The following is a 213,542-nucleotide window of genomic DNA, read 5'->3' as shown; positions in this document are numbered from 1 at the left end:
CGCTGTTGAGTTCTCAAGGAACGGACGCTTCCTTTGTACTCACCCGAGAGACTCACTCTCGCGGCTTTCCTCCGGGCGCTTCCCTTCGGTGTTTCAAACTCTATCAGTGTTTTTCCGTCCCTCTGACCACCGCCCCGCAGACATGCAGAACGGGACCCCGAGATAGGATCCGACAAGTTTGGGTGCTGCCGGGCAACGACGCTAGGCCGCGTCACTCCGCCCCAAGCAGGGGTACGACTCTACACGCAACCCTGGAGCGGGCGCAAATCGTCGGGGCTGCGTGCCTAGGGCCTTCAACCCCTACGTCTCATGCGGAACCGGCACTTCATATGACATACGCTGCTGCCCAGTGCGCCGTCCGGGACAGGCAGTGACGGCCCATTTGGATCTCCACCCCTTGGAGGCTTCCCATGACCACCGTGACATCCCCTCTCGCCGGACGCGCCATCGAACTGGCCGCGGTGCCCGACCCCGTCTTCTCAGGCGCGATGGTAGGGCCCGGTATGGCGATCGACCCCCTGCGTGAGCCCTTGGAGGCTGTCTCCCCCGTGGACGGGGTCATCGTCTCGCTTCACCCCCACGCCTTCGTCGTAGTGGACGGAGAGGGTCACGGTGTACTGACCCACCTGGGCATCGACACGGTCCAGCTCAACGGAGAGGGCTTCGAGTTGCTCGTCAACAAGGGCGACACCGTCACGCGTGGTCAGGCGGTCGTGCGCTGGAACCCGGCTGCCGTCGAGCAGGCCGGCAAGTCTCCCGTGTGCCCCGTGGTGGCGCTCGAGGCGACGGCCGACTCCCTCTCCGGTCTCCGTGAGGACGGCGATGTTAAGGCGGGCGACCAGCTCTTCGCCTGGCAGTGACGCCGGCGCCGTACTGGCCGCCGATACAGACAACCATCGCGGTGGCGGGACCCGCCGCATGATTCGGAGACAGGTGAGATGGAGACAACGCTGCGAGGCGTCGGTGTGAGCCACGGCGTGGCGATCGGCGAGGTCCGGCACATGGGGACGGCTGTGCTCGAGCCCCCGGCGAAGCAGATTCCGCCGGAGGACGCGGAGCGCGAACAGGGGCGCGCTCGCCAGGCCGTGGACGCTGTGGCAGCCGACCTGATTGCACGCGGCAATCTGGCGGGCGGCGAGGCCCAGGCGGTGCTGGAGGCTCAGGCCCTGATGGCCCAGGACCCCGAGCTGATGGCCGATGTGGACCGTCGCATAGCCGTCGGCAGCACGGCGGAGCGCGCGGTGTACGACGCGTTCGCCGCGTACCGCGAGCTGCTGGCGAACGCCGGGGAGTACCTGGCCGGCCGCGTGGCCGACCTCGACGACGTGCGGAATCGTATTGTCGCCCGTCTGCTGGGGGTGCCGATGCCCGGTGTGCCGGACAGCGACGAGCCGTACGTCCTGGTCGCGCGTGACCTCGCCCCGGCGGACACGGCGCTGCTCGACCCGTCCCTCGTTCTCGGCTTCGTCACCGAGGAGGGCGGCCCGACCAGCCACAGCGCGATCCTGGCCCGGGCACTCGGAGTCCCGGCCGTCGTGGCGCTGCCGGGTGCGGGCGAGCTCGCCGAGGGGACGGTGGTCGCCGTCGACGGCAGCACCGGCGAGATCTTCGTGAACCCGAGCGACGACAAGAAGGCACAGCTCGAGGCTGCGGCCGCCGAGCGCAAGGCCGCCCTGTCCGCCTCGACCGGGCCGGGTGCCACGGCCGACGGCCACAAGGTGCCTCTGCTGGCGAACGTCGGCGGTCCGGCCGACGTACCGGCCGCTGTCGAGGCCGGGGCCGAAGGTGTCGGTCTGTTCCGCACGGAGTTCCTGTTCCTGGACGACAACAAGAACGCGCCGTCCGAGGAGAAGCAGATCGAGGCGTACCGTCAGGTTCTCGAGGCATTCCCCGAGGGCCGCGTCGTCGTGCGGGTGCTGGACGCGGGTGCGGACAAGCCGCTCGACTTCCTGACACCGGCGGACGAGCCGAACCCGGCGCTGGGCGTCCGCGGTCTGCGGGCGCTGCTCGACCACCCGGAGGTGCTGCGCACGCAGCTGAGCGCGCTCGCGAAGGCCGCGGAGGGTCTGCCGGTCTATCTCGAGGTCATGGCGCCGATGGTCGCCGACCGCACCGATGCGAAGGCGTTCGCCGACGCGTGCCGTGACGCCGGGCTGCAGGCGAAGTTCGGTGCCATGGTGGAGATCCCCTCGGCGGCGCTGCGGGCGCGCTCGATTCTGCAGGAGGTCGAGTTCCTGTCGCTGGGTACGAACGACCTCGCGCAGTACACGTTCGCCGCGGACCGTCAGGTGGGTGCGGTGTCGCGTCTGCAGGACCCGTGGCAGCCCGCGCTGCTCGACCTGGTCGCGCTGTCCGCCGAGGCGGCGAAGGCCGAGGGCAAGAGCTGCGGCGTCTGCGGTGAGGCCGCGTCGGACCCGCTGCTGGCGTGCGTGCTGACCGGTCTGGGTGTCACCTCCCTGTCCATGGGTGCGGCGTCGATTCCTTATGTCCGGGCGACGCTGGCGAAGTACACGCTGGCGCAGTGCGAGCGTGCGGCGGCGGCCGCTCGTGCCGCTGACACCGCTGACGAGGCGCGCAGGGCTGCTCAGGCGGTGCTGTCCGGCGAGTGATCCGGGAGGGCCTCGCTTCGACGTCGTCCGGGGAGGGGCGCTCCACCTGTGGGTGGGGCGCCCCTCGCCCGTTCGTGCATCTTGATCAACTCCGGATCCCGCCTGTCACCGGGGCTCCGCTCGTCCGTTCAATGGGTGTGGCCCGTCGGGTGTCCGTCGTCCCCGAGGTCGGGTGGCGCGCTGTAGTCGACGCCGGATTCCGGGGAGACGAGGTCACCGGACTCGATGTCGGTGCAGTAGGCGTCGAAGACCTCTCCCGCGGTCAGCGGCTCCAGGTGTTCTCCGCGCAGGCGCCAGCCGTAGACGCGGTCCGTCGTGTCGGGTGCGGTGGTGCGCATGACGAGTCCGCCGGCGCTGTGGGTGGCGATGCCCAGGGCGAGGACGGTGGTGAATTCGAGTGCCTCGGTCTCGTCGATGCGGGCCGTGCCATCGGGGTCCTCGTCGGCGTGGAGCACCGCGACGAGGGTTTCGGGTGGCGCCGAGACGCTGCAGACGAGGTGGCGGTGGCCGGGGCTCGCGGTGTCGAGGATGCGGGTGAGGAGCCGGGATGCGTGCGCGAAGGCGGCGCGTCCGATGTCCTCGCCGCACGAGGCGCAGACGCCGAGGTGGGCGAGGGTCGTGGTCGCGTACTGCCAGGTGGCCTGCCGTACGGCTTCGTCGACCAGGTCCGGGACGAGTTCGGCCAGGGGCTGTCCCACGTACGGGATGGTGGGTCCCATGGCGGCCAGCTCCGCCGTGAATCGGGTACGGCTGGCCGGAGCGTCCGGTTCCAGCCCGCTGTGGGCGCAGAACTCCACGTACTCCTCCGGGTCGAAGAGGGCGACCGTGGTGTGATTGCCCTGGGCAGCGAGGGTCCTGAGCAGCGTTTCGACCTGCTGGAGGTAGGTCGTGTGGTCGTCGAAGGTGAAGGTGCGGTAGCCCCGCATCGCGGTGAAGTCGTGTTCGTCGGTCAACAGGCCGATGGTGCCCGCGATTTCGCGGCGCAGGGCGCGTCGCATGGTCTGGTCGGTGTGCGGCATGATTCCCCCTACGTACAGTCGATCGATGCTCACTCACAGTAACGTGAGCCACCGACAACGCCGCCGGCCGCGGCGGCTGCGGAGCCGTAGCGGTGGTGTCACGGCGTCTGCCGCGAGGTGTGTCAGGCGCGTTTGCGGGCCAGGTCCTCGTAGAAGTGAAGTAGGTCGAGGTTGTCGATCGAGCCCGGGTTGACGGCCTTTTCCAGGGGCGTGCCCTGGAGGAGGCGTTTGACGGGAACCTCGATGCGCTTGCCCGTGAGGGTGTGCGGAACGCCCGGGACCTCGATGATCTCGTCGGGGACGTGGCGCGGTGAGAGCTGTTCGCGGATCGTCTGCTTGATGCGGTTCAGGAGGGTGTCGTCCAGGACGGCTCCTGGGGTCAGATGGACGAAGAGGGGCATCCAGTAGCCGCCGTCGGGCTGTTCGATGCCGATGACGAGGGACTCCTTGATCTCGGGGAGTCGCTCGACGGCTTCGTAGATGTCGGCCGAGCCCATGCGGACACCCTGCCGGTTCAGGGTGGAGTCCGAGCGGCCGTGGATGATGACGGAGCCGCGGGAGGTGACGGTGATCCAGTCACCGTGCCGCCACACCCCGGGATACATGTCGAAGTAGCTGTCGTGGTACCGGCTGCCGTCGGGGTCGTTCCAGAAGCGGATCGGCATGGAGGGCATCGGGTTGGTGACGACCAGCTCGCCGACCTCGTCGATCAGGGGCTTGCCGCTGGGGTCCCAGGACCGCAGGTCGGTGCCGAGGCCAGGGGCCTGCAGTTCACCGAGGTACACCGGGAGGGTCGGTACGGCTCCCGCGAAGCAGGAGCACACGTCCGTGCCGCCGCTGACGGATGCGATCCACAGGTCGTCGCGGACCTCGTCGTGCAGCCAGCTGAAGCCGTCCGGGGGCAGCGGCGAACCGGTCGTGGCCACGCACTGCACCCGGGCGAGGTCGTAGTCGCGCGCCGGGTGCACGCCCGCCTTTCGGCAGGCCATGACGTACGCGGCGGAGGTGCCGAAGAGGGTGGCTCCGGTGCGTTCGGCGACGCGCCACTGGGCGCCGGTGTCGGGATGGCCGGGGCTGCCGTCGTACAGGACGATCGTGGTGCCCGTCAGAAGGCCGGAGACGAGGAAGTTCCACATCATCCAGCCGGTGGACGTGTACCAGAAGAGGCGGTCCTCGGGGCCGAGGTCGCAGTGCAGGCCGAGCTGCTTGAGGTGTTCGATCAGGATGCCCCCCTGGGACTGGACGATGGCCTTGGGAAGGCCGGTCGTGCCCGAGGAGTACAGCACCCACAGCGGGTGGTCGAAGGGGACCTGTTCGAAGACGGGCTCGACGTCGGTCGAGGTGAGGGACGACCATTCCAGGGCGCCTTCGGGGGCGTCGGTGCCAAGGAGCGGGATGTGGACGACGGCGCGCAGGGTGGGCAGTTCACGGCGCAGTTCGGCGACGATCTCGCGACGGTCGTGCTCCTTGCCGCCGTATCGGTAGCCGTCGACCGTGAACAGGACGACCGGCTCGACCTGCTGGAAGCGGTCGAGGACACTGCGGGCGCCGAAATCGGGTGCGCAGGAGGTCCATACGCCGCCGACGGCTGCCGTGGCGAGGAGGGCGACGACGGCCTGCGGGATGTTGGGCAGGTAGGCGCTGACGCGGTCCCCCGGGCGTACGCCGAGGGCGCGCAGCTCGCCGGCGAGGGAGCCGACCTGGCGGCGCAGTTCGGACCAGGTGACGGGTCGGGGCTCGTGGGTCTCGTCGATCGCCACAAGGGCGGGCTCGTCGGCACGGGTGGCCGACGCGCGCAAGGCGTGTTCGGCGTAGTTCAGGCTCGCCCCGGGGAACCATTGCGCACCCGGCATGGAGCGGTTGCCGAGCACGTGCGCGTAGGGGGTGGAGAACCGTACGTCGAACCACTCGGTGACGGCCTTCCAGAACGTGTCCAGTTCGTCCACCGACCAGCGGTGCAGGGCCGAGTAGCCGCCCTCGGCGGGCGCTCCGTGGTGGTCGGCCGCCCAGGCCTGGAACCTGGTGATCTGTGCCCGGGCGATGCGGTCGGCGTCGGGCTGCCAGAGCGGCTTGGGGTTCGCTGAGGTCATGGGGCGGCTCCCGGACTGTGCGCGTCGTGTGCGTGGTCCGCGCACGAGCTGGGGTGTGCGCGTCACGCGGATGACACGGACGATGCCATGTGATCGACTTCTGCACCAGGGTGCGCCACACATAGTCGCCATCGTGAAGATGTGCTCACGCCACGGGTGAACGACAGTTGAACGGCGCCTCTCCACGGGGATGTCAATGGCAGGGTGAGCAGCATGGACGGTCGTGACCTGGTGCGTTCGGTGAAGGCGGTCGGTTCGGGGGGTGCGGCGCAGGGTTTGCGCACGGTGCGGGCCGCGTGGCGCAGGAGGCGTACCGACGCCACCGGGTTGCCGCCGCGGGGTGCGGAACGGGCGCGGGTGCCCGGGCCGGTGCAGGAGGTGGAGCCGGGGCCAGGCGGCGGTGTCGTCCGGTTCGCCCGGGCCGAACTGCGGATCACGGTCGCCGTGAACGGGGCGGTGTTCTGGGGCTGGGACGGAGCCGGGCCCGAGCCGTCGTACGCACTCGCGGGCCGCAGTCCCGAGCCGGATCCGCGGGCCGTCCTGGAGCCGGACAAGGACGGCGGCTGGCGGGTCGTGGCGGAGCGCGTCACGGTCGTGGTGTCGCGGTACGGCGCCGTGGAGGTGCGCACGCCCGGCGGGGTGACCCTGCGCCGGGATCTGCCGCCCCGATGGTGGGAGTCGGCGGACGGCGGCGGCGCCCGCTGGATGCAGCGGTCCGAAGTGGCACCGGACGCGCGGTTCTTCGGACTCGGCGGCCGGGCCTCGGGACCGCGGCTGCGCGATGGGACGTACCGCCTGTGGAACACGGATCCGGGACGGCCCTTCGGACCCGGCGACGACCCTCTGTACATCACCATGCCGGTGCAGATGGTGGTCGCCGATGCGGCCACGCATCTGGTGTTCCACGACACCGCGTGGGACGGCACGGTGACGTTGCGGGAGGGCGAGGAGGGGGCCGGTTCCGGGCACGACCGGGCGGGCACCTGTGAGCTGCGGATGGACGGCGGGCCGCTGCGCTGCTGGGTGATGGTGGGCACCCCCGCGCGCGTGCTGCTCGTCTGGGCGTCGCTGACGGGTGCGCCCGCCCTGCCGCCGGCGTGGGCTCTGGGCCACCACCATGCGCGGTGGGGCTTCGGCAGCGAACAGGAGGTGCGCCGGATCGTCGCGGGCTACCAGGAGCGCGCGCTCCCGCTCGACGCCGTCCATCTGGACATCGACCACTACGACGGCCACCAGGTCTTCACGGTCGACCGGGAGCGTTTCCCGAAACTGCCGGTGCTCGCCGAGGAACTGCGCCGGGACGGGATCCGTCTGGTGTCGATCGTCGACCCCGCGGTCAAGGCCGAGCCGGGCAACGCCGTGTACGACAGTGGGAGTTCCGCGGACGCGTTTGTTCGGGACACGTCGGGTCGGCTCGTGGAAGGGGTCGTGTGGCCCGGGGAGGCCGTCTACCCGGACTTCACGGACGGACGTGTGCGGCAGTGGTGGGGCGGGCTCTACGAGGAGCGCCTCGCGCAGGGCTTCGCGGGTTTCTGGCACGACATGAACGAGCCGGTGTCCTTCACGGCCTTCGGGGAGAACACCCTGCCCCGCTCGGCCCGGCATGCGCTCGAGGGCCGTGGCGGTGACCACCGGGAGGCCCACAACGTGTACGGGCTGTGCATGACCCGGGCCGCATACGAAGGGCTGCGCGAAATCGCCCCCCAGGAACGGCCGTTCCTGTTCTCGCGCTCAGGGTGGGCGGGAATGCAGCGTTACGGAGGAACCTGGTCCGGAGACGTGGCCACGGGTTGGCCCGGGCTGCGTGCCTCGCTGTCCCTGGTGGTGGGCCTCGGTCTGTGCGGCGTCCCGTACTCCGGGCCGGATGTGGGCGGCTTCGACGGCAGTCCCTCGCCGGAGCTGTACCTGCGCTGGTTCCAGCTCGCCTCTTACCTGCCGCTGTTCCGTACGCACGCGAGTCTGCGGGCCGGGCGCCGGGAGCCCTGGGAGTTCGGCGACGAGGTCCTCGAGCACGCGCGCGTGGCGCTCGCCGAGCGGCGGCGTCTGCTGCCGTACTTCGTCACGCTGGCGCATCTGGCGCGCCGCACGGGTGCGCCCTATGTGCGGCCCCTGTGGTGGGGCACGCCCGAGGACCGGGCGCTGAGGGACTGCGGGGACGCCTTCCTGCTCGGCGACAGCCTCCTGGTGGCTCCGGTGCTGGAGCCCGGCGCGCGCCGGCGGACGGTGGTGCTGCCGCGGGGGCGCTGGTACGACACGACGACCGAGGAGGCGTACCAGGGACCGGGACGCGTGCTGATCGACGCCCCCCTCGGGCGGATTCCGGTGCTCGCGCGCGCGGGCGCCGTCCTGCCCGTGCGGGGGGAGGACGGCGGTCTGGAGCTGGAGGTGTGGGCGCCCGCACGAAGCCGGTCCGGCGGCGGGCTGGTGGTGCCGGACACGGGCGACGGATGGGCCGAGCCGGATGTCCAGCGCTATGTGACGCGGTGGAAGGGCCGGCAGGTGGTGGTGCGGCGGGACAGGAAGGACGGCCGTAGCGAGCCCGCTTATCCAGTGCGCATACGGGGGCTGGGCCGCGGGTGAGACGCGCAGTACGCGCCCGTGGTCGTCCGCGCGTGGCCCGGGCGACACGTGCCTGATCGAATGAGCACGGCTGGGGGGTTGCCGCACGCCATCGCCTCGGGTCCGGCCCGGGCGGGAAGGCTCAGAGGCCGTCCCGCCCGTGGGTCACACGTAGCGGCCCTCGAACCACCCCTGCACCGCGAGCGTGTGCAGCGGGAAGGCGAGTTCGGCCGGGCGGCGCAGGAGGTGCCAGCCCTCCGTCTCGTCCGTGCCGGCGGACGGCGGCAGGTCGGCGGCCGGGCGTTCGGGGAGGAGCCCGAACAACAGGAGGTGGCCGTCCGGCGAGCTCATCGCGTCGACGAGCCGCACATCGCGACCGGCCGCGTCGATACCGGTCTCCTCCTTGAGTTCACGGACGACGGCGTGCCGCCAGTCCTCACGGTGGTCGATGAAGCCTCCGGGGAGGGCGATGCCGCCGCGGGCGGGAGGGATGGTTCGGGTGATGACGACCAGGGCCGTTCCCTTGGTGTCGTACACGGGCTGGAGGGCCACCGCCACGGGCAGCGGGTTGCGGTAGGCCACCGTGCCGCAGGCGGCGCAGGTGCGGGGCCAGCCGGAGACGCCCTCTCCGTAGGGCGCTCCGCAGCTCGAACAGTGCGAGCCCGGCACGGACTCGGCGGATGCGAACGGGGATTCGGACACGTGGCGGACTGTATCCGATCACGGGGAGGGCGTCTTCCGGGGGCGGCTCAGCGGGAGGACCTCAGCGACCTCTTGGACACGGGGAAGTCGAAGTAGGTGTCCGGGTAGGGCTCCGGCTTGTAGGTGTAGTGCCACCACTCCTCGGCGAGGTTCACGAAACCGAGGCCCTCGAGGGTGCTCTTCAGCAGCTGCCGGTGGGCACGCTGCTCGCCGACGATCCGGGGGTCGTCGGTGTGGGCGAGGGTGTCGAAGCAGTCGAAGCCCGTTCCCATGTCGACGGAGTTGTCCGGAAAGCGCTCGTCCTGGGGCGCGTAGCACGGTACGAGCGGTTCTCCGGGGACGTACGGCCGGGTCGGCCCGGCCGGAAGCCGCACGATGGTCAGATCCATGGTGGAGCCCCTGCTGTGTCCGGACTTCTCCGCGATGTAACCGTCCGCGAACAGGCGGGACTTGTCGACCTGCGGATAGAACTCGGCCTTCATCCTCTCGTCGCCGAGGTCCTCCGCCCAGCGCACGAAGTGGTCGACGGCGCGCTGTGGCCGGTAACAGTCGTACACCTTGAGCGTGTAGCCCTTGCGCACCAGCTTCACCTGCGCCTTGTGGAGGGCCTCGGCGGCCGGGCGGGTGAGGATGCACAGGGGTTGCCGGTAGCCGTCGACGTGCTCACCGACGAAGTTGTGCACGGTGAAGTACCGGATCTCCTGGAGGATCGTGGGGTCCACCGATCTCAGCGCCACGAAGTCGTCGGGCGCCTTGAGCTCCGGAGTTGCCCGGGCCGTGACGGAGGCGGACGTGACGGCGAGGAGTGCGGCGAGCGCGGTGACGAGACCACGTACCGCGACGGAGAGACGTGTCATGACCCTCTCATTTATCAGCCGTCACTTCCGCGGGGAAGGGACGCGCTCCGCGTTCGATCTCCGGGACGCCTGCCCATCTCCGGGAGTCCGTGACAGACTTTTGACGTTCCATCAGATTCAGAGAGGGGTCATGTCGCGTGTTCACACTCCTGTGGTGGCCGGGTGGTTCGCGGGCGAGGGGAACGACTTCCGTCTCGTCGGCACACGGTGTGCCGCATGCGGGTCGGTGTTCTTCCCGCGCGAGGACACCTTCTGCCGCAACCCGGGCTGCAAGGGCGGTGAGCTCACCGCGACGACACTGTCCAAACGTGGGCGAATTTAGTCGTACACCGATACTCGGTACCGGCCTCCGTCACCCTATGTGACGAATCCGGAACTTCCGTGGGAGCCCTACGCGTTGGTCGCGGTGGAGCTGGAAGCAGAGCGCATCGTGGTGCTCGGGCAGGCGGTTCCGGGGGTGACCGTCGCCGATCTGGCGGTGGGCATGGAGGTCGAGGTCGTCCCCGGCGTGCTGAGCGAGGACACGGAGACGACCTGGACGACATGGCAGTGGCGGCCGACGGGGGTGGTGGTATGACGCACGATGTGGCGGTGCTCGGCGCGGGCATGCATCCCTGGGGGAAATGGGGGCGAAGTTTCGTCTCGTACGGGACGGCGGCGGCGCGCGCGGCGCTGGCGGACGCGGGGGTCGACTGGCGGGACGTCGGCTCGATCGTGGGTGCGGACACGGTGCGGGGCGGTTATCCCGGGTATGTGGCGGGGGCGACGTTCGCTAAGGCGCTCGGCTGGCAGGGGGCACGGGTCGCGAGCGTGTACGCGGCGTGCGCCTCGGGGGCCCAGGCCGTCAACACGGCACGGACGCAGATTCTTTCGGGGCTCGCGGACGTGGCGCTCGTGGTCGGCGCGGACTCCGCGCCCAAGGGGTTCTTCCGTCCCGCGGGCGGTGACCGGCCCGACGATCCGGACTGGCTGCGGTTCCGGGTCCTGGGGGCGACGAATCCGGCGTACTTCGGGCTGTACGCACGCCGGCGGATGGCTCTCCACGGGGACACGGTGGACGACTTCGCGCAAGTCAAGGTGAAGAACGCCGGCTTGGGAGCGCTGAATCCCAATGCCCGCTACCGCAAGCCGGTCACCGCTGAGGAAGTCGCCGCCTCTGCGGTGGTCGCCGATCCCCTACGCCTGCTGGACATCTGCGCGACGTCGGACGGCGGGGCGGCGCTCGTGCTCTCGAGCATGGAGTTCGCGCGACGCCATGGAGTGGCGGAGCCGGTGCGGATACGGGCGGTGTCCACAGTGACTCCGCGCTTTCCCAACACCGTGCTCGACCTGCCCGACATCGCGACGGACTCGGCGCTGGCGGTGGAGCCGGCGAGTGAGACGTTCCGCGCGTCGATCGCGCGGACCGCGTACGAGGAGGCAGGGATCGGACCCGCGGATCTCTCACTCGCCGAGGTCTACGACCTGTCGACCGCGCTGGAGTTGCAGTGGTACGAGGATCTGGGACTGTGCAGGGAGAGCGAGGCGGCGAAGCTGTTGCGGGAGGGGGCAACGGCGCTCGGCGGACACATACCCGTCAACGTCAGCGGTGGACTCGCCTCCTTCGGAGAGGCCGTTCCCGCGCAGGCGATCGCCCAGGTGTGCGAGCTGACCTGGCAGTTGCGAGGTGACGCGGGCGACCGGCAGGTCGCCGGTGCGCGTGTCGGGATCACCGCGAACCAGGGCCTGTTCGGGCATGGATCCGCGGTCATAGCGGTGCGGTGACCGCTGCACGGCGGAGAAGCCCGACAGAGGCGCCGAGGGGGCCGGACGTGGGCGCCCGGGCCGTCGCACCGCTACCGCCCTCCACCGCGCCGGCGAAGGCCGTCCACACGCTCTGTGATCACCTGGGAATGCTGTGTGAACAGGTCATGAACTGGGCCTCGGCGTGCGCCGGCGGCGCCATCATGCTCCCGTGCCCTCCTGGACGGATACTCTCCGCTTCGCCTTCCAGCCGGTGGTCAATCTGACGACCGGAGGGGTAGCGGCGTTGGAGATCCTCGCGCGCCCAGAGACCGGCGACATCCTCGCACAGGCCCGCCGGGACCCCGAACTCGACGGGAATCTGGCCGCGCTGGCGGTCAGCGCGGCGGCGCGCAGGGAGACGCTGCTTCCGCTGCACGTCAACGTGTTCGCCGGAACCCTCGCCGATCTCGGCGGCCTCACCGCCGTGCACAACGCCGTGTGCGAGGCAGGACGGCTGCCCTGGGAGGTGACGATCGACATCGGCCCGCCGTACACGCACGTGCCGCACCGGGCTCTGCTGGAGGCCGTCGGCGTACTGCGCGGTGAGGGCTTCCGGGTCTGCGCGGACGGCGTCGGCGACGGCGACGCACCCCTGCGGCTGCTCTCCGACATGGCACCCGACCTGGTGAAGCTCGACGTGTCCCTGCTGACCCGGTCGGCCGCAGTGCGGGCCATGCGGACCCTGTGCGAGCAGTTGGGCGCGCTGCTGTCGGTCGAGGGCGTGGAGACCGAGCTGCAGTGCGCGGCCGTGCGGGCCGCGGGGGCGCAGTTGGCGCAGGGCGACCTGTTCGCGCCGCCGTCCCGGCTGCCCGCCGCCGACGTATACGTTCCGGCACTGGTGCCGTCCGTGGTGGCGACGCCGCGTACCGGGCCGTCGGTGCGGCAGTTCGTACGTCCCGCCGCGCTGCTGCCCGTCACGGCCTCGGCGGGACAGGTGCGGGCGCTGCTCACCGGGTCACCCGACGTGTCCGGGGTGCTGCTGGTGGACCGGGCCGGGGTGCCCCTCCGGTCGGTTCACCGCTCGCGCTTCCTGCTGTCGATGTCGGGGCGCTACGGCCACGCGCTGTACGCCGATCGGCCGGCCGCGAAGCTCGGCGATCCTCCGCGCACGGTCGGGATCGACGCCACGGCATGGGAGGTACTCGACGTGGTGGCGGACGGGGGACGGGACCGTACGTCGGACGACGTGGCGGTGGTCGACCGGGTCGGGCGGTGCGTGGGCGTCGTACGGCTCGCGGATCTCGTGCGGGCGCTGGCGGAGAACCGGGTCGAGGAAGCCGCGGGGCTGAATCCTCTGACCCGGCTGCCCGGTTCGGACGCGATCACCGGTGAAGTGGACCGGCGGATCGCGGACGGGCGGGTGTTCGCGCTGAGCTGGCTGGACGTCGACCACTTCAAGCAGGTCAACGACGGGGCGGGCTTCGCCGCCGGCGACGAGTTGATCCGCGCGGTGGGGCGGGCGTTGCAGGGCGCCGCGTCCGGGAGCACGCGCGTGGGGCACATCGGCGGGGACGACTTCCTGGTGCTGGCGGATCCGGAGGGCCTCGATCCGCTGGTCGCTTCGGTGCTGGACGCACCCTGGTCGGCGGACGGGCGCACGGTGACACTGTCGCTGGCCACGATCCTGTGCGCCCCCGGCAGCGTGATGGACCACCGTCAGGCGGCGGCGTGCCTCGCGCCCCTGAAGCAGGCCGCGAAGGCCCTGCGCGGAGCGAGTTGGGTCCTGGGCCGGGCAGGCTTTCCAGGCCACGAGGTCCGCCGCGGCTCGGCAGCGGCCCCGGCTCACGCGCGCGGTCCCGCACGGGCCTGAGGTCCGCCGGGCCCCGGCCCCCTGGCCGCGGGACCGTCGCGGCCTGCCTCAACCGTTGTCGTCCCCGACCTTGACGCTCTCCGGGTGCCGGTGAAAACTTCCGGATGTCAGTCGGCATCGCCGCATTCGGGCGTATTCAGGTATGCGCCCCTGAGGCCTACGCCAGTAGGACGGGTCATCCCCGACGGGCGATTCCACTGCGCTGGCACGCTCGTCGCGGACGCCGGGCGGGGCGCGGGACCCTCCCTGCCTTCGGCTGAAGTCGCCAAGGGAAACGCCACCTGCACGGAGGACGGACTCGGGGCGGAAGTGCTCCGGGCGAGGGCCTAGGAGCCGCCATGACCCACGGAAGCATCTTCGTCGGCGAGTTGATCGGAACGGCCATCCTCATCCTGTTCGGCGCGGGTGTCTGCGCCGCTGTCACCCTCAACTACTCCAAGGCCAAGGGCGCGGGCTGGGTCGTCATCGCCTTCGGCTGGGGCTTCGGCGTCCTCGCGGGCGCCTACACGGCCGCCCCGAAGTCCGGCGGACACCTCAACCCGGCGGTCACCCTCGGCCTCGCCATCGCCGACGTCACCAAGTGGGGGGACGTCCCGTACTACCTGCTGGGCCAGATGGCGGGCGCGGTCCTCGGTGCCGTGCTGACCTGGCTGCTCTACTTCGCGCAGTTCCAGGCCAACGCCGAGGAGGACAAGGCGCTGCCCACGCTCGGGATCTTCTCGACGGCCCCCGAGATCCGCAATCCCGTCGCCAACCTGATCACCGAGATCATCGCGACCGTCGCCCTGGTGCTGCCCATCCTGTTCTTCGGCAAGAACCTCGGCACCGGCATCGGCCCGATCCCCGGCACCACGGCGTACGGCTCGGGCATCGGGATCCTGCTCGTCTCCCTGCTGGTCGTCGGCATCGGCCTCTCCCTCGGCGGGCCCACCGGATACGCGATCAACCCCGCCCGGGACCTCGGCCCACGCATCACCCACTCCCTGCTGCCGATCCCCAACAAGGGGACCTCGGACTGGGGTTACGCCTGGATACCGGTGGTGGGACCACTGATCGGCGGGGCGCTGTCGGCCCTCGTGTACAAAGCAGCCTTCTGACCCTTTGACGAAGGGGACGTCATGACGGACAACGCCCAGAAGTACGTGGCCGCGATCGACCAGGGCACCACGTCCAGCCGCTGCATCATCTTCGACCACAGCGGTGCGATCGTCGCCGTCGACCAGCGCGAGCACCGCCAGATCTTCCCCAAGCCGGGCTGGGTGGAGCACGACGCCACGGAGATCTGGTCCAAGGTGCAGGCGGTGGTCGCGGGTGCGATCGCCAAGGCCGGACTGCGCGCCGACCAGCTCAGCGCGCTCGGCATCACCAACCAGCGCGAGACGACGGTCCTGTGGGACCGGGCCACGGGCAAGCCCGTGCACAACGCGATCGTCTGGCAGGACACCCGGACGGCCGCCCTGTGCAACGAACTCGGGGGCCCCGACGGGCAGGATCGTTTCCGCGAGCAGACCGGACTACCGCTCGCAAGCTACTTCTCCGGTCCCAAGGCGGCCTGGCTGCTCGACAACGTGCCCGGCCTCAGGGCGCGCGCCGAGCGCGGCGAGATCGCCTTCGGAACCATCGACTCCTGGCTGATCTGGAACCTGACAGGGGGCACGGACGGCGGACAGCACGTCACCGACGTCACCAACGCCGGACGCACGATGCTGATGAACCTGGAGACCCTCCAGTGGGACTCGGCGATCCTGTCCGCCATGAACGTCCCGGAGGCGGTGCTGCCCGAGATCAGGTCCTCCTCCGAGGTGTACGGGAGCGCCGTCGGCCAGCTCGCGGGGGTGCCCGTGGCATCGGCGCTGGGCGACCAGCAGGCGGCCGTGTTCGGGCAGGCCTGCTACGACGTGGGCACCGCGAAGAACACCTACGGCACGGGCAGCTTCCTGCTGCTCAACACGGGGAACCATCCGGTGCCGTCAAAGAGCGGACTGCTGACGACCATGGGCTACAAGATCGGCGGTGAGGCGCCCGTCTACTGCCTGGAAGGGTCGATCGCGATCACGGGCGCGCTCGTGCAGTGGTTCCGCGATCAGCTCGGCATCATCCGTACCGCGGACGAGATCGAGACCCTGGCGGGAAGCGTCGAGGACAACGGCGGTGCGTACATCGTGCCTGCCTTCTCCGGCCTGTTCGCGCCCTACTGGCGTTCCGACGCGCGCGGCGTGATCAGCGGCCTGACACGGTACGTCACGAAGGCACACCTCGCGCGTGCGGTGCTGGAGGCGACGAGCTGGCAGACGCGTGAGGTCGTCGACGCCATGTACCAGGACTCCGGGGTGCAGATCACGACCCTCAAGGTCGACGGCGGCATGACGAAGAACAACCTGCTCATGCAGCACCAGGCGGACGTGCTCGATGTCCCCGTCATCCGCCCGAAGGTCTCCGAGACGACGTGCCTGGGCGCAGCGTACGCGGCCGGCCTCGCGACCGGGGTCTGGAACGACCTGGACGAGCTCAAGTCGCACTGGCAGAAGGACATCGAGTGGACGCCCGCCATGGAGGCGTCGGTACGCGACCGCGAGTACCACAACTGGCGCAAGGCCGTGGAGAAGAGCTTCGGCTGGCAGGAGGACGGGGTGGACTGACGTCACCCTTCACGCGCGTGCACCCCGCGCGCGTGCGCGACTGCGGCTCGTACCCCGGTCGGCGGGGGTACGGGCCGTACGTGCGCCTCCCGCGGATCAGGTGGTGACGCTCTGGCGGGCGTCGGCCGCCTGCGCCATGGCGTGCCGGACGACCTCGATCAGGACCTCCTTGGCCGACTCCCGCTCGCGGGCGTCGCAGAGGACGACCGGGACGTCGTCATCGAGGTCGAGGGCCTGCCGTACGGCCTCGGCGGGGTAACGGGCCGCGCCGTCGAAGCAGTTGACGCCGACCACGAAGGGTATGGAGCGGCGCTCGAAGTAGTCGACGGCGGCGAAGCAGTCCTCCAGACGGCGGGTGTCGGCGAGGACGACGGCGCCCAGGGCACCGCTGGTCAGTTCGTCCCACAGGAACCAGAAGCGGTCCTGGCCCGGAGTCCCGAACAGGTACAGCACAAGGTCCTCGCGGAGGGTGATGCGGCCGAAGTCCATGGCGACGGTGGTGGTGTACTTGCCCTCCACGCCGCTGGTGTCGTCGACCGGACGGCCCGCCTCCGTGAGCACCTCCTCAGTGCGCAGCGGCCTGATTTCGCTGACCGCGCCGACGAGGGTCGTCTTGCCCACGCCGAAACCACCGGCCACGAGGATCTTGAGCGTGACGGGCTCGACCGGAGGCTTGCCGCGCTCACTGCGCCCGAAGATCATCGTTCTCTTCTCCTGCTCGATCGGGGTCGGACGGCGGCGGCCCGTAGCCTCCGCCGCCGGGGGTTTCGACGACCAGTACGTCGCCGGGGCCCACGTCTGCCGAATCACTGCCCTCGAGACGCAGCACGGTCCCGTCCGCGCGTTCCACGCGGTTGGCACCGAGCGCTCCGGGCTTGCCCCCCGCCATGCCGTAGGGCGGGACCCTACGGTGCTGGGAGAGCGTGGAGACGGTCATGGGTTCCTGGAAACGGATACGGCGGACCGCGCCGTCTCCGCCGCGCCAGCGACCGGAACCGCCGCTGCCGTACCGTACCGCGAACTCGTCGAGCAGGACCGGCAGTCGCCACTCGAGGACCTCGGGATCGGTCAGGCGCGAGTTGGTCATGTGTGTCTGCACCACTGGGGCGCCCGGGAAGCCGTCGCCGGCGCCTGAGCCGGAGGCCACGGTCTCGTAATACTGATACCGGTCGTTGCCGAAGGTGACGTTGTTCATCGTGCCGGAGCCCTCGGCCTGCACGCGGAGTGCCGCATACAGAGCGCCGGTGATGGCCTGGGAGGTCTCGACGTTGCCGGCGACGACGGCGGCCGGGGCCTCGGGCGCGAGCATGGAGCCGGGTGGCACGACGATGTCGAGGGGGCGCAGACAGCCGTCGTTGAGAGGGATGTCGTCGGCGACGAGGGTACGGAAGACGTACAGGACGGCGGCGCACACGACTGAGACGGGCGCGTTGAAGTTGGTGGCGAGCTGCGGGGACGTGCCGGTGAAGTCGACGGTCGCGGAGCGCCTGTCGCGGTCCACCCGCACGCGGACGCGGATGACGGCGCCGGAGTCGGTCTCGTAGGCGTACTCGCCGTCGTCCAGGGCGTCGATGACTCGGCGCACGGCCTCCTCGGCGTTGTCCTGGACGTGCTTCATGTATGCCTGGACGACATCGAGCCCGAAGTTCTCGATCATGCGGCCGACTTCGTCGACGCCCTTCTGGTTGGCGGCGATCTGGGCGCGCAGGTCGGCGAGGTTGGTCTTCGGGTTGCGTGACGGGTGGGGCGCCTCGGTGAGCAGGCGGAACGTCTCCTCCTCACGGAAGCGCCCGTTCTCGGCGAGCAGCCAGTTGTCGAAAAGGACGCCTTCCTCCTCGATGGTGCGGCTGTGCGCGGGCATGGAACCGGGGGCGATGCCGCCGATCTCCGCGTGGTGGCCGCGCGAGGCGACATAGAAGAGGATCTGCTCACCCTCCGTGTCGAAGACAGGGGTGATGACGGTGACGTCGGGCAGATGGGTGCCGCCGTGGTAAGGGTCGTTGACCGCATAGGTGTCGCCGGGGCGCATGCGGCCCGCGCGCCGCCGGACGACCTCCTTGACGCTGGTGCCCATGGAGCCCAGGTGCACGGGAATGTGCGGTGCGTTGGCGACGAGATTGCCCTTGGAGTCGAAGAGGGCGCAGGAGAAGTCCAGGCGCTCCTTGATGTTGACGGACTGGGCCGTGGACTCCAGGCGGGCGCCCATCTGTTCGGCGATGGACATGAACAGGTTGTTGAAGACCTCGAGCAGAACCGGGTCGGCTTCTGTGCTGAGGTCGGAACTCTCCGTAATCGCCACGCGTTCCATGACCAGATGCCCGTCGTCGGTCGCCGCGGCCCTCCAGCCGTCGTCGACGACTGTCGTCGCACTGGCCTCGGTGATGATCGCGGGGCCGGTGACGGTTTCGCCGGGAGGCAGGTGCTCCCGGCGGTGGAGAGGTACGTCGCGCCAGGCTCCGCCCGTATGGAGGCGGACGGTTTCGGGCGCGGCCGAGCTGCCTTCGTACGGGGCGAGGGCGGAGAGATCGGGGGGTTCGGTGATGCCGGTGGCTTCCACGGAGAGGGCTTCGACGACGATCGGGCGCTCGAGCGTGAAGGAGTACGTGGCGCGATGACGCTCCTCGAAGGCGTGCTTCATCGTGTCGGGCTCGGTCAGCTCGACGGTGAGGGTGGTGTCCGTGCCGTCGTAGCGCAGCTGGGCCCGGCGTGTGATCCGGATGCGGTCTTCGGGCACGTCCTCGGCGAGGAGTTCGGCGCGGGCGGTGGCCACCAGGTCGTCGGCGGTCTTCATCACGCCGGGCACCGAGGCGGGCTCCAGGGGCGCCTCGACGGACTGTTCGCGCATGGCCGTGGTGTCGGCGAGTCCGATGCCGAGCGCGGACAGCACACCGGCCATGGGGGGTACGAGGACGGTGCGGATGCCCAGGGAGTCCGCGACCATGCACGCGTGCTGGCCGCCCGCTCCACCGAAGGTGGTCAGGGCGTAGCGGGTGACGTCGTGCCCCTTCTGGACCGAGATCCGCTTCACGGCGTTGGCAATGTTGGCGACGGCGATCCGGAGGTAGCCCTCGGCGACCTGTTCGGGGGTCCGGTCGTCGCCGGTCTGCTCGCGGATCTGCCCCGCGAGTGCGCCGAAGCGCTCACGGACGAGCGCGTCGTCCAGGGACTGGTCGCCCTCCGGTCCGAACACCCTGGGGAAATGGGTGGGTTGGATGCGGCCGAGCATGACATTGGCGTCGGTGACGGTGAGCGGGCCGCCTCCGCGGTAGCAGGCGGGCCCCGGGTCCGCGCCCGCCGAGTCCGGCCCTACGCGGTAGCGGGAGCCGTCGAAGTGCAGGATAGAGCCACCGCCCGCGGCGACCGTGTGGATGTCCAGCATCGGCGCGCGCAGTCGGACGCCCGCGATCTGAGCGGTGAAGACGCGTTCGTACGTGCCGGCGAAGTGCGAGACGTCGGTGGAGGTGCCGCCCATGTCGAAGCCGATGACCCGGTCGAAGCCGGCGAGCTGCGACATCCGTGCCATGCCGACGATCCCGCCCGCGGGCCCGGAAAGGATGGCGTCCTTGCCGCGGAACTGTCCGGCCTCGGCGAGCCCCCCGTTGGACTGCATGAACATCAGCCGTACGCCCTCGAGTTCGTCGGCGAGGTGCTGGACGTAGCAGCGCAGGCCGGGCGACAGGTAGGCGTCGACGACGGCGGTGTCGCCGCGAGGGACCAGTTTCATCAGGGGGCTGACCTCGCTGGAGAGCGAGATCTGCGGGAAGCCGATGCGGGCTGCGAGCTCGCCTATGGCGTGCTCGTGGACTGGGTGCAGATGGCTGTGCATACAGACGACGGCGAGCGCGCGGATCCCGTCGTCGTACGCCTCCTGGAGCGGACCGGCGAGGGCGTCCAGGTCCGGGGCGCGCAGGACGGTGCCGTCGGCCGCGATGCGTTCGTCGACCTCGACGACCCGTTCGTACAGCAGCTCGGGCAGTTCGATCGCGCGGGCGAAGATGCTCGGGCGGTTCTGGTAGGCGATGCGCAGGGCGTCACGGAAGCCGCGGGTGATGACGAGGAGAGTCCGTTCGCCCTTGCGCTCCAGGAGGGCGTTGGTGGCGACGGTGGTGCCCATGCGGACGGCGTCGACCGGCTCGCCGTCGTCGAGGAGTGCGCGAACGCCCGCGACGGCCGCGTCGGCGTACCGGTGCGGGTTGTCCGACAGCAGCTTGTGGGTGAGCAGGCGGCCGTCCGGGCGGCGCGCGACGATGTCGGTGAAGGTGCCGCCGCGGTCGACCCAGAACTGCCAGCCCGTGGTCACGTACGTCTCTCCGATCGCGCTGCTCGGAACCGTGTCCGCAGAGGGGTGGTCAACCCGCTGCGGCTGGTCGTCGCCGATCGGTCAGATCATAACGGCCGAGCCGCCACCGCGCCGGTCCGCAGGCGGCGAGTGCGATCGGCGCCGGACCCGCGCGCGGGGGCCTGCGCCCGCCGGCCCGGAGCGCGCGGAAACCCGGGTTCACAAGGCCCGCAGGCCGCTGATCACATCGCGCAGGATGCTCTCGTCCACCAGTTCGGCGGGCGGCACGGGACGCGTCACATGCACCAGTTCCTCGTCCACGAGGTCCCCGACGAGGACGCGCACCACGCCGACGGGCAGATCGAGTTCGGCAGCGAGTTCGGCGACCGACTGGGGGCCGTCACGGCACAGTTCGACGATGTCCACATGTTCCGGGGACAGCGACTGGTCCGCCTCCGGATCGTCAACGTCCGGCTCCGTGACGACCACCGCGATCAGGTCGAGGCGGTGCTGGGCCGCATGGCTCGTGCGGCCACGCGTCATGGCGTACGGACGGACCACCGGTCCGGCCTCGTCGTCGAACCAGCGGCTGCTTCCCTGATCGTCTCCGCTCATGCCATCCCACTACCCGCCCGAGGACAGATCGGTGCGGGGAGCGGAGCCCAGATGTACGCCGACCCGCTTGACCAGGAGGGTCATCTCGTACGCCACCTGGCCGACGTCGGAGTCCGCATCCGCCAGGACGGCGAGGCAACTGCCGTCGCCGGCGGCGGTGACGAACAGGAACGCCTCGTCGAGTTCGACGATGGTCTGGCGGACCCCGCCCGCGTCGAAGTGCCGGCCAACCCCCTTGGCGAGGCTGTGGAATCCGGAGGCGACGGCGGCCAGGTGCTCGCTGTCCTCCCGGCTCAGCTCCTTGGACACCCCTGTGGGCAGGCCGTCGCTCGAGAGAACCAGCGCCTTGCGGATGCTGGCGACACGCTCCACCAGATCGTCGAGGAGCCAGTTCAGCTCTCCCGACGCCTTGTTGGTCGCGCTGGGCCCTGCGGCCTTCGGTGCGGTCATCGACCGTCCCCCTTTGTCGTTCCTGGTGCTGAGCCGTCCCGGGCGTCGTCGCCCGCGGCGTTCTCCTCGCGGCCGCGCTGCCAGCCCCGCTGGAGCAAGGCGAATCGGCTGCGGACCTCGTCGGCGTCGCGTTCGGCGAGACCCGCTCCGTTCGCGGTCCGGGACCGCTCGCGTTCGGTTCGCCGGTCGGGACCTTCCTTCAACTGCGGGGCCAGGCTGGCCTGCCGAATACGGCGGGGCAGCGCGCCCGCGTCCGACTCACCCGGTCCGGCCGCCGCGTCCCGGTGCGAGATGGTCCCGTCCGAGCCGGCCGGGGGCCGGCTGCGGCGCCGCTGAGGCAGGTCTGCGGCCTCGGAGCGGTCACCGGGCAAACGTGCGGTGCCTTCCGAGAGTTCCCCCGAACGGCCCGACGGGCGTCCGGCGCTCTCCAGCCCCGTCACACCGCGGTCGAGCGGACGCGGCTCCTCGTCGGCTCCTTGGCGCCGCGGCCCAGCTCCTGTCACCGGCCGACCGTGCGAGCTGACGAGTTTGGGGGTCCGACGACGCGGCAGCGGGACCGGGGCGCCCGGATGGTCGGTGTCGCCGTCACGCGCCGGTTCCCGCGTGTCCCGTGCCTGCTGGTGCTGCTCGCCGGGGACCTCCGCGAGGGAGTGCCGGGGGCGGAACAGGCCGCCGCGTTCGCTGTCCTCATCGCCGAGCGCACCCGGGAAGTCCTCGAGGGCGTCCAGGTCGACCGGTGCTTCCAGTTCGACCGGGCCGTTCAGGATCGCTGCCGGAATGCCGGGCAGTGCGGCGGGCCCCCGGGACCGTGACGCCGTACGGTCCGCCTCGGTCCCCGCCTCCTTTTCGGGCAGCGGGCGGTCGAGGCGGAAGCCGATGCCGTTGGTATCGGGGACGTCGTCGGTCAGCAGCGTGTCGGGAATGAAGACGACGGCCGTGGTGCCACCGTAGGGGGACGGCTGCAGCGAGACACGGACGTTCTGCCGCTGGGCCAGCCGGCTGACCACGAAGAGACCGAGCCGGTCGGTGTCGGAGAGCTCGAACTCGGGGGTCTCGGCGAGCCGCAGGTTGGCGTCCAGGAGCGCCTCGGCCGCCATGCCGAGGCCGCGGTCGTGGATCTCCAGAGTGAAGCCGTTGGCGACGCGTTCGCCGACGACCTGCACGGCGGTGTGCGGCGGCGAGAACACCGTGGCGTTCTCCAGCAGTTCGGCCACCAGGTGGGTGAGGTCGGCGACCGCAGGCCCGGTGACGGCGACGCGGGGCAGCCGCCGCACCTCGATGCGCTCGTAGTCCTCGACCTCGGCGACGGCGGCACGTACCACGTCCATGAGCTGGATGGGCTTGCGCCACTGCCGGGAGGGGGCGGCGCCGGAGAGGATGACCAGGCCCTCGGCGTGCCGGCGCATGCGCGTCGTGAGGTGGTCGAGACGGAACAGGTCTGCGAGTTCCTCGGTGTCCTCGGTCCTGCGCTCCATGGTGTCGAGCAGGGTGAGCTGCTTGTGCAGCAGGACCTGACTGCGGCGGGCGAGGTTGACGAAGACCTCGGAGACCCCGGCGCGCAGTTCCGCCTGTTTGACAGCGGCCTCGACGGCGGCGCGTTGGAGGGTGTTCAGCGCCTGGCCGACCTCGCCGATCTCGTTCTTGTCGTACTCCAGCCGCGGCACCTCGGTCTCGACGTCGACCTGTTCGCCCGCGGAAAGGCGGCGCATCACGCTGGGCAGCCGCACCCCGGACGCCTCATGGGCCTCCAGGCGCAGCCGGCGCAGATCGCGGATGAGGCCGCGGCCGATGCGCACGGACAGGATCAGCGAGACCAGGAGGGCGACAAGGCCCAGGACGCCCGCGACGGCCGCCTTGATGATGACGTGGACGGCGAGGGGACGGACACGGCCCTGGTAACGGCTGTCGGCCTGCGTGTTCATCGTGTCGAGCCGGTCGAGGACCTGGTGGGCCGCCTCGTCCCAGCTCTTGGCGGTCACGCCGTGCGGGGTGCCGGGGGTGGCGTTGACGACGGTCTGTTCGGCCACGCGCAGGGGTGCGGTGCCGCCGTTCTGCCAGTAGCGCTGGAACCGTCCGCTCTCCGAGCCCGGCAGCAGCGCCAGACTGACGTCGTACATCACGGCGCGCTGGGCGACGAGGTCGGAGACGTCGCGGATCTCGTCGCGAGTGATCCGGCCGGCGACGAGCGCGGAGCCCAGGAGGGCGTCCTCGCGGGAGAGCAGTTCACGGGCCCGGGAGGTGCCGACGAGGGCGCGGCCCTGCTTGTCCATCTCCACGTTGTCGAGGACCTGCAGGTTGGCCAGGAGCGTGAAACAGGGGTCGACCAGGCGGTTGTAGAGGTCGAGGGCCTGGGCGCGGTTGACGGTGCCCTCCTCGACGCTGCGGCGCAGCGGGTCGATGCCGTCGAGGGCGTCCAGGGTCGAGGCGAGGCGCTCGGCGGTGCCCGGCCCCACGTCGTCGTGCAGGCCCTCGTCCCTGCTGTAGCGGCGCAGCTTGCTCACGACCTCGTCGGTGGCGGCGCGGCTGCGGCGGAGCGCGGCGAGTGCGTCGGAGGCGCGCGGGTCGGCTAGGTAGACGAGGGTCTGACGGCGTTCCTGCTGCAGGACACGGACCGTGTCCTCGGTGGGGTAGCCGACCTTCTCGACGACGTACGAGACGTTGAACAGCGACTCGGCCGCACGGCCGGTGAGCGCCGTGGCGAAGGCCCAGATGGCGGTCAGGGACAGCAGCGGCACGAGAAGCAGCGCCACGATCTTCCGGCGGATGGACTTCCCGCGAAAGCGCATGGCCTCCCCCAGCTCGACCCCCTGCCGTCCGGGGGTACACATGTGCGTCAACAAACGGCGTGAGCCTACTACCGAGACACGTGTATCTCGAAGAGCCGGCCTGGCGCACCACCCGCCGGACGGGGAACAGGACATGGGCAGTTGTCCCGCCATTGCGGGAGATTGCCTCCCCGAAACGGGCGTGCGGCGCGAGGCGACACACAGTCGGGAAGCTGGAGCTCTTGGCCGGAATTTTTCGTTCGACGGGAATCTTCACGGAACTCCGATCGTCTTCCTGTACGGGAAACGGGGGCGGATTCGGCCACATGCGCCGCATGCCGCACTCAGGTGGCGTAAAGCAGCGCAAGCCGGGCAGCCACTGGGGAGCCGGGGTCGGGTGACACCGGGACGAGGGGGCTGCGGGCGGTGGGGAGTGACGAGTTGATGGGCACGGCGGAGCGGCGTGAGACGCCCGGGACAGGGGCCACGGCACCCACGACGGAAGGACGGGGCCCACAGGCACCGGATCGCGCCGTTCCGGTGGGCCCGGACGGAGAGATACCGGAGGGGCAAGACCCGGCGGGCGGGTGGGGCGCCGCGACCGGCGAGGAGCAGTACGGAACGCCGTACTACCGGCAGTTGTGGGTCGAGGAGCCCGCGCCCCGGCGGCGGCTGCCGGATCCCGTGCGTACGGCGGCGGTGCGGGCGGTGCTCATCATCGCGGTGACGCTGATCCAGGCGGTGACCGCCGTCCTGTGCACGCTGGCCGGTTCCTGGCTGGCGTTTCCCATGGTGCTGAGCAGCGTGGCGAGCACGGTGGTGGCGACCTGGGGTGTGCTCGACGTCTGGGTCACGCGCCAGGTGTGGAACCAGCGGCATGGGGTGGTGTCGGCCCCGAGCAGCACGGCCCGGGCCCTGCGCCGCGAGCGCCGCACGGCCCGCCGCCGGGCGCGGGTCGCAGAGCGGCGGCAGGAGCGCATACGCAGGCGCGGCGGGGCCGGACAGTTCTCGCACCCGTGACCCCCTGAGCGCCCTTACGGGGTGCCGACAGGCGGTCGTTTGAACATCCGTGTCGCCGTGATCTCGCTGTGCACCGATTCTCCGGCCTGGGGCTGCTGCGGCAGTCCCAGCCGGAGGTGTTCCTCCACGCGGATGTACTTCAGTCCGGCCCGCAGGTCCGCGTCGTTGCGCAGCCTGATGACCAGCGGGAACTCGGCGAGAGCGGTTGTGTCGAACAGACCGGTGGTGTAGAGGAGCTGGACGCCGAGCGCGTCCGACACGGCCCGCTGGAGCTCCAGCAGGTACGTCGCGTTGGCGCGCCCGATGGGGTTGTCCAGAAACAGCGTGCCCGCGTGACGGTGCTTGTCGCGGCCGCGATCGTTGGAGCGCAGCGCGGCCATGGTGCAGTACAGGGCGATGGCGGCCGTCAGCAGCTGCCCGCCGGAGAACACGTCCCCCATCTGCCCGACCGGGACGCGCTCGGCGCGCAGCACGGCGTCCGGCTTGAGGATCTCGACGGCGACGCCCTTCGGTTCGAGCGCCGCGCTGACGCCTCGCAGAAGCAACGACATGCCGTCGCGCCTGAGGTCGGAGTTCTTCCTGACGGCCGCGCGGGTCGCCTCGTCGATGACCTCGCCGAGCCGTTCGGTGAGCGTGGCCTGGTCGGGCTCCTCGAAGCGGATGCGCAGGAACTCCTGCCCGGACCATTCGCCCAGGCCTTCGGGGAGCCGGGACAGCCGCTGCGCGGACCGCAGCGTGGCAAGCGCGGACTCGACGAGGCCCCGCAGCCGGTCCACGATCGAGTCCCGGTTGCGTTCCAGCTGCGCCAACTCGTCGGTCAGCACACGCAAGCGGGGCGCGAAGGCATCCGCCCACCTCTGTGCGTGCTCCGGCAGCGCGGAGGCGGGCAGTTCGCGGATCTGCTGCCGGGCGGGGGTGCGGACCTGCTCGTACCGGGTGGAGTTGGCATGCCGGACGAGCACGTCGGAGGCCTCCCGCACGGCAGCCTCGGCGGCGGACAGGTCGGCGGCACAGCCGCGCAGCGACCGACGGGCCTCGGCGGCTGCCTGACGCGCCTCCTCGAGCGTGCCGGGGTAGGGCTCCGGCTCCTCATGGTCCTCGTCCGGGGCGTGCTCGCGCAGCAGGTCGCGGAGCATGGCCGCGATCTCGTCGAAACCGCTCGCCGCGTCCTCAGCGGCACGGTGGGCCGCGAGGAGTTCGGCGTGGGCCTCGCGCGCCTGGCCGAGCGCCTCGGTGCGGGCGGCCAGTTCACCGGTCGCCGTGCGCAGCAGCGCCTGCGCGTGCTCGGTGTCCCGGGGAACCAGCTCCTCGGGCAGCTCGGTGTGGGTCTCGGCGTTCTCGGGCGCGAGTCGTTCGGCCTCGCCGCGCAGCCGGCCGAGCTGCTCGCTGGCCGTGGACATGCGCGTCTCCAGCAGCTGCATCAGCTCCTCGGCACGCGCGGCGGCCGCCTGCCGGGACGGTCCGTCGGAGCCGTCCGGGGACTGAAGGAGCTGCTCGGCACGCGTGCGCACCTTGTTGCTGAGCCTTTCCAGCTCGGCGAGCGCGGCGGACTCGTCACTCTCGGCCCGCGCCTGCTCGGCCCGCAGGTCGGCGCCGACGCCGACCTTCTCGTAGACCTGGGAGGCGGCGCGGTAGGCCTCGCGGAGGGCGGGAAGGGACGCCTTGGGCGCGTCCGCGTCCTCCTCCGGCACGTCGTCGGGGGCGCCCGCGATCTCCGCGCGCTCGGCACGCAGCGCACGCGCCGTACGGCGGGCGTCGTCGGCGGCCCGCTGGGCGGCGCGCCGGTCCTCGTCGGCTGCGCGAGCGCGCTCCAGACAGGACTGGGCGCGGGCCTCCGACTCGACCGCCTCGTCGGCGAGTTCGCGCAGCTTGACCTGCCAGCCGGCGCGCTCGCGCAGCCGGAAGGCCAGCCCGGCGAGCGCGTCGGCAGCACGGCGGGCCTTCTGCGCGGCCTCCTGCCGCTCATCGCGCACCTGGGCGGCTTCGGCCGCCGCCTCGTCGGCCTCCGCACAGACGGTGCGCGCCTCGGCCAGCTCCGCCTCTGCCTCCTCGGCGAACACGCGGGCGTCCCGGGCGGCCGTGGCGAGTTCGGTGAGCCGTCCTGCCGGGCAGCCGGTGCGCCAGGCCGCCAGCCGGGCCGCCAACTCGCGGTCCTTGCCGAGACGGGCCGCGAGCGCACGGATCTCGTCGTCCCGCGCGGTGGCCCGCGCGCGCAGCGCCTGTCGCTCCTCGTCGGCGGCGTGCTCGTCGTGCATCGCCGGGTTCGGCGGTACGAGGAACACGTCGCGGCTGTGGTCGCCCCCGTCGAGGGCCGGGGTCGGGGCGAGCAGCGCTGCGGCCGTGCCGACGGCGACGGCGGAGCGCGGCAGCAGCGCGGCGTCTCTCAGCGCCTCGCGGGCCCGGGCGTGCGAGTCCGGGTCGGTGATGACCACGCCGTCGACCAGTTCGGGCCGGGCGGCCAGCACGCGCGCATGGTCGGCGGGGTCGACGGCCTGTGCGAGATAGCGCCAGCCGGGCAGCGCGGGAATGCCGTGTTCGCCGAGGAACTCGACGGTCGCGAGCACGTCGGGGCCTGGTGGCAACAGCCCGCCGTCGCCGAGTGCGCCCAGAATGCGCGCGTCGTCGGCCGCCGCGGTGCGCAGTTCGAAGAGCTGCCGCTCGGCGGAGGAGACGGAGTCGTCGAGCAGTTCGCGCAGTTCGTCGGCGAAGCGGTCCAACTCCTCGAGGGTGAGGGCGCCTTCTTCCGTCGCCGGGGCGTCGGCCGTGCTTGTCTCCTCGTCACGGCGGGGTCCGGGAACCCGGGTGCGTACGCCGGTGCCGGGCAGGCTCAGCAGTTCCGCCAGCCGCTCCTGCGCCGCCAGCGCCTCAGCGGTGCGGCGCTCGGCCTCGTAGGCCCGCTCGGCGGCCGTGGCCGCGTCCGCCGCGCGGGCCGCCGTGAGCTCCGCGCGGGACTCGGCCGACGCCGCCTCGCGCGCATGCTCGGAGGCCCGGCGGGAGGCCTCGCGTGCGGTGTCCCAGGCGGCGACGGCCGTCTTCTCGGCGTCGCTGGCGGCGAGCGCGGCCCGCGCCGGGTCGGCGTCCGGCGCGCTGTCGTCCAGCCAGCCCGCTCGCACGGCCTCGGCGGTCTCCTGCTCGACCTCGGTGAGCCGCTGGCGCAGGTGGCCGGCCTCACTGCGGGCGCGCTGCGCCTCGGTGGCAGCGGCGGTCGAGTCCCGGTGGGCGGACTCGCCGGCCTCCTGCAGGGCGGCGGAACGCTCCTCCTCCTCGTTGGCGAGGGTCTCGGCGCCCTCGGCGGCCGCGTGCAGCGCCCGTACGAGATCAATGGCGGCCTTGGCGCGGGCGGCGAGTGCCGGCGCGGCGTCCCGCTCCGCCTCGCGAATGGCGGCCGCCACGCGCACGAAGCGGTCGGCGGCGGCCCGGTGCCGCAGCACGGCCTCGGCGCCCTGCCAGGCGGAGTACAGCTGGCGTGCGTCGGCCAGCTCCCGCTTCTGCGCGGCGGCGGCCTTCTCCGCTCCGGCGAGTGCCAACGATGCGTGCCGGTAGGCGAGTTCGGCCACGATCAGCGCACTGCGCTCGCGGGCACCCTCGGCATGCGTGACGGCGTACGCGGCGGCGGTGACCCGCTGGGCCAGGTCGGCGGCCCGTACCCGCTCCTGCACCCCACGGGCCGAGAGCCGTCGCGCCAGGGTGCGTGTCCGCCGCTCGGCGCCCACGTGGATGTCACGCGCCCGCGACCGTGCCCCGGCGGCGTCGACGATGCGCCCGAGCAGGTCCACCGACCCGGCGGTGAAGTCCCGCTCGGCGATCAGCTCGGAGCGCCGGCCCAGCTTGTTGCCGAAACCGCTGACCAGATCGGCGAGACCGTCGGTGTCCCGGGTGTCGGTGACGGCGCGCAGCAGCAGGTCCGTGAAGTCGGAGTCCTTCTTGACCGCGAAGAGACCTGCGGCCTCGCCCTCGTCGGCGTTCATCTCCCGCTGGTAGCGGAAGAGTTCGGGGTCCAGCCCGAGATCCGTCAGATGCTCGTTCCAGCGGTCGTGGATCTCCTCCCAGTGCACTTCGAGGTGCGGGTACGCCTTGCCCGCCTCCGTCAGGGCGTCCCGGAAGCCCTTCATCGTGCGGCGGCGCCCCTGCGCCCCGGACGCGCCCTCGACGGGCGGCCGTACAGCGGTGGACTCGGCGACCGGCAGGTTGTCGAGGCTCAGCCCGGGTCCAGGCCGGAAGGAGTACCAGGCCTCCGCGAACTTGCGCGGATCGTTGGAGACCTGGCGGCCTCGCCACTCGCTCACCTTGCCGACCACGACGCACTCGCCGGTCAGGGTGTGCTGCCACTCCAGCGCCACATGTCCGCAGTCGTCGGCGAGCAGGAACTTACGCAGCACACCCGAGCTGGCGCCGCCGAGCGTGTTGCGGTGACCCGGCAGCATCACCGAGAAGATCAGTTTGAGCAGGACGGACTTGCCGCCACCGTTCTCCAGGAAGAGCACGCCGGCCGGAGCGGGCCGACGCGGCGGCCCGGCGGGCTCCTCCTCGAAGAACTCCGCCTGGGTGGGTGCGGGATCGGGTACCGGATCACCCACACCCCGCAGGTCCAGCACGGTGTCGGCATAGCGCGCACCGGCCGGCCCGATGGAGTAGAGGCGGACCCGGGACAGCTCGTACATGGCGGCGGACTCTCGTCGTAAGTCTTGCTGAGTCTTCGGAAATGTGAGGAAGCTCGGAAGCGGCAGAGGCCTCAGGAGCTTCCCGAGTGGAACGGCAGCCCGGCGTCGGCCACCAGTTCCAGGGCGTCGCTGTCCTCGGCGGGCAGCAGGGTGGCCCTGCCGTCGGTCACCGGGACGACGCCCAGTTCGAGGAGTTCGGCCATGGCGGCGCTGCCCGCCATGTCGCGCACCTGGAGCTGGTAGCGGGCCGTCGTGCGGTAGGTGCCGCCGTTGTCGTCGCCCGTGCGCTGCAGGAACCCGGAGTCCGTGAGGAACACGACGGCCTTGCCGACGATTCCGGTGGTCGAGCCGGCGAGTCGGCGCGCGTCCTTGGTGGCTCCGGTCGCGCTGCGTCTGGCCCAGATCCGCCAGGCCGCCTCCAGACCCGGCGCCTCCGTCGCCGGGTCGGTGTTCTCACCGTGCTCCTCCGCCCGCTCCTCCAGACGGCGGCAGGCCTGGCGTACGAAGGCGTCGACGCCGTTGACGGTGACGCGTCCGATGTAGCCGTCGTCGGCCAGGTCCTCGGGACGCGGGAACGCCAGGGCGGCGACGGCGAGATGGGCGAGTCCGTGCAGGAAGCGGTCACCCGAGTCGGCCGAGGTGCGACGCGCGTACTCGCCCATGCGGACGGAGAACACGGAGTCCTCGGCGGCGGTCACCGCCATCCCCGCACGTGGCGACACCTCCAGGACGACCAGACCGAGACCGGTGGCGACGGCGTCGGCGAGCCGCGCGAACGGCGGGTTCTCGCGGTAGCGGCGCAGCAGCTCCGTGTACTCCTGGTCGCGGGCGGGCTGGAGCTTGGGCTGCAGTCCGAAGGCCACGAGTCGCGCCGCGTCGGCGGCGTCGGCGGGGGTCACGGCGCTGCTCGTCGGCGCGGCGGCGGCCTCCGGCTCGCTCCACTCGACGTGCTCGGTCACGGTCGCTGCTCCTTGCTGCACTGGTACTGATTGCTGGTCATGCGGCTTCCGTCCGGTCCGCCGCCATTCCCGCCGCATCCAGCAGTGCCGTACCGACGATCAGATCCGCACCGCCGAATTCCGGGTCGTCCAGCTCCGTGCCGTCGTCCACGGCGAACAGCAGCTTCTCCTCGCCCTGGCGGTACGCCGTGCCGACCGGCGGGCTGGCCGCGTGCACGGCCAGCAGGGCCACGAGGTAGGGCAGTTCGGGATCGTGGCGGCGAGCCTGGGCGAGCAGTCCGGACAACCGCCGCGGCGCGTCCGCCGGCAGGTCGAGCAGTTCCATCGCGACGGCCAGCTGCTCCTCGCTGAACCGGCTGTCGTCCGGGGTGGCGATCAGGTCCGGCTCGGGCATCTCGGCTCCGAGGTGCTCACGCTCCACCGGAGGTGTCAGCAGCAGCTCGACGAGGTCTCCGACCCGCACGGATCCGGGCGTGCGCAGCCCCGTCCCGTGTGCGAAGAAGGCGTCCGTGACCCGGATCGCCTGCTCCAGCGGGAGCGGCAGCACCGGTGCGACGACATGCCCGTAGAGGTCTGTCCCCGACGTCGTCATGGGTGTGGCGAACGCCTGCCGGTCCTGCTCGGCACGGAACAGCGGGCCCGCTTCCAGGAGCCGGGACTGCAACTGCGTGTGCCGGCGGATGCAGTCCTTGACGATGTCGACGAGCTCGGCGGCGCGACGCTTCTGGTCGGGCTCCTCGGACTCGTCACGGGCCTTGCGGATGTTGGTGAGGATCGCGTTCTCGTGGCGGTAGCGGTCGGCGACGTGGTCGAGGGCCTCGGCGATCATGTCCGGCACCGCGTTCAGCCAGTCCACCGCCCGGACGTTGCGCCGGGTCGACTCCAGTGCCCTGCGCAGGGTCTCCGAGTACTGCACGGTCCGGTAGCGCGCCTGCTCGGCGGCGAGCTGGGCGTCGGCGAGGCGTCCGCGGCTGATCAGCACCTCCAGCTTGACCTCGGCGGCGATCTGGGCGCTGGTGACATCCGTGTCCAGGGCGCCGACGAGGACGTTGACCGCCTCGTCCGTCGTCCGGAGGTAGACGCCTCCGCCGTAACCCGGCACCTCTTCGATCAGCTTGAAGTCGTAGTCCCGGCGGACATAGGTGCCATCCGGCGCGAACGTGCCGTACACGGCACGGAAGCCGCGGTCGACACTGCCGACGTTGATCAGGTTCTCCAGGACCCAGCGGGCCACACGCTCGTGTTCGGCGATCGGACGCCGCGGGGCCTGGGCCGCGATGCGCGGGATGAGCCGGGCGACTATCTGGTCGTGGTCCGCGCCCGCGTCGAAGTCCATGTTCAGCGTGACCAGGTCGATGGCCGCGAGGGCGATCTCCGCCATCCCGTACACCGAGTACTCACCCGCGAGGTTCGCCTTGCGGGCGTCCAGGTCGTGCAGAGGCGCGGTGCAGGCGAGGGCGCGCAGCCGGCGCGCCAGTCCCTCGTCGGCGGCCGGGCCCAAAGCCGGGCGCGGCCCCGCGCTGAGCTGGGGCGGAACACGGTCCGTCGATGCAGGCGAAGTCACGGTGCACAGACTAGGTCCTCGGTGTGACAACGACCCAAACGGCACAGATGCGCCCCGGCGTCCGCGGTGTCACGCCGAGGCGGGAGAACCGATGCGGGTGACCTGCCACTCGTCCTCGCCGACCCGCCGCCGGTAGACCTCCACGACCCTTCCCAGCGAGTCGTCGAGGCAGACCGCGAGCAGGTGCTCGGCCTCACCCGCGTCGCCGTCCGGCGGGGCGGCTGCACGGCCCCATGGTGGTGTCCATACGCCCGGTGCGACCGCGGCACCTGGGCGCGGCGGTCCGGGAGAGCGGCCTGCTCCCGGCGGTGCACGGCAGCCCCGTACACTGCGGCGATCCGTCGGGCCTCGGCATCGAAGACCTCGGCCGGCCCGACTTCGGCGACCCGGTGGACGCCGAGCCGGACGACATCCCGGTGTTCTGGGCCTGCGGCGTGACCCCGCAGGCCGCGGTGATGGCCTCTCGCCCGCCCTTCGCCCTCACCCACACGCCGGGACAGATGTTCATCACCGACGCCCGCGACGAGCAGTACCGCGTCGCCTGACGTCACCCGACCAGGAGAGACCATGATCGATCTGAACGCCGACCTCGGCGAAGGCTTCGGCCGCTGGCGGCTCACCGACGACGAGCGGCTGCTGTCGGTCGTCACCAGCGCCAACGTGGCCTGCGGCTTCCACGCCGGGGACGCGGCCACCATGCGGCGGGTGTGCGAGCTGGCGGCGGAGCGCGGCGTACGGATCGGCGCCCAGGTCTCCTACCGCGACCTGGCCGGATTCGGACGGCGCGCGATGGACGTGCCGCCCGCGGAGCTGGCGGCCGAAGTGGCCTACCAGATCGGCGCGTTGGAGGTCTTCGCGCGCGCGGCGGGCTCCCGCGTGTCCTATGTGAAGCCCCACGGCGCACTCTACAACCGGGTGGTCCACGACGAGCGGCAGGCGGAGGCGGTCGTCGAGGGCGTGCTGCTCGCCGACACCGCGCTGCCCGTGCTCGGGCTGCCCGGGTCACTCTTTCTGGAAGTGGCCGACAAGGCCGGACTCCCGGTCGTCACCGAGGCGTTCGCGGACCGCGCCTACACCGAGGAGGGCACGCTGGTGCCGCGCGGCCAGGACGGCGCGGTGGTCACCGACCCCGACACGGTCGTGGAGCGCTCGGTGAGTCTCGCGCGCTTCGGGGTCGTCGCGGCCCACTCCGGACGCGACATCCCGGTGCGGGCGCGGTCCTTGTGTCTGCACGGCGACACGCCCGGCGCGGTGGACCTGGCCCGCCGGGTGCGGGCCGAGCTGGAAGCCTCCGGCGTCCGCGTGGAGGCCTTCGCATGAGGGCGCTGCCCGTCGGCGACGACGCCCTTCTCCTGGAACTCTCCTGCAGTGAGGAGGCCCAGGCTCTGCACGCCGAGTTGATCCGCCGCAGGGCCGCGGGCGAGCTGACGGTGCGCGAGATCGTCCCCGCCGCCCGTACGGTCCTGCTCGACGGCCTGCCCGAACCCTCCCGGCTCGCGGCGCGGCTCGCCGACTGGGAGATCCCGCCGGTCCCCGCGCGCGTGGGGGAGCCGGTCGAGATCCCCGTACGGTACGACGGTCCCGATCTGCCGGACGTCGCCGCACTGTGGGACGTACCGCCGGACGAGGTGGTGCGGATCCACGCGGCGACCGAGTTCCTGGTCGCGTTCTGCGGGTTCGCGCCCGGATTCGGCTATCTGACCGGTCTGCCGGACCGCTACCACGTGCCGCGGCGAGCCACCCCGCGCACGGCCGTCCCGGCAGGCGCGGTGGCGCTGGCGGGCCCGTACACGGGCGTGTACCCGCGCTCGTCGCCCGGCGGCTGGCAGCTCATCGGCACGACCGACACGGTCCTGTGGGACCACACGCGCGTACCGGCCGCACTGCTCGCCCCGGGCGCCCGCGTCCGCTTCGTCCCGGTGGAGTCCGGATGACGGATCATGCGCTCTCCGTCGTACGGGCCGGGGCGCTGACCACCGTGCAGGACCAGGGGCGGCCCGGCCACGCCCACCTCGGTGTGCCGCGCTCCGGAGCCCTCGATGCGCCCGCGGCGGCGCTCGTCAACCGGCTGGTCGGCAATCCCCCGGAGGCGGCCGTGCTGGAGACCACGCTCAACGGCTGTGCCGTACGGCCGCGTTCGACGGTCACCGTGGCCGTCGCCGGTGCGCCCTGCCCGGTCACCCTGGACGGCCGTCCCGCGCCCTGGGGTGCCCCGGTGCGCATCCCTGGCGGTGCGCTGCTCGACATCGGGCCCGCCCGGTCCGGAGTACGCGGCTATCTCGGCGTCTCGGGCGGCGTGGCCGTGGAGCGGGTCCTCGGCAGCCGTGCCACGGACCTGCTGTCCGGGCTCGGGCCGCCGCCGCTCACCGACGGCGCCGTGCTGCCCCTGGGGAAGCCGGTCGGCATCCACGCGCGCGTGGACGTCGCCCCGCAGCCGGGTCCACCCGCCGAACTGGTACTCCGAGTGACGCCGGGGCCGCGCGAGGACTGGTTCACGGCGGACGCGCTCCGCACCCTCCTCACGCGCGCGTACCGCGTGTCGTCCGAGAGCAACCGTGTCGGTCTGCGCACCGAGGGTCCCACCCTGGAGCGCGCACGGACGGGTGAAATCGCCAGTGAGGGAATGGTGCTGGGAGCCGTCCAGGTGCCGCCCGACGGCAGGCCGGTCGTCTTCCTGGCCGATCATCCGACGACCGGGGGGTACCCGGTGATCGCGGTCGTCCGGACCGCCGACCTCGCGGCCGCCGCCCAGGCGACTCCGGGCACCCCCGTCCGGTTCACGGCCGTGAGCCGCCGCTAGGCGGCCGCTCAGGCCGCGTCCGGCTGTTGTTCGGCCACCGACAGCGCGGCCAGCGCGGACGCCACCGCGTGCGAGGCGCTCAGGTCCAGCCGGGCGCTGGTCCCCCAGGCCTTGTGCCGCACCTCGGCGGCGGCGAGGGTGAGCAACTGCGGCAGCAGATCGGTGCACCGCCTGGCCACCCAGCCCGTCCCGGCGGTGGCCAGCCACCACAGACTCGCCGAGCGGGTGGGCGCGGGGAACTCAGGCTCGGCCGACGGCGCGGTACCGGTCGCCACGCCAGCCTCGGCGAGCAGCCCGTGGAAACGCAGGGCGAGCTGCCGGTGCCCGCGCTCCCCCGGGTGCAGCCGGTCCGCGCTCCACATGGAGCGGTCGGTGATCCAGTCCCCGCCCTCGGCGTGCAGATGCACCGCCCCGTGCCGCTCGGAGAGCGCGTGCACGACGGTGTTCACGGCCCGCTGCCGCCTGGCCAGCGGACGGGCCAGCGCGCCGGGCAGCCGGAGCATCGACCCGGGGTCGGGCAGACAGGCTGTCAGCAACACCGTCCCCTGGGCCCGGAAGGCGGCGTACACCTTGTCGAGCCGGGAGGCGACGGCGTGGATGTCGAAGGTGCAGCGCAGCGTGTCGTTGACGCCGATGACCACGGAGACGACGTCCGGGTTCAGGTCGAGCGCCGCAGGGGTCTGCCGTTCCAGGACGTCCCGGGTCTGGGCGCCGCTCACGGCGAGGTTGGTGAACTCCGCGGGGGCGCCCACGGGGGCGAGCCCGTCGGCGAGCAGGGAGGCCCACCCCCGCCAGGTGTCGCCGACGGGGTCGCCCACGCCTTCCGTCAGCGAGTCGCCGAGCGCGACGAACCGCAGGGGTCTCATCCGACACCTTCCCGGGCGGTGTCTCCCACACGGGCGTCAACGGCCGTCGGTTGCACGACGGACGGCTGCGCGTCGTGCGCCGCGAGGAACGCGTCGACCGCCGTCTTCCACCCGAAGCACTCGGCGCGCGCGCGTGCTGCTTCCCGGCGCAGGCACTCGGACCGCTCCATGAGGACGTCGATCGCGTCGGCGAAGGCGTCGCCGGTGTTCACGGCGGTGGCCCCCGCGGAGCCGATGACCTCGGGCAGCGCGGAGAGCGAACTGGCCACCACGGGCGTGCCGCAGGCCATCGCCTCCAGGGCGGCGAGCCCGAAGGTCTCCGCGGGCCCCGGAGCCAGGCACACGTCGGCGGTGGCCTGCAGCGAGCCGAGCAGATCGCGGTCGCCGACGTGGCCGAGGAAGGTCACCGGCAACCGCCGCTCCTGCGCCCGCTGTTCGAGCCGGGCCCGCAGCGGCCCGTCACCGGCGACCACCAGCACGACATGCCGTCCGCGCCGCAGGAGGGCCTCCAGGGCGTCCAGAGCCGTACCGGGCCGCTTCTCCACGGAGAGGCGGGAGCACATGACGAGCAGCGTCTCGCCCCCGCGCGCGTACCGGTCGCGCAGCCCGGGGTCCCGCAGCGCCGGGTGCCGCTGCTCCAGGTCGACGCCGAGCGGGGCCCGTACGACGTTGCGGGCCCCGATCCGCACGAACTCGCGCTCGGCGAACTCGGTGGTGCACACCACGCGAGCGTAGGTGTGCGCCGTACGGGTGTTGAGGGCGTCTGCGGCGCGCCGGGACAGGTCCTCGGACAGGCCCCAGGTGCGCAGGACCCCGTCTGCGGTCTCGTGGGAGACCATCACGGCGGGGATCCGGGCGCGCCGCGCCCACTTCCCGGTCCAGCGCAGCGTGGTCCGGTCGGAGACCTCCAGCCGGTCGGGGTCCAGTTCCTCCAGAAGGGCGGCGACACGCCGCTTGTCCGTGAGGACCCGGTAGCCGCCGGTTCCGGGCAGCAGCGGCCCGGGCAGGGTGATGACCCGTCCCTGTTCGGTTTCCTGGTCGCTGTGACGCTCGCCGGGCACGATGAGCACCGGCTCGTGGCCGGCCTCCTTGAAGCCCTTGCCCAGTTCGCGCAGAGCGGTGCGCAGACCGCCGGAGGCGGGCGCGACGAAATTGGCGAGCCGCACTATGCGCAGAGCACCGCCGACCCGCTCGGTGGCGAAGCTCATGCCGCCACCGCCGTCCTGCGCGTGGCGAGCACGTCCGCGTAGTGCCCGATCAGTTGGTCGCCGACGGCCGCCCAGGTGCGGCCCTCGACGGTGGCGCGCCCGGCGGCCCCGTACTCCGCCCGCAGCGCGGGGTCGGCGGCCAGCGCCCACACCGCGTCCCGGAAGCCGGCCGCGTCACCGGGCGGGACGAGCAGCCCGGTGCGGCCGTGGGTCACCAGGTCCAGCGGTCCGCCCGCGGCGGGCGCGACGACGGGCACGCCGCTCGCCATGGCCTCCTGCACGGTCTGGCAGAACGTCTCGAACGGGCCGGTGTGCACGAAGACGTCCAGTGAGGCGAAGATCCGGGCGAGTTCGTCACCGGTGCGACGGCCAAGGAAGGCGGCGCCGGGCAGGGCGCCACGGAGAGTGGTCTCGCTCGGCCCGTCGCCCACGACGACGACGCGTACACCGTCGAGACCGCAGGCACCGGCGAGGAGTTCGACGTGCTTCTCGGGGGCGAGCCGGCCGACGTAGCCGACGATCAACTCACCGTTCGGGGCGAGCTCCCGGCGGATCGCATCATCTCGCAGGTCGGGACGGAAGCGGACGGTGTCGACGCCGCGCGGCCACAGCTGCACCCGGGGGACGCCGTGCGCCTCCAGGTCGTGCAGGGCCGCGCTGGACGGCGCGAGGGTGCGGTCGGCGGCGCCGTGCACCGAGCGGATGCGCCGCCAGGCCGCGGCCTCTCCGGCACCCATGTAGGTACGGGCGTATCCGGCCAGGTCGGTCTGGTAGATGGCGACGGCCGGGATGCCCAGCCGGGCCGCGGCCGCCATGCCGCGGACGCCGAGGACGAAGGGGCTGGCCAGGTGCACGATGTCGGCGCGGTGTTCGGCGATCGCCGCGGCGACGCGTCGGCTGGGGAGGGCGACACGCACCTGGGGGTAGCCGGGGAGCGGAAGGGAGGGGACACGGACGACGGGGCACGGCGCGAGGGCGTCGGGCCCGTTCCCGGCGCCGGTGGCCGGGGCGACGACGAGGGGAACGTGACCGCGATCGACGAGGTGCCGGGCGGTCTGGAGCGCGCAGTGGGCCACGCCGTTCACATCGGGGGGAAAGGATTCGGTCACGATGACGACACGCATACCCGTGTTGTCGCCGTGCCGGACGTGGCCGCGTCAACGTCGATCTTTCCGGCCGGAGAACGTCCCATGAGCGTTGGGCTGCGCAGCCGGGCAGGTCAGTCCATGTCCACACGTTCCTGACTCATGAGTCACCGAACGTTCATACGGTTGGCATGTCCGGCCCGATCCGGCTGCGTACGGCGGTTTGGACCTCGGCCTCCTCGGCCGGATCCGCGGCGAGCCGACGCAGTCGCTCGACGACGCGGGCGTCGCCCGTCTCGGCGTGCCGTGCGGCGATCTCACGGGTGGACTCCTCGCAGTCCCAGAGGCACTCGACGGCGAATCCGGCGGGGAAGGAGGGGTCGGTGGCGGCGAGGGCGCGGGCGGCGCGGCCGCGGAGGTGGGACGAGGCGGTTTCGCGGTAAATATGGCGCAGCACCGGTGCGGCGCAGCCGATGCCGAGCCGTCCGGCACCGTCGACGAGGGTCCAGAGGGTCGGCGCGTCGGGGCCCTCGCCGCGGACCGCCTCGCGGAGCGCGGCGAGCACCGGGTCGCTGTCCTGTGCGCCACCCCGGCAGGCGAGCATGCGCCCGGCGGCGGCACCCAGGACGTCCGGCCTGCGGGCCCAGCCGCGCGCCCGGTCGACGGCCGCGATACTGCGCATGCGTTCGAAGGCGTCCGCTGCCGCGTCGACGACGAGTGCGGACCCGGTGGACACGGCGCCCTCGATCAGGTCCAGGGCGTCGGGATCGTTGCTGTCGGCGAGATAGCGCAGCGCGGTGCAGCGGGCCCCGTCACCGCCGGAGCGGGCGGCCGCGACGATCTCGGGCCGGTCCTCCGGGCCCGCGACGGCGACGAGGCAGCGGGCGGCTGGTACATGGAGCGCGGCGCCGCGCTCGATGCCCTGCTGGGCCCAGTCGAAGACGGCCTGCACACTCCACCCCGGCCGGGGTCCCTGGGACCGCAGCTGCCGCTGCCATCGGTCGAAGCAGCCGGCCTCCTGCGCGGCACGCACACGCGCGGCGATGGATTCACGCGGGTCGTCGGCCCACAGCCGCCAGGGCCGTGGCTCGAAGGCGTCCCGGACGGCGGCGGCGAGTTCGGCCTCGCCCTCGGCGTCGGCCGGGAAACGGGCCAGGACAGGGGCGGCGAGGGAGCGCAGCCCCGCGTCGTCGTCACGCAGCGCCAGCTCGTCCAGGGCCCAGGCCCAGTTGGTGCCCGAAGCCGCGTACCTGCGCAGCAGTTCGAGCGCGTCGCGTCGGCCGTACGAGGCGAGGTGCCCGAGGACCGCGAGAGCGAGCCCGGTGCGGCACTCGTCGGTGTCGAGGACGTCCTCGGCGCCGAACAGATGCGCCTCGATGTCGTCCAGCTCGCCGTGCAGGTCGAGGAAGAGCCGGGCGTAGTAGAGGGAGCGGTTCTCCACCTGCCAGTCGTGGCGGGGATCCTGCAGCACGCAGTGGTTGAGAGCCGCGAGCGCCTCGGCGCGCGGTGCGGTGAGCGCGTGCAGCGTGCCGTCGCCGCGGCCCCTCTGGAGGAGGCCGAGCAGCGTACCGCTGGGCGCTATGACCGGTTCGAACATGGGAAACAGCCTCACATCAAGCGTCGACGCAACCGGGGGACACGTACTACCTGGCCGCGTGACAACACGTCGGGGCGCCCGCCGTCGCTTGCTTGCTGTAGACCATCTTCCTCTGCCTCTCGTCGGTGGCCCATGCGGACCGCATCACGGCCCGCGCGGTGCGGCGACACCTGCCCAGCCATCGCGTCCGTGAACCACGACGTCATGATGACCCGGCGTCTCACGCTGCCGCGACCTTATTTCGGGCGGCCCCGTACCGCCTCCCCCGTTTTCGTCGTCTTCGCTGGTCGGAATGTTCGGATCAGTGTGCGCCGAACAGTTCGAGCAGCTCGTTCTTGCCGAACATCCGAGCGGTGTCGATGGCCGAGGGGGTGCCCGCGGCCGGGTCGGCGCCGCCGTCCAGGAGGGCCCGGATGACCTCGTCCTCGCCCTTGAAGACCGCGCCGGCGAGCGGGGTCTGGCCTCGGTCGTTGACACGGTCGGCCTCGGCGCCGCGCTCCAGCAGGGCCCGGACGGCGTCGGCGTGGCCGTGGTAGGCGGCCAGCATCACCAGGGAGTCACCACGGTCGTTGGTGAGGTTGGCCGGAACGCCCGCGTCGACGTACGCCACGAGCGCCTCGGTCTCGCCTCGGCGCGCAAGGTCGAAGATCTTGGTCGCCAGTTCCACGACCTCGGGATCTGGGGCTTCGCTCATCGGCCGGACCGCCTCTCGCTACGACTGCTGGGGACTGCGGGAGCGTACGACAGCGAGCGGGCGTCGTACGCGGGCTCGTACGGCGGCGAGCGGTGACGCCGTACGGGTGAATCGCCAGCGTACTGGCTTCGGCGGCGGATGACGGGCGGCGCACCAGGCAAAGATCACAGGCAGCGTCGGCCGAGGGCCAAGACCTGGCCGGAGACGCAGGACGGCTCCGCCAGCCAGGGGAAAACTGCGCAATTTCACCCAGTTGCACCTTTTATCGTATGGATACATTCTGTGAGCCTGGAAGGACTCATGGTGACTGTCCCCGTGAACCAGGAGAGAGCAATGATCCTCAACATCTCCGGCGTCGTGCTGCTCGGCACCGTCGTCTTCCTGTTCTGCCGCAACCACGGGCTGAAGGGCTCGCACGCGACGGTCTGCGGGCTCTTCGGCTTCTACCTCTCGAACACCGCTGTGGCCCCGAGCATCAAGGCCGGTGGAGCCAGCCTCGCGAGCCTCCTCGGCGGGCTCAACTTCTGACCCCGCCCTCCTCCGCACGCACTCCAGGAGAACGAAGTGGCCCGGCGCCCCCTCCCCCGCATTCTGAGCAACGGCAGCGCACAGATCGCCCGCAGCCGGGAGCTGGCGCGGACAGCGGCCAACGGCGCGACCGATGTCCTCCACCCGGTGATCACGATCACGCGTGGTCTACGCCGGCTGGCCGGAGCCGGGCGGCGCAAGTGGGCCGAGACACCCAAGGACCGGCGGGGACCGCTCCTCTTCCTGGTCGCCTCGGTGATCCTGGTCGTCGCCCTGATGCCGTACGGGCCGCTGTTCGCCGCCATTTCCGTCATGGCCGTGGCGGCCTGGCGGGGCCGGGACCGCGGAGCACCCCGGCCCACGGGCCCGGACGACGCGCAGATCAAGCGTCTGCGGTCGTTGTACGAGGCGCTGGTGCCGTACTTCTCGGTGGCCGAGGACCCGGCTCCGCTGTACACGCACGGTGGGGACTGGACCCAGGGGTTCTCCTCCTACGACTTCGACGAGACCGGCCGCATCTCGCGCCTCCGCATCCGCTATCCCGCCTACTTCACGGACGGTGAGGCCGAGTCGCGGGCGCGGATCGAGCAACTCCTGCACACCAAGTCGGGCCGGGGCCGCGAGTACCACTTCCAGTGGGACGAGGAGGGCAACGAGCTGACGATGACCGTGCTGCCGCCCCTGCCCACCGACATCGCCGCGCAGCGCTTCGTGACCGCGCCGGGCGAGACGGTCCTCGGCTTCACCGACCCCACCGGCGTCCAGCGCACGCTCCCTCTCACCCACGGGGAGGAGCAGCGCGACGTGCCTCCGGTGGTGTGGCGCACGGGCACGCGCTCCACCGAGCCGCACCTGCTGATCGCCGGGGCACCCGGCAGCGGTACGACGACGCTGGTACGCTCCATCGCCCTCCAGGCACTGCAGTACGGCGACGTTCTGATCGTCGAGGGGGGCGGCAGCGGCGAGTACGCCTGCCTGACGGGCCGGGACGGCGTACTCGCGGTCGAGTCCGGCCTCGCGGGGGCTGCGGCGAGCCTGGAGTGGGCGACCCATGAGACGGAGCGGCGGCTGATCTCCGCGAACCGGGCCCGGCAGGCGGGACACCCTCCGCCGGACGACCTGAGGCGCCCGCTGTGGATCCTGCTGGACCGGCCGAGCGTGCTCGGGCATCTCGCGGCGGCCGACGGACGCAGGGATCCCCAGACACTGCTCCAGGTTCCCCTGCGGCACGGGCGTGCGGCGAACGTCACGGTCGTGGTCGCCGAGCAGTTCGACGGTCTCGACGGCCTGTCCGACGCGGTGCGCCAGTACACCCGCGCGCGCGTGGCGCTCGGCCCCGCCTCTCCGGCCGAACTGGAGGCCGTGCTCGGCGCGCCGCCGCACACCACGCCCACCACGGACGTCCCGCCCGGCCGCGGCTACGCCCGCCTGGGTTCGGGCCCGGTCCACCGCCTCCAGGTGCCGGCCACCCCTGACCCGTACGACGACGCGACCAGCGAACATCACCGGCAGGCGGTCCTGGGGCTGCTCCCGGGGCGGAGCGCGTCCGTCCGTGCGGTGACTGCGGAGGCAGTGGCCGCGGAGGGCTGACCGGACCACCGGCACGCCGCATCCGGGACGCGACGACGGAGCGGTCGCCCCCGGCGGCGGATCAGGCGACGAAGGTGCGCGGCGCCTCCCCCGGGCCCGACGCCCCCGTCTCCACCAGGCGCGCCGCGGCCGCAAGGCGCACGGCCGCCTCCTCCGCCACGGCGCCGCCCACTGTGAACGGCAGCCGCACGTACCCCTCGAACGCGCCGTCCACGCCGAAGCGAGGTCCGGACGGCACCCGGAGGCCGACCCGCTCCCCGGCCTCCGCGAGCCGGGACCCCGACAGTCCGCCCGTGCGCACCCACAGCGTCAGGCCACCCTGCGGCACCGAGAACTCCCACGACGGCAACTCCCTGCGCACCGCGTCGACCAGAGCGTCCCGGTTCTCCCGGGCCTGTCCGCGCCGCAGATCCACCGCCTGCTCCCAGCCGCCCGTGCTGAGCAGCCAGTTCACGGCCAGCTGCTCCAGCACCGGCGTGCCCAGGTCGGCGTACGCGCGTGCCGCGACCAGGCTGCGGATCACATCGGGGGCGGCCCGCACCCAGCCGATCCGCATGCCCGCCCAGAACGCTTTGCTCGCCGAGCCCACGGTGATCACGCTCGAGCCCGCCGGGTCGAAGCCGCACACGGCGCGCGGCATCTCCAGTCCCTCCTCCAGGTACAGCTCGCTCATCGTCTCGTCGACGACCAGGACCGTCCCGGCGGAGCGGGCCGCCTCGACCAGGCGGCGGCGCTGGTCCTCGTCGGCCAGCGCGCCCGTCGGGTTGTGGAAGTCCGCGACGACGTAGGCGAGCCGGGGCGCAGCCTCCCGCAGCACCTGGCGCCAGCGGTCGAGGTCCCAGCCGTCGAGTCCCTCGGCCATGGCCACGGGGACCAGGCGGGCGCCCGCCTCCCGCATCAACTGGAGGATGTTGGCGTAGGAAGGCGACTCGACCGCGATGCGTTCGCCGCGCCCCGCGAAGAGATGGCAGATCGCGTCCATCGCGCCCATGGCGCCCGTGGTCACCATGATCTGCTCGGGCATGGTCGGGATGCCGCGCGCCGTGTAGCGCTCGGCGAGCATGGCGCGCAGCGCGGGCAGACCCGCCGGATAGTCGCCGTGCGTGTGCGCGTACGGCGGCAGTTCCTCCAGGGCGCCCTGTACGGCACGGGTGAGCCAGGGCTCGGGTGCGGGCAGCGCCGCGCAGCCCAGGTCGATCATCGAGCCCAGCGCCTCGGGCGGGAGGGGTTCTAGCCCGCGAGCCGGAAGCGGGTTCCCGGCCGGCACGGCGGTCCAGCTGCCCGCTCCGCGACGGGACTCCAGGAAACCCTCGGTGCGCAGCGCCTCGTACGCGGCGGCGACCGTCGTACGGCTCACGGAGAGGGCGAGCGCCAGCTCCCGCTCGGCGGGCAACCGGGCCGCGACCGGCACACGGCCCTCCAGAACGAGCAGCCGGATGCCGTCGGCGAGCGCGCGATAGGCGGGCTGGCGGCGGGTGCCGGGACCCGCGGGACGGTCCTGCTGGGAGTTGAGCAGCCGGGCGAGCTGTGCCGCACCCACCGCCGAGGTCCACTGCGCCATGATTCCCAGTCCACCTTCCCTGAATTGGCCATGGATGGCTTCTCTTGCCAAGCCACAGAGTGACACGGGTCAGGCCACATCCACCACAGGGGGGTTCGTTTTGTCCGCCGACTCGTCCACGAGGAGCCGTCTCGGACGGCGGTTGATCCAGCTCTACGCAGGCCTCGCGCTGTACGGTGCGAGCTCCGCCCTCCTCGTGGAGGCAGGTCTCGGTCTCGAGCCCTGGAACGTCCTCCACCAGGGCCTGGCGAAGCTCACCGGACTCAGCATGGGCGTGGTGCTGACCATCGTGGGCGCCACGGTCCTGCTGCTGTGGATCCCGCTGCGCCAGCGCCCCGGTCTCGGCACCGTCTCCAACGTCCTCGTGATCGGTTTCGCCATGGACGCCACCCTGGCCGTGCTCCCCGACGTGCACGCTCTGGCCGTACGGGTTCCCCTTCTGGTGGCGGGCGTCGTGCTCAACGGCGTGGCGACCGGCCTCTACATCGCCGCGAACTTCGGCCCCGGCCCGCGCGACGGCCTGATGACCGGGCTGCAGCGGCGCACGGGCCGCTCGATCCGGCTGATCCGTACGGCCGTGGAGATCGTCGTCGTCGCGACAGGGTTCGCGCTCGGCGGGACCGTCGGAGTCGGCACCGTGCTGTACGCGCTGTCCATCGGCCCGCTCGCCCAGCTCTTCCTGCGCGTGTTCGCCGTCCCGTCGGCATCGGGAGGCAGCACGGTCGTTGCCGCCGGGCAACCGGAGCGAGCGATACTGCCCGGGTGACCACCCTCATACGCCACCCCTATCTCGACCATCCCGGCCCGATCGCCTTCGCCCACCGGGGCGGGGCGGCGGAGGGCCTGGAGAACACCGCGGCCCAGTTCCGGCGCGCGGTGGCGGCGGGCTACCGCTACATCGAGACGGACGTGCACGCCACCGCCGACGGGAAGCTGGTGGCGTTCCACGACGCGACTCTCGACCGGGTGACGGACGGGGCGGGGCGGATTGCCGACCTGCCCTGGAAGGACGTGCGCCACGCGCGCGTGGCCGGCAGCGAGCCGGTACCCCTCTTCGAGGAGCTGCTCGAGGAGTTCCCCGAGGTCCGCTGGAACGTCGACGTCAAGGCGGAGCCCGCCCTGCACCCCCTGCTCGATCTGATCGAACGCACCGACTCCTGGGACCGGATCTGCGTCGGATCGTTCTCCGAGGCTCGCGTCGTGCGCGCCCAGCGCCTGGCCGGGCCGCGCCTGGCGACGTCGTACGGCACCCGGGGTGTGCTCGGCCTGCGGCTGCGCTCCTGGGGCATACCAGCGGCACTGCGGCGCTCGGCGGTCGCCGCCCAGGTTCCGGAGTCCCAGTCGGGCATCCCCGTGGTGGACCACCGCTTCGTGCGCACCGCCCACGCGCTCGGGCTGCAGGTGCACGTGTGGACGATCAACGAACCCGAGCGCATGCACCGGCTCCTGGACCTCGGAGTGGATGGCATCATGACCGATCACATCGACACACTGCGCGAGGTCCTGGAGGACCGGGGCACCTGGGTCTGAACGCCCCGCGCACGATCACGTTCCACGGGGAAGCGAGGGCACGGGTGGGCACCGACACCGTGCGGGCGGCGGAGACCGACGACGCCGCCGGGCGGCGGCGCGAACAGCGTGGCTGGTACTTCTACGACTGGGCGTGCTCCGTCTACTCGACGAGCGTGCTGACCGTGTTCCTCGGCCCCTATCTCACCGCGGTGGCCAAGTCGGCGGCGGACGCGGACGGTTTTGTGCACCCGCTGGGCATCCCGGTGCGCGCGGGCTCGTTCTTCGCGTACTGCGTCTCCGCCTCTGTCGTCCTGGCGATCCTCGTGATGCCGCTCGCGGGCGCGGCGGCCGACCGCACCGGACGCAAGAAGCCGCTGCTCGCCCTGTGCGCGTATCTGGGTGCCGCGGCCACCACGGGCATGTTCTTCCTGGACGGCGACCGCTATCTGCTGGGCGGTCTCCTGCTGGTGGTCGCCAACGCGTCGGTGGCCGTCTCGATGGTCGTCTACAACTCCTATCTTCCGCAGATCGCACCGCCCGAGGAGCGCGACGCGGTCTCCTCGCGCGGCTGGGCCTTCGGCTACGCGGCCGGCTCCCTGGTCCTGATCGCGAATCTGGTCCTCTTCACCGCACACGACTCCTTCGGCGTCTCGGAGTCGACCGCGGTCCGCCTCTGCCTGGCCTCGGCGGGCATCTGGTGGGGCGCCTTCACGCTGGTACCGCTCAGGCGGCTGCGCGACCGCCGTACGACGTCCACAGCACCCGCGGTGCACGGCTGGCGGCAACTGGCGGCCACGATCCGTGACATGCGCGGCAAACCGCTCACCCTCGCCTTCCTGCTGGCGTACCTCATCTACAACGACGGCATCCAGACGGTGATCTCGCAGGCGTCGGTGTACGGCTCGGAGGAGCTGGGCCTGAGCCAGTCCACGCTGATCTCCGCCGTTCTGCTGGTGCAGGTGCTGGCCGTGGGCGGCGCTCTGGGCATGGGGCGGCTGGCCCGCTCGTACGGCGCCAAGCGCACCATCCTCGGCTCGCTCGTCGCCTGGACCGTCACGCTCGGCGCCGGATACTTCCTGCCCGCCGGCGCCCCGGTCTGGTTCTTCGTCCTGGCGGCCTGCATCGGACTGGTCCTGGGCGGCAGCCAGGCACTGTCCCGCTCCCTCTTCTCCCATCTCGTGCCGCCCGGCAAGGAGGCCGAGTACTTCTCGGCCTACGAGATGAGCGACCGCGGAATGAGCTGGCTGGGCCCGCTTCTGTTCGGCATCACCTATCAGCTGACCGGAAGCTATCGGGACGCGATCATCTCGCTCGTCGCCTTCTTCATCATCGGATTCGTGCTGCTGGCGCGGGTCCCGGTAGGGCAGGCGGTGCGCGACGCGGGCAATCCGGTCCCCGAGAGGATTTAGCACCCGGCGGCAAAGGGCGGTAGTGTACGCGTTTGGCCTGCCAGGCGTACCGTTACTGCGCGTCAAAGGAGCCGAAACGCTGGGTGACATCTGCTAGCAGATGTGACAAACCGGGCGCCGGTGGGTACAACAAGGGGCGGCTACGACGGCGACGCATGACCCGGAACGGGACTCGGAACGGGAATCTTTACCGCCGACCGGACGTTGACCGGATGACGACGACAGCGACACCTGTCCTGTGGGCGACAAGCCCGGGAGGCACGATTCATGAGTGAGCGAGCTCTTCGCGGCACGCGCCTCGTGGTGACCAGCTACGAGACGGACCGCGGCATCGACCTGGCCCCGCGCCAGGCCGTGGAGTACGCATGCGAGAAGGGGCACCGCTTCGAGATGCCCTTCTCTGTCGAGGCGGAGATCCCGCCGGAGTGGGAGTGCAAGGTCTGTGGGGCCCAGGCACTTCTGGTGGACGGCGAAGGCCCGGAAGAGAAGAAGGCCAAGCCTGCGCGTACGCACTGGGACATGCTGATGGAGCGGCGCACCCGCGAGGAGCTCGAGGAGGTCCTCGCGGAGCGTCTGGCCGTTCTCCGTTCCGGCGCGATGAACATCGCGGTTCATCCGCGGGACAGCCGCAAGTCCGCGTAGGCCCTTCGGGGGTCGGGCGGGATATACAGCGCACACCAGAGTCATGAGTGGGCGCCGTACGTCGGTGTGACGTACGGCGCCCACTGTCTGTTTCTGGTGCGGCTGTGGGTGAAATGAGCGACGGCAGATGAACTGGTGTGACTGCAGGTAAAGCGTCCCTCAGCGGGTCAGTGGCGGGCGCGGCTCCTGCGGGGCCTGTGACGACGGCTCATCCCTGATGACCTCACCCTGGACGATCTTCCCGTCGGGACGGTGAATACGAGCCTGCTGGAAGGCATCGCCGAAGCTGCCGGAGGTCGCCTCGCGGAGTTTGCGGTCGATGGTGCGCCCCGCCGAGCGGCTCACCGCCTTCTGGACCGGCGGGATCAGGAGCAGCAGGCCCACCGCGTCGGAGATCAGGCCCGGCAGCATCAGGAGCAGACCGCCGAGCATCATCAGCCCGTTTCCGCTCCCGCCTGTGGGCGCCTCATCGGCAGGTCGGACCCGCAGTGTTTCGCTGAGATTGCGGAAGGCCCGGCGCCCGGCCCGCTTGATGACCACGGAGCCGAACACGAATCCGGCGACCAGCAGCAGGAAGATCGTGAACCCGCCGGCCGCGCCCGCCACCACCGTGAGCAGCCAGATCTCAAGTACCAGCCACGCGGCAATACCCAGCGGCAGGAACGTACGCAGGCGGGAACGCCGCGGCGGGGCGAGGTTCGAGGAAGCGGATGCACCAGTCGTCATGCTCCCAGTGTGCCCAAAGCGGGCTCAGCACGGGATAAGGGGTTGATCGCCCTCCCTGGGAACCCGCCGGACCGCCCCTGTGCACCCGCACGAGCGACGGCGGGAAGCGACCCCGGGTTGACGTGGGTCCGAGCAGCCCCGCTGTCCCAGTGGGGGACCGGCACCCCGAAGCGTTCAGGAGGACTTGCCGCGGCCCGTGACCTTGGCGACCCGGTCCCCCACACCCCACGCGGTGACGCGCCACAGCGCCTCGACGAGGATGTCACGGCTCATCTTGGAGTCGCCCAGTTCCCGCTCGACGAAGGTGATCGGCACCTCGACCACGTGGTAGCCGGCCTTGACCGCGCGCCGGGCGAGGTCGACCTGGAAGCAGTACCCCTGCGAGGCGACCTCGTCGAGACCGAGTCCCTCGAGGGTCTCGCGGCGGAAGGCGCGGTAGCCACCGGTGATGTCGCGCAGCGGCAGGTCGAGAGCGAGACGCGAGTAGAGGCTGCCACCGCGGGAGATGAACTCCCGGCTCTTGGGCCAGTTCACCACCCGCCCGCCGGGCACCCAGCGGGAGCCGAGCACCAGGTCGGCGCCCTTGAGCGCGGTCAGCAGCCGCGGCAGCTCCTCCGGCTGGTGCGAACCGTCGGCGTCCATCTCGATCAGGACGCCGAAGTCGTGCTCCAGACCCCATCGGAAACCCGCGAGGTACGCGGCGCCCAGCCCTTCCTTGCCCTTGCGGTGCATGACGTGGACGTGGTCGTCCTCGGCCGCCAGCTCGTCCGCGAGCTTGCCCGTGCCGTCGGGGCTGTTGTCGTCGGCCACGAGGACGTGCGCCTCCGGCACGGCCGACCGCACCCGGCCGACGATCGCCTTGATGTTCTCCGCCTCGTTGTAGGTCGGGATGATCACCAAGGCGGTGCCGAGCGGGCCGAACTGCCTCCCCTTGGCTCCTGCCGCGAGGGTCCCGTCGCCGTCGTTCACTGCTGCCCCTTCAAGTCCGTTCGCAGGGCTCTCCACCCTAGTGTCCCCCGCCTGTACCGACGTGACAGCACGTTCGTATAGGGGTGTCGATTGCACAAGAGTCGGGTAAGAGTGCCGCTTGCGCTGTCCGTGCGTTCCAGAGGTCGTGCGCGGCGCCCTGTTCGGGGCCCTCGGGCCGGGGGTAGCGGACCGTGCCTGCCGTCGCCGGGGCCGCCCTGCGGATCGGGGCCCGGCGCCCTTCGGGCCGACCTGGCACCCGCTGGCTGCGGGTCGACCTAAAGCCGTTGTCTACTGAACGTCCGGGCCCCACCCGGGTCACACCCTGCCGACCGACCGGTACGTTGCCCTCGCCGTGGCGCGGGCGCTGAGCCTGGCTCCCAGTGGAGGTGTGCCGGTGCGGCACACCATCCCGGACCCAGCGGCGCTCCGGCGACTGCGCGGAGGTTCCCCGGTCGGACGTCCGGCGGTGGACCCGGCCGAACCTACCGGCCCCCTGCGCCTCGCTGTCAACAGCGGTTTGGCCTGCGGTTATGCCACCCATGACCTGGTCAGAGCGGAGGATGCGCAGGTCGCGCGACGGGATCGCGGCTGGTGATCGCCGCTGCGCCACCCCGGGAGATCACTCGCCCGGCCGCACGAACACCGTCCGGCCGCCCACGACGGTGCGCAGGCAGACCGGCAGGTCGGCGCCCGGGGCCAGATCGGGCAGTCCGGGGGTGCCGGAACGGGGGTCCGTGGACCAGCGGGCCACCCGGTCGTCGGGGGCCTGGACGACCAGCTCTTCGGTGCGCCACACCGCGTAGTCGGCGGGGGCGCCCGGTACCAGCACACCCGCGTCGTCGCGTCCGATCGCCCGCCAGCCGCCGCGTGTGTGCGCGGTGAACGCGGCGCGCACGGAGACCCGGTGCCCGGGAGTGCGGTGGAAGGCCGCCGCACGGACCGTGCCCCAGGGATCGAGCGGGGTGACGGGACTGTCGGAGCCGAAGGCGAGCGGGACACCGGTGCGCAGCAGGGTCGCGAACGGGTTCAGCGTGCGGGCCCGCTCGACACCGAGGCGCTGGGCGTACATGCCGTCGTCACCGCCCCACAGGGCGTCGAAGGCGGGCTGGACGGAAGCGGTCAGGCCGAGTTCGGCGAAGGCCGCGATGGTCTCGGGTGTGAGCATCTCCGCGTGCTCGACCCGGTGGCGCGCGGCGCGGACACGGGCGAGGCCGACCTTCTCGGCGGCGGCGCGCACGCCCTCGGCCACGGCGGCGACGGCGGCGTCACCGATCGCGTGGAATCCCGCCTGGAGCCCGGCCTCGGTGCACACGACGACGTGCGCGGCGACGGCAGCGGCATCCAGGTAGGCGGTGCCGGTGTGGGGGGCGTCGGTGTACGGCTCGCCCAGGCACGCGGTGTGCGAGCCGATGGAGCCGTCGACGAACAGGTCGCCGGCCGCGCCGATCGCGCCCAGCTCCCGCGCCTTGTCGACATTCTGCTCCGCCCAGTAGCCGACCACCCGGGGCCCGGGTTCCTCGGCGGCGAGGCGCAGCAGCCCGGTGAAGTCGTCCTCCGAGGAGATCTCCGGGCCCGCGCACTCGTGGACCGTACCGATGCCGAGGGAGGCGGCGTGCGCGAGGGCGGCACGCTGGGCCTCGATGCGGTGGGCGGGAGTGACCCCGGCGAACGCGGCGGCGCGTACGGCGTGGTGGGCGTCCCGGATGAGCGGCGCCCCGTCCGTGAAGCCGACCCTGTCACGCACGCCCGGCGCCAGATCCAGCAAGGCCGTGGTGACGACGGCCGAATGGACGTCGATCCGGCTGAGGTAAAGGGGACGGCCACCGGTGGCCTCGTCGAGTTCGTCCCGTCGGGGAGCCCGGCGTTCGGGCCAGCGCGCCGCGTCCCAGCCGTGGCCGAGAAGGACACGGTCGTCCGGGCGGGCGGCGGCGAAATCACGGACGAGGGCGAGGGCGGCCTCCAGAGAGGGCGCGCCGGACAGGTCGAGCCCCGTGAGCGCCAGACCCGTGGCGGTGGTGTGCACGTGCGCGTCGGTGAACGCCGGGGTGACGAGCGCGCCGTCCAGGTCGACGACCTCGTCCACGCCCTCCGCGAAGGCGTCCGCGGCGCCCTCGGAGCCGACCCAGGCGATCTGGCCGCGCTCGACGACCATGGCGGTCGCGAAGGGGTCGGCGGGGCTGTGGACTTCCCCTCGGCGCAACAGGACGGTCTGCGGCGGGGCGGTGCGCTCATTCATGGGCACCAGTCTCGCGCCTTGCCTCCGCCGCCCGGCACGCAGGTCGGTCAGATACGGGGCGGCCGTGCCTCGTACGGCGTGGACAGCACCACCGTCGTGCGCGTCGACACGCCGGCGAGCGTCCGCAGGCGCGCCAGCAGCTCCTCCAGCTCGTGGGGCGTGGACACGCGGACCTTGAGGATGTAGTTCTCGTCGCCCGCGACACTGTGGCAGGCCTCGATCTCCGGGACGCCTGCGAGGCGCTCGGCGATGTCGTCGGGAGCGCTGGGATCGAACGGTTTCACCGAGATGAAAGCGGTCAGCGGCAGCCCGACGGCCTCCGGGTCGACGACCGCGGCGTACCCCCGGATGACGCCGCGCTGCTCCAGCCGGCGCACCCGCTGGTGCACGGCCGACGTGGACAGGCCCGTGGCCTTGCCCAGGTCGGTGTAGCTCATCCGCCCGTCCTTGACGAGCAGCTGCACGATCTGTCGGTCCAGCTCCTCCATGGCGCTAGAACCTACAGTGCGCCTGATCCCCGCGGATACCTGAGCGGCGCAGGTCATACCCCGTTTGTGATGTTGCCGAGAGCCGCTCGTGAGCCGTCCGTGGGACGGGGCCGCCGCGCCCGACGCCCGCGGGCGGTATGTGACGAACGCCACAGCGCCTGAACAGGCTTCGTGATGTGCTCGTGATTACCGCCGAGACGGGACGGGAAGTGCTTGCTGTGGTCGAGGCCACAGCACCTGGCCGGCCCAGCCCGAGGGGGAGAATCCCATGCACAGTCTGAAGCGCCCTGGTCGTATCGCGCCCAAGCGGCAGCAGCCGGTCGTCGAGCCCGAGCCGGAGGGCGTCGAACCCGACGCCGTCGACAGCGAAGAGTTCGACGCGTACGACACCTTCGAGATGTACCGGGTGATCTGCCCGGACTGCGCGCAGCCCATCGCACTCCTGGCCGACGAGGACGTCCTGCCCGAGCACGCGCTGTGCGCCTCGCCGTGGAACCCGTTCGGTCTCACGGTCTGCCCCGGAACGGGCCGCGCCGCGTCCGACGCCCGGCCCGCGGACGAGTCCGCGGCACCTCAGGAGCAGGACACGGCCCTGCTGTTGACGCTCCCCCAAGGGCTCGACTGGCGGATGCAGCCGTTCTCGCACGTCGGCGGCCCGGGCTCGCGCCCGATGCGGATGCCGGCGATGCGGCACCAGGCCGCCTGACCCACGCGCCTCACATCGGATCGTGGATGCGGATTGACGGTACGTCAGATGGACTCCGTCGCTGCCGGATTCCGTGTGGGGGGACACCACGCCGGGTGAATGCGGGCCATGTCCCCGTTCGGGCCGTCAGGGAACTCACTCTCGATTAGCGGGGCCGGTGACCTGCGCACAGGCCTCGGCGTTCCCCATGCATGACTCCCACGTATTCGGCGACCGCGCGGCGGCGGCGGGTGTTCGTTCCGGCACCCGCTGGATCGCTTCCGCCGCCACAGCCCCAGGACCCGCCCATCTACCGCGCGCTCATGCGGACGTGGGCCGACCGCGGGCGCACCCTGCCGGGGCGCCACGACCCGGAGTGGGTGCGGCTCGCGGCGCCCCCGGCCGGCCCGGGCCGGCTCGGGACGGACGCGGAGCCGTTCAGTGCGACTCGGGACCAGCGAGGTGACGGGCGATGACCATCCGCTGGATCTGATTCGTCCCCTCGACGATCTGCAGCGCCTTGGCCTCACGCATATAGCGCTCGGCCGGGAAGTCCGCGGTGTAGCCGTACCCGCCGAGCACCTGGACTGCGTCGGTGGTGACCTTCATCGCCGTGTCGGTGCAGTGGAGCTTGGCCATGGCCGCCTGCTTGGCGAACGGACGGCCGGCGTCGCGCAGCCGCGCCGCCGACAGGTACAGCGCGCGGCCGGCCTCGATCTGCGTGGCCATGTCGGCGAGCATGAAGCGCAGTCCCTCGAAGTCCGAGATCGGCCGCCCGAACTGCCGCCGCCCGGTGGCGTAGGCGACGGCCTCGTCGAGGGCCGACTGGGCCAGACCGATGGCACAGGCCGCGATGCCGAGCCGCCCGGAGTCCAGCGCGGACAGGGCGATCGCGAAGCCCTGGCCCTCCTCGCCGATGCGCCGCCCGTCGGACACCCGCACCCCGTCGAAGTGGACCTGCGCGGTGGGCGAGCCCTTCATGCCCATCTTCTTCTCGGGCGCCGCCCCGCTCAGCCCCTCGGCGTCACCGGGGACCAGGAACGCGGTGATGCCGCGCGGGCCCTCCTCACCGGTGCGCGCCATCACGGTGTAGAAGTCGGCGATCCCGCCGTGCGTGATCCACGCCTTCGTGCCGCTGATCACCCACTTCTCGCCGTCGCGGACCGCCCTCGTGCGCAGGGAGGCCGCGTCAGATCCGGAGGACGCCTCGGACAGGCAGTACGCGCCGAGCAGGCCACCGCCGAGCATCGCGGGCAGATGCTCGACCTGCTGTTCCTTGGTGCCGTAGTGCGCGAGGGCGTGGCAGGCCAGGGTGTGGACGCTGACGCCGAGGCCGACGGTGAGGCGGGCCGCGGCCAGCTCCTCGAGGACCTGGAGGTATACCTCGTACGGCTGGTCCCCGCCGCCGTACTCGGAGTCGTAGGGCAGACCGAGCAGCCCGGATTCGGAGAGCAGTCGGAAGACTTCGCGCGGGAAGCGCCCGGCGTCCTCCTCCTCGGCCGCCTTCGGGGCGATCTCGTGCTGCGCGATGTCGCGGACGAGCGAGATCAGATCCCGGGCCTCGTCCGTGGGCAGTTGCCGGTCCACCGGCTGCGGGGCGCGGTCGGGCATGGCGACGCTCTCCTCCCTGTTCGGGCACATCGGCGGATGTACGCCTTGGGTGGGGCGGCTCCGCCGGGTCTCACTGGGCCTGGCCGATGCTCGTCGCTCCGGGTCTCGGACGCGGCTGACCAGCGGTTGTGGCGCTTGGAGTATGCCCGATCGGAGGCACGGAGTCACCAGTTAACGATCGCTTACTCGAAGAAAGACTGCACACCCGAAATTGGTCCGAACCATTGACCAACTGGTCTAGTCCTTCTACTGTTTCGGACCATCGCTTCACCGCGTTCATGCCAACCGGCACGCGTCCAGTCAGCGCGCGTTCCCCTCTCCCCCACGAGGAGACACGATGCTCACCTCGCACCGCTCGCCCGCCCCCGTCCGGGCGCTCCTGTCCGCCGCTTGTTGCGCCGTCCTCGGTGCCGGGCTGCTCGCCGGAGCGGGCACCGCGACCGCCACCGAGACACGCCCCGCGCAGGCGGCCGCAGCCGGCTCCAAGGTCGTCGGCTACTTCACCGAATGGGGCACCTACGACCGCAAGTACTTCGTCAAGAACATCGAGACCTCCGGCTCGGCCGCGAAGCTCACCCACATCAACTACGCCTTCGGCAACGTCACCGGCGGGAAGTGCGCGATGGGCGACTCCTATGCCGCCACCGACCGCGCCTACACCGCGGCCGAATCGGTGGACGGCGTCGCGGACACCTGGGACCAGCCGCTGCGCGGGAACTTCAACCAGCTGCGCGAGCTCAAGAAGAAGCACCCGAACCTCAAGATCCTCTGGTCGTTCGGCGGCTGGACCTGGTCGAGCGGCTTCGGCGAGGCCGCCAAGAACCCCGCCGCCTTCGCCCAGTCCTGCTACGACCTGGTCGAGAACTCCAAGTGGGCAGACGTCTTCGACGGCATCGACGTCGACTGGGAGTATCCGAACGCCTGCGGCAATACCTGTGACACCAGCGGCCGGGCGGCCTTCAAGAACCTGATGGCGGCGCTGCGTTCGAAGTTCGGCTCCGGCAACCTCGTCACCGCGGCGATCACGGCCGACGCCACGAGCGGCGGCAAGATCGACGCGGCGGACTACGCGGGCGCGGCGCAGTACGTCAACTGGTACAACCCGATGACGTACGACTACTTCGGCGCCTGGGACGCCACCGGCCCGACGGCCCCGCACTCGCCGCTGAACTCCTACTCCGGCATCCCGAAGGCGAACTACCACACCTCGGCGACCATCGCGAAGCTCAAGGGCCTCGGCATCCCGGCCTCGAAGCTGCTGCTCGGCATCGGCTTCTACGGCCGCGGCTGGACCGGTGTCACCCAGGCCGCCCCGGGCGGGACGGCCACCGGCCCGGCGGCCGGCACCTACGAGCAGGGCATCGACGACTACAAGGTGCTCAAGAGCAAGTGCCCGGCGACCGGCACGGTCGGCGGCACCGCGTACGCCAAGTGCGGTAACAACTGGTGGAGTTACGACACCCCGTCGACCATCGCGACGAAGATGACCTACAAGAACCAGCAGGGCCTCGGCGGCACCTTCTTCTGGGAGCTGAGCGGTGACACCGCGAACGGAGAGCTGATCAAGGCGATCAGCTGACGCGCCTACGGCACGAGGGGCGGGAGTCGGCGGCTCCCGCCCCGGTGTTCGCTCAGCCGTCCCGGCGGGCCGGTGGCGGCGCCACGTAAGCGGGTTCGAGCTCCTCGATGGCGCGCAGAGTACCGCCGAGCGTCTTCACCAGCAGCTCGCGCATGGCCTCGCGCGGCAACTCGGGGCGGGCGATCCAGTCGAGGGTCGCACCCTCCACGCCGCACACCCAGCCGAAGAGACCCATGCGTGCCAGCGGGGCGATATCGCACCGGCCGTACGCTCCCTCGGCAATGGTGGCCACGATCGCCTCGCGCACCCCGTCCCGGATGGCGTGAACCTGGGCGTCGAAACCCACGCCACCGCTGACGATCGTGCGATAGGCGGCCTGATTGTGCTCGGCGTAACGCAGATAGCGGTCGATGGTGCGATGCACACGCTCCGCCTGCGGCAGTTCGAGACCGCCGGCCGCGGAGGTGACGAGGTCGGCCACCGAATCCTCGACAATGGCGAGGTAATAGCCGCGCTTCGATTGGAAGTAGTAGTAGATCAGCCCTTTCGCCACTTGGGCATGGCGCGCTATGTCGTCCATCGACAACGTGTCGTACGAGGTGTCGGCGAATAACTTCCGCCCGATGGCGATGAGTTCGGCGCGACGCGCCAGAGAGCGCTCGGTAGCGCGCGCCCGGGGGCGTACGTCACCTCGCTGTTGACTGATATTCAATTTCGGCCCAGGTCTCCAACTGCCGGCGCGACATGCGCAGTATTGCAGAACGACACCACCAGCATGTTCGACTCTGATCGACAGGTCGGCCGCTTTTCGGACTTGACCCGGCCGATTCGGGAATGACCTGGCCGATTCGGGAATGACCTGGCCGCTCAGCTCACAGCAGACCGAGCTGCGTGATGAGCATCGCGAGGACCACCACGAGGGCCCAGCCCGCGACGTGCTCGAAGATCTTCGGTCCGTCGTCCTTCGGGCCGCCCGTACGGGCGCGGACGCGGGTGGCGGTGGCTGAGGTGGCGGTCATGGCATCTCGCTGGTCTCGGGCTGTGCGGTGGACTCCCCCCGCCGATGTGTCCACCTTGCCACCGGAATACGCCGATGCGGCGGAGACCTTGGTCACACGAGGAGGCCCCCGCTCTCCCGGGGGCCTCGGTCCCGCGGCCGGGATCTCGTGGTGTTCAGCGAACGCCCACCGCCGCCAGCGCGCTTCGCTGCCGCCGGGTGAGACGGGCCGGGAAGTACAGGTAACAGACGCCGCCGGTGCCCGAGACGACCTTGCCGGAGGCGTTGTACCGCTTGGTCCGCAGCCAGATGTTTTCCCACTCGCGCCTCTTGTAGACGCGGCGCACCGCCTCGTCGCTCGGCGAGGCCGGATCGTTGGCGATCACGTCCCCGTCGGCGGTGAACCCGATCACGGTCATCAGGTGCCCCGATGTCCCGTAGCCGGCCCCCGTCAGCTCCTCCTTCAGGAACGACTGGGAGGTTATGGCCGGGATGCCCGCCGCGATCAGCGTCTCGAGGTCGGTGAGCGAGGACAGCCGGGTGACCACGCCCCGGAGGTCCTGGAACGTCGCCGCATAGGCCGCGTTGAAGGGCCAGTTGCCGCAGCCCTGGTACTGGTAGTCGTAGGTGGAGCGGGCGGCATGGCAGACCTGCGGGTCGGCGTAGGACGGGTCGACCCAGGACAACTGCTCGGGGGTGGCCTTCCGCCCCCAGTACTCGATGATCATCTGCGAGGAGGTGGGGCTGCACCATGCCTCGCCGCCGTTGTCGTACTCCGGGTACTGGCCCTTGTGGATCTCCTGGGAGTAGCGCGGGACGATCAGCTCCTTGGCGAGCCCCGGCGTGGAGGCGGGGACGGAGAAGCGGTCGGGGATGTCGGAGCCCATGGCCCCGAGCCGCCACACGGTCGGGGTGAGCTGCGTGCCCGGCGTGCGGTAGAGGGTGAGGCGGAGGCGGTAGGACACCAGCCGCAGGCCCGATGCGGCGTCGGCGATGGCGAAGGTGTCGGTCCAGATGTTGCTCTTGCCGTCCGTCTGGTCGTCGACGGAGGTCCGCCTGATGTCCTGGTCGCCGGCCGCCCAGCGGCCCATCACGTACCAGGGCGTGTCCGCGCCGTCGGAGTAGGTGCCCTGCAGTTCGACCTGGACCCACGTGCCCGCCGGGGTGTGGGCGTTCCAGGAGGCGATGGCCTCGGTGGACGGCACGGACAGCACATGCACCGGGGAGGTCCAGGTGGCGTACTCCCAGGTGGCGGTCTTGCCGGTGTGCGGGTCGGTGTAGTCGGTGCGGCCGGCGGGGATGGCGATCACCACCCCGGGGTGAAGTCCGGCCAGGGCACGGACGCCCTGCGCGGCGCCGCTCCGCCAGTCGGAGTACGAGGTCCAGGCGCGGTGATCCACGAGGCGCTGGGGTGTTTTCGACGGTCCGCCGGCCGGTGTGGCGGCGGCGACCGGGCTTACGGCACCGGCCACCGTGGCGGCGGCGACCGCAGCGGTGAGTATGGTTCTGCGGGACGGCTCTGAAGCTCTGCTCATCGGTGGGTGACCCCCAGGTGTCCTAAGGCGGCGGTTCAGATGCACGACGTGCGCCAACTATGGCCGCCTCCCGGGGCCTCTGCCAGCACTTCGTCGGTTGGCGCGCCTACCAATATTGGCCTAGACCACTGGCATGACCTGCGGTCATGAGCCGGACGGATGCGGGCGCGTCAGGCCTTGGCCCGGGCGCCCACATCCGCCGTACGTCGTACGCCGCCGCCACGGCACCCGTCAGACGACCGTCCATCGCCGCCACCTCGTCCGGGCGACCGTAGCCGTCGGTGTGTCGTCGCCGTCGCCTGGATCCTGCTCAGCACCGTGCAGGCCGGTGATCGCCGAACAACCGATGGCACGGGTGATGCCCCGGGGCGCGTGCACCGTCGCCCGTACCGTCTCCTCGGACATGTGGAAGCTGCATTGACGAATGAACAGTTCAACAGGACACCAATTTCGTGGCGCCCGGCATGCACCGGGTCCCCGCCCGGGCCGACGCCACCTGGAGCCCGCGTAAAATGTTCTCCCCACATATGCCCATGCCACCTCGCACCCCTGGAATGGCCATTCACATCCTCGCGTCCCGTCTGCGACGGCTTCCGCCGTCCTGCGGCCCCGTCCGCCTCGTCGGCGTCGACGGGCACGCGGGCTCCGGGAAGTCCACCTTCGCCGGGCAGTTGGCGGCCGCGCTAGACGGTGCGCCCGTACTCCATCTCGACGACGTCGCCACCCACGAGGAGTTGTTCGCCTGGACCGGGCGACTGCTGCGGGAGGTGATCGAACCGCTCGGCCGGGGCGAGACCGCGTACTACCGCCCCTATGACTGGCGTGCGCGGAGCCTCGGCCCCACCCGCGCCCTGCCGCCCGCCCCCGTGATCCTGATCGAGGGCGTCGGCACCGGCCGCCGTGCCCTGCGCCCGCATCTGGCACGGCTGCTGTGGATGGAACTGCCGCACGAAGAGGCCTGGACGCGCGGACGGACCCGGGACGGTGACGAACAGCGGGCGTTCTGGGCCGGTTGGATCGAGGCGGAGCGCCGGCACTTCACCGAGGACCCCTCGCGGCCGTTCGCCGATCTTTTGGTGCACCAGAGGGTCGAGGGGTATGAGGTTCTGCCGGGGCCCAGGACGACTCCTGGTCCGGACCACATGCTCACCCACAGTGACGGACCATCCGCAGTGTGCTGAACTCGTGAAGACCCTTGCGGGAGAACTTCCTTGAGGGCTCCAAGTCGGCTTGACCCGGGAGCCGTACAGGACTTACGTTCTCAATGTGCGGCCTTCGAAGCCGCCCGCAGGACGCGAAGCCCCCGATTGTTCCCCCGTGATCGGGGGCTTCGTTCTGCCCCGGACACCGTCTCCGGGCGCTGGGAGACGCGATTCGCTCACCCTCGGTCACCGAACGCCGTGCGCCCCGTCTGCTCCCACCTCGTCAAACGGGCCGTGCGGCACCCTTCGGTGCGCCGCTCCCCCGCAGGTACGATGCCTCTCGGTGCGACCTTCGGACACTGCTCTGCGCATCGTTGCAACTCCGGTCCGCGGCACAGCGGTTCGAGCAAGGCAGCCGTCGGGCACCGGCCCGGCGGTGAACCAACGGGGGCACGGTTTGTGGGGGACGTGATGGACTTCGGCACGCGGGGCCCGGAGGCTCCGGCCGACCTCGCCTGGCTGCGAGGCGTGGACGCCTACACGATGGGCGCCTATCCGCAGGCGGAGGAGGAGTTCCGCGCTGCGGTCCGAATGGATCCCGGAATGGCCGACGGATGGCTCGGACTGCACGCGCTGCGTGTCGACACGACGACCGCGCTGCTGCGGATGTTCCGGCACCGGGACCGCTTCGGGGAGCAGCGGGCGCGGCACCGACGCACGCTCAACTCCTGGTACTGGCTGGGCTGGTGGGTGCAGCCGGTGCTGGAGAGCCCGCGCGATCTGCTGCTCGCGCACGCCTCGCACTGGCTGGACGGCCGCCACGTCCCGGAGCTCGACCGGGCGCTCGCAGGACTGCCGCCCGTCGACACCGACCCCCAGGTCCGGTTTCTGCATGCCTGCCGGGCCTACCTGGTCAAGGACTGGGAGCAGTTGGTCCGGCACACCGATCCGCTGATCGACGACCCCATGCTCGGCATCGAGGCCGGCCTGTTCGGGGGAATGGCCCGGGTCCGCCTGGAGATGTACGGGCAGGCCGAGCCCCTGCTGTCCGCCGCCCTGATGCGCTGCCGCAGCGAGCAGCCGCAGCGCAAGGAGCTGCGGTACTGGCTGGCCCGCGCCCACGAGGGCACGGGACGTTCCGCCGCCGCTCTGCCCCTGTACCGGGCGGTGCACCGGGTGGACCCCGCGTTCATGGACACCTCGGCACGTCTCGCGGCGATCGCCGAGGGCGACGGATACGACGAGTCGGCCGACCTCGGCGCGATGGCGCTCACCGGGGCCGGGGACGTGCTGGAGGGGCCAGACGGTCTCGATCCGCTGTTCGGCACCGAGGGCCGGGACGTCAAGCTCTCGGACCCGGACCCGTCGCCGGGTGGGCTGCCCGCCCAGAGCGATCTCGTGCGGGAGAAGGCCTCTGTGCCGGCGCAGCCGTGGCCGGCCGGGCCGACGGATCCGGCGCTGCTGGAGGAGGCGCTCGCCGAGCTGGAGCGCATGGTCGGCCTCGAGCCGGTGAAGCGCCAGGTCAAGGCGTTGTCCGCGCAATTGAACATGGCCCGGCTGCGGGCGGGACAGGGCTTACCCGTCCAGCCGCCCAAACGGCACTTCGTCTTCTCCGGCCCCTCGGGCACCGGCAAGACCACAGTGGCGCGCATCCTGGGCCGGGTCTTCTACGCCCTCGGGCTGCTCGGCGGCGACCACCTGGTGGAGGCGCAGCGGGCGGACCTGGTCGGCGAGTACCTGGGCCAGACCGCGGTGAAGGCCAACGAGCTGATCGACTCGGCGATCGGCGGCGTGCTGTTCGTGGACGAGGCGTACTCGCTGTCCAACTCGGGCTATGGCAAGGGCGACGCCTACGGTGACGAGGCGCTACAGGTGCTGCTGAAGCGGGCGGAGGACAACCGCGACCACCTGGTGGTGATCCTCGCGGGCTACCCCGAGGGCATGGACCGTCTGCTGGCCGCCAACCCCGGGCTGTCCTCCCGCTTCACGACCCGGGTCGACTTCCCCTCCTACCGCCCGCTGGAACTCACCGCGATCGGCGAGGTCCTGGCGGCGGAGAACGGCGACGTCTGGGACGAGGAGGCCCTGGAGGAGCTTCGCTCGATCGCCGGCCACGTGGTGGACCAGGGCTGGATCGACGAGCTGGGAAACGGCCGCTTTCTGCGGACGCTGTACGAGAAGAGTTGTGCGTACCGGGATCTGCGGCTGAGCGGCTACATGAGCACCCCCACCCGGGACGAGCTCGCGACGCTGCGCCTGCCGGACCTGATGCAGGCGTACGGGGAGGTGCTGTCGGGCCGGGGGCCGCAGGACCCCTCGGCGTTGTGACCAGGCCCCGGAACCGGGCGGTTCCGGGGCCTGGTGCGAAGGGTCAGCTCGCGACGACGGCCTCCTTGGCCGTCTCGCCGCGCGGCTCCGCGGTCCTCGGCTGGGGTGGGGCCTCGCGGTGTGCCGGGTCCCTGACCTCGCCCACCAGGAGTTCCAGGACGTCCTCCAGGGCGACCAGGCCGAGCACCCGGCCGGAGGCGTCGGCCACCTGGGCCAGGTGCGTGGCGGCCCGGCGCATCACGGTCAGCGCATCGTCGAGCGGCAGTTCCGCGGCGAGCGTGGTCATCGGCCGCCAGAGCTGCTGCGGCACCGCCCGCTCGGAGTCCTCCAGGTCCAGTACGTCCTTCACATGCAGATAGCCCATGAAGGCGCCGTTGTGAGCGACCACGGGGAAACGCGAGTACCCGGTGCGCGCGGTGAGCGCCACCACCTGGCCCGGCGTCACCGTGGACTCCACGGTCACCAGCAGGGCCGGGTCGAGGAGCACGTCCGTCACCGGGCGCGAGCCCAGCTCCAACGCGTCCTCCAGCCGCTCCTGCTCCTCCGGGTCGAGCAGCCCCGCCTGGCCGGAGTCCTCCACCAGCTGATTGAGCTGCTCACTGGTGAAGACCGCCTCGACCTCGTCCTTCGGCTCCACCCGGAACAGTTTGAGGATCACCCTGGCGCAGGCGCTCAGCGCGACCGTCACCGGACGGCACAGCCGGGCGAAGGCCACCAGCCCCGGGCTCAGCCACAGCGCGGCCTTCTCCGGCGCCGCCATCGCCAGGTTCTTCGGCACCATCTCGCCGATCACCAAGTGGAAGAAGACGACGACGGCGAGCGCGATCACATAGCCGAGCGCATGGACCATCCCGTCGGGGATGTGCGCCGCCTCGAACACCGGCTCGAGCAGATGTGCCACCGTCGGTTCGGCGACGGCGCCCAGCGTCAGCGAGCACACGGTGATGCCGAACTGGGCCGCGGCCATCATCTGCGGCAACCGTTCGAGCCCGTACAGCACCTGCCGGGCCCGTGCGGTCCCGAGCGGCTCGATCTGGCTGCGCCGCACGGACACGAGCGCGAACTCGGCGCCGACGAAGAACCCGTTCGCGAGCACCAGCAGCGCGGCGAACACGAGTTGGAGCAGGCTCATCGCACCGCCTCCACGGCCGGCGCGAAGACGTCCGCGACCTTCACGAGCCTGACCCGCTCGGCGCGGTAGTGCCCGACCTGGCGGACCGTGAGCCGCCAGCCCGGCAGCTCGGCACGATCACCAGGAGCGGGGATCCGGCCGAGCAGATCGGCGACGAGCCCGGCGACGGTCTCGTACGGCCCCTCCGGCACGTCCAGGCCTATCCGCTTCAGGACGTCGACCCGGCAGCTGCCGTCGGCGTCCCACGCGGGGCGCCCGTCCTCGGGCGGAGCGGCGGCGAGCTCCGGCAGGTCCAGCCGGTCGTGCTCGTCACGCACCTCTCCGACCAGCTCCTCGACGATGTCCTCCAGGGTGACGACCCCCGCCGTACCGCCGTACTCGTCGACGACGACGGCGATGGGCTGCTCGCTGCGCAGCCGCTCCAGCAGGGGCTGCACGGGCAGCGTCTCCGGGACGAGGAGCGGCGTCTGGGCGATCCGGGTGACCGGCGTGCGCAGCCGTTCGTGCGAGGGCACCGCGAGGGCGTCCTTGAGATGGACCATGCCGACGATTTCGTCGATCTTCTCCCGGTAGACGGGGAAGCGGGACAGACCCGTGGCCCGGGTGAGATTGACCACGTCCTCCGCCGTGGCGGACGACTGCAGCGCGCTCACCCGCACCCGCGGTGTCATCACGTGCTGGGCGGTCAGCTCGCCCAGGGACAGGGTGCGTACGAACAGGTCGGCCGTGTCCTGTTCCAGCGTGCCGGCCCGCGCCGAGTGCCGGGCCAGGGAGACGAGCTCGCCGGGAGTGCGGGCGGAGGCCAGCTCCTCGGCGGGCTCGACGCCCAGGGCCCGCACCAGCCGGTTGGCGACCGCGTTCAGGGCCGCGATCACCGGCCGGAACAGCCGCGAGAAGAGGTGCTGCGGGCCCGCGACGAAGCGTGCGACCTGGAGCGGCCGGGACACCGCCCAGTTCTTGGGCACGAGTTCGCCGATCACCATCTGCAGGGCCGAGGCCAGCAGCATGCCGACGACGACGGCTATGCCGCTTGCCGCGCCCTCGGGAATCCCGATCGCGGCGAAGGGGCCGTCCAGCACATCGGCGAGCGCCGGTTCGGCGAGCATGCCGACCACGAGCGAGGTGATGGTGATGCCGAGCTGGGTGCCGGAGAGCTGGAAGGACAGCTCCCTGAGCGACTCGACGACCGTACGGGCCCGTCGGTCACCCGTGGCGGCTGCCTTCTCGGCGTCGGGCCGCTCGACCGTCACGAGTCCGAATTCGGCCGCGACGAAGAAGCCGTTGGCCAGGATCAGCAGGAACGCCGCCCCGAGCAGCAGCAGGGGGATGGTCATGATGCCGCCGCCTCCGCATTCACGCGTACCTCGTGGGGTCGGTCCGCGCTATGTCGGCAGGGGGCGGCGCAGGTACTACAGGACGATCCGTCCATCGCCGGAGGGAGTCACTCCTCGGTTAGCAGGAGCCCCTGAGTACCGGGCGGTACATCAGAGGCGGAGGCGCCACGCAAGCGCCTCTGTCTCCAGATTAATCAAGACACCGGCATGTGCGGCAGGGTGAAGGGTCCGGAGTCAGCCCTGATGTCGCTCGGGATCGGCCGTGGAGCGGGCCTCGGCGAGCGCACGGAGCGTGCGCGCGTCCTCGATCGCCCGCTGTCTGGCGATGCCCGGCTGGATGCCGAGGGCGGGCAGGCTGGTGCCGTCGCTGAGGTTCAGAAACACCCAGGGGTCACCCGGACGCAGGTTGACCTGCAGGATCTCCGCCCAGGCCAGATGACGCCTGCTGGCGATGTTGACGACGGTGACCCCGGTCTCGTCGGCGACGACCTTGGGCCGGGAGAGCAGAAGCAGCACTCCGAAGAGGATGGCCGCCGTGAGGACGAAGCTGAGGCGCTCCCCTGCGGTGAGCTGCTCCAGCAGCATCGCGACCGTGGTGATGACCACAAAAATCGTGACTCCCGCGAGCAGCAGCACGGCGCGGGTGCGGCCCGGCCGGAAGGTGACGGGGAGGGTGGGCAGGTCCGGCATCGGCGTACGGCCCCTCAGAGGCGGCAGGCGTGGATGGCCGTGGTCAGGATGGCCCGCGCGCCGATGTCGTACAGGTCGTCCATGATCCGCTGGGCCTCCTTGGCAGGGACCATGGCCCGGACGGCCACCCAGCCCTCGTTGTGCAGCGGCGAGACGGTCGGGGACTCCAGACCCGGGGTGAGCGCGACGGCCTTCTCCAGCTGCTCGACACGGCAGTCGTAGTCCATCATCACGTACGTACGGGCCACCAGGACGCCCTGGAGCCGGCGCAGGAACTGCTGCACCTTGGGCTCCTCGGCGTCGGCGCCGGTGCGGCGGATGACGACCGCCTCGGACTTCATGATCGGCTCGCCGATGACCTCCAGGCCCGCGTTGCGCAGCGAGGTGCCGGTCTCCACGACGTCCGCGATGACCTCGGCGACGCCGAGCTCGATGGCGGTCTCGACGGCGCCGTCCAGGTGGACGACGGAGGCGTCGATGCCGTTGTCCGCGAGGTGCTTGGCGACGATGCCCTCGTAGGAGGTGGCGACCGTCATGCCGTTCAGTCCCTCGACGCCGTTCGCCGTGCCGGGCTTGGTGGCGAAGCGGAAGGTGGAGCGGGCGAAGCCGAGCGGCAGGATCTCCTCGGCGTTGGCGCCCGAGTCGATGAGCAGGTCGCGGCCGGTGATGCCGATGTCGAGGCGGCCGGAGGAGACGTAGATCGCGATGTCGCGGGGGCGGAGGTAGAAGAACTCGACCTCGTTCTCCGGGTCGACGATCCTCAGCTCCTTGGATTCCCGGCGCTGCTGGTAACCGGCCTCATGCAGCATCTCCGCCGCAGGGCCGGACAGTGAACCCTTGTTGGGGACGGCGATGCGCAGCATGAGGTCGGCTTCCTTTGTTCGTGCGTTGGGTGTGCGGATGTTCGGTTTACCGCTCAGAGGTGGGCGTAGACGTCGTCCAGGGAGATCCCGCGCGCCACCATCATCACCTGGACGTGGTAGAGAAGTTGGGAGATCTCCTCGGCGGCCGCCTCCTTGCCCTCGTACTCGGCGGCCATCCAGACCTCGGCGGCCTCCTCGACGACCTTCTTGCCGATGGCATGGACGCCCTTGCCGACCAACTCCGCGGTGCGGGAGGTGGCGGGGTCACCTTGGGCGGCCTTGTGCTGGAGCTCGGTGAAGAGCTCCTCGAACGTCTTCTTGGACATGGTGGTCCTTACCCTACGCGCTCCGGGCCGTATCTCAGTGCCAGGGTTCGGATACTGAGCGGAGCGTGGCGGCGGTCGCCACCGCCGCCGTCACGGCCTCGTGTCCCTTGTCCTCGTTGGAACCCGCGATGCCGGCACGGTCCAGGGCCTGCTCCTCGGTGTCGCAGGTGAGCACACCGAAGCCGACCGGAACGCCGGTCTCGACCGAGACCTGGGTCAGGCCCTGGGTGACCCCCTGGCACACGTAGTCGAAGTGCGGGGTGCCGCCGCGGATGACCACCCCGAGGGCGACGATCGCGTCATAGCCACGGCCCGCGAGGACCTTGGCGGCGACCGGAAGCTCGAAGCTGCCGGGGACCCTCAGCAGGGTCGGCTCGTCGATACCCAGCTCGCGCAGGGCACGCAGGGCGCCCTCCACCAGACCGTCCATCACCTTTTCGTGCCACTGTGCCGCGATGACGGCGACCCGCAGGTCGCTCGCGTTGCGTACGGACAGTTCCGGTGCACCCTTGCCGCTCACGTCTCTCCTCAGTGCTCTGTTACTGGTTGCCACAGGCGGACACGGCGGTCGCGTCCAGCCAGGGCAGGTCGTGCCCCATCCGGTCCCGCTTGGTGCGCAGGTAACGGAGGTTGTGTTCGCCCGCCTGTACGGGCATCGGTTCCCGAGCGGTGACCTTCAGGCCGTGCCGGAGCAGTGCCTCGGTCTTGTCGGGGTTGTTGGTCATCAGGCGCACGCTGCGGACGCCGAGGTCCTCCAGGATCTGGGCACCGGCGGCGTAGTCGCGGGCGTCCGCGGGCAGGCCCAGCTCCAGGTTGGCGTCCAGGGTGTCGCGGCCGCGCTCCTGGAGTTCGTACGCGCGCAGCTTGGACATCAGGCCGATGCCGCGTCCCTCGTGGCCGCGCAGGTACACCACCACTCCCCTGCCGTCCGCCTGGATGCGCTCCAGTGAGGCCTCCAGCTGGGGGCCGCAGTCACAGCGCAGGGAGTGGAAGACGTCGCCGGTGAGGCACTCGGAATGGACGCGGACGACGACGTCCTCGCCGTCGCCGATCTCGCCGTGGACGAGGGCCACGTGCTCGACCCCGTCGACGGTGGAGCGGTAGCCGTACGCCCTGAACTCGCCGAAGGCGGTGGGCAGATGGACTTCCGCCTCGCGGCGGACGGTGGGCTCCGAGGTACGCCGGTAGGCGATCAGATCCTCGATCGAGATGATCGTCAGGCCGTGCTTGCGGGCGAACGGGATGAGCTCGGGCAGCCGCAGCATGTGGCCGTCCTCGCCCGCGATCTCCACGATGGCGCCGGCCGGGCGCAGCCCCGCGAGCCGGGCGAGGTCGACGGCGGCCTCGGTGTGGCCGTTGCGGACGAGCACGCCGCCGGGCCTGGCCCGCAGCGGGAAGACGTGGCCGGGGCGGACGAAGTCGCCGGGGCCCGCCTCTCCTCCGGCCAGCAGCCGCAGCGTGGTGGCGCGGTCGGAGGCGGAGATGCCGGTGGTCACGCCGTGAGCGCCGCTCGCGTCGACGGACACGGTGAAGGCGGTGCGCATCGACTCGGTGTTGTGGTCGACCATCTGCGGAAGCTCGAGGCGGTCGAGTTCGTCGCCCTCCATGGGGGCGCAGATCAGACCGCGGCACTCGCTCATCATGAAGGCGACGATCTCGGGGGTGGCCTTCTCGGCGGCGATGACGAGGTCGCCCTCGTTCTCCCGGTCCTCATCGTCGACGACCACGACCGGACGGCCGGCCGCGATGTCGGCGATGGCCTGCTCGACCGGGTCGAGCGCGAAGTCCTCGATGTTGTCCGTGCTGTACAGGATCGGCGCCGCAGTCATGCCGGGGCTCCTTCCAGGACGGGCTGCCCTGCCCGGCGGGAGCGCAGCCACCAGTCGCGCATGCCCCACAGGACGAGCGCGCCGTAGATGATGTAGACGAAACCGGAGAAGGCGAAGCCGTTGGCGAAGTTGAGCGGGACGCCGACGGCGTCCACGAGCAGCCAGGCGAACCAGAACTCGACCATGCCGCGCGCCTGGGCGTACATGGCGACGATCGTGCCGACGAAGATGTACGCGTCCGGCCACGGGTCCCAGGACAGCGACGGGTACGCCTTGAACAGGCCCGCGACCGCGATGGTGCCCACGGCGGCGGCCGCGACCAGCACCGCGCGCTCGCGCCAGGTGGCGAACCGCACGGCGATGTGGCCGTCCTCCCCCTGGCCCTTGCCTCGGTTCCACTGCCACCAGCCGTAAACGGCGACGACCATCACGACGACCTGTTTGCCGGCGCTGCCGGAGAGGTGGGCGGTGGCGAAGGCCGCGAAGAGGATGACGCCGGACAGGAACTGCACCGGCCAACTCCATATGGAGCGCCGCCAGCCGAAGGCGAGGGCGATCAGACCGATCACGTTGCCGATCATGTCCGACCACCTGATGTGCTGGCCGAAGAGCGTGAACGCCTCGGAGTTGAGCCAGTTCACTTGGTGGCCCCCTGACCGGCCAGCAGACGCTCGACGTACTTGGCGATCACGTCGACCTCGAGGTTGACCGGGTCGCCGGGCTGCTTGATGCCGAGTGTGGTCAGCGCGAGGGTCGTCGGGATGAGGCTGACGGTGAAGCGATCGGCGCCGGCCTCGACGACGGTGAGGCTGATGCCGTCGACGGTGATGGAGCCCTTCTCGACCACGTAGCGGGCGAGGTCCGCCGGGAGCGAGATGGTGATGAGCTCCCAGTTGTCGGAGGGCTTGCGCTCGAGGACCGCGCCCGTGCCGTCGACATGGCCCTGCACGATGTGCCCGCCGAGGCGCGCGCCGACGGCGGTGGGGCGTTCGAGATTGACGCGGGAGCCGACCGTGAGGGCGCCGAGACTGGAACGGTTGAGGGTCTCCGCCATGACGTCGGCGGTGAATTCGTCGCCCTCGTGCTCCACGACGGTGAGACAGACACCGTTGACGGCGATGGAGTCACCGTGCCGAGCACCTTCGGTGACGACGGGCCCACGGAGCCGGAAGCGGGAGGAGTCGCCGAGATTCTCGACGGCGGTGACCTCACCCAGCTCTTCGACGATTCCGGTGAACACTTCCCGGGTCCTCCTGCCACGATCGGGGCACGGACTCCGGGGACTGTCGATGACGACAGCAGACACGAGCGAGAACACCGGACGACGCCGGACGCAACCCGTCCGCGTGGACGAGCCGATACGGCGGCGCGCACGAATGCCCGCCCGCCGCGCACTGCCTCCCATCCGGACTTTAACCGTCGGTCCAGGAATTCCACCTGGTCAACCGGCCGCTGGAAGCGACCGGGTCGCGGACTATAACCGCCGGTTCGGACTTTCACCGACCCCGGAGTGCGCTGCTTCTGGTACAGCCTCAGTGTGCCACGCCTGATCGACGGCCATGCGGGTGAACCGCTGTGGGGTGGCTCACATGTTCACATACTGGACTTCTCCGACCGCCCGCGCAGGGAGTGACACAACTGCGACCAGGGACAACACCCGGCGCTCCAGCGGCATTTGAGGATTGGTCCATACCTATTGACCGCTCTGGTCTAGTCCTCTTAGGGTCGGCGGTCTCGGTGCGGTTCGCCGTCCGCGGGCGGCCCGGCGGCGGTGACGGAGGCCCTTGCCCCGCCGCCGGGCCTCCACCACGCCGTCTGCGAAGCTGACGGCGTGACGAGGACCGCCGACGAGTTCGAGTGCCACCGTCCGGGCTTGTTCGGCCTTGCCTACCGGATGCTGGGTTCCGCCGAGGAGGCGGAGGACACCGTGCAGGACGCGTATCTGCGCTGGAGCGGAACCGACCGGGATGCCGTGGAACGGCCGGAAGCCTGGCTCGCGAAGGTGGTCACCAACCTCTGCCTCAGCCGGCTCACCTCGGCCCGTGCCCGACGCGAGCACTACCCCGGCCCCTGGCTGCCGGAGCCCGTGGTGACGTCGGACGGCACGCTCGGCCCCCTGGAGTCGGTCGAGCAACGCGACGCCGTGTCGGTCGCCCTGCTGGTCCTCCTGGAGCGGCTCACCCCGGCCGAGCGGGCGGTGTACGTGCTCCGGGAGGCGTTCGCCTACGCCCACCGCGAGATCGCAGAGGTGCTGAGCCTGAGCGAGGCCAACTGCCGTCAGCTCCATCACAGGGCGGTGCGACGACTGGCCGCGCCCGGGACGCGGTTCGAGGCGGCACCCGAGCGGCAGGTCCGGCTCTTGGACTCGTTCCTCACCGCGGCCCGTGAGGGTGATCTGGCCGCCCTGGAGAAGCTGCTCGCGGCCGACGTGACCTGCTCGAGCGACGGCGGAGGCAAGGTCACCGCGGCACGGCGGCCGATCGAGGGGCGCGAGAAGGTGCTCCGTTTCCTGGCGGGCGCGTTCGAAGGCTTCGCCGCGCAGGTCGACTTCACGGTCGAGGAGATCAACGGGGCGCCCGGTCTCGTGACCCGGGACGGCGGACGGGTCGTCGGGGTCGTCGCCTTCGAGGTCCAGGACGGGCTCCTCGCACGGATCCGGGCGGTGGTGAACCCGGACAAGCTCGAGTTCGTGGGGCGGCAGCTCGCGCACTCCTGAGTTCTGTCACATTCCGCGGGGCTGTCAGGTCGTACCGGGTGAAGGGCGTTCCACCAGGGAGCGCCCGGCGTCCGAAGGGGCTGAACAGCATGACCACGATCCTGGTGACCGGCGGCACCGGAACCCTCGGCCGGCTCGTCGCCGAGCGGCTGCGGACGGACGGACACGAGGTACGCATACTGTCCCGGCACGCGCAGCCGTATGCCGTCGATCTGATCCGGGGCGGAAGCGGCCTGGACGCGGCCGTCGCGGGTGTGGACACGATCGTGCACTGTGCGAGCACCCCGCGGGGAGGTGACGAGAAGGCGGCCGCCCATCTGATCGCCGCGGCGCGCCGGGCGGGGGTGGGGCACATGGTCTACATCTCGATCGTCGGCGTCGACCGTGTACCGCTCGGCTATTACCGGGCCAAGCTCGCCGTTGAACAGCTGATCGAGGAGTCGGGGCTCGGCTGGACGGTTCTGCGCACGACGCAGTTCCACGACCTGCTTGCGCAGCTGCTGCAGGCGCTGTCGAAGCCGCCTGTCGTGCTGCTGCCGGCCGGGGTCGAGGATCAGCCCATCGAGGTCGCGGAGGTGGCGGCCCGGCTGGCCGAGCTGGCGCAGGGCGCGCCCGCGGGGCGGGTCGAGGACATGGGCGGTCCCCAGGTGCGGACGTTCGCGTCACTGGCCCGCGCTTATCTCAAGGTGACGGGCCGGCGGCGGGCGGTGGCGAGCGTGCCGCTGCCGGGCAAGGCGTACCGCGGGTTCCGTGACGGCGATCATCTCGCACCGGAGCGAGCGGTGGGCAAGGGGACGTTCGAGGATTACCTGGCGAGCCGGTTCGGCGACGGGGGACGCGGCTGATCCCGCGGTGCGTCCGCCTACCGCTCCGCAGGCGCGTACAGCTCGTCCTGGGCGCCGTCCCGGGCGGTCAGCAGCGCGCCGCGCAGCACGGCGCCGCCGCCCAAGGTGCTCGCGCGCACCTCGGTGGCCAGCGGTGACATGCGCGCGAGCCGCTCCGCGACGCGTGCGGCGAGTACGTCCCCGCCCGCCCGCCCGACCTCACCGCCGAGCACCACGCACCCGGGGTCGAGGATGGCAGCGACCGAGGCGGCACCGATGGCGAGACGGTCGGCGAGGGCATCGAGAAAGGCCCCGGCCGGCGCGGTTGCGGCAGCGCCGGGTCGCGCACCCGACGACGCCTTCGGGCGCCACGGGGGTGCCCCCGCGGGAGCTCGTTCGAGCGCGGGGGAGGCGGCGGGCACGTCGGCCTCCGCGTCGAGAACCGTCCGCCCTCCCTCGCTCCCGGCGACCGCCGCCACGGCCGCGCGCACGAGTGCGGCCGCCTGTGGCTCGTTCCCTGTCGCGTCGGCGAACAGGCCGTAGTGGCCCGCCAGTTCGGCGATGCCTCCCGCGCCCGCAAGGGAGTGGAAGCCGCCCTCGCAGTCCGTCGCCGATGGCAGGGTCGCGGTGCCCGGCACCGGCAGGAAGCCGATCTCGCCGGTGCCACCCGAGGCGCCGCGGCGCAGCGCGCCTTCCAGCACCACGGCCGCGCCCGTGCCGTGACCCAGCCACAGCAGCACGAAGGTGTCACGATCGCGGGCCGCGCCCTCGCGCTGCTCGGCCAGGGCGGCGAGGTTGGTCTCGTTCTCCACGATCACGCGTGCGGGCAGGCGCTCCTGGAGAGCGGCGACCAGGCGCCGGTGCCACTCCGGCAGCCCGGTGGAGTCGCGGAGTTCGCCGGTGGCGGGGTCGATGAGTCCGGGCGCGCCGATCCCGACCGTGTGCAGCCTTCTCCGCGCTCGAACAGGCTCCCGCGGGGGCACCCCCATGGCCCCAGCCTCCTCTGCGGCGCGCTCCACCAGCGCCACCGCCTGCTCGACCGCGGGTCCCGTTCCCGTGTCGCCGCCGATGGGCACCGACGCCTCGGCGAGGACTCCGCCGAGCAGATCGGAGACGAGGACGGAGACGCCCTCGGTGCGCACGTCGAGCGCCGCCAGATGGGCACGGTCGGCGACGATCCCGTACAGCCGCGCGTTCGGACCGCGCCGCTGCTCGCCCGACTCCCCCACCACCGCGATCAGTCCGCCCGCGGTCAGCCGTTCCACTAGGTCGGCCACCGTGGGCCGGGACAGTCCGGTGAGCTGCTTCAACTGCCCTGCCGTCAAAGGGCCTTCCTGCTGCAGCAGGCGCAGGGCGAGCCGGTCGTTGATGGCCCGGGCGGTGCTCGGGGATGCGGGCATGCCGGGATCCTCCCAGATCGGCGGAGCCGCTCACGGGGCGGCCGCCCTCCCTATCCATCAGGAAGGGTTCCTGATAGTTTACGGGACCCAGCGGGACGGACACAGCCGGGGAGGGGCGGAGAATGAGCGAGATGGTCGAAGGGGGCTTTCAGTCACGCGAGGTGAGGCGCGCCCGGTACGCCGTGGCCGCGGTGTTCGCCGTGCACGGCGCCGTCACAGGCTCGTTCGCGACCCGTGTGCCGTGGATCCAGGACCACGCGTCGGTCAGCGCCGGCCAGCTCGGGTTCGCCCTGGCCTTCACGGCCTTCGGCGCTTCCTGCTCCATGCCGCTGGCCGGCCGGATCAGCCACCGCTTCGGCAGCCGCACTGCCCTGCGCGGGCTGATCGCGCTGTGGACCCTCTCCCTCGTCCTGCCGTCCCTCGCGCCCAACCTGTACACGCTGTGCCTGGCGATGTTCGTCTACGGGGCGAGCGCGGGCATGTCCGACGTCGCGATGAACGCGTTGGGCGTCGAGGTCGAGCGCCTCCTCGGCAAGTCGATCATGTCCGGTCTGCACGGCATGTGGAGCGCCGGAGCCCTGATCGGCTCGGCGGCCGGTACGCTCGCCGCGCACCTCGGTGCCGACGCACGCCTGCACCACGCACTCGCGGCGGCCGCCCTCACGCTCCTCGGCGTACTGGCCTGTGGCTGGGTGCTCGATCTGCAGCCCGCCGAGGACGAGGAGCCGCCGCCCCGGTTCGCGCTGCCGCCGAAGTCGGCGCTGCTGATCGGCGCGGTCGGCTTCTGCGCGGTGTTCGCGGAGGGCGCGAGCCTGGACTGGTCGGCGGTCTATCTGCGCGACCAGCTCGACGCGTCGGCGGGTCTGGCGGCGGCGTCGACGACGGGCTTCATGCTGACCATGGCGGTCGCCCGGATCGCGGGGGACGCGGTGGTGAACCGCTTCGGCGCGGTCCGCACCGTCCGCGCGGGCGGGGTCCTCGCCGTGCTCGGTGGACTGCTCATCGTCGTCGCCGGCCATCCGGCGGTGGCGATGGGCGGGTTCGCACTGATGGGTCTCGGCATCGCGGTCGTCGTACCGCTGTGCTTCGCGGCGGCGGGCCGCAGCGGCCCCAACCCCAGTCAGGCCATCGCGGGCGTCGCGACCATCACGTACACCTCTGGGCTGATCGCGCCGAGCGTGCTCGGCGGGCTGGCGCAGGCGACCAGCCTGGTCGTGTCCTTCTGCCTGGTGACGGTTCTGGCGTGCGGGCTCGCCGGGTTCGCCGGCGTGCTGCGCGCGGGGGAGCGCGACCGCCCGAAGGTCAGTCCGCCGAGCGCAGCAGTTCCCGACCCGCGGTCCTGAACCGCTCGCTCCACGACGTCGGGCGCAGGGTCGCGGCATCGAGCCGGACCAGGACCCGGGTGCCGCGCGCGTACGTCATCGCTCCGTCGGCCGAGCAGAACCGGAATCCGTAGGTCAGGCCGGTGTTCCCGAGCCGCTCCAGCCACAGGTGCACGGCGTACGCGCCCGGCTTGTTCACCGGGGCGTCGTAGGTGATCCGCAGCTCCTTGACGGCGTTGCAGAAGTCGCCCGCCGCCTCCCAGTCGCCCTCGAAGCCGAAACCCCGCTCGTGCCACAGGGTGGTCCAGGCGCGCTCGACCATGACCGGGTAGCGGGCGTTGTGGAGCAGCCCGAGCGCGTCCAGGTCGTCGAAGTGGACGGCGACGGGGATCAGCCGGCCGTACGACAGGACGGGCGCGGCCTGGGTTTCGGCGGTCACGGGCGGGGCTCCTCGATTGGGCCTGGTGAGGCGCTCGCGACACTGCGGCGCTGGAGACACCCATGGTAAGCGGTCGCTCAGCCCGCCCCGCCCGCGGGTCAGCCGGCGATCGAGTCCAGCTGCTCGGCGGCGGGCCGCAGCGGCCACAGGTCGCCGCCCGGAGGCGCCTCCAGCAGGCGTACCGCCTTCTGGGCCCGCGCGTCTCCCGCGTCCGCCGCCGCGTGCACCACGTCGGTGGCCGCGTAACGGTGGAACTCCAGCTCCGGGTACGCCCAGGGCGTGGCGCCGGTGGCGGCGGGCAGCAGATAGTCGACCGCCTTGAAGAGGCTCTGGCCGTCCGGCCCCTGGTACGACCACAGGTCCACGCCGACGTGGCGGCCGATGGCCGCGAGCCGTGTGTACGCCACCAGGTCGAAGGTCGAGTAGTGCCAGCTGCGGGTCCGGGCGAGCTCCTGCGGCTGGCTGCCGTCCGCGGCGATCTGCGGATCGATGCGTTCGGCGCGCGCGTCCAGGACCGTCTGCCGGGCGAGGTCCACCTCGCCGGTCGCGTACGCCAGGGCGGCGAGCTGCATGTCGTAGAAGGTGCCGTGATTGTTCCTGGCGGCGCCCTCCTCCTTGCCGAAGGCGCTGTCCGTCATCCAGGTTCGGAACGCGATGTTCCAGTCGCGCATCCCGGTTCGGTCCGCCCTGGACCAGCCGGGTGCGCCGGTGTCCAGGATGGCGATCGCGTCGAGGACGCTGGTGTAGGACTGCGAGAAGTCGATGATGCCGATGGCGCGGCCGTCGTACTTGCAGGGGATGAACTGGCCGTGGTTCAGGTTCGGGTTCATCTTCGTCGCCGGGTCGAGGAACCAGGTGCGCAGGACCTGCGCTGCCTTCTCGGCGTACTGCTTCCTCCCGGTGTAGTACCAGGCGAGGGAGAGGTCGTACGTGGAGTCGAAGACCTTCTCCACGTCCTGGCGGTCGGTGCCGGTGTCGACCTCCGGGTTGCGCTCTCCGTCGCGCTGCACGTACGGGCAGCCCCAGGGGTTGTCGGCGGTCTTCGGCTGGCTGGGCCACCAGTACGGGGCCTGGCTGAGGTAGTCGTGGACGTCCCCGCCCGGTGCGGGCTTCGGCTTGTCGACGACCGTCCAGGGTCCCTGATCCAGCCAGGTGTCGGCACGCTTGGTCAGGTCCCCCAGCGCGCTGCGCAGCCGGGTGTCACCGTGGTCGAGCCGGACTCTGGTCTGCTGCAGCCGGGTGCCGTCGAGGACGGCGGTTCTTGGGACCTTCGCTGCCGCGTGGGCGGAGGCGGTGGGTACGCCGAGGGCCGCGACGGCCACGAAGGCGGTCGCGGCGGCGAGGAGAGCCGCCAGGCGGGGGCGTGCACTCATCAAGGCTCCGATCATGTGTGTGAACGCAGTTCATGAGTGGGACCGTGTGAGCGTAGGACCGCCTGGTGCCCGTGACAATGGTTCGGACAGGTCTTCAGGTACAGAGAAAGAGAAGCTTCACCATGGATCTCGGCGTGCGCTGGAAGCTGCACGGTGACGGGCGCACGCCCGCGCCCGGAGCGGTCGTCCGCCCCGACGAACGACTCTCCTGGCCCCGCACGGTCGGGCTGGGCGCCCAGCACGTCGTCGCCATGTTCGGGGCGAGTTTTGTGGCACCCGTGCTGATGGGTCTCGACCCCAATCTCGCGATCATGATGTCGGGCGTCGCGACCGTGATCTTCCTGCTGGCGACCCGCGGCCGGGTGCCCAGCTACCTCGGCTGCTCGCTCTCCTTCGTGGGCGTCGCCGCGGTGATCAGGGCGCAGGGCGGCACCAGCGCGACGGTGACCGGCGCGGTGTTCGTGGTGGGTGTCGTGCTGTTCCTCGTGGGCCTCGCGGTCCAGCGGTTCGGGGCACGGATCATCCACGCGGCCATGCCGCCGATCGTGACCGGTGCGGTCGTCATGCTGATCGGGTTCAACCTCGCGCCGGTGACCGCGTCGACGTACTGGCCCCAGGACCAGTGGACCGCGCTGCTGGTGATGCTGTTCACGGGTCTTGCCGTGGTGTGCCTGCGCGGCTTCTGGTCACGCATCGCGATCTTCCTCGGGCTGGTCTTCGGCTACGGGATCTCCTGGGCCTTCGACCGGATCTTCGGAAAGATCCACTCGGTGGGCGCGAGTGGAAAGCCCACCGACCACTGGCGCCTCGACCTGTCGGGCGTCGGCAAGGCGGACTGGATCGGCCTGCCTCACTTCCACGGTCCGTCCTTCCAGTGGTCCGCGGTGCTGGTCGCCCTCCCCGTGGTGATCGCGCTGGTCGCGGAGAACGCGGGACACGTCAAGGCGGTCGGCGAGATGACCGGCGACCCGCTCGACGACGAGCTGGGCACGGCCATCTCCGCCGACGGTGTCGCTTCCATGCTCTCGACCGCGGTGGGCGGCCCGCCCAACACGACCTACTCCGAGAACATCGGCGTGATGGCGGCCACACGCGTCTACTCGACCGCCGCCTACTGGGCCGCGGCCGGCTTCGCCCTCCTCTTCGGCGTCTGCCCCAAGTTCGGTGCGATCGTGGCCGCGATCCCCGGCGGCGTGCTCGGCGGCATCACCGTCATCCTGTACGGCATGATCGGCCTGCTCGGCGCGCAGATCTGGATCAACTCCAAGGTGGACCTGCGTAATCCGCTGAACCTGGTACCGGCCGCGGCGGGGATCATCATCGGAGTCGGCAATGTCACCCTGAAGTTCACCGACCACTTCTCGCTCAGCGGTATCGCGCTGGGCACGCTGGTCGTCATCACCGGCTACCACGCGCTGCGGGCGATGGCTCCCGCTCACCTCAAGACTCAGGAACCGCTGCTGGACTCGGGCACGTCCTCGTACGACGAAGAAGTCGATGAGCAGGGCGACGCCGGGGCAGCCCGCGACGCGGCTCGGCGGGCCGGCTCGTAGGCGTACTCGGCACCTCGGCGCGCCGGTTCGTACGCGTATCGTCGAAGGGCAGCAGGCCGACCGCTTCGTCTCGCCGACACGCGCGGGCCGTGTTCTGGCCGTCGGCGGGGGCGCCGTCGCCGTTGCGGCTGGTGTCGATGACGGCACCGAGGCCGGCCGGTCCACCGAGGTCGGTGAGCACCTCGCGGGCGTAGGCGACCTCGTCCCGAGTGCACCGGAAGTCGCAGACGTCGGTGAAGACGCCCTCGGAGGCGTCGATCCACGCGCCGTACGCGGCGAGATCGGGCGCGCCGACCGGCTATGCCCCGCCGCAGTCGCGGTCCGGGATGGCGTACGGCACCACAACCGGGACGCGGCGGCCGACGTGACGGCCCGCACGCGGACGGTGATGGCCCCTGGCGAGAAGTCGGCGAACCGGACGGCCGCCGGGCGTTCGGCGACGCGGGACTCGAAGACGGCGCACCTCAGATCGTCGGGATGGGCGGCGACCCGGTCGAAGACCTGGGAGTCGGGTGACGGTGTGGACGGCGCGGCGGACGGTACAGCGGGCAGCGGCTGCCAGGCGGTCGTACGGGTCACGGCCACAGTGACCCGACCGGCGCCGGCCGTGGTCGAGCGCCGTCGGCGCCCCCGCCTCCAGGCCCGCTGCGACCATCACGGTGGCCACCGGACGCGCAAGCCCGTCGCGTGCCGCTCCCCCCTGTCCCCCGCCTGGACCACCGGTGGGTTCCCCCGTTCCGGGGAAGCCCGCGGGCCGGTGGCGCTGCGGTGAGCCCAGGCCTGCAACTCTGCCTCCATGGTGCGGTTGGAGCAGTTCTCGACCGAAGTCGACACGGTCGTCTCACGCATGCGCGCGCTCGACGAAGCCTGGCCGGAGCACGACGGCGTCGCGGTCTTCAACCGCGTCTACCTCGCCGTCACGGAGGAGGTCGACCGCCGTGTGGACGCCGGGGACTTCCCGGACAGGCGGGCCGCGATCGCGCTGGACGTCCGGTTCGCCGAGCGGTACCTGTCCGTCGCCGAGGAGGGGCCGGTGCCCGCCTGCTGGCGACCGCTGTTCCAGTTCCGGCGCCATCCGGGCGTCCGGCCGCTGCAGTTCGCGCTCGCGGGCATCAATGCACACATCGGGCACGACCTCGCGCTCGCTGTCGTGGACGCATGCCGTGCGCTGGGCTGCGAACCGGCCGATCTGGAGGATGAGTTCTGTCGTGTGGGCGACATCCTCGCCTCGCTGGAGGAGTGCATCCGCGAGGATCTGATGCCCGGTCCCGATCTGCTGCAGATCGCCGACCCGCTCACGCATCTGCTCGGCGCATGGAGCCTCGAGCAGGCGCGCGAGGCCGCCTGGTCGGCTGCCTGCGCCCTGTGGGCGCTGCGGGAGCTTCCGGAGCTGACCGAGGAGTTCGCGCGACGGCTGGACGCGGCGGTGGGATTCGCGAACCGGATGCTGCTCACGCCGCTTCCGGACTGATCCGGCCATCCGCGCCTGTCGCGGCTGGAAGTGCCGTGTGGCCGTTGTACGTTGAACCGGCGGCACATCCATTGCGAAGGAGCAACAGGTATGGCGACCCGGCTCGGGCTCGGACTCCCTCAGAGCAAGCAGTACGACATCGGGCGGGACGTGCCCGCCGTGGCACGCGCCGCCGAGGAGATGGGCTACGAGAGCCTGTGGGTGTACGAGCGGGCCCTGTTCCCCGTGGCGAGCTCCCAGGGCCTGTACGGCATCGAGGGACTGCCGTGGCCCGACAGTTACCGCGGGGTGGCCGAGCCCCTGGTGACACTGACACTCGCCGCCGCGGCCACTCATCGCGCCAGGCTCGGCACCAGCGTGCTGGTGGCGCCCCTGCACGTGCCCTTCCAACTCGCGAAGGCGCTCGCGTCACTGGACTCGGCCGCCGGCGGCCGGGTCGTGGCTGGCCTGGGCACGGGCTGGTCCCTCGACGAGTACGCGGCGGCCGCGGTCCGCCCGTTCGAGGAGCGCGGCAAGGCCCTGGACGAGGTGATCGACGTCTGCCGCGCGGTGTGGGGCCCGGACCCGGTCTCCTACGAGGGCAGGATCACGAAGATCTCCTCGGCGGTGGTCGCCCCCAAGCCCGCCCGGCCGATCCCGATCCTGCTGGCCGCGAGCAACAAGACGGCCCAGCGGCGGCTCGTCGACAAGGCCGACGGCTGGATCCCGGTGGGCCTGGGCGCCGAGACACTGGCCACGCAGTGGCGTGAGTTGCAGGACCTAGCCGCCGAGCGGGGGCGCGTCACGCCGCTCCAGACCGTGCTGCGCACCAACCTCGCGTATTCGGCCAAGCCGTACGACGGCCCGGACCGAGCTCCCTTCCAGGGGAACGTCGACCAGATCGTGGAGGACCTGGCGGCCCACGCCGAGGTCGGCCCCGATGAGATCTTGATCGACCTGCAGGGCTCGACACGGGACGCGGAGGAACTGAAGGACGTGGCCGCAGAGCTGTACACGGCGGCACGGACGGCCGGCGTCTGACCGCCACACGGCGGCACGGACGGGCCGGTATCTCAAGGCCGCGGGCGGCCGGGTTCCGGACCGCGGGCGGCCGGGTTCCGGACCGCAGGCGGCCCGGAACCAGCCTGACGCACCGCGCACGCGGGAGCCTGTCATCAGGCCGGCGCACGGCAGGCACAGGCGAACCGGAATCGGGCCGCCACACCCCGGGGCGGCCCGAAGACGGGCAGCACACCCTGGACACCGGCGACCCCGAAGACGGCCACCGCACCCCGGGCACGAGCGGCCCGAAGACGGGCACCACTCCCCTAACACCCGCGACCCCGAAAACGACCACCACACACCGGACACCGGGGGACCCGAAGACAGGCAGCACACCCCTCACCGGCAACCCCGAAAACGGCCCCCCTGGACACCGGCAACCTCGAAAACCGGTCGGCACACCCCGGCCACAGGCAGCCCCGAAACCCGGTCGGCACAGGGGTCGGCAGACCCGGACGCGCGCGGACCGGAAGCCCACCCGCACACCCGGACGCGGGCGGCCCGGGATGCGGACGGCCGTCTCTCCGAACCGTCCCGGCTCAGTCCTCCGGCAGTTCCACCGGCGCGATCTCGTCGTAGACGTCGCCGGGGCCGGGGTTGGCCGGGTCGGTCGCGCCGCCGAAGTGATGCATGACGCCCCACACGGCGTTGAGCGCGGTCTGCACGGCGCCCTCCGCCCAGCCGGCCGTCCAGGAGATGTCGTCACCGGCGAGGAAGATGCCCCGCTTGTCGGCGGGCAGCCGGTCCTGCACGAAGTGCGTGAACAGACGCCGCTGGTAGCGGTAGTGGCCGGGCAGGTTCGCCTTGAACGCGCCCATGAAGTAGGGCTCGTTCTCCCAGGAGACCGTCACCGGGTTGCCGATGATGTGCTTCCTGATGTCCACGTTCGGGTAGATCTCGCCGAGCGACTTGAGCATGACCTCCATCCGCTCGTTCGCCGACAGCGGCAGCCACTTCAGGCTGTCGTCGCACCAGGTGTACGACAGGCAGATGACGGCGGGCTTGTCCGGGCCGTCGTCCAGCAGGTAGGTGCCCCGGGTCATCCGGTCGGTGAGCGTCATCGACATCACGTCACGGCCGGTCGGATTTCCTCTGTCATCGACGGCCTTGTCCAGCCAGAACGGCCGGTCCACGGGCACGAAGAGCTTGCTCGACTCCATGTAGTGCGTGCGCTCGATCGCCGTCCAGTGGTCGATCGGGAACAGCGCGTCGTCGCAGGCGATCTTGGACAGCAGCATCCAGGACTGGGCGGTGAAGATCGCCGCCTGGTACGTGCGGATGTCGCCGTTCGCGTCGGTGACGGTGATCCCGTTGCCCGCGGTGCGGTGCAGACGGGTCACGGCGGGGCGGGGCTCGCCGCCCTCGTGCAGGGACTTCAGGGACGTCCCGTAGGGCCAGTGCACGATCTTCTGCGGCTCACGCTCCCACAGGCGCAGCGGAAGCTGCTGGGAGCCGCCGACGATGCCGCGGTGGTGGTCGTCGGCCTCGGTGTAGACGACCCGCAGGATCTCCAGGATGGAGTTGGGGAAGTCGGTGTCCCAGCCGCCCGTGCCGAAGCCGACCTGGCCGAAGATCTCGCGGTGCCGGAAGGACTTGAAGGCCTCGGAGTCGCAGAGGAAACCGTAGAAGGTCTGGTTGTCGAGCTTCTCGACGAGCTTCGACCACATCTCGCGGATGCGCGGCACGTCGCGCTCGCGCATGGCGCGGTTCATGTCGGAGAAGTCGGCGCCCTCCTCCAGGCAGGCGTTCCACGCGTTCGCCACGTCGCGGTAGACCTGCGGGAGGTCGTCGAGCGTCTCGGCGTAGTGGGACTCGCCCTTCAGGTCGACGACGGTGGACGGGGTCGCCTCGGCCAGCGGGTTGGGGAACGGCCTGGTCTCAAGGCCCACCAGGTCGATGTAGTGCTGCAGCGCCGTGGAGGACGGCGGGAAGCGCATGGCGCCCATCTCGGCGGTCAGGGAGGGGTCGCAGCCCTCGAAGCCCACGGTGCGCAGCCGGCCGCCGATCCGGTCCGCCTCGTAGACGACGGGCCTGAGGCCCATCTTCATCAGCTCGTACGCGGCCACGATGCCGGACAGGCCGCCGCCGATGACCGCGACCTCGGTACCGTGCTCGGTCGCGGGTATCTGGCCGAGACCCGCCGGGTGGGCGAGGAAGTCGTCGTACGCGTACGGGAAGTCCGGGCCGAACATGGTGATCGGCGGCTGCTGCTCGTCTGCGTGCTCGACGGCGTTGGGCACCGTGGACGTCATGGGGTACGGACTCCTTGCGCGGAAAGAACTCAGGGGAGGGCTGGGGGTCAGACGAGGGACCCGTAGAGGCCGGGTCGGCGGTCCTTGAGGTACGGGTTCGCTTCGCGGGACGCGGCGAGGTGGGCGGGGTCGACGTCGGCGAGCAGGAGCTCCTCCACACGTCCCGCGCGGGCACGGGCGATCCCGTCGGGTCCGGCGAGAGTGGACAGGCCGACGAACTCGAACTCCTCTTCCTGACCCACGCGGTTGACGTACGCGACGTACATCTGGTTTTCGAAGGCCCGCACCGGGACGAGGGACTCGGCGACGAACTGGAAGGGATGCATCTGGGCCGTCGGGACCACGAGGAGGTCGGTGCCGGCCAGGGCGTGGGCGCGGACGTTCTCCGGGAACTCGACGTCGTAGCAGATCATCAGACCGACCCGGAGGCCGTTCAGCTCGGCCTGGACGACGGGCCGGTCGCCCGGGGTGAAGTGGTCGCGCTCGAAGCAGCCGAAGAGATGGGTCTTGCGGTAGTTCACGAGGCGGGTGCCGTCGGCGGAGACGAGCTGCGCGGAGTTGAAGACGGTCTCGTCGTCCCGCTCCGGGTAGCCGTAGGCGATCGCCAGACCGTGCTTCGAGCTGATCTCGGCGACGGCGTCCGCGGAGTCCCCGTCGGCCGGCTCGGCGAGCCGGGCGACGGCGTCGCCGATCGCGTACCCGGTGAGGAACATCTCCGGCGCGACCAGCAGCCCGGCACCCGCGGCGGCGGCACGGCCCGCGGCCTCGTCGAGAACCTGGAGGTTCTCGACGACCGAGCCGGGGCGTCCGGAGCTCTGGAGCAGGGCTGTGCGCATGCGTGTTCTCCACCGGTACCGAAGGGGGTTGGGGGCCAGTTAGACGGTACGGTCGGCGCCCCGGGCCGGACAAGGAGGAGCCGTTGCGCGCCGGTGAACGGATCGTTGCGTCCGCCGGGGGTCGGGCGGCGATTCGTTGCGTGTCATCCTGTGCGCCACCGGGGACCTGAGGCGCAGGTCACAGCGTTGCGGCTCTACAGCTCCCGCAGCCGCTCCACGATCTCCTGCAGCAGCTGCGGGTCGGCCGCATGTCCGCCCCGCGGCGGCCGCCGCGGGGCGGACATGCGCCCCTGAGATGACACGCCGCGACGCAATGGTTGCCTGCAGTAACACCGGCCTCGCCCGTCTCACCACGGCGGCGGTCAGTCCGCGCGGTGCAGGGCGAACGTGGTGACCACCGCGGCGTGGTCCGACGGCCAGTCATTGCCGAAGACGTCGGGCCAGGGGCGTGGGGTGCCGGTGACGTACGTCCGGGAGTCGAGCACCGCGAGACCCCGGTGCAGGATGTAGTCGATCCGGTCCTGCGGTTCGGGACGTCCGCTGCCGTCCTCGTGCACGGGGTGGATCGGCGACCAGGTGTGACCCGGGTCGTTGGCCACATCCGGGTGGGTGTCGCGGTAGGAGTCGCGCAGGCCCGCCTCCTCGGCCGCCTTCGTCACCGGCCACGCGACGTCCGGCCGGTCCAGGTGCGAGGGGCAGTTGAAGTCGCCCACGAGCACGACCGGAACACCGGCGTCGGCCGACGTGTCGATCCGCCGCAGCGTGTCCCGCATCTGTGCGAGCCGCACCTCCTCGTGGGCGATCAGCTCGGCCGAGGGCAGGCCGTCGAAGACCGATTCGTAGGGCCCGTACGGCGTGTAGTCGAGGTGTGCCGTCCAGATGTCGACCTCGCGTCCCGGGCCGACGCGGAGACGGACGCCCGCCGCCCCGTAGAACCCGACATCCGGATCGCCGAAGCGGGCGGTGATCGGGTACCGGCTGATGACGCCGAGGTTCTCGCCCGCGCGGTGGTGGTACCAGCCGAGCGCCTCGGCCAGCTCCTCGGCAGCGGTACCGCCCGTCTCCTGCAGACCCACGACGTCGGCCCCGGTCTCCAGGACGGCCTTGAGCTGCTTGGCCCGATGGTCGTCGACCCTGCTGCCGCCGAGCCAGAGGTTCCAGCTCATCACACGGAGTTCGTACGGCAGCAGGGACCGCAGCCGATCGGGTGTGACCTCCTCCAGGCTCGCCAGCACGGTCCGCCCCGGGGCCGCGCCGATCGGCGCGAGAGACGGCACGGCGAGCACGGCACAGCCCGCGGCCTCGGCGGAGGTGACTCCGGTCTGGGTGTCCTCGACGGCCACGCAGCCCACGGGGTCGACGCCGAGCGCACGGCAGGCGGCGAGGTAGGGGTCCGGTGCCGGCTTGGTGCGCTCGGTCTCGTCGGCGGTGACGGAGACGGCGAAGCGTCCGGGACCGAGCGCTTCGAGGACCGTGTCGGCGACGGCGCGGGGGGAGGCGGTCACCAGCGCGGTGGGGATGCCGTCACGGGCGAGGGCGTCGAGCAGGTCGAGCGCGCCGGGGCGGGGCACGATGCCGCCGCGGACGCGGTCCGCGAACTCACGGTGCAGTGCGGCGGCCAGGTCCACGGCCGATGCGCCGGTGAGGCCGGCCAGCCAGCCGGCCGTGTGCTCGACGGGACGGCCGAGCACCTCCGGCTGGTCCTCCTCACCCAGCGGTCGGCCCAGTGCGGCCGCGACCCGCTCCACCGCCTCCCACCACAGCCGCTCGGTGTCGACGAGCGTGCCGTCCATGTCGAAAAGGACGGCCTGGAGGGGCAGTTGAGTCACGGTTTCCTCTTTCATGTGTGTGGGGGGGACGGGGAGCAATGGCCGATCAGCGGGCGGCGACCAGCACCGGACGCTCCGGCAGCGTCACCGTCACCACGGCACCGGCACCCAGTGCGCCGGCCTCGTGCGCCGGCAGGTCGGCCTTCACCTCGGTGGCGTCGGCGAGGCGTACGGTCAGCCGGACCGTGGCGCCGAGGAACGCCGTGGCGACCACACGCGCGTCCCCTGTGTCGTTCGCGGCCACCCGGACCGCCTCGGGCCGCGCCAGCACGTCCACCTCGGTCGCGGCAGGCGCGTCCCCGTCGACGGGCAGTCGCTGCCCGAGCACCTCGACGACGCCCGAGGAGAGCCGTCCCGGGATCCGGCTCATCGTGCCGACGAACTCGGCGACGAAGGCCGTGGCCGGGCGGCCGTACAGCTCGGCGGGAGCCGCGCACTGCTCGAGCTTCCCGGCGCGCATCACCGCCACCCGGTCCGCCATGGACAGCGCCTCCTCCTGGTCGTGCGTGACGAACAGGGTGGTGATGCCGAGTTCCTGCTGGAGCCGGCGGATCTCCTCGCGCAGCGTGAGCCGCACCTTGGCGTCGAGCGCGGAGAGCGGCTCGTCCAGCAGCAGGACGCGCGGGCGCAGAGCGAGCGCGCGGGCCAGCGCGACACGCTGCTGCTGGCCGCCGGAGAGCTGGTGCGGGAACCGGCCCCCCTTGTCGCCCAGACCCACCAGGTCGAGCAACTCGGCTGCCCGGGCACGCCGTTCGGCGGTGCGCACCTTGCGCATCCGCAGCCCGAACGCCACGTTGTCGAGCGCGCTGAGGTGCGGGAAGAGGCTGTAGGACTGGAAGACCATCCCGGCGTCGCGGCGGTGGGCCGGGACGCGGGTGACGTCCTCGCCGTCGACGAGCACCTCGCCGGAGTCGGGGTGCTCGAACCCGGCGAGCATGCGAAGGGCGGTGGTCTTGCCGCACCCGGACGGGCCGAGCAGTGCGAGGAGTTCCCCGGGCCGCACGGTCAGGTCGAGTCCGTCCAGGGCGACGGTCGGGCCGAACTCCCGGCGCAGACCGTTGAATTCGACAGTCGCGGCGTTTTCGCGCGTCACAGCCTTGTCGAGCGTCATCTGGATCATCCCTTGGCGGCGGTACGGGAGCGCCCGCCGAAGACGGCGAGCGAAAGGAGGAGGGCCCAGGTGACGAGCAGGCTGAGCACGGAGACGGCGACGGACAGCTGGGCCTGGGAGCCGCCGACGCTGTAGATCCACACGGCGAACGGTGTGAAGCCCAGCAGCTGGGCGACGGTGAACTCGCCGAGGACCAGCGCCAGGGTGAGGAAGGAGGCGTTCAGCAGCGCCCCGCGAAGGTTGGGCAGTACCGCCTGGACCAGGGCCTGCGGCCAGCTCGCCCCGCAGCTGCGTGCGGCCTCGACGAGGGTGCGCACGTCGATGGCGCGCAACCCCGCGTCCAGGGCCCGGTACACGAACGGCAGCGCCATCACGACGTAGGCGAGGACGAGCACGAACGGGAAGCTGGGGTTCTGGATCGCCACGAACGTCTGGAACAGCGGCGTGCGGGAGAGGTACTCGGGCCCCCACTTGAGGACCGTGGCGATCCCCGCGACGAACGCGATCGGCGGTACGACCAGCGGCAGGGAGCAGACCACCTCGACGACCGGCCGCAGCCGGGGCGCCCCGAGCCGCAGCGCGACCATGGCGGGCACCATCAGCAGCAGGACCAGAACGATCGTGGCGACGGCGAGCTCCAGCGACAGGAGCAGGCTGGAGCCGAAGCCGGCGGTGGAGACGATCTGGCTGTAGGCGTCGAAGGTGACGCCCTGGCCGGGAACGTCCACCGTGAAGATCACGGATGCGGCGAGCGGGACCAGGAAGTACAGGCCGGCGCAGGCCAGGACGGCCCAGCGCCACAGGTTCAGGCGAGCCATCGCGCACTCCGTCGTTGCAGGGGCAGGTACACGGCCATGACCAGGCCCGCGACGAGGACCATGTCGAGGCTGAGGGCGAGAGCCACGTTCTCCTGGCCGACCAGGACGTTGCCGGAGACGGCGTCGGCGATCTGCAGGGTGACCAGGGGCACGGCACTGCCCACCATGGCCGCGGCGGTGGCGTACGCGGCGAAGGCGCTGCCGAAGAGCAGGACGAGTCCGCCGAGCAGTGAGGGCAGCAGCACGGGCAGGGCGACGTGGCGCCAGTACTGGAAGGCCGTGGCGCCGCTGTTCTGGGCGGCCTCGCGCCACTGGGTGCGCAGTCCGTCGAGGGCGGGGGTGATGGTGAGGACCATCAGCGGGATCAGGAAGTACAGGTAGACGATCACCAGACCCCAGAAGCTGTACAGGTTCCAGCCCTTGTCGGTCAGGCCCAGATGGCGGGTGAGGACGCCGGAGTTGCCGAGCGTGGCGACGAAGGCGAACGCCAGCGGGACGCCACCGAAGTTCGCGAGCACCCCGGAGGCGGTGAGGACGGCCTCGCGCAGCGCGCGGAACCGGGAGGTCACCACGACCTGGGCGAACAGCAGGCCGAGCACGGTGCCGACGGTGGCGGAGACGGCCGACAGCTTGACGCTGCCGACCAGGGCGGTGAGGTAGGCGCCGTGCAGAGAGGTGGTCAGATTGGCCGCGCTGTACGAGGTGGCGCCCGTGGTCGGATCCTTGACCGTGAAGGCGCCGTTCAGCATGGCGAGGGCGGGGATCCCGAAGGCGATCGCCGTGAACGCGAGCAGCGGGACGACGGCGAGCGCGCCGGAGGCGCGGCGCCGCCGCTGCTGCGGAGCAGCGGCGGGCGCCACCTCGGCCTCGGTGACGACGGCGGTCATCCGGAGACGGCCTTCCCCCAGCCCTGCGCGATGACCGTCTTGGCCTTGCTCTGCTGGGCTTCGGTCGGGAAGGACGGCGTGCCGGAGACCGCGGGAAGCTTCGCCGCGGCGGTCTTGTCGAGCGTGCCGGCCTTCTCCATGGCCGTCATCAGGGCCGGGCGGGCGTACCCCTTGAGCCAGAGGTTCTGGCCCTCGGTGCTGTAGAGGTACTCCTGCCACAGACGGGCGGCCGCCGGGTGCGGGGCGTCCTTGTTGATGGCCTGCGAGTAGAACTGGGCGTACTTGCCGTCGGTGGGGATGGCGACCTTCCAGTCCAGGCCCTTGGACTTGAACTCGTCGGCGTACCCGGCGTTCAGGTAGTCCCAGTCGATGCTGATCGGGGTCTCGCCCTTCTCGACGGTGGCCGGGGTCGACTCGACAGGCGTGTAGTTGCCGTTCTTCTTCAGCTTGGCGAAGAAGTCGAGACCGGGCTGGATGTCGTCGAAGGAGCCGCCGTTCGCGAGCGCGGCAGCGTAGACACCGCCGAAGGCCGAACCGGACTTGGTCGGGTTGCCGTTGAGCGCAACCTGACCCTTGTACTGCGGCTTGAGGAGGTCCTTGAAGGTGGTCGGGCACACCTTGACGCGCTTGGCATCGCAGCCGATGGAGACATAGCCGCCGTAGTCGTTGTACCAGCGCGCCTGCGGGTCCTTCTGGGCGGTGGGGATGTCGGCGTAGGTGGCCACCTTGTACGGGGCGAGCAGCCCCTGCTGGGCGGCGCTGAGCGCGAAGGAGCTGCCCAGGTCGAGAACGTCGGGGGCGCGGTCCTGGCCCTTGCGCGAGGTCACGGCGGTGATCTCGTCCTGGCTCGAGCCGTCCGGGTTCTCGACGTCGATCTTGATGCCGTACTTCTTCTGGAAGCCGTCGATCAGGGCGCCGTAGTTGGCCCAGTCGCGGGGCAGGGCGATCGCGTGCAGCGTGCCCTCCTTCTTGGCCGCCTTGACCAGGGCGTCGAGGCCGCCGAAGTCCGCGGCCGAGGTCGCGGTGGCCGCGCTCTTGCCGTCCGCGGTGGTCGACGCGTTGTCGGGGGCCGCGCCACAGGCGCTGAGGGCGAGTGCGGCGACGACGAGGCCACCGGTGAGGACGGCGGTCCTCGGCAGGAACACGGTCACGGGTCTCTCCAGGAGTACGCACGAAGACTCGGGTTAGACGGAGAACTTGTCTGAACAAGTTGACCCAAGTACGCCCGACGCCGGTGTCCTGTTCGTAAACAATGACGAAACTCTGAGCCCTACTTGCCTGCACATTCCCCGGCCGTACAGATCACGCGCAGGTCTCGATTAGGGTGGTCACGCTGTGCACAGCAGTGGACTCAGAGGGGAAGTATGGCGGCACGACACGAGGAGATCGCCGATGAGCTGCGGCGGGCGATCGATCGCGAGGAGTACACGGTGGGCAGCCTGCTGCCCCCGGAGACGGACCTCGCAGCCCACTACGGCGTCTCCCGAGGCACGGTCCGCCAGGCCGTCGCGGCCCTGACCGCCGAGGGGCTCATCGGGTCTCGGCAGGGCGCCCGCCGGGTGGTGCTGGCCAGCCGCCGCAGCCAGAGCTTCGCGGAACTGCGCAGCTTCGCGCAGTGGGCGCGGGCGATGGGCCGCGAGGCGACCGGGCAGATGGTGGCCCAGGAGTACCGGCCGGCGACCAAGGAGGACGCGGTACGCCTCCATCTGCCCGAGCAGGCCCCGGTGTTGCACGTTCTGCGCGTGCGCGGTCTCGACGGCGAACCCGTCCTGCTGGAGCGGACCGTCTACGCGGACTGGATCTCCCCGGCGGTCGAATCCATCGAACCCGACTGCCCCTCCGTCACTCAGCGGCTCCTCGATGACACGGGCCTGGTCTTCGCATACGGCGAGCACGTCATCGACGCGGTCGCGGCGGGCGCCCAGGACGCCGAACTGCTGGGCATCCGCCGCACCAGTCCGCTGCTGCGGGTCCGGCGCGTCACGACCACACGCGACGGACGCCCGGTGGAGTGGTCGGACGACCGCTACCGCTCGGACGCCGTGAGCTTCAGCGTGCACAACTCGATCGGCAACAACGCGCTGGCGCGCAAGACGGCCGAGTGACCGGTCGGGCGGCGGGCCCTCAGCCGGAGGTGGCGGCCACGCAGAACTCGTTGCCCTCCGGATCGGCCATCACCACGTGGTGTCCGTCGAATTCCGCGAGGATCCTTCCGCCCGCCTCCACCAGGCGCCCGGCCTCCGCCCTGATCCGCGCCCACCGCTCCTCGGGAGTGCCGTGCCCGGGGACGCGGACGTCGATGTGCAGGCGGTTCTTGGCGGTCTTGGGCTCGGGCACCTTGAGGATCGACAACAGGGGGCCGACACCGTCGGGATCGCACAGCCACGCGCCGTCGTCCACGGATTCGTCCCCCGGCAGGTCGAACTGCGCGAGCCACTCCTCACGCGTGGCGAAGGGGGCGGGCGGCGGCTCGTCGGTGTAGCCGAGTGCCGTCTTCCAGAACGCGGCGAGGAGCTGCGCGTCCGCGCAGTCGAGGGTCAGAGTGATTCTGGCTGCCATGACCGCGACCGTACTGTGCGCCACTGTCAGCCGGGCCGCCTCAGGTCGGCGAGCCCGACGAGAACCGGCGCAGCAAGGGCGAAAGGACGAGCACCGACTTGGTGCGCTCCACGAACGGCTCCCCGGCGATCCGCTCCAGCACGCGCTCGAAGTGACGCATGTCGGAGGCGAAGACCTGGGCGATCGCGTCCGCCTCACCGGTGACGGTGGAGGCGGCCACGACCTCCTGGTAGCGCTCCAGGCCCCGCTGGATGGTCTCCGGCGAGGTGTTGCGCCGGCAGTAGATCTCGACGAACCCCTCGGTCTCCCAGCCGAGCGCCGCCGGGTCCACCCGGACGGTGAACCCCGTGATGGCGCCGGTCGCGCGCAGCCGGTCCACGCGCCGCTTCACGGCCGGCGCGGACAGGCCGACCAGTTGCCCGATGTCCGCGTAGGAGCGGCGGGCGTCCTCGGCGAGGGCGTGGACGATGCGTTCGTCGAGATCGTTCAGCAAGGCGGGCGGTTCACTTCTCTGCGGTGAGTGGGGTCGGCGCGGGCTCCTCGACGGCCAGCCGGGAGCGGCGGTGGCCATACAGGAAGTAGAACACGAGGCCGACGGCCATCCAGACTCCGAAGACGACCCAGGTGACGGCCGAGAGGCTGCCCATCATCCAGACGCAGAAGGCGAAGCCGAGCGCGGGCAGCACCGGCGACAGCGGTACCCGGAAGGTGCGGGGCATGTGCGGACGCGTCCGACGCAGCAGCACGACCGCGATGTTGACCAGCGCGAAGGCGAACAGCGTGCCGATGCTGGTGGCGTCGGCGAGCTGCCCGAGGGGGATCGCGGCGGCGAGGACGCCGCAGAAGACGGACACGATCAGCGTGTTGGCACGAGGCGTGCCGGTCCGCGGGTGGACGCGCGAGAACACCTTGGGCACCAGGCCGTCCCGGGACATCGCGAAGAGGATGCGCGTCTGGCCGTACAGCACGGTCAGCACGACGCTCGCGATGGCGATGACCGCGCAGGCGGCGAGGAGGGTGCCCCAGAAGGTCTGTCCCGTGACGTCCTTCATGATCTGGGCGAGCGCGGCCTCCGAGTCGTTGAAGCGCTGCCAGGGCTTGGCGCCCACGGCGACAGCGGCGACGACGACATACAGCGCCGTGACGATGACCAGCGACAGCATGATCGCGCGGGGCAGGTCGCGCTGTGCGTTCTTCGCCTCCTCGCCGGCCGTGGAGGCGGCGTCGAAGCCGATGTAGGAGAAGAACAGCGTGGCCCCCGCGGCGCTGACGCCTGCCATGCCGAGCGGCATGAAGTTCGCGTAGTTGCCCGAGCGGAAGCCCTGAATGCCGATCAGGCAGAACAGCAGGAGCGCGGCGATCTTCACCACGACCATGATCGTGTTGGCGCGCGCGGATTCCTTGGCACCGCCGAGCAGGAACGCCATGGCGAGCAGCACGACGATCAGGGCAGGCAGATTGAAGATGCCGCCCTCACCGGGCGGCGCGGACAGCGCGGCCGGGATGGTGACACCGATGGTGCCGCCCAGCAGTTCGTTGAGGTACTCACCCCAGCCGACCGCGACGGCGGCCACGGAGACGCCGTACTCCAGGACCAGACACCAGCCGCAGATCCAGGCGATCAGCTCACCCATCGTTGCATACGCATACGAGTACGAGGATCCGGAGACCGGGATCGTGCCCGCCAGCTCGGCGTACGACAGCGCGGAGAACAGCGCGGTGAGACCGGCGATCACGAAGGAGAGGGTGACGGCCGGACCGGCCTTGGGGACGGCCTCGCCGAGGACCACGAAGATGCCGGTGCCGAGGGTGGCTCCGATGCTGATCATGGTGAGCTGCCACAGCCCGAGGGAGCGCCGCAGCGTCCCTCCTTCGCCCTGGCCGCCCTCGGCGACCAGCCGCTCCACGGGCTTGCGGCGCATGAGACGCGCGCCGAGGCCGTCGGGCGGCGAGGCCGGATGACTGCGGGACTGCGGGGGTGCGCCTTGGTCGAGCACGCGTCGGCTCCTTGTCGCTGCCGGTCAGGGGGCAGGCGAGGACCGGCGGCGCCCCTGGGGCGGGGACCACCGAGCGGGGTCCTCGCCACGCCACGTACAGCGCTTGACCCTATGAGCCAGCCCTTCACGGGCGTAATGCGGCAGCCTTGCGCACCTCCGCAAGATCGTTGCGTTCATCGAGGAGTCACGGATGTTTGTTGCGCAAGCCCTTTCGATGTTTGCGCACGGCAGCCGAGGGCCCCTCAGTCCTCCTCGGACTCCCCTGCGAGCGCCCGCGCCCGGGCTTCGTCCGCCGCGTCGAAGCCCGTCTGTCCAGGCTTTCCGTAGGCGGCCGCCTGGGCGTCGATCCAGCGGGTGTGGGCCTCCCAGGCGGCCTGCTTGCTGGTGCCGAGCGCTGCGCCGATCTGGGCCCAGGAGGCTCCGGCCTCACGCGCCGCCCGCAGGGTGAGCTGGCGCCCGTACGCCGCTTTGCGGGCCACGACCTCGCTCAGCGCCAGCAGCTCCAACAGCTCGCCCCGGTCCAGTGCCCCGGCCTCGCTTCCCTCCCCGGCGAGCGACTCCCTGATGCGCAGCTCCTCCAGCCGGGCGACGGCGGTCACCAGCGTGTACTGCGACTCGATGCTCTGGGGTGTGGTCATACGTCCAGATTTGCGTCAAGACCGCTGGACGTCAAGACGACTTGACGGAAGCTCCTTGACGAGGAACGTGCAGGGGTCGGCGCACGGGTACGTCACACCGTCGGTGTCCTCGTACGCCCAGCGGTCCACGTACGCGACGAGGGGCCGGTAGCCGAGCCGCGCGTACAGGGCCGCCGCGCGGGGATTGTCCTGGCCGACACCGAGGCCGATCGTCCTGCGGCCGCGCCCGCGGGCCAGCTCCTCGGCCGCACGAATCAGCGCACTGCCGACGCCGTGCGAGCGCAGTTCCTCGGGCCAGACGCCGAGCCCGTTGATCTCGGGGCAACCCGCCCCCGCCCCCCGGACCTCCGGCGCGGCGCAGCCGTTCCAGCGCACCTCGGCGTGCCCGACGGGCCGTCCGTCGATCCAGGCCACCAGGTACGTGCTCTCCCCCGTCTCCTGTCGGGCGAAGCGCCGGGCATGGGACGAGGTGGCGCCGGGCGAGCCGATGTACCGGTCGAGCAGCGCGACATCGGCGGTCCGGCAGACGGTGATCTCCATGGAGCCGACGGTAGGCGGCCGGGATCGGCCACGTCGCCCGCATTTCCGCCCCCGCACGCGGACGGCCCCGCTGTCCCGCCGTCGGGGCGACCGGGGCCGTACCGAAGAAGGTCGTGTCAGCTCCAGCTGGCGTGCAGCGGCTTGCCCTCCGCGTAGCCCGCCGCGCTCTGGATGCCCACGACGGCCCGCTCGGCGAACTCCTCCAAGGAGCTTGCGCCCGCGTAGGTGCAGGAGGAGCGGACGCCCGCGATGATCGAGTCGATCAGGTCCTCGACGCCCGGGCGGACCGGGTCGAGGAACATGCGCGAGGTCGAGATGCCCTCCTCAAACAGGGCCTTGCGAGCACGGTCGTACGACGACTCGTCCGACGTGCGGTTGCGGACCGCGCGCGCCGACGCCATGCCGAACGACTCCTTGTAGAGGCGGCCGTTCGCGTCCTGCTGCAGGTCGCCGGGAGACTCGTACGTGCCGGCGAACCAGGAGCCGATCATCACGTTGGACGCGCCCGCGGCCAGCGCCATCGCGACGTCGCGCGGATGACGGACTCCGCCGTCGGCCCACACGTGCTTGCCGTACTTCTTCGCCTCGGCAGCGCACTCCAGGACCGCCGAGAACTGAGGGCGTCCGACGCCCGTCATCATGCGCGTGGTGCACATGGCGCCGGGGCCCACGCCGACCTTGACGATGTCCGCGCCCGCCTCGATCAGGTCGCGCACGCCCTCGGCGGCGACGATGTTGCCCGCCACGATCGGCACCCGCGGGTCGAGCGCCCGCACCGTCCCGATGGCGCCGATCATCGATTCCTGGTGCCCGTGCGCGGTGTCGATGACGAGCGTGTCGACGCCCGCGTCGAGCAGCTGCTTGGCCTTGCCCCCGACATCGCCGTTGATACCCACGGCGGCGGCGACGCGCAGCCTGCCGTCGGCGTCGGTGGCCGGCGTGTAGAGAGTGGCGCGTACGGCGCCCTTGCGGGTGAGGATGCCGGCGAGCTTGCCGTCCTTGTCGACGGCGGGCGCGTAGCGCCGGTTGGCGGCGTCGAGGGTGTGGAAGGCCTCGCGCGGGTCGATGTCGGCGTCCAGCAGCAGCAGGTCTGTCGACATCACCACTTCGAGCTGCGTGAAGCGGTCCACGCCGGAGAGGTCGGCGTCGGTGACCACACCGATGGGCCGGTGCTGCTCGTCCACGACGACACCCGCGTTGTGCGCGCGCTTCGGCAGCAACGCGAGCGCGTCGGCGACGGTCTGGTGCGGCGCGAGCACGATGGGGGTGTCCAGGACCAGGTGGCGGTCCTTGACCCAGGAGATGACCTCGGTCACCACGTCGATCGGGATGTCCTGCGGTATGACGACCAGACCGCCGCGACGGGCCACCGTCTCCGCCATCCGGCGGCCGGCGATGGCGGTCATGTTGGCCACGACCAGCGGGATGGTGGTGCCCGTGCCGTCGGGGGAAGTGAGGTCCACGCCGTGCCGGGAACCGACCGCGGAACGGCTCGGCACCATGAAGACGTCGTCGTACGTCAGGTCGTAGGCAGGCTGTATGTCATTGAGGAAACGCACGTGCTGCACATCCCAGTCGATCAGAGGTGGCCCCGGACAGGTCAGCCAGGGGGAAGAGCACGTACTTCATTGTCCCATGTCGGGGGGTATGCGGTCCCCGGACAGATCATCCAGGCAGGTCAGCGGCGCCTTCGTGGGATCCTCCAAGCGCGAGCGCAACGGAGAGTCCCAGCCCGCGGTCCACCGCGGCGGCGAGCACCTCCTGGGCGATCTCCCACTCCTCGGGCCGGGCCGTCGCGTAGCCGCGCCAGCCCGTGACGAGGATCAGCAGCCCCCTGTCCGCGGATGCCTCGGGCCAGACCGACAGGTCGGTGAGCGAGTCGTTGAGCGCGTCCCAGTTGCGACCGAACCAGTGCGGCAGGTCCAGGGCGCGCACGATCCGCTCCATGAACGCGGCCTTGTCGGCGACTCCGTGAAGGTCCAGCGTGACCACGAGCGGGCCCGCCGGGTCGTCCGTCATCTCAGCACCACCCTGAACGAGTTGTAGTGATCGTCGGTGTAGTAGATCTCCCCGCCCTGCCCGGTGACAAGGCGCCGGGCCCCGCGGTCGCGCGAGCCCGGGGTCTTCACCGTGTACTCGTGGTAGTAGCCGCGCGGGTGCCTGGGCAGCAGCAGCTCGAAGTTGCCGAAGACGGCGCCGTCCTGGGCGTACGGGAAGAAACCGCCCTTGTCGACGAGGCCGAGGGTCTGCCGCGCCTCGGCGGGGAGCCGGGACTCCTTGACGGTGGCCATGTGCCCGACCCACGACGGGGTCGTCTGCCCGGCCCACGAGGGGGTCGGCACCGGGGCGCCGGTGTCCGTCGGCGAACACCCGGCGACCAGGGCGCCCAGGCACAGGAGCAGCCCCGCGAGCACACGAGGGACGTACCGCGTCAGCATGACCTTGATGCTGCCACGGCCGCCCCCGCGCACCCGGTTGTCAGGGCCCGTCAGGGCCCGTCGGGGTCCGCCCGGTTCAGGGCGGGCTTCGGAGTGGGTCCCGCCGTCATGAGGTAGTCCGCGGCCGACGTGTCCGTCACCAGGCTCGTGACGAGCCCGGATCGCAGCACCGCGTCGATCGCGGCCGCCTTGCGCTGCCCGCCCGCTATCGCGACGACTTCGGGGACGCGACGCAGCTGGTCCGCCTTGACGGTGATGCATCGTTCCCCCAGGTCCCGTCCGACCCGGCGGCCCTCGGCGTCGAAGAGGTGCGCGGACATCTCGGCGGCGACACCGAGAGACGCGTAGTGAGCGCGCTCCTCCTCGGTGAGCATGTCGTGCACCGTCGAGATGCCGGGCTCCCAGGAGCCGATGGAGACGCAGGCGACCGTGACCTTGTCGAAGTACTCGAAGGCGCGGGCGATCCCCGTCTGGTTGCGCAGCGCCGCCGCGGTCGCCGCGTCCGGCAGCAGCATCGGCGCATAGATGGGGTGGGCGTCCCCGCCCGAGACCTGCGCGGCACGGCGGACGGCCTCCACCGAGCCGCGCTCGGCGGTCCCGGCGTCGTACACGCCCGTCAGCTGCACCACCGTGCACGGCGGCAGCCGGTCCAGGGCCGCCGCCATGTGGATGGTGGAGCGGCCCCAGGCCAGGCCCAGCACATCGCCCTCGGTCACCAGTTCGCCGAGCAGGTCGGCGGCCACCTCACCGAGATTCTCGGGGTCGGGCGACTCCTCGGCGTCGGCCGGGGACTCGACCACGACGGCGTGCCTGAGGCCGTACCGGGCGCGCAGCGCGTCGGAGCGCTCGGCGTCCAGCTCGGCCGGAACACGGATCTCGATCCGCACGAGATCCCGTTCGAGAGCGGTCTCCAGGACCCGGGCCACCTTGAAGCGGCTGACGCCGAACTCCTCCGCGATCTGGATCTTGGACTTGCCCTCGAGATAGAAGCGACGGGCCATGGCCGCCGCCTGCACCAGCTCAGCGGGTCCCATCCGCATGGCTGACCGGCCCGCCGACATACCCGACACGGCCATCTCCTCACTGCTGTTCACACTCTGCATTCGCCGTTCATCCTTGCAGATCCGGCGTACTTGATCAGCCCGGACGGTCGGCGTTCAGTTTCCGTTGGCTCACTCGTCGCACGCCCATGACGCACGAGCGGTCGCCCGCTCCGCCTGGGTGCGCAATGCACGTACCGCGGCGGCCGGGTCGGCCGCCCCGTAGACCGCCGAACCGGCCACGAAGACGTCCGCCCCCGCCTCCGCGCACTGTTCGATGGTGGAGGCCGAGACGCCGCCGTCGACCTGCAGCCACAGCTCGAGACCGTGCTTGCTGATCAGCTCGCGGGTGCGGCGGATCTTGGGGAGCATGATGTCCAGGAAGGCCTGTCCGCCGAAGCCGGGCTCGACCGTCATGATCAGCAGCATGTCCAGCTCGGGCAGCAGGTCCTCGTACGGCTCGATGGGGGTGGCGGGCTTGAGGGCCATGGAGGCCCGCGCGCCCTTGGCCCGGATCTCGCGGGCGAGCCGCACCGGCGCGGCGGCCGCCTCGGCGTGGAACGTGACGGAGCCGGCACCCGCTTCGACGTACTGGGCCGCCCACCGGTCGGCATCCGCGATCATCAGATGGCAGTCCAGCGGAGTGTCCGTCGCCCGGGCCAGGGACTCCACGACCGGCAACCCGAGCGTGAGGTTCGGGACGAAGTGGTTGTCCATGACGTCGACGTGGAGCCAGTCGGCTCCTTCCACGGCCGTCGCCTCCTCGGCGAGGCGGGAGAAATCGGCGGACAAGATGCTGGGGTTGATCTGCACGGCCATGACCCAAGACTGCCATGCCCCGGCCCCGCTTGTTGTCGCCGGTCCGCCCTGGACCTTCGGCTCATTGCGCGACGCGGTGCACGGCGCGCCAGGCGCCGACGCGCGGGGGGCTACCACGGCCCTGCTGGACAGGGAGAACGCCCAGGCCATGGGACCGCGCCAGCCGCTTCCAGCTGCCACGTGACTTCTCCCAGGCCCTCGACATCCACGACCGCGTCCTGCTGGAACTGGAGCCCGATCACATCACGGTACGGCCCGACCAGGCGCAGTGAACTTCTCGGCGCGGAGTCCCGAAGCCGGCCCGGCCCCTAGAACTGAGAGGCGGGCACCCCCACGAGGAGGGTCCGGCGGCATGCCGGTTCAGCCCGTCCGGCGGATGAGCGCCAGATACATGGCGTCGGTGCCGTGCAGATGCGGCCACAGCTGTACGTCGGGGCCGTTCCCGATGGCCGGGACACCAGGGAGCAGGGGCCGGGCGTCGATGAGGTCGGTCTCGGGGAACTGCTTGAGCACGTCGGCGACCACGGCGCGCGTCTCGGCCAGGTGGGGCGAGCAGGTGGCGTAGCCGACGACGCCGCCGACGCGTACGGACTCCAGGGCCGTGCGCAGCAGGCCGCGCTGAAGCGGCGCGAAACCGTCCAGGTCCTCGGGACGGCGCCGCCACCTGGCCTCGGGCCGGCGGCGGAGCGCTCCCAGTCCGGTGCAGGGCACGTCCACCAGTACCCGGTCGAAGCTCCCGGGCCGCCACGGCGGGCGGGTGCCGTCGGCGGCTATGACCTGGTAGGGACCGGGATTCCCGGCGAGCGCCTTCGCCACCAGGCCGGCCCGGTGCGGCTGCTTCTCGGATGCCAGCAGTACGGCCCCGCGCTCAGCGGCGAGCGCCGCGAGCAGCGCCGCCTTGCCGCCGGGCCCGGCACACCCGTCGAGCCACTTCTCGTCGGGTCCCTCCAGGGGGGCGTTCGCCAGGGCGAGCGCGACGAGCTGACTGCCCTCGTCCTGAACGCCCGCACGGCCTTCCCCCACGGCCTCGACGGCACCGGGCTCGCCGCCCTCGGTGAGCCGGACGGCGTACGGTGACCAGCGCCCCGGCGCCGCAGCCTCCTCGCGCAGCAGCTCCTCGGTGGTGGAGCGACCGGGACGGGCGACGAGCGTCACCCCCGGCCGCTCGTTGTCGGCCTCGAGAAGGTCCTCGATCCCGGCGCGCCCGCCGCCGAGCGAGTCCCACAGGGCGGAGACGACCCAGCGCGGGTGCGAGTGCACGACCGCGAGGTGGTCCTCGGGGTCCTCGTCGTACGGCGGTGCCACTCGCTCCAGCCAGCCGTCGAGGTCGTCCTGGGCGACCTTGCGCAGCACGGCGTTGACGAACTTGGCCCGTCCGTCGCCGAGCACGACACGGGCGAGCTCGACGGTGGCCGATACGGCGGCATGGCTCGGGATCCGCGTCCCGAGCAGCTGATGGACGCCGAGACTGAGCACATCGAGCACGGGCGGATCGACCTCACGCAGCGGCCGGTCGACACAGGCCTCGAGGATGGCGTCGTACGTCCCCTGCCTGCGCAGCGTCCCGTACACCAGCTCGGTGGCGAGCGCCGCGTCCCGCCCGTCGAAGTCCCCCTTCTCGCGCGCCTTGCGCAGCAGCGGCGGCAGCACGAGGTTCGCGTACGCGTCCCGCTCGTCGACGGCCCGCAAGGCGTCGAAGGCGAGGATACGGACGGGGTCCTTCTGGGGCCGGCGGTAGGGCTTGCCCGGCTTGCGGGGACGACGGGACTGGTCGCTCACGAAAAAAGTGCTCCGGATGTGGGATGACGTGCGCCTCCCAGCGTACGTCCGTGGCTGTCGGGCGGGTCGGGGAGGTCAGCTCCCGAGGGTCTCGGTGGCGCCGATCCGCACCCCGCGCGCCCAGTCCGCGGCCTTCATCGGCTTCTTGCCCTGGGCCTGCACCCACACCAGCTCGACGGCGTACGAACCCGTGCCGACGTACACGTTGTTCTTGCCGACGGACAGCTGCCCGGGGGCGAGGTCCGTCCGCTCGGGCACGGGCGCGACCTGGATGAGCTTGAGCCGCTCGCCGCGGAAGCCGCTCCAGGCGCCGGGCGCAGGTGTGCAGGCGCGCACCATGCGGTCGATGCGGAGCGCGGGCGCCGACCAGTCGACATGCGCGTCCTCGACGGTGATCTTCGGCGCCAGCGTGACCCCTTCGGCGGGCTGCGGCACGGCCTTGAGAGTGCCGGCCTCGATGCCGTCCATGGTGGCCGAGAGCAGTCCGGCACCGGCGAAGGCGAGTCGGGTGAGGAGGTCACCACTGGTGTCGGTGGGCCGGATCCGCTCGGTGACGGTGCCGTAGACGGGCCCGGAGTCGAGTCCTTCCTCGATGAGGAAGGTCGAGGCACCCGTGATCTCGTCGCCCGCAAGGAGGGAGTGCTGTACGGGGGCGGCGCCGCGCCAGGCGGGGAGCAGGGAGAAGTGCAGGTTGACCCAGCCGTGGGCGGGGACGTCGAGGGCGACGCGCGGCAGGAGCGCCCCGTAGGCGACCACCGGACAGCAGTCGGGGGCGATCTCCCGCAGCCGTGCGAGGAAGTCCTCGTCACGGGGCCGGTTCGGCTTGAGAATCTCGATCCCGGCCTCTTCCGCCCGCTCGGCGACGGGACTGGCGACGAGCCTGCGCCCGCGCCCCGCCGGTGCGTCGGGCCGCGTGACGACGGCGGCCACCTCGTGCCGCTCGGACGCGATGAGAGCGTCCAGCGCGGGGACGGCGACCTCGGGGGTACCTGCGAAGACAAGCCTCATGAGTGGGTGACGGCCTCTCGGGCGGGAGCGCTGACGGGCCCGCACGCCTCCGGCTGCGCCGAGGCGGACGGGCAGCGCACCAGTGTATGGGGGCCGGGGCGCCGGGAGCGCGGTGGCCGCCCTGCTCCTCGGCGGACGCCTCCGCAGCGCGCACCACCCGTGGGGGCGTACGCATATGCCCTTACGCCCCCGCACCGTGACCACAGACCCAAAAGCGCGTTGGTCAAGAAAGAGTTGACCACAACGGGCCGCGATTGCGGCCCGGCCCTTTTCAACGCCGGTTCGAGAGGCTTGTTCATGGCCGACCACGCAACCCACGACGCCCAGGCCCGGGCCAGCCTGCACTTGCTGGTGCGGGACATCGAGCGGGTCCGCCGGCAGGTGGACGCACTGCGCACCCTCACCGCCCAGTTGGGCAACGTCTACCGTCCGCGTCGCTCCGGCCCGTCCACGGGCTTCGTCGTCTACGGACGCGCCCCCGCCCCGACCGTCCGCCTCGCCCAAGAGCTGCGGGACAGTGTCGAGACCCTGGTCACGGCGGCCGTGGACTTCGACCGCTCGCTCGGCTTCTCGTGGGACGCCGTGGGCTCCGCGCTCGGAGTCACCAAGCAGGCGGTCCACCGCCGTTACGGCGCCCGCCGTGCCGCGACCCAGGCGGCCGCCGAGGCCGAGCGCGCGTCGGAGCCGTCCGGCACCCGCACGCTCAACGTGAGCGCGGGCATCCCCACGCTCCCCGCGGCACGATCGATGCCGACCCAGCCGACGGCGGGCAGCCCCACCCTCCGCGAAGAGGTGAGGCCGACGGCCTTCCCGGCCCCGCGCAACGGCTGAGCCGCCCTCCGCCTGCCTCCCGGCACCACCGGGAGGCAGCCGCGTGACTGCGCCCCACTCCGGCGTGCGGACGTGCAGGCTCCGGGGCGTGCAAGGGACGGCGCACCGGCTGCCGTCTCCGCGCGCCGCGGACGCCGAGGGGCTCGTGCCGCTCCTTCCGAATCGCCCCATGCCGCCGCCCGTGCCCGTATCGGGCCTTCACCCGATGGCCGGCGGGTCGATCCGGATCCGCACCGTCTCGCTTCCTCCACTCCCTCCACGTGCCGTCCTGGCCGCCAGCGCGGTCTTCAACGCCATGGCCAGTGCGGCCCCGCTCCCGGGCCGCACCCGGATGAGCGCCCGCTCCCACCGCTCCCCCGGTGGCGGTCCCCCGGCCCGCCGCGGCCGTCCGGCCTCGGTCACCGGCAGCGGCACGGGCCCCAGGATCTCGGCGTCCGGCGGGAGTTGGGCCCCGTCGAGCAACCCGGTCACGGCCTCGGCCGGCCCCGACACGGCCGCCATCCGCGACACCGGCGGAAACCCCAGCTCGGCCCGCTCGGCGAGCTCCCGCACGGCATGCCCGACGGGATCCCATCGGACGAGAGCCTGCACGGGCCGCAGCGTCGGTTCCGCGACGACCACGACGGTCCCGCCGGCTGACTGCGGCCGTACGAGAGCACCCGCGCCGATCCACCGCCGCAGCGCGTCCTCGCCCGCATGCAGATCGGGCCGCCCGAGCATGGCCCATCCGTCGAGGAGCAGCGCCGCCGCGTACCCGCCCTCGGCGACCGGCTCGGCGCCGGGGGTGCTGACGACCAGCGCGGGTGTCCCCGGCACCGTGTCCAGCACCTGCTCGCGCCCCGAGGTCCGCACCGGAACGGACGGAAACGCACGCCCCAGTTCCTCGGCGGTCCGCCGGGCCCCCACTATGCTGGCCCGCAGCCGGAATCCGCCGCACTCCGGGCAGTGCCAGGCGGTCTCCTCCCGCCCGCACCACCCGCACCGCAACTCCCCCGCGTCCTGCGCGGCCAGCGGTCCGGCGCAGTGCCGGCACCGGGCGGGCGCGCGGCACTGCGCACAGGCCATCCGGGGCACGTAGCCCCGCCGCGGCACCTGCACCAGCACGGGTCCCTGCCGCAGCCCGTCCCGTACGACGTCCCAGGCGAGCGTCGGCAGACGCGCCGCCCTGGCGGCCTCGTCCCGCGCGAGGTCCCCGTCCCCCACCGTCCGTACGAGCGGCGCGGCGGCCCGTACCTGCTCGCGGTCGGCGACGAGCGGTGCTGCCCACCCGCTCTCGACGAGTTGGGCAGCCTCCACGGTGCAGCTCCAACTCCCCAGCAAAAAAGCGCACTTGTCGCGCGTAGCGCGAAGCTCCAGCACCTCGCGGACATGGGGGAAGGGAGCGTTGTCATCGCTGTGACTGGCATCTCCGTCGTCCCATACGACGACAAGCCCGAGATTCCGCACCGGCGCGAACATGGCGGCCCGCGTCCCGACGACGGCCCGCACGGCCCCGCGCCGTACGGCGAGCCACTCCCGGTAGCGCCGCTCCTGCCCGGCGTCGGCGGTCAGGACTGCATGCTGCCCTTCTCCCATCAGCGCTCTGAGCGCCGCATCGACGCGAGCGGCCGGCCTCCCGGCGGGCACGACGACCAACGCGCCCCGGCCGGAGGCGAGCGTGGCCTGCACGGCCCGGGCGATCTCCTGAGCCCACTCGGGCCCGGCCAGGGCGGTCCACACGGCCCGGGGCGCACCGCCGGAGGCCAGCGACTGCAGGAACTCCGTCCCCCGCCCGTACCGCCGCCATGACCCCGGATCGGGCGCCGGAGGCGGCGGGGGCGGCGCACCCGTCTCGGCGGCCTCGGCGCGTGCGTGCCTCGGCGGGACGGCGAGCTGAAGGACGTCGGCGAGGCTGCCCGCGTACCGGTCGGCGACGGCCCGGGCGAGCCCGAGCAGATCGGGCGAGAGGACGGGCTCGGGCGACACCACCTGCGCCAGTGCCGCAAGGGGCCCGGTGTAGTCCGACTCGGCCACCCGCTCGACGAGGAATCCGTCGATGAGCCCGCCGCCCTCACGGCGCCCTTCGCGCACATTGCGTCCGCCGGCCCCGAACCGCACCCGGACCCTGACTCCGGGCCGGGCCACCGCGTCGAGCTCCTCCGGCACGGCATAGTCGAAGTACCGGTCCAGATGCAGCGCGCCCCTGTCCACCACGACGCGCGCGACGGGCAGCTCCTTGGCCAGGGCGGCCCCACGCCATGTCCGCGGCTTGGCCCTGGGCGCCTTGGCCTTCCGCACCGCCTCACGCATCAGCGCAAGCTGCTCGGGCGGCGCGGCCTCTTCCCCGCCCGCCCGGTGCTGCCCGTTCCCGCTGCTCACGCTTGCATTCTTACCAAATGCCACTGACACCGATGCCGCCCGAGATCACCTCGGCTGCGGATCGCCCACACCACGAGTCCGCCGTGCCGGCCGTTTCCGGCGTGCCGAGGCCCGGCAACCCAGAAGGGCGCCGGGCCTCGGCACGAGTAGGGGAGGGCTTACAGCCCCGCCGCCTTCCGCAGGGCGTCCACCCGGTCCGTGCGCTCCCAGGTGAAGTCGGGCAGTTCGCGGCCGAAGTGGCCGTACGCCGCCGTCTGGGCGTAGATCGGGCGGAGCAGGTCGAGGTCGCGGATGATCGCGGCCGGGCGAAGGTCGAAGACCTGGTTGATCGCGTGCTCGATCCTCTCGGCGTCGACCTTGGCCGTCCCGAAGGTCTCCACGAACAGACCCACAGGCTCGGCCTTGCCGATCGCGTACGCCACCTGTACCTCGCAGCGGGAGGCCAGACCCGCCGCGACCACGTTCTTGGCCACCCAGCGCATCGCGTACGCCGCCGAACGGTCCACCTTCGACGGGTCCTTGCCCGAGAACGCGCCACCACCGTGGCGGGCCATACCGCCGTACGTGTCGATGATGATCTTCCGGCCGGTCAGGCCCGCATCGCCCATCGGGCCGCCGACCTCGAACCGGCCGGTGGGGTTGACCAGCAGACGGTAGCCGTCCGTCTCCAGCTTGATCCCGTCGTCCAGCAGCGCCTTCAGCTCCGGCTCCACCACGAACTCGCGGATGTCGGGCGACAACAGCGAGTCCAGGTCGATGTCGCTCGCGTGCTGCGAGGAGATGACCACCGTGTCCAGACGGACCGCCTTGTCACCCTCGTACTCGATGGTGACCTGCGTCTTGCCGTCCGGACGCAGGTACGGGATCGTGCCGTTCTTGCGGACGTCGGACAGCCGCTTGGACAGACGGTGCGCCAGGAAGATCGGCAGCGGCATCAGCGTCGGCGTCTCGTCCGACGCGTAGCCGAACATCAGGCCCTGGTCGCCGGCACCCTGGCGGTCCAGCTCGTCGTCGTCACCCTCGACGCGGGACTCGTACGCCGCGTCCACACCCTGTGCGATGTCCGGGGACTGCGCGCCGATCGACACCGAGACGCCACAGGACGCGCCGTCGAAGCCCTTCTTCGAGGAGTCGTAGCCGATCTCGAGGATCTTGTTGCGGACCAACGTCGCGATGTCCGCGTAGGTCTTGGTGGTGACCTCGCCGGCCACGTGCACCAGACCGGTGGTGATCAGCGTCTCCACGGCGACCCGGGACGTCGGGTCCTCACGCAGAAGCGCATCGAGAATCGTGTCGCTGATCTGGTCAGCGATCTTGTCGGGGTGACCCTCGGTCACGGACTCCGAGGTGAACAGACGACGGGACACAACGCTCCCTGGGGTTGCAGCGGCTGCTGGCTGATCATTGGTGGACGGGACGGAGGCTGCGCCCGGCGTCGTCCGGGAACAGTTTATCGGTCGCGCTCGGCCACCGGCCCACGTGTCTCGCCTCTCGGGAGCGCTGTGACCTGCGGCACGGGCATTCTGCCCAATGCCGCACGCTCTTTTCCAGGGTCGCCACGCGTGAATGTCGGTCTTCGAAAGCGTCGCAAAGTCCGGGAAACACTCAGGCCAGACGGGGGGCCACAAGGTCCCACACGGTCTCGGCCAGCGCTTCCTTGGGGCCGTACGGCACAGGGGTCTCACTGCCGTCGGCGCCCAGCACGACGGCCTCGTTCTCCTCGGAACCGAAGGTCTTGCGCTCCCCCACCTCGTTCACCACGAGCAGGTCGCAGCCCTTGCGCTCCAGCTTCGTACGGCCGTTCGCCAGCACATCGTCCGTCTCCGCGGCGAAGCCGACGATCACCTGGTCCGGACGGGCGCGGTCGGCCGAGATCTCCGCGAGAATGTCCGGATTCCTGACCAGGACGATGGGCTCCGGTTCCTGGCCGTCCTTCTTCTTGATCTTTCCCGACGCGTACGTGGCCGGACGGAAGTCCGCCACCGCCGCCGCCATCACCACGGCATCCGCGTCCGCGGCCGCCTTCAGCACCGCCTCACGCAGCTGCACCGCGGTGCCCACCTGTAGGACGTCCACTCCCGCGGGGTCGGGCAGGCCCGTGTTCGCGGCGATCAGGGTGACGCGGGCGCCCCGCGCCGCGGCCGTGCGCGCCAGCGCGTAGCCCTGCTTGCCGGAGGAGCGGTTGCCGAGGAAGCGAACGGGGTCGAGGGGCTCACGGGTGCCGCCCGCGCTGACCACGACGTGGCGGCCCGCGAGATCGGGCTCGGTCGCGCCCCTGGCCAGCACCCGTCGGCAGACCTCGAAGATCTCGGCGGGGTCGGGCAGCCGGCCCTTGCCCGTGTCGACGCCGGTCAGCCGGCCCACGGCGGGCTCGATCACCACGGCACCGCGACGCCGCAGCGTCGCCACGTTCTCCTGAGTGGCCGGGTGCTCCCACATTTCCGTATGCATCGCCGGGGCGAAGACGACCGGACAGCGGGCGGTCAGGAGCGTGTTGGTCAGGAGGTCGTCGGCGAGGCCGTGAGCCGCCTTGGCGAGCATGTCTGCCGTCGCCGGGGCCACGACCACGAGGTCGGCGTGCTGGCCGATACGGACGTGCGGGACCTCCTGGACGTCGTCCCAGACCTCCGTGGAGACGGGGTTGCCGGAGAGGGCGGACCAGGTGGCGGCACCGACGAAGTGCAGCGCGGAGGCGGTCGGCACGACGCGTACGTCATGTCCGGACTCGGTCAGTCTGCGCAGCAGCTCGCACGCCTTGTACGCGGCGATCCCGCCACTGACCCCCAGAACGACCTTCGGCTTGTCCACCGTCTCTCCCCGACTCGGAAACATACATCCTCATGACACACCACAGGCCCGGCAGTAGCTCCCCCAGCTACCGCTGTGAGGTGCCCCCTGCCGGGCCTGTGGTGGAAAAACTACTGCGATGCGCAGATGTGACTCACTGCGCGTGCTTACTGCGCCGGGCCCTCGACGGCCTCGGAGGTCAGCAGACCCGCGTTGATCTCGCGCAGGGCGATCGAGAGCGGCTTCTCGTGGACGTGGGTGTCGACGAGCGGACCGACGTACTCGAGGAGGCCCTCGCCGAGCTGCGAGTAGTACGCGTTGATCTGGCGGGCTCGCTTGGCCGCGTAGATCACGAGGCTGTACTTCGAGTCGGTGGCCTCGAGGAGCTCGTCGATCGGCGGGTTGATGATGCCCTCGGGCGCGGTGATGGAAGAGGACACGCTCTGCCTTCCGAAAGATGGGAAAGATCAGACCTGATCAAACAACCCTGATCACACAACGTTCATCAAGGCTAGCAGCTCGCGCGCCACGTCCTCGACCGAGGTGTTGACCAGGGTCACATCGAACTCGGGCTCGGCCGCCAGCTCGATCCTGGCCGCCTCCAGGCGGCGCTCGATCACCTCCGGCGGCTCGGTGCCCCGTCCGGTGAGCCTGCGCACGAGCTCCTCCCAGGAGGGAGGAGCCAGGAACACGAGCTGGGCCTCGGGCATGGAGTCACGGACCTGCCGGGCGCCCTGGAGGTCGATCTCCAGCAGCACCGGTACGCCGGCCTCCAGGTGCTCCAGTACGGCGGCCCGGGGCGTGCCGTAGCGGTTGCCGGCGAACTCGGCCCACTCCAGCAGCTCGCCGTTGGCGATCAGCTTGTCCATCTCGTCGTCGGTGACGAAGAAGTAGTGGACTCCATGCCGCTCACCGGGGCGGGGGTTGCGGGTCGTCGCCGACACCGAGAGCCAGACCTCGGGGTGTTCCTTGCGCATATGGGCGACGACCGTGCTCTTGCCGACCCCGGAAGGGCCGGAGAGCACGGTCAGTCGCGGACGTTCACTCATGCAGCGATTATTCCAGCAATCCCGGGGTGCCCCGGACTCAGCTGGCGGCCCCGCCGAACTCGCGCTCCAGGGAGGCGATCTGGTTGGAACCGAGGCCGCGCACGCGGCGGCTCTCGGAGATCCCGAGTCGCTCCATGATCTGCTTGGCGCGGACCTTGCCCACGCCCGGCAGGGACTCGAGGAGGGCGGAGACCTTCATCTTGCCGATGACGTCGTTTTCCTGGCCCTGCTTGATGACCTCGTGCAGGGAGGCGCCGGAGTGCTTGAGTCGATTCTTGACCTCGGCCCGCTCCCGGCGAGCCGCGGCGGCCTTTTCGAGCGCGGCTGCGCGCTGTTCAGGGGTAAGGGGCGGAAGAGCCACGCCTACGTCACCTCGGATGTCAAACTGTCGGATACGGACCGGTGAGGAACCTAGTCGCCCCACACCTGGGGAGCCACGAGCAACACGCTTGCCCGTTCACTCTCGTCGGAGACTAGCGGGCAAGTGCGCCGGAGTCAGCGAGAACAGCGGAAAAGTCCTGGTCAGCCTCTGTCGAGCCGGGCTTTTCGGACATATTGCCCCGGATTTGAGGATGTATTCAAACTCAAGCCGTCCCGGAGACACTCATCGGAGGAACTCCCACGAAGCCCGCGGAGGGCCTAGACGGCTGCCACGGCCGTCCGGATCTCCTCCGCGAAGCGTTCCGCGGCTTCACGCAGCGCGACGACGTCGGGACCGTGGCGCAGTACACCCCGGCTCACATTCGGCACGACATTGCGCAGCACCGCCCCGAAGACCGCTGGAAGATCGGCCGGAGTGGCTCCCTGGGCGCCGATGCCGGGCGCGAGGAGCGGGCCGTTGATCTCCAGGTCGTACGACGACAGGTCGCCGAGCGTGGCGCCCACGACAGCGCCGAAGGAACCCAGGGGCTCCTCCCCCGCGTTCTCGGCCGCGAGGTGCGCGAGCATCGTCGCCGCCACGTTCCGGCCGTCGGGCCGCACGGCGTGCTGCACCTCGCCGCCCTCCGGGTTGGAGGTCAGCGCGAGCACGAAGAGCCCGGCACCGCTCTCCCGCGCCAGTTCCACGGCCGGCTTGAGCGACCCGTAGCCGAGGTACGGCGAGACCGTGAGCGCGTCGGAGAACAGCGGGGCGTCCTTCCTCAGGAAGGACTCGGCGTACGCGGCCATGGTCGAGCCGATGTCGCCGCGCTTGGCGTCCATGACCACCAGCGCCCCGGCCGCCCGCGCTTCCTCCACCGCCTTCTCCAGGACGGCGACGCCACGCGAACCGAAGCGCTCGAAGAAGGCGCTCTGCGGCTTCAGGACGGCGACCCGCTCGGCCATCGCCTCTACGACCGTGCGGCTGAACCGCTCCAGGCCCGCGATGTCGTCGTCCAGGCCCCATGCGGCGAGCAGCGAGGCGTGCGGGTCGATGCCGACGCACAGCGGGCCGCGCTCGTCCATGGCCCGGCGAAGACGGGCGCCAAAGGGTTCCAGAGTCATGCGAGCTTCCTCACGTCGGCGCCGACCGCGTCGGCGAGGGTGGCGTACGGGCTCGTCCGCAGGCGCGCCGCGAGCCCCTTGTGGATGGCGCGGCCCCAGAGGGGCCCCTCGTAGATGAACGCGCTGTAGCCCTGCACCAGCGTGGCACCGGCCAGGATGCGCTGCCAGGCGTCCTCGGCGTTCCCGATGCCGCCGACGCCCACCAGGGTGATGCGATCGCCCACGCGCGCGTAGAGGCGGCGCAGCACCTCCAGGGAGCGTGTTTTCAGCGGCGCGCCCGACAGTCCGCCGGTCTCCTTCACCAGCAAGGGTTCGGACTTCAGACCGAGTCCCTCGCGCGCGATGGTGGTGTTGGTGGCGATGATCCCGTCCAAGCCGAGCTCCACGGCGAGATCCGCGACCGCGTCGATGTCCTCGTCGGCGAGGTCGGGGGCGATCTTCACCAGGAGCGGCACGCGGCGGTGGGCCACCGCACGGTCGGCGGCCTCGCGGACGGCGGTCAGCAGCGGGCGCAGTGCCTCGGTCGCCTGCAGATCGCGCAGGCCGGGGGTGTTCGGGGACGAGACGTTGACCACCAGGTAGTCGGCGTAGGGGGCGAGCCGCTCGGCCGACTTCACGTAGTCCCCGACGGCCTCGGCCTCCGGGACGACCTTGGTCTTGCCGATGTTCACACCCACGACGGTCCTGAAGACGGGGGTGCGCGAGGCCAGGCGCGCGGCGACGGCCAGCGAGCCCTCGTTGTTGAAGCCCATCCGGTTGATCAGCGCCCGGTCGGGGACGAGGCGGAACAGCCGCTTCTTGGGGTTGCCCGGCTGCGGTTCCCCGGTCACCGTGCCGATCTCGACGTGGTCGAAGCCCAGCATCGACATCCCGTCGATCGCGACGGCGTTCTTGTCGAAGCCTGCCGCGAGTCCGAAGGGCCCGTGCATCCGCAGCCCGAACGCCTCCGTGCGCAGTTCCTTGTGGCGGGGCGCGAGGGCCGCCGCGACGAAGGTGCGCAGCACGGGGATGCGGACGGCGAGGCGGATCCAGCGGAAGGCCAGGTGATGGGCCGCTTCGGGGTCCATCCGCTTGAAAACCAGACGGAAGAAAAGCTTGTACATGGAGGTGTCCTCACGAAGAGGGGGACACCGTTTCCGATGTCCCCCTCAGGGCTGCTAGTCGCGGGCCGCGGTCAGGTGTTCCGCGTGTTCCTGAAGTGAACGGACGCCCACATCGCCGTGGTTGAGCGCGTCGATGCCCTGGACCGCCGCGGCGAGCGCCTGGACCGTCGTCAGGCACGGCACGGAGCGCGCCACCGCGGCCGTACGGATGTCGTAGCCGTCGAGGCGGCCACCGGTGCCGTACGGGGTGTTGACGATCAGGTCGACCTCGCCGTCGTGGATGAGCTGGACGATGGTCTTCTCGCCGTTCGGGCCCGTGCCCTCCGACTGCTTGCGCACGATGGTGGCGTTGATGCCGTTGCGCTTGAGCACCTCGGCCGTGCCGGACGTGGCGAGCAGTTCGAAGCCGTGGGCGACCAGCTCACGCGCCGGGAAGATCATCGAGCGCTTGTCGCGGTTGGCGACCGAGATGAAGGCGCGGCCCTTGGTCGGCAGCGGACCGTACGCACCCGCCTGCGACTTGGCGTACGCCGTGCCGAAGACGGAGTCGATGCCCATGACCTCGCCGGTGGAGCGCATCTCCGGACCGAGGACCGTGTCGACGCCACGTCCGTGGATGTCGCGGAACCTCGACCACGGCATCACGGCTTCCTTCACGGAGATCGGCGCGTCGAGCGGCAGCTCGCCGCCGTCGCCGTTCGCCGGAAGCAGGCCCTCCGCCCGCAGCTCGGCGATGGTCGCGCCCAGCGAGATACGCGCGGCGGCCTTCGCCAGCGGCACCGCGGTCGCCTTCGAGGTGAAGGGGACGGTACGGGAAGCGCGCGGGTTGGCCTCCAGGACATACAGGATGTCGCCCGCCATCGCGAACTGGATGTTGATCAGTCCGCGCACCCCGACGCCGCGGGCGATGGCCTCCGTCGAGGCCCGCAGCCGCTTGATGTCGAAGCCGCCCAGCGTGATCGGGGGCAGCGCGCACGCCGAGTCGCCGGAGTGGATACCGGCCTCCTCGATGTGCTCCATGACACCGCCGAGGTAGAGCTCCTCGCCGTCGTAGAGGGCGTCGACGTCGATCTCGATCGCGTCGTCGAGGAAGCGGTCGACCAGCACCGGCCGGGAGGGGCTGATCTCGGTCGACTCGGCGATGTACGACGACAGCCGGGCCTCGTCGTACACGATCTCCATGCCACGCCCGCCGAGGACGTACGACGGCCGGACGAGCACCGGGTAGCCGATCTCGTCCGCGATGGCCTTGGCCTCGGCGAAGGTGGTGGCGGTGCCGTGCTTGGGGGCCGGCAGACCGGCCTCGGCGAGCACACGTCCGAACGCGCCGCGGTCCTCGGCGGCGTGGATCGCCTCGGGAGAGGTGCCCACGATCGGCACGCCGTTGTCCTTCAGCGCCTGCGCCAGGCCCAGCGGGGTCTGACCGCCCAGCTGGACCACGACACCCGCGATCGGACCGGCCTGCTGCTCGGCGTGGACGATCTCCAGCACGTCTTCCAGCGTCAGCGGCTCGAAGTAGAGGCGGTCGGACGTGTCGTAGTCCGTGGAGACGGTCTCCGGGTTGCAGTTGACCATCACGGTCTCGTACCCGGCGTCGCTCAGCGCGAATGAGGCGTGGACACAGGAGTAGTCGAACTCGATGCCCTGGCCGATGCGGTTGGGACCGGAGCCCAGGATGATCACCGCAGGCTTCTCACGCCGAGCGACCTCGGTCTCCTCGTCGTAGGAGGAGTAGAAGTACGGCGTGTTCGCAGCGAACTCGGCGGCGCAGGTGTCGACCGTCTTGTAGACCGGGCGGATGCCCAGCGCGTGCCGGACCTCGCGCACGACGTCCTCGCGCAGGCCACGGATCTCGGCGATCTGCTGATCGGAGAAGCCGTGCCGCTTCGCCTCGGCGAGCAGGTCGGGCGTCAGCTCGTCGGCGGCGGCCAGTTCGTCCGCGATCTCCTTGATGAGGAACAGCTGGTCCACGAACCAAGGGTCGATCTTCGTGGCCTCGAAGACCTCCTCGGGCGTGGCGCCCGCGCGGACGGCCTGCATGACGGTGTTGATCCGGCCGTCGGTGGGCCGCACGGCCTCGCGCAGCAGCTCGTCCTTGGCGCCGGGCTCACCGACGAAGGTGAACTGGCTGCCCTTCTTCTCCAGCGAGCGCAGCGCCTTCTGGAACGCCTCGGTGAAGTTGCGGCCGATCGCCATGGCCTCGCCGACCGACTTCATGGTGGTCGTCAGCGTGGAGTCGGCCTGCGGGAACTTCTCGAAGGCGAACCGCGGGGCCTTCACGACCACGTAGTCGAGGGTGGGCTCGAACGAGGCCGGGGTCTCCTGCGTGATGTCGTTCGGGATCTCGTCGAGCGTGTAGCCGACGGCCAGCTTGGCCGCGATCTTGGCGATCGGGAAACCGGTCGCCTTGGAGGCCAGGGCCGAGGAACGCGACACGCGCGGGTTCATCTCGATGACGATCACACGACCGTCTTCGGGGTTCACCGCGAACTGGATGTTGCAGCCGCCGGTGTCGACGCCGACCTCGCGGATGACGGCGATGCCGATGTCGCGCAGGATCTGGTACTCGCGGTCGGTCAGCGTCATCGCCGGGGCGACGGTGATCGAGTCACCGGTGTGCACGCCCATCGGGTCGAAGTTCTCGATGGAGCAGACGACCACGACGTTGTCGTGCTTGTCGCGCATCAGCTCCAGCTCGTACTCCTTCCAGCCGAGGATCGACTCCTCCAGGAGCACCTCGGTGGTGGGCGAGAGCGTCAGGCCCTGGCCGGCGATGCGGCGCAGTTCGTCCTCGTCGTGCGCGAAGCCGGAGCCGGCGCCGCCCATGGTGAAGGAGGGGCGGACGACGACCGGGTAGCCGCCCAGCCGCTCGACGCCGGCGAGCACCTCGTCCATGGAGTGGCAGATCACGGACCGGGCGGACTCGCCGTGCCCGATCTTCTTGCGGACCTCCTCCACGACCTCCTTGAACTGGTCGCGGTCCTCGCCCTTGTGGATCGCCTCGACGTTGGCGCCGATCAGTTCGACGCCGTACTTCTCCAGGGCGCCGTTCTCGTGCAGCTTGATGGCCGTGTTGAGGGCCGTCTGGCCGCCCAGGGTGGGAAGCAGCGCGTCCGGGCGCTCCTTGGCGATGATCTTCTCGACGAACTCCGGTGTGATCGGCTCGACGTACGTAGCGTCGGCGATCTCCGGGTCGGTCATGATCGTCGCCGGGTTGGAGTTGACCAGGACGACCCTGAGGCCCTCGGCCTTCAGGACCCGGCACGCCTGGGTGCCGGAGTAGTCGAACTCGGCGGCCTGACCGATGACGATCGGGCCGGAGCCGATGACCAGGACGGACTGGATATCGGTGCGCTTAGGCACGCTGGCCCTCCATCAGGGATACGAAGCGGTCGAACAGGTAGGCGGCGTCGTGCGGACCCGCGGCCGCTTCGGGGTGGTACTGGACGCTGAAGGCCGGCCGGTCGAGTAGCCGGAGGCCCTCCACCACGTTGTCGTTGAGGCAGACGTGGGAGACCTCGGCACGGCCATAGAGGGTGTCGGACACCTTGTCGAGCGGGGCGTCGACGGCGAAGCCGTGGTTGTGCGCGGTGACCTCGACCTTGCCGGTCGTACGGTCCTGCACCGGCTGGTTGATACCGCGGTGGCCGTACTTCAGCTTGTAGGTGCCGAAGCCGAGCGCGCGGCCCAGGATCTGGTTGCCGAAGCAGATGCCGAACAGGGGCGTCCTGCGCTCCAGTACGCCCTGCATGACGGAGACGGCGTGATCGGCGGTGGCCGGGTCACCGGGGCCGTTGGAGAAGAACACGCCGTCCGGGTCCACGGCGTACACGTCCTCCACGGTCGCCGTCGCGGGCAGCACGTGCACCTCGATGCCGCGCTCGGCCATGCGGTGCGGGGTCATGCCCTTGATGCCGAGGTCGACCGCGGCGACGGTGAACTTCTTCTCGCCGATCGCGGGGACGACATACCGCTCCGTGGTGGCGACCTCGGCGGAGAGGTTCGCGCCCTGCATCTCGGGGGCCTGGCGCACCTCGGCGAGCATGGTGCCCTCGTCGGGCAGCGCGTTGCCGGAGAAGATGCCGACGCGCATGGCGCCGCGCTCGCGCAGGTGGCGGGTCAGCGCCCGGGTGTCGATGCCGCTGATGCCCACGACACCCTGGTGGCGCAGCTCCTCGTCCAGCGAACGTCTGGCCCGCCAGTTGGAGGGGACGCGCGCGGGGTCGCGTACGACGTAACCCGCGACCCAGATCCGCTTCGACTCGGGGTCCTCGTCGTTGACGCCGGTGTTGCCGACGTGGGGGGCGGTCATCACGACGACCTGACGGTGGTACGACGGGTCGGTGAGGGTCTCCTGGTAGCCGGTCATGCCGGTGGAGAACACGGCCTCGCCGAAGGTCACCCCCACGGCCCCGTAGGCGCGGCCGCGGAAGAACCGGCCGTCCTCCAGGACGAGTACGGCGGGAGCCGCCTTGTGCCTCGGAGAGGCGGTTCCCTGGATGGAGGTCGTCATCGTGCGCCTTCCGTCTTGTTGATCATCTGATTCAGGGTGTCGACCCACGCGTTGTGTTCGGCCGCGCGGTCGGAGCGGAACCCGGAGTCGATCAGCCTGTCGCCGTGCTGCCAGGTCACGATCAGCAGACCGCCCTCAGTGAGGACCTTGCCCGCGATGCCCTTGTCGAGTCGGGCCTCGCGCAGCTGTGCGGCCGGGACGAAGAAGTCCGTCGCACCGGGACGTACGACGTCCAGGCCCGCGTCCGTCAGCGTGAGCTCGACCCGGCTGCGGGTGCCGAGGCCGTGGGCCACGATGCGGTCCAGCCACTGCCCGGCGGTGGTGGAGCCGTGGTAGCGGCCGCTCATCGTCAGTTTCGCCTCGCCGGGCTCGCTCGGCGACGTGGGCAGCTCCGGCAGGTCGCTCTGGAGGGTGCCGCGCCACTTCCAGCCCTCGCGCATCAGCCAGTAGACGAGTGCGACGAAGAGGGCGAGCCCCACGAGCCAGCCGATACGGGCGGCCCAGTCGGTCACTTCCGCCGATCTCTTCTCGGCCGCGAGCAGGATCACAGGTGTCACGCGAGCTTCCCGTCGATGAGCGTGGCCTTGCCCCGGAGCCACGTGTGTGTGACACGGCCCGGCAGCTCACGGCCTTCGTACGGAGTGTTGCGGCTGCGCGAGGCGAAGCCCGCGGGGTCCACGAGCCCACGGTATGCCGTGTCGACGAGCGTGAGGTTGGCGGGCTCGCCTGCCGAGACGGGGCGCCCGTGGCCCATGGCCCGGCCGATCCTCGCGGGCTCGAAGGACATCCGGTCGGCGACGCCCGCCCAGTCGAGCAGACCGGTCTCGACCATCGTCTCCTGGATCACGGACAGCGCGGTCTCCAGGCCCACCATGCCCATGGCGGCCGCGGCCCACTCGCAGTCCTTGTCCTCGTGCGGGTGCGGGGCGTGGTCGGTGGCGACGATGTCGATCGTGCCGTCGGCGAGCGCCTCGCGCAGCGCCGTCACGTCGCGCTCGGTGCGCAGCGGCGGGTTGACCTTGTAGACCGGGTTGTAGCTGCGCACCAGCTCGTCGGTGAGGAGGAGGTGGTGCGGGGTGACCTCGGCGGTCACGTCGATGCCGCGGGACTTCGCCCAGCGCACGATCTCCACGGACCCGGCGGTCGACAGGTGGCAGATGTGGACGCGGGAGCCGACGTGCTCGGCGAGCAGGACGTCCCGAGCGATGATCGACTCCTCGGCGACCGCCGGCCAGCCGCCGAGACCCAGCTCAGCGGAGACGACGCCCTCGTTCATCTGGGCGCCCTCGGTCAGCCGCGGCTCCTGCGCGTGCTGGGCGACCACGCCTCCGAAGGCCTTCACGTACTCCAGCGCCCGGCGCATGATGACCGCGTCGTCGACGCACTTGCCGTCGTCGGAGAAGACGGTGACGCCGGCCGCCGACTCGTGCATGGCGCCCAGCTCGGCGAGCTTCCTGCCCTCCAGGCCGACGGTGACGGCGCCGATGGGCTGCACGTCGCAGTAGCCGTGCTCCCGGCCGAGCCGCCAGACCTGCTCGACGACACCGGCGGTGTCGGCGACCGGAAAGGTGTTGGCCATGGCGAACACGGCCGTGTAGCCGCCCGTCGCGGCCGCCCGCGTACCGGTCAGGACGGTCTCGGAGTCCTCGCGGCCGGGCTCGCGCAGATGGGTGTGCAGGTCGACGAGGCCCGGGAGCAGCACCTTGCCGTCCGCGTCCACGACCTCGGCGCCGTCGGCCCCGAGGCCCGCACCCACGTCGGCGATCGTCTCGCCGTCGATCAGCACGTCCTGCGGCTCGCCGCCGAGCACCTTGGCACCACGGATCAGGATCTTGCTCATCTGGTCTTACTTCTCCTCGGTGGTACGGGTGTGAGCGGCGGCGGGCGCCTTCTTTGAATCGGACAAAGCCTTCGAATCGAACACCGCGCCCCCCAGAAGCAGGTACAGGACCGCCATGCGGATGGAGACACCGTTGGCCACCTGCTCGACGGCCGTGCAGCGGTCGGAGTCGGCGACCTCGGCGGTGATCTCCATGCCGCGGACCATCGGACCGGGGTGCATCACTATGGCGTCCTCGGGCATCTTCGCCATGCGGTCGGCGTCGAGGCCGTAGCGCCGGGAGTACTCGCGCTCGGTCGGGAAGAAGGCGGCGTTCATGCGCTCGCGCTGGACGCGCAGCATCATCACCGCGTCGGATTTGGGCAGGGCGCTGTCGAGGTCGTACGAGATCTCGCAGGGCCAGGACCCGACGCCGACCGGCAGTAGCGTGGGCGGGGCGACGAGCGTGACCTCGGCGCCGAGGGTGTGCAGCAGGTCGACGTTGGAGCGGGCGACCCTGCTGTGCAGCACGTCGCCGACGATCGTGATGTGCTTGCCCGCCAGGTCGCGGCCGAGCCCCTCGTCCCGTCCGACCAGGCGGCGGCGCATGGTGAAGGCGTCCAGCAGCGCCTGGGTGGGGTGCTGGTGGGTGCCGTCGCCTGCGTTGATCACGGCGGCGTCGATCCAGCCGGAGTTGGCGAGCCGGTAGGGGGCTCCGGAAGCGCCGTGCCGGATGACGACGGCGTCGACGCCCATGGCCTCCAGAGTCTGGGCGGTGTCCTTGAGGGACTCGCCCTTGGACACGCTGGATCCCTTGGCGGTGAAGTTGATGACGTCCGCGGAAAGGCGCTTCTCGGCGGCCTCGAAGGAGATCCGGGTGCGGGTCGAGTCCTCGAAGAAGAGGTTGACGACGGTGCGGCCGCGCAGGGTCGGCAGCTTCTTGATCGGCCGGTCCGCGACCCGGGCCATCTCCTCGGCGGTGTCGAGGATCAGGACGGCGTCGTCGCGGGTGAGGTCGGCGGCCGAGATGAGATGGCGCTGCATCTTTCAGGCTCCGTAAGGCAGTTCATTCGGGAGGTTTCGGGCACAAGGGCGCGTGCCGAGGCGCATTCGCGGGGTGTACGCCGCTGACGTACACCGGAGTGCTACTGCTGTGCGCCCGGGGCGGTCTGCTTCACACCGAGCAGCACGGTGTCGCGACCGTCCTCCTCGGCGAGCTGGACCTTGACCGTCTCCCGCAGCGACGTGGGGAGGTTCTTGCCGACGTAGTCGGCGCGGATCGGGAGTTCGCGGTGGCCGCGGTCGACCAGGACCGCGAGCTGGACCGCGCGCGGACGCCCGATGTCGTTCAGGGCGTCGAGGGCGGCGCGGATGGTGCGGCCGGAGAAGAGCACGTCGTCGACGAGGACGACGAGGCGGCCGTCGATGCCGTCACCGGGGATCTCGGTGCGGGCCAGCGCACGCGGCGGTTGCATACGCAGGTCGTCGCGGTACATGGTGATGTCGAGGGAGCCGACCGGGACCTTGCGGCCGGTGATCTGCTCGAGCTTGTCGGCCAGCCGCCGGGCGAGGAAGACGCCTCGGGTCGGAATGCCGAGGAGCACCACGTCGTCGGCGCCCTTGGCGCGCTCGACGACCTCATGGGCGATGCGGGTCAACACCCGCGCGATGTCGGGGCCTTCGAGGACGGCCCGCGCATCGGAATGCTGCGTGTCCATACGAAACGGACCTCCTTCTCCGCCTCACGGGACGGACCTTAAAGGACGTCGGAATTGCGCCATACACGTTACCAGCCCGCTGACGGCGGCCGGTCACCCCCTGGCGTCACGCGTAACTCGTCCGGCGGCATCGCACGCCGTCTACCACGGAAGGGTCGGTCCGGACCATTCGGCTTGACGGGGCAGAGTCACGCTGCGTAACCTCACAGTGAGTCACCAGCCGCGCGGCCCAGCCGCACGTCGACACCGTGTCCGGGGAGCTATATGTCCAGCGAATACGCCAAACAGCTCGGGGCCAAGCTCCGGGCGATCCGCACCCAGCAGGGCCTTTCCCTCCACGGTGTGGAAGAGAAGTCCCAGGGACGCTGGAAGGCGGTCGTGGTCGGTTCGTACGAGCGCGGCGACCGCGCCGTCACCGTGCAGCGCCTCGCCGAGCTGGCGGATTTCTACGGGGTCCCGGTGCAGGAGCTGCTGCCCGGCAGCACCCCCGGTGGAGCCGCCGAGCCTCCGCCGAAGCTGGTCCTCGACCTGGAGCGCCTGGCCAATGTGCCGGCCGAGAAGGCGGGCCCGCTCCAGCGGTATGCGGCGACGATCCAGTCGCAGCGAGGTGACTACAACGGCAAGGTGCTGTCCATCCGCCAGGACGACCTGCGCACGCTCGCGGTCATCTACGACCAGTCGCCCTCCGTCCTGACCGAGCAGCTGATCAGTTGGGGTGTCCTGGACGCGGACGCGCGCCGCGCGGTATCCCACGAGGAGAGCTGACCACTTCCAGCAGAAACGTGCCGCCGGGGGTGGCCGAAACCATGCGGTTCGGGCCACCCCCGGCGGCGTTGTACGAGCGGTCGGCGGTCCCGGGACGGACGCACGAACGCCGGAGGGGCCCGCAGCACGGATGCTGCGGGCCCCTCCGGCGTTCGTGCGTCTCCTCAGCCCTCCGTCGCGGCGCCTCAGCCCTCGTCGCGGCGCAGAGACGGCTTCAGGTCCTTCAGACGGCCGAGCAGACCGTTGACGAACGAAGGTGACTCGTCCGTGGAGAACTCCTTGGCGAGCTGCACCATCTCGTCGAGCACCACGGCGTCCGGGGTCTCGTCGACCCAGATCAGCTCGTAGGCACCGAGGCGCAGGATGTTGCGGTCGACGACCGGCATCCGGTCGAGCGTCCACCCGACCGCGTACTGCGCGATCAGCTCGTCGATGCGCTTCGTGTGCTGCGCGTAGCCCTCGACCAGCTGCATCGTGTACTCGCTCACCGGCGGCTGCCGGGTGTCGCTGCGCGAGTGCCGGATCCAGTCCGCGAGGACCGTGAGGACGTCGGCCCCGCGCTGGTCCCCCTCGAAGAGGATCTGGAAGGCGCGCTTACGGGCCGTGTTACGGGCAGCCACGGTTAGCTGTTCACCCGGCCGAGGTAGTCGCTGGTACGGGTGTCGACCTTGATCTTCTCACCGGTGGTGATGAACAGCGGGACCTGGATCTGGTGGCCGGTCTCCAGCGTGGCGGGCTTGGTGCCGCCGGTGGAGCGGTCGCCCTGGACGCCCGGCTCGGTCTCGGCGATGGTCAGCTCGACAGCGGCGGGCAGCTCGACGAAGAGCACCTCACCCTCGTGCTGCGCGACGACAGCCGTGAAGCCCTCGATGAGGAAATTCGCGGCGTCGCCGACGGCCTTCGGGTCGATGTGCAGCTGGTCGTACGTCTCCATGTCCATGAAGACGAAGTACTCGCCGTCCTTGTACGAGAACTGCATGTCGCGCTTGTCGACGGTGGCCGTCTCGACCTTGACACCGGCGTTGAAGGTCTTGTCGACGACCTTGCCGGAGAGCACGTTCTTGAGCTTGGTGCGCACGAAGGCCGGGCCCTTGCCGGGCTTGACGTGCTGGAACTCGACGACGGACCAGAGCTGGCCGCCTTCGAGCTTGAGCACCATGCCGTTCTTGAGGTCGTTCGTGGAAGCCACGGTTGCGGAATCTCCTGGACTGACGTACGACCCCGGGGCGCGCGCTACAGCGCGAGCAGCTCCTTGGTCGTGATGGTGAGTAGCTCGGGTCCGCCGTCCGCCTCGGGGCGCACGACGAGCGTGTCATCGATCCGGACACCGCCCCGGCCCGGGAGGTGGACCCCCGGTTCGACGGTGACCGGCACGCAAGCGTCCAGTTTACCCATGGCTGCGGGGGCCAACTGCGGGTCCTCGTCGATTTCGAGCCCCACACCGTGCCCCGTCAGCGGCGGAAGGCCCCCGCCGTACCCGGCGGAATCCAGCACCTGGCGTGCGGCGCGGTCCACCTCGCGGTAGGCGGCGCCGGGCACCAGGGCCTGCCGTCCGGCGCGCTGGGCTGCGAAGACGAGGTCGTACAGCTCGATCTGCCACTCTGCGGGCGAGGTGCCGATGACGAACGTGCGGCCGATCTCGCAACGATAGCCGCGGTAGGTGGCTCCGAGGCAGACGGAGAGGAAGTCGCCCTCCTCCACGCGCCGGTCGGTGGGGCGGTGACCGCGACGGCCGGAGTTGGGGCCGGTGGCGACCGAAGTGGCGAAGGCGGGCCCGTCGGCGCCGTGGTCGACGAGGCGGCGCTCCAGCTCGAGGGCGAGATGGCGCTCGGTGCGGCCCACGAGGATCGACTCGAGCAGTTCACTCAGGGCCTGGTCGACGATCTCCGCCCCGATCCGCAGGAGGGCGATCTCCTCCGCGTCCTTGACGACCCGCAGCTGTTCGACCGCGCCGCCGAGGTCACCGAGCCGGAGCCCGGGGGCGACCGAGCTGAGGGCGCGGTGCCGGGCGACGGTGAGGTGGTGCTCCTCCAGCGCCAGGGACTCGGCGCCCTGCGAGGCGGCCAGGTCGGCCGCGGCGACAGCCGTGTCGCCGGCGGGTACCGGCAGCGTGTGCACCCGCAGCGCCTCGTCGGGCCGCCCGTCGGCGAGCTGGTTGTCCGGCGGACCGGCGCACACCAGCACGTCCTGTTCGATGCCCAGCAGCAGTACGGCGCCCTCGGGCGCGGCGCCCGCGAGATAGCGGACGTTGGCAGGGCGGGAGATCAGCGCCGTCGCGCTGCCACCCGCGCTGCAGCGTTCCCTCAGCCGCTCCCGGCGGGCCACGTACACCTCTGACATGACCCGAGCCTACGAGCGTCGACGGGATGTCGCCGGTCCAGAGGTCCGGACGGGCGGCGGGGGCCCGCGACCACGCCTGAGCAGAGCGACGATCCGAGGCGCGGCGACAGCCGGCGGGTCCGACCGTCCAAGACCCGTCCGGGCCCGGCGGGCCCGGCGGGCCTACGATACGACCCGCGACCACACTCGGCAGAGGCGACCACCCATGACACGTCCGGATCCAGCGAGGCCGACGATCCATGGGCCGACCACACCCGGCGAAGGCCGACGGCCCGAGAGGCCACCACACCCCGCAAAGCTCTCACCACTGCGGCGGGCTCGCGATCGAGCGGGACAGTACCTCGTCCAGGACCCGAGCCGTGCCCGGCACGTCGAGCTGGGAGTTGTCGATGATCGGCAGCCCGGAGCCGTACCAGCCGGCCATGCGGCCGTGGATGCGGGCGACCTCCTCGTCGGTGAGACGGCGGTTGCCCGTGCGCTCCGCGTTGCGCTCCAGGACAATCTCCAGACCGGGTAGGAGGACGACCGGCAGCAGGCCGGGTCCCACGTGCCGCTTCCAGCCGCCGAGGCCGACGACCGGGCGGTCCGGGAAGACGGCGTCGTCGAGGATGCAGGAGATGCCGTTGGCCAGGAAGTTGCGGGCCGCGAAGCCGCAGGTACGGCGGGCGAGACGATACTGCGCCTCCGAGTGGTCGTTCCAGCCCGACTGGGGATCGGCGAAGCCCGAGCGCACCCATTCGCGTACGTCGTCGAGGCTGATGTGGGCCGTGGGGACGCGGCGGTGGTCGGCCCAGTACTTCGCGACGCTCGTCTTGCCCGCGCCCGCCGGGCCGATGAGCAGCACGGCGAGCGTGGCCGACGAGGGGTCGGGCGCGCCCGCGGCGGGCGGCGTGCTCGGCATGGCGACCGGGCCGCCGGGCGGTAGCTGCACATGGCCCGTGGTGTCCGGCGCCGGAGAAACGGGCGGCTGGGGCGGCGGGACATGGGTCTGCGGTGCGCCGGTGGGCATCGGTGGTCCCGCGAAGCCCGGCGCGGGCGTGGTCCCCGGTGCGGGGCCCTGCTGTCCCGGGTGGTGTGAGGCCGGTGACCAGTCGGTCGCCGGACCCTGCCCCGGCTGGTGGGGCGGCGGCAGCGGAGCTCCCACTGCGTGCTGCATCCGGTGCCACTCCGTCTCGTCTTCTTCTGGGCTCGGTTCGCCTCCGGGGCGCCGGACCCGGTGCCGCGCCCCTTCGGCTCACTCGCCGCTCGGGCGAGTGTCGCCGGCAGCAGGGCGTGGCACCCCGCTCCCTACCGAACGGTACCGTCCCCGGCCGCCGTTGTGTGAACGGCCGGGGACGGCCCGAAGTGCCCATCACCATCGGCACATCGGGGCAACCGCCACGAGGGGAACGAGTCGCCCGCCCGACGGGCCCCGGAAGCGCCTACTGCCCCACTTCTCCGTACGCGGCGAGCAGAACCGCCGGGTCGGGACCCTCCAGCACGGTGGGCTTGGCCAGACCGTCCAGGACGATGAAGCGGAGCAGATCGCCGCGGGACTTCTTGTCGAGCTTCATGGTCTCAAGCAGCTTCGGCCACTGGTCGTAGCGATAGTGCAGCGGCAGCCCGACCGACTCCAGGATCGTGCGGTGGCGGTCGGCGGTCGCCTCGTCCAGCCGCCCGGCCAGACGCCCGAGTTCGGCGGCGAAATGCATGCCGACGGCGACGGCGGCCCCGTGCCGCCACTTGTACCGCTCGTTCTTCTCGATCGCGTGGCCCAGCGTGTGACCGTAGTTGAGGATCTCGCGCAGGCCCGACTCCTTCAGGTCCGACGAGACCACCTCGGCCTTGACCTTGATGGAGCGTTCGATCAGCTCGGCGGTGTGCGGGCCGGCCGGGGTACGGGCGGCCTGCGGGTCCTCCTCGATCAGCTCCAGGATCACGGGGTCGGCGATGAAGCCGGCCTTGATGACCTCGGCGAGTCCGGAGACGTAGTCGTTGACCGGCAGGGAGTCCAGCGCGGCGAGGTCGCACAGTACGCCCGCGGGCGGGTGGAAGGCGCCCACCAGGTTCTTGCCCTCGGCGGTGTTGATACCGGTCTTGCCGCCGACCGCCGCGTCCACCATGGCCAGCACAGTGGTCGGGACGGCGATCCAGCGCACCCCGCGCAGCCACGTCGCCGCCACGAACCCGGCCAGGTCGGTTGTCGCGCCTCCGCCCACGCCGACGATGACGTCGGTGCGGGTGAAGCCGGACTGGCCGAGCGCCTTCCAGCAGTAGGCGGCGACCTCGGCGGTCTTGGCCTCCTCGGCGTTCGGGACCTGGATCGCGATCGCCTCGAAGCCCTGCTCGGCCAGGTCGGCGCGCAGCGCCTCACCCGTCTCGGTCAGCCCCTCGGGGTGGATCACCGCGACCCGCTTGGCCTTCTCGCCGATCAAACCTGCGAGCTCGCCGAGGAGTTGGCGGCCGATGAGGACCTCGTACGGGTCGGTGCCCGCCGTGCCACCGACCTGGATACGCGTCACTGCCTCGCTCATGCTTCCTTCAACTCCAGTGCGTCCAGGGCGGCTTGCGTGACCTCTTCGGGGCTGCGGCCGTCGGTGGCCACGACGGCCGTCGCGACCTCCTCGTACAGATGGCGGCGCGCCTCCATCAGCTCACGCCACTGCCGGCGCGGGTTCACCGCGAGCAGGGGGCGGGCCGCGTTCAGACCGGTGCGCTTGACCGCTTCCTCGACGTCCATCGACAGATAGACCACCCGGTGCCCGCCCAGCACGGCACGCGTCTCGTCGTCCAGGATCGCGCCACCGCCCAGGGCCAGAACGCCCTCGTGCCCGGCGAGCGCGGCGTGCACCGCCTGCTTCTCCAGGGCTCGGAAGACCGGCTCGCCCTCGTCGACGAAGATGTCGGCGATGGAACGGCCCTGCGAGGCGACGATGTCCTCGTCCGTGTCCCGGTAGCCCACACCGAGCCGCTCGGCCAGCAGCTGCCCGACGGTGGACTTGCCCACCCCCATCGGGCCCACCAGGACGACCAGCGGCGCGCTCACCGGATCGCCAGGTTCTCGAGGTAGGAGCGGACGTTGCGCCGGGTCTCGGCCACGCTGTCGCCGCCGAACTTCTCCGCCACCGCATCCGCCAGGACCAGGGCGACCATGGCCTCCGCGACGATTCCGGCCGCCGGAACCGCGCACACGTCCGAGCGCTGGTGGTGCGCCTGCGTCGGCTCGCCCGTGACCACGTCCACCGTCTTCAGCGCGCGCGGCACGGTCGCGATCGGCTTCATCGCCGCCCGCACCCGCAGCAGCTCACCCGTGGACAGACCACCCTCCGTACCCCCCGACCGGCCGGTCGCACGCTTGATGCCCTCGTCCGTGGTCACGATCTCGTCGTGCGCCTTGGAGCCGGGCACCCGCGCCAGTTCGAAGCCGTCGCCGACCTCAACACCCTTGATCGCCTGGATGCCCATGAGCGCGGCCGCGAGCCGCGAGTCCAGCCGCCGGTCCCAGTGCACGTGCGAGCCCAGCCCGACCGGAACGCCGTAGGCGAGGACCTCGACCACACCGCCGAGGGTGTCGCCGTCCTTGTGCGCCTGGTCGATCTCCGCGACCATCGCCTTCGACGCGTCCGCGTCCAGGCAGCGCACCGGGTCGGCGTCCAGCCTCTCCACGTCCGCGGGGGTCGGGTAGACGCCGTACGGCGCCTTCGCCGACGCGAGTTCGACCACGTGCGAGACGACCTCGATCCCGGCCGTCTCCTTCAGGTACGACCGCGCCACCGCGCCCAGCGCCACCCGCGCCGCGGTCTCCCGGGCCGACGCCCGCTCCAGGATCGGCCGCGCCTCGTCGAACCCGTACTTCTGCATCCCGGCCAGGTCCGCGTGCCCGGGCCGCGGCCGGGTCAACGGCGCGTTACGGGCCAGACCCGCCAGCACCTCCGGGTCCACCGGATCGGCCGCCATCACCTGCTCCCACTTGGGCCACTCGGTGTTGCCGACCATGACCGCCACCGGGGAGCCCAGGGTCAGGCCGTGCCGGACACCGCCCAGGAACGTGACCTCGTCCCGCTCGAACTTCATCCGGGCACCGCGCCCATAGCCCAGCCGCCGCCGCGCCAGGTGATCCGCCACCATCTCCGTGGTGATCGGCACGCCGGCGGGAAGGCCCTCCAGCGTCGCGACAAGTGCGGGACCGTGGGACTCTCCCGCGGTCAGCCAGCGCAACCTGCTCAACGGTGCTCCTCAGTGCTCGCGCCCTGGTACTGCCCTGCGTACGCGCGTCCTGCCGTACGGCGACGGCGCAACCGGGTGCGCGGCCCCGGCCCGCCACCTCCGATCCTCCCACGTCCGACGGCGGGAACCGGCCGTAGGTCCATCAGGCGGACGCGAACGGACACGGCGACGAGCCACTGCCGGTCACGGCCGACGGGCCGCCAGAGCGTGCTCCCCCGCCTTGCGCATGGCGTCCACAGGGGCCGGAGCACGGCCCGTCATCTGTTCGACCTGGAGCACCGCCTGGTGCACCAGCAGGTCGAGGCCGCTGACGACGGCGCCGCCGTACATGGACCAGCAGGCCGCGAGTGCGGTGGGCCAGGGATCGTACAGCACGTCGAAGAGCGTCGCCGGGCGTTCGGGGACAGCGGCGGCCAGCGCGTCCGTCGTCCCGGCCGGCGTGGTGGCGACGACCAGCGGCGCGCGCAGCGCCCGGTCGGCCTGCGACCAGTCGGCGGTACGGACGTCGACCTCCAGCCGCTCGCCCCACTGCCGCATCTCGGCGGCCCGCGCCTCGCTGCGGACATAGGCGACGACCTCGCCGGTGCAGATCCGGGCCAGCGCGGCCAGCGCGGAGGAGGCGGTGGCGCCCGCGCCGAGGATCGCGGCGGAGTCGACCTGCTCGATGCCCCGCTCGCGCAGCGCGGCGACCATCCCGGGGATGTCGGTGTTGTCGCCGAGGCGCCGCCCGTCCTCGGTGAACACCACGGTGTTCACGGCCTCAACCGAAGCCGCGGTGTCGCTGATCGAGTCGAGCAGCGGGATGACGGCCCGCTTCAGCGGCATGGTCAGCGACAGTCCGGCCCATTCGGGTCCCAGTTCCCCGACGAACCCGGGCAGCGCCTGCTCATCGACCTCGAACCGGTCGTACGACCACCCCTTCAGACCCAGCTCCTCGTACGCGGCTCGGTGCAGCACCGGGGAGAGGGAGTGGGCGATCGGGGAGCCGAGGACGGCGGCTCGGCGCTTCCTGGCGGTGGCCGTCATTGACCCTTCTTCTGCTCTTCGAGGTACTTCTCGCGGTTGCGGTTCTGCTCTTCGTTCGTCTCGGCGAAGAGCGTCTCGTTCTCGTTGATCGAGACGAAGTAGTACCAGTTCCCCTTGGCGGGGTTGAGGGCGGCGTTGATCGCCACGTCGCCGGGGTTGTCGATCGGTCCGGGCGGCAGACCCTTGAACTTGTACGTGTTGTACGGGTCGTTTATCTGCCGCAGTGCGTTGACGGAACCGGTGGAGAGCTTGGACTGGCCGCGCAGGTAGTTCACCGTCGAGTCGAAGTCGAGCAGACCGTAGGTCTCGGTGTTGTCCGGCTTGAGCCGGTTGTAGACGACCGTCGCGACCTTCTCGAAGTCGTGCTTGTACTTGCCCTCCGCCTGGACGAGGCTCGCGACCGTCAGGACCTGCAGAGGATTCTGCAGGTTGAGGCTCTTGGCCTTGGCCTGGATGCCGAATGCGGCGTACTTCTCCTTGGCCATGTCGACCATCTGCTTGAGGACGTCCTCGGGCTTCATGCCCTTGGCGACCGGATAGCTGGAGGGGTAGAGGAATCCTTCCAGCGGGTCCTTGATGTCCTTGCCGGAGTTGGCCCAGTCCGGGAGGCCGAGGGTCTTCCACTTCTTCTTGGCGATGTCGTTGGTGGTACCCGCCTTGAGCTTCAGACGCTCGTCGATCGCCGCATAGATCTTGGTGTTGCGCCAGCCCTCGGCGATGATCAGGTTGTTCTTGCTCTTCGGGCTGAGCATCAACTGGACGGCGGCGGCCGCGGACATGTGCTTGTTCAGCGTGTACGTGCCCGCCTGAATGCTCTTGCCCTCGGGGTTGTGTTCCTGCGCCGCCACGAACGCGTCGACGCTCTTGACGACACCGGCCTGCTTCAGCGCCTGTCCGATGACGGAGCCGGTGGAACCCTTCGGAATGGTGACCGTGACCTGCTCGCCGTTCCCCTCGCCCGCGTAGTCGGGGGCCGAGCCGAAACGATCTTGGTAGAACTGGTACCCGAAATATCCGGCTCCGCCGATACCGCCGCCCAAGACCAGCACGACCACCAGGCACGCGCACCCGTTGCGGCGCTTCTTGCCCTTGGTGCCCGTGTCGCCGCGCCCCCGGCGGCCGCGGCGGTCGCCCGGCTCGTCGTCATCGACGTCGTCATCGTCCCCGCCCGCGAAGAAGGCGTGCTCACCCTGGTCGGGACCGGGATCCCAGTCGGTCTCGGGCTCCGGCTCGGCTCGCCGCCGACTCGGCGGCTCGGGCGGCGGATACGCGTCCGGCGTCTGGTAGAAGTCGGGCTGCCCACCACCGTACGGCCCGGCCTGGTTGCCGTACGGGTCCGCCGGGCCGGCGGGATAGGCGCCTTGCGCCTGTCCGCCGCCGTCCCAGCCGGCGTTGCCGTAGCTCTGCGGCTGTCCCGAGTACTGCTGATCGTCGTACTGCTGCCCGTTCTGGTGCTGTCCCGGCTGCTGGTACTGCGGCTGACCGTGGTCCGGATACTGCTGTCGGCCGTGGTCCGGATACTGCTGGTAGCCCTGCTGCCCCTGGTCGTATGTCGCCTGCTGGGCCCCGCCCCAGTCGCCGTAGGGCTGCTGCTGCTGCTCCGGGTAGTGCTGCGGCTGGCCGCCGTAGGGGGACTGAGCAGCGTGGGCCTGCTGTCCTTCCCATCCGTCGTCCCCGTACAACGGGTCCTCGGGATGCCACGGTGCGGAGCCTTGGCCCCGGCCATACTCAGTCATCGATCCCCTAGAGCCGAAGGCGGCGGTCGCGGGCGCTGGTGGCTCGGCTTCCGTTCCGCCTCTTTGCTGTGCGGTGGCTGTTCGAACACCCTCGCATCGCGCGGAACGTTACCGTATCGCGATCAGATGACCACTTCGACGCCCTCGCCGGGTGCTTTACCTGACACCCTTTCGGATTCCAGCGCTTGCTGAAGGATGATGACGGCGGCCGCCTGGTCGATCACGGACCGGCCCTTCTTGGACTTCACGCCCGAGGCGCGCAGGCCCTGGCTGGCCGTCACCGTGGTCATCCGCTCGTCCACCAGCCTGACCGGAACGGGCGCGATCAAACGGGCCAAGTCCTCGGAGAAGCCACGGACCTTGACGGCGGCCGGGCCCTCGCCCCCCTTGAGGGAGCGAGGGAGACCGACGACGACCTCGATCGGCTCGTACTCCTCGACGAGTTGCTTCAACCGCCGCTGGGCTGCCGGGACGTCCCGCCCCGGAACCGTCTCCACCGGCGTGGCGAGGATCCCGTCGGGGTCGCATGAAGCGACCCCGATACGGGCGTCACCGACGTCGATCGCGAGTCGGCGTCCCCTTCTCATTCCCTTGGCCGTCTCTTACTTTGCGGTGTCGGCGACCAGGCGCTCGACGGCGTCGATGGCCTCGCCGACGGCAGCCGGGTTCTGGCCACCGCCCTGGGCGACGTCCGGCTTGCCGCCACCGCCGCCGCCGAGGGTCTTGGCGGCGGTGCGCACCAGGTCACCGGCCTTGAGACCGTGCTCACGGGCGACGTCATTGGTGGCGATGACCGTGAGCGGCTTGCCGTTGTTCACCGTGAACAGGGCGACCACGGCGGCCCGCCCCCCCTGGATCCGGCCGCGCACGTCGAGGACCAGCTTGCGCAGGTCGTCGGGTGTGGTGCCGTCCGGGACCCGGCCGGTGACCACGGCGATGCCGCGGATGTCCTTGGCGGACTCGGCGAGGCCGGCGGCAGCCTGCAGCACCTTCTCGGCCCGGAACTTCTCGATCTCCTTCTCGGCGTCCTTCAGCTTGCCGAGCATGCCGGAGATCTTCTCGGGCAGTTCCTCCGGGCGGCCCTTGAGCAGATCGGTCAGCTGGTTGACGACCGTGTGCTCCCGGGCCAGGAAGTTGTACGCGTCCATGCCGACGAGGGCCTCGATCCGGCGTACACCGGAGCCGATCGAGGACTCGCCGAGGAGCTTCACCAGACCCAGCTGGGCGGTGTTGTGCACGTGCGTGCCACCGCACAGCTCCTTGGAGAAGTCGCCGATGGTCACGACGCGCACGCGCTCGCCGTACTTCTCGCCGAACTCGGCGATGGCGCCCTGCTTCTTGGCCTCGTCGATGCCCATGATCTCGGCCTGGACGTCAAGGTCGCGGGCGAGCACCTCGTTGATCTTCTGCTCGACGTCGGTCATCACGGCCGTCGGGACGGCGGACGGCGAACCGAAGTCGAAGCGGAAGCGGCCGGGCTGGTTCTCGGAACCGGCCTGGGCGGCCGTCGGGCCGAGGGCGTCGCGCAGGGCCTGGTGGGTCAGGTGCGTGGCCGAGTGGGCGCGAGCGATGGCCTTGCGGCGGCGGGAGTCGATCGAGGCATGGGCCTTGGCGCCGACGGTGACCTCGCCGACCTGGACGACGCCCTTGTGGACGTACACGCCCGGGACCGGCTTTTGGGTGTCACGGACCTCGATGACGGCACCGGAGTCGACCCTGATGCGGCCGGTGTCGCCGATCTGGCCACCGCCCTCGGCGTAGAACGGAGTGCGGTCGAGGACGATCTCGACCTCTTCGCCCTCGGTGGCGGCAGGCGAGGAGGCGCCGTCGACGAGGATGCCGACGATCGTCGACTCGCCCTCGGTGTCCGTGTAGCCGATGAAGTCGGTCTCGCCGGCGGTGTCGGCGATCTCGCGGTAGGCGCCGAGGTCGGCGTGGCCGGTCTTCTTGGCCTGGGCGTCGGCCTTGGCGCGCTCCCGCTGCTCCTTCATCAGGCGGCGGAAGCCCTCCTCGTCCACGGTCAGGCCCTGCTCGGCGGCCATCTCCAGGGTGAGGTCGATCGGGAAGCCCCAGGTGTCGTGGAGCAGGAAGGCCTTGTCGCCGGACAGGACCGTGCCGCCGGCGGCCTTGGTGTCGCTCACGGCGGTGTCGAGGATGTTGGTGCCGGCCTTCAGCGTCTTGAGGAAGGCGGCCTCCTCGGCGAGGGCGACCTTCTCGATACGCTCCCGCTCGCTGATGAGCTCGGGGTACTGCTGGCCCATCATCTCGATCACGGTGTCGATGAGGTCCTTCACCACCGGGCCGGTGGCGCCGAGCAGCCGCATGTTACGGATGGCGCGGCGCATGATGCGGCGCAGGACGTAGCCGCGGCCCTCGTTTCCGGGGGTGACGCCGTCGCCGATGAGCATGGTGGCGGTGCGCATGTGGTCGGTGACCACGCGCAGCGACACGTCCGAGGCGTGCGAGTCGCCGTAGGCGACACCGGTGAGCTCGGTGGCCTTCTTGATCACGGCCATGGAGGTGTCGATCTCGTACATGTTCTGCACGCCCTGCAGAATCATGGCGAGGCGCTCCAGACCGAGGCCCGTGTCGATGTTCTTGCTCGGCAGGTCGCCGAGGATCTCGAAGTTGTCCTTGCCGGTGCCCTCGCCGCGCTCGTACTGCATGAAGACGAGGTTCCAGATCTCCACGTACCGCTCGTCGTTGACGGCGGGACCGCCCTCCACGCCGAACTCGGGGCCGCGGTCGTAGTTGATCTCGGAACAGGGGCCACAGGGGCCGGGGACACCCATGGACCAGAAGTTGTCCTTCATGCCCAGGCGCTGGATGCGCTCGGCGGGGACACCGATGACGTCGCGCCAGATCTGCTCGGCCTCGTCGTCGTCCTTGTAGACGGTGATCCACAGACGCTCGGGATCCAGGCCGTAACCGCCCTTGCCCTGGGGAGAGGTGAGCAGCTCCCAGGCGAGCCTGATGGCGCCTTCCTTGAAGTAGTCGCCGAAGGAGAAGTTGCCGCACATCTGGAAGAACGTGCCGTGCCGCGTGGTCTTGCCGACCTCTTCGATGTCGGGTGTGCGCACGCACTTCTGCACGCTGGTGGCGCGCGGGAACGGCGGCTTGACCTCACCCAGGAAATAGGGCTTGAAGGGCACCATGCCGGCCGGGACGAGGAGCAGAGTCGGGTCGTCCGCGATGAGCGACGCCGAAGGGACGACGGTGTGACCGCGCTCCTCGAAGAAGCTCAACCAGCGGCGGCGGATTTCAGCCGACTCCATCAGTGGTCCTCATTCCGGTTGTGCGAGTACGACGAGCTCTCGACGTACTTCGGGCTGTTGCGGTTCTCGATGGCGGGGTACCGCCGGGGCGCGGGGAGTTCGGGATCGACGGGTGCGGCCAGGCCGAGCGCGTCGTCGAGTTCGGCCTCCCGCTGGGCCATGTTGTCGCGGACGTCCAGCGCGAAGCCCACCGCGCGGTCCTTGAGTCGGTGGCCTGCCTCGAGCGCCTTGTTCGCCGCCTGCGCGGCCAGGCTTTCGGGGGTCAGTTGCCTCAGCTTGCGGTTGACCTTGGTGGTGGCCCACACACCGGCGGCGACACCCGTGGTGAACCAGAACGTACGGCGGAACATCGCTCGGTCAGTCTCTCTTTTCCCGGGTGTTCCGCTTCCCCCGTCGCGCGGACGGGACGGTGCGGCCCACGATCACGGTACGCCGGGGCGCCTTGGCGGGCACGTTCTCACGGCGGCCGGCGATCGCCCGGCGTACGCCGTAGCCGAACGCCGCGACCTTGACCAGGGGGCCGCCGAAGGTGGACGCGACGGTCGTCGACAGCGCCGACGCGTTCGACGTGACCTCCTGGACATCCGACGCGATCGCGTCGACCCGGTCGATCTGGGTCTGCGCGGAGCGCACCGCGGCGGAGGCGTCGGCCAGCAGCGGGACGGCCTGGTCGGTCACGTCCGCCACCAGCTTGGTGGTCGCCTTGAGCGTCTGGGCCAGCCTCGCCAGCGCGACGGCGAGGAAGGAAACCAGGATCGCCCAGAAGACGGCCACGAGAATCCCGGCCACCTCTCCACCGGACACCGCGCGCACCCGCTCCCTAGAACGTGCCTGAACATCGAAAAGTCGTCCCCCGAGCCTATCGCGCCGGGGCGGCCGGTCCGTACCGGATTAGTGGCTGTACACCGGGGAAATGCGGCAGCCCGCCGCCCCTCCCGCCCGGAGGGGCGGGGGAACGACGGGCTGTCGCTGGGAGTCCTGCGTCCGCGGATGAGTGATCAGCGGGCGTAGTACTCGACGACGAGCTGCTCGTCGCAGATGACCGGAACTTCCTTGCGGTTCGGCTCGCGGTCCAGACGGAACGCCAGGGCCTTGAGGTTCACCTGCAGGTAGCGCGGGGTCTCACCGTCGGGGGCGAAGCCACCCTCACGGGCGATCTGGAAGAGAGTCTTCTCGCGGCTGCGCTCGCGAACCATCACGACGTCGTCGGGACGGACGCGGAACGACGGCTTGTCGACCTTCTGACCGTTGACCTCGATGTGGCCGTGAACGACCATCTGACGGGCCTGGTAGATGGTGCGGGCGATGCCCGAACGCAGGACCAGCGCGTCGAGACGACGCTCCAGCTCGACGATCAGGGCCTCACCGGTCTTGCCCTGCACCTTGGAGGCACGCTCGTAGGCGCGGACCAGCTGGCGCTCGGAGATGTCGTACTGCGCGCGCAGACGCTGCTTCTCCAGCAGACGGACCTTGTAGTCCGAGTTCTGCTTGCGGCCACGGCCGTGCTCACCCGGCGGGTAGGGGCGGGCCTCGAAGTACTTGACAGCCTTGGGGGTCAGCGCGATGCCGAGGGCACGCGACTTCTTGACCTTGGGGCGGGACTGGTTCGCCATGAACCAAACACCTCGTGTTTCTGTGTGTACTCGGCTTCACCAGGGTTAGGGGAGGTCGCATCCGCAGCCGGGGAATCCCTGCGGGTCCACGCGGGACCTGCCGGGCAGCCGTTCCCCTGGTCTGGGCACATACGTGCAGCACGCGAGTGGCCCACCGACCCGTACCCGGGGCTTCCGGGGAGGTGGTGGGCTGCCCGCGACACCGTTCGACGGTGCGCGACGCTCCTGGATCCCCGTGCCCTACGGGCGGTGGGGTTCCGGCTGGATGTCCCGCTCTGGTGGTGCCGGCCGGGGCCGGACACGGGACGCAGCGCTTCAGTTGAGTCTACAGGCTGACGGGAGCACCCTCGACCACCAAGCCGCGGCGGCCCCAGGCGTCAGGACCGTCGTCTGCCGAGGTGATTGCGGGTCCATTCCACAGCGTCCGCGTACCGCGCCTCCGCGCCGTGCCGGCTCGGCGTGTAGTACTCGCGGTCCTTGAGCGCATCCGGGGCGTACTGCTGGGCGGCGATGCCCTCCGGCAGATCGTGCGGATACACGTACCCCTGGGCGTGGCCGAGCTTGGCCGCGCCCTTGTAGTGCCCGTCGCGAAGGTGCGGGGGCACGGGGCCGGCCAGTCCCTTGCGGACGTCCTCCATGGCCGCGCCGATCGCGGTGGTCGCCGAGTTGGACTTGGGGGCCAGGGCCAGGGCGATGGTGGCGTGGCTCAGGGTGAGCGCGGCCTCCGGGAAGCCGATCATCGCGACGGCCTGGGCGGCGGCCACCGCTATCGGCAGCGCGTTCGGGTCGGCGAGGCCGATGTCCTCGCTGGCGGAGATCATGAGCCGACGGGCGATGAAGCGGGGGTCCTCCCCGGCCTCGATCATCCGGGCCAGATAGTGCAGTGCGGCGTCGACGTCCGAGCCTCGGATGGACTTGATCAGGGCGCTCGCCACGTCGTAGTGCTGGTCGCCGTCGCGGTCGTACTTCACCGCGGCGCGGTCGACGGTCTCCTCCAGGGTGGTCAGGCCGATCTCCGGCTCGCCCTTGTCGAGCGCCGCCCCGGCCGCGGCCTCCAGGGCGGTCAGGGCGCGGCGGGCGTCACCGCCGGCGATCCGCAGCAGATGGGCCTCGGTGTCCTCGGGGAGCGTGACGGCGCCCGCCAGGCCGCGCTCGTCGGTCAGGGCCCGGCGCAGCAGACCGCGCACGTCGTCGTCCGTGAGCGGCTCGAGGGTGAGCAGCAGGGAGCGGGACAGGAGCGGGGAGATCACCGAGAAGTACGGGTTCTCCGTGGTCGCCGCGATCAGGGTCACCCAGCGGTTCTCGACAGCCGGGAGCAGGGAGTCCTGCTGGGCCTTGCTGAAGCGGTGGATCTCGTCCAGGAAGAGGACGGTCTCCTTGCCGAAGCCGCCGGTGGCGCGGCGGGCGCCGTCGATGACCGCGCGGACCTCCTTCACCCCCGCCGTGATCGCCGACAGTTCGACGAAGCGCTTGTTGGTGGCCTTGGAGACGACGTACGCCAAGGTCGTCTTGCCGGTGCCGGGCGGGCCCCAGAGGATCACCGAGGAGGGTCCGGCCGGGCCGCCGTTGCCCTCGCCGACCAGTCTGCGCAGCGGGGATCCCGGCTTGAGCAGGTGCTGCTGGCCCACCACCTCGTCGAGGGTGCGCGGGCGCATGCGGACCGCCAGGGGGCTGCCGGTCGGGTCCTTCTCCTGGCGTTCTTCTGCAGCGGCGGTGAACAGGTCGGGCTCCACGCTGAAACCCTATGTCACGCCACTGACAACGCCGCCGGGCCCGGCGGCGTCGAGCTCCGGTGCCGGCTCAGGCCCAGAGCTGGCTGCCCCACCGGGTCAGGATCAGCATGACGATGATGCCGACGTGGGTGACCGGGAGCACCCAGGTGAACTCTCCGAGGAAGTTCTTCACCGGGCGCGGGGCGGGCAGGAAGTCGTTGCGGACGTTGAACGAGGTCACGTACCAGAACATGGTGATCGTGGCGACCCAGGCCAGCGAGCACCACAGGCACAGCGCGTTGATGCGGTACAGCGACTGGAACTGCAGCCAGGTGCAGAAGGCGACGCCGAAGAGCGTGCCGAAGTTGAAGGTCAGCCAGTACCAGCGCGGGAAGCGGGCGCGGGCGAGCAGGCTCATGCCGACGCAGATCACGATGCCGTAGCAGACGAGGCCGAGCATCGGGTTGGGGAACCCGAAGGCGGCCGCCTGCTTGCTCTCCATGACGCTGCCGCAGGACACGATCGGGTTGATGCTGCAGCTGGGGGTGAACGTCTTGCCGCTCACCTTGCCCTCAAGGATCTTGAACTTGTCGATCGTGATGACCCAGGCGGCGAGCAGACCGGCCGCACCGGTGATCACCAGCAGCAGGGCGAACGCGCGACTGCCGCCCACCGTCCGGGATGCCTCCGTGCGTTCCGGCTCGGTCGACTCGGTGGAGACGTCCTTCACTGTCGTCTTGCTCATCACGTCGATTCCGATACTCGAGAGTGGACCTGGGGTCAGTGGTCATTGTGCCGCACGCGTGCGTGAGTCCACTGTTCGATGGACATAAGGAAGTACGCACGGAGGTACCGCAGCGTTCGGTTCCGGCCGAGGCTCCTGGCCATGACCACACAGATCCCAGCGCGGGGCACGCGCGCGTGAGGCTCGGAAGTCGACACCGTCCGGCGGGGCGAACCGACGCTCGCGGAGTTGACGGTGCACCAAGAGCCCCGGGTGTCCCCAGGGCCCTGTGCATCGGATCAGCCGACCTTCGACTCCAGCTCCGCCACGATCTCGTTCACACCGACCGCGACCTGCTCGCCTGACTCCATGTCCTTCAGCTGGACCACGCCCTCCGCGAGGTCCCGGTCACCCGCGACGATCGTGTAGCGGGCGCCGCTGCGGTTCGCGTTCTTCATCGCGCCCTTGAGACCCTTGGCGCCGTAGGAGAAGTCCGCCGCGATGCCCAGCTTGCGCAGCTCCGTGACCTTGGCGAACAGGACCCGGCGGGCCTCCTCGCCCAGCGGGACCGCGAACACGCTGGTGGACGCGGGGAGTTCGAGCTCGATGCCCTCCGCCTCCAGGGCCAGCACCGTGCGGTCCACGCCCAACGCCCAGCCCACGGACGGCAGCGCGGGGCCGCCGATCATCTCCGACAGGCCGTCGTAGCGGCCGCCGCCGCCCACCGCGGACTGGGAGCCCAGACCGTCGTGGACGAACTCGAACGTCGTACGGGTGTAGTAGTCCAGGCCGCGCACCAGCTTCGGGTCGTCCTCGAAGGACACGCCCGCCGCGGTGATCAGCTCGCGGACCTCCTCGTGGTACGCCTTGCACGCGTCGCACAGGTAGTCACGCAGGAGCGGTGCGCCCGTCAGCTGCTTCTGGACCGACTCCCGCTTGTCGTCGAGCACCCGCAGCGGGTTGATGTCGACGCGGCGGCGCGTGTCCTCGTCCAGGTCCAGGCCCCGCAGGAAGTCCTGGAGCGCGGCGCGGTAGACCGGGCGGCACTCCTTGTCTCCGAGGCTGTTGAGGAGGATGCGGAAGTCGCGCAGTCCCAGCGAGCGGTATGCCTGGTCGGCCAGGATGATCAGTTCGGCGTCCAGGGCGGCGTCCTCGGCACCGATCGCCTCGGCGCCCACCTGGGAGAAGTGACGGTAGCGGCCCTTCTGCGGGCGTTCGTAGCGGTAGTACGAGCCCGAGTACCAGAGCTTGACCGGCAGGTTGCCCGTCTTGTGGAGATTGGCCTCCAGGGCGGCGCGCAGCACGGAGGCGGTCCCCTCGGGGCGCAGCGCCAGCCGGTCGCCGCCCTTCGTCTCGAAGGCGTACATCTCCTTGGTCACGATGTCGGTGGACTCGCCCACACCACGCGCGAACAGCTCGACGCTTTCGAAGCCGGGCGTCTCGATGTAGCCATAGCCGGAGTTGCGCAGCGGGGCGGCGATCGCCTCGCGCACCGCGAGGTACTTGGCGGACTCCGGCGGGATCAGGTCGTACGTGCCCTTGGGGGCCTTGAAGGTGCTCACGGAAGGTCTCTCGTCACATTCCTCGTCGGGGAGCCTCCTGGGCTCCCAGGCCGGCGGCCACCTGCCGCAGATACGGGTTGGTTGCGCGCTCCCGGCCGATGGTCGTCTGGGGACCGTGGCCGGACAGCACCACGGTCGAGTCGTCGAGCGGCAGGCACACGCGGGCCAGCGAGTCGAGCATCTCGGCCATGTCACCGCCGGGCAGGTCGGTGCGTCCGATGGAGCCGGCGAACAACAGGTCGCCCGAGAAGAGGATCGGCGGGATGTCCGCCGCCTCGGGCAGGCCGAAGGTCACCGACCCCTTGGTATGGCCGGGCGCGTGCGCGACGGACAGCTCCAGACCGGCCAGCTCCAGCGTCGCACCGTCGGTCAGCTCCTTGACGTCGTCCGGCTCGCCCACGGTCAGCTCGCCCATCAGCGGCATCCCGACGGACCGCCCGAGCGCCTTCTCCGGGTCGCCCATCATGTACCGGTCCTCGGGGTGGATCCACGCCGGCACGTCGTGCGCGCCGCACACCGGGACGACCGAGGCCACATGGTCGATGTGGCCATGGGTGAGGACGACCGCGACGGGCTTGAGCCGATGCTTCTTGAGCGCGGCCTCGACTCCCTGAGCGGCCTGGTGGCCCGGGTCGATGATCACGCACTCCTCACCCGCGGCGGGGGCGACCAGGTAACAGTTGGTCCCCCAGGCCCCGGCGGGGAACCCGGCAATCAGCACGATCGTCCTTCGTTGTGTCGTACGGGGGTGACTGGCTGTGGGTCAGAGCCTACCGGCGCTGCCGATTCCTCAGCGAACCCATATACGGTACGGGGCACGCGCATGCGGTCGGCACACCGGACGCACGCGTATCGGTCGGCGTACGAGACGCATGAGGAGAAGACCCCGTGGTCAGCCAGGAACAGCGGCGGCGACAGCTCGCCCGGGAGAAGTTCTTGCGGCAGCAGCAGCGGCGTACGGAGGCGCGCAACAAGGCGCGCGTACGCAATTCCGTGATCGCGTCGGTTCTCGGCGTGGTCCTGGTGGGCAGCCTGGCGCTGTACACGACCGGGGTGCTGAAGAACGACGACAAACAGGCCAACGCGGGCGCGGAGGTGACCCCGAGCGCCTCGGCGACCAGCAAGGCGCCGGATCCCTGCGCGAAGCCCGCCGAGGGCGCGGTCAAGTCGCTGAGCTGGAAGAAGGAGCCGGCGATGACCATCGACACGTCGGCGAAGTACACGCTGAAGCTGGCGACCACGTGCGGTGACATCGGCATCGCGCTGAAGACGGCCGCGGCCCCGCACACCGTGAACTCGTTCAACTTCCTCGCCGGCAAGGGCTTCTTCGACCACAGCAAGTGCCACCGGCTCACCACCAACGGCATCTACGTGCTGCAGTGCGGCGACCCCAAGGGCACGGGCACGGGCGGTCCCGGCTACACCATTCCGGACGAGAACCTGAAGGACAAAAGCCTGAAGGGGAACGTGTATCCGGCGGGCACGGTCGCCATGGCGAACACCGGCCAGAAGCACACCGGCGGCAGCCAGTTCTTCCTGGTGTATCAGGACAGTCAGTTGCCGCCCACCTACACACCGTTCGGGACCATCGACGCGGCCGGCATGAAGGTGCTCAAGAAAATCGCCGCCGCCGGTGAGAGCACGGGTGCGGGCGACGGAGCACCGAACGCGACCGTTGTGATCAACAAGGCGACAGTCGCGAAATCCTGACCGTCAACTGCGAAATTTCGGTCGCGCGGGATGCGGACAGCCGCCCCGCCGGTCGCCTATGTTGGCCGTGACGAAACTGTGGACGATGCCGGGGGTGCTGAAGCCCCTCGCAGGCATCATGTGGAGGAGGCGCTGTGAGCAGCGACCCGTGGGGCCGCGTCGACGAGACGGGGACCGTGTACGTGCGAACGGCCGACGGCGAGAAGGTCGTCGGTTCCTGGCAGGCCGGCTCCCCCGAGGAGGCGCTGGCCTACTTCGAGCGCAAGTACGAGGGCCTGGTGGTCGAGATCGGCCTCCTCGAGAAGCGAGTGCAGACCACCGATCTGTCGGCCAAGGACGCCCAGGCCGCGATCGACCACCTGCGGGAGCAGGTCGAGGCGCACCACGCGGTCGGTGACCTGGACGCGCTGCGGGCGCGTCTGAACAAGCTCCTGGAGACCGTCGAGGCGCGCCGCGAGGAGCGCAAGGCGCAGCGGGCCAGGCAGTCGGACGAGGCGCGGCACGCCAAGGAGGCGCTGGTCGTCGAGGCGGAGGAGCTCGCGCAGTCCGACCAGTGGCGGGCGGCCGGTGAGCGGCTGCGGGCATTGGTGGACACCTGGAAGGGGCTGCCGCGGCTCGACCGAAAATCGGACGACGAGCTGTGGCACCGCTTCTCGCACGCCCGGTCGGCGTTCTCCAAGCGTCGCAAGGCACACTTCGCGCAGCTCGACGCGCAGCGCGAGGACGCCCGCAAGACGAAGGAGAAGCTGGTCGCCGAGGCCGAGGCGCTGTCGGGCTCGACGGACTGGGGTCCGACGGCCGCGCGCTACCGCGAGCTGATGGCCGAGTGGAAGGCCGCGGGCCGCGCCCAGCGCGAGCACGAGGACGACCTGTGGAACCGCTTCCGCGGGGCCCAGGACGTCTTCTTCGCGGCGCGCGGCTCGGTCTTCGCGGAGCGTGACGCCGAGCAGGCCGAGAACCTCAAGCTCAAGGAGGAGCTGGCCGAGGAGGCGGAGAAGCTGCTGCCGATCACGGACCTCAAGGCCGCCCGTGCCGCCTTCCGCTCGATCAACGAGCGCTGGGAGGCCATCGGCCATGTGCCGCGCGACGCGCGCCCGAGGATCGAGGGCCGGATGCACACGGTCGACCGGGCCATCCAGGAGGCCGAGGAGGCCGAGTGGCGCCGTACGAACCCGGAGGCGCGGGCTCGTGCCGAGGGTCTCACCGGGCAGCTGCAGGCGGCCGTGGACAAGCTGCGGGGCCAGATCGAGCAGGCCCGGACCGCGGGCAACAACGCGAAGGCCGACAAGCTGGAGAAGGAACTGGAGGGCCGCCAGGCGCTCCTGGACCAGGCACTGAAGGGTCTGCAGGAGTTCGGCGGCTGACCCCACCCCGTTTCCCTCTGCGAAGGCTCTCACGAAGGGGCTCCCGTACGTCGTGTACGGGAGCCCCTTTCGTATGTGGCCGGTGGGTTACGAAGGCCGGCGGGCGGAGGTCACGCGGTACACGTCGTACACGCCCTCCACGCCCCGTACCGCCTTCAGGACATGTCCCAGGTGCTTCGGGTCGCCCATCTCGAAGGTGAAGCGGGAGGTGGCGACGCGGTCGCGGGACGTCTGGACCGCGGCCGAGAGGATGTTGACGTGCTGGTCGGACAGGACCCGGGTCACGTCCGAGAGGAGGCGCGAGCGGTCCAGTGCCTCCACCTGGATCGCGACCAGGAAGACGGAGGACTGTGTCGGTGCCCACTCCACGTCGAGAATGCGCTCGGGCTCGCGCGACAGTGACTCGACGTTCACGCAGTCGCTGCGGTGAACGGATACGCCGCTACCACGCGTGACGAAGCCGATGATGGGGTCGCCCGGGACGGGCGTACAACAGCGGGCCAGTTTGACCCAGACGTCCTCGACGCCCTTGACGACGACGCCGGGGTCCTCCCTGCGGCGCCGCTTACGGCCGCGGCCCCGCGTCGGCGGAACGGACTCGTCGATCTCCTCGGTGGCGGCCTCCTCGCCGCCCAGCGCCTGCACCAGCTTCTGCACGACGTTCTGCGCGGCGACATGGCCTTCGCCGATCGCCGCGTACAGGGACGAGATGTCCGGGTAGCGCATCTCGTGGGCGAGTGTCACGAGCGAGTCGCCGGTCAGGATGCGCTGGATCGGAAGGTTCTGCTTGCGCATCGCCCGCGCGATGGCGTCCTTGCCCTGCTCGATCGCCTCGTCGCGCCGTTCCTTGGAGAACCAGGCGCGGATCTTGTTGCGGGCACGCGGCGACTTCACGAAGCCGAGCCAGTCGCGGGACGGGCCCGCGCCGGTCGCCTTGGAGGTGAACACCTCCACCAAGTCACCGTTGTCCAGGGTGGATTCGAGCGGAACCAGACGCCCGTTGACCCGCGCCCCTATCGTCCGGTGGCCGACCTCCGTGTGGACCGCGTACGCGAAGTCCACCGGGGTGGCACCGGCAGGAAGCGCTATGACGTCGCCCTTCGGGGTGAAGACGAAGACCTCGTTGCGCGACAGGTCGAAGCGCAGGGACTCCAGGAACTCGCTCGGGTCCTCGGTCTCCTTCTGCCAGTCGAGCAACTGGCGCAGCCACGCCATGTCGTTGACGGCGTCCTTGTCCTTTGCGTTGGAACGAGGCGCGTCCGTACGGATCTTGGAGGCGCCCGCGACAGCCTCCTGCTTGTACTTCCAGTGCGCGGCGATGCCGTACTCGGCACGGCGGTGCATGTCGAAGGTGCGGATCTGGAGTTCGACAGGCTTGCCGTTCGGCCCGATCACCGTCGTGTGCAGCGACTGGTACATGTTGAACTTGGGCATCGCGATGTAGTCCTTGAACCGCCCCGGAACCGGGTTCCAGCGGGCGTGGACCGTGCCCAGCGCCGCGTAGCAGTCGCGGACCGTGTCGACGAGGACGCGGATGCCCACCAGGTCGTAGATCTCCGCGAAGTCACGGCCACGGACGATCATCTTCTGGTAGACGCTGTAGTAGTGCTTGGGGCGGCCGGTGACGGTCGCCTTGATGCGGGCGGAGCGCAGGTCGGCCTGGACCTCGTCGGTCACTATGGCGAGGTACTCGTCGCGCTTGGGGGCGCGCTCGGCGACCAGGCGGACGATCTCGTCGTACATCTTGGGGTAGAGGATCGCGAAGGCGAGGTCCTCCAGCTCCCACTTGATGGTGTTCATGCCCAGCCGGTGGGCGAGCGGCGCGTAGATCTCCAGAGTCTCGCGCGCCTTCTTCTCCTGCTTCTCGCGCTTGAGGTAGCGCATGGTGCGCATGTTGTGCAGGCGGTCGGCGAGCTTGATGACCAGGACGCGCGGGTCCTTGGCCATGGCGACGACCATCTTGCGCACGGTCTCGGCCTGCGCGGCCTCGCCGAACTTGACCTTGTCCAACTTGGTCACGCCGTCGACGAGCAGGGCGACGGTGTCGCCGAAGTCGCGGCGGAGCTGGTCCAGGCCGTACTCGGTGTCCTCGACCGTGTCGTGCAGCAGGCCCGCCATCAGGGTGGCAGGGTCCATGCCCAGCTCGGCGAGGATGGTGGTCACCGCGAGCGGATGTGTGATGTACGGGTCGCCGCTCTTGCGCTTCTGGCCGCGGTGCCAGCGCTCGGCGACCTGGTAGGCGCGCTCGATCTGGCGGAGCGTCGCGTTCTCGATCTTCGGGTCGTTGCTGCGCACTATCCGCAGCAGCGGTTCCAGGACCGGGTTGTACGGGTTGGCGCGCTGTACGCCGAGCCGGGCGAGTCGGGCGCGGACGCGGTTGGAGGAGCCGGAGCGGGCGGGCGGGGCCGGAGCGGGGCGGACCGCCGGGGTGCGCTCGGCAGGGACCGGCTTGGGACGCGGCTGCTCGACCGCCTGTTCGACGGGCGCGGACTGGGCATGCTCGACCGGCCCGTGCGGTGCGTCCTTCGCGCTGCGCGCGGGCGCGGCCGCGGCCTTCGACGACGGGTCGGGCTTGGCGGCGGTCAGTGGCTGGGCCTCGTCTGGCAAGAGGGCTCCTCGTGCGCGATCCGGGTCCCCCGGTCAGGCTCCGGAAACCCCATGGTAGCGATCCGGGGCTCCGGGCTCGCCTCCAGGCCGTTGGGATGGCCTTGTACTGGAGAAACACACGAGGCGGGCACCGGATTCCTCCGGGCCCGCCTCGCGGTGTCCTGTGGCCTTCGCCGGCCTTGCGCGGGGGTTACCGCCGCGGGTCTCAGACCTGAAGCAGCGCCTCCAGCGGTGCCCCGGCCAGGGCGGGCGCCAGACGGGCGCGCCCGCCCAGGAAGCCCAGCTCCATGAGCACGGACACACCGGCCACCTCGGCACCCGCCCGGCGGATCAGCTGGAGCGAGGCCTCGGCGGTGCCGCCGGTGGCGAGGACGTCGTCGACGACCATCACACGGTCGTGCGCGGACAGGTCCTCGGCGTGCACCTCGATCTCGGCCGAGCCGTACTCCAGGTCGTACGCCTGCCTCAGGGTGGCTCCGGGGAGCTTGCCCGCCTTGCGTACGGGGACGAAGCCGACGCCCGCGCGGACGGCGACCGGCGCGCCGAGGATGAAGCCACGGGCCTCCAGGCCGACGATCTTCGTCGCGCCGTGCCGCACGGTGAGCTGCGCGAGCGCGTCGGTGAGCGCGGTGAACGCCGCCGGGTCCGCGAGCAGCGGGGTGATGTCCTTGAACATCACGCCCGGCTCCGGGTGGTCGGGCACCTCACGGATACGGCTGAGCAGCAGGGCCTTTATGTCGGTCATCGGCGCTTTCCGGAGGGTCGGCCGCGGCCGCGGCTGCGGGACGCGGGCTGGTTTCGCGGGCCGACGACCGCGGGGGCGGCGTCCTCCGGCTCGTCGACGCCCCGCGCCTCGGCGAGTTCTTCCTCGGCGGCGGCCTGGGCGCGCTTGGCGAGGACACGCTTCCTCAGGGCCTTCATCTGCGGCTCGCGCTCCTTGAGGTCGGCGACGAGCGGCGTGGCGATGAAGATCGACGAGTACGCACCGGCCGCGAGGCCGACGAACAGCGACAGCGAGATGTCGTTGAGCGTGCCCGCGCCGAGGAAGCCGCCGCCGATGAACAGCAGGCCGGCGACCGGCAGCAGCGCCACCACGGTGGTGTTGATGGAGCGGACCAGCGTGCTGTTGATCGAGCGGTTGGCGACGTCGCTGTAGGTCCAGCGGGTCTGCTTGGTGAGGTCCTTCGTCTGCTCCTTGAGGCTGTCGAAGACGACGACCGTGTCGTAGAGCGAGTAACCGAGGATCGTCAGCAGACCGATGACCGTGCCGGGCGTCACCTCGAAGCCGACGAGGGCGTAGATACCGGTGGTGATGGTGATGTCGTGGATCAGCGCGACCAGGGCCGCGACGGCCATGCGCCACTCGAAGGCGATGGCCAGATAGATCACCACGAGCACCATGAAGATCGCCAGACCCTGCCAGGCCTTGCTGGCGATCTGCTCGCCCCAGCTGGGGCCGACCAGGTCGGCGTTGATCTTCTCCGAGTCGACGTTCAGGTCCTTGGAGAGGTCCGCCTTGATCTGGTCGGCCTGGGCGGTGTCGATTCCGGCGATCTGGATGCGCAGACCGCCCGTGCCGAGCTTCTGCACGACCGCCTGGTGGCCGGAGGAGTCCTGGGCGTAGCCCTCCGCCTGCGCCACCGAGACGCTGGTCTTCGGAGTGGTGAAGACGGCGCCACCCTGGAACTCGATGCCCATGTTCAGGCCGCGCACCGTCAGGCCCAGGATGGCCGTGATGGTGATCAGGATCGAGACGCCGTACCAGATCTTGCGCTTGCCGACGAAGTCGTAACCGACCTCGCCTCGGTGGAGCCTGGCGCCGAGGTTGCCGAGCTTCGACATCTCTCACGCCTCCTTCGGGTCGACGGGGGCGGAGGGACGACGGGTGCGCCGCAGCGGCGGCTTGGCACCGAGGCGCTTGGGGTCGAGGCCGGACCAGCTGTGGCCGCTCGCGAAGAACTGCCGGCGGGCGAGGATCGTCATCAGCGGCTTGGTGAACAGGAAGACGACGACCACGTCGAGGACCGTGGTGAGGCCGAGCGTGAACGCGAAGCCCTGGACCTTGCCGACGGTGACGATGAACAGCACCGCGGCGGCCAGGAACGACACGAAGTCGGACACCAGGATGGTGCGCCGGGCACGCGGCCAGGCCCGCTCGACGGCGGGACGCAGCGAGCGGCCCTCGCGGATCTCGTCCCGGATGCGTTCGAAGAACACGATGAACGAGTCCGCGGTGATACCGATCGCCACGATGGCACCGCAGACCGCCGGCAGGTTCAGCGCGAAGCCGATGGTCGGGCCGAGCAGCGACATGATCACGTACGTGAGGACGGCCGACACCAGCAGCGAGGCGATCGCGATGAGCGAGAGACCCCGGTAGTAGACCACCAGGTAGACGACCACCAGCGCGAGGCCGATCGCGCCGGCGATCAGGCCGGCCTGCAGCTGCTCACCGCCGAGCGCGGCGGTGACCGTGGTGACGCTCTGCTCCTCGAAGGACAGCGGCAGCGCACCGTAGGACAGGACGTTCGCCAGGTCCTTGGCCTCGGTCTGGTCGAAGCTGCCCGTGATCTCGGCATTGCCGCCGGTCAGCGCCTGGCTGACGTACGGGTCGGAGACGACCTCGCCGTCGAGAACGATGGCGAACTGGTTCTGCGGCGACTGGTTCTGGGCCAGCTTGCCGGTGATGCTCGCGAACTTCTTGGACCCCGCGGACGTGAAGTCCATGGTGACCTTCCAGCCCCCGGCGCCCTGGGTGTCGTAGACCGCCTGAGCCTTCTTGACGTCCGTACCGGCGACCTCCGCCGGGCCGAGGACGTACTTCTGCCACTGCTTCTGCGAGTTCTGGCCGCAGGCCACGGTGGGCTCGGTGGGCTTGGCGCCCACACCGGCCTTGGCGCGGACGGCCCTGTCGGCGCAGTTGAGCGTGGCGTACTCGGCCTGGAGCTTGCTGGTCGCGTCGGAGCCGCTGCTCGCCGACGCGGAGGCGCTGGCGGAGGGGCTCGCGCTGGACGCGGGGCTCGCGCTGGAGGAGGGCGAGGCGGAGCCGGTCGACGACGGCGACGAGGTGGCCTTCAGGGCGTCGGTGACCGCGCGGCCCTGCGAGGTGGCGCTCGCCGACGGGGTCGCGGAGCCGGACGGCGTCGCGGAGCCGGACGGAGTCGCGGAGCCGGACGGCGTCGCGGAGCCGGACGGCGTCGCGGAGCCGGACGAGGTCGCCTTGCTGCCGGCCGGCTTGGAGGCGCTGCTGGACGGGCTCGGCGTCGGGCTGGCCGAGGCGGACGAGCCGACGACCTCGGTGGCCAGGACGGGGCGGAAGTACAGCTTTGCCGTGGTGCCGACCTGCTGCCGGGCCTGCTGGGAGTTCGTGCCCTTGGGGATGTTGACGATGATGTTGCGATCGCCCTGCGTCTGGACCTCCGCCTCGGAGACACCCAGACCGTTGACACGGCGGTTCATGATGTCGACCGCGGTGTCCAGGTTGGTCTTGTTGATCGCGGATTCCTGGCCGCTCTTCGCCTTGAGCGTGATGCTCGTGCCGCCGGCGAGGTCGATGCCGAGACGCGGAGTGGTGTGTCCGGAGGCGAACATTCCCCCGGTGAGCGCCACGATGGCGATCAGGATCAGGGCCAGCGAGCGCCCCGGCTTGCTCTGGGCGCTCGCGCTCGGGCCCTTCTTCGGTGCTGCCACCTTCTCGTACTCCCTCTCGAGCCGCCGCGCGCGGGGTCGGCACGCGGGCGGCCATGACATTGTGTCGGGATTCCGTGCGAAAACCGCACAACCCGGGACCGGGGCGCGTGTCCGCGCTCCGGTCCCGGGGTTCGACTACTTCGCGTCGGCCTCGCCGTCGGTCTTCTTCGGCTCTGCTTCATCCGCCTTCGCCTCGGCCGGCTCGACGGCGGCGTCCTCGGCCGCGTCCTTCTTGCCGAGGTCCACGGGCTTGTCGTCAGAGGCGTCGGCGGCGGGCTCGTCGGTCTCGGTGAGGGAGGAGGCGTCGTCCGGGACGATGGCGGCGTCGGCCTTCAGGTCGTGCTCGACGCCGTGGACGAGGCGGTTGTACTCGTCGTCGGAGAGGACGGCTCCGATCGCGTTCTTCGCGAAGAGCAGCTCCACGCCCGGGCCCGCGTCAACGAGAACCGTTTCCTCGTTGACCTCCTTGACCGTCGCGTACATGCCCCCGATCGTGCGGACGCCGCTGCCGGGCTGCATGTCGTTGCGCATCTGCGCGGCCTGCTGCTGCTTGCGCTTGGCCGAGCGGGTCATCAGGAACATGGCCCCGATGAGCACGATGAACGGGAGGAGGGTCACGATATTCACGGGACGGAATTTCCTTCGCACGACCGCTGGATCGGCGGCCTGGTGGATGGGGGTGGTCGGCACCGCCCACAAGGGCGGCATCGGCGGAGTCTAGGCGAGTCCGCACGCAAGGAACAACGCCCAGCATGGCACCGGGGTTCCTGCCCACGCGAGTCCCGCGCCGTCACGCCCCGAACAGGTCCTGTTGTCCGTTTCCCCCGGTGGCCCCGCGTGGCGCGGTCAGCCCGAGGTGCGCCCAGGCGGCCGGGGTGGCCACGCGCCCGCGCGGAGTGCGGGCGAGGAGCCCCTCCCTGACGAGGAACGGCTCGGCGACCTCCTCCACGGTCTCGCGCTCCTCCCCCACCGCGACCGCGAGCGTGGACAGGCCGACGGGACCGCCGCCGAACAGCTTGAGCAGGGCCTCCAGGACGGCTCGGTCGAGGCGGTCGAGGCCGCGCGCGTCGACCTCGTAGACCCTGAGCCCGGCGGCCGCGATCTCGCGGGTGATCACCCCGTCCGCCTTGACCTGGGCGTAGTCCCGGACCCGGCGCAGCAGACGGTTGGCGATACGCGGCGTGCCGCGGGACCGTCCGGCGATCTCGGCGGCTCCGTGCGGGTCGATCTCGACGTCGAGCAGGTTCGCCGAGCGGTGGATGACGCGCTCCAGCTCGGCCGGCTCGTAGAACTCCATGTGTGCGGTGAATCCGAAGCGGTCGCGCAGCGGGGGCGGCAGCAGGCCCGCGCGCGTGGTGGCGCCGACCAGGGTGAACGGCGGCAGTTCGAGGGGGATGGCGGTGGCGCCGGGTCCCTTGCCGACGATCACGTCGACGCGGAAGTCCTCCATCGCCATGTAGAGCATCTCCTCGGCGGGCCGGGACATGCGGTGGATCTCGTCGAGGAAGAGGACCTCGCCCTCCTGGAGGGAGGAGAGGATCGCGGCGAGGTCGCCGGCGTGCTGGATGGCTGGGCCGCTGGTGATACGGATGGGGGCGCCCATCTCGGCCGCGATGATCATGGACAGGGTCGTCTTGCCGAGGCCGGGGGCGCCGGACAGGAGCACGTGGTCGGCGGTGGCGCCCCGCGCGCGTGCCGCGCGCAGCACGAGGTCGAGCTGCTCGCGGACCTTCTCCTGGCCGATGAACTCGTCCAGGTCCTTGGGGCGCAGGGCGGCCTCGACCGCCTGGTCCTCACGGTCGGCGACAGAGCCCACCAGCCGCTCCGCGGCGGGGCCGACGAGCCGCTCGGGGCCGGAGGTGTCGGTCGTGTCGTCCCAGTTCATGTGGTGTGCCTCGGGGTGTGGTGGTCGGGCCGGTGGTTCAGCGGGCGCGGTTCAGGCTCTGCAGGGCCGCCTTGAGCAGGGCGCCCACCTGGGGCGTGCCCCCGGCGGCCTCCGCCTGCGGGGCGACCACGGCGACGGCCTCGTCCGCCTCGCGGGTGGCGTACCCCAGACCGATGAGGGCGGCGTGCAGCTGATCGCGCCAGCCGGAGGTGACCGGCGAGCCGACCGCCGGGGCGCCGATCGGCTCTCCCAGCCGGTCCTTCAGCTCGAGGAGCAGCTTCTGAGCGCCCTTCTTGCCGATCCCGGGGACGGCGGTGAGCGCCTTTTCGTCACCGGTGGCCACGGCGCGGCGCAGCGCGTCCGGACTGTGCACCGCCAGCATCGACTGGGCAAGGCGCGGACCGACCCCGCTCGCCGTCTGCAGCAGCTCGAACACCTGACGTTCGTCGTCGTCCGCGAAGCCGTACAGGGTCAGCGAGTCCTCCCGGACGACCAGGGACGTGGCGAGCTTGGTCTGCTGTCCCATCCGGAGTCCGGAGAGGGTGTTCGGCGTGCACTGGACGGCGATGCCGATGCCGCCCACTTCGACCACCGCGGAGTCCGGGGCGAGGGCGGCGACCGGGCCGCTGACGAAGGCGATCATGCGGTACGGCCTTTCGATGCGTGCAGGGCGACGGCCTGCTGGAGCCGGTTCTGGACGGGGGCGCGCCAGATGTGACAGATGGCGAGGGCGAGTGCGTCGGCGGCGTCGGCGGGTCTCGGCGGCGCGTCGAGCCGGAGCAGCCGGGTGACCATGGCTCCGACCTGCGTCTTGTCGGCACGTCCTGTGCCGGTGACGGCGGCCTTGACCTCGCTCGGGGTGTGCAGGGCGACGGGGATGCCGCGGCGGGCGGCGCAGAGCATGGCGATGGCGCTGGCCTGGGCGGTGCCCATCACCGTGCGCACGTTGTGCTGGCTGAACACCCGCTCCACGGCCACGAACTCGGGCCGGTGCTCCTCCAGCCACTGCTCGATGCCCTGCTCCACGGCGACGAGACGGTGGGCGAGCTCGGCGTCCACGGGTGTGCGGACGACACCGACGCCGAGCATGGTCAGAGGCCGTCCGGGAACGCCCTCGACGACGCCGACCCCGCATCGGGTCAGCCCCGGGTCCACCCCCAGCACGCGCACGTACGCCCCTCCCTTCGCTCTCCCCCAGCCACCGCTGGGCGGTACCCCCGGTTCGTGCAGGCTATCGGGTGCCACCGACAACGGCCGACAAAGCGACGGGCCGACGGGGTGTGTGTCCCATCGGCCCGTTGAGCTCGCGGCAGCGTTATGCGCCCACCTTCTCCATGATCTCGTCGCTGACGTCGAAGTTGGCGAAGACGTTCTGCACGTCGTCGCTGTCCTCGAGCGCGTCGATCAGCTTGAAGATCTTCGTGGCGCCCTCCTCGTCCAGCTCGACCTGAACGGACGGCACGAAGTTGGCCTCCGCGGAGTCGTAGTCGATCCCGGCCTCCTGAAGGGCCCTGCGGACCGCGACCAGGTCGGTGGCCTCGCTGATCACCTCGAAGGACTCGCCGAGGTCGTTGACCTCCTCGGCGCCCGCGTCGAGCACGGCACCCAGGACGTCGTCCTCGGTCAGCTCGCCCTTGGGGACGATCACGACGCCCTTGCGGCTGAACATGTACGAGACGGAGCCCGGGTCGGCCATGGAGCCGCCGTTGCGGGTCATGGCGACGCGGACGTCGGAGGCGGCGCGGTTGCGGTTGTCGGTGAGGCACTCGATGAGCACGGCGACACCGTTGGGACCGTAGCCCTCGTACATGATCGTCTCGTAGTCGGCACCGCCGGCCTCGAGGCCCGCACCGCGCTTGACCGCGGAGTCGATGTTCTTGTTCGGAACCGACTGCTTCTTCGCCTTCTGGATGGCGTCATAGAGAGTCGGATTGCCGTCGGGGTCCGAGCCACCGGTCCGGGCCGCCACCTCGATGTTCTTGATCAGCTTCGCGAAGAGTTTGCCGCGCTTGGCGTCGATCACGGCCTTCTTGTGCTTCGTCGTGGCCCATTTAGAGTGGCCGGACATCTGCCTGTCTCCTTCGCGTAACCCATCTCTGTACGAACGCCAGAGATCCTACAAGGACTCCGCTGTCCGATCGGCGCGCACCATGTCGACGAACAGGGAGTGCACGCGGTGGTCGCCGGTCAGTTCCGGATGGAACGACGTGGCCAGCGCTTTGCCCTGGCGGACGGCGACGATGTGGCCGTCGTACTCGGCGAGCACCTCGGTCTCGGCACCGACGGACTCGACCCAGGGCGCACGGATGAAAACGCCCTCTACAGGATCGCCCTCGATACCGTCGACGTCGACCGCCGCCTCGAAGGACTCGTTCTGACGTCCGAAGGCGTTGCGGCGCACGATCATGTCGATGCCGCCGATGGTCTCCTGACCCGAGCGGGGGTCGAGGATCTTGTCGGCGAGCATGATCATGCCCGCGCAGGTGCCGTACACGGGCATGCCGTCACGCACGCGCGCGCGGAGGGGTTCCATCACTCCGAAGAGGACGGCCAGCTTGGAGATGGTGGTGGACTCGCCGCCGGGGATGACGAGGCCGTCGACCTCGGCGAGCTCTTCGGGGCGCCGCACCGGCCTGGCCACGGCGTCGGCCGCGGCCAGGGCGATGAGGTGCTCCCGTACGTCGCCCTGGAGAGCCAGGACGCCTATGACGGGTGCGTCGGTCATGTACGTGGTGTCCTATGCGGTGTCTTGCCGGCTGTGTCTTACCAGCCGCGGTTGGCGTAGCGCTCGTTCTCGGGAAGGACGTCGCAGTTGATGCCGACCATGGCCTCGCCGAGGTTGCGGGACGCGTCCGCGATGATCTTTGGGTCGTCGTAGAAAGTGGTCGCCTTCACGATGGCGGCGGCACGCTTGGCCGGGTCGCCCGACTTGAAGATGCCGGAGCCGACGAAGACGCCCTCGGCGCCGAGCTGCCGCATCAGCGCTGCGTCGGCCGGAGTGGCGACGCCACCGGCGGAGAACAGCACGACCGGGAGCTTGCCCAGCTCGGCGACCTCCTTGACCAGCTCGTACGGGGCGCGCAACTCCTTGGCGGCGGCGTACAACTCGTGGTTGTCGAGCCCGCGCAGGCGGGCGATGTCGCCCTTGATCTGCCGCAGGTGGCGGACCGCCTCGACGACGTTGCCGGTGCCGGCCTCGCCCTTGGAGCGGATCATGGCGGCGCCCTCTGCGATGCGGCGCAGGGCCTCCCCGAGGTTGGTCGCGCCGCACACGAACGGCGTGGTGAAGGCCCACTTGTCGGAGTGGTTGACCTCGTCGGCCGGGGTGAGGACCTCGGACTCGTCGATGTAGTCGACGCCGAGCGACTGCAGGACCTGGGCCTCGACGAAGTGGCCGATCCGGGACTTGGCCATGACCGGGATCGAGACGGCGCCGATGATGCCCTCGATCATGTCCGGGTCGGACATGCGGGCCACCCCGCCGTCCTTGCGGATGTCGGCCGGGACCCGCTCCAGAGCCATGACGGCGACGGCGCCCGCGTCCTCGGCGATCTTCGCCTGCTCCGGCGTGACGACGTCCATGATCACGCCGCCCTTGAGCTGCTCGGCCATACCGCGCTTGACGCGGGCCGTGCCCGTCTCGGGGTTCTGGGGGGTGGAGAGCGTGCTGGACACGGGTTGGACCTCACTCTGGAAAAGAGGAAATTCTGCTCGACCGAGCAAACGGGAGGGGAGCAGGCCACTGCAAGGGCCAATGGGGAGCCGGTGGATCGTTTTGCCGGACGATGCTGCGCCGTCGGACGGCGTTCACCCTCGTCAGCCGGGGTTTCAGGCTCGTCGGCCGGGGTTTCAGGCGTTCGAACGGTCCGCCAGGGCCGCCGGGGGCTCGTCGTCCATTTCGAAAGCCATCGGGAACGGGGCGTGGCCCGCCAGACGGAACCAGCGCACCTTGCGGTGACGCCGCAGCGCCCGCGCCGCCCGCACCGCGTCGTTGTGGAACCGCCGGGCCATCGGCACCCTGCGCACCGCCTCGGTCAGTTCGCGGGCCGCCGCCTCACCGCCGGGTGCCTCCCGCACCGCTTCCACCTGCTGGGCCTCTCCGAAGACGGCCCGCAGCGCCTGGCTCAGCTCGCTCTCGGCGACCTCCCGCTGCTCCTCCTCCGCCTGCCGGGCCGCGTGCGCTGCCTCGTACAGGACGATCGACGCGGCCGGGTCGAGTACCCCGGCGGTCGCCAGCTCCTGAGCCACCGAGGCGCGCCGCAGCAGCTGGGCGTCGAGCGCGGCGCGCGCCGCGTCGATCCGGGAGTGCAGCCGGTCGAGGCGCCCCGCGGTCCAGCTCAGGTAGAGGCCGATCGCGACAAGGGCGACGAGGATCCAGATGAGGGTTGCGGTCACGGGCGGCAAGGCTACCGGTGCGCTCCGCCGCGTCGGCCGAGTCCTGTCGGTGCCCGTTTCCGAGGTGGCCGTTGCTCATGTGACCGTCAACTGCGGCTGCCGCGCCCAGACCCCCCGCTTTCGGCCTGAACGGCCTCGGCCTCGAACGCCGACCGGGCTGGTCGGGCGCACTTCCTCGTCAGTCTCGCGCCAGTCCCAACCGCGCCCTCAGGCCCGTCCGCTCGTCCGCCGCCACCGCGGCCGCGCCGTCCGTCACCGTCTCGTAGACCGAGAGGATGTCCGCCCCGACCCTCGACCAGTCGAAGCGCCGTACATGGGCGCTGCCCCGCGCGCGCAGTTCCGCGCGGCGCTCAGGGTCCCCCAGCAGCCGCACCGCCGCGTCGGCGAGCGCGTCGGAGTCCTCGTTGGCGAACAGTTCGCCGGCCGCGCCCAGGTCGAGGACCTGGGCGAAGGCGTCCAGGTCGGAGGCGAGCACGGGCGCGCCCGCGGACATCGCCTCGACCAGGATGATCCCGAAGCTCTCGCCCCCGGTGTTGGGCGCCACGTACAGGTCGACACTGCGCAGGAAGCGCGCCTTGTCGTCGTCGCTGATCAACCCGAGGAACTCCACGCGCGAGCGCAGCTCGGCGGGGAGCTTCTCCACCGCCTCCTCCTCGTCACCCCGCCCCGCCACCAGCAGCCGCGTCTGCGGCCGGGCGGCCAGGATCTTCGGCAGGGCCTTCATGAGCACGGGAAGGCCCTTGCGCGGCTCGTCGATGCGCCCTATGAAGCCGATCGTGTCCCCCCGCCACTCGGGCTTGGGTTTGGCCTTCGCGAAGAAACCGACGTCCACCCCGTTCGGGATCACCACCGCGTCGCCGCCGAGGTGCTCCACGAGTGTGCGCCGGGCGTACTCGCTCACCGCGATCCGCGCGCTGATCTTCTCCAAGGCCGCCTGGAGGATCGCGTACGCGGCGACCATGGCCCGCGAGCGCGGGTTCGACGTGTGGAAGGTCGCCACGATCGGGCCCTGCGCCGCCCAGCAGGCGAGCAGGCCCAGCGACGGCGAGGTCGGCTCGTGGATGTGGATCACGTCGAACTCGCCGTCGTGCAGCCAGCGCCGCACCCGGGCGGCGCTCAGAAAACCGAAGTTCAGACGGGCCACCGAGCCGTTGTACGGCACCGGGACCGCGCGGCCCGCCGAGACGACGTACGGCGGGAGCGGCGTCTCGTCGTCCGCGGGGGCGAGCACGGAGACCTGATGCCCGAGGCGGATGAAGTACTCGGCGAGGTCGCGGATGTGGAACTGGACGCCGCCCGGCACGTCCCAGGAGTACGGGCAGACGATGCCGATCCTCACGAGGTTCCCTTCTCGGGCTCCGAGGGGGCCTTGGCGGGATCCAGGTCGGCGAGCCACAAGCGCTGCAGCATGTGCCAGTCCTCCGGATGCTCGGCGATCCCCGTGGCGAAGGCGTCGGCCAGCGCCTGTGTCATGACAGACGTCTTCTCGGCCCGGGTACCTGAGTCGGGTACCTCGATCGGAGGATGTACGCGCCCCTGCATGACGGGCGACTCGTCGTACCAGAGCGTCACGGGCAGCAGCAGGGCACCGGTCTGCTGGGCCAGCAGCGCAGGTCCCGCGGGCATCCGGGCCGTCTCGCCGAAGAAGGTGACCTCGATGCCGGAGGAGGACAGGTCGCGGTCGGCGACCAGGCAGACGAGGCCCCCGTCGCGCAGCCGCCGGGCCAGGGTTCCGAACGCGGAGCCGCCGCTGTGCGGCAGCACCTCCATGCCGAGGCCTTCGCGGTAGGCGACGAACCGGTCGTAGAGCGTCTCCGGCTTGAGCCGTTCGGCGACCGTCGTGAACGGCATCTCCAGTCCGGTGGTGACCCAGGCGCCGGCCAGGTCCCAGTTGGCCAGGTGCGGCAGGGCGAGGACGACGCCCCGGCCGGCGGCCAGTCCCTCGGTCAGGAAGTGCAGGTCCTTCGGGTCGAAGACGTTCTTGACGCGCTCGGCGCTCCAGGCAGGGAGCCGGAAGGACTCCATCCAGTAGCGCAGATACGACCGCATGCCCGCCTTGCTGAGCTCGGCGAGCCGCTCGGGGCTCGCGCCGGGCACCACGCGCGCGTAGTTGCTCTCGAGCCGTTGCACGCCCTTGCCGCGCCGCTTCCAGGCGAGGTCCGCGATGGTCCGGCCCAATCGGGTGGCGACGGGCTCGGGCAGCGTCTTGACCGTGCTCCAGCCGAGGCCGTAGAGCCCGTCCGTCAGCCGCTCCTGGAGGCTGCTCACGTCGCCGCCCCGCTCTCCTGCCGGTCCTGCGCGCCGGTCACTTCGGCGCCTCGCTCCCGTGTGAGGCATTCTCGCTCTTCTGCGCCGCCGCGGCGTCCGCCTCGGCCGATTCACGGCGCACCGTGACGACGCGCTGGATCAGCGTGACCAGGCTGCCGACGGCGACGATCCACAGCGCGATCGGCAGGAGGACCTGGATGCCGGGAACACCGAACTTGTGGAGGCCGGCGAAACCGGCCGCGACCAGTGAGATGACCAGGCGTTCGGCGCGCTCCACCAGCCCGTTGACAGCGACGGGCAGGCCGATCGACTCGCCCCGGGCCTTGGTGTAGGAGACCACCTGCCCACTGGCCAGGCAGAAGATCGCGACGGCGCACAGGACGTTGTCGTTGCCGCTGCCCGCGTACCAGAGGGCGAAGCCGCCGAAGATCGCGCCGTCGGCGACCCGGTCCAGCGTGGAGTCGAGGAAGGCGCCCCAGCGGCTGGAGCGGCCCAGTTGGCGGGCCATGTTGCCGTCGACGAGGTCCGAGAACACGAACAGGGTGATGACCACCGTGCCCCAGAAGAACTCGCCCCGGGGGTAGAAGACCAACGCGCCCGCGATCACGCCGGCGGTGCCGATCAACGTGACTGTGTCGGGACTGACGCCTCTGCGGATCAGAAACGCGGCGAACGGTGTGAGGACACGCGTGAAGAATGCACGCGCGTACTTGTTCAGCATGGCCTTCCCGACGGTCGGTGAGCCGCGCGGCCCCTGCTGGCCACCGGCTGGCCCATCGTAGCCACGCGCGCGGGTGCGCGACGGTCGGGCACCCGCACCCCGTGTCATGTCCTGATGGCGCCGGGATCACGGCGCGGTCACGGCGGGCCCAGCACGGCCAGGAGGCGGGATCGCGTCCTTCGTATGGACGCACCGTGACGCGAGTGCAAAGCTCGAAGACACCGCGGGCGTCACCGGAGCCGCCACCGAACGCGGGTCCGTGTGTCCGCGCCCAAGTGACCTCACCGTGCACGGGAGGACAGGCCATGGGCGACAAGGCGAACGCACACCCCGGAGCCGCCGGCAGGGCTACGGCGGCCGACCACCCCGCGTCCGTACGGAATGTGGTGCTGGTCGGCCACAGCGGATCGGGCAAGACGACTCTGGTGGAGGCTCTCGCGCTGACAGCGGGAGCGGTGAACAGGGCGGGCCGCGTCGAGGACGGCGGCACCGTCTCTGACTACGACGAGATCGAGCACCGGCAGCAGCGCTCGGTGCAGCTCTCGCTGGTCCCCGTCGACTGGGACGGGACCAAGGTCAATGTGCTGGACACTCCTGGATACGCCGACTTCGTCGGGGAACTCCGGGCCGGTCTGCGCGCCGCGGATGCGGCCCTTTTCGTCGTCTCGGCCTCGGACGGCGTGGACGGCTCGACCCGCATGGTGTGGGACGAGTGCGCGGCCGTCGGCATGCCGCGCGCCATCGTGATCACACACCTGGAGGCGGCCCGGGCCGACTTCGAGGAGATGACCCGGGTCTGCGCCGACGCGTTCGGAGGGGACGATCCTGACGCCGTACTGCCGCTGTACCTGCCTCTGCACGGCACGCAGGGACCCGACGGACACGCGCCTGTGACCGGGCTGATCGGGCTGCTGACGCAGAAGCTCTTCGACTACTCGTCCGGCGAGCGCAAGGAGTCCGAGCCGGGGCCCGACCAGCTGCCGCTGATCGAGGAGGCCCGCAACCGGCTCATCGAGGGGATCATCGCGGAGAGCGAGGACGAGACCCTCATGGACCGCTATCTGGGCGGCGAGGAGATCGACCTCGACACGCTGATCCAGGACCTGGAGCGGGCCATCGCGCGCGGGACGTTCTTCCCGGTCCTGGCCGCCGCGCCCGCCGCCGAAAACGCCCGTCAGGGCCTCGGCACGGTGGAGCTGCTCGAGCTGGTCAAGGGCGGCTTCCCGACGCCGCTGGAGCGGGAGGCGCTCGCGGTCACCACTCCGGACGGCAAACCACGGGAGCTCGCGCTCTGCGACCCCGGCGGACCGCTCGTGGCGGAGGTCGTCAAGACGTCGTCCGACCCGTACGTGGGTCGCGTCTCGCTGGTCCGGGTGTTCTCCGGAACCCTGCGTCCCGACGACACGGTGCACGTGTCCGGGCACGGGCTGACCGACCGCGGGCACGAGGACCATGACGTCGACGAACGCGTCGGCGCGCTGTCCACGCCGTTCGGCAAACAGCAGCGGCCCCTCACGCACTGCATCGCGGGCGACCTGGCCTGCGTGGCGAAGCTGAACCGGGCCGAGACCGGGGACACTCTGTCGGCCAAGGACGACCCGCTGCTCATGGACCCCTGGGAGATGCCCGACCCGCTGCTGCCGCTCGCCATCCGGGCACACAGCAAGGCGGACGAGGACAAGCTCAGCCAGGGGCTTTCGCGGCTGGTCGCCGAGGACCCGACCATGCGGCTCGAACAGAACCAGGACACCCACCAGGTGGTGCTGTGGTGCCTGGGTGAGGCGCACGCGGACGTCGCGCTGGAGCGGCTGCGCAGCCGGTACGGCGTCCAGGTCGACGTGGTCCCGCACAAGGTCTCCCTCCGGGAGACGTTCGCGGGCAAATCCGCCGGGCGCGGCCGCCATGTGAAGCAGTCCGGCGGGCACGGCCAGTACGCGATCTGCGAGATCGAGGTCGAACCGCTGCCCGGCGGCTCCGGCATCGAGTTCGTCGACAAGGTGGTCGGCGGGGCCGTGCCCCGGCAGTTCATCCCGTCCGTCGAGAAGGGCGTCCGCGCCCAGGCCGCCAAGGGCGTGGCCGTCGGTCACCCCCTCGTCGACGTGCGGATCACGCTGCTCGACGGCAAGGCGCACTCCGTGGACTCCTCCGACGCCGCCTTCCAGACGGCGGGCGCGCTGGCCCTGCGTGAGGCGGCTGCCGACGCCACCATCCACCTGCTGGAACCGGTCGCCGAGGTGACGGTGCTCGTCGGCGACGACTACGTCGGCGCCGTGATGAGCGACCTGTCCGGCCGGCGCGGCCGAGTGGTGGGCACCGAGCAGACGAGCGGCGGCCGCACCCTCGTACGGGCCGAGGTGCCGGAGATCGAGATCGGCCGGTACGCGGTCGACCTCCGCTCCCTCTCGCACGGGACCGCGCGCTTCAGCCGCTCCTACGCGCGGCACGAGCCGATGCCGCCGCAGCTGGCGGCGAGGATCCGCGAACAGATGCAAGAGGCCTCGTAGTCGGATCCTTGTTCCCTTTCCTCCTGTAGGCGGGCGGCTTCCTGGCCGTCCGCCTACGAATGTCGGTGCCTGCGGATACGCTGATCACCTGATCATGTCGAGGCGGATCAGCGCGATGGCCTGTTCAACAGGTGTGCGGAGCAAGGAAGTCGGGAAGGCCGCAGGAGCGGGTTCGGCGGCGATGGGGGCGGCAGTGACGGACGGATTCGATTTCAGCCCCGGGGCGCAGGTGCCACTCTCGGGCTCCGCGGGCCAGACGGCGGCCACCTACGCCCTGGCGTCGGCGGCCTACCGGGACGCGAAGGTCGAGACGATCCTCGACGCCAACAACGAATGGCACCAGTCTGCCGTCAGCCCCGGCCGTCCGTGGGCGAAGATATTCCGGCCCAACCTCGGGGAGGCCTTCTCGCTGGCGGTGCGGGACCGGATGCTGGGCGCCGACCGCAAGCCGCTCATCCAGTCCTTCGGCACCGAGCCGCAGGTCATCGTGGAGCACTGTCTGGCCGCTCACCGCATCCGCAGGGAGCGCGACAACTGGCTCTCGGCGGTGACGGTGCTGTGCGGAGTGCTGTTCCTGCCGGGGATGCTGGTGTGGCTGCTGGTCTTCCAGATCCGCGCCACCGTCGCGAAGCGCGACGACAAGCGCGCCTCCGCCCTCGGCACGACGCTGCTGGTCGCCGTCGGCGCCCTCGCCGTGATCTTCCTGATCCGCATGCCGTTCACGGGCTTCTGGGCCTGGTACGCACGCGCCGCGGTCGTCATGCCGGTCGTCGGCTGGTTCTGGGCGAAGCAGATCTGCGAGCGGACGGCGAAGGACCTGCGCGATCGCTGGGGCAGCCTGCTCGCCGGCGGTGGCCTCGGCGCGAAGATCCCCGAGGCGGTACCCGGCAGCCCCGGGGAGACCTCCGCCGAGCGGCTGCGGCAGGCACTCGCCCGGCTCAGCGCCGAGCAGCAGTCCAACTCCGTCTTCTACGCCGGGCCCAAGGGCATACTCGGCATGGGCACCCGCTGGGGCAGCTGGCAGCTCGCCGAGGACCTGGTGCCGCGCGACCCGGACAAGGAGATCCACCCCTTCCGCAGCTGGGACGTGATCAAGGCCATTCACGATCAGCTGCGGATGCTGGAGCGCGGCCCGCTGAACACCGGCGGCTTCCCGACCCCCTCGATACGGCACTGGATCGTGAGTCCGATCGGGGAGAAGGCGAAGGAGGTGTCCCGTCCCAAGGGCACGGACGTGGACGCATACCAGATCAAGACCCACGCCATACAGGACATCTGCAACAAGCAGCAGTTCGGCAGCGGCGAGCGGCACTACCTTGGGGTCCAGTGGACGCTCTGGGACGGCCAGTTGATCATCACCATGCTGATCACGGTGACGGTGCTGCACGAGACGCTGCGCATCGAGGTCACCGGGCACGCCCTCGGCCCCGTGAACGCGCTGTTCACGACCAAGCCGGAGGCGCCGACCAAGAAGGTGCAGAAGCAGGTCAGGTTCTGGGAGACGCGTGAGGTGAAACTCCCGCTGGTCGACACGGACGAGGTGGTGCGCCTCTCGGTCCGGGCACCCCTCACCTGGTACCCGCCGGTGCTGAACTGGCTGGGCGGTTCGCTGACCCTGCCCGAGCCGTTCGGTCTGCGCCACGCCTGGGCGGACCAGCCGTGGCGGCACCGCTTCATGGCGGACGACGCGTTGCGGGCGGCCACTCCGGTGCTGCGGGTGGTGCACGCCGCGGCGATCCGGGTGCTGGAGGAGAACGGCGTGGACACGGAGAAGTTCGGTACGCGGTCGTCGTTCCTCAGTACGCAGGTGCAGGATCCGACGCCGAAGAAGGCCGACGTCTACGACGCGTAGCGGTGCCCGTCGGGCCCCGGTGGCAGCACTGGCCCCACCTACGCAGACGCCGTCGGCCAGGCCTCGGCCAGCATCTTGCGGGTGTCCGCGAGCAGCTGCGGCAGGACTTTCGTGTGGCCGACCACCGGCATGAAGTTGGTGTCGCCGCCCCACCGCGGGACGACGTGCTGGTGCAGGTGGGCCGCGATGCCCGCGCCGGCGACCGTGCCCTGGTTCATGCCGATGTTGAAGCCGTGGGCGCCGGAGGCCGTGCGCAGGGCGGTCATCGCCTGCTTGGTGAGCTCGGCGAGTTCCGCGGTCTCCGGCTCCGTGAGGTCCGTGTAGTCGGCGACGTGGCGGTAGGGCACGACCATCAGGTGGCCGCCGTTGTACGGGTACAGGTTGAGGACCGCGTACACCTGCTCACCACGCTTGACGATCAGCCCGTCCTCGTCGGACTTGGCCGGGATGGAGCAGAACGGGCACCCGTCGCCGGCCCCCGGACCGGTCGGCTTGTTCTCGCCCTGGATGTAGGCCATCCGGTGGGGCGTCCACAAGCGCTGGAACGCGTCCTGCGTCCCCACTCCGATCTGCTGCTCCGGCTCACTCGTCATGCAGTGCAGCATATGGCTTCGCCCGTTCGCGGCGTGTCGGCGGGGCTCGGGGAAAACCGCCCGGAGCGATGCTGGGCCGGTGGGCGACGACAGCGGTACGGCCCGCTGGGAGCGGAGGGCGGAGTGTCCGCTCGGGGTGGCGTCACTGGTGTATCTCGGCTCGTACGCGGTGCTGGTCCTCGGGGAGAACCGCCTCCCCCGCCGCCCTTTCCTTGTACCGCTTCGAACACAGGGTCCCGGGCGCGACGATCCACACCTTCGGCGACGCGCTGTGGTGGGTCGCCGCCACGCTGTCGACCGTGGGCTACGGCGACGTCGTCCCGGTCACGCTGCCGGGGCGGCTGGTCGCGGTCGTCCGGATGGGCTGCGGCCTGGCTCTGCTGGGGGCGGTCGCCGGTTCGTTCTCGTCGTGGTTGATGCAGCGGTTCGCGCGGGAGGAGGACGAGGGAAGGCCCCCGGGAAGGTGAAGTCGATCTCCCCGCGGGCCTTCCGTCACGTACGCGTCAGACCTGCGCCCGCTCCTCCACGGCCTTCACGATCTTGTCGATGGCCTCGTCGAACGGGATGCCGTTCTCCTGCGAGCCGTCACGGAAGCGGAACGAGACCGAGTCGTTCGACATGTCCTCGTCGCCCGCGATGACCATGAAGGGCACCTTCTGCTTCTGGGCGTTGCGGATCTTCTTCTGCATGCGGTCCGAGGAGGAGTCCACCTCGACGCGGAGGCCCTCCTTCCGGGCCGCCGCGGCGAACTTCTCCAGGTACTCCACGTGCGCGTCGCCGATCGGGATGCCGACCGCCTGCACGGGGGCCAGCCACGCCGGAAACGCGCCCGCGTAGTGCTCCAGCAGCACCGCGAAGAAGCGCTCGATCGATCCGAACAGAGCGCGGTGGATCATGACCGGGCGCTGCTTCGAGCCGTCCGGGCCCGTGTACTCGAGGTCGAAGCGCTCGGGCAGGTTGAAGTCCAGCTGGACCGTCGACATCTGCCAGGTGCGCCCGATCGCGTCCTTCGCCTGCACCGAGATCTTCGGGCCGTAGAAGGCCGCGCCGCCCGGGTCGGGAACCAGCGGGAGGCCCTGCTTCTCGGCGACCTGGCGAAGGGTCTCGGTGGCCTCCTCCCACGCCTCGTCGGAGCCGACGAACTTCTCCGGGTCCTTGGTGGACAGCTCCAGGTAGAAGTCGGTCAGGCCGTAGTCGCGCAGCAGGTTCAGCACAAAGGTGAGCGTCTTGTCGAGCTCGTCGGCCATCTGCTCACGGGTGCAGTAGATGTGCGCGTCGTCCTGGGTGAAGCCGCGGGCACGGGTCAGGCCGTGCACGACGCCCGACTTCTCGTACCGGTACACGGTCCCGAACTCGAAGAGGCGCAGCGGCAGTTCGCGGTAGGAGCGGCCGCGCGCGTCGAAGATCAGGTTGTGCATCGGGCAGTTCATGGGCTTGAGGTAGTAGTCCACGCCCTCGTCGAGCTGCATCGGCGGGTACATGCCCTCGGCGTACCAGTCCAGGTGGCCGGACGTCTCGAAGAGCTTCCCCTTCGTCGCGTGCGGGGTGTAGACGAACTCGTAGCCCTCCTCCTCGTGGCGGCGCCGCGAGTAGTCCTCCATCACGCGGCGGACGATGCCGCCCTTGGGGTGGAAGACGGCGAGGCCGGAGCCGATCTGCTCCGGGATGGAGAACAGGTCGAGCTCGTTGCCCAGCTTGCGGTGGTCGCGCTTCTCGGCCTCGACGAGGAAGTCCAGGTGCGCCTTCAGCTCGTCCTTGGACGGCCAGGCGGTGCCGTAGATGCGCTGGAGCATGGGGTTCTTCTCGCTGCCGCGCCAGTAGGCGGCCGCGTTGCGCATGAGCTTGAACGCCGGGATGTTCCGGGTGGAGGGCAGGTGGGGACCGCGGCAGAGGTCCTTCCAGCACAGCTCGCCGGTCTTGGCGTCCAGGTTGTCGTAGATCGTCAGCTCGCCGGCGCCCACCTCGACGTCCGCGCCGTCCTCACTGGACGCCGAGCCCTTGAGGCCGATCAGCTCCAGCTTGTACGGCTCGTCCGCCAGCTCCTCGCGGGCGGCCTCGTCGGTGACCACGCGGCGGGAGAACCGCTGGCCGCGCTTCTGGATCTCCTGCATCTTCTTCTCGATGGCCTTGAGATCCTCGGGTGTGAACGGCTTCTCGACGTCGAAGTCGTAGTAGAAGCCGTCCTTCACCGGTGGGCCGATGCCCAGCTTGGCCTCGGGGAACAGCTCCTGCACGGCCTGAGCCATCACGTGCGCGGTGGAGTGGCGCAGGATGTTCAGTCCGTCGTCGGAGGAGATCTCGACACCCTCGACGGCCTCGCCGTCCTTCACCTCGTACGAGAGGTCCTTCAGCTCACCGCCCACGCGCGCGGCGATGATCGAGCGCTCGCCGGCGAAGAGGTCGGCGGCCGTAGTGCCCGTCGTCACCGTGCGCTCTTCCCGCTCGGAATCGCGTTGGATGATCACACGGACGTCTGACACCGGTCTCTCCTGACTGCTGGTGGATGCGGCGCCATACCTGGAGCGCGCGCATGACTGGGATCGTACCGACCCGGCGCCGCCCTCCGCGAAACGGTGGCCGTCAGTCCCCGCCGCACGCCTCCTCGAAGAAGTCCAGGTTCTCCTGCAGAGACTTCATCAGCCGGTCCCGCTCCGCCTCGTCGACCTGCACGGGTGCTACCCCGGAGGGCGCGACCAGGCGCCGGAAGCCGCCCCGGCTCTCCAGCCGCCCGCGCACCCGCACCGGCAGTCCGACGAGGTGGGCGTGGCCCGCGATCCGGTACGACTCCTCGTCCAGCGTCATCCGGACGTGGGGGACCTCGGCCCCGGCGATGACCCTCAGCCGTACCGTGCCCTCGCCGCGCGGCCCCGACCTGCGCAGCCGGACGACGGCCCCGGTGATCCGCACCGGTACGGACGGCTCCTCGCGCTGGTATCGGGCCGAGGCCTCGCGCAGCACGGGCAGGTCGCCCGGCGAGAACTCCACCGGCTCGGCGGGCGTCGCACAACCCTCGGGGACACCGGCTGCGGGCGCCCACTCGACGGCGATCCGGGCGCCCTCGGATCCGCGCACAAGGGCGACCAGCGCCTCGGTCAGTTCATGGCTCACGCCCGCCTCGACGGCGGCGTCGAAGGCGTCCATTCCGCCGGTGGCCCGCTGGTAGTCGATGGCCTCGCGGGCCGCGTACAGGGCCTGATGCAGGCGGACGGCGAGCGGACGGCCGGTGGAGACGGGTGCGAAGGCGGTGAGCCGGCGTCCGCCGGGGGCCGCGCCGACCAGCACGTGCTCCAGGGACGCGGCGGCGGGCCTGCGGTGCCGGGCGCCGTAGTAGCCCGCACGCGCGCGGGTGGCGAGCGCGCCCGCCAGCAGCATCTGGCGGGCGGCGCTGCGCATCTGGTCCTCGACGGCCCAGGGCGCCGCGCCCGCGGGTCCCGCCGGAACGTCCCGCCACCAGTGGATCTCGTCGCTGGGCACAGCGAGCCCGACGAGCACGTCGCGGGCCGCGGGCGAGCCGCTGCGGGACAGGGCGAGGAGGGCCTCGCCGATCAGGTCGTCGCTGTCGGGGAAGGCCCGGCTCTCCGGGACCAGCAGGCTCGTACGGCTGCTGCCGGGACCCGGTGGGGTCCACCGGCCGTAGCGGCCGGCGGCTCCGCCACGGCGCTGCCAGCCGTGTCGGTGCAGGAGGGCGCTGAGCACGGCGGGGTCCACCTGGTCGGGCGCGGGCGGCTGGTTCCACAGCGGTTCGACCGGGTGCGGCCGTACGGCCCGGGCCGGCTCGTCGAGGGGACGGTGTGTCACGGTCTGCCTCCCGTTCCGACCCGGGTCATGATCTCGCACAGGGCACGGTCGTCGAAGATGCGTGTGGTGGGGATGCGCACGGTGGTGCGGCGCCGGCCCGTGATGGCGTGTCCGGCCAGGTTGACCCAGTAGCAGCAGTGCCGCAGGTCGAGACGGTCGTGGCCGGCCCGCAGCCACTGCTCCTGGGACCGGGGGACGATCATCACGACGAGGATCTTGTGCACGGAGACCGGGGTACGGGCGAGCTTCGCCAGGTGCTCGTTGTCGAGCGTGAAGGAGAAGAAGCGGCCCGGCGGGTTCGGCGGTATCTGGTAGGTGCACTTGAGCTGCACCTTGATGGTGACTTCGTCGTCGACCGTGTGGCCCGGCGCGCTGTGACTGACGTGCCAGTCGATGCCGTTGTCCGGAAAGGGTTGCGACAGGGAGCAGCCGGCCGCGGCCGCGACCGCGTGCAGATAGCCCACCTGCAGTGTCTCCATGCAGGCGGTGGTGGCGAGTGTGCCGCGATGGGGTGCCGTCCGCTCGGGCAGCAGCCCGCCCCGCTCGGGCTGCGCTATCGCCATGACCAAGAGCCTTCCGTGCCAAGTGAGTCCCCGTGACGGGCCCTGAACAGCAAAGACCCGTACTCCTGTTGTCTCCTTCCGGCGTACGGCGCAAACAGCCCGGGTATCACCAAACGGGCAGAAGACGGTGCGTCAGCTGCCAAAGGTGAACGAGGAGTTGTGTACGCATGACGTGCTGGTACGAGGGGCCTCTGGCCTCTTTCGACACGGAGACAACGGGCGTGGACGTCGAGACCGACCGGATCGTGTCGGCCGCCGTAGTCGTCCAGGACGCCCCGGGCACCCGGCCGCGGGTGAGCCGGTGGCTGGTGAACCCGGGGGTGCCGGTGCCCGCGGAGGCGACGGCGGTGCACGGGCTGACGGAGGAGCATCTCCAGCGCAACGGCCGCTGGCCGTCGCCGGTGATGGACGAGATAGCCAGGGAGCTGGGCGAGCAGGCCGCGATGGCCCGGCCGCTGGTGGTGATGAACGCGCCGTTCGATCTGACGCTGCTGGACCGGGAGTTGCGCCGGCATCGTGCGTCCTCACTCGAGCGCTGGCTCGCGTCGGCGCCACTGCGCGTGCTGGACCCGCGGGTCCTCGACAAGCACCTGGACCGCTACCGCAAGGGACGCCGCACGCTCACCGATCTGTGCGCGCACTACGGGGTCGAACTGGAGGGGGCGCATGACGCGGCGGCCGACGCGCTGGCCGCGTTGGAGGTCGTACGAGCGCTCGGGCGTCGATTCGCGGGCCGCCTGGAGCGGTTGACGCCGGCCGAACTGCACACCCTTCAGACCGGATGGCACGCGGCGCAGGCGCGCGGCCTGCAGGCATGGTTCGCGCGCAGTGGCACGGAGGAGTCGGTGGACCCGGCGTGGCCCCTGCGCCCGGAGCTGCCGGCGGCCGCCTGAACAGGAGCGCAGGGCGTCGAGAAGCACCACGTGACATGCGAAAAGCGCGAAAGAAAACCCGGTCCGTCCACGACGGACCGGCCTCTCCGGGCCGACCTTGCCCGCGCACTCGAAGCCTCGGCCCCGCACGGCGTTCCGAGAAGGGGGTGCGGGTGGCGAAGCCCCCGGCCACGCGCGACGAAGTCGCGCAAGGAAACGACGAGGGCGACGCTGCTCGCGCAATCTGCGAGCAAACGCCGCCCTCGATCTTGTGGGCGATACTGGGTTCGAACCAGTGACCTCTTCGGTGTGAACGAAGCGCTCTCCCACTGAGCTAATCGCCCGGGAACGCACTGAACAATACAGGTCCCGGCGGGCTTCCTTCAAACCGCTTCGAGGTACGTCACGAGTCCGCGCCGTCCGGCCCGCATCATCAGCCGGTGGTTGACGCGGAAGACGGGCCGTCCCGGTACGGCGAACCGCCTGAGCAGCGGCTTGTGCACGTCGACCACCTGGTCGTAGCGGGCCTGGGAGCCGGATGCGTCCGCGGTGACCGTCCAGCGGGCCCAGCCGTCGAGGTCGCCGGACATGGCGACCTCCAGCACGCCGGCCGCGGGATCACGCCGCGCCTCGCGTGCGGTGAAGGTGAGGTCGTAGGGCAGGAGGGAGCGGACCGTGACCACGGCACTGGTGTCGTCGATCCGGTTCACCGCCCGCACCTGCGGCCACCAGCCCGGATACTCCTCGGCCTGTTCGAGCACGGGGTACGCGCGCTCGGGCGGGACGGGGAGCGCCCACATGCTGCGGAAGCGGTAGTGGTTCCAGTCCATGCGACGAGTCTGCCGGTGGTGCGCGCGGTTGCGGGATCTGAGTACGGACTGAGCACGTGCACTCATGCCGGGGCGCGTGACGCGCGCCACACTCCGAGACATGAGCCACCTGCCGCCTCCGGCCGAGGAGTTGCGGATCCTCGACGCCGAGCTGCGGCAACTCGACGCCCGCCGGATCCAGTTGCTGGCGCGCCGCGCCCTGCTGGTCGGTCTCCTGCAACCCGCCTTCCCGCCCGCTGGACCGACGCCACAGCGCCCCGAGACGACGGCACCCCGTGTGCAGAACGTGCTCCTCGTCCTCGGCGGCGTCCTGCTGACCATCGCCGCGATCGCGTTCACGCTGGTCAGCTGGGGGCATCTGGGGATCGCCGGGCGGTCGCTGGTACTGGGCGCGCTGACCGTGGCGGCACTGGGCGCACCGGTCGTGCTCCTCGGGCGTGGGCTCCGCTCGACCGCTGAGGCCGTCACGGGCCTGGGGCTGCCGCTCACCGTACTCGACGCTTACGTGCTGCACGAGGTGGCGCTGACGGGGACCGATGGCCTGGGGTACGCGGCCGTCGCGGCGGCGGTGCTGGCCGGGCTGTGGTCCGGGTACGGCCGGGTGCTCGGCGCCCTGCGCCTCCCTCTTCCCGCCGCGACGGCCGCCGCCCAACTCCCCCTGCCGCTGTGGGCGGTCGCGGCCGGCTCGAGTTCGTACACGATCACGGCCTCGCTGTTGCTGACGGCCGCGTTCGACACGGTTGTGGCGCTCCGGACGCCGCTGAGGTCCCTGCGCATCACCGCCTCGGCGGGGGCGTACGGCATGGGCGGCTGGGGCGTACTGGCGGCCGGCCGGCTCTCCTGGGAGGCCGTCGGCCCGAGCGCCGCCGCCCGTGCGGCGGCGCTCCTCGTCCTCGCGGCGGCGATCGCGCTGGGTGTCGCACGGCGGGCGCCGAAGCCGGGCCTGGCCACCGGCGCCGCGGTGACCGGCGGGCTGCTGCTGGTCGCGGCGCTCGGCGGCATCCCACGCGCGTCGCTGCCCGGGGTGTGGGCGACACCCGGCTATCTGGCGTGCGGGGTCGCCTTGGCGGCGGCTGTGCGCGGCCCGTTCACGGAGCCGGTGCGGCGCGGCTTCGCCTGGGCCTCGGGCTCCGTACAGGTCCTGGCGGTGGTGTGGGCGCTGCCCCTGGTCGCCGTCGCGCTGCTGGCGCCGTCCGGCTGGACGGGGTCGGTCTGGTCCGGGGCCCCGTCCGACCTGCGCGCCGCGGTGACGGCCTGGGCACCCTGGCCTCCGCAGGCCGCGACCGCGCCGCTGGTGCTCGCGGCCGTCGCCGCGGTCCTGGCCGTGGCGGCCCGCGCCACTCCCAGCTGGCGCGTCCAGGCCACGACCGGCGCGCTGGCTCTGGCATGGGCGACCGCGCTCGTCCTACCGGCGACGCTGGAACTTCCTTACACGGTGGGGCTGTTCGCGCAGGGGCTGACGGTGGTGGCGGTGCTGGCTGTGGCGGCTTACGCACGTCGGAGGTCGACGTCCGTCACCGCCGTCGTACTGTCCCTCCTCACCGCAGTCGGTCTCGCTCTCCTCTCCCTCGCCTCTCAGGCCGCGACCCTGACCGTGCTCGGCGCGCTGACCGTGCTCTTCGCGGTCGCCACTGCGCACCGGCGTCTGGCCGGTGTCGGCGCGAGCGCGTCGCTGGCCGGTGCGACGGGCCTGGCCTGTGCGGCGGGTGCCGCCACGGACCGGCCGGCCGCGCAGACGGCGCTGCTGGTGCTGGCCGTCCCGGCCGTCGCGGCGCTGCTCGCGGCACGGGTCCCGCGGATCGCGGTTCCCGTGGAGGTCAGCGGCGCGGCGGCGGGGCTCGTGGCCATCGGTCTGGCTGTCACCGCGGGAGCCGTGCTGTCGCTGGTGCTGGCCCTGTGCGGGCTGATCGCCGCGGGCACCGCCGTACGCGCGGACCGTCGTCCGGCCGGATATCTGGCGGCGACGCTGTTCGTCCTGGCCACCTGGGTACGGCTCGGCACCTGGGCGGTCGGCGCCCCGGAGGCGTACACCCTGCCGGTCACGGCCCCGGCGCTGGTCGTGGGCTTCGTCCGACGGTACCGCGAACCCTCGGCCTCCTCCTGGACGGCGTACGGCCCCGGGCTCTCGGTGACGCTTGTGCCGAGCCTGCTCACGGCCTGGGGCGACGGGGACTGGCCGCGCCCGCTGCTGCTCGGTGCCGCGGCCCTCGCCCTGACCCTGCTGGGCGCCCGCCATCGGCTGCGGGCGCCGCTCCTCCTCGGCGGGACCGTGCTCGTGCTGGACGCGTTGCACGAACTCGCCCCCTATCTGGTGCGGCTGGCGGGCGTACTCCCTCGCTGGCTGCCTGCCGCGCTCGCCGGACTGCTGCTCCTCACGCTCGGCGCAACCTACGAACAACGGATCCGCGACGCCCGGCGGGTGCGCGAAGTGCTGGGACGCATGCGTTGAAAGCAGCGACAGGAGTCGTAGGTGTCCCGGCCAAGTTGCTCATCTTCAAATTCCCGGCGCTCCCCGGGGACTTGAGGCCGAGCAGGACATCTCTCCTGTCGCGCTCGCGCAGAAATCCGACGGCGTTACGGAATACATCCGGGGATTTCCACCGGCCGTCCGGGCCCGGGGCTTCTCCCGGAAGGCCACGTAATCCTGGAAGTCCGTCTTGAGCACTTTCTGAATCGATTTGAGTAAGCGCTTGTCAGGTGGCCGCCGACAGGCGGGCGACCGGAGGCGCAGGGGCTCCTGGAAGTGGCCGAGCGCCGGCGCGCGCAGGACGACCGCCAACCGATTGGGCGCCGAGGGCGGAAGCCTCTTCAGGGTCCGCAGCAGTGCGCGGCGTGCTCCCGCACCCGTCGACCACCCCTCAGCGGGAGCTTCACCCCCCCCGGCCCGCCCTCGGCGCATCGAGAGATCGGCCGACGCCCGGCCACGCGGGGAGCGAGGGCCCTCAGCGCCCCGGCTCGGACACACGACGAGGGCGGCGTGACCCACGGTGTCCGTGCGTGCACGCCGCCCTCGAACTTGTGGGCGATACTGGGATCGAACCAGTGACCTCTTCGGTGTGAACGAAGCGCTCTCCCGCTGAGCTAATCGCCCGGGCGCAGGAAGAACATTACCCCATGTCAGGAGCGCTTCCGACCGGGCACCGGCCGGTACCGGATCACTGGTCCTCGATGTTCCAGGGCATCGCCAGGCCGAACTTCCAGACATACACGCCGACGAGCACGGCCACGATCGCCACACCCAGCGACGTCAGGATGATGTTGCGGCGGCGCACCCTGGGGTCGAGTGCATGCCGGGCCGCCTCGGTGACCCTGCGCTTCGTCCAGCGCAGCGCCAGCTGGGCCCAGACGAACTCGGTCGCCCAGATCGCCATACCGGCGAAGATCACCAGCCAGCCCGGGCCGGGCAGCGGGAGCATGATCACGCCCGCGCCGACCACGACGAGACCGATCACGAAGACGCCCACCTGCCAGCTGAGATGCAGCGCCCGCCGGGCCTTGATGAATGCGGGCGCCCGCGAGCCGAGCGCCCGCTCGGCCTTCGAATCCTGCCCGGCCACGGCGGTCCCACCCTGCTCGTCACTCCCCGTATTCATACGCCCAAACCCTACCGGAGAGAAACCAGTCACCGGAATGGACGTACGGCACGAACGATGTCTCGGCCGGACGAGCTACGTAAAGACAGGCAAAACACTCAGAGGGGTTTACAACGGCACCGTAGGTGGCATGTCGATTTCGCCGACGTGCGAATCCCCGAGCGCACACTGAGCGAAAGGCCCTGGCGCTTATGAACACCACGGTCAGCTGCGAGCTGCACCTGCGCCTCGTTGTGTCGAGCGAGTCCTCACTGCCTGTTCCCGCGGGACTGCGGTATGACACGGCCGATCCCTATGCCGTGCACGCCACCTTCCACACCGGAGCCGAGGAGACCGTCGAGTGGGTGTTCGCCCGCGACCTCCTCGCAGAGGGCCTGCACCGGCCCACAGGGACCGGCGACGTCCGCGTCTGGCCGTCCCGGAGTCACGGTCAGGGCGTCGTCTGCATCGCCCTGAGCTCCCCGGAAGGTGAGGCCCTGCTCGAGGCCCCGGCGCGGGCCCTTGAGTCGTTCCTGAAGCGGACCGACGCCGCCGTGCCGCCCGGCACGGAGCACCGCCACTTCGATCTCGACACGGAGCTCTCCCACATCCTGGCGGAGAGCTGACGCGACACCCCAACCGCCCGGCGCCGTCCACTCGGGGAGACGGCTCGGGCTCAGGACAACCGCATACGGCACACCCGGGCGTCGTCGCCGCGAGCTTTCGCGGTGGGCGGCGCCCTGTCGCGTACTCACAGTGATGTCCTCGGTCCGAGACGTGACGGTCGGCCTCCGCCCGGTGTCACGGAGTCGTTCCGGTCGTCACGAGGCGCCCCTGGCTCGGCCGGCGGCCGTCCACGGCGGCGGTGAGCCGCTAGGCTCGGCCAGCATCGGCGGGCGCCCGCCCGACCCCCAGGCCAGGGAGCGACACGTGCTGATCACCCACGACACCCGGTGCGCGCTCGACCTCGTGGTGGATCTGGTGAACACCACACCCGAGGGCGACGAGACGGACGGGCTCCCGGATGTCACCGCCCTCGACGATTTCGCCCGCAATCACGATCTGAGCGACGTCGGGGTCCTCTCGGAGTTCGACCTCTCGGCGGTGCGCAAGATCCGCGGGCGGTTCGCGGCGGTCTTCGCGGCGACGGACGCCCGGACCGCGGCCGGACTGATCAACGAGCTGGTCGCCGCGGCCGGAACGACACCCCGGCTGACGGACCACGACGGCTACGACTGGCATGTGCACTACTTCGCACCCGGCGCCTCCGTCGCCGATCACATCGCCGCGGACTGCGGGATGGCGCTGGCGTTCTTCGTGGTCGCCGGTGAGCAGGAGCGGCTGCGCCGCTGCGAGGCTCCCGACTGTCGTCGCGCCTTCGTCGACCTCTCCCGCAACCGCTCTCGCCGCTACTGCGACAGCCGCACCTGCGGAAACCGCCTCCACGTGGCCGCGTACCGGGCACGCCGCAAGGAAGCGGCGGGCTGAGCAGAGCGCCACCACGGCAAACCGGCCTGGCCCCCACCCCTTCGACGCGCCGAGGTGGTGGGGCTGACGGAGCCCTCGGCGGGTGGCGCCAGGGGCTCCGCATACGGCTCAGAGCATCAGCAGATCGTGCAGTGATGCCATGAGCAGCAGGCAGCCGATAACCGCAAGGAAGATCATCAGCGGTGGCTGGGAAAGCGCGAAGAGACAACCCCGACGCTCCTCGGGAGGAGCGGCGGTGTCGCTCTGGGTTCTGTCCAGCATCTCGCCGCGATGATGGCGCAGCCGACACCCGCCACGCGATCTACACGCCCGGAATGACGGGGAGTTCGCCAATATCCGTGATCTACGGAACGAAGATGATCTCGGCGTGTGCGATCTTGGTCATCCGGGGCCCTCGCCCGACCGCTGTGTCGTTTCAATCCGTCATATGCCGTGCTTCTTCAGGATGGCCTCGATGTCACTGAAGTCGTCCTTGGAGTCGGCCGCCCGGGGCGTGGCCGTGGGCCGGGTCTCCGGACGGCCCCCGCCGCCCAGGGCCGGCGCGGAGGACGACGGAGGCGCTGCCTCGCGCCGCGCGGCCCGTGCCGCCTTGCGCTCCTTGCGGGTCCCGCCGCCCCGGTGCTCCACGGCCCGTGTGGTCGCGAACAGCAGCCACGCGGCGCCGAGCACGCCGAAGCCCGCCCATGCCGTGGGACTGAACGCCGTGTCGGCCAGCCAGCCCACGACCCCCGTCATCACCAGCCCCACGGGCACGAGCGAGTACGCGGCGATACGGGCCGCCGCGAGGAAGCGCTTGCGATAGGCCGTGACCGCGGCGATGCCCAGGCCGGCCGCGGAGACGGCGGAACAGACTGTCTCGGCAATCATCCGGTCCTCCACGCGGATCCGTCGGGCAGGGTCGGTTCGTCCCTTCCATCCTGCACCGCCGCGCGCCCTGCGTGCCACGGTCCGGCCCGACCTCAGGAACATCTCCGGGTCAGCTCCTCCTCAAGACGGCGGACCGTCTCCACCCGTGGCATCGGGAGCCCGGGCGCACTTCCACCCCTGACGCCCCAGCCCCCGCTCCCGCCTCCACCCCCGCCGCCGGAGGTCCCGTTTGGGGGCACGTCCGCGGTACTGGGAGACTGGTGACCATGAGTGACTCCTCCCCCGGCCCGGCCGCCGCCCCCGTCCTGGACGTCTGGTGCGAACTCCAGTGCCCCGACTGCCGCACCGCCCTCGACGACCTGCGCGCGCTGCGCGCCCGCTACGGCGACCGGCTGGAGCTCCGGCTGCGGCACTTCCCGCTGGACAAGCACCGGCACGCCTTCGCCGCCGCGCAGGCCGCCGAGGAAGCGTTCGAACAGGGGCAGGGCTGGCCCTACGTCGAGGCCGTGCTCGGCCGGGTCGAGGAACTGGACCGCAAGGGAGAGGCCTTCCTCGTCGAGGTGGCCGGCGAACTCGGCCTGGACGCCGAGGAGTTCGACACGGCGCTGATCGACGGCCGGCACATCCTGATCGTCGACGCCGACCAGGCCGAGGGCAAGGCGATCGGTGTGACCGGCACCCCGACGTATGTGATCGGCGGCCAGCGCCTCGACGGGGGCAAGAGCCAGGAGGGCCTGCGGGCACGCATCGAGGAGATCGCAAACCGGCTGCTGGCCGAGGAGGCCTGAGCCTCAGGGCAGCTCCTTGTACAGGTGATACGAGGTCGTCTCGTACCCCAGTGAGGCGTACAGGCGTTCGGCCGGGGTGTTGCCCGCGAAGACGTTGAGGGCGATGCGGTCCTTGCCGCCCGCGGCCGCCTGAGCCTCGGCGAGAAGCATCAGCGTGCGCCCGTGGCCGCGGCCCCGCCGGGTCTCGTGCACCTCCACGTTGAGCACGAACGCGGTCTCCGGCCACAGCCCCAGCCACAGGACGCCGGCCGGTTCCCCCTCGTGCTCCAGGACGCTGATCAGCGTGTCACGGGTCGCCAGGCCGTCCGGCAGGAACCTGGCGTCACTCTGGTCCGCCTTGGCGTACGCCTCCGTCTCCGGCACACCCCGCTCGATGAGGCTGCGCGCGAAGAGCTGCCTCTCCTGTGCCCGCCACGGGCCGTACTCGGCCTCGGTCATGGGCCGCGCGACGCTGCCGGCCGGCAGTCGGGGCGGGGTGTCGTCCAGCCGCTTGTCCATGTTCCGGTTCCGCAGGACGTACCCGAGTGCCGTCGCCAGCCGGAGAGCCGCCTCGGCGTCGCCCGGCACCGACGCCTCGACACGCCTGCAGCCCCAGCCGCGCACGACCTCCTCGGCGGCGAGCGCGGCCACGGTGCCCCTGCCCCTCCCGCGGTCCGGCTCCTCGATGCGCAGGTCCTCGATACGGGCCACGGTGGGCCCGTACTCGGGGTGCGTGGACAGGTGTATGTCGCCCACCGGTCGGCCGTTCACGCACACGTGATAGCGCCGCGAACGCGTCCCGTCCGCGCGCTGCTGAAGCGGCTCGACGGGCCGCAGGGTAGTGGTCATCAGGGGTGTTCTACCCGCTGTCGGGCCGCGGGTCAGCCGAATATCTCCGGCGTTCAGGGATCGAGGTCGTTCCCGGACCGCTCGTCGAAGATCCGCATGGCCTTCGCCGTCACCGGGCCGGGCGCTCCCGGCAGTTCGCGGCCGTCGACCCGGTGCACTGCCTGGACGTCCCGCAGCGTGGACGTGAGGAAGATCTCGTCCGCGTGCTCCAGGACGTCCAGCGGCAGCTCGGTCTCCTTGGCGCCGGTCCACTCGGCCGTCAACGCGCGCGTGATGCCCGCGAGACACCCGGAGGCGAGCGGCGGGGTGTGGAGCTCGCCGCCGAGGACGACGAAGACGTTGGATCCCGTGCCCTCGCAGAGCTGTCCGACCGTGTTGGCGAACAGCGCCTCCGTGGCGCCCCGTTGGGAGGCCCTGGCGAGGGCAACGACGTTCTCGGCGTACGACGTGGTCTTCAGGCCGGCCAGCGCACCGCGCTCGTTGCGGGTCCACGGTACGGTGATCACGGCGGTGGAGTCGGGACGCCGACTGGTCCCACCGACGGCGACCACGAGGGTGGGACCCTGGTCGCCGCGGTCGGAGCCGAGCGGGCCGTGGCCACCGGTGTAGGTGATCCGCAGACGCCCGAGCGCCAGCGGGTTGGCCTCCAGAACGGCGGCGCAGGCGCGGCGGACCTCGTCGAGGTCGGGGTCCGGAAGCCCCAGGCCGCGCGCCGAGCGGGTGAGCCGGTCGAGGTGGCGGGTCAGCGCGAACGGCCGTCCGTCGACAGCCTTGACGGTCTCGAAGATGCCGTCGCCGACGGTCAGCCCGTGGTCGAGGACGGAGACGCGGGCGGACTCGATGTCCTGCAGCCCGCCGTCGAGCCAGATCTTCACGAAAGGGTCCCTCCACTCGCCTCGTACGCCCCCGACGCTACCGCGAGCAGCCGGGCGGCCTTCAGTTCGGTCTCGTGCCACTCCCCCTCGGGGTCGGAGCCCCAGGTGATGCCCGCGCCGGCGCCGAACCGCAGGACGGCCGCATCCCCGGCGGTTCGGTCGATCCAGAAAGTGCGGATACCGACGGCCAGCTCGCCCACTCCCCGGTCGGCGTCCACCCAGCCGATGCCGCCGCAGTAGGGGCCACGGGGCGCGGTCTCCAGGGCGTCGATGATCCGCACGGCGCTGGACTTGGGTGCTCCGGTGATCGAGCCCGCTGGGAACGTGGCGGCGAGCAACTCCGGCCAGCCGGCGTCCGCGCGCAGCTCACCGCGGACCGTGGAGACGAGATGGACCAGGCCGGGGTGCTTCTCGACGGCGCACAGATCGGGGACGGCAACGCTGCCGGTGGTACAGACGCGGCCGAGGTCGTTGCGGACCAGGTCCACGATCATGACGTTCTCCGCGTAGTCCTTCTCCAAGAGGTCCGCCTCGGTGCGCCCGGTGCCCTTGATCGGACCGGACTCGACGGTCCGGCCGGCGCGGCGCAGGAAGAGCTCGGGGGAGGCGGTGGCGATCTCGACGCCGTGGTGCGGCAGGCGGATCGTTCCTGCATACGGCGCCGGGTTGCCGCGTGCCAGCACGGCGGTCAACGCGTCCACGTCGGCCTCGGGTGCGACGGGCGCGGACAGTACCCGGCAGAGGTTCACCTGGTAGACCTCTCCGGTCGCGATGTGCTCACGGATCCTTCGCACCCCCGCGGCGTACGCGGTGCGGTCGAGCGAGGACGCCCAGTCACCGGCCGCCGGTCCGCGCCATCCGCCCGGCAGCGGAGCGGGCACGGGCTCTTCTCGTACCTCCTCGAAGCGGGCACAGGTCAAACGCCCCTCGTAATCCGCGCAGACCGCCCAGAAACCGGTGGAGTCGAGGGCCGCCGGGTCGCTGGTGACATCGAGGAGACCGGTGGCGACGCGTTCGCCGAATCGGGCGAGAGGAGGCAGGTGGAGCACGCAGTCGAGTCTATGGCGGGTGTCCCGCAGGTGGCTCGTACATGTCCCCGCGGGTGCCCTGACCATGACCTTGACCAGGTGCAGCGCAGCACGCTGCACAAACGCGTTTTTGTACTGGCCCGGGAATCCGCTAGAGTTCAACACGTCGCCGGGCCGTGGAAGCGGTCCGAAACGACAGGCGGACGTAGCTCAGTTGGTAGAGCGCAACCTTGCCAAGGTTGAGGTCGCGAGTTCGAGCCTCGTCGTCCGCTCGTAGGAACCAGGGGATCTTCCCGAGCCCCTGTCTCCTGGTGGAGTGGCCGAGAGGCGAGGCAACGGCCTGCAAAGCCGTCTACACGGGTTCAAATCCCGTCTCCACCTCCAAGGACGATTAGCTCAGCGGGAGAGCGCTTCCCTGACACGGAAGAGGTCACTGGTTCAATCCCAGTATCGTCCACCAGCTCAAGGGCCTGATTCACTCACTGGATCAGGCCCTTGACGTATCCGGGGAGCCACACGGGGAGCCACCGGCCGATTGATCAAGCTTCCCAGGCATCCTCGCCGAAGATCACATCCATGGTGTCGGCCCCCTCGGTGATCACCGGCCGGAGCTGCTTGCGGTAGACGACCTCCGTCGTGGTCGTGCTGCTGTGGCCGACCACGCGAGCGATCTTTTCCACGGGGATACCGTGATCGGACATCGGCGAAACGAAGCTGTGCCGCAGCTCCCGAGGCCTCCACTCCGGCGCCAGCCCTGCCGCCTTGACGATCGACCGAAAGGCCCGGCGCACGTTGGCAGCATCGAGCACCTGGCCGGTGGTCGTGGCGAACACCAGGTCGGAGGGGTCCCACAGCAGTCCGTACGCGATCCGTTCGTCCTGCTGCTGGCGGCAATGCTCTACCAGGGCTGCGACGACCAGCGCGGGCAGCTTGAGCGTTCGACGACTCTTGCGAGTCTTGGTCTCCATGCCGCCGCACCGACCGCCAGACCTCCACGTGGGGCGGCGCAGCACCAGCGGGCCGCAGGTGAACGTGTTTCCAGGTCATCGGCCGAGCCTCCTCGGTGCGCACACCAACCAGCAAGGAGAGCACCACGTAGGCGTGGAGCCGAGACTCGCGCGCTGCAACCAGCACCGCCCGGGCCTGGTCCAGGGTCAGCGCCTTGCTGAGCCGTCCAGCCTGCCCCTCGGGCACCTCGACGGGCAACGTGACGTTGCGCCGTACCTTGTCCCGCCGCATCGCGTGATCGATGGAGCGGCGCAGGATCGACAGCACGCTACGGAGTGAGGACGTGGCCAGCACCTTTGCGCGATCATCCAACCAGTCGTCCACGGCGTCGGCGGTCAGCTCCCGCAGCTTCGCCCGGCCCAGCAGAGGCAAGACGTGTTGCTCCGCCAAGATGCGGTTCTTGTTGACCGTGGCCGTGTCGCGCCCTTTGAGTCCCCGGGCCAGCCAGTCGTTCACGGCGTCCGCCACGGTGTAGTTCGCCGGCGTCCGGTCACCGACCTCCAACTCTTTCCGCAGCTCACGGAGTTTGCCACGCACCTCGGTCTTGGTCTTGCCGTAGACCTTGGGGCGGCGGCGCCTACCGGATGGCGTGTAACCCAGCGAGATCGCACCGGCCCAGCGCTGTTTCGACTCATCCCAGTAGATCGAGTCATCGCCATCGCCCGCCTTTGAGCGGCGCCTCTTCCCCGTCATGCCGCACCTTGCCTGACAACGCTCAGCCAGGGTCGTTGTGCCGCAGCCTCGGCCAGCGCCTCGCGCTTGAGCAGGTCAACGTACTCCTCTACGTACTCGGCCGGGACCAGACGACGGCGCCCGATCCGAACCGTACGCAGTCGCCCAAGTCGGATCTCCTCGTAGACGGTCGAACGAGCCAGGTCGAGGAGCTGGGCCACGGTCTCTACCCGAAGGAGACGCTGAGGCTCAGTCAGTGCCGCCATAGTCAGCACTCCCCGCGTCGTTGAGGTCGGCCGGGTCTGTACGGTCACTGGTGTAACTCCCGAGCTGGAAGCGACAGTTGATGACTGACGTGGTGAGTGACACCGAGGCGCAGGAGGTGCTTGTGGACGAGGTCGTGGACGACGCCCTGATCCAGCAGCTGATGGCCCGTGCGAAGGACGGCGGGATGAAGCTGGCCGGCGAGGGCGGTCTGCTGCAGCAGCTGACCAAGAAGCTGCTGGAGTCCGCCTTGGAGGGCGAGATCACCGACCACCTGGGCCACGAGAACGGCGAGCGGGCCGAGGCCGGGCGCAGGGAGAACTACCGCAACGGCCATCGGGCCAAGACTGTGACCACCGACATCGGGACCGTCGAGATCGAGGTGCCCCGGGACCGGGCCGGCACCTTCGAACCGATGATGGTCAAGAAGCGTCAGAAGCGCCTTGCCGGTGTCGATGAGATGGTGCTGTCCCTGTCCGCCAAGGGCCTGACCCACGGCGAGATCTCCGCCCATCTGGCCGAGGTCTACGGGGCGAGCGTCTCCAAGCAGACCATCTCCACGATCACCGACAGCGTGGTCGCGGGGATGACGGAATGGCAGAACCGGCCGCTGTCGTTCGTACAGTGGCGCGCTCCACCTGGACGCCCTGAACCACGCCTGCTCCACGGTGTGTGGGTCGACGGCGGACGGGATGGGAGCGGGGGAGAGTGGTGGGTAGAGGAGGCGGTGTGGTGCGGCCGAGGGGAGAACAGCGCACTCCCTGGGACGACTCAGTCAGCCGCTCAGCAGTGTGCTCAGGAACGCGATGATTACGCAGAGCGCGGCACCCAGCAACAGGATGACCCCGGCCTGACCGAGTCGGTGCCCTACGCGGTCGACGAGGCCAGCGCGGAGTTCGGGTCGGCCAGTGGAGTTCGCCCGGGAGGCGAATCCGGCGCCCGCAAAGACGAACAGCGCTATGCCGAACAGCGTCAACGCCGCGTACCCCTCGGTTCGGGCCGGACTGATCCGCACGTAGGAGCCCGCGTGGACCCGGTCCAGGCGAGCGGTCTCCCCCGAAGCCAAGGAGGGGTTCACGGTGAAGTGTGCTGCCGGGTCCGTAGAGCGTCCGTCGTCCGACCGGAAGGTGCCGCTGCACCAGATCTCGGGCTTCGGCTGACCGACCCGTGCGCAGGATGCGACTGTGAGCGTGCCGGGCTCGCCCAGCAGGCCGACGGCGTGGCCTGCCTGGTACAGCCCGAAGACACTCAGCCCGGCCCCGGTCAGCGCGAACAGGACAGAGAACACCAGCCGCTGGGCCGGGTTCGCCGACCGCGACGGCCCCCGGTTCGAGATCACTGGTGCCATGCACTGCCCCTCTGACCTGGCGGTCCCTCGAAGACGACACGTGACGCTACCGGATGCGCCCAGATCTGGGGCCACCGGGAGGCACTCTCGACGGACGCGTGAGGGCCGACCAGAGCCAAGGGCGGGCCTGGGTGCCGGAAGGCTGTGAACACGGCATAGAGCCCACACGTGCCCTCTACGTGCCCGATCGAGCAGCGCCCGACGGGGAACACCGGGGAACACCAGCGAACGGACCAGGAACGCGCAGGTCACCGTCTCGCCAGGTCAGCACCCTTCCGCATACGTGATCTTCCAAACTGGAGACAACCCGGCGCGAAGTTGGGCCGTCGGGCCGTCCGAGGCGAACCAACGGTGACAGACGATGACAGCCGACCACTACGTCAGCGCAGGTCAGGGATTGGTGATGGGAGAGAAGTGCACGTGAGAGACTAACCGTGCCACTTCCAGAAGAACTGATGTGTCCTTGTGAGCTACAGCATCTACGTTCAGCGCTTTGCACATGGTGACGCGGCTCCTATGGACGATGAGCGGGGCCAGGCACTCCTGGCGCCGCACGTGGTGGCCAGAGAGCCGGACTACGGTTTCATCCGCATCCGGGCGAGCGACGGCGGCGAGGCCGACGTCTATACGAGCCCAGGCAGCATCATGATCAACCGCTTCGCCTGGGGCGGCATTCTCGACATCGTCGCCGAGCTCGTCGAACGTCTGGAGGCTGTGATCCTCTTGCCGGAAGGGGTGGCCATCTTGGGTACCGCGGAGGGTCGCTCACACCTGCCAGTTGAGCTTCGGGCCGACGCCGTCGTTGTCGACCTCAGCGGTGCGAACATCCAGGGCGTCATCGAGAGCGTTTGACGGCAACCTTGGCCATGCCGGTCATGAGCGCAACCTGCACAAGCGGTCGGTACAGCAGGAAAGTGCAGCAACCACGGCAACCGCTGCTGACCGCTACCGGGCCCAGGCGACCGGCTGAACAGCCATGCAGACCTCAGCGGCCGTCCCCCCATAGTTCGCATCAAGGGGCGGTCAGACAACGGTAGCCGTGCCCGTTGCGTGCCCGGTCCGACGGGACACAGCGGGGACTCACGGGGAACAGCGGCGGCGATCGCGCTCCGGCCCAGGTCACGGACTTGGCAGATCAGCCGCCACCCGCGTACGGCGTCTTCCAAACTGGTGCTGCTTGGCTGCGCGCGAGAAATCGTCAAGATCTGTGGAAGATCCCTCAGCCGGTCCAGGCACCTGCCCGGAGGAAGCCCGGGATCACCTCTCTGAAGGCATCCGCATGATCGGCGGACAAGGAGCGCACTTCTGCCACCGCGGCTTCCCGGATCGTCGAGGCGCGCAGCACCGCGAGCGTGCGGCGTTCGGCCGCGATCTCCCTGCTCTCCCATGGCCCCGGCGGCGGGGGCATGTCCGTGGGGTCGATGATCCGTGTCCCGGTCGGCTCCGGATGGGCCAGCGTGTCATCGATGGTGTCGTGCAGTTCCAGAGCGCCACTGCAGGCTCCCCGGCCACGTTCCGCCGGGTCCTCGGCGAGATCGGCCCGTAGGGAGTGGGTGAGCACGAGCACCGACCGGAGCGCCCAGTACTCGATCTCGTTGGAGCTCTGGGCGGACATCTCCGGCACTTGGTCGAGCGTTCTGGCAAGCTCCTCCCGCCGCGCTGCGCTCGCGGCCGACCATGCAGCATCCAGACCCTGCCGGTACAGCCCAGCCGTCCGCTCGGAGGCACAGGCTTCGCCCAGGGGTAGGAGCCGCTGTGCGCACCCCGTCGCGAAGAGCTGCACCTGCCAGGGCGCAAGCTCCCGCAGTTCCCCAACGATCTCCCTGAAGGCGCTCATCATTCCCCTCCAACCTTTCGGGCTGAGTGTCTACTGAGATTCGCCGCGTGATGTCGCCCGGAACAGCCCTTTGAACTGCGGCGATGGCCGCCTCACGGACGACTCCACTCGAAGATCACCAGTAACTGCGCTACAACCGCCCCGCACTGAGGCGCACAAAACCACGGACGCTTACGGACAGTACTCGCAGGTCACCGGCGGTCGGGCTGCAGGTCACACAGTCGCTCGGATTGCTTCGGGACGAAGAGGTCGTGGGTTCAAATCCCGCCACCCTGACAGGTGAAACACCAGGTCAGGCCCGGCCTCTTTCTCAGGAGACCGGGCCTGATGGGTTTTTGGGAGGCGCCTGGGGAGTGAGCGGGGAGTGGATCACGGAAATCTCGCCTCTCCGTGATTTAGGTCAGAATCTGACCTCTACGACCCCTGGCGTCCTCCTTGCCCGGCGGAACGTAAACCACGGAAGGCAGCGACCATGAGCGAGACCGTGACTGTCAACGAACTGGCCACCCACGACCCGGCCGATGCGCCGACCGCCACCAGCGAGCGCGCCGACTTGCTGGAGGCGCTGGCCAAACATCGACACTTCCTGCGTTTCACCACCCGCGACCTCACCGACGAGCAGGCCGGGAGCCGGACCACCGCCAGCCAGCTGTGCCTGGGCGGCCTGATCAAGCATGTCGCGGCGGTCGAGCGGACCTGGGTGCAGTTCATCCTGGACGGCCCGTCGGCGATGGGTGACTTCACCACCATGACTGAGGCTGACTGGGCCCGGCGGGCCGACGAGTTCCGGATGCTGCCCGGCGAGACGCTGGCCGGCGTGCTCGCCGACTACTCCGAGGTAGCCCGTCGGACCGACGAGTTGGTCGTCAGCCTGCCCGACCTGGACGCCACACAACCGCTGCCGAAGGCCCCGTGGTTCGAGTCGAGCGCGCGATGGTCGGCCCGCCGCGTGCTGATGCACATCATCGCCGAGACCGCCCAACACGCCGGCCACGCCGACATCATCCGCGAGTCCCTGGACGGCGCCAAGAGTATGGGTTAGCCAGCGGCGCGGTAGAGCGTATCGCCTCCGCACGATCAGGGGCGATACGCCCTGTGACCCCGCAAACGCCTTGCCCCATGGTCCGCGGGGCAAGGGCGTCGGGCGAGGCAGCTGACATCTACGCCTGACATCAACGGGCGCGAACGTCGGCGTATCACCGCAGTTGAGGCGTACTCGCAAGCGTCGGTACGAAGCCACTATGCAGGCCGAGAAGAGCCGCCGGACCGAACTTGTAAAGCTGCGGTCAGCGCGAGTGCTGTACAGCAGGGAGGTACAGCAACCACCGCAACCACTCTCGACCGCCGGCGGCCCCAAGCGACCGTTTGACGTGCCCAGCAGACCTCAGCGACCACCGCGCCCATAGTTCGCATCGAGGGGCGCGGGGCACGCCCGCCACGTACCCGGGCAAGGGAGCCAACCGGGGAGCCACAGAGGGAGCCACCCGGGGAAGACGTTCATGGACGACAGCGGACGGACTCGGACGCCGAAGCCGAATTGGCGCAGGTGGCGGAGGATGCGCTACTGTCTTCCACGTCGCCAAGGCGACGAGGACGATTAGCTCAGCGGGAGAGCGCTTCCCTGACACGGAAGAGGTCACTGGTTCAATCCCAGTATCGTCCACACGGCGAAGCCCCCGGCCCTGCGGCCGGGGGCTTCCTCGTGACCTCAGCTGGAGAACAGCATGTGACCGAAGCTCTTGTGGCGGTGGTGGCCGTAGTGACCGCCGTGGTGGCCGCCGTGCGGAGCACCCCAGGCGGGAGCGGCCGGGTAGGCCTGCGGGGCGGCCGGGGGCGGCGGGGCGGGCTGCGCCCACTGGGCCTCCAGGCGGGTCAGCGCCTCAAGCTCCCCGTAGTCCAGGAAGATGCCGCGGCAGCCGCTGCACTGCTCGATCTGGACGCCGTTGCGGTTGTAGGTGTGCATCGGCGCATGACACTTCGGACACTGCATGGTCGGCTCAACTCCTCGCCGGTCGGTGGTGCTTCGCCAGGTAGGGACTCACTCCCGTCCTGGTCGGTTGCAGCCTACGTCGCACATCCTTGCGCCAACTCGGGCGGGATGGTGCCCATTCGGACACAGGCGTCGACCACGGCCCGCTCCACCTCGTCCAAGGGGCGGTCGGCGGCCACGGACTTGGCGATGGCCAGGGCCGCCGTCTGCACGGTGAGGGCGCGCGCGGGGATGTCGAGGGCGGGCCAGGGGTCGCCGGCGGAAGGGACCGCGGGACCGTCCTCGTGCCGGTAGGCCGTGAAGAAGCGGGTCCACTCGTCGGGCGGGAGCAGCCCGCAGGCGTACCAGGCGGCCGGGCGGGCCAGATCCCAGGCGGGGTCGCCCACGCCGAGGTCGTCGACGTCGATGAGGAGCCAGGGACCGGTGTCCGCGGGGTGGCGTACGAGCTGCCCGAGGTGGAGGTCGCCGTGGCACAGGGTGCGGGCGGGCGGCGGGGCCGCCTCGGCGCGGGCCCAGGCCGGGAGGGCGGCCCAGGCGCGGAGAACGGGCTCGGCGGCGGGGTGCGGACCGGCCGCACACAGACGCCGGATCGCCCGGGCGGCCTTGGCCGGTCCGCGCATGGGCGGGAGGTCGGCGGGGGCCGGCGCCCGGTGCAGCCGGGCGAGGAGGGCGGCGGCCGCCTCCCAGGGGGCGGCGTCCGGCGTGTCCGGGTCGACGGGGGTGCCGTACGGCCAGAGGGTGACCAGGCGGCCGTGGAGGTCGGCGGGTGTGGGGTGGAGGGGCGCCAGAAGGATCCCGGGAAGGTCGGCGGCAGCCGCGAGGCGGAGGGAAAGCTCCCGGAGGTCGGTGCCCGGGGCATGCGCCTTGGCGACCGCGTCACCGTGCCGGACGACCGTGCCGTCGTCGCGCTCTGCGAGCACGGCATCCGGGTGCCCACAGACTCCCCCTCGGGGATGAGCCGCGCACCGGGCCTTGACGGTGAGGGCGGGCAGTACGTCGGCGGTCACAAGGCTCCCTGGGCAATACGGACTCGCCTAGAGCGTACGCGCGTGCCGGAGCCTTCCAGCCTTCTCAGTCTTTCCCCCACGACCACAGCAACCATCAATTGAGGAACCACAACGGCGACCCACCACATCCGCGAGAGCGGCGCCGGTTCAGGCGCAAAAGACAGCAACGCCCGCGCAGCTCCCCAGCTGCGCGGGCGTTTGTGCCGTCCGCCGCACCCCCGTCCCCACGGGGTTTCATGGGTGGATGTCCCCGCCCGGACCGCTCTTCCGGGCCTGGGGCGCCGCTCAGCGCCCCAGCATCACGCCCACGGACGACGCTTGTGTGACCACTGCCTCCCAGCCGCCGAAGGCGTACACGAGCAGGGCCGCCAGGGGAAGGACCATCGCGGTCGCCACCAACGGGTGGCGACGGCCCGGACGGCGCGTGCCGAACGCAGCACCGAACGCTCTGCGTCCCTGCGTGCGGATCAGTGTCCGCGGTGCCGTCTGAGCCATGGTCCCTCTCCTGACCGTTGTGCTGTTGTCGTTGGCAGCGGCGGGTGTCTGACCTCGGGGGACGAGTGCTGCACCCGCCGCTTGACCTCAAATCTAGGTGTCGGGCGGACCGGGGTCGTCATGCCCTCGTATTGATTGCCTGGCCTCCCGGAGGATGAGCGATGACCTGCGGTGTACTCCCCTGGGTGGAGGCGGGGTCCTAGGTCTCGGGGTCTTCCCCGAGGGGACGCCCGGTGTGTCCCTTCCGCTCCGAAACGTCCTCCCGCGGAACCGGCTGCTCGACGAGCGCCAGCACCCGGTTCGCCATGAAGCGCGCCGTTCGCACGACCGTACCGCTTCGGGTGACTTCGCTCACTTCCACGACTCCCCTGCGCACCGCCGTCTCCACCCGGCGGCCCGCCCTGCTCGCCACGACCTCGTAGGTGCGCGTCGTGTCCCCGGCGTCCACGACTATCTCCACACGATCACCCTTCACGGGTTCAATCCCCCTTCCGCAACGGGTGGTTGGGGTCACAGGCGGCGCGAAGCCGGCCTGTTCGCACCTCCCCTGACCACCTTTCAAGTCTCCCACCAGGCACTGACAATCGATCGGGGCGAGAGGGCGCGGCCTCTGCGCGCACCCGGCCGTGGAAACGTAAGCTGTGGCTCGTCAAACGGACCGGGCAGCGGGGATGGACATGGCGATGATGCGCCTGAGGCGTGAGGACCCGCGTGTCGTCGGCTCGTTCAGGCTTCACCGGCGGCTCGGCGCGGGCGGGATGGGCGTCGTCTACCTCGGTTCGGACAAGCGTGGCCAGCGGGTCGCGCTGAAGGTGATCCGGCCGGATCTGGCGGAGGACCAGGAATTCCGGTCGCGGTTCGCGCGTGAGGTCTCGGCGGCACGGCGGATCCGTGGCGGGTGCACGGCGAGGCTGGTGGCCGCCGATCTGGAGGCGGACCGTCCGTGGTTCGCCACGCAGTACGTGCCCGGGCCCTCCCTGCACGACAAGGTCGCCGAGGAGGGCCCCTTGACGGCCGCCGAGGTGGCCGCGGTGGGCGCCGCCCTGTCCGAGGGCCTGGTGGCGGTGCACGAAGCCGGGGTCGTGCACCGGGATCTGAAGCCGTCCAACATCCTGCTGTCCCCGAAGGGACCGCGGATCATCGACTTCGGCATCGCCTGGGCGACGGGCGCCTCGACGCTCACGCATGTCGGCACGGCCGTAGGCTCACCCGGCTTCCTCGCTCCCGAGCAGGTGCGCGGGGCCGCCGTCACCCCGGCCACGGACGTGTTCTCGCTCGGCGCCACCCTGGCGTACGCGGCGACCGGCGACTCGCCCTTCGGACACGGCAGTTCCGAGGTGATGCTCTACCGTGTGGTGCACGAGGCGCCCCAGCTGCACGGCGTACCGGACGCACTCGGCCCACTCGTCCGCGCCTGTCTGGCGAAGGACCCCGAGGACCGGCCCAGCACGCTCCAACTCTCCCTGCGACTCAAGGAGATCGCGACCCGGGAGGCGCAGGGGCTCGCGGACGTGCGGCCGCCCGCCCAGCGCGGCGAGCCGGACCGTCCCACGGAGCAGTACGCCGACCAGCGCACCCTGCGGCGTCCGCAGGGGCCGGGTACTCCCCCGCCCCGCAGCAACGGCTCCCGGCCGGGGTCGCGCCCGACTCCGGTGCAGCGGAACACGACCCGCTCCGGCGGCCGGCCCGCACCGCGCAGCGGCAGCGGACGGCCGGCACCCCGCACCACCGGGACCGGGCGGCGGCCGGCCAACCCGCGGCTGCTGCGGCAGCGGCTGTTCGTGTTCGTGGTGGTGACGCTGCTGGTGGCGCTGGGCATCGCGGCGGCCCAGGGCTGCCAGGGGCCGACGCGCGGGCTGCACCTCGGGGGCGTGCGCAAGGACGTACGGCAGGAGCAGACGTTCGCTTCCCTGCCCGGCGACGACCCGAGGGCCGACCAGTACCGCAGCGAGCCGAGCCGGGACGACTGACCGGCACGGCACACGGGGCCTGCGGCAACCGGCGGCCAGGCCCCTGGCGCGGCGGCTCTCACAGCCGCGGCAGGATCCGCTCGAAGAACTCCCGGTCGCCGTCGAAGACCGGGTCCATCGCGAGGAACTCCTCGGCGGTGACCCAGCGGGCCTCGCTGACCTCACCCGGGTCGGCGACCACCTCGTCCGTGCCCGCCTCAGCGGTCCACCAGTGCAGGCGGAAGACCCGGTCGTCGGTCTCGGACTCCCAGACCTTCGCCAGCGGGAAGACAGTCAGGCCGACCTCCTCGCGGACCTCCCTGACCAGCGCCTCTTCCTGGGTCTCCCCCGCCTCGAGCTTGCCGCTGAGGGGTGCCCAGTAACCGGAGCGCCGCGCCTCGGGGCCACGTTTGATGACGAGCACCCGGTCGGCGCGCCGGACCACCGCGACGATCGCCTCCCGCTGGGCCATCGGATCCCCGATCAGGTCTGGGGGCGGCCGGTGGCCACCGCGTAGAAGGCGACGGCTGCCGCCGCACCCACGTTGAGGGAGTCGACCCCGTGCGCCATGGGGATCCGCACCCATTCGTCCGCGGCGACCAGCGCCTGGGTGGACAGGCCGTCGCCCTCCGCACCGAGCATCAGTGCGACGCGGTCCATCTTGTGCGGCGCCGTCTCGTCGAGGGTCTTGGCCTTCTCGTCCGGGGTGAGCGCGAGCAGCGTGAAGCCCGCCTCGCGCACCGACTCCAGGCCCTTGGGCCAGGTGTCGAGGCGCGCGTACGGCACCGAGAAGACCGCGCCCATGGAGACCTTCACACTGCGGCGGTAGAGCGGGTCGGCGCAGTCGGGCGACAGCAGGACCGCGTCCATCCCCAGGGCCGCGGCGGAGCGGAATATGGCACCGATGTTGGTGTGGTCGTTCACCGACTCCATGACCACGACCCGGTGGGTGGCCGCCAGGAGTTCGTCCGCCGTCGGCAGCGGTTTGCGCTGCATGGAGGCGAGCGCGCCGCGGTGCACGTGGTAGCCGGTGACCTGCTCGGCCAGTTCCGGACTGACCGCGTACACGGGGGCGGGAAGTTCGTCGATGACGTCCCGCATGACGTCGACCCACTTGGCGGACAGCAGCATGGAACGCATCTCGTAACCGGCGTCCTTGGCCCGTCTGATGACCTTCTCGCCCTCGGCGATGAACAGGCCCTCGGCGGGTTCGCGCTTGCGGCGCAGCTCCACGTCGGTCAGACCCGTGTAGTCGCGCAGGCGCGGGTCGTCGGGGTCCTCAACGGTGATGAGATCGGCCACAGGGTGATACTGCCTTGTCCTGGGAGCGGTGCCAACGGCTGGAACGGGGCGGGTTACCCCGGGTTACTCGACGGGTCGTGGCCCTGCCTTCACGACCTCGCCGATGACGATGACGGCCGGGGGCTTCACGCCCTCGGTCCGCACGGTCCCGGCGACCGTCGCGAGCGTCGCGTCGACGCGACGCTGGGCGGCCGTCGTGCCCTCCTGGACCAGGGCGACGGGGGTGTCGGGTGCCTTGCCGTGGGCGACGAGCGTCTCGGCGATCTTCCCGATCTTGTCGACACCCATGAGGATCACGAGCGTGCCGGTGAGCCTGGCCAGCGAGGGCCAGTCGACCAGCGAACGCTCGTCATCAGGGGCGACATGGCCGCTGACCACCGTGAACTCGTGTGCGACACCGCGGTGGGTGACGGGAATGCCGGCCGCGCCCGGCACCGAGATCGAGCTGGAGATGCCCGGGACCACCGTGCAGGGGATGCCCGCCTCCGCGAGCGCCTGGACCTCCTCCATGCCGCGGCCGAACACGAACGGGTCGCCGCCCTTGAGTCGTACCACCGACTTGCCCTGCTTGGCGTGCTCGATCAGCGCGTTGTTGATGGCCTCCTGGGCCATGAAACGGCCGTACGGGATCTTCGCCGCGTCGATCACCTCGACGTGCGGCGGCAGTTCGGCGAGCAGGTCCCGGGGGCCGAGACGGTCGGCGATGACCACGTCCGCCTCGGCGAGCAGGCGGCGGCCGCGGACCGTGATCAGGTCCGGGTCGCCGGGGCCGCCGCCGACCAGCGCGACGCCGGGAGTGCGGGTGCGGTGGTGCGGAGCGACGAGCGTGCCGTCTCGCAGGCCCTCTACGACGGCGTCGCGGATGGCGGCGGTGTGACGGGGGTCGCGGCCCTTCGCCTCGGTGGTGAGGACGGCGACCGTGACGCCCTCGCTGTGACCGGTCGCGGGGGTCCAGGCGGTGGCCGCGTCGGCGTCGTCGGAGCGCACGCACCACACACGGTGGGCCTCGGCCTCCGCAGAGGCCCTGGCGTTCGCCTCGCGGTCGCTGGTGGCGATGAGGGCGTACCAGGTGCCCGCCAGGTCCCCGGGCTCGTACGGGCGCCTCAGCCAGGTGATCTCGCCCGCGTCCGCCATGGCCTCGACCGACGGGGTCGCCTCGGGGGACACGAGGTGGACGTCCGCGCCGGCCGCGATCAGCGCGGGGAGGCGGCGCTGGGCGACCTGACCGCCGCCGAGGACGACGACGCGGCGGCCGGAGAGACGGAGCCCTACGGGGTAAGGGGGGTGTTCGGCCATGGAGGTGCGGCTCCTCGTCCAGGCGGTACGGATGGGGGCCTCTGCGGCTTTGGAGCGGCCCTGACGTGGGAATTTTATGCGCAGCAGGAAGCCCGGGGCCGGGCACCCCGGGCTTCCCTCGGCACCTACTTCTCGGTTACCCCGGCCGAGTCGAACGTCGCCACCTCGTGCATCGCCCTCGCCGCGCTCTGGACGAGCGGCAGCGCAAGGAGCGCACCCGTGCCCTCGCCCAGGCGCAGGTCCAGGTCGACCAGGGGGCGCAGACCCAGCTTGTTGAGGGCGGCAACGTGGCCGGGCTCCGCGCTGCGGTGGCCGGCGATGCACGCCGCGAGGACCTCGGGGGCGATCGCTCGGGCCACCAGAGCGGCGGCGCCCGCGCTGACCCCGTCCAGGATCACCGGCGTGCGCAGGGACGCGCCGCCGAGCAGCAGGCCCACCATGGCCGCGTGCTCCAGACCGCCGAACGCCGCCAGCACTCCGATCGGGTCGGCCGGGTCGGGCTGGTGGAGTTCGATGGCGCGGCGGACCACCTCGGTCTTGCGGGCCAGCGTCTCGTCGTTGATGCCCGTCCCGCGGCCCGTCACCTCGGACGGGTCGGTGTCCGTGAAGACGGCGATCAGAGCGGCCGAGGCCGTCGTGTTGGCGATGCCCATCTCGCCCGTGAGCAGCGCCCTGTTGCCCGCCGCCACCAGGTCACGGGCCGTCTCGATACCGACCTCGATCGCCTGTTTGACCTCCTCGCGGCTGAGCGCGGGGCCGGTCGTCATGTCGGCCGTGCCCGCGCGGACCTTGCGCGGCAGCAGGCCCGGGGTGGCGGGAAGGTCCGACGCCACGCCCACGTCGACGACGCAGACCTCGGCGCCGACCTGGCCCGCGAAGGCGTTGCAGACAGCGCCGCCACCGAGGAAGTTGGCGACCATCTGGGCCGTCACCTCCTGGGGCCAGGGTGTGACGCCCTGGGCGTGGACGCCGTGGTCACCGGCGAAGATCGCGACGGCCGCGGGCTCCGGGATCGGCGGCGGGCACTGCCGGGACAGGCCGGACAGCTGTGCGGAGATGATCTCCAGCATCCCGAGCGCGCCGGCGGGCTTGGTCATGCGCTTCTGCCGCTCCCAGGCCTCGCCGAGCGCCTTGGCGTCCAGCGGGCGGATGCCCGCCACGGTCTCGGCGAGCAGGTCGTGCGGCGCCTCGCCGGGCAGCGCGCGACGGCCGTACGTCTCCTCGTGCACGACCCAGGACAGGGGGCGGCGTTTGGACCAGCCCGCCTGCATCAGCTCGGGCTCCTCCGGGAACTCGTCGACGTAGCCCACGCACAGGTAGGCCACGACCTCCAGGTGCTCGGGCAGGCCGAGCGCGCGGACCATCTCGCGCTCGTCGAAGAAGCTGACCCAGCCGACGCCGAGGCCCTCGGCGCGGGCTGCGAGCCACAGGTTCTCGACGGCGAGGGCGGAGGAGTAGGGCGCCATCTGGGGCTGGGTGTGCCGGCCGAGCGTGTGGCGGCCGCCGCGGGTGGGGTCGGCGGTGACCACGATGTTGACCGGCGTGTCGAGGATGGCCTCGATCTTCAGTTCCTTGAACTGCTTCGCCCGGCCCTTGGGCAGGGACTTGGCATACGCCTCGCGCTGACGCTGGGCCAGTTCGTGCATGGTCCGCCGCGTTTCGGCGGATCGGATCACGACGAAGTCCCACGGCTGGGAGTGGCCCACGGAGGGCGCCGTGTGGGCGGCCTCCAGCACACGCAGCAGCACGTCGTGCGGGATCGGGTCGCTGCGGAAGCCGTTGCGGATGTCGCGGCGCTCGCGCATCACGCGCAGCACGGCATCTCGTTCGGCGTCGTCGTATCCGGGTGCCGCCGGGCCGGTGGACTCTCGTACTTCTTCCACTGCGGCCGTGCTCTCTTCCTGGTCGGCGGCCCTGGTGTCCAGGTCCTCCGCCTGCTGTGCGACTACGGGCTCCGCTTCCGCGACGAGCGGCTCCGGGGCGGGTGACTCGCCCTCGCGGGGGGCGGGAACGATGGCGGCGGGCTCCTCCGTCACCGGAGCGGTGGCCCGCGGGTCCTCCTGCCCGACGGCCGCCGGAGCGGTCTCGTCGGCGATCTGCTGCTCCTGGGCGGGCAGCGACGGCAGGCTCAGGGCGTGCGGCGGGGTCGGGGCCAGATGCGGGGTGGTGGGCACGTTGCCGTCGACGGGCACGAACTGCCCGAGCGAATGGTCCGCGGGGAACTCGGGGGCGGCACCGGGGGCGTCCGCCGGCTCACCGTTCGCGGGCTGCTCGCCATGTGCCTGCTCGCTGTGGGCCCGGCCGAGGGACGCCTCGGGCGCCACGGCCTGCGCGGCGACGCCCACCGGCACCGCATGGGAGGGTTCGGCGACCGCGGACGCCTCCTCGGCGGCAGGCTGCGGCTCGGGCTCCGCGAACTGTGCCGCGGCATGCGGGATCCCGAACGCGGTGCCGGCGACCGGCACGGGCTGCGACGCGGGCGCCTGCTGGTCCGGTACGGGGGCCACCCCCGGGTCCTGGGCGTGCTGGGCCGGGTCGGGCGCGACGGTTTCGGGAATCTCGGGGGACGGCGCCATGATGCCGGAGGAGTCAAGGGTCTCGACCGCATGGTGGGACGCGCCTGCCTCGGAAGCGGACGCGGCCACCTCGGCGTGCGGCACGTCGCCCGCCGGAAGTCCGGTGTCCACTACGAGCGCGAAGGGTGCGGCGTCCTGCGCGGCGTCCGGCGTCGGCACGGATTCCGGGGCCTGGGCGGCGACCGGAGCGGGCGACCCGTCCGGCGCCGGGGACGCGACGGCTGCCGGTTCGGGGAGCTGTGGGCTCCGATGGACCGGTGAACCGTCCAGGGCGTGTCCTGCCTCGGTGGCCGGTCCGGCCCCGGGGACACCGAGCGCGCCGTCGAACTCCGGTACGGCGTACGCGGCGTACGCGGCCGGCGGGACGTCCGACGGTGCCGTCGGCGCGAGCAGGGCGTCCTGCGGCACGCCCGCCGCGTGCGGCGGCTCGGAGCCGAGGGGGCCGTCGGGACCCTGGAACGCCTCGGAACCGGCCTCAATCGCCTGCCCGTGCAGCGTCCCGGTCCCCTCCGGGGCCACGGCGACGGCCTCGCGAGCCATCGGCGCCGGCACCGGCTCGGGCGCCGGTGCCGGAACGACCGTTTCCGCAGCGGTCCCCTCGGAGCCTACCGGGGGCACGGTCTGCGTCTGCGGCGGGGCTCCCCACGGCACCGCGCCCTGCGGGGAGTTGTCCCCGAGCTGCGGCACGTCGAGGTATTCAGGGCCGGTCGTCGGCGGCCCCGAGGGGCGCAGCGGGGCGTCCGCCGGGCCACGGTCGGAGAGCGAACGCACCAGGCTCGAGGAGGTGTCCGGGGTGGGCGGGCCGAGGTGGAGCGGACGGCGCGGCGTCGCCGACTGCGGAACGGGCGCCGGGGGCGGCGTACGGACCGCGCCGACGTCGATCGAGCCGCTGTCCCGGCCGGCCGTCTCATGCGGGCCGGGCTCGTGCACGAACGGCGCCGGAGCCGGGTCGGGCTGCGGCAGTTCGTTGCCCCACGCGCCCTGCTGGCCTGGCATCAGGAGCAGGTCGTCGTCTTCGGCAGGAGTGTCGGAGTGGTCGAGGTAGGTGTACGCGCCCGGCGCGAGGACGCCCGGCTGCTCCACCATGCCTGCGTTCTCCGGCATTCCCTCGCCCGGGACCTGGCCGGTGTCGGTCATGCGTACCCCTCGCCCATCGGTTTAGTGCTTCTACGGCCGGCTCGCCCGGAACGGCGCGCCGACCGCCCGCAATGAAGAACGAGCGTGCGTGCCCAGCGGCACGAACGACCCGCCAACAATGACGACAAAGCCATTGAACGGCATTCTCCCGGTCGTCCTTCCGTCGCGGCGGGTTGATCCGCGACGGCCCGCTGTGGGCTGCGCCACGTTGCGCGCCCTCCGGTGCTCCGTACCACACCTGCCCCAAAAAGGGCGCGCTTTCCGGACATTGACTGACGACGTGCCGGATCACCCAAGTGCGGTACAACGGTCGGCCAGCCTACCGCGCCGGTAGGACAACCGGATCACGGGGCGCGTTCGGCCAGTCGCCCGCTGAGCAGGAACGCGACACTCCGTTCCTTCTCCGTCCAGGCCCGCGTGTCGAGTTCGACGGACTGCAGCAGGGCGCACTCGACGTCGTATCCGTGCTCCGACAGGTCCCTTCCGACGAGTTCGGCCGCGTCGCGGGTCGCGGCGTGCGCGACGATGCGCTGCGGACGGCGGTCGGCCACGGCCGACACGACCGCGGCTCCCCCGCCCCCGACACGTACGACGTCGGGTTCGGGCAGGTTCTCCAGGATGTGCGGGGCGGTGCCGTGCACCACCTGGAGCTGGACTCCGAAGCCGCGGCCTGCGGCGGCCGTGCGGCCGCAGGCGTCCAGGTCGCGGTCGACGGCGATGACGGCGGCTCCGCAGCGGGCGGCCTCCACGGCGAACGCTCCGCTGCCGGCGCCGATGTCCCACACCAGGTCGCCGACCCGGGGTCCCAGACGTGCGAGTTGGGCGGCGCGCAGCAGATCCGTTTCGCCTTCGCCGAGTCCGCCGCCGTACGCCTCGGCGGGCAGCGCCCAGCCGCGCGGTCCCGCACCCGGGTCGCGGCCGGCGATCCAGCCGCCGCCGTCGGCCGCCGTCACGGGTCCGCCGATGACGATGACCACGTTGGGGTCGCGCCAGGTGTGGTCGGCGGCCTTGTCGGAGGTGACGACGGTGACCTGTTCGCGGTCCGTGCCGAGCTCCTCGCAGATGACGAAGGTGCGGTGCACCCCGTCGAGGAGCAGGCCGAGCTCGGCGGGCCCGGCGCCCGGAGAGGTGAGAACAGCGACCTTGGTGTGGGCCCGGCATACGTTCACCGCACGGCGCAGGGTGCGGCGGTGTGCGACGACCACCTGTGCGTCGTCCCAGGGCATCCCGGCACGCGCGAAGGCGGCGGCCACCGAGGAGACGGCCGGCACCACTTCGACCTCGAGTCCGAACTCAGGGTCGCGCAGGGTGCGTACGACGCCGAAGAAGCCCGGGTCGCCGTCGGCGAGGACGACGGCGGTGCCGCGGTGGGCGGCGATGCGGCGGGCGGCGAGGGCGACGCTGCCGAGGCGGATGCGCTCGGCCGTCACCGGAACCTCGGGCAGCGCGAGGTGGTGGGCCGCGCCTGCGGCGAGCGTGGCGGCCCCGAGGGCGGAGCGCGCCGCGGCGGTCAGCGGCGAGCCGTCCCAGCCGATCACCGTGACCCGGTCGGCCATCGTCGTCAGTCTCCAGGGGTCTTCGCAGGTCGGCAGGGGCCAGCCCGCAGGCGGGCCCCGTGAGGGTACCTGGTCGGGCTGTACGGCAGGGCGCGGGCCGTGTCGCTTCGGTTCAGTTCCAGTCCGAGAACGACGTGAAACCACCCGAGTCCGCCAGGTGCTCGCCCACGCCTTCCAGGTCCTCGGGCAGCAGGCTCCAGACGATGAGGTCGGTGCGGACGTCGTTCCACTCGCCCTCCTCGCTCTTGGCCCGGGCTATCCAGGCGCCGCGCAGGACTCCCTCGCTGATGCAGCCGATCTTCTGCGCGACCTGCTGGGAGGCGGTGTTGTCGGCCGCGGTGCGCAGCTCCAGCCGCTCGAACTTCTGGTGGTGGAAGACCCACTGCGCGGTGGCCAGGGCCGCCTCGGAGGCGTAGCCCTCTCCGCGCGCCCAGGGGGCGATGACGTAGGCGATCTCGGCGGAGCGCACCCGCCAGTCGGTGTGCTGCAGATGCACCGTGCCGACCAGGCGCTGGGTGAGGAACTCGGTGACGGCGAAGACGATGCCACGGCCCTCGGTGCGTTCTGCGGGGGCGAGTTCGGTGATCCAGGTGCGGGCGTCGGCCTCGGTGTACGGCTGGGGCACGGAGGTCCAGGCGGTGACCATCTCGTCGTTCATCATCTCGGCGAACGCCTCGATGTCCGACTCCTCGAAGGGGCGCAGTACCAACCGCTCCGTGCTGATGGAGATGTTGGGAAAGGTGCCAGTCATGCGCCGCTCCGTAACCTTCGGAAAACCTTCAGGGCCTGCTGAACTGCCCAGCATGCAGCATGAAAGCACTGAAGCACACCACGGGGCCCTCCCCACCGCCCCAGGAGCGTGAAGAGGACCCCGGAGTGGGTCAGAAGGACGGGATGACCGAGCCCTGGTACTTGTCCTCGATGAACTTCTTCACCTCGGGCGAGGTGAGGAGCTCGGCAAGCTTCTTCACGCGCGGGTCCTTCTCGTTGCCCTTCTTCACCGCGAGGAAGTTGCCGTACGGGTTGTCAGTCGCCGACTCCAGGACGAGAGCGTCCTTGGCGGGCTTGAGGCCCGAGGAGATGGCGTAGTTGCCGTTGATCACCGCGGCGTCGACGTCGTCCAGGGAGCGCGGGGTCTGGGCCGCCTCCAGCTCCTTGAACTTCAGGTTCTTCGGGTTCTTGGTGATGTCCTGCGGGGTCGCTTCGTTGCCCACGCCGGTCTTGAGCGTGATGAGCCCGTTGGCGTCGAGCAGCTTGAGCGCCCGCGCCTCGTTGACCGTGTCGTTCGGGATGGCGACGGTCGCACCGCTCTTCAGCTCGTCGGCCTTCTCGACCTTGTGGGAGTACAGGCCGAGCGGCTCCAGGTGCACCGTGACGACGGGCACGATGTGGGTGCCCTTCTTCTTGTTGAAGTCGTCGAGGTAGGGCTGGTTCTGGAAGTAGTTGGCACCGACGGATCCGTCCTCGGTCGCCGTGTTCGGCGTGACGTAGTCGGTGAACTCCTTGACCTCCAGGTCGAGGCCCGCCTTCTTCGCCAGGTTGTCCTTGACGTAGTTGAGGATCTCGGCGTGAGGGGTGGGGCTCGCGGCGACGACGAGCGGGCCGCTGTAGTCGGAGGAGCCGACGGAGCTCTTGCCGGAGCCGCAGGCGGTGAGCCCGAAGGTGAGAACTCCGGCGGCGAGGACGGCGGTGGTGATCTTAGCGGTGTTACGCACGAAAAGTGCCTTTCCTTATGGGTGGTGCGACCCCTCGAATCAAGGGGTGTCGGCGCGAAGCGCCGTCGGTGAGCGGCGGTGATCGGGCGAGGGGTGGGGGACGGGGAGATCGAGGGCGGCGGTCTCAGGCGACGTTGCTCACGTCGGCCGTGGCGGTCTCGGCGGCGGCACCCGGTCCGGCGGGCGCCTTGTCCCTCAGCAGCCGCAGCCGGGGCGCGGCCGACGAGCGGCCGCCACGCCGGTGCAGTGCGCGTGCCGCGTAGTCGCCGGCGAACTGGATGAGCGAGATGACGACGGCGAGAATCGCCACGGTGATCCACATCATCTGGGTCTCGAAGCGCTGGTAGCCGTAGCGGATGGCGATGTCGCCGAGGCCGCCGGCGCCGACCGTGCCGGCCATCGCCGAGTAGCCGATGAGGGCGACGACCGTGGTGGTGGCGGAGGAGATCAGCGAGGGCAGGGACTCCGGTACGAGGACCCTGCGCACGACGGTCCAGGTGTTGCCGCCCATCGCCTGGACGGCTTCCACGAGCCCGCCGTCCACTTCGCGGACGGCCGTCTCGACGAGGCGGGCGAAGAAGGGGATCGCGCCGATGGCGAGAGGCACGATGGCGGCCTCCCGGCCGATCGTCGTACCGGTGAGGGTGCGCGTGAAGCTCATCAGCGCCACCATCAGGATGATGAACGGCATAGAGCGGGCCACGTTCACGACCTGCCCGATGACCTTGTTGGCGGCGACGTTCTGAAGGAGTCCGCCGCGGTCGGTGAGTACGAGCAGGATGCCCAGCGGCAGGCCGCCGACGACCGCGATCAGGGTGGACCAGCCGACCATGTAGAGCGTGTCCCAACACGCCTGGGACAGCAGGGGCTGCATCTCGGACCAGGTCACTTGGCACCTTCCTTCACCAGCTCGAGCCCCTGACCCAGCACGTCGACCTGCAGACCTTGTTCGCGCAGGAAGCCGATCGGCACGACGTTCTCCTCGTGGGGACCGGGCAGTTCGATGCGCATCCGGCCGACCTGCTTGCCGCCGACGGTGTCCATCGCGGCACCGAGGATCGAGATGTCGATGTTGTACGTGCGCGAGAGCTGCGAGATGACGGGCTGCGTGGCCGCGTCGCCGTGGAAGGTGACGTCCACGACGGTGCGGTCGTCCCCGGACACTTCGCCGCTGACCGGGAAGAGGGCGGCGGCCAGTTCGGAGCCGGGGGTGGCGAGGAGTTCGCTGACCGTGCCGGACTCGACGATGCGGCCCTTCTCCATGAGCGCGGCCGAGTCGCAGATGCTCTTGACGACGTCCATCTCATGGGTGATGAGCAGGACGGTCAGGCCCAGTTGCCGATTGAGGTCGCGCAGCAGCTGGAGGATGGAGCGGGTGGTCTCCGGGTCGAGGGCGCTGGTCGCCTCGTCGGAGAGCAGCACCTTGGGGTCACCGGCGAGGGCACGGGCGATGCCGACACGCTGCTTCTGACCGCCGGACAGCTGGGCCGGGTAGGCCTTCGCCTTGTCGGCGAGGCCGACGAGGTCGAGGAGTTCGAGGGCCTTGCGGGAACGTTCCTTCCCGGACTTGCCGAGGATCTCGAGAGGCAGCTCGATGTTGTCCTGGACGGTGCGTGAGGACAGCAGGTTGAAGTGCTGGAAGACCATGCCGATACGGCTGCGCGCCTGCCGGAGCTCCCTGCCGGCACGCGGTCCGCGGTCGGCGAGCGCGGTGAGGTCCCGGCCGGCCACGGTGACCGTGCCGGAGGTGGGGCGCTCCAGGAGGTTGACGCAGCGGATGAGCGAGGACTTGCCGGCACCGGACTGGCCGATGACGCCGTACACCTCGCCCTCGCGTACGTGCAGGTCGACGCCGTCGAGGGCGGTCACCTCGCGGCCGCGGGAGCGGTCGGCCCGGTAGATTTTCGTCAGGCCCGATGTGGTGATCACTGGGGTTTCCGTCACTGTCGAGTGCAGGGCGTGGGTGTGCGCCGGGCACGGGTGCATGCGTGAGAACGCGGCACGGTTCTCGTGATGGCGATCGAACCGGGGAGAACGTGTGCGCGGAGAGGCTCAGTCACGTACGCGGCAGGCGTACGGACACGCCACGGCGGTCTCGCTTCGGGGCGCGAGGCTCTGGGTGGTGCAGGGGCCCTCTAGCAGGCGCACATTCGACACATACAGCGAGCACCGGGCGTCATGGTCGCCTCGGTCGCAAGGGTGCGGCTGCTCGTCGTGGTCATGAGACCAAGTAAAGCAGACGCACAGCCGCACCCGGTTCCGGCTGTCCGAATAGCGGACAGCCGTGGGCGCATTCAGCCGCGTACGGAGATCTCCACCGTGCGGGCAGCGACCAGGGCGGACACGGCCGAGAGGTCCTTCACCACCAGATCGGCGTCCAGTTGGTGGGCCTGGTGTGTTGTGGCCAATGCCACGGTGGTCATCCCGGCTGCGCGGCCGGCCGCCAGGCCCGCGGGGGCGTCCTCGAAGACGACGCAGCGGGAAGGTTCGACGCCCAGCTCACGGGCGGCGAGGAGATAGGGCTCGGGGTCGGGCTTGCCGCGGCTGACGTCGTCGGCAGCGACGAGGGTCTTGGGCCGGATGCCGACGGCCTCGAGCCGGGCCTCGGCGAGGCGGCGTGTTGCGGAGGTGACGACGGCCCAACGGTCGGCCGGCAGCGCGTCCAGGAACTCCCGGGTGCCCGGAAGCAGATGGACACCCCCGTTCGGCACGTCCTCGACCTCGAGTCGCTCGATACGGGCGACGGCCTCTGGGACGACGTCGGCCGACAGCAGGTCGGCGGCTATCTCCACAGCCGTGCGACCGTGGAGCTCGATGCTCCCGAACTCCTCCGCGGTGACCCCGTACTCCCGCGCCCATTGTGTCCAGCACCGCTGGACCGACTCGAGGGAGGAGACGAGCGTCCCGTCGTTGTCGAACAGCAGGGCGTCAGCATGGATCTTCATACCCTTGACCCTACGGAGACAGTCCGGGGGCGAGCGCATCGGGTCTTTTGGACCGTAATAGGGTCACGGCATGCTTGATGCCCTGACGCTGGTGACCGGTGTCGCCGCGCTGTTGCTCGCCGCCTGGTGCGGCTGGGCGGCCCACCGTGATCAGCCCACGAAGGACTGGCACTTCATCGGCATGGCCGTGGTGACACTGCTGGCCGTGATCCAGCTGGTCGTGGGCATCGTCCAGCTGGCACGCGGCGAGAAGCCGGGACAGGGCACGACGATCTTCGTGGCGTATCTGGTCGGTGCCGTCGCATGCATCCCGGCGGCGGGATTCATGTCGCTGGCGGAGCGCACGCGGTGGGGCTCGGTGACGGTCGCGGCCGGCGGTGTGGTCCTCGCCGTGCTCGAGGTGCGGCTCCATGACATCTGGGGAGGCTGAGATGGCGGCCACGGAGGAGAAGCCGGCGAGGACAAGGCTCGTCGGCGGTCCCGGCATGCTGCTCGTGTGGCTGTACGGCGTGATGGTGGTCGGCGCGGTGTCGCGTTCGGTCGTACAGATCTCGACGCAGTTCGACAAGGCCCCGCTGGCGTACTCCCTGTCCGCGGTCGCCGGAGTCGTCTACGGCTTCATCACGTACTCCCTGGTGCGCGGCGGCGAGACGGCACGCAGGGCGGCGCTGGTGTGCTGCGCCGCCGAGCTCGCGGGCGTGCTCACGGTCGGCACCTGGACGCTGGTCGCACCGTCCGCCTTCCCCGACGCGACCGTGTGGTCGGACTACGGCATGGGGTACGTCTTCATCCCCGTTCTGCTGCCGCTGTCGGCCATCTACTGGCTCCGCAAGGCCGGCACACCCGGGCAGCCGGACGCGGCCTAGTCCCCCGCCTCCGGACGTTACGCCGTCGTCGCGTACGACCCCGACCCCACCGGAGCCTGCTTCTCCAGGACGATCATCGGGACGCCGTCCTTGCCCTGGGACGTGCCGACCGCCTCGTAGCCGACGCGGCGGTACAGGCGGAGGTTGCCCTCGCTGCGGTGGCCCGTGCTGAGGCGAAACTTCTTCGCGCCGCGCTCCTCCATCAGCGCCGCCTCCGCGGCGCGCAGCAGCCGGGCGCCGATGCCGTGACCCTGCAACCGCGGGTGCACACACAGCTTGCCGATGGACGCGGCGCCGTCCTCGGTCACGCTGCCGCGCACCGAGCCGACCACCTCATCGCCCAGCCGCGCCACGAACACGCAGTCCGAGGCGACCTCCTCACGGACCGAGTCGAGGCTCTGGACGAGCGGGTCGATGCGGTAGTTCCCGTACAGCGCGGCCTCGCTCTGGAAGCACAGGTACTGCAGCCTGAAGATCTGCTCGGCGTCCTGCTCGGTCGCCACAGAGATGGTCACGCTCATGCCCATGTGCGCACGCCTCCCGCTCACCTGATCGCCGGTTGTCCCTCACTCCTATCCCCGCGGTTCGCAGGCCGCAACCTCCGCCGTCAGCAATCGGCGCAGACATTCCAGGCATTTGGAGCGTTCCGGGCCGAGACTACCCTGTGAGATACCCAACTCCCCTGCGATTTCCCGATAGGTGAGGTCCTGGGGAGCGAGCAACGCCGCAAGGAGACGGGGACAACGGCCGGGAAGGCGGCGAACTGCCGCGTGCAGGGCCCGGCGGCGGGCCGCCATGAGCGCCTGCTGCTCGGGACCGTGGCCCGTGTCGTCGGCCGGCTCGGCGCGGTAGGGCAGTTCGAAGCGGGAGGCGCGGCGCGCGCGGCGCGCCTCGGAGCGGACAGCCCGGCGCAGCCATCCCTGCGGGTCGACGAGCGGCCGGTCGGCCGCGAGCCGTTCCAGGAGGCGTAGCCACACCGCCTGTTCCAGATCGCCCGGCTCCACCCCGCACCCAGGTGCCTCCGCCGAAGCCTCGGCGGCGAGCAGGGGCCGCAGGACCGTGAGCATCTCGTGGGTCATGTCCGGCGTGACGCGGCCGCCCCGGCTACGGGTTGCCGGGGCGGCCGAGAGTCACGCGAACCGGGGTGAGCGCGTCGCTCGTTGACGTGGTCGGCGGTTCAGCCGCGCAGGAAGTCCTCGCGGGCGAGCAGTCCGGTGTCGGCGTTGTCGGTGAAGACGCCGTCGATGCCGGTCGCGAAGTACGCCTTGAAGGCGCCGAAGACGTCGCCGTAGGCGTCCGCGTCCGTCCCCTTGCGGAAGTCCGCGGGAAGGAACGGGTTCTCGTTGCGCATCGTGTACGGGTGCAGGATCAGGCCCACCTTGTGCGCGTCGGAGACGAGCGTGGTCGGCTTGCTGAGGTTGCCGTTCGCGTCCTTCGGGATGACGAGGTCGAGGGTCGGGCCGATGCCCTGCGCGTAGCCGGCGATCTCCCTGAGGCCCTTCGGCGTGATCAGGTCGGCGACCGTGCGCGGGTCGCCCGCCTCGACGAAGTCCCAGGGGCGGGTGTTCGCGCCGGACAGCAGGACGACGAGCGGGTTGTCGACGAGCTTGTTCAGACGCTCGATGCTGCTGGGCTCGAAGGACTGAAGGATCACCGGCGAGTTCCGCTTGTCCTTGCCGTACTTGCGCAGCAGCTTGGCGACCCGCTCCTCCAGGCCCAGGCCGAGCTTGCGGAAGTAGGTGGGGTGCTTGGTCTCGGGGTAGATCCAGACCTGCTTGCCGCGCTTGCGGGTCTGCTCGTCCTGCCACTGCAGGACCTCTTCGAAGGTGGGGATCTCCCAGCGGCCGTTGTAGAGCGTGTTGTGCGGGCGGTTGGCCGGGATGCGCTCGACGGCCCGCAGCGTCTTCAGCTCGGCGAGCGTGAAGTCCTCGGTGAACCAGCCGGTGGTGGACACGCCGTCCAGGACCTTCGTCTTCTTGCGGTCCGCGAACTCCGGGTGGTCGGCGACGTCCGTGGTCCCCCCGATCTCCGGCTCGTGTCGGCACACGAGGTGGCCGTCCTTGGTGGGCACCAGGTCGCCGGCCTCGACGATGTCGGCGCCCAGGTCGAGGGCCAGCTGGTAGGAACCGAAGGTGTGTTCCGGCCGGTAGCCGCTGGCTCCGCGGTGTCCGATGATCGTGGGCACGGGCAGGCTCTTGAGCCCGTCGCCGTGCCGCGCGTCCGCTCTCGCGGCGCCGGGCAGTCCGAGGACCGCTCCGCCCGCGCCGAGCACCGCGGCACCGAGCAGCGCCCGCCGTCCCGTGCCTCGTCCCTGCTCGTACGACTCCTGCGTCCCCATGAGGTCCTCCCACCACTCTGTCGAAGCGGGTCGATCGTAGGTGCGTACGGATGACGGCCGGGAGACGTACTCGGGAACGCACGGCGGACTTGGGCCGTCCTACTGGATGCATGGATGACGGCCTACAGGACACCCGAGATGACGGCCCGTCACCCGTCGGCGCGGTGTATGTCACACCCGTCCGGCGGATGACGAACGTGCAACACGACGCCACCGTAGGTAAACACTCGTCAACGACGCGTATCCACTACGTGACCCGATGTGCGACACGCCGGGGGTCACGAGTATCGTCCTCACCTGCACAGACTCATACCGCATCCCTTGACACCGGAGGGCCCGTTGTCCCGCTTCGCGCTCATCAAGGCAGTGCTCGGACCGATCATGCGCCTGATGTTCCGCCCGCAGGTGGAGGGCGCGGAGCACATCCCGGGCGACGGCCCGGTCATCCTGGCCGGAAATCACCTCACCTTCATCGACTCGATGATCCTGCCGCTGGTCTGCGACCGTCAGGTCTTCTTCATCGGCAAGGACGAGTACGTCACCGGCAAGGGCCTCAAGGGCAGGCTGATGGCCTGGTTCTTCACCGGCGTCGGCATGATCCCGGTCGACCGCGACGGCGGGAAGGGCGGCGTCGCGGCGCTGATGACCGGGCGTCGCATCCTCGAGGAGGGCAAGGTCTTCGGCATCTATCCGGAAGGCACGCGCTCCCCTGACGGCCGCCTGTACCGCGGGCGCACCGGCATCGCGCGGCTCACTCTGATGACCGGGGCGCCTGTCGTGCCGTTCGCGATGATCGGTACGGACAAGATCCAGCCGGGTGGGTCGGGGATGCCGCGGCCGAGCAAGGTCACCGTCCGGTTCGGTGAGGCCATGGAGTTCTCGCGGTACGAGGGGATGGACCGGGACCGGTATGTGCTGCGGGCCGTGACCGACTCGGTGATGACCGAGGTCATGAGGTTGTCGGGGCAGGAATACGTGGACATGTACGCCACGAAGGCCAAGGCCGCGTAGCGCCTCCGGCGGTTCTGCGGCACTTCGAGGGCGGCTCCGTTGTGGCTGGTCCGCCCACGCGGCGGAGCCGCACCATCTCACAGCCCCGGGCCCCTCAGGGGGCGCTGTCCAGCCGTTGGCCGCGCAGCAGGAACCATGCCGCCACCGCCGTCGCCAGCAGGACGGCCGCGCCCGCGCCCGATGCCAACTGCAATCCGTGGACGAAGGACCCCCGGGCTGCGTCAAGCAGTGCCCCGGACGTGGGTGACGGCAAGTGTGCTGCCGCTTCGACTGCCGCGCCCAGAGATTCATGCGCCCCTTCCGGTATGGCCGCCGGACCGCTGAAGTCGCGGTAGACGCCCGTCACGATCGAGCCGAGCAGGGCGATGCCGAGGGCCGCGCCCAGTTCGTAGGCCGTCTCCGAGACCGCCGACGCGGCGCCCGCCTGATCCTTGGGCACGCTGGAGAGGATCACGTCGGCGGTGACGGTGAACGAGAACCCGGCGCCGACACCGACGACGAGCAGGGCTGTGCCGAGCAGTGGGTAGCCGGTCGACCGGCTCAGCGTCGTCAGTGCGGCGAGGGCGAGGCCGACCGCCGCCAGCCCGCCGGAGACCACGGCCCGCACCGAGAAGCGCCGGCCGGCCCGGCCTGCGACGAGACCGGCCGCCACCGCGCCGACGGCGGCAGGCAGTTCGGCCAGTCCTGCCTCGAACGGCCGCCTGCCCTGTACCAGTTGCAGGTACTGGGAGAGGAAGAACACCAGGCCGGACATGCCGAGCACGGTCAGCAGGTCGGCGAGGACCGCACCGCTGAAGCCGCGCTTGCTGAACAGCCGCACGTCCAGCAGCGGGGCCGGCATGGTGAGCTGCCGGCGGACGAAGCCGTACACGGCGGCCGCGCCCAGCAGACCCGTGGCGAGCGTGGCCCGGGTGAAGCCGTGGCTGGCGGCCTCCTTGACCGCGTAGACGATGCTGATCATGCCGACCAGTGACAGCACGACGCTGGACAGGTCCCAGGGGCCCGGGTTCGGGTTGCGGGACTCGGGGAGCGTCCTGATGCCGACGAGGACGAGGACCACCATCACGGGCAGGTTGATGAGGAAGACCGAGCCCCACCAGAAGTGTTCGAGCAGGAAGCCGCCGGCGATCGGGCCGACCGCAGTGCCGGCCGAGGCGGTGGCACCCCAGATGCCGACGGCGAGGCTGCGCTCGCGAGGGTCGCGGAAGAGGTTGCGGATCAGGGCGAGCGTGGCGGGCATCAGGGTCGCGCCCGCGACTCCGAGCAGCGCCCGCGCGAGGATCATCATCTCCGGCGTCGACGCGTAGGCGTTGAGGACGGATACCAGTCCGAAGGCCGTGGCGCCGCCCAGCAGGATCCGCTTGCGGCCGATACGGTCGCCGAGACTGCCCATGGACACGAGCAGACCGGCGATGACGAACGAGTAGACGTCACCGATCCAGAGGAGCTGAGTGCCCGAGGGCTCCAGGTCCTCGCTGATGTAGGGGGTCGCGAGGCCGAGGACGGTCGCGTCCACGGCCACCAGCAGCACGGCGAGCACGAGGACGCAGAGCGCGAGCCACCGGCCCGGAGGCCTCTTCGCCCGCGGCGCGGCAGCCGGCTGCAGGGTGGTGGTCATGGTTCCTCTCTCCGTAGTGCGCCGCCGAGCATCAGCTCGACGATCATGTAGGTGAAGTCCTTGGGCGCGAGGCGCCCTTCCGTGACGGCCCAGGCGCCGGAGGCCATCAGGCCGAACAGGGCCTCGGTCAGCCATGCCGGGGTGAGGTCGATGCGGAACTCGCCACTCGCCTGGCCGCGCCGGAAGAGTGCGGCGATCCGGGCGTCGATCCTGGCCCAGCCCTCGTTCTGCTCCTTGCCTTCGAAGAGCTGGTTCTCGGTGTAGAGGAAGGCGAGGAGCCCCGCGGCGGACTCGATCTCGGTCACGAAGCGGCGCACGGCCTGCTGGGCCGAGCCCTCGTCGAGCCGCGCGGCGGCCAGCGCCGCCTCGCACTCCTCGATGCCGAGCGCCTCGAGCGCCCGCACGAGCACGTCGCGCCCGGCGAAGTGGCGGTGCAGCGTGGCCCGGCTGATCCCGGCCGCCTTGGCGACCTCGTCCATGGTGGCGGTGGATTTCCGGGTGAGCAGGGCGGCTGCGCTGCGCAGCACGTGGTCACGATCGAGGGCCATGAGACAAGCATAGGCCATATGAGACATCAATGTCTCACGACCGACCTGCTCTACTGACGTCCGGAGACCGACCCCCGGCAGGAGGCGGGCGGATACACGGTCGCGCATCTCGGTGACGCGCCGGTCGCGGCCCCCTCTCCCCTGTACCAGGAGGCGCAGCCGGTCGCCTGCAACGTGTCGTTCACTGTCGCCGACGGACGCGTCCGCCGAGGCGGCGCGGGCTGCCGGCGGGACGGTGGTCCTCGGACCGATGGACGTCTTCGACGCTGGCCGCTTCACGGTCGCCCTCGATCCCGCAGGCGCGTCCTTCCAGATGTGGCTTGCAGGTCTCACTGCCGCCACTTTTTTCAGGATTCAGGCAGATCTCAATGCCAGGGCAGCTGTCCTCGCCGCTCCCAGTACGCCTGCGGGTCCTCGGCGAGGGCCTCGAGGCGGGCGATTTGCCCCTCGTCGAGGTCGACGACTGCGGCGTGCAGGTTCGAGGCGAGCTGGTCGACCGTGGCCGCGCCGGAGAGGACGACACCCACCCAGGGCCGGCGCAGGATCATGGCGAGGGCCACCGCGTCGCAGCCGAGGGACGTCTCCGCGGCCACGGACTTCAGCGCCTCGGGCGCGTGCGGGTCGGCCAGCCGTCCGTTGGCCATGCCCTCCTTGACGATCACCGTCAGACCCGCGTCATGGGCCTCGGCAAGCGCGGGAGCGGCCGAGGTCTCCAGCACGTTGTACGTGGACTGGACGGTGCGGAACAGGGGCTCGCCTTCGACCGTGACGGCGAGCGCGGCGCGGATCGCGTCGGCCTGCGCCGGGCCGCTGGTGGAGAAACCGATCGACGTGCCCTGCGCGGCGGCCTCGGCGAGCCTGGCGTGCAGCTCCTTGTCGGTGAGGGCGGGGCTGTCCGGGGTCACCGAGTGGATCTGGTAGAGGTCGAGCCGGTCACCGAGCAGGGCGGCGGTCTCGGCGCGCTGCCGCTCGAACGTAGCGACGCTGTGGTCCTTGACCTCGTGCTGTTCGGCCTCGGTGCTCCAGCCCGCGGTGTAGGTGTAGCCCCACTTGCTGCCGACGACGACGTCGTCGATGTCGGGGCGGACACCCAACCAGTCGGCGAGGAACTCCTCGGAACGGCCGTAGGAGCGGGCCACGTCGAAGTAGCGGACGCCCTGGGCGTAGGCGGCGTCGAGTAGTTCGTGGGTGCGCTCACGCAGGGCGTCGACGCTGCGGACGGGCGGGAGATCCTGCTCGCGGCCGAGGTTGATGTAGCCGGGACGGCCGACGGCGGCCAGGCCGAGGCCGATGTGGCAGGTGGGAGTCGTCGCTGAGGCGAGGCGGGCGAAGGGCATCGCGGGCTCCGTTCGGTCGGCTCCTTGGGCTGCGACCAACCTAACCCGTGATGCCCTTCGCGTACGCGGCCTGCTACTTCTTCTGCTTCGCGGTGGCCCACACGTGCTGGGCCGCCACGTCCGCCTTCACCTCGGCGAGCTGGACGGCGACCGCCTCGGGTGCCGTGCCACCGCGACCGTTGCGGGAGGCGAGGGCACCCGGGACGTTGAGGACGGACCGTACGTCGGGGGTCAGATGCCCGGAGATCTTCGCGAACTGCTCGTCGGTGAGCTCGTCCAGCTCCTTGCCCTCGGCCTCGGCGGCCTTGACACACTCGCCCGCGACCTCGTGCGCCACGCGGAACGGCACGCCCTGCTTGACCAGCCACTCGGCGATGTCCGTGGCAAGCGAGAAACCGGCCGGGGCCAGCTCCTCCATGCGCTCGCGGTGGACGGTCAGCGTGGCCATCATGCCGGTGAAGGCCGGGAGCAGGACCTCCAGTTGGTCGATGGAGTCGAAGACCGGCTCCTTGTCCTCCTGAAGGTCGCGGTTGTAGGCGAGCGGCAGGGCCTTCAGCGTGGCCATCAGCCCGGTGAGGTTGCCGATGAGACGGCCGCTCTTGCCGCGCGCCAGCTCCGCGATGTCCGGGTTCTTCTTCTGCGGCATGATCGACGAGCCGGTGGAGAAGGCGTCGTGGAGCGTGACGAAGGAGAACTCCTTCGTGTTCCAGATGATCACCTCTTCGGCGATGCGGGAGAGGTTGACGCCGATCATCGCGGTGATGAAGGCGAACTCGGCGACGAAGTCGCGGGAGGCCGTGCCGTCGATGGAGTTGGCCGAGCTGCCGTGCTCGAACCCGAGGTCCTTGGCGACCGCCTCCGGGTCGAGACCGAGGCTGCTGCCCGCGAGCGCGCCCGAGCCGTACGGCGACACGGCCGTGCGTTCGTCCCACTGGCGCAGCCGCTCGGCATCCCGGGACAGGGCCTGGACATGGGCGAGGACGTGGTGCGCGAAGAGCACGGGCTGGGCGTGCTGCAGGTGGGTGCGGCCGGGCATCGCCACGTCCGGGTGGGCCTCGGCCAGGCCGACCAGGGCGTCCTGGAGGTCGGCGATCAGACCGCCGATGGTGCGGGCGTGGTCACGCAGGTACATACGGAAGAGGGTCGCGACCTGGTCGTTTCGTGAGCGGCCCGCGCGCAGCTTTCCGCCGAGGTCGGGGCCGAGGCGTTCGAGGAGGCCCCGCTCCAGGGCCGTGTGGACGTCCTCGTCGGCGATCGTGCCCGTGAAACCGCCCGAGGCGACGTCCGCTTCGAGCTGGTCGAGCCCCGTGAGCATCCGCGTCAGCTCGTCGTCCGTGAGGAGACCCGCCTTGTGCAGCACACGTGTGTGGGCACGGGAGCCGGCGATGTCGTACGGCGCGAGCCGCCAGTCGAAGTGGACGGACGCGGACAGCTTCGCCAGGGCCTCGGCGGGACCGTCGGCGAAACGGGCGCCCCAGAGCCGTACGTCACCGCTGTTGCTGCTCACTTGCGTTGCTCCTCGAAGATGGCGATGTGCGACCGCCTCCCCGCTTTCGCAAGCAAGGAGGCGGCTTCAGGCTAGTGCGTGTCAGGCGACCCGGGGTTACGCCAGATCGCGCTTGGCGGCGATCTTCGACGACAGGCTGTAGATGTCGATGAAGCCCTTGGCCGCGGCCTGGTCGAAGGTGTCGCCGGTGTCGTAGGTCGCGAGGTTGAAGTCGTACAGCGATGACTCGGAGCGCCGGCCGGTGACAACCGCGCGGCCGCCGTGCAGTGTCATGCGGATGTCACCGGACACGTGCTGGTTGGCCTCGTTGACGAAGCCGTCCAGGGCGCGCTTGAGCGGCGAGAACCACTGGCCGTCGTAGACGAGTTCGCCCCAGCGCTGCTCGACCTGCCGCTTGTAGCGGGCGAGTTCGCGCTCGACGGTGACGTTCTCCAGCTCCTGGTGGGCGGTGATCAGGGCGATCGCGCCCGGAGCCTCGTAGACCTCGCGGGACTTGATGCCGACCAGCCGGTCCTCCACCATGTCGATCCGGCCGATGCCCTGGGCGCCGGCGCGCTCGTTGAGCTGCTGGATGGCCTGCAGGACCGTGACGGGCTTGCCGTCGATGGCGACCGGGACGCCCTCCTTGAAGGTGATGATCACCTCGTCGGCCTCGCGGGGCTCGGCCGGGTTGGAGGTGTACTCGTAGATGTCCTCGATCGGGGCGTTCCAGATGTCCTCCAGGAAGCCCGTCTCGACGGCGCGCCCGAAGACGTTCTGGTCGATGGAGTACGGGGACTTCTTGGTGGTGGCGATCGGGAGCTGCTTCTCCTCGCAGAAGGCGATCGCCTTGTCCCGGGTCATCGCGTAGTCGCGGACCGGGGCGATGCACTTGAGGTCGGGGGCGAGGGCGACGATGCCGGCCTCGAAGCGGACCTGGTCGTTGCCCTTGCCGGTGCAGCCGTGGGCGACCGTGGTGGCGCCGTGCTTCTTGGCGGCGGCGACGAGGTGCTTGACGATCGTCGGCCGGGAAAGCGCGGAGACCAGCGGGTAGCGGTCCATGTAGAGGGCGTTGGCCTTGATCGCCGGGAGGCAGTACTCGTCGGCGAACTCGTCCTTGGCGTCCGCGACCTCGGCCTCGACGGCACCGCAGGCAAGCGCGCGCTTGCGGATGACGTCCAGGTCCTCGCCGCCCTGGCCGACGTCGACCGCAACGGCGATGACCTCGGCGCCCGTCTCCTCGGCGATCCAGCCGATGGCGACGGAGGTGTCCAGACCGCCGGAGTAGGCGAGTACGACGCGCTCGGTCACGGGTTTCTCCCTCACAGTGCATTCGCTGATATGCATGAGTATGCAGCACCCTGCATGGTTCGTCAATCCGGGGCGGATGTGGTGCGGCCCGCGGCCGCCACCCGGTCGTTTCGCAGGGGCATTTTCGAAACCCTTGAACGCGCGAAATCGCTTTCCCGTATCTCTCGCCGGACGCAGGCGCCGCGTTCGTAAGAGCAACGGCGCCAGGACCCTGGCGGACCCCGGCACCATCACCTGCCCCGATGTGAAGTCGCAGCTCCCCGCGATCCCCGCCTCCGCCCAGGCCGAGGTCACCCGCAACCGCGACCTGCTCGACACCCAGATCGCCGAAGCCGACAAGCGCCTGGTCGACACCGTGGGCCAAGGCGGCCCCAACTTCGTGCAGAACGCGATCCTCGGCCCCCTCAAGGACAAGCGGGCCTCGCCGATCGACCGCATCGCCATCGTCATCGGGCGCACCTCGGCCGAACCGCAGGGCCTCGACTCCCTGGCCACCTGCACGCTCACCAAGTGACGTGACGGGCGCCGTGGCCGCCCCACGCCCCGGCCGGGGCGGCCATGGACGGGCACGAGGCGCACACCGTACAACCGGACGGCGCAATTCCTTAGACGAGCGAAAGAATTTCCCCAATAATCGTTAGACATGGGAAAGACTTATGAGCGCATAGACGGCAGACTGCGTACGTTCATCGAGGAGCAGCCCCTCTTCTTCACCGCCACCGCTCCGCTGTCGGGCGACGGCACGGTCAATCTCTCCCCCAAGGGACTCAAGGGGTCCTTCGCCGTCATCGACGAGCTCACCGTCGCCTACCTGGACTTCGCGGGCAGCAACGCCGAGACCCTCGCCCACCTGCGGGAGAACGGCCGGATCACCCTCATGTGGTGCGCCTTCCAGGGCCCGCCCAACATCGTGCGGGTGCACGGCCGCGGTGAGCCGGTCTTCCGCGACGACCCCCGCTTCAAGGAACTCCTCACCCACTTCCCGGACATCGACCCCGCCCTGCACGGACTGCGCGCGATCATCGTCGTGACGGCCGAACGCATCCGGGACTCGTGTGGCTACGCGGTGCCCTTCATGTCGTACGAGGAGGACCGCAATCTGCACGGCAGGCGCTTCGCACGAGAGGACGACACGTCCCTCAGTGACTACTTCCGGGGGAAAGAGCACATCGAAACCAGTCTGGACGGCCTGCCGGGGCTGCCGTTGCCACTGCCGCCGTCTACGTTCTGAGCCATGCTCCCCGGTATCGTCGCCGCCCTCACCTCCGTCTCCCTCCTCCTGCTCGGCGCCGGACCCGGCGCCGCCGAGGAGGTACCGCTGCCCGAGCGGCTGGCGGACACCGGCGGCGGCACCCAGCTGATCACCGCCAAGGCGCCCACGACCGGCGCGACGACGGGCACGGTCACCTGGTGGGACCGCCGGGGCGGACAGTGGGTGAAGGCCGGTTCGGCGGCCGCGCGCTTCGGTGCGAACGGGCTCGTCGAGGGTGGCTCGCGCACACAGGGCACGAACACGACGCCGACGGGCCTGTACGACCTGCCGTACGCGTTCGGCATCAAGGCCGCGCCCACGGGCACGAAGGCGCCGTACCGGCCGGTCCACCAGGACTCGTGGTGGTGCCAGGACAGTGACTCCCCCTCCTACAACCGCTGGACGGAGCCCCTCCCGCCCGACTGCCGGGCCGCCGAGTCCGAGCATCTGATCACCTACGACCCCCAGTACGGGTACGCCCTCGTGATCGGCTTCAACTACGACAAGCCGGTGCGGGGGCGCGGCGCGGGCATCTTCCTGCACGTCAACGGCAAGGGGGCGACGGCAGGCTGTGTGTCGGTGCCGCAGGACGCGATGCGGCGGATCCTGCAGTGGGCGGATCCTTCGCGGGAGCCGCACATCGCGATCGGGACGGCGAGCGGGGCGACCGCGATCACTCGTTACTAGCCCCGCCTGCTGGCAGCCGCACCGTGAACGTCGTCGATCCAGGGCGGCTCTTCAACCCCACACTCCCCCCGTGCGCCTCCGCCACAGCAGCCACGATCGAGAGGCCGAGCCCGGCGCCGCCATGGTTGTCCGGGCGGCGCCGGTGGTCGGCCCGAGTGAAGCGTTCGAAGACGCCCGGCCGGATGTCGTCGGGGACTCCCGGGCCGTCGTCGTGGACCGTGAGTACGGCGGCCGTGCCGTCGGATCGCAGCGAGACGGTCACCTTCGTGCCCTCCGGCGTGTGCAGACGCGCGTTGGCCAGCAGGTTGGCCAGCACCTGGGGGAGCCGGTGCTCGTCACCGGTCACGGTCACCGGCTCCTCGGCCAGCTCGAGCGCCCATTGGTGACCGGGACCGGCCGCGCGCGCGTCCGTCACCGCGTCCAGGACCAGGCGGGTGAGGTCGACGGGGCGCCGCTCCAAGGGGCGGCCCGCGTCCAGTCGGGCCAGGAGCAGCAGATCGTCCACCATCTCGCCCATGCGCGCCGACTCCGCGCTGATCCGCTCCAGGGCGCGGATCACCTCCGCCGGGACCGGGCCCGGGTGCAACAACGCCAGTTCCGCGTGGCCGCGGACCGAGGCGACCGGCGTGCGCAGCTCGTGGCTGGCGTCGGCGGCGAAGCTGCGTAGCCGTTCCTGGCTGGCGTGCCGCTTGGTCAGCGCGTCCTCGACATGGCCGAGCATGCGGTTGAAGGCGGTGGCGACCCGGCCCACCTCACTGCGCGGCTCGTTCTCGGGGGCGCGCGGCGGCAGCGCGACCTCGCCGCTGGCGAGCGGGAGTTCACTGACCCGGGTGGCGGTCGCGGCGACCCGGCTCAGCGGCCGCAGGGACCAGCGCACCCACAGGGCGCCCGCCACACCGGTGACCGCGAGGGCCGCGCCGAAGACGACCGCGGCGACGAGCTCCAGGCGGTGCACCGCGGCCTCCACCGGCTCCAGGGGCAGTCCGGTGATCAGTACGTCGCCGTCCAGACCCGTGGTCGCCATCAGGCGGTATCCGCCGAGGGACGACAGACGGACGCTGTGCCCTTTGCCGTCCGTGGGGACCACGGCGAGGGTGTGCTCGTCCCGCGCGCTCAGCGGAGCGCTCAGGCCGGTGGTCTCGTTGCCGGGGCGGACCACCGCCGCGTTGGTGACCGTTTCCCCGACCAGCCGTGCGCCGAAGGTGCCGGCGGACTGTTTGCGGGTGTCGCCGTGCTCGT

At 70.9% G+C, this 213,542-nt stretch carries 188 protein-coding genes, 6 tRNA genes, 9 pseudogenes and 1 riboswitch (1 of these 204 only partly in view); of the genes and pseudogenes, 59 read left to right on the top strand and 144 right to left on the bottom strand.

Features of this window, described 5'->3' with window-relative positions; all coding sequences use genetic code 11:
• Positions 1-410 precede the first annotated feature (410 nt).
• Together ACZ3TS_RS09000 and ptsP are read left to right on the top strand one after the other, a co-directional pair.
• Positions 411-860 (top strand): PTS sugar transporter subunit IIA, encoded by a 450-nt coding sequence (locus tag ACZ3TS_RS09000; protein ID WP_467615131.1) that lies wholly within the window; start codon positions 411-413, stop codon positions 858-860.
• A 78-nt stretch (positions 861-938) separates the two neighbouring features.
• A complete protein-coding gene (gene ptsP / locus ACZ3TS_RS08995; protein ID WP_467615129.1) occupies positions 939-2,609 on the top strand; it encodes a phosphoenolpyruvate--protein phosphotransferase in 1,671 nt (556 codons plus the stop codon).
• Between the two features lie 128 nt (positions 2,610-2,737).
• On the opposite strand, the gene ACZ3TS_RS08990 is transcribed toward ptsP, so the two are convergent.
• Both ACZ3TS_RS08990 and ACZ3TS_RS08985 read right to left on the bottom strand, forming a co-directional pair.
• Positions 2,738-3,628 carry a hypothetical protein gene (locus ACZ3TS_RS08990; RefSeq protein ID WP_467615156.1) on the bottom strand — a complete coding sequence of 297 codons (891 nt, stop codon included), beginning with the start codon at positions 3,626-3,628 and terminating at the stop codon, positions 2,738-2,740.
• 122 nt (positions 3,629-3,750) lie between these two features.
• Positions 3,751-5,718 (bottom strand): acetoacetate--CoA ligase, encoded by a 1,968-nt coding sequence (locus ACZ3TS_RS08985; RefSeq protein ID WP_467615126.1) that lies wholly within the window; start codon positions 5,716-5,718, stop codon positions 3,751-3,753.
• Positions 5,719-5,931: 213 nt separating this feature from the next.
• On the opposite strand from ACZ3TS_RS08985, the gene ACZ3TS_RS08980 reads away from it, so the two are divergent.
• Entirely contained in the window at positions 5,932-8,298 is a 2,367-nt protein-coding gene (locus ACZ3TS_RS08980) for a glycoside hydrolase family 31 protein (protein WP_467615124.1), read from the top strand.
• Between the two features lie 144 nt (positions 8,299-8,442).
• On the opposite strand, the gene ACZ3TS_RS08975 is transcribed toward ACZ3TS_RS08980, so the two are convergent.
• Positions 8,443-8,979: an NUDIX domain-containing protein gene (locus ACZ3TS_RS08975; RefSeq protein WP_467615121.1), complete on the bottom strand. Its 537-nt coding sequence runs from the start codon at positions 8,977-8,979 to the stop codon at positions 8,443-8,445.
• Positions 8,980-9,026: 47 nt separating this feature from the next.
• Positions 9,027-9,836, bottom strand: coding sequence for a M15 family metallopeptidase (locus ACZ3TS_RS08970; protein WP_467615119.1), 810 nt, complete (start codon positions 9,834-9,836; stop codon positions 9,027-9,029).
• 151 nt (positions 9,837-9,987) lie between these two features.
• Here ACZ3TS_RS08970 and ACZ3TS_RS08965 point away from each other — a divergent pair.
• The 5 genes and pseudogenes from ACZ3TS_RS08965 (at position 9,988) to glpK (ending at position 16,070) form a co-directional block, all read left to right on the top strand.
• Positions 9,988-10,413 (top strand): annotated as a pseudogene (locus tag ACZ3TS_RS08965) (Zn-ribbon domain-containing OB-fold protein).
• Positions 10,410-11,600 (top strand): lipid-transfer protein, encoded by a 1,191-nt coding sequence (locus ACZ3TS_RS08960; RefSeq protein WP_467615116.1) that lies wholly within the window; start codon positions 10,410-10,412, stop codon positions 11,598-11,600. Before ACZ3TS_RS08965 ends, ACZ3TS_RS08960 begins: the two are co-directional and overlap by 4 nt.
• Before the next feature lie 190 nt (positions 11,601-11,790).
• On the top strand, positions 11,791-13,431 hold the full coding sequence (locus tag ACZ3TS_RS08955) for an EAL domain-containing protein (RefSeq protein ID WP_467615114.1): 1,641 nt from the start codon (positions 11,791-11,793) through the stop codon (positions 13,429-13,431).
• 338 nt (positions 13,432-13,769) lie between these two features.
• The gene (locus ACZ3TS_RS08950; RefSeq protein ID WP_467615111.1) at positions 13,770-14,528 is read left to right on the top strand and encodes an MIP/aquaporin family protein; all 759 of its coding nucleotides are present in this window, start codon (positions 13,770-13,772) and stop codon (positions 14,526-14,528) included.
• A 21-nt stretch (positions 14,529-14,549) separates the two neighbouring features.
• On the top strand, positions 14,550-16,070 hold the full coding sequence (gene glpK, locus ACZ3TS_RS08945; protein ID WP_467615108.1) for a glycerol kinase GlpK: 1,521 nt from the start codon (positions 14,550-14,552) through the stop codon (positions 16,068-16,070).
• A 96-nt stretch (positions 16,071-16,166) separates the two neighbouring features.
• Here glpK and ACZ3TS_RS08940 read toward each other — a convergent pair whose 3' ends face one another.
• From ACZ3TS_RS08940 to ACZ3TS_RS08920, 5 genes are all read right to left on the bottom strand, one after another.
• Positions 16,167-16,772 (bottom strand): GTP-binding protein, encoded by a 606-nt coding sequence (locus tag ACZ3TS_RS08940; protein ID WP_467615105.1) that lies wholly within the window; start codon positions 16,770-16,772, stop codon positions 16,167-16,169.
• Positions 16,753-20,370: a hydantoinase B/oxoprolinase family protein gene (locus ACZ3TS_RS08935; protein WP_467615101.1), complete on the bottom strand. Its 3,618-nt coding sequence runs from the start codon at positions 20,368-20,370 to the stop codon at positions 16,753-16,755. Before ACZ3TS_RS08935 ends, ACZ3TS_RS08940 begins: the two co-directional genes overlap by 20 nt.
• Positions 20,371-20,568: 198 nt before the next feature.
• A complete protein-coding gene (locus ACZ3TS_RS08930) occupies positions 20,569-20,964 on the bottom strand; it encodes a DUF742 domain-containing protein (protein ID WP_467615098.1) in 396 nt (131 codons plus the stop codon).
• A 9-nt stretch (positions 20,965-20,973) separates the two neighbouring features.
• Positions 20,974-21,414 carry a roadblock/LC7 domain-containing protein gene (locus ACZ3TS_RS08925; RefSeq protein ID WP_467615095.1) on the bottom strand — a complete coding sequence of 147 codons (441 nt, stop codon included), beginning with the start codon at positions 21,412-21,414 and terminating at the stop codon, positions 20,974-20,976.
• Positions 21,411-24,200: a sensor histidine kinase gene (locus ACZ3TS_RS08920; protein WP_467615092.1), complete on the bottom strand. Its 2,790-nt coding sequence runs from the start codon at positions 24,198-24,200 to the stop codon at positions 21,411-21,413. The genes ACZ3TS_RS08925 and ACZ3TS_RS08920 overlap by 4 nt, the downstream gene beginning before the upstream one ends.
• 423 nt (positions 24,201-24,623) lie before the next feature.
• On the opposite strand from ACZ3TS_RS08920, the gene ACZ3TS_RS08915 reads away from it, so the two are divergent.
• A complete protein-coding gene (locus ACZ3TS_RS08915; protein WP_467615089.1) occupies positions 24,624-25,199 on the top strand; it encodes a hypothetical protein in 576 nt (191 codons plus the stop codon).
• A 14-nt stretch (positions 25,200-25,213) separates the two neighbouring features.
• Here the strand turns inward: ACZ3TS_RS08915 and ACZ3TS_RS08910 are convergent, their stop codons facing one another.
• The 3 genes from ACZ3TS_RS08910 to ACZ3TS_RS08900 form a co-directional block, all read right to left on the bottom strand.
• The gene (locus ACZ3TS_RS08910) at positions 25,214-29,860 is read right to left on the bottom strand and encodes a hypothetical protein (protein WP_467615086.1); all 4,647 of its coding nucleotides are present in this window, start codon (positions 29,858-29,860) and stop codon (positions 25,214-25,216) included.
• Between the two features lie 71 nt (positions 29,861-29,931).
• Complete coding sequence (locus ACZ3TS_RS08905) at positions 29,932-30,819, bottom strand: hypothetical protein (protein ID WP_467615083.1); 888 nt, start codon at positions 30,817-30,819, stop codon at positions 29,932-29,934.
• A gap of 37 nt (positions 30,820-30,856) precedes the next feature.
• The gene (locus ACZ3TS_RS08900) at positions 30,857-32,383 is read right to left on the bottom strand and encodes a hypothetical protein (RefSeq protein WP_467615081.1); all 1,527 of its coding nucleotides are present in this window, start codon (positions 32,381-32,383) and stop codon (positions 30,857-30,859) included.
• Between the two features lie 200 nt (positions 32,384-32,583).
• Here ACZ3TS_RS08900 and ACZ3TS_RS08895 point away from each other — a divergent pair.
• The 4 genes and pseudogenes from ACZ3TS_RS08895 to ACZ3TS_RS08880 form a co-directional block, all read left to right on the top strand.
• A pseudogene (locus ACZ3TS_RS08895) lies at positions 32,584-32,928 on the top strand (D-glutamate cyclase family protein); the annotation flags it as partial.
• Positions 32,929-32,950: 22 nt separating this feature from the next.
• The gene (locus tag ACZ3TS_RS08890) at positions 32,951-33,703 is read left to right on the top strand and encodes a LamB/YcsF family protein (RefSeq protein ID WP_467615078.1); all 753 of its coding nucleotides are present in this window, start codon (positions 32,951-32,953) and stop codon (positions 33,701-33,703) included.
• Positions 33,700-34,317 (top strand): 5-oxoprolinase subunit PxpB, encoded by a 618-nt coding sequence (gene pxpB, locus ACZ3TS_RS08885; protein ID WP_467615075.1) that lies wholly within the window; start codon positions 33,700-33,702, stop codon positions 34,315-34,317. Before ACZ3TS_RS08890 ends, pxpB begins: the two co-directional genes overlap by 4 nt.
• The gene (locus tag ACZ3TS_RS08880) at positions 34,314-35,183 is read left to right on the top strand and encodes a 5-oxoprolinase subunit C family protein (protein ID WP_467615072.1); all 870 of its coding nucleotides are present in this window, start codon (positions 34,314-34,316) and stop codon (positions 35,181-35,183) included. The genes pxpB and ACZ3TS_RS08880 overlap by 4 nt, the downstream gene beginning before the upstream one ends.
• Positions 35,184-35,191: 8 nt before the next feature.
• On the opposite strand, the gene ACZ3TS_RS08875 is transcribed toward ACZ3TS_RS08880, so the two are convergent.
• From ACZ3TS_RS08875 to ACZ3TS_RS08855, 5 genes are all read right to left on the bottom strand, one after another.
• Positions 35,192-36,049, bottom strand: coding sequence for an SGNH/GDSL hydrolase family protein (locus ACZ3TS_RS08875; RefSeq protein ID WP_467615069.1), 858 nt, complete (start codon positions 36,047-36,049; stop codon positions 35,192-35,194).
• Complete coding sequence (locus ACZ3TS_RS08870) at positions 36,046-37,257, bottom strand: glycosyltransferase (protein WP_467615066.1); 1,212 nt, start codon at positions 37,255-37,257, stop codon at positions 36,046-36,048. Before ACZ3TS_RS08870 ends, ACZ3TS_RS08875 begins: the two co-directional genes overlap by 4 nt.
• A complete protein-coding gene (locus tag ACZ3TS_RS08865; protein WP_467615063.1) occupies positions 37,254-38,381 on the bottom strand; it encodes a glycosyltransferase family 4 protein in 1,128 nt (375 codons plus the stop codon). Before ACZ3TS_RS08865 ends, ACZ3TS_RS08870 begins: the two co-directional genes overlap by 4 nt.
• Before the next feature lie 139 nt (positions 38,382-38,520).
• Positions 38,521-39,939, bottom strand: a complete 1,419-nt coding sequence (locus ACZ3TS_RS08860; RefSeq protein ID WP_467615060.1) for a HEAT repeat domain-containing protein — start codon at positions 39,937-39,939, stop codon at positions 38,521-38,523.
• 301 nt (positions 39,940-40,240) lie between these two features.
• The gene (locus ACZ3TS_RS08855) at positions 40,241-40,633 is read right to left on the bottom strand and encodes an ankyrin repeat domain-containing protein (protein ID WP_467615057.1); all 393 of its coding nucleotides are present in this window, start codon (positions 40,631-40,633) and stop codon (positions 40,241-40,243) included.
• Positions 40,634-40,966: 333 nt separating this feature from the next.
• On the opposite strand from ACZ3TS_RS08855, the gene ACZ3TS_RS08850 reads away from it, so the two are divergent.
• Both ACZ3TS_RS08850 and ACZ3TS_RS08845 read left to right on the top strand, forming a co-directional pair.
• Positions 40,967-41,161 carry a hypothetical protein gene (locus ACZ3TS_RS08850; RefSeq protein WP_467615154.1) on the top strand — a complete coding sequence of 65 codons (195 nt, stop codon included), beginning with the start codon at positions 40,967-40,969 and terminating at the stop codon, positions 41,159-41,161.
• 36 nt (positions 41,162-41,197) lie between these two features.
• Positions 41,198-42,751 (top strand): P-loop NTPase family protein, encoded by a 1,554-nt coding sequence (locus ACZ3TS_RS08845; protein ID WP_467615055.1) that lies wholly within the window; start codon positions 41,198-41,200, stop codon positions 42,749-42,751.
• Between the two features lie 61 nt (positions 42,752-42,812).
• Here ACZ3TS_RS08845 and ACZ3TS_RS08840 read toward each other — a convergent pair whose 3' ends face one another.
• Positions 42,813-44,312: an SCO1417 family PLP biosynthesis transcription factor gene (locus ACZ3TS_RS08840; protein ID WP_467615053.1), complete on the bottom strand. Its 1,500-nt coding sequence runs from the start codon at positions 44,310-44,312 to the stop codon at positions 42,813-42,815.
• 34 nt (positions 44,313-44,346) lie between these two features.
• On the opposite strand from ACZ3TS_RS08840, the gene yczE reads away from it, so the two are divergent.
• The 4 genes from yczE to ACZ3TS_RS08820 all read left to right on the top strand — a co-directional run bounded on the left by yczE (position 44,347) and on the right by ACZ3TS_RS08820 (position 47,875).
• Positions 44,347-45,078, top strand: coding sequence for a membrane protein YczE (gene yczE / locus ACZ3TS_RS08835; protein WP_467615050.1), 732 nt, complete (start codon positions 44,347-44,349; stop codon positions 45,076-45,078).
• Positions 45,075-45,842, top strand: coding sequence for a glycerophosphodiester phosphodiesterase (locus ACZ3TS_RS08830; RefSeq protein WP_467615047.1), 768 nt, complete (start codon positions 45,075-45,077; stop codon positions 45,840-45,842). Before yczE ends, ACZ3TS_RS08830 begins: the two co-directional genes overlap by 4 nt.
• 44 nt (positions 45,843-45,886) lie before the next feature.
• Positions 45,887-47,233 carry an MFS transporter gene (locus ACZ3TS_RS08825; protein ID WP_467615044.1) on the top strand — a complete coding sequence of 449 codons (1,347 nt, stop codon included), beginning with the start codon at positions 45,887-45,889 and terminating at the stop codon, positions 47,231-47,233.
• Between the two features lie 267 nt (positions 47,234-47,500).
• Positions 47,501-47,875, top strand: coding sequence for an RNA polymerase-binding protein RbpA (locus ACZ3TS_RS08820; RefSeq protein ID WP_467615041.1), 375 nt, complete (start codon positions 47,501-47,503; stop codon positions 47,873-47,875).
• A gap of 159 nt (positions 47,876-48,034) precedes the next feature.
• On the opposite strand, the gene fxsA is transcribed toward ACZ3TS_RS08820, so the two are convergent.
• The 4 genes from fxsA to ACZ3TS_RS08800 all read right to left on the bottom strand — a co-directional run bounded on the left by fxsA (position 48,035) and on the right by ACZ3TS_RS08800 (position 52,294).
• Positions 48,035-48,601 carry an FxsA family membrane protein gene (fxsA, locus tag ACZ3TS_RS08815; RefSeq protein ID WP_467615038.1) on the bottom strand — a complete coding sequence of 189 codons (567 nt, stop codon included), beginning with the start codon at positions 48,599-48,601 and terminating at the stop codon, positions 48,035-48,037.
• A gap of 174 nt (positions 48,602-48,775) precedes the next feature.
• A complete protein-coding gene (locus tag ACZ3TS_RS08810; RefSeq protein WP_467615035.1) occupies positions 48,776-49,570 on the bottom strand; it encodes a polyprenol monophosphomannose synthase in 795 nt (264 codons plus the stop codon).
• 619 nt (positions 49,571-50,189) lie between these two features.
• Positions 50,190-51,806 carry an amidohydrolase gene (locus tag ACZ3TS_RS08805; RefSeq protein WP_467615032.1) on the bottom strand — a complete coding sequence of 539 codons (1,617 nt, stop codon included), beginning with the start codon at positions 51,804-51,806 and terminating at the stop codon, positions 50,190-50,192.
• Positions 51,807-51,853: 47 nt separating this feature from the next.
• A complete protein-coding gene (locus ACZ3TS_RS08800) occupies positions 51,854-52,294 on the bottom strand; it encodes an Lrp/AsnC family transcriptional regulator (RefSeq protein WP_467615030.1) in 441 nt (146 codons plus the stop codon).
• Between the two features lie 268 nt (positions 52,295-52,562).
• Here ACZ3TS_RS08800 and ACZ3TS_RS08795 point away from each other — a divergent pair, with 268 nt between their 5' ends.
• Both ACZ3TS_RS08795 and ACZ3TS_RS08790 read left to right on the top strand, forming a co-directional pair.
• On the top strand, positions 52,563-53,000 hold the full coding sequence (locus ACZ3TS_RS08795; protein WP_467615028.1) for a hypothetical protein: 438 nt from the start codon (positions 52,563-52,565) through the stop codon (positions 52,998-53,000).
• Between the two features lie 191 nt (positions 53,001-53,191).
• The gene (locus tag ACZ3TS_RS08790) at positions 53,192-53,455 is read left to right on the top strand and encodes a hypothetical protein (RefSeq protein WP_467615026.1); all 264 of its coding nucleotides are present in this window, start codon (positions 53,192-53,194) and stop codon (positions 53,453-53,455) included.
• Here the strand turns inward: ACZ3TS_RS08790 and ACZ3TS_RS08785 are convergent.
• Positions 53,418-54,590: an acyl-CoA dehydrogenase family protein gene (locus ACZ3TS_RS08785; RefSeq protein WP_467615023.1), complete on the bottom strand. Its 1,173-nt coding sequence runs from the start codon at positions 54,588-54,590 to the stop codon at positions 53,418-53,420. The two genes, ACZ3TS_RS08790 and ACZ3TS_RS08785, sit on opposite strands and share 38 nt — an antisense overlap.
• Before the next feature lie 337 nt (positions 54,591-54,927).
• On the opposite strand from ACZ3TS_RS08785, the gene ACZ3TS_RS08780 reads away from it, so the two are divergent.
• Positions 54,928-56,169, top strand: coding sequence for a glycoside hydrolase family 18 protein (locus ACZ3TS_RS08780; RefSeq protein ID WP_467615021.1), 1,242 nt, complete (start codon positions 54,928-54,930; stop codon positions 56,167-56,169).
• Between the two features lie 52 nt (positions 56,170-56,221).
• On the opposite strand, the gene ACZ3TS_RS08775 is transcribed toward ACZ3TS_RS08780, so the two are convergent.
• The 3 genes from ACZ3TS_RS08775 to ACZ3TS_RS08765 all read right to left on the bottom strand — a co-directional run bounded on the left by ACZ3TS_RS08775 (position 56,222) and on the right by ACZ3TS_RS08765 (position 58,701).
• Positions 56,222-56,881: a TetR/AcrR family transcriptional regulator gene (locus ACZ3TS_RS08775; protein WP_467615018.1), complete on the bottom strand. Its 660-nt coding sequence runs from the start codon at positions 56,879-56,881 to the stop codon at positions 56,222-56,224.
• A gap of 160 nt (positions 56,882-57,041) precedes the next feature.
• Positions 57,042-57,188: an SCO1431 family membrane protein gene (locus ACZ3TS_RS08770; protein WP_467615016.1), complete on the bottom strand. Its 147-nt coding sequence runs from the start codon at positions 57,186-57,188 to the stop codon at positions 57,042-57,044.
• A gap of 154 nt (positions 57,189-57,342) precedes the next feature.
• A complete protein-coding gene (locus ACZ3TS_RS08765) occupies positions 57,343-58,701 on the bottom strand; it encodes a peptidase C39 family protein (RefSeq protein ID WP_467615013.1) in 1,359 nt (452 codons plus the stop codon).
• Between the two features lie 527 nt (positions 58,702-59,228).
• Between ACZ3TS_RS08765 and ACZ3TS_RS08760 the strand changes: the two genes are divergently transcribed.
• Both ACZ3TS_RS08760 and ACZ3TS_RS08755 read left to right on the top strand, forming a co-directional pair.
• The gene (locus tag ACZ3TS_RS08760) at positions 59,229-59,882 is read left to right on the top strand and encodes a uridine kinase family protein (protein ID WP_467615011.1); all 654 of its coding nucleotides are present in this window, start codon (positions 59,229-59,231) and stop codon (positions 59,880-59,882) included.
• A 432-nt stretch (positions 59,883-60,314) separates the two neighbouring features.
• Positions 60,315-62,171 carry an AAA family ATPase gene (locus tag ACZ3TS_RS08755; protein ID WP_467615008.1) on the top strand — a complete coding sequence of 619 codons (1,857 nt, stop codon included), beginning with the start codon at positions 60,315-60,317 and terminating at the stop codon, positions 62,169-62,171.
• A gap of 43 nt (positions 62,172-62,214) precedes the next feature.
• Here ACZ3TS_RS08755 and ACZ3TS_RS08750 read toward each other — a convergent pair whose 3' ends face one another.
• The 9 genes from ACZ3TS_RS08750 to ACZ3TS_RS08710 form a co-directional block, all read right to left on the bottom strand.
• Positions 62,215-63,303, bottom strand: a complete 1,089-nt coding sequence (locus tag ACZ3TS_RS08750) for a hemolysin family protein (protein ID WP_467615005.1) — start codon at positions 63,301-63,303, stop codon at positions 62,215-62,217.
• Complete coding sequence (locus ACZ3TS_RS08745) at positions 63,300-64,637, bottom strand: hemolysin family protein (RefSeq protein ID WP_467615002.1); 1,338 nt, start codon at positions 64,635-64,637, stop codon at positions 63,300-63,302. Before ACZ3TS_RS08745 ends, ACZ3TS_RS08750 begins: the two co-directional genes overlap by 4 nt.
• A 234-nt stretch (positions 64,638-64,871) precedes the next feature.
• Positions 64,872-65,327: a PH domain-containing protein gene (locus ACZ3TS_RS08740; RefSeq protein ID WP_467614999.1), complete on the bottom strand. Its 456-nt coding sequence runs from the start codon at positions 65,325-65,327 to the stop codon at positions 64,872-64,874.
• 14 nt (positions 65,328-65,341) lie between these two features.
• Complete coding sequence (hisG, locus tag ACZ3TS_RS08735; RefSeq protein WP_467614997.1) at positions 65,342-66,190, bottom strand: ATP phosphoribosyltransferase; 849 nt, start codon at positions 66,188-66,190, stop codon at positions 65,342-65,344.
• A gap of 53 nt (positions 66,191-66,243) precedes the next feature.
• On the bottom strand, positions 66,244-66,516 hold the full coding sequence (locus ACZ3TS_RS08730) for a phosphoribosyl-ATP diphosphatase (protein ID WP_019983911.1): 273 nt from the start codon (positions 66,514-66,516) through the stop codon (positions 66,244-66,246).
• Between the two features lie 34 nt (positions 66,517-66,550).
• The gene (ribH, locus tag ACZ3TS_RS08725; protein WP_467614994.1) at positions 66,551-67,036 is read right to left on the bottom strand and encodes a 6,7-dimethyl-8-ribityllumazine synthase; all 486 of its coding nucleotides are present in this window, start codon (positions 67,034-67,036) and stop codon (positions 66,551-66,553) included.
• Between the two features lie 19 nt (positions 67,037-67,055).
• Positions 67,056-68,345 (bottom strand): bifunctional 3,4-dihydroxy-2-butanone-4-phosphate synthase/GTP cyclohydrolase II, encoded by a 1,290-nt coding sequence (locus ACZ3TS_RS08720; RefSeq protein WP_467614991.1) that lies wholly within the window; start codon positions 68,343-68,345, stop codon positions 67,056-67,058.
• Entirely contained in the window at positions 68,342-68,986 is a 645-nt protein-coding gene (gene pnuC, locus ACZ3TS_RS08715) for a nicotinamide riboside transporter PnuC (RefSeq protein WP_467614989.1), read from the bottom strand. The genes ACZ3TS_RS08720 and pnuC overlap by 4 nt, the downstream gene beginning before the upstream one ends.
• Positions 68,983-69,585 carry a riboflavin synthase gene (locus ACZ3TS_RS08710; RefSeq protein ID WP_467614987.1) on the bottom strand — a complete coding sequence of 201 codons (603 nt, stop codon included), beginning with the start codon at positions 69,583-69,585 and terminating at the stop codon, positions 68,983-68,985. Before ACZ3TS_RS08710 ends, pnuC begins: the two co-directional genes overlap by 4 nt.
• A 147-nt stretch (positions 69,586-69,732) precedes the next feature.
• A riboswitch (FMN riboswitch) is annotated at positions 69,733-69,863 on the bottom strand.
• Positions 69,864-70,176: 313 nt separating this feature from the next.
• Between ACZ3TS_RS08710 and ACZ3TS_RS08705 the strand changes: the two genes are divergently transcribed.
• Positions 70,177-71,061: an RNA polymerase sigma-70 factor gene (locus ACZ3TS_RS08705; RefSeq protein WP_467614985.1), complete on the top strand. Its 885-nt coding sequence runs from the start codon at positions 70,177-70,179 to the stop codon at positions 71,059-71,061.
• An 89-nt stretch (positions 71,062-71,150) separates the two neighbouring features.
• Positions 71,151-71,906 carry an SDR family oxidoreductase gene (locus ACZ3TS_RS08700; RefSeq protein WP_467614983.1) on the top strand — a complete coding sequence of 252 codons (756 nt, stop codon included), beginning with the start codon at positions 71,151-71,153 and terminating at the stop codon, positions 71,904-71,906.
• Between the two features lie 17 nt (positions 71,907-71,923).
• Here ACZ3TS_RS08700 and ACZ3TS_RS08695 read toward each other — a convergent pair whose 3' ends face one another.
• A complete protein-coding gene (locus ACZ3TS_RS08695; RefSeq protein ID WP_467614980.1) occupies positions 71,924-73,285 on the bottom strand; it encodes an ROK family transcriptional regulator in 1,362 nt (453 codons plus the stop codon).
• 122 nt (positions 73,286-73,407) lie between these two features.
• Here ACZ3TS_RS08695 and ACZ3TS_RS08690 point away from each other — a divergent pair, with 122 nt between their 5' ends.
• Positions 73,408-74,628 carry an MFS transporter gene (locus ACZ3TS_RS08690; protein ID WP_467614978.1) on the top strand — a complete coding sequence of 407 codons (1,221 nt, stop codon included), beginning with the start codon at positions 73,408-73,410 and terminating at the stop codon, positions 74,626-74,628.
• On the opposite strand, the gene ACZ3TS_RS08685 is transcribed toward ACZ3TS_RS08690, so the two are convergent.
• Together ACZ3TS_RS08685 and ACZ3TS_RS08680 are read right to left on the bottom strand one after the other, a co-directional pair.
• Positions 74,588-75,046, bottom strand: coding sequence for an acyl-CoA thioesterase (locus ACZ3TS_RS08685; RefSeq protein ID WP_467614975.1), 459 nt, complete (start codon positions 75,044-75,046; stop codon positions 74,588-74,590). The two genes, ACZ3TS_RS08690 and ACZ3TS_RS08685, sit on opposite strands and share 41 nt — an antisense overlap.
• 98 nt (positions 75,047-75,144) lie before the next feature.
• Positions 75,145-76,419 carry an alginate lyase family protein gene (locus ACZ3TS_RS08680; RefSeq protein WP_467614973.1) on the bottom strand — a complete coding sequence of 425 codons (1,275 nt, stop codon included), beginning with the start codon at positions 76,417-76,419 and terminating at the stop codon, positions 75,145-75,147.
• 122 nt (positions 76,420-76,541) lie between these two features.
• On the opposite strand from ACZ3TS_RS08680, the gene ACZ3TS_RS08675 reads away from it, so the two are divergent.
• On the top strand, positions 76,542-77,972 hold the full coding sequence (locus tag ACZ3TS_RS08675) for a uracil-xanthine permease family protein (RefSeq protein WP_467614971.1): 1,431 nt from the start codon (positions 76,542-76,544) through the stop codon (positions 77,970-77,972).
• 94 nt (positions 77,973-78,066) lie between these two features.
• Here the strand turns inward: ACZ3TS_RS08675 and ACZ3TS_RS08670 are convergent.
• Positions 78,067-78,627: pseudogene (locus ACZ3TS_RS08670) on the bottom strand (hypothetical protein); the annotation flags it as partial.
• 141 nt (positions 78,628-78,768) lie between these two features.
• Between ACZ3TS_RS08670 and ACZ3TS_RS08665 the strand changes: the two are divergent.
• Positions 78,769-79,443 carry a DUF5995 family protein gene (locus tag ACZ3TS_RS08665; protein ID WP_467614969.1) on the top strand — a complete coding sequence of 225 codons (675 nt, stop codon included), beginning with the start codon at positions 78,769-78,771 and terminating at the stop codon, positions 79,441-79,443.
• 90 nt (positions 79,444-79,533) lie between these two features.
• Positions 79,534-80,463 (top strand): LLM class F420-dependent oxidoreductase, encoded by a 930-nt coding sequence (locus ACZ3TS_RS08660; protein ID WP_467614967.1) that lies wholly within the window; start codon positions 79,534-79,536, stop codon positions 80,461-80,463.
• Positions 80,464-81,023: 560 nt separating this feature from the next.
• On the opposite strand, the gene ACZ3TS_RS08655 is transcribed toward ACZ3TS_RS08660, so the two are convergent.
• The 7 genes from ACZ3TS_RS08655 to ACZ3TS_RS08625 form a co-directional block, all read right to left on the bottom strand.
• The gene (locus ACZ3TS_RS08655) at positions 81,024-82,736 is read right to left on the bottom strand and encodes a flavin monoamine oxidase family protein (protein ID WP_467614965.1); all 1,713 of its coding nucleotides are present in this window, start codon (positions 82,734-82,736) and stop codon (positions 81,024-81,026) included.
• A 47-nt stretch (positions 82,737-82,783) separates the two neighbouring features.
• Positions 82,784-83,572: a carbon-nitrogen hydrolase family protein gene (locus ACZ3TS_RS08650; protein ID WP_467614963.1), complete on the bottom strand. Its 789-nt coding sequence runs from the start codon at positions 83,570-83,572 to the stop codon at positions 82,784-82,786.
• A 362-nt stretch (positions 83,573-83,934) separates the two neighbouring features.
• Positions 83,935-85,401 carry an HAD-IA family hydrolase gene (locus ACZ3TS_RS08645; RefSeq protein ID WP_467614960.1) on the bottom strand — a complete coding sequence of 489 codons (1,467 nt, stop codon included), beginning with the start codon at positions 85,399-85,401 and terminating at the stop codon, positions 83,935-83,937.
• Positions 85,402-85,447: 46 nt separating this feature from the next.
• A complete protein-coding gene (locus tag ACZ3TS_RS08640) occupies positions 85,448-86,521 on the bottom strand; it encodes an ABC transporter ATP-binding protein (RefSeq protein ID WP_467614958.1) in 1,074 nt (357 codons plus the stop codon).
• The gene (locus tag ACZ3TS_RS08635) at positions 86,518-87,330 is read right to left on the bottom strand and encodes an ABC transporter permease (protein WP_467614955.1); all 813 of its coding nucleotides are present in this window, start codon (positions 87,328-87,330) and stop codon (positions 86,518-86,520) included. Before ACZ3TS_RS08635 ends, ACZ3TS_RS08640 begins: the two co-directional genes overlap by 4 nt.
• Positions 87,318-88,217, bottom strand: coding sequence for an ABC transporter permease (locus ACZ3TS_RS08630; protein WP_467614952.1), 900 nt, complete (start codon positions 88,215-88,217; stop codon positions 87,318-87,320). Before ACZ3TS_RS08630 ends, ACZ3TS_RS08635 begins: the two co-directional genes overlap by 13 nt.
• Positions 88,214-89,368 (bottom strand): ABC transporter substrate-binding protein, encoded by a 1,155-nt coding sequence (locus tag ACZ3TS_RS08625; protein ID WP_467614949.1) that lies wholly within the window; start codon positions 89,366-89,368, stop codon positions 88,214-88,216. The genes ACZ3TS_RS08630 and ACZ3TS_RS08625 overlap by 4 nt, the downstream gene beginning before the upstream one ends.
• A 213-nt stretch (positions 89,369-89,581) precedes the next feature.
• Between ACZ3TS_RS08625 and ACZ3TS_RS08620 the strand changes: the two genes are divergently transcribed.
• Complete coding sequence (locus ACZ3TS_RS08620) at positions 89,582-90,322, top strand: GntR family transcriptional regulator (protein ID WP_467614946.1); 741 nt, start codon at positions 89,582-89,584, stop codon at positions 90,320-90,322.
• A gap of 19 nt (positions 90,323-90,341) precedes the next feature.
• Here the strand turns inward: ACZ3TS_RS08620 and ACZ3TS_RS08615 are convergent, their stop codons facing one another.
• The 10 genes from ACZ3TS_RS08615 to rpe all read right to left on the bottom strand — a co-directional run bounded on the left by ACZ3TS_RS08615 (position 90,342) and on the right by rpe (position 98,248).
• Entirely contained in the window at positions 90,342-90,776 is a 435-nt protein-coding gene (locus tag ACZ3TS_RS08615) for a VOC family protein (protein WP_467614944.1), read from the bottom strand.
• A gap of 40 nt (positions 90,777-90,816) precedes the next feature.
• Positions 90,817-91,269, bottom strand: coding sequence for an Lrp/AsnC family transcriptional regulator (locus ACZ3TS_RS08610; RefSeq protein WP_265559691.1), 453 nt, complete (start codon positions 91,267-91,269; stop codon positions 90,817-90,819).
• Positions 91,270-91,279: 10 nt separating this feature from the next.
• Positions 91,280-92,773, bottom strand: a complete 1,494-nt coding sequence (locus ACZ3TS_RS08605) for an amino acid permease (protein ID WP_467614943.1) — start codon at positions 92,771-92,773, stop codon at positions 91,280-91,282.
• 242 nt (positions 92,774-93,015) lie between these two features.
• Positions 93,016-93,411, bottom strand: coding sequence for a hypothetical protein (locus ACZ3TS_RS08600; protein ID WP_467614941.1), 396 nt, complete (start codon positions 93,409-93,411; stop codon positions 93,016-93,018).
• Between the two features lie 15 nt (positions 93,412-93,426).
• The gene (locus ACZ3TS_RS08595) at positions 93,427-93,951 is read right to left on the bottom strand and encodes a GNAT family N-acetyltransferase (RefSeq protein WP_467614938.1); all 525 of its coding nucleotides are present in this window, start codon (positions 93,949-93,951) and stop codon (positions 93,427-93,429) included.
• 116 nt (positions 93,952-94,067) lie between these two features.
• The gene (locus ACZ3TS_RS08590; RefSeq protein ID WP_467614935.1) at positions 94,068-95,510 is read right to left on the bottom strand and encodes a GuaB1 family IMP dehydrogenase-related protein; all 1,443 of its coding nucleotides are present in this window, start codon (positions 95,508-95,510) and stop codon (positions 94,068-94,070) included.
• 106 nt (positions 95,511-95,616) lie between these two features.
• Complete coding sequence (locus ACZ3TS_RS08585) at positions 95,617-95,970, bottom strand: barstar family protein (RefSeq protein WP_467614933.1); 354 nt, start codon at positions 95,968-95,970, stop codon at positions 95,617-95,619.
• The gene (locus tag ACZ3TS_RS08580) at positions 95,967-96,389 is read right to left on the bottom strand and encodes a guanyl-specific ribonuclease (protein ID WP_467614931.1); all 423 of its coding nucleotides are present in this window, start codon (positions 96,387-96,389) and stop codon (positions 95,967-95,969) included. Before ACZ3TS_RS08580 ends, ACZ3TS_RS08585 begins: the two co-directional genes overlap by 4 nt.
• A 50-nt stretch (positions 96,390-96,439) precedes the next feature.
• Positions 96,440-97,483: a sugar-binding transcriptional regulator gene (locus ACZ3TS_RS08575; RefSeq protein WP_467615153.1), complete on the bottom strand. Its 1,044-nt coding sequence runs from the start codon at positions 97,481-97,483 to the stop codon at positions 96,440-96,442.
• Between the two features lie 78 nt (positions 97,484-97,561).
• The gene (gene rpe / locus ACZ3TS_RS08570; protein ID WP_467614929.1) at positions 97,562-98,248 is read right to left on the bottom strand and encodes a ribulose-phosphate 3-epimerase; all 687 of its coding nucleotides are present in this window, start codon (positions 98,246-98,248) and stop codon (positions 97,562-97,564) included.
• Between the two features lie 152 nt (positions 98,249-98,400).
• Between rpe and ACZ3TS_RS08565 the strand changes: the two are divergent.
• Positions 98,401-98,520: pseudogene (locus ACZ3TS_RS08565) on the top strand (AbrB/MazE/SpoVT family DNA-binding domain-containing protein); the annotation flags it as partial.
• Between the two features lie 88 nt (positions 98,521-98,608).
• On the opposite strand, the gene ACZ3TS_RS08560 reads toward ACZ3TS_RS08565, so the two are convergent.
• Positions 98,609-100,027, bottom strand: a complete 1,419-nt coding sequence (locus tag ACZ3TS_RS08560) for an RsmB/NOP family class I SAM-dependent RNA methyltransferase (protein ID WP_467614927.1) — start codon at positions 100,025-100,027, stop codon at positions 98,609-98,611.
• A gap of 75 nt (positions 100,028-100,102) precedes the next feature.
• Positions 100,103-101,035 carry a methionyl-tRNA formyltransferase gene (fmt, locus tag ACZ3TS_RS08555; protein ID WP_467614924.1) on the bottom strand — a complete coding sequence of 311 codons (933 nt, stop codon included), beginning with the start codon at positions 101,033-101,035 and terminating at the stop codon, positions 100,103-100,105.
• A 297-nt stretch (positions 101,036-101,332) separates the two neighbouring features.
• Between fmt and ACZ3TS_RS08550 the strand changes: the two genes are divergently transcribed.
• Positions 101,333-101,866 (top strand): hypothetical protein, encoded by a 534-nt coding sequence (locus tag ACZ3TS_RS08550; RefSeq protein ID WP_467614921.1) that lies wholly within the window; start codon positions 101,333-101,335, stop codon positions 101,864-101,866.
• Positions 101,867-102,064: 198 nt separating this feature from the next.
• On the opposite strand, the gene ACZ3TS_RS08545 is transcribed toward ACZ3TS_RS08550, so the two are convergent.
• From ACZ3TS_RS08545 to pyrR, 14 genes are all read right to left on the bottom strand, one after another.
• A complete protein-coding gene (locus ACZ3TS_RS08545) occupies positions 102,065-104,224 on the bottom strand; it encodes a primosomal protein N' (RefSeq protein WP_467614919.1) in 2,160 nt (719 codons plus the stop codon).
• A 158-nt stretch (positions 104,225-104,382) separates the two neighbouring features.
• Positions 104,383-105,591 carry a methionine adenosyltransferase gene (gene metK / locus ACZ3TS_RS08540; protein ID WP_467614916.1) on the bottom strand — a complete coding sequence of 403 codons (1,209 nt, stop codon included), beginning with the start codon at positions 105,589-105,591 and terminating at the stop codon, positions 104,383-104,385.
• A 238-nt stretch (positions 105,592-105,829) separates the two neighbouring features.
• Positions 105,830-107,032: a bifunctional phosphopantothenoylcysteine decarboxylase/phosphopantothenate--cysteine ligase CoaBC gene (coaBC, locus tag ACZ3TS_RS08535; protein WP_467614914.1), complete on the bottom strand. Its 1,203-nt coding sequence runs from the start codon at positions 107,030-107,032 to the stop codon at positions 105,830-105,832.
• A gap of 146 nt (positions 107,033-107,178) precedes the next feature.
• Entirely contained in the window at positions 107,179-107,451 is a 273-nt protein-coding gene (gene rpoZ, locus ACZ3TS_RS08530; RefSeq protein WP_003982715.1) for a DNA-directed RNA polymerase subunit omega, read from the bottom strand.
• Positions 107,452-107,502: 51 nt separating this feature from the next.
• Positions 107,503-108,060 (bottom strand): guanylate kinase, encoded by a 558-nt coding sequence (gene gmk / locus ACZ3TS_RS08525; protein ID WP_467614911.1) that lies wholly within the window; start codon positions 108,058-108,060, stop codon positions 107,503-107,505.
• A 37-nt stretch (positions 108,061-108,097) separates the two neighbouring features.
• Complete coding sequence (locus ACZ3TS_RS08520; protein ID WP_055492888.1) at positions 108,098-108,421, bottom strand: integration host factor; 324 nt, start codon at positions 108,419-108,421, stop codon at positions 108,098-108,100.
• A 278-nt stretch (positions 108,422-108,699) separates the two neighbouring features.
• Positions 108,700-109,542: an orotidine-5'-phosphate decarboxylase gene (gene pyrF, locus ACZ3TS_RS08515; RefSeq protein ID WP_467614909.1), complete on the bottom strand. Its 843-nt coding sequence runs from the start codon at positions 109,540-109,542 to the stop codon at positions 108,700-108,702.
• Complete coding sequence (locus tag ACZ3TS_RS08510; protein WP_467614906.1) at positions 109,539-110,645, bottom strand: quinone-dependent dihydroorotate dehydrogenase; 1,107 nt, start codon at positions 110,643-110,645, stop codon at positions 109,539-109,541. The genes pyrF and ACZ3TS_RS08510 overlap by 4 nt, the downstream gene beginning before the upstream one ends.
• 54 nt (positions 110,646-110,699) lie before the next feature.
• Entirely contained in the window at positions 110,700-114,008 is a 3,309-nt protein-coding gene (carB, locus tag ACZ3TS_RS08505) for a carbamoyl-phosphate synthase large subunit (protein ID WP_467614904.1), read from the bottom strand.
• Entirely contained in the window at positions 114,001-115,158 is a 1,158-nt protein-coding gene (gene carA, locus ACZ3TS_RS08500) for a glutamine-hydrolyzing carbamoyl-phosphate synthase small subunit (RefSeq protein ID WP_467614902.1), read from the bottom strand. The genes carB and carA overlap by 8 nt, the downstream gene beginning before the upstream one ends.
• Positions 115,155-115,715, bottom strand: coding sequence for a PH-like domain-containing protein (locus ACZ3TS_RS08495; RefSeq protein WP_467614900.1), 561 nt, complete (start codon positions 115,713-115,715; stop codon positions 115,155-115,157). Before ACZ3TS_RS08495 ends, carA begins: the two co-directional genes overlap by 4 nt.
• Complete coding sequence (locus tag ACZ3TS_RS08490; RefSeq protein WP_467614898.1) at positions 115,712-116,998, bottom strand: dihydroorotase; 1,287 nt, start codon at positions 116,996-116,998, stop codon at positions 115,712-115,714. Before ACZ3TS_RS08490 ends, ACZ3TS_RS08495 begins: the two co-directional genes overlap by 4 nt.
• 6 nt (positions 116,999-117,004) lie before the next feature.
• Positions 117,005-118,021, bottom strand: a complete 1,017-nt coding sequence (locus ACZ3TS_RS08485) for an aspartate carbamoyltransferase catalytic subunit (protein WP_467614896.1) — start codon at positions 118,019-118,021, stop codon at positions 117,005-117,007.
• Positions 118,022-118,122: 101 nt separating this feature from the next.
• Positions 118,123-118,695, bottom strand: coding sequence for a bifunctional pyr operon transcriptional regulator/uracil phosphoribosyltransferase PyrR (pyrR, locus tag ACZ3TS_RS08480; RefSeq protein WP_467614894.1), 573 nt, complete (start codon positions 118,693-118,695; stop codon positions 118,123-118,125).
• A gap of 264 nt (positions 118,696-118,959) precedes the next feature.
• On the opposite strand from pyrR, the gene bldD reads away from it, so the two are divergent.
• On the top strand, positions 118,960-119,460 hold the full coding sequence (gene bldD / locus ACZ3TS_RS08475; protein ID WP_467614891.1) for a transcriptional regulator BldD: 501 nt from the start codon (positions 118,960-118,962) through the stop codon (positions 119,458-119,460).
• Between the two features lie 185 nt (positions 119,461-119,645).
• On the opposite strand, the gene nusB is transcribed toward bldD, so the two are convergent.
• The 18 genes from nusB to ACZ3TS_RS08385 form a co-directional block, all read right to left on the bottom strand.
• Complete coding sequence (gene nusB, locus ACZ3TS_RS08470; RefSeq protein ID WP_467614889.1) at positions 119,646-120,080, bottom strand: transcription antitermination factor NusB; 435 nt, start codon at positions 120,078-120,080, stop codon at positions 119,646-119,648.
• 2 nt (positions 120,081-120,082) lie between these two features.
• Positions 120,083-120,649 carry an elongation factor P gene (gene efp, locus ACZ3TS_RS08465; protein WP_086728309.1) on the bottom strand — a complete coding sequence of 189 codons (567 nt, stop codon included), beginning with the start codon at positions 120,647-120,649 and terminating at the stop codon, positions 120,083-120,085.
• Positions 120,650-120,693: 44 nt separating this feature from the next.
• The gene (locus tag ACZ3TS_RS08460) at positions 120,694-121,800 is read right to left on the bottom strand and encodes an aminopeptidase P family protein (protein ID WP_467614886.1); all 1,107 of its coding nucleotides are present in this window, start codon (positions 121,798-121,800) and stop codon (positions 120,694-120,696) included.
• Positions 121,801-122,101: 301 nt separating this feature from the next.
• Positions 122,102-122,956 (bottom strand): Pro-rich N-terminal domain-containing protein, encoded by an 855-nt coding sequence (locus tag ACZ3TS_RS08455; RefSeq protein ID WP_467614884.1) that lies wholly within the window; start codon positions 122,954-122,956, stop codon positions 122,102-122,104.
• A gap of 265 nt (positions 122,957-123,221) precedes the next feature.
• A complete protein-coding gene (gene aroB / locus ACZ3TS_RS08450) occupies positions 123,222-124,313 on the bottom strand; it encodes a 3-dehydroquinate synthase (RefSeq protein WP_467614882.1) in 1,092 nt (363 codons plus the stop codon).
• Positions 124,310-124,825 (bottom strand): shikimate kinase, encoded by a 516-nt coding sequence (locus tag ACZ3TS_RS08445; protein ID WP_467614880.1) that lies wholly within the window; start codon positions 124,823-124,825, stop codon positions 124,310-124,312. The genes aroB and ACZ3TS_RS08445 overlap by 4 nt, the downstream gene beginning before the upstream one ends.
• A complete protein-coding gene (gene aroC / locus ACZ3TS_RS08440) occupies positions 124,822-126,006 on the bottom strand; it encodes a chorismate synthase (protein WP_467614879.1) in 1,185 nt (394 codons plus the stop codon). Before aroC ends, ACZ3TS_RS08445 begins: the two co-directional genes overlap by 4 nt.
• 183 nt (positions 126,007-126,189) lie before the next feature.
• On the bottom strand, positions 126,190-127,032 hold the full coding sequence (locus tag ACZ3TS_RS08435) for a shikimate dehydrogenase (RefSeq protein ID WP_467614876.1): 843 nt from the start codon (positions 127,030-127,032) through the stop codon (positions 126,190-126,192).
• Positions 127,029-128,768 carry an endolytic transglycosylase MltG gene (gene mltG, locus ACZ3TS_RS08430; protein WP_467614873.1) on the bottom strand — a complete coding sequence of 580 codons (1,740 nt, stop codon included), beginning with the start codon at positions 128,766-128,768 and terminating at the stop codon, positions 127,029-127,031. The genes ACZ3TS_RS08435 and mltG overlap by 4 nt, the downstream gene beginning before the upstream one ends.
• A gap of 122 nt (positions 128,769-128,890) precedes the next feature.
• A complete protein-coding gene (ruvX, locus tag ACZ3TS_RS08425) occupies positions 128,891-129,355 on the bottom strand; it encodes a Holliday junction resolvase RuvX (protein ID WP_467614870.1) in 465 nt (154 codons plus the stop codon).
• A gap of 15 nt (positions 129,356-129,370) precedes the next feature.
• Positions 129,371-132,043, bottom strand: a complete 2,673-nt coding sequence (gene alaS / locus ACZ3TS_RS08420; RefSeq protein WP_467614867.1) for an alanine--tRNA ligase — start codon at positions 132,041-132,043, stop codon at positions 129,371-129,373.
• Positions 132,043-132,393, bottom strand: coding sequence for a hypothetical protein (locus ACZ3TS_RS08415; protein WP_467614864.1), 351 nt, complete (start codon positions 132,391-132,393; stop codon positions 132,043-132,045). Before ACZ3TS_RS08415 ends, alaS begins: the two co-directional genes overlap by 1 nt.
• Before the next feature lie 7 nt (positions 132,394-132,400).
• Entirely contained in the window at positions 132,401-132,847 is a 447-nt protein-coding gene (locus ACZ3TS_RS08410; RefSeq protein WP_467614861.1) for a DUF948 domain-containing protein, read from the bottom strand.
• A 194-nt stretch (positions 132,848-133,041) separates the two neighbouring features.
• Positions 133,042-133,656: a 30S ribosomal protein S4 gene (gene rpsD, locus ACZ3TS_RS08405; RefSeq protein WP_208781099.1), complete on the bottom strand. Its 615-nt coding sequence runs from the start codon at positions 133,654-133,656 to the stop codon at positions 133,042-133,044.
• A 377-nt stretch (positions 133,657-134,033) separates the two neighbouring features.
• Positions 134,034-135,389, bottom strand: a complete 1,356-nt coding sequence (locus ACZ3TS_RS08400) for a replication-associated recombination protein A (RefSeq protein WP_467614856.1) — start codon at positions 135,387-135,389, stop codon at positions 134,034-134,036.
• Between the two features lie 67 nt (positions 135,390-135,456).
• The gene (locus ACZ3TS_RS08395) at positions 135,457-136,113 is read right to left on the bottom strand and encodes a vitamin K epoxide reductase family protein (protein WP_467614854.1); all 657 of its coding nucleotides are present in this window, start codon (positions 136,111-136,113) and stop codon (positions 135,457-135,459) included.
• Positions 136,114-136,391: 278 nt separating this feature from the next.
• Complete coding sequence (gene hisS / locus ACZ3TS_RS08390; protein WP_467614851.1) at positions 136,392-137,654, bottom strand: histidine--tRNA ligase; 1,263 nt, start codon at positions 137,652-137,654, stop codon at positions 136,392-136,394.
• A 13-nt stretch (positions 137,655-137,667) separates the two neighbouring features.
• On the bottom strand, positions 137,668-138,375 hold the full coding sequence (locus ACZ3TS_RS08385; RefSeq protein WP_467614848.1) for an MBL fold metallo-hydrolase: 708 nt from the start codon (positions 138,373-138,375) through the stop codon (positions 137,668-137,670).
• A 167-nt stretch (positions 138,376-138,542) separates the two neighbouring features.
• Here ACZ3TS_RS08385 and ACZ3TS_RS08380 point away from each other — a divergent pair, with 167 nt between their 5' ends.
• Positions 138,543-139,364: a peptidylprolyl isomerase gene (locus tag ACZ3TS_RS08380; RefSeq protein WP_467614846.1), complete on the top strand. Its 822-nt coding sequence runs from the start codon at positions 138,543-138,545 to the stop codon at positions 139,362-139,364.
• 134 nt (positions 139,365-139,498) lie between these two features.
• Positions 139,499-140,728 (top strand): DUF349 domain-containing protein, encoded by a 1,230-nt coding sequence (locus ACZ3TS_RS08375; RefSeq protein WP_467614843.1) that lies wholly within the window; start codon positions 139,499-139,501, stop codon positions 140,726-140,728.
• A gap of 87 nt (positions 140,729-140,815) precedes the next feature.
• On the opposite strand, the gene ACZ3TS_RS08370 is transcribed toward ACZ3TS_RS08375, so the two are convergent.
• The 15 genes from ACZ3TS_RS08370 to pgsA all read right to left on the bottom strand — a co-directional run bounded on the left by ACZ3TS_RS08370 (position 140,816) and on the right by pgsA (position 156,294).
• Positions 140,816-143,335, bottom strand: a complete 2,520-nt coding sequence (locus ACZ3TS_RS08370; RefSeq protein ID WP_467614841.1) for a RelA/SpoT family protein — start codon at positions 143,333-143,335, stop codon at positions 140,816-140,818.
• A 205-nt stretch (positions 143,336-143,540) separates the two neighbouring features.
• Positions 143,541-144,080, bottom strand: a complete 540-nt coding sequence (locus tag ACZ3TS_RS08365; protein ID WP_467614840.1) for an adenine phosphoribosyltransferase — start codon at positions 144,078-144,080, stop codon at positions 143,541-143,543.
• Positions 144,077-145,177, bottom strand: coding sequence for a protein translocase subunit SecF (secF, locus tag ACZ3TS_RS08360; protein ID WP_467614837.1), 1,101 nt, complete (start codon positions 145,175-145,177; stop codon positions 144,077-144,079). The genes ACZ3TS_RS08365 and secF overlap by 4 nt, the downstream gene beginning before the upstream one ends.
• 3 nt (positions 145,178-145,180) lie before the next feature.
• Positions 145,181-147,025 carry a protein translocase subunit SecD gene (secD, locus tag ACZ3TS_RS08355; RefSeq protein WP_467614835.1) on the bottom strand — a complete coding sequence of 615 codons (1,845 nt, stop codon included), beginning with the start codon at positions 147,023-147,025 and terminating at the stop codon, positions 145,181-145,183.
• A 135-nt stretch (positions 147,026-147,160) separates the two neighbouring features.
• Complete coding sequence (yajC, locus tag ACZ3TS_RS08350) at positions 147,161-147,652, bottom strand: preprotein translocase subunit YajC (RefSeq protein ID WP_467614832.1); 492 nt, start codon at positions 147,650-147,652, stop codon at positions 147,161-147,163.
• Between the two features lie 163 nt (positions 147,653-147,815).
• A complete protein-coding gene (gene ruvB / locus ACZ3TS_RS08345; protein ID WP_467614829.1) occupies positions 147,816-148,910 on the bottom strand; it encodes a Holliday junction branch migration DNA helicase RuvB in 1,095 nt (364 codons plus the stop codon).
• 37 nt (positions 148,911-148,947) lie between these two features.
• Positions 148,948-149,553: a Holliday junction branch migration protein RuvA gene (ruvA, locus tag ACZ3TS_RS08340; protein WP_467614826.1), complete on the bottom strand. Its 606-nt coding sequence runs from the start codon at positions 149,551-149,553 to the stop codon at positions 148,948-148,950.
• The gene (gene ruvC, locus ACZ3TS_RS08335; protein WP_467614824.1) at positions 149,550-150,080 is read right to left on the bottom strand and encodes a crossover junction endodeoxyribonuclease RuvC; all 531 of its coding nucleotides are present in this window, start codon (positions 150,078-150,080) and stop codon (positions 149,550-149,552) included. Before ruvC ends, ruvA begins: the two co-directional genes overlap by 4 nt.
• Positions 150,081-150,225: 145 nt before the next feature.
• Positions 150,226-150,978 (bottom strand): YebC/PmpR family DNA-binding transcriptional regulator, encoded by a 753-nt coding sequence (locus tag ACZ3TS_RS08330; RefSeq protein ID WP_467614822.1) that lies wholly within the window; start codon positions 150,976-150,978, stop codon positions 150,226-150,228.
• Positions 150,979-151,026: 48 nt separating this feature from the next.
• Positions 151,027-151,635, bottom strand: a complete 609-nt coding sequence (pdxT, locus tag ACZ3TS_RS08325) for a pyridoxal 5'-phosphate synthase glutaminase subunit PdxT (protein WP_467614820.1) — start codon at positions 151,633-151,635, stop codon at positions 151,027-151,029.
• 38 nt (positions 151,636-151,673) lie between these two features.
• Positions 151,674-152,585, bottom strand: coding sequence for a pyridoxal 5'-phosphate synthase lyase subunit PdxS (pdxS, locus tag ACZ3TS_RS08320; RefSeq protein WP_467614818.1), 912 nt, complete (start codon positions 152,583-152,585; stop codon positions 151,674-151,676).
• A gap of 174 nt (positions 152,586-152,759) precedes the next feature.
• A complete protein-coding gene (locus ACZ3TS_RS08315) occupies positions 152,760-153,305 on the bottom strand; it encodes a LemA family protein (RefSeq protein ID WP_467614816.1) in 546 nt (181 codons plus the stop codon).
• A gap of 178 nt (positions 153,306-153,483) precedes the next feature.
• Entirely contained in the window at positions 153,484-154,644 is a 1,161-nt protein-coding gene (locus tag ACZ3TS_RS08310; RefSeq protein ID WP_467614813.1) for a glycosyltransferase family 4 protein, read from the bottom strand.
• Entirely contained in the window at positions 154,641-155,573 is a 933-nt protein-coding gene (locus ACZ3TS_RS08305) for a phosphatidylinositol mannoside acyltransferase (RefSeq protein ID WP_467614810.1), read from the bottom strand. Before ACZ3TS_RS08305 ends, ACZ3TS_RS08310 begins: the two co-directional genes overlap by 4 nt.
• 37 nt (positions 155,574-155,610) lie before the next feature.
• Entirely contained in the window at positions 155,611-156,294 is a 684-nt protein-coding gene (gene pgsA / locus ACZ3TS_RS08300; protein WP_467614808.1) for a phosphatidylinositol phosphate synthase, read from the bottom strand.
• Positions 156,295-156,599: 305 nt separating this feature from the next.
• Here pgsA and ACZ3TS_RS08295 point away from each other — a divergent pair, with 305 nt between their 5' ends.
• Together ACZ3TS_RS08295 and ACZ3TS_RS08290 are read left to right on the top strand one after the other, a co-directional pair.
• The gene (locus tag ACZ3TS_RS08295) at positions 156,600-158,798 is read left to right on the top strand and encodes an elongation factor G-like protein EF-G2 (protein ID WP_467614805.1); all 2,199 of its coding nucleotides are present in this window, start codon (positions 156,600-156,602) and stop codon (positions 158,796-158,798) included.
• Between the two features lie 181 nt (positions 158,799-158,979).
• Complete coding sequence (locus ACZ3TS_RS08290; RefSeq protein ID WP_467614802.1) at positions 158,980-160,650, top strand: hypothetical protein; 1,671 nt, start codon at positions 158,980-158,982, stop codon at positions 160,648-160,650.
• A gap of 38 nt (positions 160,651-160,688) precedes the next feature.
• Here the strand turns inward: ACZ3TS_RS08290 and ACZ3TS_RS08285 are convergent, their stop codons facing one another.
• Entirely contained in the window at positions 160,689-161,255 is a 567-nt protein-coding gene (locus tag ACZ3TS_RS08285; protein WP_467614800.1) for an HIT family protein, read from the bottom strand.
• Between the two features lie 191 nt (positions 161,256-161,446).
• Here ACZ3TS_RS08285 and ACZ3TS_RS08280 point away from each other — a divergent pair.
• Positions 161,447-161,710: pseudogene (locus ACZ3TS_RS08280) on the top strand (potassium channel family protein); the annotation flags it as partial.
• Positions 161,711-161,746: 36 nt separating this feature from the next.
• Here ACZ3TS_RS08280 and thrS read toward each other — a convergent pair.
• From thrS to ACZ3TS_RS08265, 3 genes are all read right to left on the bottom strand, one after another.
• A complete protein-coding gene (gene thrS, locus ACZ3TS_RS08275) occupies positions 161,747-163,723 on the bottom strand; it encodes a threonine--tRNA ligase (RefSeq protein WP_467614799.1) in 1,977 nt (658 codons plus the stop codon).
• 100 nt (positions 163,724-163,823) lie between these two features.
• Entirely contained in the window at positions 163,824-165,041 is a 1,218-nt protein-coding gene (locus ACZ3TS_RS08270) for a hypothetical protein (RefSeq protein WP_467614796.1), read from the bottom strand.
• Complete coding sequence (locus ACZ3TS_RS08265; RefSeq protein ID WP_467614794.1) at positions 165,038-165,604, bottom strand: DUF4365 domain-containing protein; 567 nt, start codon at positions 165,602-165,604, stop codon at positions 165,038-165,040. The genes ACZ3TS_RS08270 and ACZ3TS_RS08265 overlap by 4 nt, the downstream gene beginning before the upstream one ends.
• A 167-nt stretch (positions 165,605-165,771) precedes the next feature.
• Here ACZ3TS_RS08265 and ACZ3TS_RS08260 point away from each other — a divergent pair, with 167 nt between their 5' ends.
• Positions 165,772-166,497: an exonuclease domain-containing protein gene (locus ACZ3TS_RS08260; RefSeq protein WP_467614791.1), complete on the top strand. Its 726-nt coding sequence runs from the start codon at positions 165,772-165,774 to the stop codon at positions 166,495-166,497.
• A 251-nt stretch (positions 166,498-166,748) separates the two neighbouring features.
• Here ACZ3TS_RS08260 and ACZ3TS_RS08255 read toward each other — a convergent pair.
• Together ACZ3TS_RS08255 and ACZ3TS_RS08250 are read right to left on the bottom strand one after the other, a co-directional pair.
• A tRNA-Val gene (locus tag ACZ3TS_RS08255) sits at positions 166,749-166,820 on the bottom strand.
• Positions 166,821-166,859: 39 nt separating this feature from the next.
• Positions 166,860-167,306: an SRPBCC family protein gene (locus ACZ3TS_RS08250; protein WP_467614788.1), complete on the bottom strand. Its 447-nt coding sequence runs from the start codon at positions 167,304-167,306 to the stop codon at positions 166,860-166,862.
• A gap of 100 nt (positions 167,307-167,406) precedes the next feature.
• Here ACZ3TS_RS08250 and ACZ3TS_RS08245 point away from each other — a divergent pair, with 100 nt between their 5' ends.
• The gene (locus ACZ3TS_RS08245) at positions 167,407-169,755 is read left to right on the top strand and encodes an SCO7613 C-terminal domain-containing membrane protein (RefSeq protein ID WP_467614785.1); all 2,349 of its coding nucleotides are present in this window, start codon (positions 167,407-167,409) and stop codon (positions 169,753-169,755) included.
• 570 nt (positions 169,756-170,325) lie between these two features.
• Here the strand turns inward: ACZ3TS_RS08245 and ACZ3TS_RS08240 are convergent.
• Both ACZ3TS_RS08240 and ACZ3TS_RS08235 read right to left on the bottom strand, forming a co-directional pair.
• Positions 170,326-170,397 (bottom strand) — tRNA-Val (locus ACZ3TS_RS08240).
• 64 nt (positions 170,398-170,461) lie between these two features.
• Entirely contained in the window at positions 170,462-170,899 is a 438-nt protein-coding gene (locus tag ACZ3TS_RS08235; protein ID WP_467614782.1) for a TIGR02611 family protein, read from the bottom strand.
• 191 nt (positions 170,900-171,090) lie between these two features.
• Here ACZ3TS_RS08235 and ACZ3TS_RS08230 point away from each other — a divergent pair, with 191 nt between their 5' ends.
• Both ACZ3TS_RS08230 and ACZ3TS_RS08225 read left to right on the top strand, forming a co-directional pair.
• On the top strand, positions 171,091-171,504 hold the full coding sequence (locus tag ACZ3TS_RS08230; protein ID WP_003959770.1) for an SsgA family sporulation/cell division regulator: 414 nt from the start codon (positions 171,091-171,093) through the stop codon (positions 171,502-171,504).
• A 304-nt stretch (positions 171,505-171,808) separates the two neighbouring features.
• Positions 171,809-172,366, top strand: coding sequence for a CGNR zinc finger domain-containing protein (locus ACZ3TS_RS08225; RefSeq protein ID WP_467614779.1), 558 nt, complete (start codon positions 171,809-171,811; stop codon positions 172,364-172,366).
• A gap of 108 nt (positions 172,367-172,474) precedes the next feature.
• Here ACZ3TS_RS08225 and ACZ3TS_RS08220 read toward each other — a convergent pair whose 3' ends face one another.
• Both ACZ3TS_RS08220 and ACZ3TS_RS08215 read right to left on the bottom strand, forming a co-directional pair.
• A complete protein-coding gene (locus ACZ3TS_RS08220; RefSeq protein ID WP_252423638.1) occupies positions 172,475-172,627 on the bottom strand; it encodes a hypothetical protein in 153 nt (50 codons plus the stop codon).
• Between the two features lie 162 nt (positions 172,628-172,789).
• Entirely contained in the window at positions 172,790-173,233 is a 444-nt protein-coding gene (locus tag ACZ3TS_RS08215) for a hypothetical protein (protein WP_467614776.1), read from the bottom strand.
• 266 nt (positions 173,234-173,499) lie between these two features.
• On the opposite strand from ACZ3TS_RS08215, the gene ACZ3TS_RS08210 reads away from it, so the two are divergent.
• Positions 173,500-174,021 (top strand): DsbA family protein, encoded by a 522-nt coding sequence (locus ACZ3TS_RS08210; RefSeq protein WP_467614774.1) that lies wholly within the window; start codon positions 173,500-173,502, stop codon positions 174,019-174,021.
• Between the two features lie 3 nt (positions 174,022-174,024).
• Here ACZ3TS_RS08210 and ACZ3TS_RS08205 read toward each other — a convergent pair whose 3' ends face one another.
• Genes ACZ3TS_RS08205 through ACZ3TS_RS08195 form a run of 3 tightly spaced genes read right to left on the bottom strand, consistent with a single transcriptional unit; the run spans position 174,025 to position 176,773 of the window.
• The gene (locus tag ACZ3TS_RS08205) at positions 174,025-174,849 is read right to left on the bottom strand and encodes a GNAT family N-acetyltransferase (protein WP_467614771.1); all 825 of its coding nucleotides are present in this window, start codon (positions 174,847-174,849) and stop codon (positions 174,025-174,027) included.
• Positions 174,850-174,902: 53 nt separating this feature from the next.
• Positions 174,903-175,724 (bottom strand): aminotransferase class IV, encoded by an 822-nt coding sequence (locus ACZ3TS_RS08200; protein WP_467614769.1) that lies wholly within the window; start codon positions 175,722-175,724, stop codon positions 174,903-174,905.
• Entirely contained in the window at positions 175,721-176,773 is a 1,053-nt protein-coding gene (locus ACZ3TS_RS08195; RefSeq protein ID WP_467614766.1) for a chorismate-binding protein, read from the bottom strand. The genes ACZ3TS_RS08200 and ACZ3TS_RS08195 overlap by 4 nt, the downstream gene beginning before the upstream one ends.
• 178 nt (positions 176,774-176,951) lie before the next feature.
• On the opposite strand from ACZ3TS_RS08195, the gene ACZ3TS_RS08190 reads away from it, so the two are divergent.
• The 3 genes from ACZ3TS_RS08190 to ACZ3TS_RS08180 all read left to right on the top strand — a co-directional run bounded on the left by ACZ3TS_RS08190 (position 176,952) and on the right by ACZ3TS_RS08180 (position 177,212).
• Positions 176,952-177,024: transfer RNA gene (locus ACZ3TS_RS08190), tRNA-Gly, on the top strand.
• Between the two features lie 38 nt (positions 177,025-177,062).
• Positions 177,063-177,136 (top strand) — tRNA-Cys (locus ACZ3TS_RS08185).
• 1 nt (position 177,137) lies between these two features.
• Positions 177,138-177,212 (top strand) — tRNA-Val (locus tag ACZ3TS_RS08180).
• A gap of 79 nt (positions 177,213-177,291) precedes the next feature.
• Here the strand turns inward: ACZ3TS_RS08180 and ACZ3TS_RS08175 are convergent.
• Both ACZ3TS_RS08175 and ACZ3TS_RS08170 read right to left on the bottom strand, forming a co-directional pair.
• Positions 177,292-178,453: pseudogene (locus tag ACZ3TS_RS08175) on the bottom strand (site-specific integrase).
• A complete protein-coding gene (locus ACZ3TS_RS08170) occupies positions 178,450-178,698 on the bottom strand; it encodes a helix-turn-helix domain-containing protein (protein ID WP_467614763.1) in 249 nt (82 codons plus the stop codon). The pseudogene ACZ3TS_RS08175 and the gene ACZ3TS_RS08170 overlap by 4 nt, the downstream one beginning before the upstream one ends.
• A gap of 80 nt (positions 178,699-178,778) precedes the next feature.
• Here ACZ3TS_RS08170 and ACZ3TS_RS08165 point away from each other — a divergent pair.
• Positions 178,779-179,318, top strand: a pseudogene (locus tag ACZ3TS_RS08165) (transposase); the annotation flags it as partial.
• A gap of 1,191 nt (positions 179,319-180,509) precedes the next feature.
• Positions 180,510-180,896 (top strand): hypothetical protein, encoded by a 387-nt coding sequence (locus ACZ3TS_RS08160; RefSeq protein WP_467614762.1) that lies wholly within the window; start codon positions 180,510-180,512, stop codon positions 180,894-180,896.
• Between the two features lie 367 nt (positions 180,897-181,263).
• Here ACZ3TS_RS08160 and ACZ3TS_RS08155 read toward each other — a convergent pair whose 3' ends face one another.
• Positions 181,264-181,881, bottom strand: coding sequence for a hypothetical protein (locus ACZ3TS_RS08155; protein ID WP_467614759.1), 618 nt, complete (start codon positions 181,879-181,881; stop codon positions 181,264-181,266).
• Positions 181,882-182,353: 472 nt separating this feature from the next.
• Here ACZ3TS_RS08155 and ACZ3TS_RS08150 point away from each other — a divergent pair, with 472 nt between their 5' ends.
• The gene (locus ACZ3TS_RS08150) at positions 182,354-182,923 is read left to right on the top strand and encodes a DinB family protein (RefSeq protein WP_467614756.1); all 570 of its coding nucleotides are present in this window, start codon (positions 182,354-182,356) and stop codon (positions 182,921-182,923) included.
• A gap of 549 nt (positions 182,924-183,472) precedes the next feature.
• Positions 183,473-183,544, top strand: a tRNA-Val gene (locus tag ACZ3TS_RS08145).
• Between the two features lie 45 nt (positions 183,545-183,589).
• Here the strand turns inward: ACZ3TS_RS08145 and ACZ3TS_RS08140 are convergent.
• From ACZ3TS_RS08140 to ACZ3TS_RS08125, 4 genes are all read right to left on the bottom strand, one after another.
• Positions 183,590-183,871: a TFIIB-type zinc ribbon-containing protein gene (locus ACZ3TS_RS08140; RefSeq protein ID WP_467614753.1), complete on the bottom strand. Its 282-nt coding sequence runs from the start codon at positions 183,869-183,871 to the stop codon at positions 183,590-183,592.
• A gap of 74 nt (positions 183,872-183,945) precedes the next feature.
• Complete coding sequence (locus tag ACZ3TS_RS08135) at positions 183,946-184,878, bottom strand: phosphotransferase (protein WP_467614751.1); 933 nt, start codon at positions 184,876-184,878, stop codon at positions 183,946-183,948.
• Between the two features lie 285 nt (positions 184,879-185,163).
• Positions 185,164-185,373 carry a hypothetical protein gene (locus tag ACZ3TS_RS08130; protein WP_467614749.1) on the bottom strand — a complete coding sequence of 70 codons (210 nt, stop codon included), beginning with the start codon at positions 185,371-185,373 and terminating at the stop codon, positions 185,164-185,166.
• Between the two features lie 199 nt (positions 185,374-185,572).
• The gene (locus ACZ3TS_RS08125; protein ID WP_467614747.1) at positions 185,573-185,848 is read right to left on the bottom strand and encodes a hypothetical protein; all 276 of its coding nucleotides are present in this window, start codon (positions 185,846-185,848) and stop codon (positions 185,573-185,575) included.
• 196 nt (positions 185,849-186,044) lie between these two features.
• Between ACZ3TS_RS08125 and ACZ3TS_RS08120 the strand changes: the two genes are divergently transcribed.
• On the top strand, positions 186,045-187,343 hold the full coding sequence (locus ACZ3TS_RS08120) for a serine/threonine-protein kinase (protein WP_467615150.1): 1,299 nt from the start codon (positions 186,045-186,047) through the stop codon (positions 187,341-187,343).
• Between the two features lie 58 nt (positions 187,344-187,401).
• Here the strand turns inward: ACZ3TS_RS08120 and ACZ3TS_RS08115 are convergent, their stop codons facing one another.
• The 10 genes from ACZ3TS_RS08115 to ACZ3TS_RS08070 all read right to left on the bottom strand — a co-directional run bounded on the left by ACZ3TS_RS08115 (position 187,402) and on the right by ACZ3TS_RS08070 (position 199,849).
• Complete coding sequence (locus tag ACZ3TS_RS08115; protein ID WP_467614745.1) at positions 187,402-187,794, bottom strand: NUDIX domain-containing protein; 393 nt, start codon at positions 187,792-187,794, stop codon at positions 187,402-187,404.
• Positions 187,795-187,805: 11 nt separating this feature from the next.
• The gene (locus ACZ3TS_RS08110; RefSeq protein WP_467614743.1) at positions 187,806-188,624 is read right to left on the bottom strand and encodes a TrmH family RNA methyltransferase; all 819 of its coding nucleotides are present in this window, start codon (positions 188,622-188,624) and stop codon (positions 187,806-187,808) included.
• A gap of 63 nt (positions 188,625-188,687) precedes the next feature.
• The gene (gene cobA, locus ACZ3TS_RS08105) at positions 188,688-189,920 is read right to left on the bottom strand and encodes a uroporphyrinogen-III C-methyltransferase (protein WP_467614740.1); all 1,233 of its coding nucleotides are present in this window, start codon (positions 189,918-189,920) and stop codon (positions 188,688-188,690) included.
• 125 nt (positions 189,921-190,045) lie between these two features.
• On the bottom strand, positions 190,046-193,633 hold the full coding sequence (cobT, locus tag ACZ3TS_RS08100) for a nicotinate-nucleotide--dimethylbenzimidazole phosphoribosyltransferase (RefSeq protein WP_467614738.1): 3,588 nt from the start codon (positions 193,631-193,633) through the stop codon (positions 190,046-190,048).
• A gap of 344 nt (positions 193,634-193,977) precedes the next feature.
• Positions 193,978-195,189, bottom strand: a complete 1,212-nt coding sequence (cbiE, locus tag ACZ3TS_RS08095) for a precorrin-6y C5,15-methyltransferase (decarboxylating) subunit CbiE (protein WP_467614735.1) — start codon at positions 195,187-195,189, stop codon at positions 193,978-193,980.
• A gap of 112 nt (positions 195,190-195,301) precedes the next feature.
• Entirely contained in the window at positions 195,302-195,940 is a 639-nt protein-coding gene (locus ACZ3TS_RS08090; protein ID WP_467614732.1) for a GNAT family N-acetyltransferase, read from the bottom strand.
• 130 nt (positions 195,941-196,070) lie between these two features.
• On the bottom strand, positions 196,071-196,904 hold the full coding sequence (locus tag ACZ3TS_RS08085) for a MetQ/NlpA family ABC transporter substrate-binding protein (RefSeq protein ID WP_467614729.1): 834 nt from the start codon (positions 196,902-196,904) through the stop codon (positions 196,071-196,073).
• 124 nt (positions 196,905-197,028) lie between these two features.
• Complete coding sequence (locus ACZ3TS_RS08080) at positions 197,029-197,793, bottom strand: methionine ABC transporter permease (RefSeq protein WP_467614726.1); 765 nt, start codon at positions 197,791-197,793, stop codon at positions 197,029-197,031.
• Positions 197,790-198,890, bottom strand: coding sequence for a methionine ABC transporter ATP-binding protein (locus tag ACZ3TS_RS08075; protein ID WP_467614723.1), 1,101 nt, complete (start codon positions 198,888-198,890; stop codon positions 197,790-197,792). The genes ACZ3TS_RS08080 and ACZ3TS_RS08075 overlap by 4 nt, the downstream gene beginning before the upstream one ends.
• Positions 198,891-199,198: 308 nt before the next feature.
• A complete protein-coding gene (locus tag ACZ3TS_RS08070; RefSeq protein ID WP_467614721.1) occupies positions 199,199-199,849 on the bottom strand; it encodes an HAD-IA family hydrolase in 651 nt (216 codons plus the stop codon).
• 70 nt (positions 199,850-199,919) lie between these two features.
• On the opposite strand from ACZ3TS_RS08070, the gene ACZ3TS_RS08065 reads away from it, so the two are divergent.
• Together ACZ3TS_RS08065 and ACZ3TS_RS08060 are read left to right on the top strand one after the other, a co-directional pair.
• On the top strand, positions 199,920-200,279 hold the full coding sequence (locus ACZ3TS_RS08065) for a hypothetical protein (protein WP_467614718.1): 360 nt from the start codon (positions 199,920-199,922) through the stop codon (positions 200,277-200,279).
• Between the two features lies 1 nt (position 200,280).
• Positions 200,281-200,715 carry a hypothetical protein gene (locus ACZ3TS_RS08060; protein ID WP_467615147.1) on the top strand — a complete coding sequence of 145 codons (435 nt, stop codon included), beginning with the start codon at positions 200,281-200,283 and terminating at the stop codon, positions 200,713-200,715.
• Between the two features lie 17 nt (positions 200,716-200,732).
• On the opposite strand, the gene ACZ3TS_RS08055 is transcribed toward ACZ3TS_RS08060, so the two are convergent.
• From ACZ3TS_RS08055 to ACZ3TS_RS08045, 3 genes are all read right to left on the bottom strand, one after another.
• Positions 200,733-201,242, bottom strand: a complete 510-nt coding sequence (locus ACZ3TS_RS08055; RefSeq protein ID WP_467614715.1) for a GNAT family N-acetyltransferase — start codon at positions 201,240-201,242, stop codon at positions 200,733-200,735.
• A 45-nt stretch (positions 201,243-201,287) separates the two neighbouring features.
• The gene (locus ACZ3TS_RS08050) at positions 201,288-201,794 is read right to left on the bottom strand and encodes a sigma-70 family RNA polymerase sigma factor (RefSeq protein ID WP_467614713.1); all 507 of its coding nucleotides are present in this window, start codon (positions 201,792-201,794) and stop codon (positions 201,288-201,290) included.
• Positions 201,795-201,892: 98 nt separating this feature from the next.
• Positions 201,893-203,053: a glycerophosphodiester phosphodiesterase gene (locus ACZ3TS_RS08045; protein WP_467614711.1), complete on the bottom strand. Its 1,161-nt coding sequence runs from the start codon at positions 203,051-203,053 to the stop codon at positions 201,893-201,895.
• A 339-nt stretch (positions 203,054-203,392) separates the two neighbouring features.
• On the opposite strand from ACZ3TS_RS08045, the gene ACZ3TS_RS08040 reads away from it, so the two are divergent.
• On the top strand, positions 203,393-204,064 hold the full coding sequence (locus ACZ3TS_RS08040; RefSeq protein ID WP_467615144.1) for a lysophospholipid acyltransferase family protein: 672 nt from the start codon (positions 203,393-203,395) through the stop codon (positions 204,062-204,064).
• Positions 204,065-204,158: 94 nt separating this feature from the next.
• Here the strand turns inward: ACZ3TS_RS08040 and ACZ3TS_RS08035 are convergent, their stop codons facing one another.
• Positions 204,159-205,682 carry an MFS transporter gene (locus ACZ3TS_RS08035; protein ID WP_467614709.1) on the bottom strand — a complete coding sequence of 508 codons (1,524 nt, stop codon included), beginning with the start codon at positions 205,680-205,682 and terminating at the stop codon, positions 204,159-204,161.
• Positions 205,679-206,230: a TetR/AcrR family transcriptional regulator gene (locus tag ACZ3TS_RS08030; protein ID WP_467614707.1), complete on the bottom strand. Its 552-nt coding sequence runs from the start codon at positions 206,228-206,230 to the stop codon at positions 205,679-205,681. Before ACZ3TS_RS08030 ends, ACZ3TS_RS08035 begins: the two co-directional genes overlap by 4 nt.
• A gap of 57 nt (positions 206,231-206,287) precedes the next feature.
• Between ACZ3TS_RS08030 and ACZ3TS_RS08025 the strand changes: the two are divergent.
• Positions 206,288-206,555, top strand: a pseudogene (locus ACZ3TS_RS08025) (VOC family protein); the annotation flags it as partial.
• Positions 206,556-206,595: 40 nt separating this feature from the next.
• Here the strand turns inward: ACZ3TS_RS08025 and ACZ3TS_RS08020 are convergent.
• The 3 genes from ACZ3TS_RS08020 to ACZ3TS_RS08010 form a co-directional block, all read right to left on the bottom strand.
• The gene (locus tag ACZ3TS_RS08020; RefSeq protein WP_467614705.1) at positions 206,596-207,567 is read right to left on the bottom strand and encodes an aldo/keto reductase; all 972 of its coding nucleotides are present in this window, start codon (positions 207,565-207,567) and stop codon (positions 206,596-206,598) included.
• A 73-nt stretch (positions 207,568-207,640) separates the two neighbouring features.
• Positions 207,641-209,074: an argininosuccinate lyase gene (argH, locus tag ACZ3TS_RS08015; protein WP_467614703.1), complete on the bottom strand. Its 1,434-nt coding sequence runs from the start codon at positions 209,072-209,074 to the stop codon at positions 207,641-207,643.
• Between the two features lie 96 nt (positions 209,075-209,170).
• Positions 209,171-210,364, bottom strand: coding sequence for an argininosuccinate synthase (locus ACZ3TS_RS08010; protein ID WP_467614700.1), 1,194 nt, complete (start codon positions 210,362-210,364; stop codon positions 209,171-209,173).
• 76 nt (positions 210,365-210,440) lie between these two features.
• Between ACZ3TS_RS08010 and ACZ3TS_RS08005 the strand changes: the two are divergent.
• From ACZ3TS_RS08005 to ACZ3TS_RS07995, 3 genes and pseudogenes are all read left to right on the top strand, one after another.
• Positions 210,441-210,869, top strand: a pseudogene (locus ACZ3TS_RS08005) (hypothetical protein); the annotation flags it as partial.
• Positions 210,870-211,007: 138 nt separating this feature from the next.
• Positions 211,008-211,595, top strand: a complete 588-nt coding sequence (locus ACZ3TS_RS08000) for a pyridoxamine 5'-phosphate oxidase family protein (protein ID WP_467614698.1) — start codon at positions 211,008-211,010, stop codon at positions 211,593-211,595.
• Between the two features lie 3 nt (positions 211,596-211,598).
• The gene (locus ACZ3TS_RS07995; RefSeq protein ID WP_467614695.1) at positions 211,599-212,303 is read left to right on the top strand and encodes a L,D-transpeptidase family protein; all 705 of its coding nucleotides are present in this window, start codon (positions 211,599-211,601) and stop codon (positions 212,301-212,303) included.
• Here ACZ3TS_RS07995 and ACZ3TS_RS07990 read toward each other — a convergent pair.
• Positions 212,290-213,542, bottom strand: the 3' portion of a protein-coding gene (locus ACZ3TS_RS07990; RefSeq protein ID WP_467614693.1) for a sensor histidine kinase. It continues 214 nt past the right edge of the window; the window shows 1,253 of its 1,467 coding nt (coding positions 215-1,467); its start codon lies beyond the right edge, outside the window; its stop codon occupies positions 212,290-212,292. The genes ACZ3TS_RS07995 and ACZ3TS_RS07990 overlap by 14 nt on opposite strands.

Source organism: Streptomyces sp. NPDC022910, from assembly GCF_055561075.1.
Note: the sequence above shows the minus strand (reverse complement) of the source record. Positions and strands in the feature narration are given on the sequence as shown.

Excerpts from the sequence above, each read along its gene's own strand:
- ACZ3TS_RS08930 (WP_467615098.1), bottom strand. The coding sequence starts at position 20,964 with ATGAGCGGAGACGATCAGGGAAGCAGCCGCTGGTTCGACGACGAGGCC.
- pyrR (WP_467614894.1), bottom strand. The coding sequence starts at position 118,695 with ATGGACACGCAGCATTCCGATGCGCGGGCCGTCCTCGAAGGCCCCGAC.
- ACZ3TS_RS08635 (WP_467614955.1), bottom strand. The coding sequence starts at position 87,330 with ATGGCTCGCCTGAACCTGTGGCGCTGGGCCGTCCTGGCCTGCGCCGGC.
- gmk (WP_467614911.1), bottom strand. The coding sequence starts at position 108,060 with ATGAGTGAACGTCCGCGACTGACCGTGCTCTCCGGCCCTTCCGGGGTC.
- glpK (WP_467615108.1), top strand. The coding sequence starts at position 14,550 with ATGACGGACAACGCCCAGAAGTACGTGGCCGCGATCGACCAGGGCACC.
- ACZ3TS_RS09000 (WP_467615131.1), top strand. The coding sequence starts at position 411 with ATGACCACCGTGACATCCCCTCTCGCCGGACGCGCCATCGAACTGGCC.
- ACZ3TS_RS08860 (WP_467615060.1), bottom strand. The coding sequence starts at position 39,939 with ATGTTCGAACCGGTCATAGCGCCCAGCGGTACGCTGCTCGGCCTCCTC.
- ACZ3TS_RS08780 (WP_467615021.1), top strand. The coding sequence starts at position 54,928 with ATGCTCACCTCGCACCGCTCGCCCGCCCCCGTCCGGGCGCTCCTGTCC.
- ACZ3TS_RS08210 (WP_467614774.1), top strand. The coding sequence starts at position 173,500 with ATGAGTGACTCCTCCCCCGGCCCGGCCGCCGCCCCCGTCCTGGACGTC.
- ACZ3TS_RS08950 (WP_467615111.1), top strand. The coding sequence starts at position 13,770 with ATGACCCACGGAAGCATCTTCGTCGGCGAGTTGATCGGAACGGCCATC.
- ACZ3TS_RS08455 (WP_467614884.1), bottom strand. The coding sequence starts at position 122,956 with ATGCAGCACGCAGTGGGAGCTCCGCTGCCGCCGCCCCACCAGCCGGGG.
- ACZ3TS_RS08365 (WP_467614840.1), bottom strand. The coding sequence starts at position 144,080 with ATGACCGACATAAAGGCCCTGCTGCTCAGCCGTATCCGTGAGGTGCCC.
- ACZ3TS_RS08650 (WP_467614963.1), bottom strand. The coding sequence starts at position 83,572 with ATGCGCACAGCCCTGCTCCAGAGCTCCGGACGCCCCGGCTCGGTCGTC.
- ACZ3TS_RS08265 (WP_467614794.1), bottom strand. The coding sequence starts at position 165,604 with ATGGCGATAGCGCAGCCCGAGCGGGGCGGGCTGCTGCCCGAGCGGACG.
- ACZ3TS_RS08295 (WP_467614805.1), top strand. The coding sequence starts at position 156,600 with ATGGGCGACAAGGCGAACGCACACCCCGGAGCCGCCGGCAGGGCTACG.
- carA (WP_467614902.1), bottom strand. The coding sequence starts at position 115,158 with ATGACGACCTCCATCCAGGGAACCGCCTCTCCGAGGCACAAGGCGGCT.
- ruvB (WP_467614829.1), bottom strand. The coding sequence starts at position 148,910 with ATGAACTGGGACGACACGACCGACACCTCCGGCCCCGAGCGGCTCGTC.
- ACZ3TS_RS08485 (WP_467614896.1), bottom strand. The coding sequence starts at position 118,021 with ATGCAGCGCCATCTCATCTCGGCCGCCGACCTCACCCGCGACGACGCC.
- ACZ3TS_RS08875 (WP_467615069.1), bottom strand. The coding sequence starts at position 36,049 with ATGAGACCCCTGCGGTTCGTCGCGCTCGGCGACTCGCTGACGGAAGGC.
- ACZ3TS_RS08115 (WP_467614745.1), bottom strand. The coding sequence starts at position 187,794 with ATGGCCCAGCGGGAGGCGATCGTCGCGGTGGTCCGGCGCGCCGACCGG.
- ACZ3TS_RS08035 (WP_467614709.1), bottom strand. The coding sequence starts at position 205,682 with ATGACCACCACCCTGCAGCCGGCTGCCGCGCCGCGGGCGAAGAGGCCT.
- ACZ3TS_RS08745 (WP_467615002.1), bottom strand. The coding sequence starts at position 64,637 with ATGACCATCCCCCTGCTGCTGCTCGGGGCGGCGTTCCTGCTGATCCTG.
- ACZ3TS_RS08585 (WP_467614933.1), bottom strand. The coding sequence starts at position 95,970 with ATGACGGACGACCCGGCGGGCCCGCTCGTGGTCACGCTGGACCTTCAC.
- ACZ3TS_RS08260 (WP_467614791.1), top strand. The coding sequence starts at position 165,772 with ATGACGTGCTGGTACGAGGGGCCTCTGGCCTCTTTCGACACGGAGACA.
- ACZ3TS_RS08170 (WP_467614763.1), bottom strand. The coding sequence starts at position 178,698 with ATGGCGGCACTGACTGAGCCTCAGCGTCTCCTTCGGGTAGAGACCGTG.
- ACZ3TS_RS08510 (WP_467614906.1), bottom strand. The coding sequence starts at position 110,645 with ATGTACAAGCTTTTCTTCCGTCTGGTTTTCAAGCGGATGGACCCCGAA.
- ACZ3TS_RS08045 (WP_467614711.1), bottom strand. The coding sequence starts at position 203,053 with ATGGGGACGCAGGAGTCGTACGAGCAGGGACGAGGCACGGGACGGCGG.
- ACZ3TS_RS08805 (WP_467615032.1), bottom strand. The coding sequence starts at position 51,806 with ATGAATGAGCGCACCGCCCCGCCGCAGACCGTCCTGTTGCGCCGAGGG.
- rpe (WP_467614929.1), bottom strand. The coding sequence starts at position 98,248 with ATGGCCGTGCAGATCAACCCCAGCATCTTGTCCGCCGATTTCTCCCGC.
- ACZ3TS_RS08765 (WP_467615013.1), bottom strand. The coding sequence starts at position 58,701 with ATGAGCAGAGCTTCAGAGCCGTCCCGCAGAACCATACTCACCGCTGCG.
- ACZ3TS_RS08215 (WP_467614776.1), bottom strand. The coding sequence starts at position 173,233 with ATGATTGCCGAGACAGTCTGTTCCGCCGTCTCCGCGGCCGGCCTGGGC.
- ACZ3TS_RS08980 (WP_467615124.1), top strand. The coding sequence starts at position 5,932 with ATGGACGGTCGTGACCTGGTGCGTTCGGTGAAGGCGGTCGGTTCGGGG.
- mltG (WP_467614873.1), bottom strand. The coding sequence starts at position 128,768 with ATGACTGAGTATGGCCGGGGCCAAGGCTCCGCACCGTGGCATCCCGAG.
- ptsP (WP_467615129.1), top strand. The coding sequence starts at position 939 with ATGGAGACAACGCTGCGAGGCGTCGGTGTGAGCCACGGCGTGGCGATC.
- yczE (WP_467615050.1), top strand. The coding sequence starts at position 44,347 with ATGGCTTCTCTTGCCAAGCCACAGAGTGACACGGGTCAGGCCACATCC.
- ACZ3TS_RS08680 (WP_467614973.1), bottom strand. The coding sequence starts at position 76,419 with ATGAGTGCACGCCCCCGCCTGGCGGCTCTCCTCGCCGCCGCGACCGCC.
- ACZ3TS_RS08795 (WP_467615028.1), top strand. The coding sequence starts at position 52,563 with ATGCACAGTCTGAAGCGCCCTGGTCGTATCGCGCCCAAGCGGCAGCAG.
- bldD (WP_467614891.1), top strand. The coding sequence starts at position 118,960 with ATGTCCAGCGAATACGCCAAACAGCTCGGGGCCAAGCTCCGGGCGATC.
- ACZ3TS_RS08235 (WP_467614782.1), bottom strand. The coding sequence starts at position 170,899 with ATGAATACGGGGAGTGACGAGCAGGGTGGGACCGCCGTGGCCGGGCAG.
- ACZ3TS_RS08890 (WP_467615078.1), top strand. The coding sequence starts at position 32,951 with ATGATCGATCTGAACGCCGACCTCGGCGAAGGCTTCGGCCGCTGGCGG.
- aroB (WP_467614882.1), bottom strand. The coding sequence starts at position 124,313 with ATGAGCGAGGCAGTGACGCGTATCCAGGTCGGTGGCACGGCGGGCACC.
- ACZ3TS_RS08090 (WP_467614732.1), bottom strand. The coding sequence starts at position 195,940 with ATGACTGGCACCTTTCCCAACATCTCCATCAGCACGGAGCGGTTGGTA.
- ACZ3TS_RS08985 (WP_467615126.1), bottom strand. The coding sequence starts at position 5,718 with ATGACCTCAGCGAACCCCAAGCCGCTCTGGCAGCCCGACGCCGACCGC.
- ACZ3TS_RS08790 (WP_467615026.1), top strand. The coding sequence starts at position 53,192 with ATGACTCCCACGTATTCGGCGACCGCGCGGCGGCGGCGGGTGTTCGTT.
- ACZ3TS_RS08220 (WP_252423638.1), bottom strand. The coding sequence starts at position 172,627 with ATGCTGGACAGAACCCAGAGCGACACCGCCGCTCCTCCCGAGGAGCGT.
- ACZ3TS_RS08155 (WP_467614759.1), bottom strand. The coding sequence starts at position 181,881 with ATGAGCGCCTTCAGGGAGATCGTTGGGGAACTGCGGGAGCTTGCGCCC.
- ruvX (WP_467614870.1), bottom strand. The coding sequence starts at position 129,355 with ATGAGAAGGGGACGCCGACTCGCGATCGACGTCGGTGACGCCCGTATC.
- ACZ3TS_RS08970 (WP_467615119.1), bottom strand. The coding sequence starts at position 9,836 with ATGACACGTCTCTCCGTCGCGGTACGTGGTCTCGTCACCGCGCTCGCC.
- ACZ3TS_RS08460 (WP_467614886.1), bottom strand. The coding sequence starts at position 121,800 with ATGTCAGAGGTGTACGTGGCCCGCCGGGAGCGGCTGAGGGAACGCTGC.
- cobT (WP_467614738.1), bottom strand. The coding sequence starts at position 193,633 with ATGACCGACACCGGCCAGGTCCCGGGCGAGGGAATGCCGGAGAACGCA.
- ACZ3TS_RS08395 (WP_467614854.1), bottom strand. The coding sequence starts at position 136,113 with ATGAGCAAGACGACAGTGAAGGACGTCTCCACCGAGTCGACCGAGCCG.
- ACZ3TS_RS08755 (WP_467615008.1), top strand. The coding sequence starts at position 60,315 with ATGGACTTCGGCACGCGGGGCCCGGAGGCTCCGGCCGACCTCGCCTGG.
- ACZ3TS_RS08415 (WP_467614864.1), bottom strand. The coding sequence starts at position 132,393 with ATGTTCCGCCGTACGTTCTGGTTCACCACGGGTGTCGCCGCCGGTGTG.
- ACZ3TS_RS08865 (WP_467615063.1), bottom strand. The coding sequence starts at position 38,381 with ATGCGTGTCGTCATCGTGACCGAATCCTTTCCCCCCGATGTGAACGGC.
- ACZ3TS_RS08920 (WP_467615092.1), bottom strand. The coding sequence starts at position 24,200 with ATGCGCTTTCGCGGGAAGTCCATCCGCCGGAAGATCGTGGCGCTGCTT.
- ACZ3TS_RS08055 (WP_467614715.1), bottom strand. The coding sequence starts at position 201,242 with ATGGGCATGAGCGTGACCATCTCTGTGGCGACCGAGCAGGACGCCGAG.
- ACZ3TS_RS08770 (WP_467615016.1), bottom strand. The coding sequence starts at position 57,188 with ATGACCGCCACCTCAGCCACCGCCACCCGCGTCCGCGCCCGTACGGGC.
- ACZ3TS_RS08615 (WP_467614944.1), bottom strand. The coding sequence starts at position 90,776 with ATGGCAGCCAGAATCACTCTGACCCTCGACTGCGCGGACGCGCAGCTC.
- ACZ3TS_RS07995 (WP_467614695.1), top strand. The coding sequence starts at position 211,599 with ATGCTCCCCGGTATCGTCGCCGCCCTCACCTCCGTCTCCCTCCTCCTG.
- ACZ3TS_RS08030 (WP_467614707.1), bottom strand. The coding sequence starts at position 206,230 with ATGGCCCTCGATCGTGACCACGTGCTGCGCAGCGCAGCCGCCCTGCTC.
- ACZ3TS_RS08490 (WP_467614898.1), bottom strand. The coding sequence starts at position 116,998 with ATGAGCAAGATCCTGATCCGTGGTGCCAAGGTGCTCGGCGGCGAGCCG.
- pyrF (WP_467614909.1), bottom strand. The coding sequence starts at position 109,542 with ATGACTCTGGAACCCTTTGGCGCCCGTCTTCGCCGGGCCATGGACGAG.
- ACZ3TS_RS08730 (WP_019983911.1), bottom strand. The coding sequence starts at position 66,516 with ATGTCCAAGAAGACGTTCGAGGAGCTCTTCACCGAGCTCCAGCACAAG.
- ACZ3TS_RS08060 (WP_467615147.1), top strand. The coding sequence starts at position 200,281 with ATGGCGGCCACGGAGGAGAAGCCGGCGAGGACAAGGCTCGTCGGCGGT.
- ACZ3TS_RS08820 (WP_467615041.1), top strand. The coding sequence starts at position 47,501 with ATGAGTGAGCGAGCTCTTCGCGGCACGCGCCTCGTGGTGACCAGCTAC.
- ACZ3TS_RS08720 (WP_467614991.1), bottom strand. The coding sequence starts at position 68,345 with ATGACTGCGGCGCCGATCCTGTACAGCACGGACAACATCGAGGACTTC.
- ACZ3TS_RS08855 (WP_467615057.1), bottom strand. The coding sequence starts at position 40,633 with ATGAGCGAAGCCCCAGATCCCGAGGTCGTGGAACTGGCGACCAAGATC.
- ACZ3TS_RS08130 (WP_467614749.1), bottom strand. The coding sequence starts at position 185,373 with ATGGCTCAGACGGCACCGCGGACACTGATCCGCACGCAGGGACGCAGA.
- fxsA (WP_467615038.1), bottom strand. The coding sequence starts at position 48,601 with ATGACGACTGGTGCATCCGCTTCCTCGAACCTCGCCCCGCCGCGGCGT.
- ACZ3TS_RS08750 (WP_467615005.1), bottom strand. The coding sequence starts at position 63,303 with ATGAGCCTGCTCCAACTCGTGTTCGCCGCGCTGCTGGTGCTCGCGAAC.
- ACZ3TS_RS08070 (WP_467614721.1), bottom strand. The coding sequence starts at position 199,849 with ATGAAGATCCATGCTGACGCCCTGCTGTTCGACAACGACGGGACGCTC.
- hisG (WP_467614997.1), bottom strand. The coding sequence starts at position 66,190 with ATGCTGCGCATCGCCGTCCCCAACAAGGGTTCACTGTCCGGCCCTGCG.
- ACZ3TS_RS08700 (WP_467614983.1), top strand. The coding sequence starts at position 71,151 with ATGACCACGATCCTGGTGACCGGCGGCACCGGAACCCTCGGCCGGCTC.
- secF (WP_467614837.1), bottom strand. The coding sequence starts at position 145,177 with ATGTCGAAGCTCGGCAACCTCGGCGCCAGGCTCCACCGAGGCGAGGTC.
- ACZ3TS_RS08760 (WP_467615011.1), top strand. The coding sequence starts at position 59,229 with ATGCCCATGCCACCTCGCACCCCTGGAATGGCCATTCACATCCTCGCG.
- ACZ3TS_RS08910 (WP_467615086.1), bottom strand. The coding sequence starts at position 29,860 with ATGTACGAGCTGTCCCGGGTCCGCCTCTACTCCATCGGGCCGGCCGGT.
- ACZ3TS_RS08140 (WP_467614753.1), bottom strand. The coding sequence starts at position 183,871 with ATGCAGTGTCCGAAGTGTCATGCGCCGATGCACACCTACAACCGCAAC.
- ACZ3TS_RS08150 (WP_467614756.1), top strand. The coding sequence starts at position 182,354 with ATGAGCGAGACCGTGACTGTCAACGAACTGGCCACCCACGACCCGGCC.
- ACZ3TS_RS08690 (WP_467614978.1), top strand. The coding sequence starts at position 73,408 with ATGAGCGAGATGGTCGAAGGGGGCTTTCAGTCACGCGAGGTGAGGCGC.
- ACZ3TS_RS08990 (WP_467615156.1), bottom strand. The coding sequence starts at position 3,628 with ATGCCGCACACCGACCAGACCATGCGACGCGCCCTGCGCCGCGAAATC.
- ruvA (WP_467614826.1), bottom strand. The coding sequence starts at position 149,553 with ATGATCGCCTTCGTCAGCGGCCCGGTCGCCGCCCTCGCCCCGGACTCC.
- ACZ3TS_RS08120 (WP_467615150.1), top strand. The coding sequence starts at position 186,045 with ATGGACATGGCGATGATGCGCCTGAGGCGTGAGGACCCGCGTGTCGTC.
- ACZ3TS_RS08640 (WP_467614958.1), bottom strand. The coding sequence starts at position 86,521 with ATGATCCAGATGACGCTCGACAAGGCTGTGACGCGCGAAAACGCCGCG.
- rpsD (WP_208781099.1), bottom strand. The coding sequence starts at position 133,656 with ATGGCGAACCAGTCCCGCCCCAAGGTCAAGAAGTCGCGTGCCCTCGGC.
- pgsA (WP_467614808.1), bottom strand. The coding sequence starts at position 156,294 with ATGCTGAACAAGTACGCGCGTGCATTCTTCACGCGTGTCCTCACACCG.
- ACZ3TS_RS08665 (WP_467614969.1), top strand. The coding sequence starts at position 78,769 with ATGGTGCGGTTGGAGCAGTTCTCGACCGAAGTCGACACGGTCGTCTCA.
- ACZ3TS_RS08330 (WP_467614822.1), bottom strand. The coding sequence starts at position 150,978 with ATGTCCGGCCACTCTAAATGGGCCACGACGAAGCACAAGAAGGCCGTG.
- cobA (WP_467614740.1), bottom strand. The coding sequence starts at position 189,920 with ATGGCCGAACACCCCCCTTACCCCGTAGGGCTCCGTCTCTCCGGCCGC.
- ACZ3TS_RS08075 (WP_467614723.1), bottom strand. The coding sequence starts at position 198,890 with ATGCACCCGTGCCCGGCGCACACCCACGCCCTGCACTCGACAGTGACG.
- ACZ3TS_RS08020 (WP_467614705.1), bottom strand. The coding sequence starts at position 207,567 with ATGCCCTTCGCCCGCCTCGCCTCAGCGACGACTCCCACCTGCCACATC.
- ACZ3TS_RS08580 (WP_467614931.1), bottom strand. The coding sequence starts at position 96,389 with ATGCTGACGCGGTACGTCCCTCGTGTGCTCGCGGGGCTGCTCCTGTGC.
- ACZ3TS_RS08065 (WP_467614718.1), top strand. The coding sequence starts at position 199,920 with ATGCTTGATGCCCTGACGCTGGTGACCGGTGTCGCCGCGCTGTTGCTC.
- cbiE (WP_467614735.1), bottom strand. The coding sequence starts at position 195,189 with ATGGCCGACCGGGTCACGGTGATCGGCTGGGACGGCTCGCCGCTGACC.
- ACZ3TS_RS08660 (WP_467614967.1), top strand. The coding sequence starts at position 79,534 with ATGGCGACCCGGCTCGGGCTCGGACTCCCTCAGAGCAAGCAGTACGAC.
- ACZ3TS_RS08940 (WP_467615105.1), bottom strand. The coding sequence starts at position 16,772 with ATGATCTTCGGGCGCAGTGAGCGCGGCAAGCCTCCGGTCGAGCCCGTC.
- ACZ3TS_RS08050 (WP_467614713.1), bottom strand. The coding sequence starts at position 201,794 with ATGACCCACGAGATGCTCACGGTCCTGCGGCCCCTGCTCGCCGCCGAG.
- ACZ3TS_RS08840 (WP_467615053.1), bottom strand. The coding sequence starts at position 44,312 with ATGGCGCAGTGGACCTCGGCGGTGGGTGCGGCACAGCTCGCCCGGCTG.
- ACZ3TS_RS08205 (WP_467614771.1), bottom strand. The coding sequence starts at position 174,849 with ATGACCACTACCCTGCGGCCCGTCGAGCCGCTTCAGCAGCGCGCGGAC.
- ACZ3TS_RS08600 (WP_467614941.1), bottom strand. The coding sequence starts at position 93,411 with ATGACCACACCCCAGAGCATCGAGTCGCAGTACACGCTGGTGACCGCC.
- alaS (WP_467614867.1), bottom strand. The coding sequence starts at position 132,043 with ATGGAGTCGGCTGAAATCCGCCGCCGCTGGTTGAGCTTCTTCGAGGAG.
- ACZ3TS_RS08740 (WP_467614999.1), bottom strand. The coding sequence starts at position 65,327 with ATGCCGGACCTGCCCACCCTCCCCGTCACCTTCCGGCCGGGCCGCACC.
- ACZ3TS_RS08290 (WP_467614802.1), top strand. The coding sequence starts at position 158,980 with ATGGGGGCGGCAGTGACGGACGGATTCGATTTCAGCCCCGGGGCGCAG.
- pdxT (WP_467614820.1), bottom strand. The coding sequence starts at position 151,635 with ATGACCGACGCACCCGTCATAGGCGTCCTGGCTCTCCAGGGCGACGTA.
- ACZ3TS_RS08785 (WP_467615023.1), bottom strand. The coding sequence starts at position 54,590 with ATGCCCGACCGCGCCCCGCAGCCGGTGGACCGGCAACTGCCCACGGAC.
- ACZ3TS_RS08915 (WP_467615089.1), top strand. The coding sequence starts at position 24,624 with ATGGGCACGGCGGAGCGGCGTGAGACGCCCGGGACAGGGGCCACGGCA.
- ACZ3TS_RS08880 (WP_467615072.1), top strand. The coding sequence starts at position 34,314 with ATGACGGATCATGCGCTCTCCGTCGTACGGGCCGGGGCGCTGACCACC.
- ACZ3TS_RS08655 (WP_467614965.1), bottom strand. The coding sequence starts at position 82,736 with ATGACGTCCACGGTGCCCAACGCCGTCGAGCACGCAGACGAGCAGCAG.
- ACZ3TS_RS08630 (WP_467614952.1), bottom strand. The coding sequence starts at position 88,217 with ATGACCGCCGTCGTCACCGAGGCCGAGGTGGCGCCCGCCGCTGCTCCG.
- ACZ3TS_RS08960 (WP_467615116.1), top strand. The coding sequence starts at position 10,410 with ATGACGCACGATGTGGCGGTGCTCGGCGCGGGCATGCATCCCTGGGGG.
- ACZ3TS_RS08550 (WP_467614921.1), top strand. The coding sequence starts at position 101,333 with ATGGCCGACCACGCAACCCACGACGCCCAGGCCCGGGCCAGCCTGCAC.
- ACZ3TS_RS08800 (WP_467615030.1), bottom strand. The coding sequence starts at position 52,294 with ATGGAGGAGCTGGACCGACAGATCGTGCAGCTGCTCGTCAAGGACGGG.
- ACZ3TS_RS08285 (WP_467614800.1), bottom strand. The coding sequence starts at position 161,255 with ATGCTGCACTGCATGACGAGTGAGCCGGAGCAGCAGATCGGAGTGGGG.
- ACZ3TS_RS08925 (WP_467615095.1), bottom strand. The coding sequence starts at position 21,414 with ATGACCGCACCGAAGGCCGCAGGGCCCAGCGCGACCAACAAGGCGTCG.
- ACZ3TS_RS08000 (WP_467614698.1), top strand. The coding sequence starts at position 211,008 with ATGGGAAAGACTTATGAGCGCATAGACGGCAGACTGCGTACGTTCATC.
- ACZ3TS_RS08870 (WP_467615066.1), bottom strand. The coding sequence starts at position 37,257 with ATGAGCTTCGCCACCGAGCGGGTCGGCGGTGCTCTGCGCATAGTGCGG.
- ACZ3TS_RS08850 (WP_467615154.1), top strand. The coding sequence starts at position 40,967 with ATGATCCTCAACATCTCCGGCGTCGTGCTGCTCGGCACCGTCGTCTTC.
- ACZ3TS_RS08675 (WP_467614971.1), top strand. The coding sequence starts at position 76,542 with ATGGATCTCGGCGTGCGCTGGAAGCTGCACGGTGACGGGCGCACGCCC.
- fmt (WP_467614924.1), bottom strand. The coding sequence starts at position 101,035 with ATGAGGCTTGTCTTCGCAGGTACCCCCGAGGTCGCCGTCCCCGCGCTG.
- ACZ3TS_RS08435 (WP_467614876.1), bottom strand. The coding sequence starts at position 127,032 with ATGACGGCCACCGCCAGGAAGCGCCGAGCCGCCGTCCTCGGCTCCCCG.
- ACZ3TS_RS08595 (WP_467614938.1), bottom strand. The coding sequence starts at position 93,951 with ATGGAGATCACCGTCTGCCGGACCGCCGATGTCGCGCTGCTCGACCGG.
- ACZ3TS_RS08245 (WP_467614785.1), top strand. The coding sequence starts at position 167,407 with ATGAGCCACCTGCCGCCTCCGGCCGAGGAGTTGCGGATCCTCGACGCC.
- ACZ3TS_RS08230 (WP_003959770.1), top strand. The coding sequence starts at position 171,091 with ATGAACACCACGGTCAGCTGCGAGCTGCACCTGCGCCTCGTTGTGTCG.
- pxpB (WP_467615075.1), top strand. The coding sequence starts at position 33,700 with ATGAGGGCGCTGCCCGTCGGCGACGACGCCCTTCTCCTGGAACTCTCC.
- ACZ3TS_RS08695 (WP_467614980.1), bottom strand. The coding sequence starts at position 73,285 with ATGCCCGCATCCCCGAGCACCGCCCGGGCCATCAACGACCGGCTCGCC.
- ACZ3TS_RS08620 (WP_467614946.1), top strand. The coding sequence starts at position 89,582 with ATGGCGGCACGACACGAGGAGATCGCCGATGAGCTGCGGCGGGCGATC.
- ACZ3TS_RS08250 (WP_467614788.1), bottom strand. The coding sequence starts at position 167,306 with ATGGACTGGAACCACTACCGCTTCCGCAGCATGTGGGCGCTCCCCGTC.